The organism is Amycolatopsis sp. CA-211722, from assembly GCF_056828465.1.
Genome location: NZ_CP184752.1, coordinates 2,182,165 through 2,409,278, shown reverse-complemented (window position 1 = coordinate 2,409,278; position 227,114 = coordinate 2,182,165). Strand labels below are relative to the sequence as shown.

The window sequence follows — 227,114 nt, the reverse complement described above, 5'->3', positions numbered from 1 at the left end:
GGGCAGATGTGGAGGATCACGCGCCCATCCTCGCGCATTTCGTCCTCTGGATGCGGGGCTCCGCGTCCAGAGGACGAAATGCGAGGGAAAGGGTCAGCGGATGGTGAGCTGACGGCCGATGAGGCCGTCGCGCGAGCGGCGCTCGGCGGCGTTGAGCGGCTCGGTGTCGAGCGACTTCAGCGCCGCGTCGAGCCGGACGCCGAGCTGGTCCTTCGCGTCGGCCCACTCGCGGGCGTGGGCCTCGGGGTCGAGATCCCAGACCGGGACGAGCAGCCCGTGCGCGCGGAACGAGCCGGCGTAGCGGGAGCCCTCGCCGAGGCCCAGCTCACCGGCCGCGGACAGCCGCGCAAGCGCTTGCAGCAGGAGGTTCTCCGGCTCGGGGCGGACCCAGCGCAGGTGCGCCTTCTCGCCGGCGAGCACCCAGTACGCGCCCGCGCCGAGGCGTTCGGTCGGCATGATCGCCGCGTTCGCGCGCTCCAGGGACAGCGCGACGTCACCGCTCGCGTCGGCGTCCTCGGGCAGCCACCAGGCGAAGTCGTTGTAGAGCGTGACGTCGAGTTCGGCGTTCACGTCGAGCAGGTCCTGGAGCCGGGCCTTCTCGTCGGCGGTGGGCGGCGTCGTGGTGTCCGGCACGGACAGCACGTCACCCTCCTTGGCGTCCAGCACCCACCGCAGCGCGCGGCCGAGGTCGCGGCTGATGTCCGAGGACCGGGTCTGCACCTGCATCCCGACGTAGCGCTCGCCGTCGGACCGGACGAACGCGGCCGCCGCCATCGGCAGCACCGTGCCGAGGGTGACCTTCTCGCCGGAGCCCAGCGTCAGCGCCGCCGTCGCCGACGGGACGAACTCGCGCAGCGCGATCAGTTCGGTCTCCGCCGCGAGCCCCTCGAAGGGCTGGCCGACGAAGACGTCGCGCACCTTCGGCTTGCGGTCCGAGGTCGTCTTGGGACCCTTCTTGCGCGAACCCTTGCCCACGTCAGCCTCCTCAAAGCTCGGTTCGGAACGCTATCGCGGGAAGGCGCACGCCTCGTAAGGCCCCCGGGGTTGGTGACGAAGACGGCGAGGACGACACCCGGCAGGCCACCGGATCGACCGGATCGGCGGGTTTCAGCGGCCATCCGGGTACCACGGAAACGTGACTGAAAACCGTTGTCATCATCCGGACGATCGAATGGCGGGTGATCAGCCTGCCCTTTCGCCCGCACCGCACCGAATACTCGATCACGGCGCCATCCCGGCGCCACAGTGCGGAGAAGGGAACACAGATGAGCACCTCGAAGCGCCGGGCCGCCTTGGCCGCGGTTCCCGTGGCATTCGGACTGATGCTGGCCGGGCCCGCGGTGGGCACGGCTTCGGCCGCGCCGGAGCCCGGCAGAGCGGACCAGGCCCGGCATTGCCTGCTGCTGTGCGGCGGCCATCACCACGGGCATCACCACCACGGCCTGCACCTGCACCTGGGGCTTTGGCTGCATCTGTAGCTCCGTGCCGCGCCGGGGCGGCCACCCCGGCGCGGGTTACAGTCGGCACGTGTTCGACCTCGCCGACCCGGCCTTCCTCGCGAATCCGTACCCGTATTTCGCCGACCTCCGCGAGCGCGGCGAAGTCCACCGGCACGACGGCCTCGGCATCGCGGTGGCGGTGTCGCACGCGGCGTCGGCCGCCGTCCTGCGGCACCGCGGGCTCGGCCGGATCTGGCAGGACGCGCTGCCCGTGGAGCGGTTCGCGTCGTTCAACCTGCTGCACCGCAACTCGCTGCTGGAGAACGAGCCGCCGGCCCACACACGGCTGCGGCGGGTGATCGCGGGCGCGTTCGGGCGCGGGCACGTCCAGCGGCTGCGGCCGATGGTCGCCGAACTCGCCGACGGCATGGTCGACCGCCTCGCCGCCGAAATCGCCGAAACCGGCTCGGCCGATCTGCTGACGCATCTCGCGCAGCCGCTGCCGGTCGCGGTCATCGCGGAACTCCTGGGTGTCCCGGTCGAGGACGGCCCGCGCATGGTGACCCTCTCGAACCACATCGTCAAGATGTACGAATACGGGCTCGCCGAGGAGAAGCGGGACGCCGCCGAGGCCGCGGCCGCGGAGTTCGTCGATTACCTGCGTGGCGTCGCGAAGCAGCACGCGAACTCCCCCGGCGACGACATCGTCAGCGACCTTCTGCGCAGTGAGCTCACCGAAGACGAACTGGTCGCGACCGCCGTCCTGCTCCTGATGGCCGGGCACGAGGCGACGGTGAACGTCATCGGGAACGGCGTCAACGCCCTGCTGACCCACCGCGACCAGTGGGAGCGGCTGGTCGGCTCTCCGGATCTGCTGGACCCGTGCGTCGAAGAGCTGATCCGCTTCGACGCGCCACTCCAGCTCTTCGAGCGGACGGCGACCGCCGACGTCGAGATCGCCGGATTCCGGGTGGCCGAGGGCGAGAAGATCGGCGCGCTCCTCGGCGCGGCGGCGCGGGACCCGAAGGTCTTCGAGCGGCCCGACGCCCTCGACATCGCCCGCACGCCGAACGCGCACCTCGGCTTCGGCATGGGCATCCACTACTGCGTCGGCGCCCCGCTCGCGCGCGTGGAGATCGCGGCCGCGCTGAGCTCCCTCGCCGCGAAGCTGCCGGGGCTGGAGCTCGCCGAAACCCCTGAGCGGCGGCCCGAATTCGTGATCCGGGGGCTGCGCTCGCTCCGGGTCACCACGGCTTGATGGTCCTGCTCCGGAAGTTCGCGTCGGGCCTGGGGCGGGCCGTGAGGTGAAGGGCGCTTTACCCGCGTCGCATGCGGTGAAAGTCCCCTTCACCCACACCGAGACCACCAGCGAGGGGCGCTAGGGGTACTCGACGACGACTTCGTAGAGCGCGGCGTTGGGCGTCGCGACCTCCGCGGCGCGTTCGGTCGACGCCTGGAAGACCTGGTTCCGGCCCGCCGCTTCCCAGGCTTCCTTGCTGTCGTAATGCGTGACGTTGACCAGCTGGAACCGCGAATCCGGCAGCAGGGCCCGATGGAGCTTGGCGTCGCGGAACCCGGGCGCGTCCCGCATCAGCTTCGCGCGCTCTCGCCACGTCTCGACGAACTCGTCCACGCGGTCCGCGGGGATCTCGAACACGTTGATGAAGGTGACGCCGTCGTCGCTCATGAGCACAGTCTCGAACCTCCAGCGAACTGGAGGTCAACGGTGACCTGGCTCACTCGGCGGTCCGGGCGGCAGCAGGATCGCCGAGGACGTCGCGAAAGCCACTTTCGGGACGTTGGATGTCGCGAAAGTGGCTTTCGCGACAGGACCGCGACCCGAGTGGCAGCAAAGGTCCCTTGCTCTCTTTTCCCAGGTCAGCGCACTGAAGAGGCCGGACGCTCCCGTCGCTCCGGCTCCGGAACCCCATCCACCTTCAGCACGCGAAGCAGGCGAAGGCGCTTCTCCGCCACAGGCGCGAGCAGGCCGGACATGCGCTTCACGAGCAGCGCGGTCACCACCGCCAGCCCCGCCGCGGCCAGGTCGGTCAGCGCGACCAGCACGACCCCGTCGGCCAGCGCCTGGACGCCGTCACGGAACCGCCAGACGACGACGAGCCCGAGCAGCACCCAGTTCAGCATCCAGATGCCCCACCAGATCAGCACGAGCCGCGACGGCTTCGGCCGCGTTTCCCGCGTCCGGCGCAGGACGGCGTGCTCGAGTTCGGCGACGATCGGCAGCACCATGATCAGGTTCACCACCGGCACCAGCACGAACACCAGCACGTGCCACAGCCGCCTCGGCGGCACCTCGCCGCGGGCGTCCGCGGCGGCCTGCCTGGCCACGAGCAGCCACCACACGGTGAGCCCGGACGGCAGCAGCGAAAGGATCGTCGTGAGCAGGCCCGCGGTGATCACGAAGCTGTCGGACACCGAGACGACGGACGTCGACAACGCGGAGTCGCGGCTCTGCACGAGCAGGACGTAGCGCCAGATTTCTGCGGCCGAGGCCACGACGGCGAGCGCGGCGAAGGTCCACAGCACCGGCAAGAGGCTGCGCGTGATCACTCGCAGCCGTTCCCCCGCGGTGATCTCGCCGGAGGCCGTCCCGGGGACCGCGGTCGGCCGTCGCCAGACCAGGTTCGGGAAGCCCCACCGCGGTGGGACCGGGTAGGACGGCGGACCGGAGTAGCGCTCGGCCACGGGTTTGCGACGCGACGGCAAGGCGCCGGGCGGCGGCGAAGCGACCCAGCGGACGCGATGCCGCACCGGCTGCCGCATCGGCGCGGGACGCACCGGCGGTATCGGCGCTCTCGGCGGGTAGTGGCCTGGCTGCACGGTTACAGCACTTCGGGTTCGACGCCGGGATGGTCGCCGACCATCGGGCGCCCCTCCTGCTTCCAGGAGCCCATCCCACCGGCGACGTTCACCGCGTCCCAGCCGCTCGCGTTGAGCCACGCGGTGGCGCGCGCGGACCGGCCGCCACTGCGGCAGATCACGTGGATCGGCTGGTCGTCGGGCAGCTCGTCGAGTTCGCCGACGCGCGCGGGCAGTTCCCCCATCGGGATGTGCTTGGCACCGGGGGCGTGCCCGGCGGCCCACTCGTCGTCCTCGCGGACGTCGAGCAGCGCGACGCCGTCCTTCGGCAGATCACGGACGGCGACGGTCGGGATGTCAGCAGGGCTCACCACCGTTCCATCCTCGCATCCCGTCCCGTTGCGCGCGCGTGAAGAGCGACTCAATGCTGGACGGCCTTTTCCGCCCCGGCGCCGGTGAGCGAGCGGACCTCCATCTCCGCGTACTTCTTCCGGTCGTGCTCCTTGGACAGCACGGTCCCGAGCCAGCCGAGGAAGAAGGCGACCGGGATCGACACGATGCCCGGGTTGTCCAGCGGGAACCAGTGGAAGTCGACACCCTGGATCATCGAGGCGCTCTTGCCGGTCTTCGGGTCGACCGGCTTGCCCGAGACCGCGGGCGAGAACACGATCAGGATGACGCACACGCTCAGCCCGCCGTAGATGCTCCACAGCGCGCCTTGGGTGTTGAACCGCTTCCAGAACAGCGAGTAGAGGATGGTCGGCAGGTTCGCCGACGCCGCCACCGCGAACGCGAGGGCCACGAGGAACGCCACGTTCTGGTTCTTCGCGAGGATCCCGCCGACGATCGCGACCGCCCCGATCACCAGCGCGGTGATCCGCGCGACCCGGACCTCACTGTCCGGAGCGGTCTTGCCCTTCTTGATCACGTTGGCGTAGACGTCGTGCGCGAACGACGCCGACGCGGTGATCGTCAGACCCGCGACCACGGCGAGGATCGTCGCGAACGCCACCGCCGCGATGAACCCGAGCAGGATCGGGCCGCCCAGTTCGAGCGCCAGCAGCGGCGCCGCCGAGTTGGTCGTCCCCGGCGCCTTCGCGATCACGTCCGGGCCGACGAGCGCGCCCGCGCCGTAGCCGAGCACCAGCGTGAACAGGTAGAAGACGCCGATCAGCGCGATCGCCCAGACCACCGAACGGCGCGCGTCCTTCGCGGTCGGCACCGTGTAGAAGCGCATGAGCACGTGCGGCAGACCCGCGGTGCCGAGCACCAGCGCGATGCCCAGCGACAGGAAGTCGAGTTTCGTCGTGCCGGTCTTGCCGTACTGCTTGCCCGGCCCGAGCAGCGCCTCCCCGGTCTGCCCGCCCTTGTCGACGGCGGCCTGGAACAGGCTGGACAGGTTGAAGCCGTATTTCCCGAGCACCCACAACGTCATGGCGAACGTGCCCGCGATGAGCAGGACGGCCTTGATGATCTGGACCCAGGTGGTGCCCTTCATCCCGCCGATCAGCACGTACAGGATCATGATCACGCCGACGACGGCGATCACCAGGTCCTGGCCGAGGTTCCCTTCGATGCCGAGCAGCAGGTTCACCAGGCCGCCGGCTCCCGCCATCTGGGCGAGCAGGTAGAAGAACGAGACGGCGAGCGTGGAGATCGCGGCCGCCGCGCGGACCGGGCGCTGTTTCATCCGGAAGGCCAGCACGTCGCCCATGGTGAACTTGCCGGTGTTGCGCAGCAGCTCCGCGACCAGCAGCAACGCCACCAGCCACGCGACGAGGAAACCGATCGAGTAGAGGAAACCGTCGTAGCCGTTGATCGCGATCGCACCGGCGATACCCAGGAACGACGCCGCGGAAAGGTAGTCGCCCGAGATCGCGATGCCGTTCTGCGGACCGGTGAACGCACGGCCGGCGGCGTAGTAGTCGGACGCGGTCTTCGTATTCCGGCTCGCCCGGAAAACGATCACGAGCGTGATCGCGACGAAGATCGCGAAAATGGTGATGTTGAGCGCCGGATTGCTGCCCTGTACGCCCGCTGCCAGCGTATTCACCGCTCGACCCCTTCGACCTCATGCCGGATCTTGTCGGCGAGCGGATCGAGTTTCCGGTTCGCGTACCGGACGTAGAGGCCGGTGATCACGAAGGTGGACACGAACTGCAGCAGGCCGAAGACCAGGCCGACGGTGATGTTGCCGAAGAGCTTGGTGCTCATGAACTCGGTCGCGTAGTCGGCGAGGAGCACGTAGAGCAGATACCAGAGAAGGAAAAGCGCCGAGACCGGGAAAACGAATACCCGGAGCCTCCGGCGCAGCTCGGCGAAGTCCGGACTCGCCTGCACCTTTTCCCAGTCGGATTCCGGATCGGTATCGCTCACGTCGGACCTCCCGTCTACCGCGACCATTCGATGACTTCGTTGTCACGAAAGATCATGCCTCTCTCAGGGCCGGAGAGGGGCAATCCATTTGAGTGAACGGTACGACTCTGAGTAGACGCTCGCGACTCGAAAGGGTGAATTACTTCCGATGGCGGCCTTTACCGGTGGTCCGCGTCTTCTCCGGCTTCTGCGTCTTCGCGGTGCCCGCTGTGTCGTCTTCGGCCTGCCCGAACCGGGCGACCGCGCGATCACGCATGAATCCGAGCGGGTCGGGCGCGTGCAGCCGCAGCATCACGCCGTGGACGTCCTCCGGCCGCCCGTATCCGGTCGCGCGGCTCACCACGTAGGTGGTCAGGAAGGCCGCCGGCACGGTGATCAGCGCGGGCTGGTTCGAGAACCACGGCGCCCAGCCTCCGCTGTACTTGCTGACGATGTTGACCACCAGCGCGGTCAGCACCAGCCCGCCGCCGACGAGCATCCCGGCCAGCGCGCCGGGCCAGCTGAGCTTGCGCCACCAGACGCCGAGCAGCAGCAGCGGGCTGAACGTCGACGCGGCGAGCGCGAACGACATCCCGACCGAAAGCGACAGATCCTCCGACGGCAGCAGCACCGCCAGCGCGAACGGGATCAGCGCCACGATCGCCGTCGCCACCCGGAAATCGCGGACGCGGCCGGGCAGGACGTCGGTGGACACGACCCCGGCGACACTCACCAGCAGCCCGGACGAACTCGACAGGAACGCCGCGAAGGCCCCGGCCGCCGTCACCGCGCCCAGGATCTGCCCGCCGAGGCCGGGGAGAACGGCGGAGGGCAGCAACAGGACGGCGGCGTCGGTCTTGCCGGTCACCAGCAGCTCCGGGACGTACATCCGCGAGAGCGCGCCCAGCAGCGTCGGGAACAGATAGAACAACCCGAGCAACAGCAGAACGTGCACCGTCGTGCGGCGCGCGGCCTTCCCGTCGGGGTTGGTGTAGAAGCGGACCAGGACGTGCGGCAGCCCCATGGTGCCGAGGAAGGTCGCCAGGATCAGCGAATAGACCTGCAGCAGATCGGTGAGACCGCCCGATCCCGGGCGGAGCCAGTCGCCGTTGGACGTGGGCGCGTCACTGACCACCGGCACCGGGGTGCCCGCGGTGAACTTCAGCGTCGTGCCCTTGGCGACCTTGTGCCCGGCCTCCGGCGCCCACACCGCGAAACCGTTGGCGCGCGCGCCTTCCACCTCTCCATACGCTTCGAGCACGGTCACCGAGGTGACCTTCAGCGTGACGTCGGCCTGCACCGAAACCGTGGTGTTCTCGGGAAACGTCGGCGGGGCGGGCTGCCCCAGCGGACGCGCGCTGCCCGGCCCACCGGAACCGAGGAACACGATGCACAGGACGAACGTCGGCACCGCGATGGCGAACAGTTTCAGCCAGTACTGGAAGGCCTGGACGACGGTGATGGCGCGCATCCCGCCCGCGATCACGTTGAACCCGACCACGAAGGTGACCAGGAGCGCTCCGGCCCACACCGGCACCGGCAAGATCGTCGAGAGGGTCAGGCCGGCGCCCTGCAGCTGCGGGACCATGTAGAGGATCCCGATGAACACCACGAACGCCGTCGAGACGCGGCGCAGCATCGTCGAACCCAGCCGCATCTCGACGAAGTCCGGCAGCGTGTACGCGCCGGACCGCCGCAGCGGCGCGGCGACGAACAGCATCAGCGCGAGATAGCCCGCGGTGAAGCCGATCGGGAACCACAGCGCGTCGGCGCCGTCCTTGAGCACGATGCCGGCGACGCCCATGAACGACGCGGCCGACAGGTACTCACCGGAGATCGCGGCGGCGTTGCGCCGGGACCGCACGGTGCGCCGGGCGACGAGGAAATCGTGCGTGCTGACGGCCGACCTCGAGGAGCGATGCCCGAGGTAGAAGGTCAGGACCGCCACCAGCACGATGCCGGCGATGGCCCACGAATTCAGCTGCACGGTGTCATTTAATCGCGCGCTGACGGAAACGCGCTGCCAGGGCGCGGCGAAAGCAGGTCGGTCACGGAGGCATCAAGGCGCCCAGCCACCGCGTTTCCGTGGCCTTCGGCCACAAGAGGGCGCGCGATCATGGGTCCTCAGTTCTCGATCATGTCGACGAAGTCGCGTTCGTGTCGTTCGGCGAGCCGGTTGTACCAAAGACCGATGCCGAACAGGAACGGGAACGGCGCCACACCGAGGATCAGCCAGGGCACCGGGATACCCACGACGGTCACCCGGCCGAAGGACGGAATCAGATAGAACAGCACCGGAAGCGAACACAGCGTGACCATCACCAGCAGCGCGAGCCAGGAAGCCGTCCGCAGCTGGATCTTCACCAGATCCCGCACCAGGAGCTTTCCCCAGCTGGTCTGTTCTTCGAGTTCGACCCTGGCCCGCAGGGTGCTGGTGGCCTGCCGCGGATCGGCGAGGATCACCCGCTGCCGCTTGGGTTTCGCGTGATGTTCGGGTTTGGCCTCGTGTTTCGGGCCGGACGGCGCGCCGGGAACGGGTTCGACGGCGGCGCCCTCGGGCACCGCCGGTTTCCTGCTCTTGCCGAGCGTCGGGTCCGGTTCGCGGACGCCGTTGACGCGGCGGTAGTAGTCGTCGGTCACGTCGACCGGTTGGCGCCGACCAGCCTGTCCTTGAGGGCGCGCGTGTGGCGGCGGCTCACCGGCAGCACCTTCTCCTCGTTACCGATCACGACCTGATAGCCGCCCTGCCCCATGCGCAGTTCGGTGATCAGCGGCAGGGAGACCAGGAACGACCGGTGGATACGGACGAAACCCGCCTTCTCCCAGCGTTCTTCCAGCTGGGCGAGCGGGATGCGGACCAGGTGGCTGCCGTCGGTGGTGAACAACCGGGCGTAGTCGCCCTGGGCCTCGACCCAGCGGACCGAAGACCGCGGGATGAGCTTGGTGGTGCCCGCGAGCTCGACGGGGATGACCTCGTCGTCGTTCTTGACCTGCCCCAGCCCGCCGTCCGGCCCGAACTTCGGCGCGGCGTTGGCGGCGAGTTTGTCCATCACGCGGGTGATCGCGCGGTCGAGCCGATCCTGCTGGTACGGCTTGAGCACGTAGTCGAGCGCGCCGAGGTCGAAGGCGTTGACGGCCTCTTCCGCGTGCCCGGTCACGAACACCAGCGCCGGCGATGGGCGCAGCGCGGCGAACACCCGCGACATCTCCATCCCGGACAGGCCGGGCATGTCGATGTCGGCGAACACCGCGTCCACGATCGGCAGGCCACGGGACTTGCGGTCGGCCAGCCTCGGATCGTCCGCCGACAGCAGGCGCAGCGCCTCCGAAGCGTCGATCGCCGGGTAGACCAGGGCGACGTGCGGGCTGTTGCGGAGACAGTGGACGAGTTCGTCTAGCCCTTTGGGCTCATCGTCCACCGCCAGGACGATGAGCTTCCGGGTGTCATCGTGAGCACTCACAGTGAGACGCATCCTGCCCATTGCCGGGTTCCTTGTCCAGCCCGCTTCACGAAAGTCGAACGAAAGGACGGCACCGGCACCCCCGCGCCCGGGGTGGCCGGTGCCGTCATCTTTTCCGGTGACACGAACCGCCTCGCCGTGCCACACCTATCCCTTCACGGCGTGAAGGTGAACCAGTTGACGCTCACGAAATCGGCGGGCTGTCCGCTCGTGAAGGTCAGGTAGACGTCGTGTTTCCCGGTGACACCGCTGATGTTCGCGGGGATGGTCCGCCAGTTCTGCCAGCCGCCGGTGTTCGCGACGGCGAAGCTGCCGACCGGCGGGTTGGACCGGCTGCCGAGCCGGACTTCGACGAGTCCGCTGACGCCGCCCGCCGCTCCGGACGCGACGCGCGCTTGGAATTGCCTGCCCGTCCGCGTGCCGAAGTCGATCCCCGGATACAACGCCCAGTCACCATTGCCCGCGGGGCCGATGTTCTGCCCACCGCCGGAATCGGACGTGGCCTGTTTGGCGATCCCGGCCGCCTGGCCGTACGACTCGGCCTGGATCGTGCCGTACGCGCTGCCGCCGCCGGGGTTGTTCGTGGTCGTGGGCGTGGTGGGGGTCGTGCCGCCGCCGCGGGTCAGGACGGTGACGTAGTCGACGAGCATCGGGTGTCCCGGCACGATCCCCGGCCCCGGCGTCGTGGTGCCGGAGTTGTTGTTCGGGAACGCGCCGCCGATGGCGACGTTCAGGAGGACGAAGTAGCCCGCGTGGTTCGTCATGTTGGCCCACGTGGTGGCGTCGACCTGGTTCTGGCTGACCGAATGGAATTGCTGCCCGTCCACCAGCCAGCGGAACACGTTGGGGCTGACGCTGGTGTCCCATTCGAAGGTATAGGTGTGGAACGCGCTCTGGCAGCTGGCGCCGGGACAGGTGCGGCTGCCGACCAGGCCGGTGGTCTCGTTGCACGGGCCGCCGGGGTTGACGCCGCAGTGCAGCACGCCCCAGACCGTGTTGATCCCGTTGACGTTCTCCATGATGTCGAACTCGCCGACGGCGGGCCAGTTCCAGTAGTTGCCTCGATAGGGCGAGCCCAGCGCCCAGAACGCGGGCCAGTAGCCGAGCGCGGCGGCGCCGGTGACGTTCGGCATCTGGATGCGGCCTTCGATCCGCAGCGCACCGCCGGACGGCGGTTTGAAGTTCGTGCGCTGCGTCTCGATCCGCGCCGAGGTCCAGTTGCCCGCGCCGTCACGCAGCGGCGTGATCCGGAGGTTCCCGGAGCCGTCCTGGGCGAGGTTCGCGGGGTTCGCCGTGTAGTTCTGGATCTCGCCGGTGCCCCAGTTGCCCGGGCCGCCGGGGTAGCCGTGGCCGGTGTCGATGATCCAGTTCGCGCTCGACGGGAGCGAGCCCGCGGCGCCGGTGAAGTCGTCGGTGAACACGGTGGTCCAGCCGGACGGCGGGGGCGGGACGGCGGCGGACGCGGGCAGGGTCAGGGGGACGGTGATCAGCGCCGCGCCGGCGGTGGCGGCGAGCGCGATCTTCCAACGGGAACGATTCACGGACATCGGACCTCCTCGTCAACACTGTCGAGGTTTGTTGCCGTTCACAACAAAGCGGTATGTCCGATATGAGACCTGGTCTGAACCACTTACGCCTACCACCGTTCGGGTGAATCACCTTCGCCCCCGAACGCCATGAACGGTCCGTTCCTTGCGAAATTTGCAAGGAACGGACCGTTCATGGCACGCGGGTCAGAGGCCGAAGCGGCTCCAGGCGGCCTTGGACTGGACGGCGTCCAGCAGCGCGCTCGCCGCGGCGGGAGCGCCGATGCCGAGCCGCGCCAGCAGCGGCTTCTTCGGCTCGGCGACCGCGATCTCGGCGTCCGGGTACCGCTCGGTGATCACCTGGCGGAGGCTGCCGACGCCGTCGATCAGGCCGAGTTCGACCGCGCGGGCACCCAGCCAGACGTCGCCGGTGAACAGGTCCTCGGAGCCGGACAGCCGGTCACCCCGGCGTTCGGTGACCCAGTCGACGAACAGTTCGTGGAGCTGACCGTGCATCTTCTTCAGCCACTCGACGTCTTCCGGCTTCTCCGGGCTGAACGGGTCGAGCCGGGACTTGTTCGCCCCCGCGGTGTGCAGCCGCCGCTCGATGCCGAACCGCTCCAGCAGACCGGTGAACCCGAACCCTCCGCTGATCACGCCGATGGAGCCGACCATCGACGTCCGGTGCGCGTAGATCTCGTCGGCGGCGCAGGCCAGCCAATACCCGCCCGACGCGGCGACGTCCTCGGCGAAGGCCAGCACCGGCACGTTCTTCTCGTCGGCGAGCTGGCGGATCCGCTCGGCGACCAGGCCCGACTGCGTCGGCGCGCCGCCCGGTGAGTTGATCTGCAGCGCGACGGCCTTCAGCCGCTCGTGCCCGAACGCGCGCGTCAGCGCCGATTCGACGGCGGCGAGGTTGATCGACCCCCTGGCCAGCGGCGACGGGGTCGGCGTGATCACCCCGTGCAGCTTCACCACGGCGACGACGTCCTTGCGTTCACCCCGATCGCCGATCATCGGGAGACGGGAGGTCAGCTTGTCCGCAACGCTCATACCGCCAGGCTACCGACGTTCACGACGGCAGCACGCCGCTGCGCGAACCGCTCACCCCGCTGGACTCGTTCGGGCCGCCCTGGGGCGGGACGGTCGCGCTGTCGGCGGAGAAGTCGGGCAGATTCGGCCGCACGCCGGGCATGAACTTCGGCACCCGCAGGGTCACCTTCATCCCGGCGCCGGGCGCCGTCTCGACCATGAGCGCGTAGTCGCGGCCGAACACCTGCTGCATCCGCTGGTTGATGTTGCCGAGGCCGACGTGGGCGCCCGTGCGGTGCTGGCTGCGCAGGTCCGCGAGCTTGGCGGGCTCCATGCCGATGCCGTCGTCCTCGACGCTGATCAGCGCTTCGGCGCCGTAGTCCTCGGCGATCACCGTGACGCAACCGCCCGAGGGCTTCGACGCGAGACCGTGTTTCACGGCGTTCTCCACCAGCGGCTGGATGATCAGGAACGGCACGACCACCGAAAGCACCTCGGGCGCGATCTTCATCCGCACTTCGAGGCGTCCGCCGAACCGGGCGTTCTCGATGGTCAGGTACCGGTCGATGTTCCGCAGTTCCTCGGCGAGCGAGGTGAACATGCCCGACGTCCGGAACGAGTAGCGCGTGAAGTCCGCGAAGTCCTGGAGCAGCTCCCGCGCTTCCTCCGGGTCCGTCCGGATCAGCGACGAGATGGTGTTGAGCGCGTTGTAGACGAAGTGCGGCGAGATCTGCGCGCGCAACGCCTTGATCTCCGCCTGCTGGAGCTGGTTCTTCGATTCGTCCAGGCGTGCCAGCTCGAACTGGGTGCAGACGAACTGCGCGACCGCGTCGGCCATCTGCACCAGCCGCCCGCGCGTGCGCCCGACGACCAGCAGGGCCGCCTCGGTCTCGCCCTCGACGATCAACGGCACGATCACCGCGGTCCGCATCCGGCAGGTGCCCCGGTGGTTGCACGGCATCTTGTCGTGCGCGACGACCTCGCGGCGGTGCTTGCGGATCGCGTTGCCGATGGCGTCGACGAGATCGACGTAATGGTCGTTGGCCTCGCCGTCCCAGGACAGCAGCGTGCCTTCGCTGTCGGTGATGCCGACGGCGACGCAGTCGAGCATCTCCAGCAGCTGGCTGGTGATCTTGTCGGCGACCTGCTCGTCGAGACCCTCGCGGAGATCCGGTGTCGCCTTCGACATCCGGTGGACGGCCTGCAGCACCGCGTTCTCGACGATGCTCGCGGGACGCCTCAGCTTGATCAGCAGGACGACGACGAGGATCGCGAGCAAGAGCGCCACACCCCACGGGATGATCTGCGCGATTTCGAGCCCGGACACGGCGTCCATGCTCTGCGCTCGACCAACCGGGTGCAAGGCCTGCTCCCCACTTTCCGTTGAGTTGTGACAACTGAGGGTGGGGCCGACCCTACCCAAGACCGGGGCGTTGTCCCCATGGTCACTCCCCGTCGCACGGGAAAGACTGTGCGCAGGCAATCGCTTCCGGGGGAGGAACACAATGCGCGTATCGGGGAAGCTGGCGGCGGGGGTGCTGGCGGGGGTCCTGCTGGGGAGCGGGACGGCGGCCGCGAGCGGCGACCCGGTGCGCGCGGCTGTCGGCGATCTGGTCGGCGAAGGGGGATTTCCGGGAGCGGTCGCCCAGGTCCGGACCGGTGAGGCGGTCTCGCGCTTCGGCGCCGGATACGCGAACCAGGCCACGCGCGAAGCCGCGGGGCCGCAGCACCGGTTCCGGATCGCCAGCAACACCAAGGCGTTCGTCGCCACGGTCGTGCTGCAGCTGGCCGGTGAAGGGAAGCTGTCGCTCGACGATCCGATCGAGCGGCGGCTGCCCGGTGTCGTACGCGGGCCGGGCTACGAGCCCGGGAAGATCACGCTGCGCATGCTGCTGAACCACACTTCCGGCGTGCACGACCCGCTGGACAAGCACTTCTTCGACCCGTACCTCGTCCAGGGGAACCGGGCGCACGTCATCACACCGTCGGAGGTGATCCGGCGGTCGCTGGCCGACCGGCCCTCGTTCGCGCCGGGCGCCGGCGTGAAGTACTCGAACACCGGATATCTGTTGCTGGGCAAGGTGATCGAGAAGGTCACCCGTGACGACGTCCGCGAGGAGATCCAGCGGCGGATCCTCGGCCCGCTCGGCCTGGGCCGGACGTACCTCCCGCTGTGGTCGCCGTTCCTGCGCGGTCCGCATCTGCACGGATACGACATGCACGGTGCGGACATGACGGTGTTCAGCCCGTCGTACGACTGGACCGCGGGCGCGATGGTGTCGACCGTCGACGACCTCGCGACGTTCCACCGCGCGTTGGTGGCAGGCCGGCTTCTGGCACCCGCGCAGCAGGCCGAGCTCAAGCGGCTCGTGCCGTACAGCGAGCTGGGTGCGTACGGCGCGGGCGTCGAGACCCTGAACCTGCCTTGCCCCGGTGGCACGAAGACGGTCTGGGGCAACACCGGTGCGGGGCCCGGGTTCTACAGCGTCTCGATGAGCACCGAAGACGGCTCGAAGCAGATCGTGCTGGCCCTGAACGTGTACGACCTCGCCGCGGACGTGCACGGCGGGCAGCGGGTACCGAAGCCGCCGATGCCCGCGGTGATGACCGCCCTCTGCTGACCGCGTTTCGTCCTCTAGTTGCGGTAGTTGCGCGCGCAACTACCGCAACTAGAGGACGAAACGCGGGGAGGGACGGGTCACTTGAGCAGGCGCGACATCCGCCGGTCCGCCAAGGGCTTCCCACCGGTCTGGCAGGTCGGGCAGTACTGGAAGGACTTGTCCGCGAACGAGATCTCGCGGATCGTGTCACCGCAGACCGGGCACGGCAGCCCGGTGCGCGCGTGCACCCGCAACCCGGACCGCTTCTCACCCTTGAGCCGGGCCGCCGACTGGCCGACCGACCGCGTCACCGCGCTGGTCAGCACCGCGCTGATGGCCTCGTAAAGCCCGTCGAGCGCCCCTTCGGACAGCTTTCCGGTCGTGGCGTAAGGAGAAAGCTTCGCCATGTGCATGATCTCGTCGGAGTACGCGTTGCCGATCCCGGCGATCAGCGACTGATCGGTGAGCGCCGTCTTCAACCGTTCGGTGCGCCCGGCGAACAACTTCTCGAGACCCGTCCGGTCCAGCGAAAGCGCGTCCGGCCCGAGGCGCGCGATACTGGCGACCTCCTGCTCCGGATCACGCACGATCCAGACCGCCAGCCCCTTCTTCGTCCCGGCCTCCGTGAGATCGAAGCCCGGCCCGGCGGCCGCGTCGAGGTGGACGCGCAGCGAGATCGGCCCCTTGCCCGGTTTGAGCGGCGCCGGCGCCAACGCGTCGGACCAGCGCAGCCAGCCCGCCCGCGCCAGGTGGACGACCAGGTGCAGCTCGCCGACGACGAGATCGAGGTGCTTGCCGAAGCGGCCGGCCCCGGTGACCTCCCGGCCGTGCAGCTCCGTCCACGGCGGTGTCGCCGTCTTCAGCACACTGAGGGACGCCACGTCGACACGGAAGACCGTCTTGCCCACCGCGTGTTCACGCAGGTGGTGAGCGAGCGCTTCGACCTCGGGTAACTCGGGCATGGCCCCAGTCTCGCGCGTTCAGGCCGCCGCGACTACTCCACCGGGTGCAACGGGCCGTCGAAATCCGGCAGCGAGTGCTTCTGGATGGTCTTGGAGATCTTCGAGACCTCGCCGCGCACGGTGAACATGCCGCGGATGGTGCCCACCCAGCGCTCCGACGGCCGATCGCCCGCCAGATCGCCCTCGGTCTCGGCGACCACGGTCCACGGGCGGCGCAGGATCCACCGCAGCGGGAAGAACAACGCGACCAGCAGGAGGGCCAGCGGAACCCACGACGGGATTCTCACGTCGGCGGGGGTCCACATGATGAGCACTATCGCGAGCAGCGCCGTCACGGCGATCATCGCGATACCCGGGCCGTAGCTGCCCGCCACATCGTGCTCGAAATCGTCCGCTGTCGCGGGAGCACGCCATTCCATCTGGGCTCGGACCACCCAGTCACGGCCGTCCTCGCCGTGCACCAGCCGGTTCATTCAGTCGCCTCCCGCGCGGCCGCTCGCTCGTCGTGAGCGAGCTCCACCGTACCGTGACGGGAGCCGGATTCGCGAGAGTTCGAAGGCGATATGCCCGCTCGGGCGTTATGGGCACGTCGGGTAGTCGACACCCGGTTCCGGATAGTGGGAAGTCGGTTCGACCGGGCTCGGCTCGTCCTTCGACGGCTCGCCGGACGGCGTCCCGGTCTCGCTCTCCGGCGTGCCGGTCTCGGGCGAAGTGGACCCTTCCGGGTCAGTCGTCGACTCCGGTGTGTTCGACGGATCCGTCTCGTCGCGGGAGGTCGTCGTGGTCGGGCTCAGCGACTCACCGGGCGGGATGTCGTCCCGTTTCGTGGTGGTCTGATTCGTTCCGGTGCCCGGCTCCGGGACCTCGTTCCGCGGCGCGGTCTCCTCCTGCGTCGGATTCCGCTCGTCCGGGGGCGGCACGACGTCATCGGCGCTGTCGGCGCCGCCGGGGTTCTTCCCCGGAGTGCCGACACCCGGCAGGCTCGGCATGTCGGAGACCCCGAGTTCCGCGCCTGTGCCCTGCCCGGTCCCGGCCGGCCGGTCGCCCTTGCCGTGCATCCGGTCCTCGGCGATCCGCTGCGGCGGGAGCTCCACCGGCGCGCCCTGGACGGGCGGCGCGATCTGCGCCGGCAGCAACGCCAGCTCCGGCTGGCCACCCCCGGACAGACCGACGGTATGCGTCACGTCGGTGCCGAACACGGCCGGACCGGCGACGATCCCGACCGCGCCCGCGGCGGCCGTCGACGCCACCGCCAGGCCCACCTTGACCTTCGAACCGAGCAGAAGTCCCTTGATCGACGCGGCGAGCCCGGACAGCGCCCCGCTCGCGTGCGCGCCGGCGGCCGCCGGCACCAGCAAGGCGACGACACCGGCGTGCGCCCGTAGCGAGGAACAGACGTCACGCAACTCGTCGTGCGTCGCCCGGCACGATTGGCACGCGATCAGGTGGGTCTTGATCCGGCGGGCCTCCGCCCCGGTGACGCTGCCCGCGGTGAACCCGCCCAGCTTCTCCACCACGGCCCGGCACGAATCCGGCCCGCGGTTCACCGACAGATGCGCCTGGAGGTACGCCGCCCGCAGCCCCTGCCGCGCACGACGGGCCAGCGCCGCCGTCGCGTTCGCGCTCAACCCGAAATGCGGCGCGACCATCGCCGGCTGTTCGCCTTCGACCTCGGTCTGCCACAACACCGAACGCCACCGCTCCGGCAGGCTCGTGAACGCCGTCGTGATCAGCGAATGTTCTGCCGTCCGGGCGTGCGTGTCCGCCCCCGCCCCGGCCCGGAAGGTCAGCTCGTCGTCGCTCACCGGCACGTCACGACGCGCGCCGTGCCACTCCCACGAGACCCGGCGAGCCACCGTCAGCAGATACGCGCGGACGTAGTCCCGCGGCCCGGCACCCCGGCGCAACGCCTGAAGCACCCGGAAGAAGGTCTCGGCGGTGATGTCCTCCGCCTCCGACCGGTCGGAGGCCAGGCTGCGGGCCAGCCGCCGCACCGCGGCGGCGTGAAGTTCGAAAAGCTCCCCGAAGGCGGCGTCCTCCCCATCACGGAGACGCTGGAGCAATGCCTGCTCGTCGGATTCCGAGACCGCCTGAAGCGGCACCGTGCCCTGCTCGGTCATCCGGCCAGGCACCTCCTCCCCGAAGGACTCACCATTCGGTCGAATGGGGACACCATACGGAGGTATGCAGCCGTCGTCACCCCTTGTACGCCAGGTGTGACCCCGAAGCACCTGGAGGGGTGGGTCGAAACCGCTACAGAGGGTCGGTGTATGGTTGTCCCACTGCTTCAAACGAGTACCGGAGCAGAGCAACACATGCGGATGTAGCGCAGCTGGTAGCGCATCACCTTGCCAAGGTGAGGGTCGCGGGTTCGAATCCCGTCATCCGCTCGCACGCGGGCACCGCGTGCGCAGGGAAAGCCTGCGCCGCAGCGTGCTCGCCATAATTCCCGGGGGCCCGAGCCCCCGGACCCCCGCGTTCCTTGTCTCTCGCGTTGGCGAGTTGGCCGTCGGGCGCGTTGATCGTATTGCTTACTAAGTGCTACAGGTTCGCTGAGCGGGTTCACACGACCGTAGTAATTCGGATTTGTGCATATGTCGCGGGCTCAGAGCGCGGTCGGCTTGAACGGATCGTGCTCGGCCAGGAGTTTGTCGACGCGGGCCTGATCGACCCGGCCGACGACCGAGTTCTCGTCCTGCCGGTCACGGATGCACTTGGCGAGGGTGAACGCCGAGGTCGTCAGGAACAGCATGCCGAGGGCGAGGAAGCCACGGACCCAGCCGTCGACCGGCAGGTACCAGATGCCGATGACGACCGCGAGCAGCGCCAGGCCGAACGAGAGGGCGGCCTGGACGAAGAACGCGACGGTGGTGGGCGGCGCTGCGGAGGTTTTCGTCATGCGTACCAAGGTCGCGCCGACCACCCCGCGATGTCTTGAGTACGGCTACTCAAGAAGGGTTGCGATTCAGATCTCGTAGCCGTCCATCACGGTCGGCGCGACCGGCGACAGGTGCTCGTCGCCGCGTTCGGTGACCAGGCCGCGGGCCATCCGGTACACCTTGAACTCGTTGTCGTGGTCGGGATCCTGGTTGTCCCAGACGTGGAGGAGACCGTAGGAACCGGGCGCGAGATCGCCGACGCGGGTGAACAGGTCCACCAGCTCGGGCGCGATCGCCGTGCCGTGCTTGTCCATGCCGCCCAGGTGCAGCACCGGCACCCCGGCGGCCCAGCGGAGGTCGAGCAGGTCGACGTCGCCGAAGTCCCGGACGGCGCGATGCACCCGCTCGACGATGCGCTCGAGCAGCGCGGCGTCGTCGTCACCGGAAGGGCTCGCTTGGATGGTCACCCACCCGTGGTATTCGAACACCTGCCTGAGTTTAGGCAGGTCCGCCCGCCAGCACGGCCGGTGCCCCGTCGCGCCGCAGCGCGTTCTTGAAAATCTGTTCGCCGTGCTTCTCGAAGGCGGGCACGAGCTTCTCGCCGTACACGCACAACGTCCGTTCCCACGGGTGCCCGAGCGTGCCGAAGCGGAAGTCGTTCGCCAGGAACATGTGATAGTCCGTGCGCGGGAACACCGGGACCGGCCACGGGTCGAGCGCGGCGTGCCGATGCGGGTAGAAGCGGTACGACTGGTGCTGCCAGTGCAGCACCCAGACCCACTCGTCCTCGGCGACGCAGTCCTTCAGAGCCGCGAGCGCGACGCGGGCGACGTCGTTCTGCTCGACGGCGTACGGGCCGAGCCGGAATTCGGGCGACGAACGGTCGAGGCCGCCGGGCGCGAGATCCCAGGCGACGGACGGCGCGGGTTCGCGGAAGCCGGGCCAGGCGTGCGCGTAAGTGCTCGGCCAGAACGCGAGCTTGTCGTAGACCCAGTACCAGGCGGGCTCATCTGCGACCCTGGAGATGGCTTCCCAAGCGTTGTTCACGAGCGACCCTCGGTGGTTCGGCCGGTTAAGACTGGGAAAGCTTCGTGTTCGGGGCCCAAGTTGTCCAGCTCGTGGGCATTCTCCGCGAAACTGTCACCTGATCAGGTGTCTTGCGCGCTCGCCGGAACCGTGAGAATGACGGTGCGTGAACGGCGAGCCCACCGAACGCGGGCTCGCCGTCGTTCGATCACGCGGCCGCCTCCCAAAGACTCATGAAGGCCGAAGCCTCGCTCCGCACCCATGGCCGCACCTTGTCGCGATCACGCGGGGAGAGCGCGAACTCCTTCGAGCGCCGGACGTCGACCACCAGCGGCCGCCCGCCCGGCCGCAGCTCGTCCATCGTCTGTTCGAGCAGCCACAGCACCATCTGCGCGGCGTCCCGGCTCAACGGCTCCTCCTTGAAGTAGAGCCAGGTCACGTACACGGGGCCGTCGCCCTTGCGCAGGCCGAGATGAGGATTGATGCCCACCTCGAGCGAGCCGAGCCGCCACCGCGACCGGCCGACCTCCGCCAGCCGCAGGTCACGCCGGCCGACGTACCGCAGCCAGCCGTTGGCGATCTCGGTGTAGTGCGGCCGGGTGCGCTCGTCCGCGTTCTCGACCAGCGCCCGCAGCACCTCTCGATCCCGGCCGGAGATCCGCCCGGCGCGGATCGCGTTCGCGGCGCGGAGGTAGAAGTTGAACCCGCCCCGGGCCGGGTCCTCGTACTGGCGGCGCCAGCGCCGGACGAACGAGGAACGCGAAGGACCCGAGCTCGTGCTGTACCCCACGAACGTGGGCAGGGTGATGTAGGCCATCCGTGTCTGCCTTTCGCCGCTGTTCCTGCTGTACAACGACCATTTTAGAACACATGTACGACAGAAAACGGGGCTTTACGGGTGACGCGGGGAAGGAGGCCAAGGCCCTTCGAGCAGCTCGGCGGACTCCTCGAGGATCGGCACTTCGCAGACGTCCCTCGGGGTGAGGTCGGTCGGGATCCAGCCGTCGAGCATCGCCGACCAGCGCGCGATCCCGCGCAACGACGGCGGCGAGCCGAGCAGCTCGCCGACCTCGCTGACCAGCGCGCCGCCGGCCGCGGGCGAGAGGCGGCCGTCGACCATCGCGGTGAGCCAGCCGTGGATCAGCAGCCAGCGGGCGGCCGTCGGATCGGCGGGCAGGTCGAGCCCGAGTTCGTCGACGACCTGGCCGAACGCCTTGTCGACGGCGGCTTCGGCGGAGGATTCGAGCCCGGCGAGCAAGGCGAGGGACGGGGTGTCGAGTCCGGCGACGATCGCGTCCAGACCGGCCTCGACCAGGTGCGAGGTGCGGACGTCACGTCCGGCGAGCCTGCCGATGGCCAGCTCGCGCAGCGCGCCGCGACACTCGTCGATTTCCGTCACCGGGCTCTTCCCACGTCCGCCACCGTACCGCTCCGCACCGTGCTGGACCTGCGCCGAACCGGACGCAAGAATGGGAAAGACCACTATCAACCACCCGTCCGGGTCATGCGACACTGGCGGCCCACACCCGGCGGCAGGGGGCTGAATGAGCTGGCAAGACGAGCTTCGGCAGCTGGATGTCGAGCTGGCCTCAGGCCGTATCGGGCACACCGAACACCGCAAGAGGCGCGACGAGCTCCTCGCGGAGGCGTCGGGCGGCGCGATGCCGTCGCCGGTCGCCTCGCCGTTGCGCCATCCGGCCGGGCCGTGGCACAGCACCAACCCGGCCGCGCGGCCGGCCGAGCTCCCCACCGTCACGCTCCCGCCGGTGCCGCCGCCCTCCGCCGAGCCGCGTGAGACCCCGAAGAGCAAGCCCTCCGTGCCGCGCCTGCCCGACCACAAGACCACCGCGCCGTCGCCCGCGGACATCAACCCGACGGTGTACCTGCGCGCCGAGCCGCCCCAGCCCCGCCGCGATCCGGGTACCCGGCAGTTGCCCCGTGAGCTGCCGCCGCTGGCCCCCGACACCGCCGGTCCCCGGCACAGCGCTCCGGCCCCGGAGGACTACGCCGTCGTCGGCAAGAGGAAACCGACCTGGCTGTTCGTCGCCGCCGGCGTGCTGATCGTGCTGGGAATGATCATCGGCGGCACCCTCTGGCTCGGCGCGTCGAACGGTCCCGATCCGCAGTCGCCGCCCGCCATCGCGCAGGCACCGGACGCCCTCGGCGGGCCGTCCACCGGCCTGCCCGCTCCGGAGCCCGCGCTCGAGGACCGCGTGCCGGCGTTGCCGGGTTCTCCGCTCCCCGAGAACTCCACGGTCTCGCTCGACAAAGGGGTCGAGCTGAAGCTCCTCCAGAAGGAGTCCGCGCAGGTCTTCGCCCAGCACGGTGTCACCAGCGTGGTCATCCGTGGATCCAGCGACGGCGACACCGGCTACCTCGCGTACGCCGTCCCCACGCGATCGGCCGAAGACGCCAAGGCCGTCGCCACCTACATGATGCAGGCTTTCCAGGCGGGCGGCTTCGCCCCGCGGGCCGGCGATCCCGAAGTCGTCAGCGGACGCGATGGGGCGCGCCGCATGGATGCCACGTGGTACACCTCGGGCACCGTCGCCGTCGGGCTGCTGGCGTCGCAGCCGTTCGGCCTGGACAAGAACCTGCTCCGCACCAGCCTCGACAAGACACGCGCCACCTTCAAGGAAGCGCTGCCACCGAGCTGATCAGCCCTGTGCGCCCAGTGCGAGGACGTCGGCGAGGGTCCGCCGGGCCAGTTCCGCACCGAACCGGCGCTCCACCACGGTCTTGCCCTCCTCGGACAGCCGAACCCACAGCTTGTCGTCCTCGAGCAGGGTGACGATCCGGTCGGCGAGTTCCTCGGCCGTCTCCCCGATCAGCACGTCCTGACCGTGGGTGAGGTGCATACCCTCGGCGGCGAGTGAGGTCGCGACGACGGGCACGCCGTAGCCCAGGCTCTCACCGAGCTTCCCCTTGACGCCCGCCCCGAACCGCAGCGGCGCGACGACCGCCCGGGCGGTCTGGTAGACCTCGTCGAGGTCCGGCACCCAGCCGCGCACGACGACGCCGTCGCGTTCGAGCTCGAGCACCGCGGCGGGCGGGTTGCTGCCGACGATCTGCGCGACCGCGTCGGGCCTGCGCTCACGCACGAGCGGCATGATCTCGGTGGCGAGCCAGTGCGCGGCATCCTGATTCGGCACGTGATCGAAACTGCCGACGAAGACGACTCCGCCGCGGCCTTCGGGGACCGACGCGGCACCGTCGGCGTAGTGCACGTTCGACAGCACCTCGACCCTGGCCGACGGGACCAGTTCCCGCAGGAGCGCACGTTCGACGTCGGACACGACGAAGGTGACGTCGGCGATCTTGGTCAGGCTCAGCTCCGACTCTCGCAGCACTTCCGCGCGCCGACGCAGGATCAGTTCTTCGCTCGTGTCGCCGAGTTGCGCGGCCAGGTCGGCCTGCCGGGTGAGCCGGACGAAGTGCAGATCGACGGTGTCGTAGGCGATGAGGCAGTTCGGCGCGTGCTGGCGGACCTGCTCGATCAGCTGCCAGGCGACGTGCGGCCGAGACAGCACGGCCAGCCGCAGGTCGGGCCCGGCGTCGCGCAGGAACTCCTGCTTCTCGTCCTGGCCGGTGATCACGGTGACACCCATGCGGTACAGCTGGTTCGCGTACGGCTCCGGCAACGCGTCGTTGAACGGCATGAAGACGACGCGATGCCCGAGCCCGACGAGCAGCTCGAGGATCCTGGCCATCCGCACCGACCCGGAATCCTTGTCCGGGGTGGGGACCTGGTGGTCGACCACGAGCACGGTGCCACCGCGATGGCCGTCCTCGGTCCGCTGCCGTCCCGCCCACACCGCGCGCGGACTCGCCGAGGGGAAGTGGTCGCGCAGCTGGACGCTCCACTTGTCCACGAACACGCTGCGATTCAGTTCCTGGTGCCGTTTGACCCCGGCGGCGAGGTCGGTCCCGTTCGAGATGCCCTCGTGGTGGACGACCACGGACGACGGCTGCACCACCGTCCGGAACCCGGCCGCCCGCACGGCGAACGCGAGGTCGGTGTCCTCGTAGTAGGCGGGTGAGAACCGCTTGTCGAATCCGCCGAGCCGTTCGAACAGCTGACGGCGGACCAGCAGCGCGGCCCCGGAGCAGTAGTCGACGTCGCGCACTGCCTGGAACCAGGGCAGGTCCGGGTTCTGCAGCCTGCCGTAGTTCCAGCCGGAGCCGTCGGCCCAGATGATCCCGCCGCATTCCTGCAGCCTGCCGTCCGGATAGACCAGCTTCGAACCGACTAGCCCGACGTCCGGCCGCGTCTCGACGACGTCGACCAGTTCGTCCAGCCAGCCGGGCCGGACCTCGGTGTCGTTGTTGAGGAACATGACGAAGTCGCCGCGCGCGTGTTCGGCGCCGAGATTGCACGCGCCGACGAAGCCGAGGTTCCGTGGCGCCCGCACCAGCCGGATCCCGGCGCACTGGGCGACCCGGTCCGGGGAGTCGTCGCGCGACGCGTCGTCGACCACGACGACCTCGAACGGGGTGACGGGCAGGTGGCGCTGGATCGAGTCGAGGCAGGCACGCGTGTAGGACCAGTTGCCGTAGACCGGGATGACGACGCTGACGATCGGCTCGTCACTGGTGGTGACCGCGACCGGGCCGGGTTCGGCCGACACGACCGGGTCCGCGCCCGTGGGACGGCCGAGCGCCGTCTCGTACAGGTCACGCAGGCGGGTGCCCCGGGGAGCGAACTTCTCGATCGCGCCGCGGTAGGTGCCGAGCACGCGCTGGACGAGCGCGGACTGCTCGGCGCGCAACTGGGAGTTCTCCGCGGCCAGGCGACCGGCCGTCTCGCTCAGCTGGACGTTGTTCCGGGCGAGCCACTGCAGCCGGTCGCCGTCGTTGGCCGCCTTCCGCTGCAGCCGTCCGAGTTCGTGCGCGGCCCGGCGATGTCCGGCGCGGGCGCTCTCGGCACGGGCGGCGGCCTGGTCGCGTTCTTCCACCGCGCGCCGTTCGGCGGCCGTGACCTCGGCGATTTCGGCGGCCTGCCGGGCGGCCTGTTCGCCCGCCCGGAGCAGCTCGTCCTCGGCACGGCCCAGTGCGACGCGCGCCCGCTCCGCCTCGGCCGCTCGCGTCTCCGCGGCGGCGTTGGCCTTGGCGACCAGCGTCAGCCGCGGGTCCACCAGCATGGAGGCGTTCGGCAGGGTGATCGGCGCCGAGGACGCGACCGCGACGAAGTACGTGTGCGGCGCACCATCGGCGACCCGCCACTCTTCGCCCTCGCCCGGCTCGAGCCGGAACAGCTCGGCCGCCGAGGTTCCGCCGTCGTGGATCAGCGAGCCGACCGCGACGTTCTGCCGCAACAGCGTGACATGGTCGAAGCTCTTCTCCATCAGCGTCCGGAACGCCGACTCGGTCAGCTCGTGGACGTGGAACGGGTTCTGGTTGCCGTGGTCGTCGGTGTAGACGGCGACGTCCGGGGTGCTGCACAGGAAGATCCCGCCCGGCGCGAGCCGCGCACGGACGAGGGCCATCATCCGGTCCTGTTCCTCGACGTGCTCGATCGCCTCGAAGCAGGTGATCAGCTCGAACGGTTCCGTACCCGCGAGCGCCTCCGGGTCGGTGATCGAACCGACCTGGAAGGTGACCTCCGGATAGCGGGCGCGAGCGTGGTCCACGGTGACCGGGTCGATCTCCAGCCCGACCACCTCGGCCGCGGACCCGGCGAGCAAAGCGCTGCCGTAGCCCTCACCGCTGGCGAGGTCGAGCACCCGTTTCCCGGCGGCGAACCGGGTGGCGAACGCGTAGCGGTGATAGTGCTCGTAGATCACCTGGATGTCGTCGGCCCACGGCACGCACCGCTCGCCGGTCCACTCGATCAACCGCTCGCCAGGAGTCCCCTTGCCCATGACGAGGAGACTATCCGCCGAGGAAGCGGGTCTTCACATTCGCCTCCGCCGTCGAGCACGCCCCGCTACGATCGCCGGTGTGTTCGTCAACCCCCCGCCGAGTTCGTCCGGGCCGGCAGAGCTGCTCCAGACGCCGGAATCGTGGTTGCCGAACGAGCACAGCCTCTACCGGCCACGGCACAGCAGACGGCAGCGGACGGCGCTGACCTGCGGGCTCGTGTTCTTCTTCGTCCCCGTGCTCCTCCTGGCCGTCGGTGTCCGGACCGAGCCGTTCGAAAACCGCCCGTTGCGCGAATTCCCCGGTTTCGGCGACGGCTGGAGCTTCTTCACCGGGCTGTCCGGCTGGGCGACCGACCACCTCCCGTTGCGCCAAGCCGCGGTGAACGCGGCGGACGGCGTCAGTACCGGCGTCTTCGGTGACCCGCCCGGCGCCGCGGCCGGCGCGCAGGACAGCACGGCGGGGATCCCGAGCCAGGGGCGCGTGCCGAAGGGACCGCAGGCCTATCCCCCGGTCATCGTCGGCAAGGACGGCTGGTTGTACTTCGGGGAGGACATGCACACCCGCTGCGAACCGGTGATGGACCTCGACCGGGTGATCACGATGTTGAACCGGTTACGTCAGGCGGTCGAGTCGTCGGGACGCCGGTTCGAGCTCGTCTTCGCGCCCGACAAGTCCACCATGAAGCCGGCGCAGCTGCCGGACCAGTACGCGGGCCACGACTGCGCGCCACCGCGGACGGCCGAGTTCTGGGGCAAGGTCCCCGCCGCGACCAGGGCGATCGACCTGCGTGGCTCGCTCGCCGACACCGAGCGGCGCCTCGGCCGGTCGGTGTACGTCCCGAACGACACCCACTGGACGTTCGAAGCCGGGCTCACCATGACCTACGCGATCGCGCAGGCGATCACGCCCGGGGTCACCGCGACCTGGCAGACGAAGGAGAGCGGTACGAGGCCGTGGCCCGCCGACCTCGAGCGGCTGCTGGGGCGGGCGGTGGACCGCAGCCTGCGGACCTACGCGCTGGCCCCGGACGGCGGTGCCGATCGGACGCGGTATCTCGCCAGCGACTTCAAGACCCCGCTGCGGATGACCCAGCCCGACGACGCTCGCGGCACCATCACGTCCAACGTGGCGGTGGTCGCCGACTCGTTCACCCAGTTCGCCAGCCCGTTCCTCGCCGCCACCTGCAGGGATCTGACGATCGTCCACACCGACACGGTGGCCGCGGGAGACGACGGGACGCTGAAGAATCTGTTCGAAGACCGCGACGTCGTCGTGTTCGAATTCGTGGAGCGCAATGTCGTCGGCGGATCGTCGGTGCTCTTCCGCGATGACGCCATCGACCGGCTCGCCAGGGTCCTCGCGCAAACCCCGAGGTGAGCCGGGCGACGGGCGGGATCGGCCGCCCGAATATTACGACTCGGTGGTAGGCCGCGACGCCCGGACGCCCCCCGTGCACAATGTGCCCGGTGCGGTCATGTAGGCCGCGACGACAAAGATCCTTCGTCGCTCGGGGACGACTGATCCAAAAGGGGGTAACGGGGTGACCTGGCAGGAAGAGCTCCGCAGGCTCGACGAGGAACTCGCGGCCGGCAGGCTCACGGCCGACGATTACCGCACTCGGCGTGACCAGGTGCTCTCGCAGGCCGTGTCCTTGGAGCACCCGCAGCCGCAGGTGCCGGGAGCGAACCCCGCCGAGACGCAGATCATCCAGCCGGTCGCGCCGCCGGGAGAGCAGCCGCGGCCCTCGGCCGACGCGACCCAGATCGTGTCGCCGTCCGACACCGGCGGTGCCGAACGCACCCAGGTCGTCCAGCCGTGGCAGCCCCAGCAGCAGCCGCCGCAGCAGCACCCCGGTTCACCCGCGGGCGGGTTCCAGCAGCCGTACCCGCAGCGCCCCGGTGAGCACTCACCGAGTGGCGGGTTCGCCCAGCCCGCGCAGCAGCAGCAACAGCAGGGCGGCTGGAACACGCCGCAGGACCAGAGCCCGCCGTGGGGCGGTTCGGAGTTCCCGCCGCTGGCCCCGTCCGGCAACGACACGAGCTGGGTGAGCCAGGGGCCGGAGTCGTTCCAGATCAAGCCGTCGTCCGGCGCCAAGCGCAAGGTCGTGATCGCCGCGATCGCCGTCGTGGTGCTGGCCGGTATCGGCGTCGGCGTCTGGGCGCTGCTCTCGAACACCGTCGGGGAAGACCCCGTCGCGCAGCAGACCTCGGGCCAGCAGCAGCCTCCGCCCGCGCCGAGCACGACGCCGCTTCCCGAGCCACCGGCGGCCAAGCCCGAGCCGTCGGGCAACGACACGGCGCTGGCCGACCTCGCCGGCTCGCCGCGCGCCGGTGGCGGCACCTTCGACATCGCGAAGCTGAAGACCGCCAAGTTCCTGCCGGACCCGATGATCGCGCAGATCGAGCGCGCGAAGATGACCGAAGCCCTGCTCAAGACCAACACCGACGGCGAGGTCACGCTCAGCCTGATCGCCCTCGACTTCCCGGACGCGCAGGGCAGTTCGAAGGTCGCCCAGGAGTACGGGAACGCGCAGCTGGAGGGCGGTCTCACCGCGCAACGCGAGCTCGCGATGCGCGGGGTACCGGTCTTCGTCGGGAAGTCCGCCGACTCGACCGTCTATCGCGCCGTGTACATCCTTTACACCCGGGTGATCGTCGTCGAGGCCTTCGGGCCCGAGGCGCAGGCCGAGCAGGCGTTCAAGTCGCTGCTCAACTCGCAGGTCCAGAAGGCTCCGCCGACCGAACGCAACAACTGACGAGGCTTCCCGGAAGCCCGGATGACGACATGATCATCCGGGCGGTTAATCCATCCGAGTGAGTTCAGGCCGTGTCGGTGAACGTCCTCCCCCACCGGCGCGCCTTCAGGGCAGAGCATCGGAGCGTTACCGGACGAGGAGGAGCCGCCATGGCCTGGGAAGTAGCCCTGGTCGCCGTGCTGGCCGTCGTGTTCGTCGTGCGGCTGGCGTTTCAGCTGAAGCGCGGTTGACCAGAAGGCCCGTCACCCCAGCGCGATCCGCGGGATCCGCAGCTGCGGCATCCGCCGCCGCGCGGCCGGGACCGGGGTGAGCGGCGGACCGTCCTCCCGCAACGGCTTCTTCACGTGGATCGTCTTGTAGCCGGTGCTCAGGTATCCCTCGTTCTTCAGTTTCGCCATCTCGGCGTTGACCGACGCGGGCGAAGCGCCGATCGCGGAGGCGATGTCCGTGTGGTTCAGTCCCACGTCGAGCACGACGCCACCCTCACCGGGAACCCCGTAGAGCGCCTGCACCCTGGTCAGGAACGCGGTCAGCCTGCTCCGCACCTTGGCCGTCGCGAAACCCAGCGCGACGTTCCGCTGCCGCAGCCGGGAGGCCAGCGCCACCGCGATCAGGGCCATCGCCTGGTCGTCACCGTCGAGAAAGCCGCGAAAGGCGTGCTGCGGAACCTCCAGCACGCGAACCGGCTTCGTGGCGACGTACGAGAGCCTGCTCGGCCGTCCGGCCAGGCAATCCTCGACGCCGAGCACGTCACCGGCGCCGTGCAGGTCCACGATCATCGGCGTCGTGTCACCCTGGGCGGCGCGTAACGCCTTCACGAAACCCGATCGCGGGATCAGCACCGGCGGGGCCGGGTCGCCCTGGCGGAGCAGCGTCGTACCCGTCGCGTGGTCCACGTGCCTGCCGAGGATCAGCAGCCGATGCCACTGCCGTTCGGTGAAATCCACGTCCATCAGCCCACCACCGCCGCGAACGCGTAGAGGATCGCCGGGAGCCCGGCCACGAGCGCCGCGACCGACCCGATGACCTTCGCGGGCTGGGCGACCCTTCCGGCGAGCAGAAGCCGGATGAGGATCGCGGCGAAAACGATGTAGGCCAGAACGACGACGCCCGCGGTGACCACCACTAGCGGATCAGATGTCTGTGTCGTCAATGGTGACTCCCAGTGAGAGAAGAAAAGTGAATCCAATTCCTGCCCGGCCGGGTGAGAATCACGTCGGGTAGGTGACATCCCCCTTGCCGTTGAGCCGAAGACTAGTGCTCAGCGCGCTTGCGAGAAAGGAACTCAGGAGCCGGGGAACCCGTCCAGGGAGCGATTTGGCGACGGAAAGTGACCGTCGGTCCGTCCGGTTTCCGAACAAAAAATCACGCACCGTATTCGGCACGGAAAGACGATTCCGCGCTTTACTTCTGCGTTCGCCGGGAAATCAGCAATAGCCGTACCGTCGTATTGTTTTCGAACCGTCCGCCGGAATCGCCCCTCCGGATCGCCGGAACCCTGGTGGAGACGGAAATGAGGCGTCGACCGGTCGAGTGCACGTGCAGATGCACGTCCTGCACGAGCCCCGTTCGCACGACGATCAGGCAGCCGATTAACGGAACGTCAGCGCGGGGACCGGCTTGACGACCCACCGTGACCGGCGCAGATTTTTCGGCGATCTCAGCTTTTTGGGGGAACCTCAACCTCGGCGAGGGCTGACCAGACCCGATTCGTAGGCGAGCACCACCAGCTGCGCCCGGTCGCGTGCCCCGATCTTGGTCATGATGCGGCTGACGTGCGTGCGCGCGGTGGCCGTGGAGATCACCAGATGCGCGGCGATCTCGTCGTTCGACATCCCGCCGGCGACCAGGCCGAGGACCTCGCGTTCGCGGTCGGTGATCTCGCGGACGGCGCTCACGTCGATGCGGCGGTTCTCCGGCCGGTCGACGAACTCCGCGATCAGCCGCCTGGTCACGGTCGGCGCCAGCAGGGCCTCGCCCGCGGCCACCACCTTCAGCGCCCGCAGCAGCTCCACCGGATCGGTGTCCTTCAGCAGGAATCCGCTCGCTCCGGCGCGCAACGCCTCGTAGACGTACTCGTCGACGTCGAAAGTCGTCAGGACCAGGACCTTCACCCCGGCCAGCTCGGGATTCGCGGTGATCCGCCGCGTCGCTTCGAGCCCGTCGACGCCGGGCATGCGGACGTCCATCACGACGATGTCCGGCCGGTGTTCGACGGCGGCCGCGACGGCCTGCTCGCCGTCACCCGCCTCGGCACAGACCTCGAACCCGTCCTCGGTCTCCAGCAATACCCGGAAACCGGCGCGGACCAGCACCTGGTCGTCGGCGAGAACCACCCGGATCGTCATTCTTCCCCCTTGATGGGCAGGTCCGCGCGGACCTGGAAGCCGCCGTCCACCACGGACGTCGTGAGCGCGCCGCCCAGCGCGGCCGCCCGTTCGGACATCCCGCGCAGGCCGTGACCGGGCGCGGGATCGACGGCGCCACGGCCATCGTCGCGGACGAGCAGCGTCAGCGCACCGGTTTTCCGCTCGAACCTGACGTCCACACCCCGCGCCTGATGCGCGTGACGGACCACGTTCGTCAGCGATTCCTGCAGGATCCGGTACGCGGCGCCGTCGACGGGCGCGGGCAGCTCCCCCGGTTCGCCGTCGACGCGGACCTCCAGCCCGGCGGCGCGGGCGTGGTCGAACAGCTCGTCGGCATGGGCGAGACTCGGCGCGGGCGCCTTGTCCTCCCCGGAACGCAGCACGGCCAACGTCGCGCGAAGGTCCTTCAGCGCCGAAGCGCTCGCCTCCTTGATGTTCAGCAACGCCTCTTTCGCCTGCTCCGGACGCCGGTCGGCGACATGCGCGGCAACCCCGGCCTGGACGTTGATCATCGCGAGGCTGTGCGCGACGACGTCGTGCACCTCACGGGCGATGGTGAGCCGCTCCTGCTCGGCCATGCGGTGCCGATGCTCGTCGGCCTGCTCGCGGCGGGCCCGCGCGGCCGCCAACCCGTTGCGCACCGCCGTCCCGACGCCGACGATCGCGATCACCCAGACCAGCCCCAGCCCGGCCCGCAGGTCGAAACCGGCGAACCCGTGCCGGACGAACAACACGATCCCCGCCACCGCCAACAGCGCTCCGCCGGTGCTACCCGCGACGATCGGCCCACGGATCTTGGTGAGCAGGAAGAGCGCGATGGTCGGCAGCACGATCGCCGGCCCGCCCGGGTTGCCGGACATGTAGTAGCCGAGCGTCGACGCGGAGGTGAGCAGGAAGATCGTCATCGGGAAGCGGTGGACGATCAGCAGCGGAACCGCCGTGGCGACCAGCCACAACACCGCGGACGAGGTCAGCTGCGGCGCGTCCGGCTGCCAGCGCGAGGCGCCGCTCGTGGCACCGAGGACGAACCCCAGCGGCAGCACCACGCGCAGCACGCGGCCCACCCAGGGGCTCCACGGAAACCGTTCTTTCAGCAGCACGGTCCGAAAACTACCCGGGGCGGGGAGCGGGCGCGTCCGTCGAGAAGCGGCTTCCGGGCTACGCCGCCTGCGGTAGCCGACGACCCAGGTGGCGCCTTTCGTTTTTTTCGATTACCGTGTGGTCTCGAGGGAGGCGACATGACATCGACGATCGAGCAGCACACCGTGCTGCCGCCCTCCGCCACCGAGCCGGATGCCCGCCGAGAACTCCGGCGGCTCGACGAGCTCATGGGGGCGCGGCAGGCGAAACTGGTGGGGCCGGACGGTAGCGAGGTAGCCCTTCCCGAGCAGGTCTACGACGTTCTTCGGGACGTCGTCAAAGCCATGTCCCAGGGCTTCGCCGTCAACATCGCGCCGTTGAACGCCGTCCTGACCACCCAGCAGGCGGCCGACATGCTCAACGTATCCCGGCCGACACTGGTCAAACTGCTGGAATCCGGCGAGATCCCGTTCGAGAAACCGGGACGCCACCGGCGGGTCCTCCTCAGTGACCTGCTCGAATACCGGGCGCGTTCGCGTGCGGAACGGCAAGGATTACTCGATGAGCTGACTGCTTCGGCGAGCCGGGACGGCAGCGATGACATCGTCGACGGGTTCATCCAGACTCGCTAGCCGTGCCTTTTCCCGCTTTCCTCGATGCTTGCGTGCTCATTCCCATCCGGCTGACGGATCTCTTGCTACGCCTGGCCGAGGCCGGCACTTACCGAGCGCTGTGGTCGGGCGAGGTGCTCGGCGAGGTCGAACGGAATCTCGTCGGGCATTTCGGTCTCGAGCCGGCGCGGGTGAAGCGGCGAATGACCGGCATGCGCTCGGCCTTCCCGGACGCCGAGGTCACCGGCTATGGGCACCTCATTCCTGCCATGACCAATCATCCGAAGGACAGACACGTGCTGGCCGCGGCGGCGCACGCGAAGGCCGCGGTGATCGTGACGGCGAACCTCAAGGACTTCCCGGCTTCAGCCCTTGAGCCTTGCCGGATCAAGGCGATACACCCCGACGACTTCCTGCTGGACCAACTCGACCTGTATCCGGCGGCCACTCTTCGCTGCTTACGCGAACAGGTCGGCGCCCTCGAACGGCCGCCGGAAACGCTGGGCGAGTTTCTCGAAAGATTCGAGAAGACGGTCCCCGGCTTCAGCAAGGAATCACGTCGCCTGCTCGACCACCGGTAGCCGCCGCAGGACCGAGACCATCATCAGCACGCCGCCGGCCACCTGCACGGCCAGCACCGCCGCGTGATCGGCGGATCCCATGGTGAACGCGGCGAACAGGCCCCACGCCCCGGTGCCCGCCATCGCCCCGGCGCCGGTCCACACCAGCACCAGCCGCGGCCAGAACCGCCCTCGTGAGACGTTCGCCAGCGCGAGAACCGCGAGGACGGTGAGCACGGCGATCACGATGTCCTGCCCACGAGCGGCGACGCCGCCGGGACCGAAGGCCCAGATCGTGTGGAAGGCCGCGCAGACGAGCGCGATGACGATGCCGAGCACGCCCGCCGCACCGAGGGTCCCCGGCTTCACGGTGCCGGTGACGACGAACCACCAGCGATCGCGGGCGTAGAGCACGAAAGCGGTCAGCAGCAGGATGCCCTGCCAGGCGAATCCGCCGTAGACGACGGCCCAGACCCAGTTCTCCAGCGGCATTTCGGTCAGGTGCGCGGTGGACAGGTCGGCGACGATCACCGGGAGGTCCAGCACGATCGGCGCGAGCAGCCCGGTGCCGATCCAGATCGGGAACAGCACGAGCGGCGCGGGGATCCGCCGACCCCAGGAGTAGGTGAACGCCAGCGCCAGGACCACGGCGACGACGTCCATCCCGCCGGTCGCCAGGTTCGCCAGCAGCATCAGGTCGGAGTCCACAAAGGACGGATCTCGGAGGCCGAGGCTGCCTCCGGTGACCCAAGACGCCTTCAACGTCAAGTACGGGAGCGTGCCGAGGATCGCCGCGTAGCAGACGATCAGGCGGACGCTGGAGATCTTGGGTGGAGCCATCGCTACGGTCATGCACCCAGCGTCGGAGTTCGCGCCGCGGAAAGGCTCCCTCGCGAGCCTGGTCCGTCTCCCTCTTCAGAAGGAACTGGGCAGCTTGGCCGCGGTTTCCTCGTCCGCCGGGGTCAGCGTCGCCAGGGAGATCTCGGAACGCCGCCCGAGGTACAGGTACGAGAATTCGAATCGCAGCAGGCCGACGTCCGGGTGCAGGTACCGCTTGAGCACGATCCGCTCGCTGGAGACGTCGTGCTCCTTCCACATCCGTTCGAAGAGCTCGGACTCCTGCCGCAGCCGCTTGACCAGGTTCTTCCACGCCGGTTCGGCGAGGTGCTCGGCCATCGCGGCGCGGAAACCGGCGACCACGCGGGGCAGGTTGAGTTCCCAGTCCGGCAGCCGGCGGCGCCACTCGGGATTGGTCAGGCATTGGATCATCGTGTTGCGCTCCTCGAACGGGATGTCGTCGAGGCCGCCCATCAGCCAGTCGTAGGCCCGGTTGTAGGCGAGGATGTCGCATCGCGCGTTGCGCACGCAGACCGGGAACGGCTCCAGTTTGTCCATCATCCGGTGGACGTTCCGGCTGAGCAGTTTGCAGTCCTTTTCCAGCGGCGGTTCGGGCGCGCCGGCGAGGGTGAACAGGTGCGTGTGTTCGTGCGGATCGAGCCGCAGGGTGCGGGAGATCGCGTCGAGCACCTGCTCGGACGCGTTGATGTCGCGTCCTTGTTCGAGCCAGGTGTACCAGGTGACCCCGACCCCGGCCAGCTGCGCGACCTCCTCGCGGCGCAGCCCCGGCGTGCGGCGCCTGCCGCCGATCGGCAGGCCGACCTGGTCCGGGGTGATGCGCTCGCGGCGGCTGCGCAGGAAGGCGGCCAGTTCGTGCCGCCGCACCTCGGCCACTCGCGAATCGACGGTCATGGTCACCTCATCAGGTTCGCAAAGCTCGAAGCCGGTTACCAGGGTAGTGGCGGTACCAGGATAAACACACTCCTGGTACCAGGGTCACGATCGGCTGATCGTGGTACCCATGACTTCCACGCAAGTTCCGGCGACGCCCGCCCGCGCCGCCGCCGGCCCGGGCCTGACCTCGGCCGGGCTGGTCACCGTGCTGCTGGGGGCGGCACTTCCCCTCGTCGATTTCTTCATCGTCAACATCGCCCTGCCCGCGATCGGGTCGGATCTTCGCACCTCGTCCGCCACCTTGGAACTGGTGGTCGCGGCCTACGGGATCGCGTACGCCGTCCTGCTCGTCGTCGGCGGCAGGCTCGGCGACGCCTTCGGCCGCCGCAAGCTGTTCCTGATCGGGCTGGCCTCCTTCACCTTCACCTCCCTGCTCTGCGGGATCGCGCCGACGGCGTCGACGCTGGTGCTGGCACGGGCCGCGCAAGGGGCGGCCGCCGCGCTGATGCTGCCGCAGGTGCTGTCGATCATCCAGGCGACGACGACCGGCGAGCGCCGATCCAAGGCGCTCGGTCTCTACGGCGCGACGGCGGGACTCTCGATGGTGCTCGGCCAGTTCCTCGGCGGAGCGCTGGTGGCCGCGGATCTCTTGGGCACCGGGTGGCGGCCGATCTTCCTGGTCAACGTGCCCGTCGGGATCGCCGGTCTGCTGGTCGCGCGACGGCTGGTCCCGGAGAGCCGCTCACGGAATCCGCTCGGCGTCGACCGTCCCGGCACGGTCCTCCTGGCGATCGCGCTGGTGTCGCTGTTGCTCCCGCTGGCGGAAGGACCAGTGCGGGGGTGGCCACTGTGGACGATCGCACTGCTGGTCGTCTTTCCGTTCGCCGCGGCCGGATTCGTCCACGTGGAGCGCCGGATGGAACGCCGGGGCGATGTTCCGCTGCTGCCGCCTTCGGTGCTGCGGATGCCGAGCGTGCGGCAAGGGCTGCTCGTCGGGGTGCCGTTCTTCGTCGGGTTCAGCGCGTTCATGTTCGTGTTCGCCGTGACGTTGCAGGACGGGCTGCACCTCGGCCCGTTGGGATCCGGTCTGGTGACGGCGCCGCTTTCGCTCGCGTTCTTCGCGATGTGCCTGGTCAGCAGCCGCCTGGTGACGCGGTTCGGGCAGCGGGTGGTGGCCGCCGGTCTTTCGGTGCAGCTGCTCGGGCTGCTGGCGCTGATCGGCACCGTGCTGCTGGAGTGGCCGGATCTCGGCGTGCTCGACTTCTTGCCGGGGATGCTGCTGTGCGGTCTCGGCCAAGGGCTGGCGATGACGACGGTGTTCCGGATCGTGCTGTCGAAGGTTCCGCCGGAGATCGCCGGGGTCGGCAGCGGGATGCTGACGACGTCGCAGCAGGCCGCGATGGCGCTGGGCGTGGCGACCCTGGGCACGTTGTTCGCCTCGGCCGCCGCCGGACCGCTCGGGATGAAGGGTTCGTTCGCGCTGGTCATCGGCATTCAGGCGGTACTGACGGTCGGGGTGATCACGGTGGCGAGGCGGCTGCCGGACCCGCGGAACTGAGAAAGTCCGATTTCACCCGTCGGAGATGTGGTCTCCCGAGCGACGATGGGGTTGTGACGGAACCACGGGTGCACCGGGACCCGGCCTTCGCGCTGCTGTCGCTGTACGAGACGGCGTTGCCGGAGGTCTACGGGTACCTGCTGTCCCGGTGCGGTGATCGCACCCTCGCCGAGGAGCTGACGTCCGAGACGTTCCTCGGCGCGGTGAGGGCCTGTCGCAAGGAGTTCGCACCTCCAGTGAGCACCGGGTGGCTGATCGGTGTCGCCCGGCACAAGCTCGCCGATCACTGGCGGCGCAAAGCACGTGAGGAACGCGGGCTGCGGCTCGTCCACGAGGAGGAGTACACCGATCCGTGGGACGAACGGCTGGACGCGCTGCTGGCACGCGAAGTTCTCGCGTCGCTCGGGGCGCATCACCAGGCCGCGTTGACGCTTCGCTACGTCGACGGCCTCCCGGTCCCGGAGGTCGCCGGCCATCTCGATCGCACGGTGCACGCCACGGAGGCGTTGCTCGTGCGGGCTCGTGCCGCGTTCCGGCGTGCTTACCAGGAGAAGGAGGGTCGCGATGCCTGATCCGTTCGACGCGCTTCGCGTGCCCTCACAGCCTGTGGAGCCTGACCCGCTCTTCGCCGCCGAACTGCGCGACAACCTTCGTCGCGCCGTCCTGAACGGAGCCGATATGACGGAAACAGCCGAAGTACGTTCCCTGACGCCCTATCTCGTGGTCACCGACGCGCGCGCCGCGCTCGACTTCTACGTCGAGGTGTTCGGGGCGCGACGGCGGTCCGATCCGATCGTGATGGAGGACGGCCGCGTCGGGCACGCGGAGCTGGCCATCGGCGACAGCGTGCTGATGTTCGCGGAAGAATTCCCCGAACTGGGCATCGTCGTGGCGCCCGCCGGTGGCCCGCTGATCCGGGTCGAGGTCGCGGACGCGCACGCGTCGGCCGCGCGGGCCGTGGAGCTGGGCGGGGAGTTGCGACGTCCCGTCGCGGACGAGGGTCACGGGCTGAGCGGCGAGATCAAGGATCCGTACGGCCAGCGGTGGCTCGTCGCGCAGGCGGCGCCTCGGCCCGCTTCGGCAGCTACGCCGGTCCGGCACGGGGAAGCGGGCTACTTCACCTTCCAGGTGCCAAGCGACGAACGCGCGAAGGCGTTCTACGGCGCCGTTCTGGGCTGGCGATTCTCGCCTGGGACGGTCGAGGGCGGCTGGGGCGTCGAAGGCTCCGGCCTGCAGGGCGGGCTCTGGGGTGGCCCGGGGCGGCAGGTGGGCTGGAAACTCATGTACGCCGTCGACGATCTCGCCGCCGCCCTCGACCGTGTCCGCGCCCAAGGCGGCCAGGCCGGCGAAACCGAACAGCAGCCCTACGGCCTGAGCGCCGATTGCGTGGACGACCAGGGCATCGAATTCTGGCTCTGGGAACAGCCGCGCTCTTGACCTCGTGAGCGTCAGCGTCCGGCGGCGTAGCCCTGCATTCCGCGCGCGTTCGCGGCGGCGCGAAGCACGCCGCCGGAACGCGACACGGCCGAAAGCCGTCCGAGCGCCCAAGGTCCGGCATCGACGACGGCGTGCCCGCGCGCGGCGAGTGCGTCCATTGTGGACTGGCCGAGCCGGGACTCGACCACCAGTTCCCGCGGCGTCCACGAACGCGGATAGAACGAACTCGGGAACGCGGTGGTGTGCCACGCGGGCGCGTCGATCGACTCCTGGAGGTTCAGCCCGCCGAGCGTGTGCGCCAGCCAGAAACACAGCTGCCACTGGTCCTGCTGGTCTCCACCGGGGGTCCCGAACGCGAGCACCGGCTCGCCGTCACGCAGGCCCATCGACGGCGAAAGCGTGATGCGCGGCCGCTTCCGAGGCGCCAGCGAGTTCGGCAGACCCTGTTCCAGCCAGAACATCTGGCCCCGCGAGTCGAGGCAGAAACCGAGTTCCGGGATGGTCGGGCTCGATTGCAGCCAGCCACCCGACGGCGTCACCGAGATCATGTTCCCGGCCGCGTCGACGACGTCGACGTGCACGGTGTCGCCGCGGGTCTCGCCCAGCGGCCCGACCGTCGGCTCCCCCGTCGCGCCGGAGCCGGATTCCAGTCCTCGCAGCTTTTCGAGGATCGCGGGCAGCCGCGGCGAGGGGCCTCCTGGCCGGAGTTCGGCGGACGCTTCTTCGGTGATCAACGCGCGGCGGGCGTCCGCGTACTCACGCGAGATCAGCGACTCGATCGGCACGTCGGGCGAATCCCCGTACCAGGCCTCGCGGTCCGCGAACGCCAGCTTCGCCGCCTCGACGGCCAAGTGCACGGTGCGTTCCGTCGGCATACCGTCCACATAGGACAATTCGTCGCGCAGGCCGTCCAGCAACCGCGCCTGCTGCAGCAACGCCGGGCCCTGCGTCCAGGCGCCCATCTTCACCAGGCCCCAGTCGCCGAAGTCGACCTGCAACGCGTCCTCGTACGTCGCTTCCCAGCCCGCGATGTCCTCGCCGGTGAGGAGACCGGCGTGATCGCGCCCGGAATCGTCACGGAAAGCCTTGCGGCTGAACGTATCGATCGCCTCGGCGACGAAACCTTGCGACCACGCGCGGCGTCCGGCGTCGATCTGCGCCTCACGGCCACTGACCGACTCGGCCTCGGCGAGCAGCCGCTCCCAGGTGTCCGCGAGAGCCGGGTTGCGATGCAGCCCCTCGGCGGGCTTGCCGTCCGGCAACCAGAGCGCCGCCGACGTCGGCCAATGCTCGGTGAAGAGCTCCCGCACCGCGCGGATCGTGTCACCGACCCGGCTGACCAGCGGAATCCCGTTACGCGCGTAGGAGATCGCGTAACCGAGAACGTCACGCAACGACTTCGTGCCGTGATCCCGCAGGAGCAGCAGCCAGCCGTCCCACGCGCCGGGGACGGTCGCGGGAAGCAGGCCGCTGCCAGGGATCAAGTCGAGCCCGAGATCCGCGAAGTATTCCGGCGTCGCGGCCGCGGGCGAGACCCCCTGGCCGGCGAGAGCTCGCGGGGTCCGGTCGGCGGCGGTGACGAAGATGCCGGGGACCTGCCCCGCCGGGCCGCACAGATGCGGCTCGGCGACCTGCAGGACGAACCCGGCCGCCACCGCCGCGTCGAAGGCGTTGCCGCCGTTTTCGAGCACCGCCATGCCGGTGGCCGAGGCCAGCCAGTGCGTCGATGCCACCATGCCGTGGGTGCCGGCCAGCTCCGGCCTGGTCGTGAACACGACGGTGATACTACGCTTTGCTAACTACTTTTTCAGTCCCAGTGGTTGAAGAGGGCTTCGCCGAGGTTGTCAGGCCGCCAGTACCTGACGTCGTCTTCATCGACCCAAGGCCACGCGGCCTGGTCGAGCGGCCCCTCGAGCTCGGCACGGGTGAAGATCCGGCAGGCGGGAAGCAGTTCTTTCAGAACGGCCAGCAGGCCCGGCTCGTCGACGAAGGAGAGCGAACCGGATTCCACCGGCGTCGCGGCGATGCCGAGCCCGTGCCAGGTCGCGTTCTCGCCCCAGTCCCGCGTCAACAGCACGGCGACGGTGCGGTGGGGGTAGGCGATGTGGCACTGGTCGAAATTCGGCGCGTAGTAGGAGTACCGGAACTCCTTCACTTCACCGGCCGTCCGCCGGGCAGCCTCGTAGCAGACCTTCCGGAACTCCTTCTTGTCCATCACCCACCGAAACTATCCCCGCGCGGCCACCGGCGCGTCATAGTTTTCCAGCGTCGCCGCGTTCGCCGCCCGCGACGTGATCCACGTGAACACCCTGGTCATCGGCCGCGAGCCCAGCATCCGGTACAGGAAGTTCCGATAGCCGACCATGAACCGGCTCTTCGGCGCGAGGAACGTGCCGATCCCGGCCGCCTGCTTCTGCGAGACCTTCACCGGACCGCGCAGCTTCTCTTCGTAGCGCGCGAAAGCGACTTCGTGGTCACCGTGTGCGGCCGCGAGCTCGCCGGCCAGGACGTAGGCGCCCATCATCGCGAGCCCGGTGCCCGAACCGCCCGGACCCGCGCACCAGGCCGCGTCGCCCAGCAGCACGACCCGGCCTTGTGACCATTTGCCGAGGTGGATCTGGCTGAGCGAATCGAAGTACAGCGCGTCGACGTCGGCGAGGCCTTCCAGCAGCGTCGGGGCTTCCCACCCGAAGTCCGCATAGCGCTCGGCAAGGATCTTCTTCTGTTCGTCGCCATCGCGGCGACGCACCTCCAGCGCCTCCGACGCGAAGACAAGGCTGACGTTGAGGGCCGAACCGTCGCGACCGCTGGCGACCATGACCGTGCGGCCGGGGACGCTGCAGATCTGGCCGAGATGGTCGAGGCCGAGGTGGTTCGGCACGGTGAAGCCCGCGGCGTGGAAACCGAGGTCGGTACGGAATCGCTCTTCGTCGCCGAAGGTCAGCCGCCGCACGCCCGAGTGCAGCCCGTCCGCGCCGACGACCAGGTCGAATCTGCGCGATTCGCCGTGGGCGAAGCCGACATCGACGCCGTCCGCGACCTCGTCCAGCCGGGTGATCCAGTCGCCGAAGACGTACTCGACGTCGTCTTTCGTGTGTTCGCAGAGGATGCGGGTCAGATCTCCGCGCTCGATCTCGACTTCGCCGCTGAAGAAGACGGACGGCATCTGGGCGACCTTCTTGCCACGCACGTCGACGATGACCTGCGCGCCCATCGCGGTCTCCTTCGCGCGAATGTCCTCGAGGATCCCCATGCGCTCCAGCAGGGCCATCTGCTCGCCGCGGAAGTCGACCGCGCTGCCGCCTTCGCGCAGGGCCGGGGCGCGTTCGACGACGGTCGGCGCGAACCCGCGCTTCCGCAGCCAGAAGGCGAGGGCCGGGCCCGCGATGCCGGCGCCGGAGATCAGAACGGTGGTCGTCATGGCTGCTCCCTGGGGTTCGTGGTGATGGAAGCGACCGTACGCGAGATTTGCACGCTTGGTCAATCCATTTGGTTAAACCAAGTGGATAAACCGTGTGGCCTAGGATCCCTGGCATGGGCAATCGCGAGGACCTGATGACGGGCGCCATCCAGTGCTTGAAGGAAAAAGGCTGGTCACGCACGACGGTGCGGGATATCGCGACGGCGGCCGGGGTCAGCCACGCGGCGATCGGCTACCACTTCGGATCGCGCGAGGCACTCCTGCTGACGGCGTTCTCCCAGGCCATGGACGACTGGGGCCGGGAGATCCAGGTCGAAATGAGGAGCGCAGTCGACCCCGGCGCTTCGCCGTCCGAGCAGTACGCGGCGTCCTGGCGCGCGATGATCGACTCGTACGGGCGCAACCGGCAGCTGTGGATCGCCTCGATCGAGGCGTTCGTCCAGTCCGAGCATCACCCTGAGCTGCGGAAACAGCTCGCCGCCGCACAGCGCGAGGGCCGACGGGGGATGGCGGCGGGCATCCTCGGGATCGACGAGGAGACCCTCACCGAGGCGGACGAGCGGCGGATCGGCGCGGTGGCCACGGCCCTCAACTCGGGCGTGATGCTGCAGCACATGCTCGACCCGGAGAACGGGCCGACGGCCGAGGAGGTCGTGGACGGGCTGCTGAAGCTCGTCTCCCTCGTGTCATGAAAGGGTCGTTCAGGACGAAAAATGTCCTGAACGACCCTTTCATGACACCCGCGGGAGGCAGGTGGGTCAGGAGACGGCGACCTTCCGCCGCAGCGCCGCCCGCGGCCGCCCGACGCCCTGCCACGACAGCCCGGCGTCCAGGATCCGTTGCGGGTCCAGGAGATTGCGCGTGTCGACGACCGAGTCGCCGTCCATCTGCTCGGCCATGTACGTCCAGTCGAGCCGCTTGAACTCGTCCCATTCCGTCAGCACGACGACCGCGTCGGCCGCCTTCGCGACCTGGTACGGGTCGTCGACGACGGTCATGCCGTCGATGTGGCCGCCGACGGCGGGGTCGTAGGCGGTCAGTTCCGCGCCGAGCGCGCCCAGCACGGACGCGACCGCGAGGGCGGGCGAGTCGCGCAGGTCGTTCGTCCCGGCCTTGAACGCCAGCCCGAGGATGCCGATCCGCGATCCGGCCGGCGTGCCGCCGACGGCGCCGGCGATCTTCGCGACGATCCGGTCCCGCTGCGCGATGTTCTCCTCGATCGCCGAGGTGAGCAGCGTGAAGTCGTACTGCACCGACTCGGCGACGCGGACCAGCGCGCTGGTGTCCTTCGGCAGGCAGGAGCCGCCCCAGCCGGGGCCGGGTTTGAGGAACGAGCGGCCGATGCGCCGGTCGTAGCCCATCCCCTCGGTGACCAGGTCGATGTCGGCGCCGAGGCGTTCGCAGAGTTCGGCGATCGAGTTCACATAGGACAGTTTCATCGCGAGGAAGCAGTTCGCCGCGTACTTCACCAGTTCCGCGCTGGCCGCGTCGGCGACGACGACCGGGGCGGCGAGGTCGGCGTAGAGATCGCCGACCCAGCGGGCGGCCGCGACGTCGTCCGAACCGACGACGATCCGGTCGGGGCCGAGGAAGTCCTCGACCGCGGTGCCCTCACGCAGGAACTCGGGGTTCGACACCACCGGGACGTCCGTGCGGCCGAGCATCGCCTGGATCCGCTTCGACGTCCCCACCGGGACGGTCGATTTGGTGACCAGCGCGCACCCCGGCGGGATGACGTCGCCGATCTCGGTGGTCACGGCCTCGACGGCCCGCAGGTCCGCCGAACCACCCGCGCCCATCGGCGTCGGCACACAAAGGAAAACGGCCTCCGCGTCCCGGACGGCGTCCCGCGCGCCGACCACGAACTCGAGTCTTCCGCTGGTCAGCCCCCTCGACACCAGCTCGGACAATCCCGGCTCCAGGATGTCCACCCGTCCGGCGGAAAGCCTTGCGACCTTCGCCTGGTCGACATCGACGCAAGTGACTCGATGCCCCAGGCCGGCCAAGCAGGCTCCCGTGGTCAATCCGACGTAACCCGTCCCCACCACCACGATCCGAGCAGCGCTCATGCTGCTGAAGGTGACAGCCGGAGTTGACCTCCAAACGAACGGAATGCTTCCGGTCCGAATACTCCTCACGACATGCTGCGCACCCCGAGTGAGCCATCCCACCCGGGCCCGATGCGAACGAGCGTTAACCTATGAACGGTTGTCGACGAAAGGGAGAACATGCAGATCACCGATACCGCGGCGCTCGTCACGGGTGGCGCGTCCGGGCTCGGCGGCGCGACCGCGAAGGCGCTCGCCGCGAAGGGCGCGCGGGTCTTCGCGCTGGACCTCGCCGGTGCCATCGCGAACGCCGAGCAGATCGAGAACGTCACCTACGTCGAGGCCGATGTCACCGACCCGGAGCAGGTGCGGGCCGCGGTCGCGACCGCCGCCGAATCCGGGGTGCCGCTGCGGACCGTGGTGAACTGCGCCGGGATCGGCCCGTCCGCGCGGATCCTTTCGAAGAAGGGCCCGCACGATCTCGCCCTGTACGCGAAGGTCGTCCAGATCAACCTGATCGGCTCCTTCAACGTGCTGACGCTGGCGGCCGAGGCCATCGCCAAAACCGAGCCGCTGGCCGACAACGCGCGCGGCGTCATCATCAACACCGCGTCGGTCGCCGCCTTCGACGGCCAGATCGGGCAGGTCGCGTACTCGTCGTCCAAGGGCGGCATCGTCGGGATGACCCTGCCCGCCGCGCGTGACCTCGCGTCGCACGGCATCCGGGTGCTGACCATCGCGCCGGGCATCGTCGACACCCCGATGCTGGCGACCGTGAGCGAGGAGTTCCGCGCTTCGCTGGCCGAGGGCGTGCCGTTCCCGAAGCGGCTCGCGCGGCCGGACGAGTACGCGCAGCTCGCGCTGTCGCTGATCGACCACGACTACCTGAACGGCGAGGTCATCCGGATGGACGGCTCGCTGCGCATGGCCCCTCGCTGAGCCCCGTGCCATGAAGGACTCCTTCATCGCGGATTTTGCGATGAAGGAGTCCTTCATGGCATTTCAGGGGCGGGTGGGCCGGAGGATCAGAGGTCGTTCATGTACGGCACGGACGTCTGCGCGTGGTCGGTCATCCAGTTCCGCAGCGCGTACGTCGCGAGGACGTCGTCCTCGTTGTAGCGCAGCAGGCGCTCCCGCTGGGCGGCGTCCGGCACGCCGCCGTCCATGCCGACGGCGTCGCGATACCACCTCATCGACGCCTCGCCGCCCGCTTCGGGATCGCGCCAGGCGAATCCGGCGACCGGCGCGATCACCTTCAGCCCCTTGCCCTGCGAGCAGAGGAACTGGTCGGTGACGCTGCGGAAGAGATCGATCCACTCCTCTGAGTCCACAAAGGACGCGATCTCGGCCTTCTTCGGCACGCCGGGGTACTCGCCGAACCGGGCGGCGGAGCCGAAGAGCCAGCGGTTCTCGGCGAGCGCGTTGTAGCAGTAGGCGCGGAAGGTCAGGCCCGCGGCGAGCGTGCGCTCGCGGACTTCGGTGAACCACGCCCAGAACTCGGCGAACGACCGGGCCTCGTCCGCGGTCGGCAGCGGCTCCCACGTCGCGAACGCGCGATAGCCCCGCTCCATCCCGATGTCCGCGCCCGTCAGCAGCGAACCCCACAGGTACGCGCCGGAATCGCCGAAGCTCTCCATGTCGACGTCGATCTCGACGTCACCGCGCGCGACCTCGACCCGGTCGACCTTGCGCACCATCGTGAGATCGGCGAGCCAGGCGCGCGCGAGGATGATCGCGTCGGCGAACGTGCCGCCGGTCCAGTTCATCGGCGGCGGTTCGTCGGCCGGATCGAGCGCGGCCAGCTTGTCCACTGTGGACACTCCGGCCCGGCGCAGTTCCATCGCGTCCTCGCCGCGGACGACCAGGCTCACGTCGCGGGTTTCGGTGAGCACGACCTCGCACGTCGGCCACCACGGGCAGCGCCGGCATTCGAGGACGCGGGACGGCTCGGCGAGCGGCTCCTCCCCCGCGGCGGCGGCGCTCGCGATGGCGAGCCTGTCGGCGAAGCGGCTCTGATACTCCGTCAGCGCGCTCCGGCCACCCGGCCAGGTGGACGCGGACAGGTCGTGCCAGACGACGACGTCCGCGTCGAGCCCGATGACGCCGCCGACGGCGCGGTGTCCTTCGTGCTTCCCGAGCGTTTCGAGCATCCGGTAGAGATGCGCGAGCCGCATCTGGTCGCGCGGCTGCGAGCGGACCTTTCGCGCCGGATCGGGCGTCCGGTTCGCCGGGTCGAGGTCGGTCATCACAGTGGTCGGCGCGCCCGCGCCGCGGTCGGTGATGCGGTGCCGCACGACCAGCACCGGCACGTATCCGTCGCCGGTGTGGACCAGGAGTTCGGAGCCACCACGCCGGTGACCGGCACGATCCACCGGCAGCAGCGCGCCCCAGATGTAGCGCGCTTCGGCGGCGAAGGCCTCTTCGGTGAGCTGCACGCGCTCGGCGGCGGGGAGGTCTCGGGGGATCTTGACCCAGGTCGCGTCGGGTCCTGTCGCCTCCATGAGACGCTGCACGATCGCCTCGCGATGCGCCGACGCGTCCGCGATCCGCTGCTGCGCGGCGGGGTCGGGCGGGGCGAGCGGGACCTCGCGCATCGCCGGATCGTGTTCCAGGTGCACGCGACGCCGGCAGCGGCTCACCGCTCCCGCGTCCAGTAGCACCTCGTTACTCACAGGCAACACTCTAGAAGGCGTCCGGCAAGCCGACATGCCCGCCACATCGGGGACCAGTAAGTTCGTCAGTGACACAGCGTGGGAGGTGCCATGGCGCGCAAGGCCAAAGCCGTCGAGGGCGAAGGCAGGTTTACCCCGAAGAAGGCGAAGAACGCCGTCGCGGTGGCCAAAGTGCTCGGACCGGCCGTACTACCGGTGATCGCGCCGTACGCCGTTCGAGCGGCGGGTGCCGCGCGAGAGCTGTACGACCGTTATCAAGCGAAGAAGCTCGGCGTCGCCGTCGACCAGCTCGGCGAGTACAGCGGACGCGGTGCCGCGCTGCACGCGCGGATCGCGGGGCTGACGCAGGGGCTCGCGGAGCTGAAGAGGTCGGCGAAGGCGACAGACGCCGACGCGGCCTTCGCGAAGGACACGCAGGGGACGCTGGAGCAGCTTTCGGCGACAGTCCGCGCTTCGGAGCGGATGCCCGCCGCGCGGCGGAAGGCGGCGCACCGGGCCGTGGCCGGGGAGCTGGACCAGCTGGAGGGGAAGCTGCTGCACCGGCTGGGCATCTGAAGCCGCTCTCGAACGCTATGAACGGGCCGTTCCTTGCGAAATTTGCAAGGAACGGCCCGTTCATAGCGTTCGGCTAGGAGATGAAACCCTTCTTCTTCATCCACTCGTAGGCGACCTCGCCCTGGTCCCGGCCGTCGACGTCGACCTGTTTGCACAGCTCGATCATCTGCTTGTTGTCGAGGGCGGCGGCGACGGTTTCGAGCGGCCCCCGCAGTTCCGGGTGCTGGTTCAGGAATTCCGTCCGCAACGTCGGCACGGCGTTGTACTGCGGGAACGCCTTCTTGTCGTCTTCGAGGACGCGAAGGTTCAGCCCGGCGATCCGGCCGTCGGTCGTGAAGATCTCGCCGATCGGGCAGGTCCCGCTCGCCACGGCCGAGTAGATCGTCCCGATGCCGAAGTTCTTGATCACCGGGTTCTGGAACCCGTACGCCCGCACGGCGGCGGGGAAACCGTCCTGACGGCTGGTGAATTCGGTCTCCAGGCAGAACACGTTCTGGTCGGGCTTCTGCTTGAGGAACGCCGCGAGGTCCGACGTCGTCTTCAGGTTGTTCGCCGCGCCGTAGGCCTCGGTGACCGCGAAGGCGTACTGGTCGTTGAGCGGCGAGTAGTTCAGCCAGGTGACGCCGAACTTCGCTTCGTCCGCCGTCTTCGTGGCTTCGTACTGGGCCTGTTCCCCGCCCGGGACGGGGAGTTCGTTGCCCTGGTAGTTGATCCAGCCGGTGCCGGTGTACTCCCACGTGACGTCGGTCTGGCCGGCGAGCAGCGCCTGCCGCGACGAGTTCGAGCCCTTGATGTCGGTCAGGTCGACGACGTCCGCGCCCGCCGCGGAAAGCGCCATCTCGGCCATGTAGCCCAGGATGATGTTCTCGGTGAAGTCCTTCGACCCCACCGTCACCTTGACCCCCTTGAGCGACTCGACGGGCTTGATGGAACCGGGTTCGATCTTGTACGGCAGCGCGGTGTTGACCTCCAGCCCGCAAGCGGAAAGCGTGCCGCACAACAGGATCGCGCCGAGGATCGCCTTGATTCGCATGTCAGCGCAGTCCCTTCGGTCCGAAGAACTGTTCCGCCACGGCGCCGAGCCAGTCGACCAGCAGCGCCAGTGCGACGGCGAGCACCGAGCCGGTGATCAGCACCTTCGTCAGGTTGAGCTTGTAGCCGGTGTCGATGAGCAGGCCGAACCCGCCGGCGTTCACGAACATGCCGAAGGTCGCCGTACCGACGGCCAGCACGAGCGACGTCCGCAGCCCGGCCAGGATCAGCGGGATGGCCAGCGGGAACTCCACTCGCCACAGCACGCCGGAGGCCGACATGCCGATCCCGCGGCCGGCGTCGATCAGCGAGGGTTCGACCTGTTGCAGGCCGACCATCGTGTTCCGCAGCACCGGAAGCAGCGAGTAGAACGCCAGTGGCAGCGCCGCGACCCACAGCCCACCGGTCGCCCCGGTGACGATGAACCACAGCACCAGCACACCGAGCGCGGGCGCGGCCTGGCCGATGTTGGCGACCGCCAGGAAGACCGGCGCCGCCCATTTCGCCCACGGCCGCGTGACGAGCACGCCGAGCGGCACCGCCACGGCGACCACGATCGCGGTGACCACCACGGTCATCGCCAAGTGGTCGCGCAGCGCGGCCAGCAACCCGGCGGCGTTGAGGGTCTCCTTCTCCGTCGCGGTGAGATCACTGGCGAACACCCAGATCAGCACCCCGGCGACGATCAGCAGCACCGCGGCGGGCTGGGCGAACAGCCGGACCCGTTCGGCGCCTCTCGACGAGGACTCGGTCGAGAAGCCGGTATCGACGGCGGCCGTCATGCGGTCACACCTTCCGCCGGGCTGTCGTCGGAGTGCTCCTCGCGCAGCTGCTGGATCGTCGCGATGACGGTGTCGAGCTCGATCGTCCCGGCGTACTCGCCGCGCGGGCCGGTCACCGGGACGCTGCCGCCCTCGGCGAGCATCGCTTCGAGCGCGTCCTGCAGGGTCGACTGGAGACTGACGGAGTCACGCAGCGGTTTGCCCGCGGTCGACAGCGACGTCGCCTTGGTCAGCTCGCGGACGTGCACCCACCGCATCGGACGACGCCGCTGGTCGAGCACCAGCACGAAATGCTTGCGCTGCTGGGTCAGCTTCTCGCGCACCTCGGACGGCGATTCGCTGACGGTCGCCGTCAGCGCGTCCTGCTTCAGTTCGACGTCGCGGACCCGCAGCAGCGTCAGCTGCTTCAGCGAGGCACCGGCGCCGACGAAACCGGCGACCGTGTCGTCGGCCGGGTTCGCGAGGATCGCGTCCGGGGTGTCGTACTGGAGGATCCTCGACTGATTGCCGAGGACCGCGATCTTGTCGCCGAGCTTCACGGCTTCGTCGAAGTCGTGGGTGACGAAGACGATCGTCTTCTTGAGCTCGGTCTGCAGCCGCAGCAGCTCGTCCTGCAGGTTGCCGCGGGTGATCGGGTCGACCGCGCCGAACGGCTCGTCCATCAGCAGCACCGGCGGGTCGGCCGCGAGCGCCCGCGCCACACCGACGCGCTGCTGCTGCCCGCCGGACAGCTGACGCGGGAACCGGTCGCGGAAATCGGCCGGGTCCAGCCCGACGAGGTCCATCATCTCCTCGACCCGGTCGTTGACCTTCTTCTTGTCCCAGCCGAGCAGCCCGGGTACCACGGCGATGTTCTGCGCGACGGTGAAATGCGGGAACAGCCCGGCCTGCTGGATCGCGTAGCCGATACGGCGGCGCAGGGTGTCGACGTCGAGCTTCAGCGCGTCGTCGCCGCCGATGGTGATCCGGCCCGACGTCGGCTCGATCAGCCGGTTGATCATCCGCATGGTCGTGGTCTTGCCGCAGCCGGACGGGCCGACGAAGACGACGATCTTGCCGGCGGGCACCACCATCGAGAAGTCGTCGACCGCGGGCTCACGGGTGCCGGGGTAGCGCTTCGTGACGTTCTCCAGCTCGATTTCGACGCCGGATACGGTTTCAGGAGACTCAGGCACGGACACCCCTAGAGACGGTCAAACGGTTGATCAGGACGTAAACGGCGTCGAGGACCAGTGCGAGGACGACCACGCCGAGCGTCCCGGTCAAGGCCTGGTTGAGGGAGTTCGTGCTCCCCGCGTTGGTGAGGCCGGAGAAGACCTCCGAGCCGAGGCCCGGGCCCTTCGCGTAGGCCGCGATGACCGCGATGCCCATGAGCATCTGCGTCGCGACCCGCATCCCGGCGAGGATCGCGGGCCAGGCGAGCCGCAGCTCGACCCTGGTCAGCACGCCGAAGCGGCTCATCCCGATCCCGCGCGCCGCGTCGCTGACCGCTGGATCCACGCCGCTCAGCCCGACGATCGTGTTCCGCACGATCGGCAGCAGCGCGTAGAGCACGAGGGCGATGACGGTGGTGTTCGCGCCGAGGCCGAACACCGGGATGAGCAGGCCCAGGAGGGCGAAGGAGGGAACGGTGAGGATCGTGCTCGCCAGCGCCGTGGCCACGGCCGACCCGATCGGGCTGCGGTAGACGGCGACGCCGATCACCACGCCGAGAACGGCGGCCAGGATCGTGCACTGCACGACCGCGCTGACATGAAGGAGCCCTTGGAGGGCGAGTCTGTCCCACCGATCCGAGATGTACTCGAAGAGATTCATCGCGTGCTGGTTCTCCCGCCGCCTCTGGGTGAGACTCCTCACCCATTCGGAGTAGCTGTATCGGGAGCCTGACTACCCAAAAGCCGCGCGGTCAAACCCCACCCCGCCCCGCCACCACCCTCAACGGAGCTACGCCACCCCTGATCAGTACCGCTTTTATCCCGCCAACCTGCCCGATCCGGCCTGATCGGGCAAACGCACACGCCGTCTTTCCCCCTGCTCACCAGCCGGGAGGAGATCGACCACCCGGACGTGCGTCGAATACCCTTCACCCGTGAGTAAAGGCAGCCATCACCGAAGCGCGTTACGCGTGGTGCGTGGTGGGTTGCTCGGCGTGAGTTCCGCGGCGCTGGCCGTGACCGCGCACATGATCGGGGACGGCGATCTCCCCGATACGGCGATGACGCTGTTGCTCACCGTGCTGATCGGCTGGAACGCGGCCGCGCTCGCCGCGAAGGCCCGCGGTCCGATGGCCACCATCGTCGACCTCGGCGCCGGTCAGGTCGTGATGCACCTCGTGCTCAGTTCGCTGAGCACGCACGAAATGGTGCACGACGAACCGGCCCCCGTCTCGGGTGGCCTCGCGATGACCGTCGCGCACGTCGTCGCCACGCTGATCACCGCGTTGCTGCTGGCCAAGGCCGACGGGCTGCTGCTCGGCGTCCTCGCCTGCCTCCGCGCGCTGGTCCCCTTCATCCTCAACGCGCTCCCGGTGCCCGCAGCGGTGGCGTCCCCGGTGCTCGCCCGTCCGGCCGGGCCCGGTCACCTCGTCCGGGTGGACCTCCGCCGGGTCCACGGCAGGCGCGGCCCGCCGCTGTTCTCCTGAATCCCAGCTGATCCCCGTAATCGGCGAGGCACTCGCGCCCGCCGTCTCATTCACGTTCAGGAGTTCATCGTGTCCAAGCACGTCTTCAAGCGCGCCGGTTTCCTGGCCGCCACCGTCGGCATCGCCGGCCTGCTGTCCGCCGGGGTCGCCTCGGCCCACGTCACCGCCAACGTCTACGGCCCCCAGCCGTCGAAGGGCGGCTACGGATCGATCTTCTTCCGCGTCCCCAACGAGGAGAAGGACGCCGGCACCATCAAGGTCGAGATCACCGTCAAACCCGAATACGCGCTCAGCTCCGTGCGCGCCAAGCCGCTGCCCGGCTGGAAGGCCGAGGTCGTCAAGTCCAAGCTGCCCGCCCCGGTGACCACCGACTCCGGCACGCAGCTCACCGAGGCCGTCACCAAGGTCTCCTGGACCGCGGAGCCCGGCACCAAGATCGCCGCCGGATCGACCGAGTTCCAGGAGTTCCAGATCAGCGCGGGCAAGTTCCCGACCAACGTCGACTCGATCGAGTTCCCGGCCACCCAGACCTACGAGAACGGCAAGGTCGTCGAGTGGAACCAGCCGACCCCGGCCTCCGGTGAGGAACCCGAGCACCCCGCGCCGACGGTGAAGCTCGCCGAGAAGACCGCCGACGGGCACGGTGGCGGCCACGGCACCGACACCAAGGCCACGTCCGAGGAGTCGCACGCCGCGTCGTCCTCCTCCGACGACACCGCCCGCTGGCTCGGCGGCGCCGGCCTGGTCGTCGGCGCGCTCGGCCTCGGCGTCGGCGCCGGTGCCACCCTGCGCGCCCGCCGCGCCACCGCCGGCAACACCGAGGGAACCAAGTAGATGCGTAAAGCGATCGTCGCGCTGGCGATCACCGGGGTGGCGTGGCTCGCCACGGCCACCCCGGCGCTGGCGCACAACGTCCTGATCTCCTCGGACCCGGCGAAGGGCGCTTCGATCGCCGCCGGTCCCGCGAAGATCACGCTCACGTTCGACCAGTACGTCCAGAACGCGAACGTCAACCAGATCGCGGTCATCGGACCGGGCGGCGGCCAGTGGGCCGAAGGCCAGGTCGAGGTCCGCGACAGCGTCGTGACCGTGCCGCTGCGGCCGCTCGGCCCGGCCGGCGAGTACAAGATCGGCTACCGGATCCTGTCCGCGGACGGGCACGCCGTGACCGGTGAGGTGCCGTTCACCCTCACCGCCGCGGGCACCGGGACCCCGGCGAGCGCCGACGCCGCGCGCAGCAACGCGGGCCAGACCGAAACCGCCCCGGCGACCGGCGGCGAAGGCTCGTCCGGCGTGCCGATCTGGGTGTGGATCGCGGGCGCCGTCGTACTGCTCGCCGTCGGGCTGACCGTCGCGCTGCGCACCGGCGCCGGTGACAAGGAGAAGAGCGGCTCATGACCCAGGCCGAGACCACCTCGCGAGCCCGCGTCGCCGTCCTGTTCTGTGTGGTGACGGCGGGCATCGTCGGCGCCCTGATCGGTGTCGCGCTGACGGCGACCGCCCCGGTCCCCGGGGTCGCGCAGGTCAGCGAGGTGGTCTCGGTCTCGATCCCGATCGTGCGGGTCCTGCTGGACATCTCGGCGGTCGCCACGATCGGGCTGGCGCTGCTTTCGGTGCTGGTCGGCTACGACCGGCCGAAGCTCTCCGAACCGATCATGCGGATCGCGCGGCCCGCGGGCGTCGCGGCCGCGCTGATCTGGGCGACCACCGCGCTCGTCGCGCTGATCCTGCAGACCGCCGAATACCGCCCGGGTTCCAGCACGCTGTCGATCTCGGACGTCGGCAGCTACATCGCCGACGTCGGCGCCGGGAAGGCACTGCTGATCGTGGCGGTGCTGGCCCTGCTGCACGCGGGGCTCGGCGTCCTCGCGCTGAAACACGGCGAGAAGGTGCCCGCCGAGGTCCGCGTCGGGCTGGGCTTGTTCGCGCTGCTGCCGCTGCCGGTCACCGGGCACGCGTCGAACTGGAACTACCACGACTACACGATGATCTCGATGGAACTGCACGTGATGAGCGCCGTCGCCTGGACCGGCGGGCTCGGCGCGATGGCGGTGCTGCTCGTCGGGAACCGGACGCTGCTGGCGCACGCGCTGCCGCGGTTCTCGAAGCTGGCGACGCTGTGCCTGATCCTCGGCGCGGCGACCGGGCTGTTCAACGGGCTCATCGAGATCTCGCTCAACCCGTCGCTCGGTTTCTGGGAAGGGATCTTCACCACGCCGTACGGGCAGCTGGTGCTGCTGAAGCTGTTGTGCACCGGGGTGATCGCGGGTCTCGGCGCGTACACGCGCTGGAAGCTGATGCCGCAGATCGTCCGGCACAACCGGACGGCGCTGGCCGCGTGGGCGACGCTGGAACTGACGGTGATGGGGCTCGCGTTCGGTTTCGCCGTCGTCCTCACGCGAGCCCCGGTCGTGCCGACGACCTAGGCGTAGTGACCTGAGAGGTGGCGTGTCGCGAAAGCCACTTTCGCAACCTTCAACGTTGCGAAAGTGGCTTTCGCAACGTCGGTGGGTGGGTGGCCGGTTGGGTGGGGGTCGAGCTGTGGGTGTGTCGCGAAAGCCACTTCGGGACGTCTGGTGCCCCGAAAGTGGCTTTCGCGACATGAACACCTGGGCGAGGGCCTCTCAGTTCTCCACCGCGTAGCGCAGGATCACGACACCGTTCTCGAACGCGGTGGCCTCGATCGGCTTCAGATCCCGCCGGTCCTCGAAGACGCGCGTCCCCTTGCCGCGGGTCACCGGGCAGACCATCATCCGGATCTCGTCGACGAGGCCCGCGTCCAGCAGCGACCGCATGAGCGTCAGGCTGCCCCAAAGCCACAGGTTCTTGCCGTTCTGTTCCTTGAGCTCGCGGACGGTGGCGGCCGGGTCGCGCGTCACGGTCGCGGCGGGGAAGCCGCCCCAGGGGGCGTCCTCCAGTTCGGACGACGCGACGAACTTGGTGAGGTTGTTGACCTTCTCGCCGTATTCGCCCTGCTCTTCGGCGTGGGGCCAGTAGTCCTTCGCCATGGCGTAGGTGTTCGCGCCGAGGATCATCGTGTCGACCGAATCGACGAGCCCCATCACGCTCGCCTTGAACGCCGGCTCGGTCTTCTCGGAGAAGGGCTCTCCCGACACGAAGCTCAGGCCGCCGTCCTCCTCCGCGGCGATGTTGTCGACGGTGACCCACTGCTGAACGATGAGCTTGCGCATGTCCGTCCCTCCGGTTCGAGCGGCCACTCCGGCCGCGATCGCCCCTGGGACGAAGCCGCCGAGCCGCTCTCGACATCGCGGGCGAGACTTTTTTCGCGAGCTGTTACACACCTTGCTCCATCCGGCCGCATTTGACCGATTTCGCTGTCCTCGCCGGACCTCCGCCGGGATGCTCTACGCGTTCGCTGGGGTTAACCCGAAGAGGGGAAGGTAGATGGGCGGCCCGTTGCCGGGTGAAAGTGAAGTCAGCACGCCACAGGTACCGCACCAGCGATCGGCGGTGAAGCTCACCAGACAGGTGAGTTCGGGGCCGCGTCAGCTCCCGCCCGCCCCCGCGCATTTCACCAATCGCACGGCCGAGCTCGCGTTGCTCGAGAAGCTCCTGTCCCAGGACGGCACCGGTGGACCGGCGGTGCACCTGATCAGCGGTCAGGGCGGGATCGGGAAGACGGCGCTGGCCACCGCGTGGGCCAGGCACCTCGGCGACCGGTTCCCGGACGGGCACCTCTGGGCGGACCTCGGCGGCTTCAGCACCAACGGCCCGCTCTCCGCGAGCGAAGCGCTCGGCCGGTTCCTCAGGGCCTTGGGTGTTCCGCCGGAAGGGCTGCCCGCGGACGTCGAAGAGCTCACCGCCCTCTACCGCACGACGACCGCCGACCGGCCGTTGCTCGTGCTGCTCGACAACGCCGGTTCGACCGAACAGGTGCTTCCGCTGCTGCCCGCCGGCGGTGAAAGCCTCGTGATCGTGACGTCGAGGCGCCGCCTGGGCAGGCTCCAGACCGAACATCGCGCTCGGCTGGTCGAGCTGGCTCCGTTCGGTTCCGCGCACAGCGCCGAACTGCTGGGCCGCGCGGTCGGCGAGGAGCGGGTCGGCGCCGAAGCCGCCCAGGCTCGGGCCATCGCCGAGCTGTGCGGCGGCCTGCCGATCGCCCTCACCACGGTCAGCGCCAAACTCGCGGGCCGTCCGAAGATGTCGCTGGAGAAGATCGCCACCGAGCTGGGGAAGGAATATCGTCGACTGGCCACGCTGTCGACGAAAGAAGCGCAATCGGTGGAAGCCAGCTTCAACCTCTCCTACGACGAACTCCCCTCGGACGCGGCCGCGCTGTACGCGGCGCTCGGCCTGCATCCCGGGCCCGACTTCGGCGTCGGCGTGGCCGCCGCGTCGATCGCCGTCCGCGAGGAGGTCGCCGAAGACCTGCTGGACCAGCTCGTCGACGTCGGCCTGCTGATCGACCGCGGCGACGACCGGTACACCTTCCACGACCTCGCGCGGCTGCACGCCAAGGAGAAGACGGCGGGCAACGAATACGACCGCGACATCGCGATGCGCCGCATGCTCGAGTGGTACCTCTTCACGGCGTCGAAGACCACCGTCATGACGGTCCCCGACCAGGACCCGATCCCGTACCGGTACGAATACCGGCCGCCGACGCCCCTTTCGTTCGAGTCCTCCGACGAGGAACTCGCCTGGCTCGAACGGGAACGCGAGAACCTCATCGCCGCCGTCGAGACCGCCGAAACGTGGCAGCTGCCGGAACTCGGCTGGCAGCTCGCCGCCGCGATGTGGCCGCTCTTCCTGCTGCGCAAGCACTATCCGGACTTCCTGAGGGTGAGCCAGGCGGGCGTGCGGTGCGCGCGGGCGTGGGGCAACGCCTCCGCCGAGGCCCTGATGCACAACCGCAGTGGCGCCGCCTGCCGCGGCAGCGGCCGGTACGAGGAAGCCGTCTCGCATTACGAGGCCGGCCGCGAAGCCGCGCGGAGGGCCGGGGACGAGGTCGTCGGGATCCGGTCGGTGGAAGGGCTCGGCCTGGTCGCGCTGGCGCAGGGCAGGCTCGAAGACGCGGTGGAGTGGTTCACCGAAGACCACCGGCTGAGCGAACGCCAGAACCGTGCGCACGACGTCGGGCTCGCGCTGATCAACCTCGGCTCGACCCAGCTCAAGGCCGGGCGGCCGGATCCCGCGATCGAGCACCTCACCCGCGCTCGCGAGGTACTGGCCGCCGACCCGTACAACGTGGCCCGCGCCCGGACCGACCTCGGCCGCGCCCATATCGCGGCCGGGGATCTCGCGGCCGCGCGGACCGAACTCGAAGCGTCGCTCGCCACCATGGAGGCCAGCGGGTCGCGGTTCGAGGTCGCCAGGGCGCTGTCGGCCTTCGGCGAGATCGCCGAGGCGGAGGGGAACCCCGACGAGGCCCGGCGGTTCTACGACCGGGCGCTGCCCATCCTCGTCGGTCTCGGCCGCCCGGAGGCTGACGCTCTGCGCACACGGCTGGAGCGGCTCTGACCCGACGGCACCGATCGGCATCCGGCGACCGGGTGAAGTCGCCACTCCGAATGACTCAGCGTAGTTGCAAGTTGCACATTCGGGGGAGCATTGGGCCGGGAGAAGTGATTAGCCCGGGCGAATTCGTCACCGATTGATCGGCGAATTCGGACAAGCGACGAACGGTCATTCGCCGTCGGCGAATGCACGTGCAGATACCTTTCCCGGGTGACTCACCGATACCGGTTCCAGCGCGCCCCGGTTCGCCCGTTCCGAAGATCGTTCAACCGTTTCCGCAGTTCATCCCGCACGCTGGGATGACTGCGGAGAATCGGGAGAACACTCGTCGTGAGCTTCAGTTCACGGATGGCACGCAGTACCGAGAACCCGGACCAGGTGGTCACGTCGAATCCGTATCGCCGCGCGAACACCCGATAGCGCGCGGGTGGATCACCGAACCGTTCACGGCCGACGGCGAGCGGCGTCAGATCCCATTCCGGCGGGCCGACACAGGACGAATCGAAATCGCACAGCACCGGCCCGTCCGGTCCGGGGATCACATTCCCGGTGTGCGCGTCCCCGTGGACGAGGCCACGGGGCAGGGGGAAGTCGAGGTTCGCGAGCGCGGCTTCCAGCTCGGCGCAGCGTTCGAGCAGGAACCGCCGGTCGCCGTCGGCCAGCTCCTCCGCGTCCGAAACGCGGGCGCGGACCGCGGCGAACGGCGCCCATTCGGCGAGCCCCTCCGGCGGTTCGAGCGCGTGGACCCGGCGCAGCAGCTCGGCGAGGTCGGCCGCCTTCGCCTTCCGGCCGGTCCCCGGCACCTTCCACCAGACCGTCACGAGATGTTCGCCGACCGGCATCGGCTGGTCGAGGCCGGGGACGAGCCGGATGGCGGGCACGTCGTGCCGTTCGAAATGCCGGGCGACCCGCACGACCGTGCCGACGCGATGCCGCAGCCGGGTGGAGCCGACGATCCGGACGACGAACGGCGCGCTCGCCAGCTCGTAGACGGCGTTGTTGGTGAACCTCAGCAGACGGGCGCCTTCGGGATCCACGCCGAGCAGATCGCACGTCCGCCCGAGGGCGTCGCGCAGGATGTCGGGCGTGAACCGGCCGCCCGGACCGATCGGCTCAGGCCGCGTAGAAGGAGTTGAGGCGGTCGGCGAGGTCACGGGCGTCGGCGTTGTTCCGGCGGCGTTCCGCCTCGGCCTGCAGCGGCCGCATCCGGTCCTTCACCCGCTCCGACTTGATGCCCTCGGCGCAGTCGAGAGCCTTCGAGCCCACCTTGGCGCCATGATCGAGATCGCCTTCGAGCAGGTGGTTCGTGGCCAGGGCGCTGAGCATGAACGTCTTGCTGCGGGCCATGTCGTCGGTGTAGGCCTCGACGGCCTTGGTCAGCGCGGGGATCGCGTACTTGGTGTGTTCGGCGTTCTTCGCGGCGAGCACGGTGTGCACGGTGCCGATCATGGCGTAGACGTCGGTCTCGGTGAAGAACTTGACCCAGGACTCGGCCTCGGCCAGATCGGCGCGGGCGAACTCGTCCTTGCTCCGGCCGAGCAGCTTCGTCGCCTGCTCCTCGTTGCCCATCATCGCGTAGGCCCAGGCCTCGTTGGCGCAGAGCACGGCGACCGCCAGCTCGGAGCCCGATTCCTGGGCGGCGATCTGGCCGAGCTGGAACAGTTTCAACGCGTCGTTCGGGGCGTCGTTGTGCAGGTAGACGCGACCCATCCGGTAGAGGACATTGGCCACCAGCGGGTGGCTGTCGCCCTGTTTGGCCAGGTCCAGCGCGTTCGCGAAATGGCCGCGGGCGGAATCCATGAGGCCGGTGTCGAAGGACGTCCAGCCGGCCAGGCTGTGCAGGTCGGCGAGCGCGACGTACAGCCTGCTCTTGACCATCTCGGTGCCGTTGGACTCGAGCATCTGCTGTCCCCAGGACAGCTGGGCGACCACGGCGTCGCGGCAGAAACCGCCGCCGTACTGGTAGTCGAGGGACCGGAGCGCTCTGGTCGCGGCTTCCACCTGGCGGACGTCGGTCATGCCGATCCGCCCGGGGGCGGGCGTCTTCGCGGGCCCCGCCGACCACGTACCCGATTCCGGACCGAACACCGCCGCGCCCATCGTGACCTGGGCGGCGTGCGCGAGGAACCTCCGTCGCTTCACGGACTCGTCCTCCTCCGCCTGCTGGCCGTCGGCAGCACCGACGACCTTTATCGCTGTCGCCTCGTCATAGGCGAGACCCATGTATCCACGGGGGACACCAAGGCCGTCAGCGATGCGGGTGAGCACGTCGTACGCCATCACCTGGCGACCCTTGAGGATCTCGGACACCTCGGACTGCGACTGGCCGGTCATCGCGGCGATCTGGCGCTGCGAAACACCGTGCTTGCGCAACAGCCGGTACACCGACGAGATCTCCCGTGTGGCCAGTGCGGCTCGCATCTCCGGCTGCTCCCAGGCATCCGGCGGCACGGGGTGACTCTGGCGACCCGAACCGCTTGCAGCGTCCGAGCCGGCGACAGCGCCGCCACCGATACTGGCGTCCATTGCGCCCCCTCACAGTTCCGTTGGGGTCGAGAAACAGCGTAGGCACACCTATTCAACCGTGCGAAACACCGGATCGCCCGTCGTGATCGGCCCGGCAGAAGTCGTTTGACCGCTTACCGTGAAACCCCGTCCGGTCACCGCTATGACGGCGGTTCGACCTTCTATCGCACTCGGTTTCACATCACTGTAGTTGTCAGATCTCCGTGACCGACCGGCCACCGGCCGCGATCACAGAGAGCTACCAAGTCTCCGAACCCCCTAAAGGTGCGGACACGCGGATACGAAGACGACGTGGAACGAGAGAGCGGAGAAGAGCCAGTGGAGTTCGTGGACTCGATCGCAACAGGCTCCATCACCGCGGGACGGCCCGGTATGGCCACGCGCCACCTGCGTGCGGCCGGCCCCGCCGGTCAGCAGACGGTCGCCGTCGCCCCTGGCGCCAACCGTCCGGTCTCCCCTTCCGCCCCGGTCGATCCTCGTACCGCGAGTGTGCGCCGTTACGAAGGCGGACAGCTGGTCTGGCGGGTGCAGTGCGGCGATCTCATCAGCCGCGAACGTGCCGTCACCGTGTTCGTCGAAGACAACCAGGTGGTTCTCGTCTCGCCGCCGGGAGAGACCGCGCGCCTGACGTCCGGCCAGCTCGGCCAGCTCAGGGCAGCGCTCAACGAAGCCGCCAAGATGGCGGAAAGGTAACGGTGAGTTCTCCGTGGATCAGGTCCTAGGGCAAGTCCTCCGCAACGCGGTTTGGGAACGCCTCGACATGCTCTCCGATCTCGCGAACCGGGCGGACGCCCAGTCGCTCGTCTCGGTCGCCCGCTCGGAGCTCCCCCGCCTCACCGAAGGCTGGCGCGCGATGCTGCAGGCGCACGAGCCCGACGAGCGCGGCGACTGCCCCACCTGCTCGACCCGCTGGCACAAGTGCAAGGCCCCCTGCTCGGTATGGCAGGTCGCGCACGAGCACCTGGTCGCCGGCGGCCTCGCCCCCCAGCAGACCGCGGCCTCCCAGGACCACCGCCGCGAAGCCCGCCGCCGCGTCCCCGGGCAGAGCCGGGTGAGCGCGGCCGAGACCACCGGCAGGCACGCGCTGGTCAACCCGCGTCGTCCCATCACAGCCTGAAAGACCGGCGAGTGAACGGCGGTCCGAGCGCCCCCTCGGCAACCACGCCACGATCTCGCCTTCGCCGGCGGCGGTTCGCGCGTACCCCCGAACGTGACGAGCCGCTCTCGGTAATCACTCCGGTCCCCACCGCGATTAATCGAAAATTATCGGCAGAACACCTAGCGAAGGCAGTAATCGGTCGCTAGGTTGATGATCACAAACGCAGCGCGATACCTGCCCCGGAGCGCGCTGCCATCCCCCGAACCCCGCGGGCCGGTGCCGTTGCACTCCCCTCCCCCGACCGGCACCGGTCCGCGGTCTCCACCGTTCTAGCGGACGCCCTTCACCCGCGTGACCAGTACCGCGGCGATGACGGTGGACAGCGCCGAAGCCGCGAAGAGGCTCGGATATCCGCCCAGGTAGGCCAAAATCGGTGCGGTCAGCATCGGCGCCACCACCTGCGGCAGCGAATTCGCGATGTTGATGACGCCGAGGTCCTTCGCCCGGTCCTGCGCGGCGGGCAGCACCTGCGTGAGCATCGCCAGCGCGACGGCCATGTACGCGCCGAAACCCACGCCCAGCAACGGTGACGCCGCGAGCGCGGCCGTCCAGGTCTGCCAGACGACCAGCAGCCCCGCGGCGACGGCCATCACCGCCGACGCGGCGAGCACGTACGGCTTGCGGCGTCCCGATTTGTCGGAGAAATGCCCGGCGATGAGCGCGCCGACCACGAGGGCGGCGCCGTAGAGCCCCATCATGATCAGCAGTCCGGTGTCCGGGTCTTCGTGGTGCACCGCGTCCTTGAGGAAGAACAGCAGGTACAGCGTCCCGAACGCGTTGCCGAGCCCGATCATGAAGTGACAACCCCACGCCCAGGCGAAGTCCGGATGCCTGCGCGGGGAGATCCACAGGTTCGCGAGCACGTCGCGGGTCCGGACGGACGGCCGGTACGCGACCGGCAGCCGCGCGTCCGGCGTGCGCAGGACGAACGCCGCCGCGCCCGCCAGCACGATGGCCGCGCACGCCGCGTATCCCAGCGGGAGACCGGCGAGGTCGAGCAGCACCACGACCACCACCGCGCCGAGCACCGTCCCGAGCATCTGCGCGATGCCGACGAGCCCACCGACCTGCGCGCGCTGGGGCACCGGGACGCGGTCCGCGATGGCCGAGACCAGCATCGCGAGCATCCCGTTCAGTCCCGCTTGGACCAGGCACCAGCCGAGCACCATGACCGCGACGTTCGGCGCGAACGCGAGGACGAGCAGCCCGGCCGCGGCGACCGCCGCCCCGGCCGTCGTCCACGGATGACGGCGGCCGCGGGCGGAACAGGTGCGGTCCGACAGCAGGCCGACGGCCGGGTTGGCGATCAGCGCGACGACCGCGCCGATCCCGGTGACCAGGCTGAACACGGCTTCCTTGTTGGCGGCGTCCAGCAGTTCGGCCTGTTTCGGCAGGAGGACCTGGATGGGCGCGTAGACCCCGAGCCAGAGCGCGATGTTCGCGAAGAACAGCAGGCTCATCCAGCCGGCACGGACTCGGGCGACCGGTTCGGCGAGCGCTTCGGGCAGTTCCCGGACCTCACTCATGGCGGATCCGGTCCCGGTACCAGCCGAAGGAGTCCTTCGGTGTGCGCTTCTGTGTCTCGTAGTCGATGTGCACCAAGCCGAAGCGCGGCTGGTAGCCCTTCGACCATTCGAAGTTGTCCATCAGGGACCAGACGAAGTACCCGCGGACGTCGACACCGGCGTCCATCGCTTCGCGCACCGCGACGAGGTGGCTGTCGAGGAAATCGATGCGTTCCTGGTCGTGGACGTGGCCGTCTTCGGCGACGACGTCGTCGAAACTGCAGCCGTTTTCGGTGATGTAGACGGGCGGAAGGTGCTCGCGGTAGCGCTCGTGGAAACCGACGAGCAGCTCGCGCAACCCGTGCGGGACGATCGGGGAATCGTTGGTGGTCATGGGATAGCCCTCGATCGCGCGAAGCTCGAAGGGCAGCGGATTGCCTTCGCCGGGCGCGGCGACGCCCTGCGGCTCGTAGTAGTTCACCCCGTAGAAGTCGAGGGGCTGCGCGATGGTGGGCAGATCGTCGGCGAAACCCGCCGGGAGATGCGCGACGACTTGTTCGGGATATCGGCCGAGCAGCACCGGATCCGCGTAGGTGCGATTGATGAGGGCGTCGATCCATTCGCCCGCGGCCTTGTCCTCCGGTGAATCGGAGGCGGGCCAGATCGGCGAGTGATTGTTGGCCGTGCCGACGCTGCGGGCACCGGCGGCGCGGAGGGCCTGGACGGCGAGACCGTGCGCGAGATTCTGGTAGTGCGCGGTGGGCAGGGCGTCGAGCAGGAGCGTCTTGCCGGGCGCGTACTCGCCGATCGCGTAGCCGAAGATCGACATGACCATGGGCTCGTTGAGCGGGATCCACATTTTCACCCGATCGGAGAACCGTTCGCCCACGATGGCGGCGTACTCGCCGAAGCGTTCGGCGGTATCACGGGAAAGCCAGCCGCCCTTGTCTTCGAGCGCCTGCGGGAGGTCCCAGTGGAAGAGCGTCCCGGCCGGCGCGATGCCGGCGGCGCAGACTTCGTCGAGCAATTCGTCATAGAAGGCAAGGCCTTCGGCGTTGGGTTTGCCGTCGCCGTCGGGCTGGATCCGGGGCCAGGCGAAGGACATGCGGTAGGCGCCGACGCCGAGTTCGGCCATCAGCGCGATGTCCTCGGAGTAGCGGTGGAAGTGATCGGCCGCTACCTTGGCGTGCTCAGCCCGCGCGATCTTTCCCTCCGTTTCGGTGAATGTGTCCCAAATGGACTGTCCTCGGCCGCCTTCCCCGGTCGCCCCCTCGATCTGGAAGGCGGAGGTCGAAACACCCCACAGGAATTCGGACGGGAAGGTCGGATTCTCCACCGGCTACGCACCTTTCCTCTTCAGACTCGGCCGAACATGAAAAGTTCTCAGATACTATGCCTTCACTCGACCGGGGGGAACCCTGTCGGCACGATAAAGTCGCAGATCAGCGAAGGAGGAGCCCGAGTGTCCGACATCCAGGCCGCGAAACCGCAAGCGGAGACGACTCCGCTCCGGCGGCAGCCCGTTCAGCAGCGCAGCGCCAAGCGGGTGGAGCAGATGCTCGACGCCAGCGCCCAGCTGATCGACGAACTCGGCTACGACGCGTTGACGACCACGCTGATCGCGAAGCGCGCCGGGGTGGCCGTCGGTTCGCTGTACCAGTTCTTCCCTGACAAGCGGGCCGTGGTGCAGGCGCTGACGCAGCGGAACCTCGAACGGTTCGTCGCCTCGGTGTCGGAGACGCTGAACGAACTCGCGCCCGAACACTGGTGGGACGTCGTGGACTCGATCCTCGACATCTACCTCGCGATGCACCGCGAGGTCCCCGGTTTCTCGAAGGTCCACTTCGGTGACGTCGTGGACCGGCAGCTCCTCGACGAGACCCGCGACAACAACGCGGTGATCGTCGACGCGCTCACCGATGTGCTTTCCGCGCGGATCCAGTCGCCGCCGGACGACATCCGGTTCGCGCTGACGATCGCGAACGAGACGGCCGACGCGCTGCTGAAGCTGGCCTTCCGCCGGGACCCGCGCGGGGACGAACGGATCGTGGCGGAGGCGAAGTCGGTGGTGAAGGGGTACTTGGCGAGCAAGTTCGGGGAGGCCTGAGGCTCTCTTCGGGCGGCCAGGGGGCTGAAGGACGCTTTCGCCGCATGCGATGCGGTGAAGGACGCTTTCAGCCCACGTCCGTCCACTGTGGACTCCCGATGAGGCTGCCCGGACGTCCTGAAGGCCTCCTTCGAGACGTTGAGTGCCCCGAAGGAGGCCTTCAGGACACGCTGCTCCATTCGTGTCCACCGGCGCCCGAACCCGTCGCCCCACCAGTCACACGATTCCCAGCAGTCCCGCCATCACACCCGCTGACCTGCCCTTATCCGGTTATCCACACAAGCTGTCCACACCCACCCACAGTTGTGGACAACCCAGCCCCTCACCCTTCGGAACCCCATCCCCCGACACCCCCTCCCGATACGCTGGTGCGGGGCGCGCCCCCCAGGGATGGGTGGGGGGTGGGGTCGCGCGGATCAGCCGAAGTTTTGCGACTCGCCTCGGTAGGTGGGCACGGTCCGGTCGACGCGGTCACCGACGACGACGTGGTAGTTCGTGAAGCGTTCAGCGAGCTCGCCCGCCTTCGCGTGCCGCAGCCAGACGCGGTCGCCGAGCCGCAAGTGACGGGCGGCCTCGCCGGAGACGGGGGTTTGGACTTCGCCGGCGCCTTCGAATCCGAGCAGCGAGAGTCCTTCGGGAAGGTAGGGCGTCGGGAGTCGCGAAGACTCGGCGGGGCCCGAAGCGATGTAGCCACCGGAGAAGAGCGTCGCGACCTTCGGCGCCGGGCGGCGTACGACGGGCAGCGCGAACATCGCGGCCGGGCGCGGCGAGAAGTGCGCGTAGCCGTCGAAGAGGGTCGGCCCGATCAGGCCCGACCCGGCCGCGATCTCGGTGACGGCCGCTTCGGCGCCGGTCGATTCGACGCTGCCGCTGCCACCACCGTTGACGAACTCCAGGTCGGCCAAGGCCCGCACCGCGCGGACCGCGGCAGCGCGGCGCTTCGCGATTTCCACAATGGACTTCCGCTGCATCCAGCCGATGACGGAATTCTTGGCCCCACTGCCGGCCGCGTCGCCGAGCCCGGCGATCTGACCTTCGTACGCCATCATCCCGACGAGGCGGAAACCCTTGCGGGACAAGATGGTCCGCGCCAGATCCGCCGCCTGCCGCGGACTGAACACCGGTGAGCGCCGGGTGCCGATGTGCACTCCAGGCAGCGGCCGCCACGATGCGTCGAGTTCCAGGCAGACCCGGATTTCGGGATGCCCCTGCCCCAGCGCGGCGTCGACCAGATCGAGATGCTCGGGCGAGTCGACCATGATCGAGATCGCCGCCCGCGCCCGGTCGTTCGCCGCCAGCCGTCGCAGCGCGCCGTGATCGGCGGTCGGGTACGCCACCACGATGTCCTCGGACGTCCCCTGCTCGACATGCCAGACGGCTTCGGCGAGCGAGTAGCACATGAGGCCTTCGAAACCGGGCCGCGCGAGAACGCGTTCGAGCAGATACCGGCAGCGCACGGATTTGCTGACCACGCGGATCGGTTTCCCGGCGGCCCGCCGCAGCAGGTCGGCGCCGTTCGCGTCGAACGCATCCAAGTCGACAATCGCGAACGGAGGATCCAGGTCCTTCGTCGCCAAGTCGTACACCGTCGCACTGGTCACCCGAACTAAGGTACGACAGAAGGGCTTGAAACGCGAATACTATTCACTTACTGTTTCGGCACTCACAGCCTCTCGGAATAGGTGGGCGCATGACACGGTGGAGCAACTGGGCCGGCACCGCGACGGCGTCGCCCCTGCGCGTGCATCGGCCGCGGGACACGGCCGCGATCGCCGAAGCGATCAGCCGGTCCGCCGCGGACGGGCGACGCTTGCGCCCGCTCGGCAGCGGCCACTCCTTCACCGCGATCGCCGCCGCGAACTCGGACGCCATGGACCTGACCGGCTGGACCGGGATCGCCTCGGCCGACGTCGCGAAAGGCCTGGTCACGGTCCGTTCGGGCACCACGCTCAAGCAGCTCAACGCCGAACTCGACGCGCTGGGCCTCGCCATGACCAACCTCGGCGACATCGACGCGCAGACCGTCGCGGGCGCGATCTCCACCGGCACCCACGGCACCGGCGCCCGGCTCGGCGGGATCGCCACCCAGATCGCCGCGCTCGAACTCGTGCTCGCCGACGGCACCGTGGTCACCTGTTCGGCGGACGAACGCCCCGACCTCTTTGCCGCGGCGCGGGTCGGATTGGGCGCACTCGGCGTCATCAGCACGGTCACCCTGCAGTGTGAACCGTCGTTCCTGCTCTCCGCCCAGGAGCGGCCGGAACCGCTCGAACAGGTCCTCGAAGGCTTCGACCAGTTCGCCGACGAGAACGACCACTTCGAGTTCTACTGGTTCCCCTACGGCAAGAACGCCCTGGTCAAACGCAACAACCGGCTTCCGGCGGGCAGCGAACACCGGCCGCTGAGCAGGCTGAAGGAGTTCGTCGACTACGAGGTCACGGAGAACGTCGCGTTCGGCGGCCTGTGCCGTCTCGGCCGCGCGGTGCCGAAACTCGTCCAGCCGCTCGGCCGGTTCGCCTCCAACATCCTCTCCGCCCGCGAGTACAGCGACACGTCCCATCGCGTCTTCGTGACCCATCGCGGTGTGCGGTTCGTCGAATCGGAGTTCGCGATCCCGCGCGAAGCGCTGCACGACGTCTTCTCCGAGCTCCGCGCGTTCGTCCCGAAGCTGGAGAACCCGGTCGCGTTCCCGGTCGAGGTGCGCGTCGCCGCCGCGGACGACATCTGGCTTTCGACCGCGAACGGCCGCGACTCCGCCTACATCGCGATCCACCAGTTCGTCGGCATGCCCTACCGCGAGTACTTCGCCGGCTTCGCGTCGATCGTCGGCGAAGTCGGCGGCCGCCCGCACTGGGGCAAGATGCACGACCTCGACGCCGCGACACTGCGCTCGCGGTACCCGCGCTTCGACGACTTCCTGCGGGTCCGCAAGGAGGTGGACCCGGCCGGGGTCTTCACGAACACCTACCTCGACCGGGTCCTCGGCACTCCCTAGGCGGTCTCGAACAGCGCGCTGACCGACTCTCCGTTGTGGATCCGGCGGATCGCCTCCGCCAGCGCGGGCGCGATCGACAGGACCCGCAGCTTCGGGCTCTGCTCCTCCGGCGGGATCGGCACCGTGTTCGTGCAGACGATCTCCAGCACGTCGTCCTGTTCGCCGATCCGCTTCAACGCGCCGCTGGAGAAGAGGCCGTGCGTGCAGGCGACACGGATCGAGCGCGGTTTCAGCTCGCGCAGCTTGGAGAGCAGTTCGATCACGGTGCTGCCCTTGGCGATCTCGTCGTCGAGGACGATCACGTCGCGGCCGGTGATCTCACCGATCACCGAGCTGATCTCGACCCGATCGTCGGCGAAGCGCTGCTTCGCGCCCGCCGCGACCTGAACGCCGAGCAGCCGGGCGAAATGCGCGGCCTCCTTGGCGTTGCCGAGGTCCGGCGAAACGACGGTGGTCGCGGAGAGGTCGTACTGGCGGAAGTGCTTCGCCAGTTCCTGCAACGCGTGCAGGTGATCGACCGGGACGCTGAAGAAGCCGTGCACCTGCGGCGAATGCAGGGTCATCGCGAGCACCCGGTCGGCGCCGGCGGTCGCCAGCAGATCGGCGACGAGACGGCCGCCGATCGAGATCCGCGGCGCGTCCTTCTTGTCCGAGCGGGCGTACGAGTAGTGCGGCATGACGACGGTGATCCGCTTGGCCGACGCGCCCCGCGCGGCGTCCAGCATCAGCAGCAGCTCGACGAGATGTTCCTGCACCGGCCGCACCAGCGGCTGGATCAGGAAGACGTCCCGCTCGCGGCAGTTGGCTTCGAGCTGGACTTCGAGGCAGTCGTTGGCGAACCGCTGCACCTTCACGGGATGCAGGGGAACGCCGAGATGGGCGCAGATCTCTTCGGCGAGCTCGGGATGGGCGCTGCCACTGAAGACCGCGATGTCCTCGCGCAAGGACCTTCTCCGTTCAGTCAAAAGACGGATTACGTCCACACACTAAAGTTTCACAGTGCGGAAAAGGCCTGAGAGATAGCAGTATCACCCGAGATCGCTTCGAGGACGCGTCCCGCCGTCGACGGGCTGTCGAGCAGCGCGACGAGGATCGCGGCGACGTCCTGCCGGGGAATGGGCCCGCGTCCGGTGGATTCGGCGATCAGGATCTTGCCGGTGCCCTCGTCGTTGGTGAGCTGCCCCGGCCGCAGGATCGTCCAGTCGAGATCGCGGGCGCGCAGATCGTCTTCGGCCGCTTTCTTGGCCTTGAGGTAGATCCGGAAATCGTCCGGGACGTCCGCGGTCTCCCATTTGTCCGCGCCCATCGAGCCGACCTGGATATGCCGCCGGACGCCCGCCTGTTCGGCGGCGGCCGCGAAGAGTTCCGCGGCCGCTCTGTCCACAGTGTCCTTGCGAGCGGTGCCGCTGCCGGGCCCGGCGCCCGCCGCGAAGATGGCGGCGTCGGCGCCGTCGAGCACCCTGGCGACGGCGTCCACATCGGACTGTTCCAGGTCGAGGACGACGGCTTCGGCACCGGCGGCTTCGAGATCGGCGACGTGATCGGGATTGCGCACGATCCCCACCGCCTGATCACCGCGCGCGGAGAGGAGCTTCTCCAGCTTCAGCGCGATCTGTCCGTGTCCACCCGCAATGACTACTCGCATGGTTGGGACCGTAGCGCGTTCAGTCCACTTCGGCAGGGAGCTCGGTTTCGCGGAGCAGCTGGTCGTAGACGATCTCGTTGACCAGGCGCGAGACCGGGTCCTCGTCGAGGATCATGCGCTCGCCGTGACCCTCGAGGTCGAGGTCGGCCACCGCGTTGGGGTCGGCGGTGACGATGCCGAGCCCGTAGGCGCGGGCACGCGGCAGGCAGTTGCCGACGTAGTCTTCCGTCAGTACGGCAGGCGATGGGAGAACCATCGCGGCCTCGCCGTAACGTGCGAACGGAACCGCGGAGGCCATCGCGGTGCGCCAGTGCCGGGCGACCGCGAGGACGCCGATGATCTCGGCGGCCGGCGCGGGTGCGGTCGCGGCCAGCTCTGGCCATGTCCAGGTGTCGACGGTGGCGCGATCGACGACGGGACCCATGCCCATCGCGATGCGCTCGGCGTGCACGTCGGTACGGAGCCGGGCGACCACGCAGATCTTGCGGCCGAGCACGGTGGTCTCCGGCAACACGATGCCGTTCCAGCCGAGCAGGGCCGCCGCCTTGCGCGAAAGCTCCCCGACGCTCGCGGGCAGTTCGATCGGCGGCACCACCCGGCTCGGCAGTGACCGGCTGCGCTTCGCGCCACCGGCGACCGTCGAGCTCTCCATGTTCGGTGTAGCCGCCACGTTCCGCCTCCTTCGAACCTGGTTTCCCTAGGGCTCGTCATCCCCGTGCCACCTCGGTGGAAGCGGCACATGACCTGTCTAACAGGGCGGGGAGGCGGCGGCGCCGGACAACGGGAGTGGCTGCGATCGGCGGCACTTTGTCATCGGTGACCGGTCGGTAGGCGGTCATTCGACTTCAGTCCGACCGTGCCGCCAACCGAGTGAGAGGGAGGTAAGTGGTGTTACCCGGCGTCTCCGAACGGTCACGGACACCAAGCGGTGGCGTTAGGCCATTCGGCCCAGCGAATACTCGCTCCACTTTGGACCTTCGCAGGTCAGGTCACGAGATCGTCGCGGCGCGGAGGAGTTCTTCGACGCCCGGGGTCCGCCATTCGTCCAGCACCACGATTTGCCTGTCCGCAACGAACCAGATCCGCTGGGTCACCTGCGCCTCGCCGCTTCCGCCCGTCTGTCCACGAGGAACACACTGGATCGTCCACTCCTCGTAGGTCGCCGAAGCCCCGCCCACCGGTGCGGTGGTGGAAATCGTGCGGACGGCGGCACCCTCCTGGCGGAGGTCTTTTCGCCCGGCGGCGTTGCAGGCCCGGCCGCCCGCGCTGCGCCGGTAGAACTCACCGGGCCGGTACGGCGGCTGCTCGGCGGATTGCAGGCTGTTGTCCGTGAGGAGGACGTACTTGCAGTTGAAGTACTTCTTGGGATCCGGGCAGCCCGGAGCGACGAGTACCTTCTCCAGCCCCTGAGACACCACGGACCAGTCCTGCGGAAGACGCAGGGTCAGCGCGCCCGCCGACACTTCGGTACCGCTCGGCGCCGATTGTGCGGACGAAGTGCCCTTCAGTGGTTTTCCGCCGGTCACGCCCTCGACGAGCTCCGGGTTCAGCAGGCCGCTCAGCCTGTCGTACGGCAGCGTGTAGTCCTGGACTCCGCAGGCGGTGGCGAAGCCGAGAAGGTTGAGGTCGACGGTGACCTCGACGGCCGACGGGGTGAACGCGAGCCACACCTTCGGCTCTTCGGCGAGGTCGGCCGTCTTGAGTGGCCGGTATGGGAACGTGCTGCTCAGCGCACCGCACTGCTCTTTGTCGGGCCACAGCAGTTCGGCGAGGGTCCGCAGCCCGTCGTCGGTGAACTTCCCTGGGGCGAACAGCTCGGCGGGTGTGAGCGCCTTGCCCTCCTTCAGGTCGATGGTCACCGCGGCACGACCGTTTCCCCAGGTCGAATGCGGTTTGTTCGCGAGATCGTGGGTATAGCGCACCGAGAGGTACCGCTCGTTCTGCGAACGGACCTCGGCCTTCGTGAGGAGTTTGTACGGGCCGCGTTCCGGCTCCAGCTTGGCGGCGCCCGGGCCGGTCTTGCGGTTCCAGTCGTCGATCGGCGCCGTCAGCGCGTCGTTGACGCGCTTGAGCCAGGCCTGGTCGGTGGACCCGGTCACCTCGGGGTGATCCCCGCTGTAGGGGAGGGTCGTCCCGGGCACGGTCCCGGACCGGGTCTTCATGGCGACCTTGAGCGCGACGGCCTGCTGCGAGGTCGGCGGTGACGGCTGCGGCGTGCTCGCGTCGGAGAAGACGACCACCGAGCCGACCACGGCGGCCGTCGCCGCGACGACTCCGATGGCGACCTTCAGGCCGGCCGCGATCCCGCCGGTCGACGCGACCGCCGCGCCGGTTCCGGCGGCGACCCCTGGCGCGGCCGCCGTCCCGGCGCTGAGCAGGACCAACGGCGTCGCCGCGGCGAGCACGCCCGCCGCCTTCGCCAGCTTTGACCAGCCCTTGCGCTCCCATTCGTCGCCGTAACCCGCCCGGGCGACGCGTTCCAGTTCGTTGACGAACACGAGCGCGTCGACCGGTCGTTTCGACGGATCCTTCGCCATCCCCAGTGCGACGATCTCGTGCACCGGCTGGGGGACTTCGCCGAACGGGATGGGCGCGTGTTCGTGCAGCGTGCGGAGCACTTCGGTGTCGTCGGCCGGATAGGGCCGGTGCCCGGCGACGCACTGGAAGAACACGCAGGTCGCGGCGTAGACGTCGGTCGCGGGCGTGGCCTGTCCACCCGACCACTGCTCGGGCGCCATGTACGCGGGCGTGCCGACGGACGGGCCGCGTTCCCCCGCCAGGACGGCGGTGCCGAAGTCGACCAGCTTGCTTTCGCCGGTGTCGGCCACGAGGACGTTGGCCGGTTTGTAGTCCCGGTGGACGACGTTCGCGGAATGCGCCGCGGCCAGCCCGAGCAGCGAACCCTTCAGTACCGCGAGAGCGGCTTCGGGTTCGAGAGCGCCTTCGGCCTGGAGCACCGAACGCAGGGAGACGCCGTTGATCGCCTCCATGACGATCGCCGCGCCCTGCGGCGTCTCGAAGAACTCGTGCAGCTTCACGACGTGCGGGCTCGACACCCGGTGCAGCGCCAGCGCTTCCTGCCGGAACGCGGCCAGATGCGCGGGGTCCGCGGCGAAGCGGGAGAAGAGGTACTTGATCGCGACGACGTGGCCGGTGTTGTCCTGGCGGGCGAGCACCACGCGGCCGAAGGTGCCCGTGCCCAGCTGCTCCAGCTCGGTGAAGCCGGGCAGTCTCCACTCGTCGGTCAGTTCCATCGGGCCTCTTCCAGAATCTTGTCGAGGCCTGGAGTGTTCCATTCGTCGACGATCACGAGCCGCGTTTTCGGCAGGAACCAGACCCGCTGGGTGACCGTACCGCCGCCAGAACACGTGAGCCGCCACTCTTCGTAGGCGGCCCGCTTCGTCCCGACCGGGCGAAGTTCCTTCAGCTGGAGGGTAGGCGCCCCCTGGGTCTCACCGGGTGCGCCGATGGAGTGGCACGGACGCGGTCCGGTCGAGCGGTTGTAGGGCTTGCCCGGTTCGTACGGCGGCGTGGCCGGGTCGGTCCGCGAGTTGTCGCTGAAGACGACGTTCGCGCACTGGACGGGCTGCGTCCCGCCGCCCGCGCACTGGTCGGCGGTCACCAGGTAGCGCTCGATGGGGGCGCCGGAGAGCAGCGACCACTTTTCCGGCGTGGTGAGGGTGAAAGCGCCGACGTCGTGCACCTTGGTGCCTTGTCCCTGCGTGCCGCCGAGCAGGTTCATGAACCCTGGGCTCATCAGGTGGCGGAGGTGGCGGTATTCGACGGTGACCTGCGTCGGGTCGCAGACGCGGGGGTAGCCGAGCACGGATCCGTAGACGTAGAACGTCATCCCGTTCGCGGTCGGTGCCGCCTGCAGCACGGGGTCGCCGGTGACGGACCACGGATCCGACATCGCGCCGACCGGCAGGTGCTCGGGTTCGCTCGGGGCGTCGGCGAGGCAGTCACCCGGCTTGGCGGCGTCGAAGAGCATGTCTTCGAGCATGCGCATCCGGTCGGCGGTGCCGTCGACGTTGTCGAAAAGGCGCGCGTTGGGGATCTGCTCGCCCTTCGTCAGGTCGATCACGATCGGGCGGATGCTGAATCCGCCGTGGTTGCCGAACTGGACGGAGTCGATCGAGCGTTTGTAGACGACCGTGAGCAGCTTGTCGTCCTGGCGCAGGATCTCGGCCTCGGTCTTCATGTGCGGGATGTCGCCGTCGGGTTCCCGTTGCGGCGGGTAGCCGTCGGGCCAGAAGCCTTGGAGCCAGCCGTCGATCGGCGCCATCAGCGCCTTGTTGACCCGCTCCTCGGCCGCCTTGTCCGGCAAACCGCTGATCCGGACGTACTTGCCGTTGTAGTCGAAGCCGTCGAACTTCTCGGTGCGGGTGAGGAGGTCGACCTTCATCGCGGCGACGGTCGTCGTCTGGGGCGGCGGTTCGTCGCTGTCGGTGCCGACCACGACGACCGTGCCGACGGCGGCCGCGGTGACGGCGGCGATCGCGGCGGTCACCTTGAGGCCGACCGCGATCCCGCCGCCGGTGACTGCCGCTCCGCCCGCGACGACCGGTGCCGCGGCCGTGCCGGCGCCGAGCAGGGCCAGCGGGGAGAGCGCGACCAGGACCCCGGCGCCTTTGGCGAGCCAGTGCCAGCCGTTGCGCTCCCAGTCCTCGCCGTACGCCTTCCTGGCGGACGCCTCCAGTTCGGTGACGAACTCGGCCGCGCCCGACGGTCGCTGGGCGACGTCCTTCGCCATGCCGCGCGCGATGAGGTCGCGGACCGGTTCGGGCACCTCGCCGAACGGGATCGGGGCGTATTCGTGCAGCGTGCGGAGCACTTCGACCTGTTCGGCCTCGTACGGCCGGTGCCCGGCGACGCACTGGAAGAACACGCATGTCGCGGCGTAGACGTCGGTCGCGGGCGTGGCGATTCCGCCCGCCCACTGCTCGGGCGCCATGTACGCGGGCGTGCCCGCGGCGACCCCGGTCTGCCCGGCGAGCACGGCGATGCCGAAGTCGACGAGTTTGCTCTGCCCTTCGCGGGTGACCAGGACGTTCGCCGGTTTGTAGTCGCGATGGACGGTGCCCGCGGCGTGCGCGCCGGCGAGTCCGAGCAGCGAGCCCTTGAGGATCGCCAGCGCGGCTTCGGGTTCGAGCTTCTCCTGGCGGCCGAGGATCTCTTTCAGGGAGATTCCGTGAACGGCTTCCATGACGATCGCGGCCCCTTGCGGGGTCTCGGCGAACTGGTGCAGACGGGCGATGTGGGGCCCCGAAACGCGGCTCAGGATCTGCGCCTCATGGCGGAACTCGGCCAGGCGCCGAGGGTCGGCCGCGAACCTCGCATACAGGTATTTGATGGCCACGACCTGCGCGGATTCGTCGTGCCGGGCCAGCACGACCCGGCCGAATCCGCCTTCGCCCAGCGACCCCAGCTCGGTGAAACCCGGCAAGGCCCAGTCGTCCACAGATTCCTCCGCGATTCCCGATCGTGTTCCCTTGGAGGTGAGCTGCGCCGCAGCGGTTCCCCGCCTTCCGGGTTTAGGGTTACTCGTCGGTCACTTAGCCCGTTGCGATGGAGGAACGATGCGTTCGCCGAAGGATTTCTTCGCCCCGCTCGCGGTGGGGGCGCCGGAACCGCTCCGCCAGATCCCCGTGCCTCCTTCGCGGATGATCCACTTCTTCGATCCCAGCAACGAGAAGATGGCCGCCAAGGTCCCGGACATCGCCAAGAAGGTCGACGTCCTGCTCGGGAACCTCGAAGACGCCGTGCGCGCCGACCGCAAGGAGGCGGCGCGCAACGGGCTCGTCTCCATCGCGAAGTCGACCGACTTCGGCAAGACGCAGCTGTGGACCCGCGTCAACAGCCTCGACTCGCCGTGGGTGCTCGACGACCTGATCACGCTGGTCACCGAGATCGGCGACAAACTCGACGTGATCATGGTGCCGAAGGTCGAGGGCGCGCAGGACATCCACTACGTCGACAGGCTGCTCGCGCAACTCGAAGCGCGGGCCGGGCTCACGAAACCGCTGCTGGTGCACGCGATCCTGGAGACCGCCAGCGGCGTCGCGAACGTCGAGGAGATCGCGGGCGCGAGCCCCCGGATGCAGGGCATCTCGCTCGGCCCGGCCGACCTCGCCGCCAGCCGCCGGATGAAGACCACCCGGGTGGGTGGCGGGCACCCCGGTTACCTGGTGCGCACGGACCCGACCGGCGAAGACCTGAACGAGGGACGCACGACGTACCAGCAGGACCTTTGGCACTACACGGTCGCGCGAATGGTCGACGCCTGCGCGGCGAACGGCATCCTGCCGTACTACGGGCCGTTCGGCGACATCCGCGACGTCGTGGCCTGCGAGGACCAGTTCCGCAACGCGTTCCTGCTCGGCTGCGTGGGCGCCTGGAGCCTGCACCCGGTGCAGATCGACATCGCCAAGAAGGTGTTCTCGCCCTCGCCCGAGGACGTCGCGTGGGCGCGGCGCGTGATCGCCGAGATGGGTGACGGCACCGGCGCGGTGATGATCGACGGGAAGATGCAGGACGACGCCTCGGTGAAGCAGTGCCGGGTGGTCGCCGAACTCGCGGACGCCCTCGCCGCCGACGATCCTGAACTCGCCGCCGCCTACGACGCGGCCACGAAGGAGGCTTCCGCATGAACCCCCGGCGTTCCGTCCTCTACATGCCCGGCGCGAACGAAAGAGCGCTGGAAAAGGCCAAGACGCTGGACGCGGACGGGCTGATCCTCGACCTCGAAGACGCCGTCGCGCCCGACGCGAAGGAAGCCGCACGTGAACGCGTTTGCGCCGCCGCGTCGTCGAAGGAGTACGGCAAGCGCGAAGTGACCATTCGCGTCAACGGCCTCGACACCGAATGGCACGACGCCGACCTCCGTGCCGCCGCGCAGGCCGGCCCGGACGCGATCGTGGTGCCGAAGGTGAACTCCGCCGCCGAGGTGCACAACATCGAGCGCGCCCTGGAGCTCGGCGGCGCGCCGGACCACACGAAGATCTGGGCGATGGTGGAGACGCCGGTCGCGATGCTGCACGCCGAGGAGATCGCGTCGGCGTCCGAACGGCTGACCGTGCTGGTCATGGGCACGAACGACCTGGCGAAGGAACTGCACGCCGAGTTCGTCCCCGGCCGCGCTCCGCTGCTGGGCGGGCTTTCCCTCGCGCTGCTGGCCGCGCGCGCGACCGGCAAGGCGATCCTCGACGGCGTCTACAACGACGTGAAGGACCTCGAAGGGTTCGAGGCGGAATGCGTGCAGGGTCGTCAGTTCGGCTTCGACGGCAAGACGCTGATCCACCCGTCGCAGCTGGAGCCGTGCAACCGGATCTTCGCGCCGTCCGAGGAGGAGATCACCCGCTCGCGCAAGATCATCTCGGCGTTCGAGGAGGCGCGGGCGGCCGGGCAGGGCGTCGTGACCGTGGACGGGCGGATGATCGAAAACCTGCACGTGGACAACGCGCGGCGGATCCTGGCGCTGGCTGAAGCGATCGGCGGCTAGCAGGGACGGGCGGTCAACAGCCGCGCGCACGAGCTGTTGGCCGCGATGTAAGCGGCGACTTGGGGAGAGATGAGCGCGGCCAGGTCCCGGACGTCTTCCCAGTGCCCTTGTACGTCGAGAGTGAGCAGCGGCTCGTGATGAGCGACGCGGTTCCTGAGCCTGTGCAGGCGCTCGGCATGCTTGTCGACGTCGCGGCGATCGGTGCCGGCTTGAAAGGCCAGGTGCAGGTATGGAACCCACAGCGGATCGTGATGACGTCGCGCGGACAGGTATCGCCAGAAGCCGAAGCTCAGCTCGGCGATCACCTTCCCTGGCGACGGTGACGCGGGGTGCTTGACCTTCGGGGTCGCGTTCCTGATGGCTTCGGCCACCAGCCTCCTGCTCTTCTCGTTGACGTCATAACGCGTGCCGTTCGCGGATCTGTGCCATCGCGAGGGGAAGATCGTCGTCACTTGAAAGACCCAATGCGTCCCACCTGTGGCAGCGTGGCCCAGAGCCCGGTCATAGGCGTTGCGCAGAGCCACTTCCAGGTGGCACAGATCGTGGTGGAACGCCGCGGATACCGCCGCGTTCCACTCGTACAACCGCATGGCCAGCTCTCGGTCCTGGTTCGCCGCCTGCAAGTAGACCGTGAACCTCGGCTTCGACAACCAGGTCTCGATCCAATCCCCCGCGCGAGCGCTGGTCACTCTCGTGGCTCCTCTGCTAAGCTGACCGGCGAATAGCCCCGGATGGCCCCTGACCTGTCGGTCATGTCACCGGGGCTTTGATATTTCTGTTGCCGGTCGGCAAAGCAACTGATGCGTTTAGTCCTCTAGTTGCGGTAGTTGGTGACGCGAACTACCGCAACTAGAGGACGAAACGCGTCAGGGTCAGGGCCAGGGGCGCGGAGTGGGGCGAAGGGATTCGTAGGCGGCAGCGGCGCGAAGGACGTCGAGGTCCGCGAAGCGGCGCCCGCTGATCTGGAGGCCGATGGGCTGGTCGTCGCTCGTGTAGCCGCAGTTGATCGAGACCGCGGGCTGGCCGGACATGTTGTACGGCACGGTGAACGCGATGTGCTCGAACGGGCGGCGCGGGTCGTTGGTCGGCGAGGGCCAGTCGGCGGGCGGGGCCGAGACCGGGCAGGTCGGGGACAGGACGACGTCGAACCGCTCGGTCGCGCGCAGGGTCGCGACGGCGATGGCGTCGACCTGCGCGAAGCCGCGGTAGGCGTCGACACCGCTGACGTCGGCGCCGCCGGCGGCCCAGTCGGCGATGTACGGCAGCACCTTCGCGCGGCGGCCTTCGGGCAGGGCCGACATGTCCGACCAGGCACGGACGCGCCAGAAGGTGTCGAGCCCGTCGAGCATTTCCCGGCGCAGGAACGGCGAAACCGGCTCGACGACGGCACCGGCCCCCTCGAAGACACGGGCGGCTTCGGTGACGGCGGCGATCGTCTCCGGCAGCACGGGAAGCCCGACGCCGGGGTCGAGGTGCAGCCCGATCCGCAGGCCCTTGACCTCGGCCGAAAGCGAAGCCCAGTCAAGCGAGGACGGCGGCAGCGAGAGATGATCGCGACCGTCCACACCGGACAGAACGCTCATCAGCAACGCGGTGTCCGCCACGGTCCGCGTCATCGGCCCGGCGACACGGCCGAGGAACGGCGGATCCACCGGCACCCGCCCGAAGCTCGGCTTCAGCCCGACCAGACCGCACCAGCCGGCGGGCAGCCGGATCGAGCCGCCGATGTCTGTGCCGACGTGCAGCGGGCCGTAGCCCGCGGCGGCCGCCGAACCGGCACCGGCACTGGACCCGCCGGGCGTGCGCGTGGTGTCCCACGGATTCCGCGACGCGGTGTGGAAACTCGACAGACCGGACGTCAGCATCCCGTAGTCCGGCATGGTCGTCTTGCCCAGCAGAACGCCACCGGACTCGCGCACGCGAGCGCCCGCCGGGGCGTCTTCGGGCGCGGGCGTCAGCGACGTGGCGGCCGTGCCGAGCGGGACCGGGGTGCCGCGCGTCGCGATGTTCTCCTTGAGTGTCAACGGAACGCCGTCGATCGGGCCGAGTGGTTCGCCCACGTGCCAACGGCTTTCGGACGCCTTCGCGTCTTCGCGTGCTCCGCTCGGGTCGTACGCGTAGAGCGCGTGCAGTTCAGGCTCGCGCGCCTCGACGCGGGCGAGGACCGCTTCGGTGACCTCGACCGGCGACAGCGTCCCAGCGCGGTACTGGGCGACCAGTTCGACGGCGGTCAGATCGGGCAACTCCGGCACGGCAGGGCTCCTTACGTCGCGGGCGGTTCGAAGCGGCCGTCGACCGCGGTCCAGCCGCCGTCCACCGCCAGCACGGAGCCGGTGACGAACGACGACGCGTCCGACGCCAGGTACACGACGGCGCCCGCGAGTTCGTCCGGGCGCGCCCATCGGCCGAGCGCGCCCTTGGTCGCGTACGCGTCGTACCAGGCCGGATTCGCCTTGATCTGCGCGGTCAGCGGGGTTTCGACGACGCCGGGCGCGATCGCGTTCACTCGCACCCCCGCCGGACCGAACTCCGCCGCGGCCGTGCGGAACAGCTGCACCAGCCCGGCTTTCGTCGCCGCATAAGGGCCTTGGCCGGGCTCGACGGTGGTGCCGCGGATCGACGAGAACCCGACGATGCTCCCCCGCCCGCGCTCGACCATCCCGGCGCCGAACGCGCGGACGACCTCGAAGGTCGCGCCGAGGTTCAGCGCGATCACCCGGTCGAACTCCTCGCGCGTGTACTCCAGCAGCCGTTTGCGCACGTTGGTCGCGGCGGTCAGCACGACGACGTCGATCTCGCCGAGCTCCTCCGCCGCACGCGCCGCCGCGCCCTCCGAGAGCAGGTCGACCTCGTACGCCTCGCCCACGCCGGTTTCCTTGGCCGCGGCGACATCGCGGTCCGCGACGATCACCTCGGCGCCGTGCGCGGCCAGTGCTTTCGCGGATTCGCGGCCGATCCCGCTGCCACCGCCGAGGACGACGGCCCGCTTCCCGTCGAGCCGGAACAGGTTTTCGTACGTCACGGGCGCAGCACCGCCATTCTCGTCACGGTCAGTTCTTCGACCGCGAACCGCGGCCCTTCCCGCCCGATCCCGGAGTCCTTCACGCCGCCGTACGGCATGGTGTCGGACCGGAACCCGGGCACCTCGTTGACCACCACGCCGCCGACTTCGAGCTCGTCGAGCGCGCGGAACGCCGTCTTCAACGACGTGCTGAACACCGAGGCGTGCAGCCCGTAGCGCGACGCGTTGACCGCCTCGAACGCTTCGTCCACAGAGGACACGCGACGGACGCAGACCACCGGGCCGAAGATCTCCTCGTCCCAGCATTCGAGGCCGTCGGGCACGTCGAGCAGCACCGTCGGCCGGATCACCGTGCCGTCGACACCGCCCCCGACCAGCCGCGCACCGGCCGAAGTCGCTTTGTCGACCCACTCCTGGACGCGCTGGGTGGACCCAGGGTCGATCAGCGCCGAAACCCGCGTCTTCTCGTCTCGGGGATCACCGGTGACGACCTCGCCGAGCCGCGCCAGCACCCGTTCGGTGAATTCCTCGGCGACGGCGTCCACGACCAGCACCCGCTGCACCGAAATGCAGGCCTGCCCGGACGCGTAGAACCCGCCGCGCAGCACGGCGTCCGCGGCCGCGTCGAGGTCCGCGTCCTCCGCGACCACCAGTGCCGCGTTGGAACCCAGCTCCAGCAACGTCTTCGTGGGTGCGGCGTCGCGCGCGATCCGGTGCCCGACCAGCGCGGATCCGGTGAACGACACCGCGCCGACCCGCCGATCCGTGACCAGCGCCGAGCCGATGGCGGCGTCGCCGGTGACCAGCTGGACCATCGCGGGGAGATCGGTCAGCGAGCGCACCAGATGCACGAGCCACAACGTCGCCAGCGGCGTCTGCGGCGCGGGTTTCACCACTACCGGGCAACCGGCGGCGATGGCGGGCGCGATCTTGTGCGACGCCAAGAGCAGCGGGTAGTTGAAGCCGGCGATACCGACCACGACCCCGATCGGCTTGCGTTTCCAGAATCCGACCAGCCCGTCGCCGGACGGCAGCAGATCGAGCGGAACGGTCTCGCCGTGCAGCCGCGAGACCTCCTCCGCGGCGGCCTGCCAGGTGACGATCGTGCGCGCGACCTCGACACGGCAGTCGACCAGCGGCTTTCCGGTCTCCAGCACCAGAAGCCGCTCGAAGTCCGAGCGCCGGGCTTCCAGGGCGGCGGCGACGTCGTTCAAGAGCGCACGCCGGGTCCGCGACGGCAGGGCCGCGACCTGCTTGAACACCGCGACCGCCTCGTCGATCGCCCGCGTGGCCAGCTCCGGCGTCCCGACCGGCGCCCGGCCGATCTCGCTCCCGTCGTACGGGAACACCACCGGCAAAGTGTCCACAGTGGACACCCAGCCGTCCCCGATCGGCAGCCCCTCCGGGTACTCAGCCATCGTCGCCTCCCCTCAATCGAGCCAGTTCGGCCCGCAGATTCGGCGCGGCCGCCAGCAGTTCCCTGGTGTACTCGTGTTCCGGCGCGTCGTAGACCTGGTCGACGTCGCCGATCTCGACGATCTCCCCGCGCCGCATCACCGCGACCCGGTCGCAGACGTGCCGCACCACGCCGAGGTCGTGCGAGACGAAGATCAGCGTCAGCGAGTACAGCTCGACCAGCGACGCGAGCAGGTCGAGGATCTGCTTCCGCACCGATACGTCGAGCGCGCTCACCGGCTCGTCCGCGATGAGAACGCTCGGATTCGGCGCGAGCGCCCGCGCGATCGAGATGCGCTGCCGTTGCCCGCCGGAGAACTGGTGCGGATACCGGCCCGCCGCATCCGAGGGCAGGCCGACGGCCTTCAGCAGCTCGGAAACCCGCGAGGGATCCCGGCGGCCCAACGGCTCGGAGATGATGTCGCGCACCCGCATCCGCGGATCGAGCGAACCCATCGGGTCCTGGAAGACGATCTGCAGTTCCGACCGCAGGAAGCCGAGTTTGCGCTCCGGCAGCGTGTCGATCCGTTTGCCCTGGAACGAGACGCTGCCCGCCGTCGGCTTGTCCAGCGCCGCCAGCAATCTGACCAAAGTGGACTTCCCCGAACCCGACTCGCCCACGATCCCGAACCGCTGACCGGCTTCGACGTCGAACGAAACGCCGCGCAGCGCATGGACGTCGCGGCGCGTGTAGCGGCGCTCCAGATCCCGTACGGAGATCATCATCGGCTCGCCTCCAGATCCGAAGCGGCCAGGAGCTTCTTCGTGTACTCGTGCTGTGGCGCGGTGAGGACGTCGCGGGTGGTGCCGGCTTCGACGATCTCGCCGTCCAGCATCACCAGCACCCGCTCGCACACCGACGCCACGACGGCGAGGTCGTGCGTGATGAACAACAGCGCGCTCTCCCGCTCCCGCACCCCGTCGAGGATCAGCTCCAGGATCTGCGCCTGCACGGTGACGTCGAGCGCCGTCGTCGGCTCATCGCAGATCAGCAGCTTCGGATCGTTGGCCAGCGCGATCGCCAGGACGACGCGTTGCCGCTGCCCACCGGACAGTTGATGCGGATACGCACGGGCGACGCCGGGCAGTCCCACGGAAGCCAGCAAGGCCTCGGGATCTTTCCCATTCTTGCGATGGATCCGCATCGGCTCGGCGACCTGCGCGCCGACCCGCATCGCCGGGTTCAACGCGGTCATCGGTTCCTGGAACACCATCGACATCTCGTTGCCGCGCAGGCGCGACAATTCCTTCTCCGGCGCGCCCAGCAGCTCGCGGCCGTCGAGTTTCACCGATCCGGACGCGGCGAGCTCTTCGGGCAGCAGCCCCATGATCGACAGCGCTGTCAACGACTTCCCGGAACCGGACTCGCCGATCAGTCCGACGCGCTCACCGCGCGCGATGCCGAACGAGACGTCGCGGACCAGGCCGCCGATTCCGAGCCCCTGGACTTCGAGTGTCATAACCGCGCCGCCAATCGGGGGTCGAGACGATCGCGGAGGCCGTCGCCGAGCAGGTTGAACCCGAGGACGGCGATGGCGATCGCGACGCCGGGCACGAGCGCGAGCCGCGGGTGCAGGGTCAGGAAAACCTGGGATTCCTGCAGCATGCGGCCCCACGACGGGGTCGGCGGCCGCGTGCCGAACCCGAGGAACGACAGCGCCGCTTCCGCGAGCACGGCGATCGCGAACGACACCGACGCCTGCACGATCAGCAGCCCGGAGATGTTCGGCAGCACATGCCGCGCCGCGATGTTCAACCGTGACCGGCCCGCCGACCGCGCGGCCAGCACGAACTCGCTGCTCATCACCTGCAGCGTCCCCGACCGCGCGATCCGCGCGAACGACGGGATGGTCGCGATACCGATCGCCACCATCGCGGTCAGCGTGTCCGCGCCGAACACCGCGCCGAACATGATCGCCAGCAGCAACGCGGGGAACGCGAGCACGAGATCGTTGACCCGCATGACGAACTCGCCGAGCCAGCGCGACGACATCCCCGCGAGGATGCCCAGCGGAGTTCCGATCAGCGCGGCGATGCCGACCGCGACCACGCCGACGTACAGCGTGGTCCGCGCGCCGACCATGAGCTGGCTCAGCACGTCGCGGCCGAAGCTGTCGGTGCCGAGCGGATTCGAGCCGCTGAAATCGTGCAGCCGGTTGGCCGCGTCGACCTTCACCGGGTCGAACGGCGTCCACACGAACGAAAGCAGCGCGGCGACGACGATCAGCGCGACGAGCACACCGCCGATCACGAGAGTGCGGCTACGCATCAGGAACCCCGCAATCTCGGGTCGAGCACCGTGTAGAGGACGTCGACCACGAAGTTCACCAGCAGCACGCCGACCACCAGCACCAGCACGATCCCCTGCACGGACAACAGATCCCGCGACGCCACCGAGTCGAGCAGCATGCTGCCCAGGCCCGGCAGGACGAACACGCGCTCGACGACGACCGCGCCGATCAGCAGGGTCGACAGCTGCAGGCCGAGCACCGTCACCACCGGCACGGCCGCGTTGCGCAGACCGTGGCGGAACAAGGCTTGGAACGGCCGCAGCCCCTTGGACCGCGCCGTGCGCAGGTAGTCCTGGCCCAGCGTGTCGAGCACCGCGGACCGGACGTAACGCGTGAGCACGGCGCCCTGCACGAGCCCCAGCGACAAGGCGGGCAGGACGAGACCGCGGAGGAATTCGCCCGGGTCCTGCACAGGCGGTGTCCAGCCACCGGACGGCAGCCAGCGCAGCTGCACCGCGAAGATCTGCACCAGGATGATGCCGGCGAGGAACGCGGGGATCGCGACGCCGATCTGCGACAGCCCGGAAACCGCGGTGCCGTCGGCGTTCCGATGCCGCACCGCGGCGAACGTCCCGGCCGGGATCGCGATCAGCAACGCCACCAGCATCCCGGCCCCGACCAGCCACAACGTGACGCCGAGCCGGTCGGTCAGCGCGGGCCCGATCTCCTCGCGCGTGACGTACGAGCGGCCGAAGTCGCCGTGCAGGACACCGCCGATCCAGTCGAAGTACTGCGTCACGAGCGGCCTGTCGATGCCGAATTCGGCGCGCGTTTTCGCGATCAGTTCCGGCGTCGCGTTGACGCCGAGCGCGACCTGCGCCGGATCGCCCGGCAGCACGGCCATGAACAGGAACACCACGATGGACGCGACCAGCGCACTGGCCACCAGGATCGCCACCCGGCGCACGATCTTGACCGTCATCGCGGCGCCAATCCCGTGAGATCGAAGGACTCGCTGACCTGGTTGCGGACGAACCCGGTCACCTTGTTCTTCGCCACGATCACGTTGGGGAACAGGAAAAGCCAGTCCGCGGCGGCGTCTTCGGACAGCCTCCGCGCGACCTGCCGCATCGCGTCGATCTGCTCCTGGGGCGTTCCGGCGTCGGCTTTCGCCAAGTTCTGCCGGACGGGCTCGCTGTCATAACCCCAGTAGTACTTCGGCCTGCCGAAGGTGACGATGTCGCGCGCCTCGACGTGCTGGATGATCGACAGGTCGTAGTCGCGGTCGGTGAAGACCTGCTTGAGCCACACCGCCGGGAAGTCCAGCGGCTCGATCGTCACCGTGACCCCGACGTCCGCCAGCTGCGACGCCACCACCTGCGCGGACGAGACGGCGTACGGCAGGTTGGGAATCCGCAGCCGCAGTGAAGGATTCGGCTGACCCGCTTCCGCGAGCAGCGCTTTCGCCTTCGCGGGATCGAACGGATACGCGTTCGACAGGTCTTCGTACCAGGGGTCGGTCGGCGGAACCATACTGCCGATGAGCGTGCCGCGACCGGCCCAAGCCGTGTCCAGCAACGCTTTCCGGTCGATCGCGTACGACAGCGCCCGCCGTACGCGGACGTCGTTCAGCGGTGGGCGGGCGTTGTTGAACGCGAGCGTGACCTCGCTGTTGGTGGTGCCTTCGACGACGGTGAACCGGTCGTCGCTCTGGAACTGCGGGATCGAATCCGGCACGGTGATCGCGGAGATGACGTCGATCCCGTTGCTGAGCAAGGCGTTGTTGAGCGCCGTCGGATCCTTGATGTACTTGAGGACCACGGTGGAGTAGGCCGGTTTCCTGCCCCAGTACGCGGGATTCTGCTTGAGCACGATGGAGTCGCCACGACGCCGTGAGGACACCGTGTACGGCCCGGTGCCGATCGGTTTGTTCGCCAGATCCGCGACACCGGTGCGGCTGAACATCGCGCCGAGGCGGCTGGTGAGGCTGAACAGCCAGCCGTTGCTGGGTTTCGTGAGCACGACCCGCGCGTGGTCCGGCGCCACGACGTCGACCCGGTCGACGACGTCCATTGTGGACTTGATCGACACGGTCCAGTCCGTCTTCACGCGCATCAGCGAGAACTTGACGTCCTCGGCGGTGAACGGCGCCCCGTCGCTGAACGTCGCGTTCTTCCGGAGCTTGAAGTCGTAGGTCTTGCGGTCTTCCGAGATCGTCCACGACTCGGCCAGCAGCGGCACGATCTTCGCGTCCGCGTCGAGTTTCACCAAGCCCTCGTAGACGTTGTAGAGCAAGGCCTGCGGGATGGCGGCGCCGTCCGTGCGGGTGAAGTCGAAGTTCGCGGGTTCGGCGGTGTAGCCGATGGCGAGGGTGCCGGGGTCCTTGGCCACGGTGGCACTCGAGCCGGCGGAGCAGCCGGACGCCACCAGCAGCAGCGCAACCACTGCCGCGTGAATCCGGGCTTTCATCCTGCCCCCTGACCGGTAGACTGGTCTGACCAGTAAACCAGACGAGACGGCAGGGTCAAGATGGAATTCGAGCCGGTCGCCCCTGTCCGCGCGTACCAGCGTGTCGTCGAACAGATCGAGGAGGCCGTGTTCAGCGGCCGGATCAAACCGGGCGACCGGCTGCCGAGCGAACGCGAACTGATGGTCCAGTTCGACGTCGGCCGCTCGACCGTGCGCGAGGCGCTGCGTGTACTGCAAGCAGCGGAAATGATCCGCTCGCGGCCGGGAGATCCTCGTGGGCCCGAGGTGCTGGCCGCCTCCCCCGCCGCGTTGCACCGCTCGATGCACCGGCTCGCGCGCGCCGACCACATCGGCCTTTCCGAACTGTTGCAGTTCCGCATGGTCCTCGACGGTTCCGCACATCTGCTCGCCGCACAGCTCCGGACCGAAGCCCATCTCGCCGAGCTCGGCACGGCGCTGGAGGCGATGCGCGAGGGCGTCTCGAAGGGTTTCGCGGAGTTCTCCCACGCGGACGTCGCTTTCCACGAGGCCATCGCCCGCGCGACGGGGAATCCGCTGCTGGTGATCAGCGGCGAGGTCGTCCGCGGTGTCGTGCTGGAACTCATCGAGGACAAGCTGGAGCACGCCGACGACCGGACGGCCCTGATGCGCAACTGGCTGGCGCACCACGAAGAGGTGCTCGGCGCGATCCGGGATTCCGACGGCGAACGTGCGTCGAGGCTGGCGAAACAGGCGCTGTACGACAACTACGCCGAGTACGTCCCCGAGGAGCAACGTCGGCTGTTGCGGCCCCTGCTTGCTTGACCCGCCCCTACACTCACTCAGGTGGGGGATACTTCGACGACACGCCAGGGTGTCGGTCTCGCGCTGTCCGGCGGCGGCTACCGCGCGATGTTGTTCCATACCGGAGCCCTGTGGCGGCTCAACGAACTCGGCTGGCTGTCGAAGATCTCGACGTTCTCGAGCGTCTCGGGCGGCTCGATCGCCGCGGGTGTGCTCGCCCACGCGTGGTCGGGCCTCAAGTTCGAAAACGGTGTCGCGGGCAACTTCCACGACCAGGTCGTCGCGCCGATCCGGAACCTGGCACGCGAACGGCTCGACATCCCGGTCACCTTGCTGGCCATGGCGATTCCGTGGCGCAGCGCCGGCGAGGAACTCGCGCGGGTGTACGCGAAACACCTGTTCGGCGACTGCTGCCTGAAGGACATCGACCCCGGCGGCCCGCAGTTCGTCTTCACCGCGACGAACCTCCAGGACGGCGCGCTGTGGTGGTTCTTCCGGCAGGACGGGCCGCACGGGAACATCCCGCTCGCGACCGCGGTGGCCGCGTCTTCGGCCTTCCCGCCGATGCTTTCGCCCGTCGTGCTCCAGGACCCGCATTCGGACGACCGGAAACGCAAGATCGTGCTCAGCGACGCCGGTGTCTACGACAACCTCGGCCTGGATCCCGTCGAAGGGCACGCGACGGTGCTGGTCAGCGACGCGGGCAAGCGGATGAAGGCCAGGCGGAGAATCCCCCGCGACTGGGGACGGCAGCTGCTGCGCGTGCTCGACGTGATCGACAACCAGGTGCGCGAGCTGCGGCGGGGCGCGCTGCTGAAGTCCTATGTGGAGAAGGATTTCAGCGGTGCGTACTGGGGTTCCTACGTCGATCTCGAGAACTTCGAACTCGAGGATTCCCTGAAGGCGCCGGTGGAACTCACGCACAAGCTGGCGGAGACGCCGACACGGCTGACGAAACTGCCGGAAGTGCTGCAGGAGCGGCTGATCAACTGGGGTTACGCGGCCTGTGACGCGGGGATGCGGAAGTGGGTCGACACCGAGGCGGCCGCTCCCGACGGGTTCCCGTTCCCGGCCGCCGGCCTGGGCGTGGGCGTGGGCTGAAAGCGTCCTTCGCCTCGTCAGATGCGACGAAAGCGTCCTTCACCGCGTCAGATGCGGTGAAGGACGCTTTCAGCCCACGTCAGGCGACAAGGTTCGCGTAGACGATGACGTTGTCCTTGTAGCTGTGCTCTTCCTGGTCGAAGACACCACCACAGGTGATCAGCCGCAGCTGCGGCTTGTCCGTGTTGCCGTAGACCGCTTCCTCGGGGAACTGGTCCTTGGGCACCTGGTCCTTCTTCTCGACCACGAACTTCAGGCTCTTGCCGTCGCTGCGGTCGACGATCACCTCGTCACCCGGTTCGACGTCCTTGAGCTTGTAGAAGATTCCCGGCTGCTTGTTGCCGTCGACGTGGCCGAGCAGGATCGCCGGGCCGACGTCGCCGGGCACCGGGGAAAGCCGGTACCAGGCGGCCTGCATCGGGTTCTTCGCCGACGGGACGGACATCTTGCCGTCCTTGCCGATCGCGACCGTGACCAGGCTCGATTCCGCGCCGATCTTGGGGATCTTCACGTTCGTCGGGCGAGCCCCGTTGAACGGTTTGACCACCGGCGGTGCCGATTCCGCCGCCGGCTGCGCGGCGGGCGGGGCGGGTTCGTCGGTGCCGCATCCCGTCAGCGCGAGGGAAAGCACAAGGGCGGCCGCGACCAGGCGGCCGCCCTGCGTCAGAAGCTTCATCGATCAGGCCGCGGTGGCGCCGAAACCGGTCTCGATGCCGCCCTTGGGCTTCAGCTTGACCTGCTTCTTCTTTTTGTCGGCGCCCGGTGCGGTCGCGCCGCCGCCGATCTGCTCGATCTCGATGTCACCCTTGCCCGGCTTGCCGTCGCAGGTCCAGGTGAAGGTGCTCGTGGTGCCGGTGAAGCCGGGCTTGGCCTCGATGATGTAGACCCAGACGAAAGCGTCGGCGCCGTCCTGGAACGACTCGGTGATGACGTAGTCCGGCGCGTTGACGTCGGCGGGCTCCGAACCGCAGAAGATGGCCAGCGCACCTTCGGTGCCCTCGACGTAGCCGGCGCCGACGTTCAGCTCCGGCTTCGGCGGGGTGGTGGTGGTCGGCTTCTCCGAGGTGGAGGTCGGCGACGGCTTGCCGGAAGTCGGCTTGCCGCTGCTGGTCGGCGTCGGCTCCTGCGAGGACGACGACGCCGGGGCGCTCGTCTCGGTCGTCACCTTGCCACCCGTGTAGGACGGCGCGGCCGGAGTCGAGGTCGCGGTCTCGCTCGACGGAGCCGGCGGCGTGGTGGTCGTTTCGGTCTGCGCCATCGCGACCGGCGTCACGGCCAGCGAGATGACGGCGCCGGCCAGCACCGCGCCCGCGAGGCGGCCCAACGTCTTCTTCAAAGTGATCTCCCAGTGGAAAACATCGCAACACAGGGTGACCCCCACCCTGCGACCACCCGAAAGGAATCCCACGTTCGGGTGACAGCGCGATCTTGCCGGAAAAGTACGAAGGCACGTAGCGGATAAGACGTGACAAGAACCACCGGGAAAACCGGTAACGCTGATCTGTTCCCGCCCGATACAAGGGCCCGAAAGTCGCTCAACAGAGGGAAAAACTCACGGCGACGAAGGAATGTTAACACCCGGAGGGCCGGATCGGTTGCGTTGCGGAAGTATTTTTTCCCCGGCCGCCGAACCATCCGGATTCGCCGGTCACCCTGGCCGGATGTCCCTTTTTCGGAGACTCTCCGCATCTTGTTACCGACCGGTTCACACGTTCGGCCCACGTTTCGGTGAAACTCTGACCATTTACGTGCGGATATCGGCGCCCGGCAACCCGAAGGTCACGATCAGAACACCAGGAACAAGGCCACGGCGAGGGAGAGCGCGCCGAGGAGGCCCGCGACGAGCAGCCAAGGCTTCGGCGACGTCCGGTTCCGCACCGCCCGGCCACCGCCCACCAACGCCGCCAAAAGCCCGAGACCGAACCCGATCGCGGGCAGGAAGGTGGCGAAGGTCCGGTTTTCGGCGGTGCAGGCCCAGATCGCCTCGTCCGGGCAGGACGACGCCGCGAGCTCGGCCAGCAGACCCGCCGCGACGATCGCGAGGAAGCCGAGCACCAGGAGCCAGAACAGGCCCCACAGCAACTGACCGAGCCGCCGGGGCGGTTTCGTCTGGTCCATCGGTCACACGAGCGCCGAGGCCAGATCCGTCCAGAGATCCTCCGGATCTTCGAGCCCGACGCTGAACCGGACGAGCCCGGCGGGCACATGGGCGTCGCCCGCCAGCCACGCCCGCCGTTCGACCAGGCTCTCCACCCCGCCGAGGCTGGTGGCGGCGCGGATCAGCCGCAGCGAACCGATGACCTTGTCCGCGGTCTGGGCGTCCGGGAGTTCGAACGCGATCATCGTGCCGGAGCCGGGATAACGCACCCGCGTGACGGCGGGATGGTCGACCAGGCGCGCCGCCAGCAGCGCGGCCGTGCGCGTCTGCTCGGCGAGGCGGACCGGAAGCGTCCGCAGCCCGCGCAGGGCCAGCCACGCTTCGAGGGCTCCCGGCGTCGCTCCCAGCCTGGTGCGCGCGTCGCGCAGGCTCTTCGCCACGCCCTCGTCGGCCGCGATGGTCAGGCCGAGCAGCAGATCGCTGTGCCCGCCGATGAGTTTCGTCGCGCTGTGCACGACGATGTCGGCGCCGAGGCCCAGCGGCCGCCGCCCGAGCGGGGTGGCGAACGTGTTGTCGACGGCGACCAGGCCGTTCGCGGCGGCGGCGATCGTCTCGATGTCGATGACGTCGAGCGTCGGGTTGGTCGGCGATTCGAGCCAGAGCAGGTCGGCGTCCGCGGCGGCGACCCACGCGGCCGTGTCGTCCGGCGCGATCTCGGTCACCACCAGGCGTCCGGTGCGCTGCGCGTGCGCGAGCAGGCCCCGCGACCCCGCGTAGGAGAACGTGGGGACGCAGACCTTCGCGCCGACGGGCAGGGTGTCGACGACGGCGCTGAGCGTCGCGATCCCCGAGGCGAACGCGGTGGCGTGCCCGCCTTCGAGCGCGCCGATCGCGGCTTCGAGGGCCTCCCAGGTCGGGGTGCCGTCCTCCCGCGAATACGCGCGGTCGGCGCCGGCGTCGAAGGTGCTCGCCGCGACGATCGGCACGTTCAGCGGTTCGCCGGGGCCCTCCGGGCGTCCGGCGGCTACGGCGAGGGTGCGGGGTGACCAGTCGTTCGTGTCCACCCCGCCACCGTAAACCGTGCCCAGCTAGTGGGCATACACCTCGAATTCGTAGAGGGAGTAGCCGTACTTCGTGCCGCGCTGGACTCCGGCCATCCGGACATGACGGGCGTCGACGGCTTCGAAGGCGACGTTGTCCTTCCCGCCGTCTCCGTCCACTATGGACGCCACTTCCCGCCAGTTCGTCCCGTCCGACGAGACCTGCACCTTGAACGCCTTCCCGTACGCGGACTCCCAGTGCAGGACGACCCGGGAAACGCGCTGCACCGAGCCGAGGTCGACGGTGATCGACTGGTCGTCGCTCCAGTCGCTCGCCCAGCGTGTCGCCAGGTCGACGTCGATGGCCTTGGACGGCGGCGAGTTGTACCAGCCCGTCTCGTGGCTGGTCGCGCTCGCCGTGCGGCCGGTGGCCAGGTTGGCGATGTTGTCGCCGCGTTTCGCCGGGAACTCCACGACCTGCTGGAAGGTCGGCCGGTTCTGGGTGCTCATCTTGTCCTGCGTGATGCCGCCGAGCGCGCGGTGGATGATCGTGTCGGCGCACCACTGGTCACCCGCGGCGCAATCGCCGTCGCCGGGGTACACGGTGTTCGCGGGCTGCGCGGCCGCCTGCGTCAGCGAGTCGAGCAGCACCTGACGGCAGGCGTCGACGTCGCCACCGCCGCAGTACTTCACGGCGAGCGGACCGGCGACCGGCTGGCCGAGCACCGAACGGATGTCCTTGTGGACGTAGCCCCACCAGCCGGACTGGTACGACGAACCGGCGTGTCCCTGGCCGACGTGCTTGCCGGGGACCTCGTTCTGCCAGCCGGACGGCGACTCGTTGATCTTCAGCACCCCGACCATGGCACCGTAGGCGTCGCCCATGCCGGGTTTGAACTGGGCGTTCACCAGCAGCGGCCACCAGGCGTCCATGATGCGGATCGCGTCGGCGTTGGCGTAGGCCTTGCTGCCCGGCGAGGTCTCCGAGCGCAGACCGCCCGCGGCGAGCCAGGTCTTCAGCTTCGCCACCGCGTCCGCGGCCGGACCGGTCACCGGCGCCTTGTCGATCACCTTGAACAGCTCCGGCAGTACCTTCTCCGCGCGGAGGTCGGCGAGCGCGGCCTCCTCCATGGCCTGGGTGAGGTTCACCCGCGTCACCTTGCTACCGCTGGAGACCAGCTTCTTGACCCGCGCGTCGATCAGATCGCCGCGGTGCACGGAACTCTTGTCCGCGCCGGCGGCCGCGTATCCGTTGGCCTGCGCGTTGTTCCAGCTGACGTAGTAGTCCTGGTTGATCGACTGCGGATGCTGCGAAGACGGCGTGTAGTTCGCGAGGTTGCCGTCGGGGTTCCAGCCCTGCCAATCGAATCCGGCGTCGCCCTGCACCGGCATGGCCGGATCGACGTTCGGGTTGCGCACCGGGTTCGAGCCCGAGTTGAAGTACGCGACGTCACGCGAGTCGGCGTAGAACCAGTTGTAGGTCTGGTTGACGTCGGCCGCCGCGGCCTGGAAGTCCTGCGCGGACTTGATCGCGTCCGGGTCGTTGAACTTCTGGAAGCCGATGATGGTGTCGATCTCGTGCTGGAACGTCGACCGCAGCGACGCGTACGCGACCGGTTTGCCGCCGACCAGCGCCCGGCTCGTCACCGGCCCGTACTTGGTGCGGAAGCTGCGCAGCGTGTACGAACCTTCGGCCGTGCCGTCGGCGACGGTGGGCTTCCAGGCGTTCTTGCGTTCGACGATCTCGAACGGCAGGCACTGGCCGCGGAAGCGGTAGAAGCTGGAGTTCTTCGTCGGCGCGGAACCGTTCTGCTCGCACAGTTCGACGGCGTAGGTGTCGACGATGTCCTGCGACGCCGAGGTCGCGCTCCACGAGTAGTCCTTGCCACGGCCGAGCAGCACGTACATGCTGATCCCCGCGAACGAGGCACCGCGGGCGCTGATGCCAGGGCCCTGGATTTCCTGCAGCATCAGCAATTGCGGCGCGAAGTAGCCCGCCTGCGGGCCGAACACGGCGACCGGGTGACCGCTCGCGGTCTTGGCCCCGGAGACCACCAGCGCGTTCGACATACCGTGCTTCTCCGACAGCAGGTTGCCCGGCAGGACACCGTCGTCGAAGATGCCGCGGACGGCCTTCTGCTCCTCGGGCGCGGGCACGTCCACCTTGGCGGGTGTCGCCGTCCCGGCTGAACCGGTCGGATCGAAGACGAGCTGCTGCCCGGTGACCGAACCCTTGTCCGGCATCGCGGCGCCCCGCGGGTTCGACGGCGCCTTGCCGTAGTCGAAGGTCTGTCCATTGTGGAGCGTCTTGACGGTCTCGGGGTCGTCCTCGGATCGCAGGCTCTTCCAGACCTTGTCGCCCTGTTCGAGACCGTACTTCTCCTGCATCGCCAGCTTGGCGATCGCGTTCTGCACCTCACCGCCACCACCGGCGCCGAACTGCGCTCCGACGACGGCCGCGAGGACGACGAGGTCGGTGAGCTTGAACGGCTCGATGGTCCCGGCGTTCGTGATCGCGTCGACGTGCCCGGTGAGCACGTACTCGCCGGGGAAGTAACGGCCGCCGTGCGCGTCGGAGATGTACTTGTTGACGCCCTGGACGTAGGCCTCGGCGTCGGCCTTGCCCTGCGCGCCGCGCGGGCCACTGGCCGCGGCGTTGTCGACCTGCTTCTGCAGTTCCTGTTCGGTGTAGGGCGCCGAGGCGAAGAAGCTCTGCTCCAGTTCGCGGTTGCCCTGGGCGCCACCGGCGAACGAGGTCAGCTGGCCGCGGCCGACGCGGCGCATGATGTCCATCAGCCACAGGCGGTCCTGCGCGGCGGCGTATCCGGCGCCGTACATCGTGCCGGGCCGCGTCGTGCCGACGATCCGGGGCACGCCGGTCGCCTTGTCGCGGGTGATCGTCACGTCCGAACGCGGTTTGATCGTGCTCTCGACCTGACCGGACGGAACCCCGAACGAGGCGTCGTTGAAGAACTGGTTGATCTTGTCCGTGGTCAGCGTCTTGTAGCCATCGGCGAGCGAGGCGTATTTGCCGAGCTGATCGGCCGAATGCGCGGGCCGGGTGCCGAACGCCTTGTGCGCCAGGATCTCGGCGAGCGTGGCGTTCCCCTTGGTGCCGGGCGGGAGGATGTCACCGCACTGGCCACCGCAGTAGTCGTCGAGCGCGGCGGCCACGACCGAGTTCGGTGGCGCTTCCGCGGCGTTCGCCTGCAATGCCGGGACGGTGCCCGCCACCAGCGTCAGCCCTGCCAGCGTCGTCAAGACCCGTATGCCTCGTCGCATGAAAGACCTCCGTCGTCGGAGAGTGACGAGGCGCACACTACCCACGGGTATCCAAATTTGTGAAGACTATTCGCGTTCTTGCCACCGTTCGGCGGAACGACTCGCCCTGCGGACCCAGGACCTGCGCAGGTAGCTTATGGACATGTCTTTGGAGAAGCCCCAGATCGACCGCCCCGAGGGGCCCGCGCCCACCGAGCTGGAGACGACCGACATCTCCGTCGGCGACGGCCAGGAGGCCAAGTCCGGCAACACCGTCACGGTGCACTACGTCGGCGTCTCCCACTCGACCGGAGAGCAGTTCGACGCGTCGTGGGATCGCGGTGAGCCGCTCCGCTTCGGCCTCGGCGCCGGGCAGGTCATCCCCGGCTGGGACCAGGGTGTCGCCGGGATGAAGGTCGGCGGCCGTCGCAAGCTGGTCATCCCGCCGCACCTCGCTTACGGCGAACGGGGCGCCGGCGGCGTCATCAAGCCGAACGAGACCCTGATCTTCGTCGTCGACCTCGTCGGCGTGAACTGACCCACACAGGACGAGCCGAAAGGGCCCTTCACCGCATCGCACGGGGTGAAGGGCCCTTTCGCTGCATCTGATGAGGCGAAAGTCCCCTTCAGCCCCCGGGTACCGACGACCTCACGAAAGAGGCCCCCTTCGCGGAGCAAAGGGGGCCTCTGACTAAGAGTGGGCGAGGAGGGAGTTGAACCCTCACGTCCTTTCGGACACACGGACCTGAACCGTGCGCGTCTGCCATTCCGCCACTCGCCCGAGTGCTTCGTTCTCTGACAGCTCGCAAAGCGTAGCAGGCGGTTTTGGCGGGTTTCACCGGGGGCCGTGTCCGACTGGCCGTACCCGGATAGGATCGACGGGGAAGCACACGTGTGAGGAGGTTGCCCGGTGGGCCGCGTAGAGCGCTTTGATAGGCGGCTCGAGAACCTCGTGGGCAATACCTTCGCGCGCATGTTCGGTGGCAACGTCGTCACGCAGGAAGTGGCGGTGGCGCTTGAGCGCGAGAGCGAGGAGAACGTTCGTGAGCTGGCCGGTGGTCGACAGCTCGCTCCCAACCACTACATCGTGTCGTTGGGGCAGGCTGATCACGAGCGCATGGCCGGAGACGAGCGTCGGGTCACCACGGTGCTGGCGGAGGCGGTCAAGGAACACCTCGCCGAGCACGGATGGGACACCTATGGTGACGTCGTAGTTTCGCTCGAGCGCAACGAGGCGCTGCATACTGGACAGTTCAAGACCCGTTCGTCCGTCGATCCCGACGTCAAGCCCCACGGCGCCGAAGGTTCGCCACGGTCGGCACGACCCAGCAACGCAGGAGACCCAGCAATGAGCCAGCCCCCCGGCTACGGCCAATACGACCAGGGTGACCCGTACGGCCAGCAGGGCCAGTACGGCTACGGACAGCAGGCTGGCCAGCAGCAGCCCGGGTACGACCAGGGTTATGGCGGCCAGCAGCAGGGCGGCTACGACCAGGGTTACGGCGGCGCCCAGCAGCCCGGGTACGACCAATACGGCGGCCAGCAGCAAGGTGGCTACGACCAGGGCTATGGCGGCGCCCAGCAGCCCGGGTACGACCAGTACGGCGGCCAGCAGCAGGGCGGCTACGACCAGGGCTATGGCGGCGCCCAGCAGCCTGGCTACGACCAGTACGGCGGTGCGCAGCAGCAGCCCGGGTACGACCAGGGTTACGGCGGCGGCGCCCAGCAGCCCGGCTACGACCAGTACGGCGGCCAGCAGCAGCAGGGCGGGTACGACCAGTACGGCGGCGGCCAGCAGCAGTACGGCCAGCCCGCCGCGGACCCGTACGCCCAGGGCGGTGGCTACGGCGGCCAGCCGGCGGCCGGTCGTCAGCTCACCGCGAGCCTCCAGCTGGACGACGGCTCGAACCGTTCGTACTCGCTGAAGCAGGGCGGGAACGTCGTGGGCCGCGGCCAGGACGCCGACTTCCGGCTCCCGGACACCGGTGTCTCGCGCCGTCACCTGGAGATCACCTGGGACGGCCAGAGCGCGACGCTCGCGGACATCGGTTCGACCAACGGCACGACCGTCAACGGCACCCCGGTGCAGACCTGGCAGCTGGCCGACGGCGACGTGATCCGCGTGGGCCACTCGTCTCTCGTGTTCCGTACGCAGGGCTGACCGGCGGCGTCCGGAGGGGGTATCGCAGAATTGCGGTGCGGGGACCTGTGGTGGATCGGCACCGCGGGTCGTACGCGGAGAGCGGCGCTGTCCGGAGCCGACCATCCCGGACGGCACGGGCTCTCCGCGGCGTACAGGAGAAACGGGAGCGGACACAACAAGTGCCAGAGCTGGTCGTTCAACTCACCAGGGTGGGCTTTCTCGTGCTGCTCTGGCTCTTCGTGTTCGCCGCGTTGCGTGTCGTCCGGTCGGATCTGTACGCGGCCTCCGGGCTGCGAGTCGCCGTCCCGACGTTCGGCCGCAAGAAGAAGGAAACCAAGAAGCCGCGCGGCGGGAAATCGCCGCAGCAGCTGCTCGTGACCCATGGTGCGCTGGCGGGAACCAGGATCGCCTTGGACGGCAGGCCGATCCTGATCGGCCGCGCCGACGACTCGACCCTGGTGCTGGACGACGACTACGCGTCGACCCGCCACGCCCGGATCGCCCTGCGCGGGGAGGATTGGTACGTGGAAGATCTGGGCTCGACGAACGGGACGTACCTCGACCGGGCTAAGGTCACGGCACCCCTCCGGGTCCCGCTCGGAGTCCCCATCCGGATCGGCAAAACGGTGATCGAGCTTCGCCCATGACTCTCGTCCTCCGCTACGCGGCTCGCAGCGACCGGGGCCTGGTGCGTTCCAGCAACCAGGACTCCGTGTACGCCGGTCCCCGCCTGCTCGCCCTCGCCGACGGCATGGGCGGTCACGCCGCGGGTGAGGTGGCCAGCAAGGTCGTCATCGCCTCCCTCGCCCCCCTCGACGACGACGATCCGAGCGACGACCTTCTCGCTCAGCTGCGTGAGGCCGTCCAGAACGGCAACGCGGCCATCGCCGAACTCGTCCAGCAGGACCCGGATCTCGACGGGATGGGCACGACCCTGACCGCCGTGCTGTTCGCCGGTTCGCGGATGGGTGTCGTACACGTCGGCGACTCGCGGGCGTATCTGATGCGCGGCGGTCAGTTCTCGCAGATCACGCGGGACGACAGCTTCGTCAACGAACTTCTCGAACAGGGCCGGATCACGCCGGAAGAGGCCGCGGTGCACCCGCAGCGGTCGCTGCTGCTGAAGGCGCTGACCGGCCACGAGGTCGAGCCGAGCCTGACCGTGCGCGAGGCCCGCGCCGGTGACCGGTACCTGATCTGTTCGGACGGCCTGTCCGGCATGGTCAGCGACGAGACGCTGTCCGAGGCGATCCAGATCCCGGATCCGCAGGCCTGCGCGGACCGGATGATCGAGCTGGCGCTCAAGGGCGGCGGCACGGACAACGTCACGGTGATCATCGCCGACGTCGTCGACGTCGACTTCGGTGAGGACGCGCCCATCGTGGGCGGCGCCGCCGGGGACGGCAGCGACGAATTCCACCAGGGCGACTCCCCCGCCGCCCGCGCCCGCGCGCTGACCCAGCCCGCGCCGCAGCCGCGGCCCGAGGTCCAGCCCCAACAGGAGGACCCCAAGGTCAAGCGCCGGAGGCGATTTCGCTGGCTGGCGGGAGCGGTGGTCGTCCTGATCGTGCTGGCCGCGGCGGCGATCGCCACGCGGTATTTCGTGCTGAGCCAGTACTACGTCGGTGAGGGGCCCGGCGAGGAGGTCGTGATCTTTCGCGGTGTCCCCGGCAGCGTCCTCGGCATCGACCTGCACGCCTACGAGCAGGGCTCGTGCCCGCCGGGCGGGCTGTGCACCGACAAGCTCCTGGTGCCGGCGCTGCAGGAGGACGCGCGGATCGCGGTGAAGAACGGCGTCAAGAAGGACAACCTCGACGACGCCCGCAAGTACATCGACGACTTCCTGCGGCCGCACAAGCAGCTGGCCGACTGCAAACCGGACGCCAGCTCGACTTCCACGCCTCCCGCGTCGTCGCCGCCCCCGGCGTCGTCGGCATCCCCTTCGACCCCCGCCTCGCCGAGTTCGGCGAACCAGCCTGCGGGGAGGGACTGCTCGACGCCGGCACCGGCAGCACCGGGGGGCGGTAATTGATGAGCACGCCGCTCGCCGATCCGGCTTCGGCCCAGTTCGCCACCAATCCTCCGCGTGAGCTGCCCAAGCGGCGCGGCACCGAACTCGTCCTCCTGGCGTTCGCCACCTTCATCGTCACCGTCGCGCTCGTGCTGGTGGAGGCGAACCAGGAGCAGGAGCTCACCAGCTCGATCATCTGGCTGGGGCTTTCGTACCTCGCGGTGCTGACGGCGGCGCATCTGGCGGTCCGCCGCTGGGCGCCGTACGCGGATCCGGTGATCCTGCCGTGTGTCGCGCTGCTGAACGGGCTCGGCCTGGTGATGATCCACCGGATCGACCTGGCGCTCGCGGAACGCGCGCTCCAGCAGGGCAGGGAGTACACGCCGGACGTCACCAAGCAGGTGCTGTTCACGGCGATCTCGCTGGTGCTGTTCGTGGTGGTGCTGGTCGTGATCAGCGATCACCGCACGCTGACCCGCTACGGCTACACCTGCGGCCTGGTCGGCATCGTGGCGCTCGCGCTGCCCGCGGTGCTGCCGTCGAGCCTGTCCGAGGTCAACGGCGCGAAGGTCTGGATCAAGCTGCCGTTCTTCTCGATCCAGCCGGGCGAGTTCGCGAAGATCCTGCTGATGATCTTCTTCGCCTCGTTCCTGGTGACGAAACGCGACCTGTTCATGGTGGCGGGCAAGCGGATCGTCGGCGTCGAACTGCCGCGTGCCCGTGACCTCGGCCCGATCCTCATCGCGGCGGCCGCCTGCCTCGGCGTGCTGGTGTTCGAGAAGGACCTCGGCACGTCGCTGCTGTTCTTCGGGGTCACGCTGGTGATGCTGTACGTCGCCACCGAACGGATCATCTGGGTCGTGCTCGGGGTCGGCTTCTTCGCGGCCGGCGCGATCATCGCCTACAACCTGTTCACGCACGTCCAGCAGCGCGTCCGGAACTGGATCGACCCGCTGGCCACCTACGACGACCCCGGCGGCGGCTACCAGGTCGCGCAGGGGTTGTTCGGGCTCGGCACCGGCGGCGTCGGCGGGACCGGCCTGGGCGCGGGACGGCCGGACATGGTCCCCGAGGCCAAGACGGACTTCATCACCACCGCGATCGGCGAGGAACTCGGCCTGATCGGGCTCACGGCGATGCTGATGCTGTACCTGATCCTGGCGATGCGCGGGATGCGCAGCGCCCTCGCCGTCCGCGACACCTTCGGCAAACTCCTCGGCGGCGGTCTGTCGTTCGCCCTGGTCATGCAGATCTTCGTCGTCGTCGGCGGCGTCACGAACCTGATCCCGAACACCGGCATCACCGCCCCGTTCCTCTCCCGCGGTGGTTCCTCACTGCTCGCGAACTACATCCTGGTGGCCCTCCTGCTCCGAATCTCCGACGCCGCCCGCAAACCCGCCGTGCGGCCGAAGCCGCAGCAGCCCCAGGCGCCGCTCGCCGAAGCGCACACGGTGATGGTCCAGCGGCCGCCCGCGAACGGTGAGGGGAGCCCCTCGTGAACACCCCGCTCCGCAAGGTGGGCGTCGCCATGCTCGTCATGGTGGTGCTCCTGATGGCCAACGCCACCTACATCCAGGTGGTCAAGGCCGACGACTACCGCACCGACTCGCGCAACGTGCGCGTGCTCTACGACGAGTACTCCCGCCAGCGAGGCCTGATCGTGACGCCCGACGGCGCCGCGCTCGCGAAGGTCGACCCGTCGAACGACAAGTACAAGTTCATCCGGACCTACGCCGACGGTCCGATGTACGCGCCGGTCACCGGCTACTACTCGATCAACTACGGCTCGGGCGGCCTGGAGCGGTCCGAGGACGACGTCCTCAACGGCTCCGACCCGCGGCTGTTCGTGCGGCGTCTTTCGGACATGGTCACCGGCCGCGACCCGCGCGGCGGGAACGTGCGGCTGACGATCAACCCGGCCGTGCAGAAGGCCGCGTACGACCTGATGACGCAGAAGGGTTACACCGGCTCGGTGGTCGCGATCGAGCCCAAGACCGGGCGCATCCTCGCGATGGTGTCGACGCCGTCGTTCGACCCGAACAAGCTGGCCTCGCACACCACCAAGGAGCAGGTCGCGGCCTGGTCGCAGTGGCGCGACGACCCCAAGAAACCGATGCTGAACCGCGCGATCTCGGAGACCTACCCCCCGGGTTCGACGGCCAAGCTGCTGGTCACCGCGGCCGCGCTCGAGGACGGCAAGACCGCGGACATGCCGGTCAACACCGCGCCCAACGTGAAGCTCCCCGGCACGCAGACGACGCTGGAGAACTACGGCGGCGCGGCCTGCAAGGGCAGCACGCTGAAGGAAGCGCTGCGGTACTCGTGCAACGTGCCCTTCGCCGAAATCGCCGGCGAGCTCGGCAAGGACAAGCTGAACGCGACGGCCAAGAACTTCGGCGTCGGCGAGGACCTGACCGTGCCGATGCGGGTCGCCGGGTCCTCCCTCGGCCCGCTGGAATCGAAGGCGGCGCTGTACCAGAGCGCCATCGGTCAGCGCGACGTGCGGCTGACCCCGATCCAGGACGCCCTGCTTTCGGCGACCATCGCGAACAACGGGATGGCGATGAAGCCGCAGCTCGTGCAGTCGCTGCTGGCGCCGAACCTGTCGACCATCGAGGACTACACCCCGACCGAGCTGACCGGTGACGCCGCGATGTCGAGCGCGAACGCCGCGATCCTGCGCGACATGATGCTGGCGTCGGAAGAGAACACGAAGGGCGCCGGCAAACGCGGCGACATCCAGATCGCCTCCAAGACCGGCACCGCCGAGCACGGCAACGACCCGAAGAACACCCCGCCGCACGCCTGGTACACCGGGTTCGCGCCGGCGATGGACCCGAAGATCGCCGTCTCGGTGATCGTCGAGTCCGGGGGTAACCGCGGGCTCGAAGCGACCGGTGGCACCGTGGCCGCGGAGATCGGCCGCGCCGCCGTCAACGCCATGCTCGGGGGTGGATAGCGGATGCTGTCCTCGGGTCAGCTGCTGGCCGACCGGTACAAGCTGACGAACCGGATCGCCGTCGGCGGGATGGGCGAGGTCTGGCAGGCCAGTGACACGCGGCTGGACCGGACGGTCGCGGTCAAGATCCTCAAGGCGGAGCTGTCCGGCGACGCGGAGTTCCTGCACCGGTTCCGGACCGAGGCGCGGATGACCGCGTCGCTGAACCATCCCGGCATCGCCGCGGTGCACGACTACGGCGAGACGGTCGCGGACGAGCTGTCGATCGCGTATCTGGTGATGGAGCTGGTCGAGGGCGATCCGCTGGCCGCGATCATCACCCGCGAAGGACGGCTGAACGCCGAGCGCACCCTGGACATCCTGGAGCAGGCCGGTAACGCGCTGCAGGCCGCGCACGAAACGGGTCTCGTGCACCGCGACGTCAAACCGGGCAACATCATGGTGACCCCGGCCGGCCAGGTGAAGATCACGGACTTCGGGGTCGCGAAGGCCGCCGACGCCGCCCCCGTGACCAGGTCCGGCATGGTGATGGGCACCGCCCACTACATCGCCCCCGAGCAGGCGCTCGGGCACAACGCCGAACCGGCGAGCGACGTCTACTCGCTGGCCGTGTGCGGCTACGAATGCCTCACCGGGCACCGGCCGTTCCTTTCGGAGAACGCGGTGACCGTCGCGATGATGCACATCCGCGACCTCCCGCCGCCGCTGCCGCCGGACGTGCCTCCGGGCGCCCGCGCGGTCATCGAAGCGACCCTGATCAAGGATCCGCGACAGCGGTACAACAGCGGTGGCGAGTTCGCCGCCGCCGTCGCCGCCGTCCGCGCCGGGCTTCCGCTGCCGACGCCATCGGGGATGGTGAACGTGGCGTATTCCACGGGCCAGCCCGTGCTGCAGCCCGGCCCGCATTCGCCGCCGAACCCGATGGTGGCCGTCGGGCCGGCGTCGCATCCGGCGATGCACCCGGTCGCCGGCCCGCCGCCGATGGCGGTCCGCCGTCTGCCGGGAAGACGGCCACAATGGGGCTGGTGGGTGCTGCTCGCGGTGATCCTGATCGCAGTACTGGTGGCAGGAGCCTTCCTCATCGTGAGACTGGTCGGTTCGGGCAACGGACCGCAGTCGGGCGGCGTGGAAACGAGTGAGCACGTACCGGCTCCGGGTAAGAAGTCTGAAGGTCCTCCGCCGACATCCGCATACCCAGCGGTGCCGACGGAGGGCGGCACCGAGGAGCCGGCCGGACAGGCGAATCCGGGAATGATGAGCAGCAAACCTTGGACGGAATGGAACGGCACGCAGAGATGAGCACACCAAGACTGCTCAGCAACCGCTACGAGCTGGGCGAAACGCTCGGCTACGGAGGCATGTCGGAGGTCCACCACGGCCACGACGTGCGCCTGGGCCGGGAGGTGGCGATCAAGATCCTGCGTGCCGACCTGGCGCGGGATCCCCAGTTCCAAGAACGTTTCCGTCGCGAGGCACAGAACGCGGCGGCACTGAACCACCCGGCGATCGTCGCCGTCTACGACACCGGCGAGACGAACACCGAGTTCGGCCCGCTGCCCTACATCGTGATGGAGTACGTCGAAGGACGGACTCTGCGCGACATCGTGAAGACCGAAGGGCCGATGTCGCAGAAGCGGGCCATGGAGGTCATGGCCGACGTCTGCGCGGCGCTGGACTTCTCGCACCGGCACGGCATCGTGCACCGCGACGTCAAACCGGCGAACGTGATGATCACGAAGAACGGCGCCGTCAAGGTGATGGACTTCGGCATCGCGCGCGCCATGCACGACGGGCAGTCCGCGATGACGCAGACCGCCGCGGTGATCGGCACGGCGCAGTACCTCTCGCCGGAGCAGGCGCGCGGTGAGTCCGTCGACGCGCGTTCCGACGTCTACGCCGCCGGCTGTGTGCTGTACGAACTCATCACCGGCGAGCCGCCCTTCACCGGCGACTCGCCCGTGGCGGTGGCGTACCAGCACGTCCGGGAAGACCCGAACCCGCCTTCGTCGGTGAACCCCGCCGTGGCGCCCGAGCTCGACGCCGTCGTGCTCAAGGCGCTCGCGAAGGGCCCGGCGAACCGCTACCAGTCGTCGGCGGAGATGCGTTCGGACCTGGTCCGCACGCTGTCCGGCCAGCGTCCGGCCGCGCCGATGGTGATGTCGGAGGACGAGCGCACCCAGGTCATGGACTCCGACCGCCGGGTGCCGCCGCGCTACGACCAGTACGAGGAAGACGAAGAGGACCCGGCCGCGAAGAAGAAGCGGCGTGCCTGGCTCATCGCCGGTCTCGTGGTGTCGCTGGCCGCCGTGGTGCTGCTGATCATGTGGCTGTCCAACGCGTTCAACAGCACCGGCGCGGAGAGCAAGGCGATCCCGAAGGTCACGGGCCAGCCCGAGGCCTCGGCGAAGGACACGCTCCGCGGCGCGGGGTTCAACTCGTTCGAGCCGACCAAGAAGGTGCCTTGCACCGGGGAGGCCGTCAACGGCTTGCTTGCCTGCGACGAGAACATGATCGACAAGGTCATCGCGATCAGCCCGGCAGAAGGCCAGGTGACGCCGACCACGGACAAGATCACGCTGACCGTCGGTGCGAAACCGGGCAAGGTCAAGACCCCGGATCTCAAGGGCAAGAGCGTGGCCGAAGCCACGGCCGCGCTGACCGAGGCCGGTCTGAAGCTCGGCGCGACCACCGAGGAAGAGACCGAAGACACCAACGAGGCCGGCAAGGTCATCTCGCAGAATCCGGCTTCGCAGGCCGAGGTCGACCAGGGTTCGAAGGTCGACATCACGGTCGGCAAGTCCAAGGAACTGAAGACCGTCCCGAACTACAAGGGCAAGACGCAGGCCGAGGCCGAAGCCGGGTTGAAGGCGGCCGGGTTCACCCCGCAGACCACCAACGTGGACTCCGACCAGGCCAAGGGCACGGTGCTCGAACAGACACCGAACGGCGGCAAGCTGCCCGTCGGCAGTGTGGTCAAGCTGTCGGTGTCGAACGGCAGCCAGGAGACCTTCGACATGCCGAACCTGAAGGGCATGACCGAGGAGCAGGCGACGCGGCAGCTGCAGCAGCTGGGCTGGAACGGTCAGCTGGACACGCAGGCCGACAAGAACGGTGACCGGGACCAGGCAGGCAAGGTCAGCAAGACCAACCCGCAGGCCGGTTCGAAGGTCGCGAAGAACGCGCCGATCACGCTGTTCATCGTGGAAGGCGATGAGACAACAACGTCACCGACCAAGTCTGGGATCTTCGACCCCCCGCGATAGGCAGTCGAGCGAGAGGGCCCCGCACGGTTTCGTGCGGGGCCCTTCTGCTTGCGGCAGCGAGGCCGCTATGTTGGAAACATGATCCGGCGGATCACTCAACGCGAACTGCGGAACGACATGCCGGAAGTCGTGCGTTCTCTCGAAGCCGGCGACGGTTTCGTTCTCACACGTGATGGCACGCCGATCGCCGACATCGTTCCGCACGGCCAGAAACCGGCCTTCGTTCCGGTAAGCGAGCTGATCGAGCTCCTCGGTGACCTTCCGCCCGAAGATCCTGAGCGGTTCTTCGCGGATGTCGATCGCGCGGCGGACTGATCCGCATCGCGGTCCGGGAGACTCCCCAAAGAGACCTGGCACGTTCCCAACTGTCCATAAGTGACAGTTGGCGGGATGGCGACGCCCGCTCTGGGCACTTTGTGCGGATTTGCGGGTGGTCGTGAGTGACAAAGAGGGTTAGAACCGTCATTGTCACTCACGACCCCCACCGAAAACCGCACATCTAACCACCAACCGGACATTCGGCTGCCATGAAGTGTCCCTTGTGGACACCTGGGACGACTGGCCCTCATCAGGGCGCCAAGCTGTCCAAAAGGCCTTGGTAGGCCTGCTGAATCCGCCCAGCACTGGTGTGCACCACGACCGCCTTCGGGCGCGTCGCGATGAGTGCCACGAGCCTGTCGTACATCGCCGCGAGCCGTTCTGGCCCGCCCAGCATCTCGTGCGCCTCGACGTGTTCGGGCTCGGCCGCGGCGCGGGTGCGTTCGGCGAACCGCCGGAGCACGTTGTCCTTGGTGTCGAGGAGGACGATCTCGTGGAACTCCGCGGCCGTCGCCTCGGCGAGCGTTTCCAGTCGCTCAAGGAAGTCGGCGCGGCCGAGGAACTGCGGGACTATCACGTCGTGGCCCGCGAGCAGATGGGTCCGCGCGGCGCCAACGGCGAGGTCGCGGGCGAGCGTTCCGGCCTTCGCGGGGTAGTCACGCCAGGCGCCGAGCAGGCCGCGGATCCGGTCGATGTCGAGATTCAGCGTCAGCGGGTGATCTTCGGCGTACCGCCGGGCCAGCGTCGACTTCCCGCAGGCGGGCGGGCCGTTGAGCACGATGAGACGCGGCATCAGGCGTTGCGCCGCACCAGGTGTCCGACGGCCGTCGCGCTCAGCAGCAAGACGGCGACCGCCGCCACCGCGGCCACGATGAACGGACCGGGCAGGGATTTTTGCGAGGTCAAGGCGCGCAGCAGCGGGTTGGCCAGCGGCAGCCATTTCACCAGGAGTACGGCCGCGAGCGCGAAGATCGCCGCCAAGACCGACCAGCCGATCCGCGGGACCAACAGCCGCGAACAGGGCAGTCCGATCGCGATCCCGAACAACGCGCACAGCGCGTGCGCCGCGGCCCCGAGGGCGAGGGCACCGATCGGGAAGCCGCCGGAGCGGAGGCCCGACCAGGCCAGCGTCACGACGATCAGCACCGTGGCACAACCGAAAACGGCCAGCGTGGCGCCGCCGAGGACCGATCGCCAGCGTCGCGCGTGGCTGAAGGTCACCAGCCGCTGCACCGGGTCCTCGACGTCGAGCATCGCGATCGTCAGCCAGCACGAGACCACCAGGAGCGAACCCGCGCTGATCCCGTACTGCGGCAGCAGCGGCGACTTCGGATCCGTGTAGAGCACGGTGTTCACCGCGAGGTAGGCGAGGACCGCGGGAAGGTAGCGCTGGGAATGCCCGAGCAGCGCGAGGTAGTAGCGGGTCATGGCGAGCACGGCGCCACCTCCCGGACCGAGAAACCGCGGTTGAGCGCACGCAGCAGGACCGCGTCCGTGTGCCCGGCTTCGACGGTCAAGGTGACTTTCCCGCCTTCGGCCACGGCTTGACTGACACCCGGTTCCGAGGACCAGTCGCCATCCGGTCCGTGCAGGACGATCCTCGTCGCGCCTGCTTCGACGGGGGTCAGCAGACCGTCGTCCATCCGGTAGACGACGTCGGCGTGGGCGTGCACGACGGCCGCGCGGTGGTCGGTGAAGACCACGCTCGCGCCCCGTTCCTTGGTCTCGGCGACGAGTTCGCCGAGCACCGTGTGGGCTTCGACGTCGAGCCCGGACCAGGGCTCGTCGAGGATCAGCAGGTCCGGCTCGGCGAGGACCGCCTGCGCGAGACCGACTTTCTGGGCGTTGCCCTTCGACAGGGTCCGCAAGGGCGCGTCCGGTCCGCCGACCAGGGCCAGCCGGTCCAGCAGTGGATCGATCATCAACATGTCGACATGGCCGTCGATGCGGGCCATGTGCCGCAGGTACGCCCGCGCGCTCATCCGCTGCCCCGCCGGGAAGCGGTCCGGCAGGTAGCCGACGCGCGGATCGCCCACGACGGTTCCCGAAGTCACCCGGGAAAGTGCCGCGAGGATCCTGAGCAGCGTCGACTTCCCCGAGCCGTTCGAGCCGAGGACGCCGATCACGCGACCCGCCGGGATGTCGAGGTCGACGTCGGTGAGCACGGCTTCGCCGCGGCCATAGCGCTTACCGACCCCTTCGAGCCGGATCAGCGAGGTCACGCAGCAGCGGCCTTCTGCAGTGCGCGGGTCGCCTGTTCGAGTTCGTCGACCGTGGCGTCGGGGACCGGGTGGCCGGCCGAAGCCATCCAGTTCGCCAGCATCCGGTGCCCGCCCTGGGTGAGCACGGATTCGGGGTGGAACTGGACGCCTTCGAGCGGCAGCTCGCGGTGGCGCATGCCCATCACGACACCCGACTCGGTGCGGCCTGTGATCTCGAACACGGCGTCGTCGATGGTTTCGGGCAAAACGGTCAGCGAGTGGTACCGCGTGGCGGTGAATTCCGCGGGGAGGCCGGCGAGCACACCGTCGCCCGAATGGTGGACTTGACTGGTCTTGCCGTGCAGCAGTTCCGGGGCGCGGTCGACGGTGGCGCCGAAGACGACGCCGAGGGCCTGATGGCCGAGGCAGACGCCGAGCATCGGGATGCGTTTCCTGGCGCATTCGCGGATGACATCCATGCTCTGACCAGCGCGTTCCGGTGTTCCGGGGCCGGGAGAGACGAGCACCGCGTCGAACTCGCCGAGCTCGTCGACGTCCACCACGTCGTTACGCCAGACGGTGCAGTCGGCGCCGAGCTGGGCCAGATACTGGACCAGGTTGTAGACAAAACTGTCGTAGTTGTCGACGACGAGCACGCGCATGAAACCAGCTTAGCGGCTCCCATCAGGTGGACCGTACGCCAGATCACAATGATTGTTAGGGCAACCTAACTTACCGTGTTAGGAGTGAGCCGTTCTCTTCGTGTAGCCATCGTGGGTGCCGGTCCGGCCGGCATCTACGCCGCCGACATCCTCGACAAGTCCGACGCCGACGTGACGATCGACCTGTTCGAGCGCATGCCGGCGCCGTTCGGGCTGATCCGGTACGGCGTCGCGCCCGACCACCCCCGGATCAAGGGCATCGTCACCGCCCTGCACAAGGTCCTCGACAAGCCGAACATCCGGCTGCTGGGCAACGTCGACTACGGGACCGACCTGAAGCTCGACGACCTGCGCCAGTTCTACGACGCGGTGATCTTCTCGACCGGCGCCATGGCCGACCGCGCGCTCGACATCCCCGGGATCGACCTCGACGGCAGCTACGGCGCCGCCGACTTCGTCTCCTGGTACGACGGGCACCCGGACGTGCCGCGCACCTGGCCGCTGAACGCGACCTCGGTCGCCGTCCTCGGCGTCGGGAACGTGGCGCTCGACGTGGCGCGCGTCCTCGCGAAGACCGCCGACGAGCTGCTCAGCACCGACATCCCGGACAACGTCTATCAGGGGTTGAAGGCCAGCCCGGTCACCGACGTGCACGTGTTCGGCCGTCGCGGCCCGGCGCAGGCGAAGTTCACGCCGCTGGAGCTGCGGGAGCTGGACCACTCGCCGAACGTCGAGGTCATCGTCTACCCCGAGGACATCGAGTTCGACGAAGGCAGCATCGCCGCGCTGCGAGCGTCGAAGCAGATCGACATGGTCGTGAAGACGCTGCAGGAGTGGGCGATCCGCGACCAGGGCGACCGGCCGAAGCGGCTGCACCTGCACTTCCTGCACTCGCCGTGCGAGATCGTCGGCGAGGACGGCAAGGTGACCGGCCTGCGGACCGAGCGCACCGAACTGACCGGTGACGGCAACGTGCGCGGCACCGGCGAGTTCCACGACTGGGACGTCCAGGCCGTCTACCGCGCGGTGGGCTACCTGTCGTCGCATCTGCCGGAGATCCCGTTCGACCACACCACCGGCACCGTGCCGAACCAGGCCGGCCGGGTGCTGGACATCGACGAGGAGCAGGTGCCGGGCGTCTACGTGACCGGCTGGATCAAACGCGGACCGGTCGGCCTCATCGGCCACACCAAGGGCGACGCGGCCGAAACGATCGCGAGCCTGCTGGCCGACGCCGACAACCTCACGGCCCCGGCCGTCGAGGACCCCGACGCGATCCTCGGTTTCCTGACCGAACGCGGCGTTCCCTTCACCACCTGGGAAGGCTGGGGCAAGCTCGACGCCCACGAGAAGTCGCTCGGTGTCCCGCACGGCCGGGAGCGCGTCAAGGTCGTGGAGCGCGACGAAATGACCCGCATCTCGCGAGGCTGAACCAACTGCGCGTGAAGGCCCCCTTCCCTCGGCTGAGCCGAGGGAAGGGGGCCTTCACGCGGAACCGAGGTAAGCGAGGACCGCGAGGACGCGGCGGTTCGTGTCGTCCGAAGCGACGATGCCGAGCTTCGCGAAGATGTTCGCGGTGTGCTTCCCCACCGCCCCTTCGCTGAAGTGCAGCCGCGCAGCGATCGCGGCGTTGGAACACCCCTCCGCCATCAAGCCGAGCACCTCGCGTTCGCGTGGGGTCAGCGCGGAAAGCGGGTCGGACGCGTTGCCCGCCACCAGTTTCGCGATCACTTCGGGATCCATCGCGGTCCCGCCGCCCGCCACCCGCCGCACCGCGTCGATGAACTGGTCCGCGTTGAAGACGCGGTCCTTCAGCAGATAGCCGATCGCGCCGGCACCGTCGGCGAGCAGCTCACGCGCATAGAGCTGCTCGACGTGTTGTGACAGAACGAGAATCGGCAGACCGGGGATGTCACGCCGTACCGCCAGCGCGACCTGGAGCCCTTCGTCGGTGAGCGTCGGCGGCATCCGGACGTCGACGACCGAAACCTCGGGCCGGTGCGTGCGCAGCGCCCGGTCCAGCTCCGGCCCGGTGCCCACCGCCTCGACGACGTCGAAACCGTGCGCGGTCAGCAAATGCGTCAAGCCGTCTCGGAGGAGGTACTGGTCTTCGGCGACGACGCATCGGGGTCGAGCTGGCACGGGATCTCCATGATCGCCTTCGTCGGCCCGCCGAGCGGGCTGGTCAGAGCAAAAGTACCGTCGAAGGCGCCCAGTCTGCGTTCGATCCCGCGAATCCCGCTCCCCCGGGCCGCGTTCGCACCACCCTTCCCGTCGTCGGTCACCGCGATCCGCAGCAGACCGTCTTCGTAGCCCAGTTCGATCGACACTCGCCGTGCCTCTCCGTGTTTCGCCGCGTTGCCCAGCAGCTCGCTGACCGCGAAATACGCGCACGCCTCGGCGGGCTGCTCCAGCCGGGGCAGGTCGCCGCTCACCGACGCCCGCAGCGGACTGTCCAGCGCCATCGCCCGCACCGCGTCCCCGAGCCCGCGCTCGGACAACACCGGCGGGTGAATCCCGCGCACCAGCAGCCGCAACTCGGTCAGCGTCTCGGACGATGTGTGCCGCAGCTCGGCGGCCAGCCGTTTCGCCGCGGCCGGATCGCTGTCGATCAGCGCTTCGACCGCGCCCAGCTTCATCCCCATGGCGACCAGCCGCGACTGGACGCCGTCGTGCAGGTCCCGCTCGATGCGCCGCAGCTCGGCGGCCTGCGCGACCGACGCGTCGGTCCGCGTCTGCTTCAGCCGTTCGACACGTTGCGCCAGCCGCGAAGCCTCTGTCGGACCGAGAAGCAGCTTCGCGAAGCGCGCTCCCGAGCGGGCGAGCCACGGCGTCGCGAGCAGCCCGGCGGCGATCGCGGCCACCGCGACCGGAGTCAGCGCGAGCGCTTGCCCGAACGGACGCCAGATCCACAGCGCCACCACGGCCCAGAGCCCGGCGAACACCAGTGCCGCGGTCGGCACCACCATCAGCAGCAACACCACGGAGTTGACCACCGCGGCCGCCAGGTCGCGCCAGGTCGCCCGGTCCCGAATCACCCAGCGCAGGCGCGCCAGCCGCGCCGGCCACCACGGAGTGTCGTAAAGCTGCCGTCCGTACTGGTACATCCCGTCCGCGCGGGGGACGGGGAACGGCGGCTCAGGCAGGTACGGTCGGTCGATCCGCACCCCGGTCCAGTTCTTGGCCTCGCGGCGCAGGGTGTCGGTCACCGTGCGACCGGCGACGACCATCGTCGGGAACAGCGGCGACGGCCAGATCAGGCTGAGCAGCGTCGGGATCGCCATCCCGAGCTGCGCGACCGAGAGCGCGAACAGGCCCAACTGGAATCCCAGCGCCTTCGACCTGCTCCTCACCCAGCCGCCCCCGGCCCGAGCCGGGCGGGGGCCGAGCCACCAGCGCGTCCACTTCCCGTACAGCCGGAGCGCGCGCGGCCCGGACAGCAGAACGGCGGGTATCAGCAGCAGCCCCGCGAGCGGGTTCCACAGCTGCCAGCCGAGATCGCGGCCGGTCGCCGGATCTTCGGAGATCCACTCGAACCGTTTGGTCCACTTGATGAACCACGACCGCTTGAACAGGCTGTTCCCGTCGCGGTACCAGCCGTCGCGCTCACGTTCCGGCTCCGGCGGCGCCGGCCGGTAGGGCGGTTCGACGTCGACGCCGCACCAGCGTCCGGCCAGCCGCCGGGTGAGCGCGGCGCGCGGACGCGTCCCTTCGAGCGCGAGCGTGTAGGCGAAGACCAGGCCGACACAGAGCAGGCAGAAACCCACCAGTTCGAGCAGCAGGTCCAGCCAGCTCACCAGCGCCAACCCCGCGAGCGCGAAGCCGCGGCGCACTGAGGTGAGGTAGGTGCGGAACATGCGACGAAGTCTTCCCCACCGCCCCTGCGCGGCACAGTGACCACAGGCCCCCGATCAGGGTGGGTCCAGCCCCACCCCCGTTGTGGGTTCAGCGCCATTCTGGCCAGATCCGTTGCGCCATAACGTTTTTCGCATGCCACTCATCGAAGTCAGCAACCTCCGCAAGACGTACGGGGAGCATGTCGCGGTCGACGACGTTTCGTTCCACGTGGAACAGGGCGAGATCTTCGGGATCCTCGGGACCAACGGCGCGGGCAAGACCACCACCGTCGAATGCCTCCAGGGGCTGCGCACGCCGGACTCCGGCACCATGTCGGTCCTCGGTCTCGACCCCGGCAAGGACCACGCCGCGTTGCGGCAGCGACTCGGCTCGCAGCTCCAGGAGAGCCGCCTGCCGGACAAGATCAAGGTCCACGAGGCGCTCGACCTCTACGCGTCCTTCTACGCGAATCCCGCCGACACCGGCGACCTGCTCGCGAAGCTGGGGCTCACCGGGCAGCGGGACCAGTACTTCGGCAAGCTTTCCGGCGGCCAGAAGCAGCGCGTCTCGATCGCGCTCGCGCTGGTCGGCCGCCCGGAGGTCGCCGTCCTCGACGAACTGACCACCGGACTGGACCCGCACGCCCGCCGCGACACCTGGAAGCTCGTCGAGACCGTGCGCGACACCGGAGTCACCGTCCTGCTCGTCACGCACTTCATGGACGAGGCCGAACGCCTCTGCGACCGCCTCGCGATCTTCGACGCCGGCCACGTGGCCGCCACCGGTACGCCGGCCGAACTCCGCGACCGCGCCGGGAAATCCACTTTGGACGAAGCCTTCGTGACCCTGACCGGCCGCGACTGAGCCGAGGAGACGACCGATGAACACACTCGCCAAGATCACCCTGACCGAAACGAAACTCGCTCTCCGCACGCCCGGCTTCGTCCTCGGCGGACTGCTCCTGCCGACGGCCATCACCGCCGTCCTCGGCGCCATTCCCGCCATTCGCGCGGACAGCGGGACAGCGACGGGGATGCGTTTCCTCGACGCCTGGGTACCGTCGATGATCGTCTTGACCATGGCCATGATGGGCCTCCAGGCGATCCCCGGGATCATCGCGTCCTACCGCGAACAGGGCATCCTCCGGCGCTTCGCCACCACCCCGGTGCACCCGGCGCAACTGCTGGTGGCGCAGCTGATCATCAACGTCACCGTGACGATCGGCGGGGTCGGCATCCTCCTCGTGACGGCGGGCGTCGTCTTCGACGTCCCCAGCCCGCGTCACCCGCTCGGCTTCCTGCTGACGTTCGTTCTCGGCACGATCGCGATCTTCGGTCTCGGCCTGATCGCGGCGGCGGTCGCCAAGACCAGCCGCGCCGCCGGCGGGATCGCGATGATCGCCTACGTCCCGGTCATGTTCCTCGGCGGCGTGTGGCTGCCGCGCCCGCTGCTGCCGGAGGCCATCCGCGACATCGGCGCGTACATCCCGCCGGGCGTCAAAGCCCTTGAGGACGCCTGGACCGGCACCGGCGCGCAACCGCTGCAACTCGCCGTACTGGCGGCTTTCGCGGTGGGCAGTTGTGTCGTGGCGGCGAAGCTCTTTCGCTGGGAGTGACGACGGCTTCCGCCAAAGTGGTGATGATGATCGTTTTCTCTTGTGGCTCGGGCCGCGGGTGAGTAGTCAGGTAGATGGCCCACGTTCACCGTGTCTCTCTCGGAGGTTCGATGTCTCTGGATGTATCGCCCGCGCTGCTGGAGAAGGCCGAGCGCGGGGAGGTCTCCGACGCCGAATTCGTCGCCTGTGTCCGGGAGTCCCTGCCCTACGCCTGGACCGTGATCACCGGTGTCATCGCGGAGGCCGATGGCGCTGCCGACGGGTTCGCCGACAACGAGACGCCGCCGCCGAGCGAGGCCGAACGCGGCCAGCTGCTGCGGGCGCTGGCCTCGGACTCCATCCGCGGCGGACTGGAGCGGCACTTCGGGGTGAAGCTCGCGTTCCAGAACTGCCACCGGGTCGCCGCGTTCAAACCGTCCCAAGTGGACAGTGACCGCTACCGCGCGTTCATCTCGGTGCGTGGTCAGCTGCTGAACCAGAGCCCGGAACTGCGCGACTGCTAACCCCTGCGTAGCACGGGAAGGACCTCTTCCCCGATCCGCGCGATGTTCTCGAGCGTTCCCTCCGGCGTACCGGACGCTTCCACCATCATGATCACGTGGGAGATCCCGGTACGCCGGATGCTCGTTCCCAGCCGGTCGACGCAGTACTCCACGCCGCCGATCGGGTGCATCTCGCACAGCTTGTCGGTGTAGGCCACCGGGTCCTTGTCCAGTCCTCGCTTGCCGTCGAGGTACACGTGCCCGGCGAATCCCTCTTTCAGGGAACCCGGCAACGCCGACCGCACGACGTCCAGCGCGTCGTCCCCGACCTGGCACATCACCGTCGACACGTGCTCGGCGGCGGATTCCCCGTACGCGGCAAGGGTTTCGATCTTGCCGTCGTCGTCGGTGTGCAGCCCGAGCAGCATCGGCAGCCCGCGATCTGCGGCGAGCCGCACCGCCCGCGAACGGGCGTCGCCGCAGGCCACGACCAGCCGCGGGGCGCGTTCCGGCCGCGGCACCATCGGCACCTCGCGGAACTCGAAATGGTCGCTGTCGGCCGAGACCGTCTCCGACGTCATCGCCGTGAGCAGCAGGTCGAGGCTCTCTTCGAACCCGGTTTCGTAGCGGGACGCGCCGGTGCCGAAGACCTCCAGGTCCTGCCACAGCCCGCCACGGCCGACGCCGATCCGCAGCCGTCCACCGGAAACCGCGTCGAGCATCGACCACTGCTCGGCCAGTGCCACCGGATGCGCGACGGACAGCACGCTCACCGCGGTGCCGACGGCGATCCGCTCGGTGCGGCCCAGCACGTGCGCGGCGAGGGTGATCGCGGACGGGCAGACGCCGTACGGCATGAAGTGGTGCTCGGCGAACCACACGTCGTCGAACCCGGCCCGTTCCGCGGCGATGGCGGCGTCGACCGAGCGACGCAGGACATCGGCGTCCTCCTGCCCGGGAAACCGCCCGGAGACGAGGAAGACGCCGAACCGCGCGTCTACTGGACGCTCACTTCGTTGAACCAGAGCCGCGGTTCCAGCCAGGGGAAGACGACGAACATCAGCAGCGCCACGACCCCGAGCGCCAGCACGACCGCCGTCGCGAGCTTCACCGCGAAGGGCCCCGGCAGCTTGCGCCAGATCCAGCCGTACATCAGCGCGCCTCCGAGATCTTGGGCAGGAGTTCGGCGTAGGTGCCGACCTGGTTCTTCGGCACCTGCTGAGCCAGCACCGCGTGGATGATGAGCCGTTCCTTCGCCGAGAACTTCGGGTGACACGTCGTCAGCGTGAGCAGCGAGACCTGTTCGGCCTTCGGCAGGATCCCCGGGTCCTTGTACGGCACCGGGTTCACCGTCTCACCCTTGGTCGGGAACACGATGCGGCGGCCGTTGGTCTCGCCGTAGGCGCCGCCGTCGACGGCGTTCGGGTCGCGCAGGGTCCCGACGTTCTTGCACTTCGGCTGCGCGCCCTTGCCCGCCGCCCAGCCTTCGACCTCGTCCTTGTACGGCAGCACCTTGTAGATGTAGAAGTCGGTCTGCGTCTCGATGATGATCTGGTCGCACGAGCTGAGGTTGTCCAGGTCGTTGAACGGCGCGCCCTTGCCGACCCGGTGGCCGGCGATGGCGAAGTTGCCCGGCTCGCCCGGCAGCGCGGTGCCCTTGTAGTGGCCGGGGCCGACTTCGAGCGCGGCCTCGGTGGTGCCTTCCTGGATGGTGAAGTTGAAGTCGGCGCCGAAGACCGGGATGTGGATCCTGGCGAACGCCTTCCCGTCGACCAGGTCCGGGTGCAGCTGCCGGTCCTTGCCCCACTCGCCGTCCAGCTCGGAACTGGCCTCGGACTGTTTGCCCGCGGAGAACAGGTCTGTCACGTAGACCTCGTAGACCATGAACAGCAGCACCACGAGTCCCGCGGTGATGAGGAGCTCGCCCACCGTCCGGATGGCGGTGCCGCCCTTGCCCAGTTCGCGCGGCGGCGGACGTTCCTCGGTCGCGGTGCCACCGCCGACCGGTTCGAAGATGACGGTCTCCTCGGTCGACCCAGGCGGGGGCGCGGGTCGACGGCGAGGCGGCGGCGCGTCCGTCCGTCGGCGCGGCGGCGGCCCGTCGTACGCCCTGCCCTCCGGCGGCCTCCGGCGAGGCACCGGGGCCTCTCCCTGGGCACGACGGGGCGGAATCGCGTCCTCCGGCCTACGCCGGGGGGCCGGACGGCCTCCGCCGGGGGGACGTTCGGGGTGGCGCCGTCGGTCCCCACCCGGCTCTTCCCGCTCAGCCACGAAAGCTCCTCAGTCTCGAACCAAGCCGCAGTGTCGAACCAGCACGATGTCGAACCGTGTGTGACACCAGTGTCACAGTGCGGGAAATCGACCGGTCCCGGACGGTGCCCAGCGGCGCTCGTTTACGTTAACGTGTGCACGTGGCGCTGGTTGCGCACCCGAAAGCGGGTCATCGCCACCAGGGAAGCCGAACAGTACGCGAGGAACACGATGCCGAAGTCCAAGGTCCGCAAGAAGACGGCGTACACCCCGCCGACCGACCGCCGCACGCCGGTGAAGGTCAAGGCGGCGGGCCCGTCGAACCTGTTCTACAAGATCGTGATGTTCGGCCTCATGTTGATCGGCCTGTTGTGGCTGGTCGTCAACTACATCGCGGGCGACAAGATCCCCTTCATGGCGGATCTGGGCAACACGAACTTCGCCATCGGTTTCGCCCTGATGATCGCCGGGCTGCTCATGACGATGCGGTGGCGGTGAGCATTACCCCGGATGGCGGCTTGACGCCTAATTACACCGGTGTGACTCATCCCCAGTGTGGATAACCCCTGTGGATAACTACCCCACCTCGTGGGCGCCGCAGCAGAACGTTGTGGTAGTGGCCTGGGTGATCACCCTGTTGTTGCTGGCAGGAGTGCTGTGGCTGGCCTTCGGCGGCGACGTCGGCGGCACCGTCCTGACCGGGGTCGCGATGCTGTCCGTCGGCGCCCTCGCGATGCACGGCACCCTGCTCCGTCCCCGGCTGGCCGCCGGACCCGACGGAATCCTGGCCAGGACCGTCGGCGGCGCGCACCGCTACTCCTGGTCCGAAGCCCGGCTGCGGTTGCGCACGACGCGACGGCTCGGCCGGGACAACCTGACCCTCGAGGTCGAATCCGGCGACCACCTGCTGGTGTTCGGCCGGATCGACCTCGGTGAGGACCCCCGGGACGTCCTGGACGTCCTCACCGCCCTCAAGGGTCAGGCGTTGTCGTAGTAGTGGACGTCGCCGTTCGGGCCGTGTGACCAGCCAGGGACGGCCGGGCCGACCGCCGGCGGCGCGTATTCCCCGAAGATCTCGTACGGCGCGGCCGGCGAGCAGATCGGGTTGATCTTGACGACGCAGTTCCGCAGTGAGCCGCTGAACTTCGCTTTGACGTGGCGGGGCCGCTGGTCCTCGACCACCGCGGAGCCGGCCGTGATCTCCCAGCCGGTGGCCGCGCCCGGTCCCGTCGTGCCGACGGTCTGCGTCGCCGCCGACGAAGTGACGCCGGGGTCGCCGAAGCAGATTTTCAGTGCCGCGTCGACATAGGCGACACGCAGCGTGATCGTGCTGCCCGAGCCCAGGAAATAGCGTTTGGTGTAGGTGTGGCAGGTCTCGGCGGCTTGCCCGGCCTGCGCGACCGAAGGTGCCATGGCCGTCACCAGCGCGGCGACGGCGGCGAGAGCTGTTGCTTTCCGGATCTTCATCTCAACCCCCAAGTTGATGTCGATGATCAACTTGAAGGTACCCGGATTCGTTGCTTCTCCACCGGGTATCGGTATGACCCACTCAGGGGAACTGAGGGCTACTCCGGGTAACAGACGTACGTCGGCGCGCCCCGGCTGGTGGTGAGCTCGCAGGACGCGGAAATCGTCTGCGAGTCCTTCCAGGCGACGAGCCCGATCATCGCCACCACGACGATCGCGATCCCGCCGAGCTGCCATTTCAGCCGGTTCTTGTCCGGGGCGTACAGCAGCGCGAAGGTGACCAGCAGCCCGGCGACGAAACCACCGGCGTGCCCGAGGATGGAGATACCGGGCACCTGGAACGTGATGAAGACGTTCAGGCCGAGGATCACCAACAGCCAGGTCGGATTGAGCCTGAGCTTGATGACGATGACCGTGTACGCGCCGATGAGGCCGAAGATGGCCCCGGACGCGCCGACCACCGGGACGGCGTCGAGGCCGGCGAACACGAGGTTCGCGACCGAACCGCCGAGCATCGAGACGAAGTAGAGCACCGTGAACGGGACACGGCCGAGCGCGGTCTCCAGCGGGCGGCCGACGAACCACAGCGAGAACGCGTTGCTCGCGATGTGCAGCAGGCCGTACTGGAGGAAGCCCGAGGTGACGACGCGCCACCATTCGTCGCCCGCCAGTGTCGCCGGATTCCACAGCTGACCGAACTGGAACAGCTCGGAGAAGTTGTTGTTCGCGAGGCTGCCGGACTGGGCGACCGTCACGAAGAAGATGATGACGTTGAGCGCGAGGAGGACAGGCGTCACGACAGCCGTCTGAACGGGCTGGGCGCCCGCGAGGGTGCGCGCGCCGTACCCGGCGTCGCGGTACTGCTTCTGCTGGGCGCGATCCTGCTGGCGCCCGGCCTGGACGCAGTCCGTGCACTGGAAGCCCACGGCGGCTTCACGCAGGCAATCCGGACAGGCCGGACGGCCGCAGCGTGAACAGCTCAGCCCGGTCTGGCGGTTCGGATGCCACCAGCAACCGGGCATGGCGGCCTGCTGGTACTGGGGATTCGGTGGTTGGCTCACGATGCCACCAACCTACCGAAATCCCCAGTGACAGGCTCTGTGATCAGCGGCTGACGCTGACCTTTTCGATGACGATGTCCTGCAGCGGACGGTCGGCGGGACCGGTCGCCGTGCGGCCGATCGCGTCGACGACGTCGCGGGAAGCCTGGTCCGCGACCTCGCCGAAGATGGTGTGCTTGAAGTTCAGGTGCGTCGTCGGCGCGACGGTGATGAAGAACTGCGAGCCGTTGGTGCCGGGTCCGGCGTTGGCCATGGCCAGCAGGTACGGCTTGGAGAACTGGAGCTCCGGGTGGAACTCGTCGCCGAACTTGTAGCCGGGGCCGCCGCGGCCGGTGCCGGTCGGGTCGCCGCCCTGCAGCATGAAACCGTCGATGACGCGGTGGAAGATCGACCCGTCGTAGAACGGGCCCGAGTTCGTGCCCTGAGCGTTGGGCTGGGTGTACTCCTTGCTGCCCTCGGCGAGCCCGACGAAGTTCGCGACCGTCTTCGGCGCGTGGTCGGGGAACAGGTTCAGGTTGATGTCACCCTGGTTGGTGTGCAGAGTGGCCTTCAGCGCGCCACCAACGAGGGATCCCTTGCTTTCAGTCACGAGCTTCATCGTGCCATCTGCGGCAAGATCTGGGGAAAAGGGGCACGATAGGTTACAAGCAACGAAGCAGAATCAAAACGATTGATGAGGTGAAGGCCATGACCCGGGCCGCAGATTCGGTGAGCGAGTCGGCGAAGGCCGGCGCGCTCGGCCTGCGCAAACGTGCCGTCGAGGCGGGTAAGGAAGCCACCGCCCACGCCGTGGAGGTAGCCGAGCAGAAGCTCTCCGAGAGCGCCGGTGAGATCGCTAAGACCAGCCGTCGCGCGCGCAAGAAGCTCGCGAAGAAGACGGAACTGACCCGCAAGGAGCTCAAGCGCAGCTCCAAGGCGGCTCGCAAGGAGGCACTGGCCAGGATTTCCGAGATGCGGAAGCCGGGCCGCAAGGCCCGCAAGGCCGCCATCCAGGCCGCGAAGTCCGCCGGTGAGTCCAAGCGCCGGGGCAAGAAGGACTTCAAGGCCGCGAAGAAGGACTTCAAGGCCGCGCTCGTCGAGGCGAAGTCCGCCGCCAAGGGGACGCGCAAGCGTCGCCGCTGGCCGTGGGTGATCGGTATCGCCGTCGTCGGTGCCGGCGCCGCGTACGCGCTGCGTTCCAAGCAGGAGCCGCCGGTCGCGCCCGCGCCGCCCAAGGCTCCGCCCGCTCCTCCGGCCAAGCCCGCCGCTCCGGCCGCGGCCGCTCCGAAACCCGCTCCGGCGAAGCCTGCCGCTCCCGCGAAGCCCGCTGCTTCCGGTCCGGCCGGTGGTTCGGGTGCGGCCAAGCCGGCGGCGCCGAAGAACGGGCACCAGGCTTCGAACGCCGGCTCCGCCGACAAGAAGAACTGACGCTTCACCCTTTTCTGCTGTCGCGAACGGGTCGCCCAGGACCACAATCCGGTCCTGGGCGGCCCTTTCACGTTTCGGGGACGAGTTCGTAGCCCGCTTCTTCGACGGCGGCGCGGACGACCGCGACTTCGAGGACCGTGTCGCTGGTGACGGTCACCGTCCCGGCCTCGACGTCCACCGCCACGCCGGTGACCCCGGCGATGGTCTCGATCTCCTCGGTGACGAAACCCGCGCAGTGCCCACAGGCCATTCCGCGCACGGCGTAGGTACCGGTGTTCATGCCGTCGGCACGGTGCGGGTGAGCGTATGTCCCCGGCGCATCCGGCCGTCGGGGGTGAACTCCCCGAAGAAGTAGACCTCCATTTCGAGGTCCCTGCCCCGGTTCGTCACGTGCAGGGTGCTCCGCGCGGCGATCCGGTCCCCGTCCGCCACCGCTTCGTGCACTTCCATTCGCCCGGTGGGCCGGTTCTTGCGGACCGGGCGCGTATGCGCGATGAGCTTCTCGCGGTCCATCCGGTGCCCGTCGGCGATCTGCACGATGTCCGGCGTGTGGTAGCGGTCGACTACCGCGCCCGCGTCTTCGTCGCCGTTCACGAGCTCGTCGTGGAAGGACGCGTGGAAATCCGCGATGAACTTCTTCGGATCGGTGCCTTCGAAGGGTGTCATGGTGCTCCCCAAGCCGCGCGAGCTATCTCTTACACTTTGTAAGATATCTGCGCGGGCAAGCTTTGACAACGCGTAAGAGTTATTCTCGAGGAGCGGGGCGCCGTTGCGGGACGAAGGCTCCCTTCGCCGCGTCTGATGCAGCGAAAGGAGCCTTCACCCCTGGTCAAGCGGCGCGCCACTGCTTCGGGACAAGCCTGACCAGGACCCAGGAGCACGACGAAGGGGCGCCGTCGCTCCCGACGTGATGTCGAGAGCGGACGGCGCCCCTTCGGGTGTTCGGCTCAGCGCGTGACTGAACAGGTCACGCGTTCGCGGCGTGCTTGTCGATCAGCTGGCCGAGGCGGGGAAGGGCCTCCTCGACGTTCTTCTTGCCGTTCGGGCGCAGCTTCGAGTACACCTTCTTGATGCTGTCGCGGCTGCTCTTCTCGGCGCGCGAGTCGGTGACCGACAGGAGCGCGTCCGAGGCCTCGTCGCCACGGCTGACCAGGTACGCGCCGAAGTCGTTGCCGCCCTTGGCCTTGTAGTCGCCGTAGAAGGGCTCGAGCGCACCGGTGAAGTCGTCGAGCAGGGTGTCGACGGCGGCGGGGATGATGCCCGGCTTGATCTTCTTGACGGCGGCGAAGCCGGTCTTCACGACGGCACCCGAAACGCCGCCCTTGTCCGAGACCTCGGCGTCGACGAGGCCTTCGAAGTCGCTCACGACCGCCGGGCGACGGCTGGAGTCGAGCAAGATTTCCTTGAGGGTGTCAGCCACGAAACCTGTCCTTTTGTCTTATGGGGAGAAATGATCTTTTGTGCCGCCGAGCCACACCGCAAGGCGGCCTCCGCCGGATCTGGCGCCCGCGCTGGTCCCGCGAAACCTCGCGCGTGCGGCACAGGGTAGTACAAGATCAACTTCACTCTGACGTGTGGATACCACTACCTAGAGCTTCAGCTCACCGATAGCCTCCTTCGCCACCGTACGTGCTTTGATGCTCTGCTTCTGGTTGGTGGTCACGACTACCGCGTTCCCACCCTTCGCCACCGCGTAGACGGCGCCTTCCCCGGAAGGCTGATAGCCGCCCTTCCAGCCCGCCGGTTCGTCGGCCGGGTTCGAGGTGTCGATGGGCGCCGCCTGATCCACCAGCGCCTTGGCCACGACGGGTTCGCCGACGTACACGCGCACGGTGAGCTGCAGTTTCCCGCTCAGCGCGTAGAAGAAACACGTCGGATGCGGCTGATCGGCCGAGGTCTTGACCTTGGAGACCTTCTGCCCGTTGGCGTCCGAGACGAAATCGTTGCCGAGGTACGGGCACGGGCCCTTGCCGGTGGGTTCCGGGGCGGGCGGGATGCTGGGCGCCGCGGTACTCGGCGGCGCGGGCGAACTCGCCGCGGGCGGCGGCTGTTCCGTCGGCCCGCAGGCCGCCAGCAGCGGCACGACGAGCGGCAAGATCAGAAGACGTCGCATAGTGGCGTCCAGTGAAGCAGATCGCCGTTTTCGTGCGACGATGGCGCTGCGCGAGGAGTCTTCGGGAGGGTCAGTGCTCAGCAAGGAGCAGTACCTGGGTGCGGTCGCAGAACGTATCCAGCGCAGCGGGGGCAGGCTGAACACCGTCCAGATCGGCCCGAGCGCGGCCGTCGTGGGCCTGTTCACCGAGTCCGTGATGATGTCGACGATGAACTACTGCGTGGTCGCCGCGGCGATCCCGGAGGTCACCGCGCCCGCGTTGTACGACTTCACCGGGCTGGCGACGCAGCACGCGCGCGCGAACGTGATGGGCACGGTCGGCTGGACGGCCGCTTCGGTGGTCATCGCCGGGCTGATCGGCGACCGCGTGTACCCCGACGCCGCGCAGGCCGCGTCGGCGAAGTCCGGCAACCAGTTCGGCGGCGAGACGCGCATGGTGGCCGTCGACGTTTCGGCGGCGCAGATGTACGCGTTCGTCGGCGGGAAGCTGTGGGGCGCGGCGGTACAGGGTTCGGTCAACGCGAAGCTGACGTTCTGTTTCCCGCAGCCCGCGGAGGTCTATCAGCAGGTGCAGTGGGCGCAGTCGCAGGGCCAGCAGCCGCCCATGCCGCCCGGTCCGCCGATGCCGCCGCCCGGTCAGCAGCCGCCGCCCGGCTGGCAGCCCCAGCAGCCACCGCCACCGCAGTATCCGGTCGGGCCGCCGCCCGCACAGGGTCCGCCGCCGGGGCAGCATCCGCCGCACTATCCGCCGCCCGCGCCCGGCTATCCGCCGCAGCGCCCGCCGGGGTACTGATGAACCGCACGGTGCGCGGCTGGCCGTCGTTTCCCGAGGAGCTTCCGGAGTTCGACACCGAGGCCGCGCCGGCGAGCCCACGCGAGCTTTTCCTGGAATGGCTCGAAGAAGCGGGCGAACACGTCTTGGCACCACACGCCGTCACTCTGTCCACAGTGGACTCAGACGGGGTGCCGGACGCGCGCGTCGTGATCCTCAAGGACGTCCACGGGGACACCTGGGCGGTCGCGACGAGTTCCGAAAGCCCGAAAGGCGTTCAGCTGGCGAAGAATCCGTTCGCCGCGCTGACCTTCTTCTGGCCGGGGCGAGGCCGTCAGGTCCGCCTGCGCGGCCCGGTCTCGCCCGCCGATCCCGAGGTGTCCGCCGCCGATTTCACCGCCAGGCCACCGGCGTCCCGGGTGGAGGCGTTCATCGGCAGGCAGTCCCAGGTGCTCGGAGATCCGGCCGACCTCGACCGCGCGGCCGAGGAAGCCGAGCGCTGGGTCGCCGGGAATCCCGGTGTGGCACCGGAAACCTGGACCCGCTACCTGGTGACGCCGTCCGATGTGGAGTTCTGGCAGGCGAGCCACGACCGGCGGCACAAGCGGCTCCGGTACCGGCGCGAAGACGGAGACTGGCGCAAAGAACGCCTCTGGCCGTAAACGGTAACTGGGAACGACGATCGTCGGGTTGTCGTGGATGATTCACCTCGGCGACGGTGAACGCCCACCTTGTCCCCAGATCGTTCGGAGGCGAAATGTCCACACGCCGTCGCATCGGGGGCGCCTTGGCCGCCACAGGGCTCGCCCTGCTGGCCGTCACGACGCCCGTCGCGAGCGCACAGACCGGGGACCCGGCGAGAGGGCTGTACTCGGTGGAAGGCGCGTCCACGCCGGACAAACGCACCGAGGTCGCCCGTACCGGCGTCGACGTCGCGGGCTCGCGCGGCGGCGCGCTCACCGTCGTCGCCACGCCGGGACAGGCGGCGGCCCTGCGCGCGAACGGTTTCGGCCTCAAGTCGCTCGGCGACTTCGACAGCATGCTCAAGCAGCGGAGCGGCCGCGCGGGCACCGCGGCGGTCGCCGGCGACTTCCCGCCTGGTGACGAGGCGTACCACACCTACGCCGAAACGACCGCTGAGCTGCAGAAGGCCGCGAAGGACCACGGCGACATCGCGACGCTGTCCAGCATCGGCAAGTCCCACGAGGGACGCGAGCTGAACCTGCTGAAGATCAGCGACAACGCGGGCACGGACGAGAACGAGCCCGAGGTCCTGTTCACCTGCAACCAGCACGCGCGCGAACACCTCACGACCGAGATGTGCCTGCGGATCGTGCAGCGGTTCACCAGCGGTTACGCGAGCGACCCGGCCATCAAGAAGATGGTCGACGAGCACGAGATCTACGTGATCCCGAACGTCAACCCGGACGGCTCCGAGTACGACATCACCGGCGGCGAGTACCAGGGCTGGCGCAAGACGCGGAAGCCCGTGCCGGGCAGCAGCGCGATCGGCACCGACCCGAACCGCAACTGGGACTACAAGTGGAACTGCTGCGGCGGTTCGAGCAACAGCCCGTCCGCCGAGGACTACCACGGTCCGTCGGCGTTCTCCGAGCCCGAGACCAAGGCGGTCGCGGACTTCGTCGACTCCCGGGTGGTCGGTGGCGCGCAGCAGATCAAGACGCACATCGACTTCCACACCTTCTCGGAACTGGTGCTCTGGCCGTACGGCTACACGAAGGCCGACACCGACACGGGCTTGAGCGAAGAGGAAGCGAAGCGCTTCGCCGACGTCGGCAAGCAGATGGCCGCCACCAACGGCTACACGCCGGAGCAGTCGAGCGATCTGTACGTCACCGACGGCGACGTCAACGACTGGGCGTGGGGCAAGCACAAGATCCTCAGCTACACCTTCGAGATGTACCCGAAGGACGGCGGGATCGACGGCTTCTACCCGCCCGCTTCGGTGATCCCGGAGCAGACCGCCCGCAACGACAAGGCGGTCGACATCCTGATCAACGAGGCGAAAGCCTGAGATCGGCCACTCGCGACGCCCGGCTCTTCGGCGAATCCAAGCTGAAGCTCCGGGCGTCGCCCAGTTGGTCCCGGACGAATTCTTCGGTCCGCGCGATCGTCTCGCGCAGCGCGGCGTCCTCGTCGCCGAAGAACCTGTGGACGATCTTGCCCGTCTCCGTGTCGAACTCCCACAGGCCGGCGATACGGCCCCGGTCGACGATGACGTGACTCGGCGGATCCGCCTGCCCGCCCAGCGTCTCCCCCGCGCGGCCTCCGGGCACCGGGCGTTCGACGTCGGCGTCGGCGAGCAGCCGTGGCATGTCGCGGTGCAGCAGGTGGATGCCGTCGATCCCGGCGAGCAGCGCGTACGACGGCTCGGACGGCACGGTGAACGCGGCGAACTCGTCGGCGATCTCCTTGGGCATCAGCAGATCGGTGCCGTCGAGCGGTACGAGTTCCAGCTGTTCCGCGATCTTCTTCGCACTGGCCGCGGTGAAACCGGAGAACCAGCGGAAATGCTTGAGCGACGCCGGAGCGGCCCACGAGAAGTAGCGCCGGGCGAGTTCCGTGCGCGCGGTGTCCATATCGGACAGTCCGCCGCGCGGGGACGGCGTCCAGCGGACGTAGCCGTAACGCTGCTGGTCCAGCCGCCCGTTCACGGGGACCCGCCGGATGTCGCCGCGGGCCTGGAGCAGGCCGAGCGCGAGCGGCAACGTCGTGGTGGTGCCGCGTTTGCGGCCCGCTTCCCCGAGGTTGCGCACGGCCGATCCGGCCGCCTCCTTGATCGCGGCCGGGGCGAGCGGTTCGCCGTCGAGCAGATCCGTGACGATGACGCACAGCTGCTCGATCTCGGCCTGCGTGACGCCGAGGTACTTCTCCGCGGCGGCGAGTTCACCGGCGGGCGCCGCCGCGCCGACCGTCAGGCCGAGCTCGAAATCCGCCGACGGCAGGACGTAGGTGCAGCCGCGCGCCGAAGGCAGTTCGTGGATGACGAGCCGCGCGACGTCCGCGTCGACCGTCTCGCGATCGAGCCGGGCTCTGGCGAACAGCCCGAGATAGGGCGCCGATCCGCCGACCGAACGCATCCAGCCGGTCCGCTCCAGCACGGCGGCCGCCGGCGACCCGTGCAGCGTTCCGTCGAGCCCCTGCCGATGTGCCCACCACGCGCGCAGCTTGTCGGTCGCCATGACTCCACGGTAGGCGGCACCCCGCGGCCTGGCACGATGACGGCATGCTGGTCGAACTCGCCATCGGCGACGCGTATGGCGGCTCCTTCGAGCACGCGTACCCGGGCTTCGTGGCCGAGCACAACCAGCTGACCGGTTACGTGCCACAGCCCGGTGCCCAGGCGGGTCGCTACACCGACGACACGCAGATGACGATCGCGATCGCCGAAGTGCTCGTGTCGGGACGGCGATGGACGCCACTGCTGCTCGCCGAGCAGTTCGTGCGGGCGTACCACCGCGATCCGCACGACGGCTACGCGCCGCGTTTCCATCAGCTGCTCAGCGAGGTCCGCGACGGCGAAGAGCTGTTGCGGCGCCTTCAACCGCAGAGCGACAAGAGCGGGGCGGCCATGCGCGCCGGGCCGATCGGGCTCCTGCCGACCGTCGACGACGTCCTCTACCACGCGAAACTGCAGGCCAGGATCACCCACGACACCCCGGCCGGGATCGCCGCGGCGCAGGCGGCCGCGCTGGCCGTGCACTACTGCCACCATCGGGTGGGTCCGCTCGCCGAGATCGCCAGGTGGATCGACGGAATCCTTCCGGAGGACGTCGGGCACGGCGGCTGGGCGCTGCCGTGGTCGGGCAAGGTCGGGCCGCAGGGCTGGATGAGCGTGCGTGCCGCGCTGACCGTGGTGACCGGCGGCGGAGGACTCGCCCGGATGCTCCACGCCGCCGTCGCGCTCACCGGCGACGTCGACACCGTCGCGACGATCGCGCTGGCCGCCGCGTCACGCTCGCCCGAGGTGGCCCAGGATCTGCCGCCGGTGCTGTGGCGCGACCTGGAGAACGGCGAGTTCGGCCGCGACTATCTGGCCGCCCTCGACGAGCGGCTGCTGCACATCTGACGTAGGCGGGCTCCACACGACGCGGACGCGCGCGTCGGCCGGCTTCGGCAGACTGAGCGGGTGAAGTGGCTGATCAGGGGCGGAGCCGTGGCCGCTTGGCTCGCGGTGAGCGCGCTACTCGTCGTCGGCACGGCGAATCTGGAGCCCGGCCTCGGGGAACGCCCGGTCGACGCGTTCGGCTTCGCCGTCGTCGCGCTCGCTTGTCTCGCGCTCCTCGCCACCTGGCGGCTCCCGGTGGCGGCGGCCGGGACGGAAGCGTTTGCGCTGCTGCTCTACCTGGGGCTCGGCTATCCCGACGGTCCGGTGTTGTTCGCCGGTCTCGTACCGTTGTTCGCGCTCGGAACCCGGCGTCCGCGGCGGCTCGCGTACGCCGTCGCGGGCGGGATGGCGGTGATCGTCGTCGGCGCGAACCTGGCCACGGGCGGCGCGGGCGTCCTCGATCTGGTCTTCGTCGGCTGGGCAGGCTTCGCGGTCTTCGCGGCCGACGCGCTCCGAGGACGGCGCGAGCGGGCAGCGGCCGTCGAACAGGCGGAACGCGATCGCGTCCTCGGCGAGCGGCTGCGCATCGCCCAGGATCTGCACGACAGCGTCGGCCACGCGATGGCGGTCATCAACGTCCAGTCGGGGATGGCCGAGCACGTGATCGACGATCACCCGGAAGTGGCGAAGGAAGCGCTCGGTGTCGTCCGTACGGTCAGCGGCACGATCCTGGACGAGCTGAACGCGATGGTGCGGCTGCTGCGTGACGACTCCGCCCCGCTCCGACCCACGCCGGGTGTCGCGGACATCCCGGATCTGGTCGCGTCGGCGAACCAAGCGGGCCTGGCTGTCACACTGGACCTCGACGCTCCCGGGATCGGGCAGCCGGTCGGCGGCGCGGTGTACCGGATCGTCCAGGAATCCCTCACGAACGCCGCGAAACACGGCAGGCCGCCCGCCGAAGTGACGGTGCGAGCCGACGAGAACGGCGTGCGGCTCGACGTCTTCAACGAGGTCCGCGCGCCTGGCCCGGACGTTCCCGGCGCGGGGATCACGGGAATGGGTGAACGGGCCAGGGCGACCGGCGGCACACTGAACGCGGGCCGTGAGAACGGGAGGTTCCGGGTGAGCGCGCGATGGCCGTGATCAGGGTGGTGCTCGCCGACGACCAGCTCCTGGTGCGCTCCGGGTTCGCGGCGTTGCTGCGGGCGGAAGCCGGGATCACCGTGGTGGGCGAAGCGGACGACGGCGAGACGGCGGTCGCCGTCGTCGCGGAAACCGTGCCCGACGTCGTGCTGATGGACATCCGGATGCCCGGGACGGACGGGCTGGAAGCCACCCGCCGGATCACGGCGGACGAACGGCTTTCCGGTGTCCGCGTCCTCATGCTGACGACGTTCGACCTCGACGAATACGTCTTCGACGCGCTGCGCGCCGGAGCGAGCGGCTTCCTGCTCAAACACACCAGGCCCGCCGATCTGATCGAGGCGGTCCGCGTCGTGGCGGCGGGAGACGCGCTCCTCTCCCCGAGTGTGACCAGGCGCCTGATCGCCGAATTCACCGCCCGGCCGTCCCCTTCGCCGCCCCGCGCGGACGGTTCGGCGTTCACCGAACGAGAGCACGAAGTCGTCCTTCGTGTCGCGCAGGGCATGTCGAACGAGGAGATCGCGCGGGAGTTCGTGATCAGCGCGGCGACCGTGCGGACCCACGTCAGCCGGGCGATGACCAAGGTCCACGCCCGCGACCGGGCCCAGCTGGTGGTCTTCGCCTACCAGAGCGGGATGGTGCGCGCCTGACGTAGCCGCCGATCCCCACACCTGCACGACGACGCGACCCGCGCCCGGGAGCGACGCTTTCCGCCATGAGACTCATCGCGAAAGCCGCTCTGCTCACCACACTCCTTTCCCTGACCGGGATCACGACGGCGACCGCCGCGGAAAGACCGGCCCGCTGCGCCGAACACCGTTTCGCGGTCCAGGTGAACGGCGAACGCCAGACGGTCGCCGGCGAACTCTGCGTCCGGGGGAAGCTCACCCCGCGCACACCGGTCCAGATCCTGTTGCACGGCGGGACCTACGACCGCGCCTACTGGGACTGGCCCTACCAGCCGCGTCGGTATTCCTATGTGGACAGTGCGAACCGCGCCGGCTACGCGACGCTGAACCTCGACCGGCTCGGCTACGGCCGCAGCAGCCGTCCGAATCCGGAAACCCTCGATTTCGACGCCGGCGGCGAGGCCGTGCACCAGGTCGTGCGGCAGCTGCGCCCGCGGTTCCGCACGATCATCCTCAATGGACACTCGATGGGCGGGCTCGTCGCGGAACGGGCGGCCGCGCGGGGCGGCGTCGACGCCGTGATCGTCAGCGGTATCCCCCGTGACCGGCCCGGCGCCCGGGCCGCGGCCGAGTCGCCGTTCCACCCGGCCGAACTGGACCCGAAGTTCGCCGGAAAGCCTTGGGCCCGTGGCTATTTCACGACGGTCCCCGGCACTCGCGCGCGGACCTTCCACCACCCCGGCACGTACGACCCGGCGATCATCCCGGTCGAAGAAGCCCTCAAGGACACGCTGGCGTCGGCGGAACTCCGCTCGGTGGGACCCGGCGCGGCGACCCGATCGGCGCCGACGGTCCCGACGGCGTACGTCCTCGGCGAACACGACACCCTGGTCTGCGGAAACGGCGGCTGCGGCGCCGACGAGATCGTGCGGGGCAGCGGTCACTCGATCAACACCAGCCTCGCCGCGCCGGCTTTCTACCGGTGGACGTTCACCTGGCTGGCGCGAAACACACGGTGAACGCGCACGATGCCGTCACCGGCCCGACGGCGGATGATCTCCGTCGCCGGGCCGGCAGCCGTACTACCAGGAAGGCCGGTATCGCAGGCCTTGCTCGTAGTACTGATCGTCGGTTTCGGCCGGCTCGGGCGCCTCGTCCTCGGCGGGCCCGGCGGGTTCTTCCGAACGGTCCTTGAGCACCACGTTGTCGGCGCCCGCTGTGGTCCGGCGCGGCACCGGCGGCGTGACGGTCTCCCCGGCCTCCTGGAACGAAGGGGTGAACCCGAGCCGCCAGCGGAGCCGGTCGGTGATGTAGCCCGCGTTGCCGATCGGCGCCATCAGTTCTCCGCTGCGTTTCGCGGATTCCTGCTGCGCTTCCTGATAGGTCCGCATGACGGCGTCCGCGATCTCGGCGGGCGACATCCGCGAAACGGCTTCACTCACCCTGAGCCGCGTCATCACCCCGTCGGTGTTGACCGAAACGGAAACGGCGCCGTCCGGCGAGGACGCGTCCACCGAGAGGGCGGCCAGCGCCTCGAGCATCGCTTGCCGGTCGGCTGGTGGCTTCTTGGCCGCCGGTTTGTCAGCCACGATCCTCCGTCAATCGGTCGGCAGCGGGGAAAGTTCCATCGGCGGTTCCTGGAACTTGCCGTCGTTCGAGATGTCGACGTTCTTGTCCCGGACCCGCTTTTCCGTTCCCTTGTCGGTGTTCTCCGTTTCGAAGTTGCCGGGGTCGAACGTCTCACCCGGGCTGACGTCCGGCGGCTCCGGAATGATCGGCAGGTTGTTGATCTCGGTGTGGATCTTCGAGATCAGCGATTCGGACGCGCGGAACATGGCTTCACGGATGTTGACCACACCGTCGTGGAAGCTGTTGTAGATCATTTCGGGGCTGTCCCCGACGATGTCGGCCTGCACGGTGGCCGCCGTGGCGAGCCCGGCCCCGGCCGCGGCGCCGGCGACCTGCACCCCGTTCGCGGTGGTGAAGAACGCCGCCGCGGTGAGACCGCCCGCCGGTGGCACGGCCGCCACGAGCAGGGCGGTGACAGCGGCGGCGAAGGTCGCGGCCAGCGCCTTCTGGAAGGCGGATTCGTCCTGCCGTTCCTTGTCGTCCCGGTACTTTTCCGCGGCGGTCATGAATGAAGCGGCGAGAGTGCTCAGGTCGGCCCGCGCGGTCGCGATGGCGTCCCGCGCGGCCACGATGTCGGCCTCCAGCACGGTGAGTTTGGTGCCGACCCGGGCGTAGGTGTTCACGAGACCTTGGATGTAGCTCTTGGCGGTCTCGGCGCCTTCACCACGCCACTTGAGCAGCAGGACGAGGGACCGGTCGAGCGGCGCTTTCGTGTCCTGGAAAGCGTTCCAGAGACCTTCGTAGGCCTCGATCATGGTCTGCAGGCTGGTCTCGCCGACGAGCTCCGCCTCGGAGAACTCGAGGAAGAAGTCGCGGACCTGTTCCTTGCGACCGCCGGTCATGTCGACGTCGCTGCCGAACATCCAGTTCTGGAAAAGAAGATCCACTGCCGCGTAGGCCTTTTCGGCACCCGCGGTGAGATCGTGGGAGATCCCCTCGAGGAGCTCGCTGTAGTCGCCACCTTCGGCGGTGGTCTCCGCGTCCAGTGCGTTGAAGTACCCGTCCACGCCGCTACCCCTGGTTCCCGTATGCCGCGCGGTTCACTCGCTGCTTGTTGTCCTCGTCCACTGATTCGTACAGCTCGGCGACCCTCTCCAGGGCTCGCGAGGTGTCCTGCGTACTGCGGTGCAGCTTCGCGAGCATCTTCTCGACGGCCTGGCGGTGTTCCTCGTAGGCCGCCGAAACCCCGCGCATGCCCAGGGATTTCCCGAACGCGGTGTCCGGCGCGAAGAGGCCGGGGAGAAGGCCTCCCGTGACCGGGTCGGGAGCGGGCACGTCCTGCCCTCGCACACCGGTGTGTGCGGTGCTGACGATGTCCGCGGCATTCTGCAGTTCCTTGCTCGACAACCTGAGATCGTCGAGGTCGGTTTCGAAACTGACCATGTTCACCTCGCTGTCCGGATTCACTCCCATGTAAGCAGCGTTGACTTGGCTGGGAGCGAGACTTCGTCATCCGTGTACGGTGACGAACGTCACCACTCAGACGCAGACCCAGCAGTAGAGGCGATCACTCCTGGTCTTGGCGTTACGGGCGAGTTCCGCGAGGTCGGTCAGCACGGCGGCCAGGTCTGCGGGGTCGGCCTGGCCGCCGAACTCCTCGGTCCGGGACCAGGGCTCGGCCACCTCGCGCAGGCGGGCCTCGTCGGCGTCGGACAGCGCGGCGGACAGCTCTTCGGTCAGCGCGACGACCAGCAGCGCACCGTCATCGGCCATGGCGACAGGTTCGATGGAGCGCCCGATGACGGTGTCGTAGTCGACCCCGGTCAGCAAGGACTCCAGCGTGCCCAGCTGCACGAACGGGTCCACACCCTTGAGCTGGACGGTCGGCAAGGGCGCCTCGGACGGCCCTCCGACGAGGTCGATCGTGGCGGCCGCGGTGTCGTTGTCCGGCGCGGCGAAGTAGTCGAAGAGAACACCCATGCGCGCATTCTGGCGGAAATGAGAAGGCCACCCGCGGTACGGGTGGCCTTGTCGTTTCCGAGTGTGGAGCTGAGGGGAATCGAACCCCTGACCCCCGCCTTGCAAAGGCGGTGCTCTACCAATTGAGCTACAGCCCCGGGTCGCAGGCGATCATGGTAACCGCCCGCGCCGAAATCAGTTGTTGCGGGACGCGTCCGCGGCCTTGGCCGGGGCGCTCCCGTTCGTGGAAGCGGATCCCAGGGGGCGCTCGGTGGGAGCGGTGGCCTCACGCCAGAGGTCGGCCTCGGCCTTGGCTGCCTTGTTGCGCTTGATCACGAACAGCACGCCGCCCGCGATGACCGCGAGTGCCAACAGCTTCTTCATCAGAAGCCCCCTCTTTCCGCCGAGTTGCTCCGCCTACCCACCGATGCTACTGCACCACGTTCCACGTGGAACCGTCCCCCACGGCAATGGGCCCGCACCGACCACGCCAACGCGCCCCAACGCTTGGGGGGTCCAGGGGGGCGAAGCCCTCCCTGGCGGGGGCTTGGGGGTTCGACCCCCAAAATGAAGAACACCCGATCCGGGTTCGCGCTTTCCGCGAACACAGACCGGGCAATCGGGTGGGCCCACCAGGACTTGAACCTGGGACCTCTTCGTTATCAGCGAAGCGCTCTAACCGCCTGAGCTATGGGCCCGAACGAGGAGAAGATTACAGGACGCCTTTCGGCGTCCTGCAACCGGGTCACTCTCGTTCGGAAAGGGTCACTTCCAGGCCTCCGGCGAGGTCGGCGGAGACGTTGTAGATGAAGGCGCTGACGGTGGCCAGCGCCGAGATCAGCACGATGTTGATGGCGCCGAGGATGGCCGCGATCCCGAAGACGCGGCCGGCGCTGATCAACGGGTCGGCCGGCGCGTCGGCCCCTTCGCCGCCGACGAGCGACGAGTAGGTCCCGTTGAGTTTGTCCCAGACGCCCATGCCGTCGAGGACGGTGTAGAGGACGCCCACGGCGACGAGCCATACGAAGAACAGCGCGACGCCGAGGACGAGGGACAGTTTCAGCACCGACCAGGGGTCGAAGCGTTTGATCTGCAGGCTGGCGCGACGCGGTCCGCGGCCGGGGCGGCGGAGAGCGGTGGGCGCGGCACGGGTGCGGGAGGCCGACGGGATGGCGGAGGGGGCGGGGTCGCCCTCTCCGCTGTCGCCGAAAAGCCTCTTCGCGGCTGTACCGCTGACACCGTGATAGTCGGTCACGGGGTCCCGCTTCGGTTCCGAGTGGGCCACGTCTTCGGTGGCGACCGAAGACACCGAGACCGTCTGCTCGCTGGAGCCTTCGGGTTCCCCGGCGCCGCTGTCGCGCTGCCAGGGCGGGCTCGACGAACCCGCCTGCGCGCCGCCTGCTTCGGGCTTCTCGGATGGTGTCACGAGGTGTCAGTCCTTACCCAGTACGTGGGGCGTCGTCTATTCCTGCTCCGACGCCGGGGTTTCTTCTCCTTCAGTACTACCTGCAGTGGCGACGTCTGAGGGCTCGTCCGCGTTGCGTGCGACCGCGAGAAGAGTGGTTCCTTCGTCGAGATTCATCAGCCGCACTCCCTTCGTCTGCCTGCCTGCCTTGCGCACCTGCCCGGCCGAAGTCCGGATCACCCCGCCGCTGGAGGTGATCGCGTAGAGCTCGTCTTCGGCGTCGACGATGACCGCGCCCACCAGCCTGCCACGTTTCTGGTCGTACTGAATGGTGAGCACACCCTTGCCGCCGCGGCCTTGCACCGGGTAGTCGTCGGTCGGTGTGCGCTTGGCGTAGCCGCCGGCGGTGGCGACGAGGAGGAACCGGTCGGGCTGGACGACGTTGATGCCGAGCAGTTCGTCGCCGTCGTTGAACCGCATGCCCAGCACACCGGACGTCGCGCGGCCCATGGGACGCAGGGCTTCGTCGGTGGCGTGGAAGCGGATCGACTGGCCTTCCGCGGACACCAGCAGCAGGTCGTCTTCGGCGGCCGCGAGGACCGCGCCGACCAGTTCGTCGCCTTCGCGCAGGTTGACGGCGATGAGGCCGCCGGCGCGGTTGGAGTCGAAGTCGGTGAGCTTGGTCTTCTTCACCAGGCCGCGGCGGGTCGCGAGCACGAGGTACGGGGCGACCTCGTAGTTCGGGATCTCGATGACCTGGGCGATCTGCTCGTCGGGCTGGAACGCGAGCAGGTTCGCGACGTGCTGGCCGCGCGCGTTGCGGTTGGCCTCGGGCAGGTCGTACGCCTTCGCCCGGTACACGCGGCCCTTGTTCGTGAAGAACAGGATCCAGTCGTGCGTCGAGCAGACGAAGAAGTGCTGGACGATGTCGTCCTGTTTGAGGGTCGCGCCCTGGACGCCCTTGCCGCCGCGTTTCTGCGAGCGGTACAGATCGGTTTTCGTTCGCTTGGCGTAACCCGTGCGGGTGATCGTGACGACGACGTCCTCGACCGCGATGAGGTCTTCGACCGACACCTCGCCGTCGAACGGGATGATCTTGGTGCGCCGGTCGTCGCCGTACTTGTCGACGATCTCCTGGAGCTCCTCGGCGATGATCGTCCGCTGCCGCTCGGGCTTCTCGAGGATGTCCTTGAGGTCGGCGATCTCGAGTTCGATCTCGGCCAGGGTGTCGATGATCCGCTGCCGCTCCAGTGCCGCGAGGCGGCGGAGCTGCATGTCGAGGATCGCGGTCGCCTGGATCTCGTCGACGTCGAGCAGGCTCATCAGCGCGGGCCGGGCCTCTTCGGCCGAGGGCGAGCGCCGGATGAGGGCGATGACCTCGTCGAGCATGTCCAGCGCCTTGACCAGACCGCGCAGGATGTGGGCGCGTTCCTCGGCCTTGCGCAGCCGGAAGCGGGTCCGGCGGACGATGACGTCGATCTGGTGCTTCACGTAGTGCCGGATCATCTGGTCCAGCCGCAGCGTGCGGGGCACGCCGTCGACCAGGGCCAGCATGTTGACACCGAAGTTCTGCTGCAGCTGGGTGTGCTTGTACAGGTTGTTCAGCACGACCTTGGCGACCGCGTCACGTTTGATCGTGACGACGATCCGCATGCCGCTGCGGCTGTTGGATTCGTCGGCGATGTCGGAGATTCCGGTGAGCTTGCCGTCGCGGACCAGGTTCGCGATGTTCTCGACCAGGTTGTCCGGGTTGACCTGGTACGGCAGCTCGGACACGACCAGGATCGTGCGGCCCTTGGCGTCTTCTTCGACCTCGACGACCGCGCGCATGCGCACGGAGCCGCGGCCGGTGCGGTACGCGTCCTCGATGCCGGAGTTGCCGAGGATCATCGCCTTGGTCGGGAAGTCCGGGCCCTTGATCCGGACCAGCAGCGCGGCGAGCAGCTCGTCGTCGCTGGCCTCGAAGTTCTCCAGCGCCCATTTGACGCCGTCGGCGACCTCGCGCAGGTTGTGCGGCGGGATGTTGGTCGCCATCCCGACCGCGATCCCGGAACCGCCGTTGACCAGCAGGTTCGGGAATCGCGACGGCAGGACGTCGGGCTCCTGGGTGCGGCCGTCGTAGTTGTCGGAGAAGTCGACGGTCTCTTCTTCGATGTCCTGCAGCATGTGCATCGCGAGAGGCGCCAGCCGGGACTCGGTGTACCGCATGGCGGCGGCGGGGTCGTTGCCCGACGAACCGAAGTTGCCCTGGCCGTCGATCAGCGGGTACCGCAGCGACCACGGCTGCGCGAGCCGCACCAGCGCGTCGTAGATCGCGGAGTCACCGTGCGGGTGGTAGTTGCCCATCACGTCGCCGACGACGCGGGAGCACTTGTTGTACCCGCGGTCGGGGCGGAAGCCGGAGTCGAACATCGAGTACAGCACGCGGCGGTGCACCGGCTTGAGGCCGTCCCGCACGTCCGGCAGCGCCCGCGACACGATGACGCTCATCGCGTAGTCGATGTAGGAGCGCTGCATCTCCTGCTGGATGTCGACCGGTTCGATCCGGTCGTGGTCCGGAGCCGGCGGCAAGGTTTCCGTCATGAGGTCCTTCTCGTGGGAGCAGTCCTAAGGGGACAAAGAGGAACGGGGACGTCTAGACGTCCAGGAAGCGCACGTCCTTGGCGTTACGCGTGATGAAGGAACGGCGCGCTTCGACGTCCTCGCCCATCAGGACGGAGAACAGGTCGTCGGCCTGCGCGGCGTCGTCCAGGGTGACCTGGCCGAGCAGCCGGTTCGCCGGGTCCATCGTGGTCTCCCACAGCTCTTCGGCGTTCATCTCGCCGAGACCCTTGTAGCGCTGGATCGCGTCGTCCTTCGGCAGCTTCCGGCCGGCCTCGACACCCGCCTGGATGACGGCGTCGCGTTCCCTGTCGGAGTAGGCGTACTCCGGGTCCTGCCGCGGCCACTTGATCTTGTACAGCGGCGGGCGCGAGAGGAACACGTGCCCGTGCTCGATCAGCGGGGGCATGAACCGGAACAGGAAGGTGAGCAGCAGCGTGGTGATGTGCTGGCCGTCGACGTCGGCGTCGGCCATCAGCACGATCTTGTGATAGCGCAGCTTCTCGATGTCGAACTCTTCGTGGATACCGGTGCCGAGCGCGGTGATCAGCGACTGGACCTCGGTGTTCTTGAGGACGCGGTCGATCCGGGCCTTCTCGACGTTGATGATCTTGCCTCGGATCGGCAGGATCGCCTGGTACATCGAGTCGCGGCCTTCCTTGGCCGAACCGCCCGCCGAGTCACCCTCGACGATGTAGAGCTCGCATTCCGACGGGTTGGTCGAGCGGCAGTCCTTGAGCTTGCCGGGGAGCCCGCCGATCTCCAGCGCGCCCTTGCGGCGGACGAGGTCACGCGCCTTGCGGGCGGCCATCCGCGCCTGCGCCGAGGAGATCGACTTGTTGATGATCGTCTTCGCCTCGGTGGGGTTGCGCTCGAACCAGTCGGCCAGCCATTCGTTCGAGGTCTGCTGCACGAACGTCTTGGCCTCGCTGTTGCCCAGCTTGGTCTTGGTCTGGCCTTCGAACTGCGGCTCGGAGAGCTTGATCGAGACGATCGCGGCGAGCCCCTCGCGCACGTCGTCACCGGAGAGGTTGGCGTCCTTCTCCTTGAGCAGCTTCTTCTCGCGCGCGTACGCGTTGACGACGCGGGTGAGCGCGGCGCGGAAGCCCTCTTCGTGCGTGCCGCCCTCGTGCGTGTTGATCGTGTTGGCGAAGGTGTACACCGACGGCGTGAAGCCGTTGTTCCACTGCATGGCGACCTCGACCTCGAGGCCGGTGCCCTTGGCCTCGAAGGAGATCACGGACTGGTGGATCGGGTCCTTGCTGCCGTTGATGTGCTTGACGAAGTCTTCGAGACCGCCCGGGTAGCAGTAGGTCTTCTCCTTGACCCGCGCCGCCTGGCCGGAAGCGTCGGCTTCGGTCTCTTCGTCGGCGACGCGCTCGTCGCGCAGCGAAAGGGTCAGGCCCTTGTTGAGGAAGGCCATCTCCTGGAGACGCCGGGAGATCGTCTCGAAGTTGTACGTCGTGGTCTCGAAGATGTCGCCGTCGGCCCAGAAGGTGATCGTGGTGCCGGTCTCGTCGGCGGGGCCGAGATCCTCCAGCTCACCGGGGATCTGGTCGGTGTACACCTGGCGCCAGCTGCGCCCGCCGTACTTGACCTCGGCGACGAGCTTGGTCGAGAGCGCGTTCACCACGGAGACGCCGACACCGTGCAGACCACCGGAGACCGCGTAGGAGTCGCTGTCGAACTTGCCGCCCGCGTGGAGCACGGTGAGCACGACCTCGAGGGTCGGCTTCATCTCCTTGGGGTGCATGTCGACCGGGATACCGCGGCCGTCGTCGACGACGCGCACCCCGCCGTCGGCCAGCAGGGTAACCTCGACCTTGGTCGCGTAGCCGGCCATCGCCTCGTCGACGGAGTTGTCGACCACCTCCTGGACGAGGTGGTGGAGGCCGCGTTCACCGGTGGAACCGATGTACATACCGGGACGCTTGCGGACGGCTTCGAGGCCTTCGAGCACCGTGATCGACGACGCGTTGTACTCGCTCTTGTTCTCGGTCACAGGCGTTGATTCTCCTCGTCTCGCCCGAGCGGACGCTCGCTCATCTCCAGTGTACTTGGCCGCGTTCGCAGACATGCGGCAAGGACACCCCTGATTTGCTCACAGGCGCGCTAATTCGTTCGAAGAAGAGTCTTGACGTTCGCGAAGCACTCCGAAGGCGTTCTCGGCGCTTTAATGGGCACTGTCGCGGCGAAGCGCAACTCGGATCAGCCGTACGTGTCACGCGGGCCGCGTCCCGGCACGTGCCGGGGCCCTTTCCGCCAGCTCGGCGCCGTCGGCCCCTGGATCCGCATCTTCTTCACTACGCCGTGCCCGACACCCTTCGCGATCTTCGCCAGCAGCTGCCCCTGGAGCAGGCGAAGCTGCGTCGCCCACGCAGTCGAGCTCGCTCGCACGGTCAGCTCGCCGTCCTTCAAGGCCACCGGCTGGGCGTGTTCGGCGACCTCTTCACCGACGAGCCGCGTCCAGCTTCCGAAGACCTGACCGTTGGCCAGCCGCGTGTTCCAGCCACGGTCGACCGCGATCCGGGAGGCGAGCCTGCCGAGCGGTTGCGGATCGCGGGCGTCCGCGCCCGGCCCTGACCAGCGACGACGTCGCGGGCTTTGGCCGGCCGAAGCCGCTCCTCCTCCGGTGACACGGCCGCGACGCACGCCCGGTTCAACCCCGCGGGCCTTGGCTTTGGCCTTCGCGGCGTCCAGCGCGGCCCGAGCGAGATCACGCCCAGTGGTCGGTTCCTTGCTTTCAGTATCGGTTGAGCCGTTCGATACCGCGGTGAGTTCACGCTGCGTATCGAACAAAGCCCCCTCACTCGGGTTACCGCCCGGGTGGGGGGTGTCAAGCCGCTTATCAGGCCCATTGGTCACGCGCGGCGATAACGCGTTCCCGGTGTTATCCACACTGTCCACAGGTTTGTCCCCAGATCGGTGGGCAACTGCTGTGGCGCCGATCACCCGGGGTATCCGCTTCACGGATCACCCTCGGCTGATCTCACCATCCGCCACGAGGAACCGATGTCCGGCCAGTTCGGCGGGCACGTCCTCGTCCACGGCGGCGGTCACCAGCACCTGCTCGGCGCCTGCCGCCACCTCCGCCAGCCGGGCCCGGCGACGCCGGTCCAGCTCGGCGAACACATCATCCAGCAGAAGCACCGGTTCCCCGGCCTCGCCACGCAGGAGCTCGTAGCTTCCCAGACGCAACGCGAGGGCGAACGACCAGGACTCCCCATGGCTCGCGTAGCCCTTCGCCGGCGCTTCGCCGAGGATGAGATCGAGTTCGTCCCGGTGCGGGCCGACCATGCTCACCCCGCGCTCCAGCTCCAGGTTCCGCGACCGTTTCAACGCCTCGACCAGCACATCCTTGAGAACGGCCTGGTCGGCGCGAGGACCGTCGGGCGTGCCATAGCCCTCCGGCATCGCTTCGCCGAGGCTCGACTTGTACGCGATCTTCGCCGGGCGAGAGTCGGGCGCGACTCCCATGTACGCGGCGGCCGCGTACGGCGCGAGGTCCGCGATCAGGTTGAGCCGGGCGGCCAGCAACGCGGCGCCCGCCACCGACAGGTGGTCGTCCCAGACGTCGAGCGTCGACAACGCGTACGGGTCTTCGCGTCCCGTCCGCCGCTTGCCAGCCGTCTTGAGCAGGGCGTTCCGCTGCTTCAGCACCTTCTCGTAGTCGGCGCGGACTCCGGCGTACCGGGGCGCGCGCAGCACGAGGAGCTCGTCCATGAAACGACGGCGCTCCCCGGGATCCCCGCGCACCAGTGCCAGGTCCTCCGGGGAGAACAGCACCGTGCGCAGGATCCCGAGTACGTCGCGGGGCTTGCCGACCGCGCCGCGGTTGACCCGGGCGCGGTTCGCCTTGCCGGGCGTGATCTCCAACTCGACCGTCAGCTCGCGGTCCTCGTTGACCACCGCGACCCTGATCAGCGCGCGTTCGCACCCGTGCCGCACCAGCGGCGCGTCCGTCGCGACGCGGTGCGAGCCCAGGGTCGCGATGTAGCCGATCGCCTCCAGGAGGTTCGTCTTGCCGCGGCCGTTCTGTCCGACGAGGACGGTCGGGCCGGGTTCGAGCGCGAGATCGGCTTGTGGCCAGGACCGGAAGTCGGTGACCTGCAGATGTCTTAAGTACAACCCGTTTGCCTAGTCGCCGGCCTTCTTGACCGAGTGTCCGCCGAACTGGTTGCGCAACGCGGCGACGGCCCGCATGGCGGCGGAGTCCTCCTGGCGCGACGCGAACCGCGCGAACAGCGCGGCCGAGATGACCGGCGCCGGGACCGCGTTGTTGATCGCCTCTTCCAGCGTCCACCGGCCTTCGCCGGAATCCTCGACGTAGCCTTCGAGGTCGTCCAGCTCCGGGTCCTCGTCGAGCGCGCGGACGAGCAGGTCGAGCAGCCAGGAGCGGACGACGGTCCCCCGCTGCCAGCCCTTGATCACCGCGGGCACGTTCTCGACGACCTTCGCGGCTTCGAGCAGCTCGAAGCCTTCGGCGAAGGCCTGCATCATGCCGTACTCGATGCCGTTGTGGATCATCTTCGCGTAGTGACCGGAGCCGACGGCCCCGGCGTGCGAGAAGCCCTCGTCACGCGGGCCTTCGGGGCGAAGCGCGTCGAAGATCGGCATGGCCTTCTCGACGTCCGAAGCCGCGCCGCCGACCATCAGGCCGTAGCCGTTGTCCTTGCCCCACACGCCACCGGAGACCCCGCAGTCGAGGTAACCGATCTTCTTCGCGGCGAGCAGGTCCGCGTTGATCTTGTCGTCGGTGTACTTCGAGTTGCCACCGTCGATCACGAGGTCGCCCTCGGACAGCAGGTTGCCGAGCTCCGCGACGGTCTGCCGGGTGGGTTCACCGGCGGGCACCATGATCCAGACGATCCGGGGACCGTCCAGTTTGGACACCATGTCCTCGAGTGAGGTGGAGTCGGTGACGTCGGGGTTGCGGTCGTAGCCGACCACCTCGTGACCGGCCGCGCGCAGCCGCTCACGCATGTTGAACCCCATTTTGCCGAGGCCGATGAGTCCCAGCTGAGCCATGAAGATCCCCTTTGGTGCGAACAGAAGTGGCGGCCGGTCAGCCCGGGAGGCGAACCGGCATCAGGAGGTACAGGTAGCCGGGGACGACGTTGCCCTCCTCGTCGGCGGGCTTGATCAGCGCCGGCCGGTTCGGGGTGGTGAACGTCAGTTCCGCCCGGTTCGCGTTCAGCGCGCCGAGCCCGTCGACGAGGTAACCCGGGTTGAACGCGATGGTCACCGGCTCACCCTCGTAGTCGACCTGAAGCTCTTCTTCGGCCGAACCCTCGTCGTCGCCGCCGGCGGACAGCCGCAGCGAACCGTCGTTGAACTCCAGCCGCACCTGGGTGCCACGCTCGGCGACCAGCGAAACACGCTTGATGGACTCGGCGAGCGCCGAGACCTCGATGACCGCGCGCGACGTGTGCTGCGCCGGCAGCAGCTGCCGGTACGGCGGGAACTCCGCGTCGAGGAGACGGGTCGTGGTGTAGCGGCCGGAACCGGAGAGACCGAGCAGACCTTCGCCGCTGGCGAGCGCGAGGCGGATCTTGGAACCGCTGGCGCCGAGCGTCTTCGCCGCCTCCGCGAGCGTGCGCGCCGGGACGAGCACGGCGGCGTCGGACAGCCCCTCGGCCGGCTCCCAGGTGAACTCGCGCATCGCGAGGCGGAAGCGGTCGGTGGCGACCAGGGTCAGCGAGGAGCCGGAGATCTCCAGCCGCATACCGGTCAGCATCGGGAGGGTGTCGTCCTTGCCCGCGGCGACGACGACCTGGGTGACGGCCTGGCCGAACGCGTCGCCGGTGAGTTCACCGGCGAAAGCGGGCTGGGACGGGAGCTGCGGGTAGTCCTCGACCGGCATGGTCGGCAGGGAGAAGCGCGCGGAGCCACAGGTGATGGTCGCGCGGGCGCCGTCGACGGAGATCTCGACCGGCTGCGCGGGCAGCGACTTGGTGATGTCGGCCAGCAGACGGCCGGAGACCAGGAGGCGGCCGCCGTCGGCGATGGTGGCCGGGACGCCGACCGTGGCGGAGACCTCGTAGTCGAATCCGGAGACGGTGAGGGCGTCACTCGTCCCGTCGGATCCCGCATCGAGGAGGACACCGCCCAGCACCGGGACCGGAGGCCGCGACGGGAGGCTTCTCGCCACCCACGCGACGGCGTCGGCCAGCCCGTCACGCTCGACGCGGATCTTCATGCGCGCTTCCTTTCGACAGCCGAGCCCCTGACGGCTCGAAAGCTCAACGGGTCACCTCGGCCGGAGAGCGCGATGGCCAGGTGCCTCGCAGGTGTGTTCGGTCCGAGCGAGGACGCGAACGCACGTCGACACGCAGACCAGGTGCAGGGACCCACGTTAGGCCGTCCCCGGGGTCCACGTCACCTCGGCCTCCCCTTGCTTTTGTCGACAAGACGACACGGCTCTGGAGCTGTCCCCAACTTCGTCCTTCGCCTGTTTTTGTTTTGTTCTCTTCTAGAGAAGAAGAAAAGACAGCAGTAGTAATAGGTGTTGTGGATTGTGTGGACAAGGCTCGTTCGCGCAGGTCCGGGCGCTCGGAACCCTGTGGACTCCGGGTGTGTACGGACGGTGGACAGCTCGGGCGATCCGTGGATGGATTCGGGCGGTGCTCGATCTGTCCACAGTCATCCACAGTTGTCCCCACGGTTATCCCCAGTTGTGCGCCGGTTTGTACCCAGGGTTGTGGGCGCCGTTCGTGACCGGAATCGCTCGGGAGAGTGATCCGTGCAGCCTGCATCACCCTTGTGCACAAGATGTGGGCAACCTGGGGACAAGGTGTGGATCTTGGTGTGGACATGCTGTGGATTCCCTGTGAGTGCGATGTGGACGGACTCCCGGTCACCGCAGCTCCCGAACCCACCGGAGTTGTGCACAGTCTGCCCACACCCTGTGGATTCCCTTTGTACACAAGGAAAATCGCGAAGCACCCCTACGCCTCCTTCGCCCCCTTCGCCCCTTCTCCGCCTACGCGCGCTTCGGGCCTATATAGACACAACGAAGGGGCTCCCACCTACCGGCAAGAGCCCCGAAACCCTTGTCGGCCAAGGGATTGATCCTCAGATGACCCAACGGTCTCCCGGAAGCGCGTCAGCGCGACGGGAGACTTCACCGTCGAGTGCCCTCTTTCGGGCCGAAGGCCCACGAAAACGCGATGAAGGGGCGCCTTCCCGCTCACCTCGAGGTGGAAGCGGAACGACGCCCCTTCGGCGCGCTTTTCGTCAGCGCTCGACAGATATCACTGCCGTGCGCGCTGCTTGATCCTCGATGTCAGTTCCTGGACCTGGTCGTAGATGCGGCGCCGTTCGGCCATCTCCTTGCGGATCTTCTTGTCCGCGTGCATGACGGTCGTGTGGTCGCGGCCGCCGAAGGTCTGCCCGATCTTCGGGAGCGACATGTCGGTCAGTTCGCGGCAGAGGTACATCGCGATCTGCCGCGCGGTCGCGAGCGCCTTCGTCTTGCCGGGGCCGCAGAGGTCGTCGAGGGTCACGTCGAAGAATTCGGACGTGACGCCCATGATGGTCGGCGCGGTGATCTCCGGCGCGTGCGAATCCGGGATGAGGTCCCGGAGGACGATCTCGGCGAGGGCCACGTCGACGGGCTGCTGGTTCAGTGACGCGAACGCGGTGACGCGGATGAGCGCGCCTTCGAGTTCCCGGATGTTGGCCTCGACGCGGGAAGCGATGAACTCCAGGACTTCGCCGGGAACGGCGAGCCGGTCCTGCGCGGCCTTCTTGCGAAGGATCGCGATCCGGGTTTCGAGCTCCGGCGGCTGGATGTCGGTGATGAGGCCCCACTCGAACCGCGTGCGCAGCCGGTCTTCCAGCGTTTCGAGGCGCTTCGGCGGGCGGTCGGAGGAGACGACGATCTGCTTGTTCGCGTTGTGGAGGGTGTTGAAGGTGTGGAAGAACTCTTCCTGCGTACCTTCTTTGCCTTCCAGGAACTGGATGTCGTCGACGAGCAGGATGTCGATGTCGCGGTAGCGGCGCTGGAAGGCGACCTTGCGGTCGTCGCGCAGCGAGTTGATGAAGTCGTTGGTGAACTCTTCGGTCGACACGTACCGCACGCGCATACCGGGGAAGAGCCGCTGGGCGTAGTGCCCGACCGCGTGCAGCAGGTGGGTCTTCCCGAGCCCGGACTCTCCCCAGATGAACAACGGGTTGTACGCGCGCGCCGGTGCTTCGGCGACGGCGACCGCGGCCGCGTGCGCGAAGCGGTTCGACGCGCCGATGACGAACGTGTCGAACGTGTACTTCTCGTTGAGCTTCGTCTTCGACGTCTGCGGCTGCGCCGGCGCGGTGTAGGGCTGGCCCGCGATCGGCTGCCCGGAGAACGTCGGCCAGATCTCGGTCACGGCGGCGAGGGCCTCGCCCTCTTCGTCGACTTCTTCATCGCTGTCATCGCCATCGTTGAGGCTGTTGTCCACCGGCTGCTGCCTGGGCGGCCTCGGTTTGGGAGGCTCGGGCCGGGGCCTGGTCGGGGACAGCATGCCGTCGCCTTCGGGCAGCGGAGGAGTACCCGGCACCGGTCCGGAACCGTTTTCCACCCGGCTGGGTGACGTCGGTTCGTAGCGAGGGCCGGGCGAGGGCGGCGGCGGAGGCATCGAAGGCTCTGTGCTGTCGACCTTCACCGCGAGCGAGACCGCGCGGCCGAGCCGGCGCGAAAGGGCCTCGGTGATGGCGCCGCGGAGGGCGCGCTCGATCGCTTCCTTGGCGAAGTCACTGGGGGCGGCGAGCAGTGCGGTGCCGTCGAGCAGGCCGATCGGCCGGGTCACCCGCATCCAGGCGCGCTGCTGCGGGGAGAGGGTGCCATCCGACAGCTCGCGCACGACCTGTTCCCAGATGACGCCAAGATTGTGCTGGTGATCGGACACCTGCCTGACTCCCCTCCCCTCAATCGGTGCGCTGCGGCGAGATCACTCAGCGGCCCGAACGCCGGGTCGAGCGTCATCCTGGCCCGATCGACTCATGCGCACAGCAAATATCCACATAGTTGTCCACAGCTGTGCACTAATGTACGGCGGCCCGCGGTGACGTCACCTGCGGGCTCGACGTATGCCGACGGGACGCCTCCACATCCCCAAGGACACCCGGGCGCCTGCACCGTTCCACCTCGGCGAAAACCCGGGAGGGGCACGCTAACAAGCCCCGCTCGTTGCCACAAGGCATCCTCGCGCGCAAGCATTTCACGGTGTACGGCGTGTTGCCATTCGATGCCCTCGCGTCGTCGGTGATCACTCTCCACGTACCGTCGCGGTGCGTGGTCGAGGGGGTGCCTGCCGGGCTCGGGCGGTGGGTGCGTACCCTCGTAAGGTCTCCCGTATACAGCGGGGGCGTTTCGCGTGCCCACGTTGTCGTCGCTCGACGTGACGAGGCCACACGTTGGTAGGAGACACCAGAGACTGCCGTGCGTCAGCACGACACGCCAGGAACGGGTCGAACCGTTCCCGGCGGCCGAGAAACAGGAGAAGTTAGTCGTGAGCAAGGGTAAGCGCACCTTCCAGCCGAACAACCGCCGCCGCGCCCGGGTCCACGGATTCCGGCTGCGCATGCGGACCCGCGCCGGCCGGGCCATCCTGGCGGCTCGCCGTCGCAAGGGCCGCGGCGCGCTGTCCGCCTGATCCGGCCGTCGTCGAGGGACGTCGTGCTGCCGGCCGCCGCGAGGTTGCGGCGCAGTGAGGATTTCCGTGCCGTGATGCGGCGTGGGGCCAAGGCAGGCAGGCGCCGCCTCGTCGTCCATGCGTTGACCACGGACCCGCCCGATGCCGCCGAAGCGGCGCGGGCGGGTTTTGTGGTGAGCAAGGCCGTGGGGAACTCGGTGGTCCGCCACCGCGTCACCCGCCGGTTGAGGCATCTTGTTTCCGCCAGGCTCGGAACACTGCCGCCGGGCAGCTCGTTGGTGATACGGGCACTACCTCCGGCCGCGGACGCGTCCAGCGCGGAACTCGGTTCGGACCTCGACGCGTCGTTGCGGCGTCTCGGGCTGTCCGGGAAGTCCCGCCAGACGCGACCACCCGACAACGGATCAGCGGTGTAACGGCATGCGAGCCACCGAGAACGAGACCACCGAAGACGCCCGGCCCGGCCCGGTGGCATGGGTGCTGCTCCTGCCCATCAAGCTGTACCGCAAGGCGATCTCCCCCTTCCTTCCTCCGGCGTGCCGGTTCTACCCGAGCTGTAGCGCGTACGCCGTCGAGGCACTGACCCGGCACGGCGCCGGCCGCGGCACGTATCTCGCGGTCCGGCGCCTGCTGCGCTGTGGCCCGTGGACCATGCCCGGGCGCGACCCGGTACCCGAGACGTTCTCGTGGCGCCACCGCCGACCTGAAACACCGATCGAGGAGTAGCTCAGTGCTCGACTTCATCTACTACCCTGTGTCCTTCATCTTGTGGTGTTGGCACAAGGTCTTCGGGTTCGTGTTCGGCGAGGCGAACGCGTTCTCCTGGGTCCTCGCGATCATCTTCCTCACGTTCACGGTCCGCGGCATCATGTTCAAGCCGTTCGTGAACCAGGTCCGGTCGATGAAGAAGATGCAGGACTTCGCGCCGGAAATGAAGAAGATCCAGAAGAAGTACGCGAACGATCGCCAGCGCCAGGCGATGGAGATGCAGAAGCTCCAGAAGGAGCACGGCGTCAACCCGCTGGGCAGCTGCCTGCCGATGCTGCTTCAGATCCCGGTCTTCATCGGTCTGAACCACGTCCTGCGGATGTTCACCATCAACCCGTACGGCGGCCCGAAGACCGAGAACTACTTCTTCGATCAGGCCGGCGTCGAGTCGTACGTCCACGCGAAGCTGTTCGGCACGAACCTCGGTGACGCCATCTACACCGGCGTCGACATGGTCAGCGGTGGCAACGCGGAGACCGGCTTCCACTGGGGCGTCGCCCCGGTCGCGATCCCGCTGATGATCGTCGCCAGCATCGCCACGCACCTCACCGCGCGTCACTCGGTCCAGCGCCAGAACCCCGAGTCGGCCACGCCGCAGACCGCGATGATGAACAAGCTGACGATGTACATCTTCCCGCTCGGTGTCCTCATCTTCGGTGCCCTCTTCCCGATCGGTCTGCTCATCTACTGGCTCGCCAACAACGGCTGGACCCTGATGCAGCAGCGCCTCGTCTACACGAAGATCGACAAGGAAGAAGAGGCTCGCAAGGCGGCCGAGAAGGAGAAGCGCTCGAACCTCGGCCCGAAGCCCGGTCAGAAGCCGACCGCGCCGCGCCCCGGTCAGAAGCCGGTCCAGCAGAAGAAGAACAAGCCGTCCTCCACCGGACAGGTCAAGAAGGCGGGCTCCCCGCACGGCTTCGCCCAGACCGGTTCCTCCGCCCCGGAGAAGAAGGACACCACAGACGGAACGGCCGAGTCGTCGACGAACGGCTCGAAGGAGAACGGTGCGGACGTGCCCGGTCTCATCTCGGACTCGACTAAGAAATCGGGCCGGAAGCGTCGCTGACGCCGATCCGGGCCGGAGAGGAGACCAGTAATGGCGGAGACGATCGACACGATCGACGCCGAGGAGAACAGCGCGGCCGAGGTTGAGGGCGCCGCTGAAGAGACCGCTCGCAAGGGAGGTGTCGACGACGACGTCCTCGTGAAGGAGGGCGACATCGCCGGCGACTACCTCGAGCGGTTGCTCGACCTGTTGGACTACGACGGCGACATCGACCTCGATGTCGAAGCGGGCCGAGCGATCGTCAGCATCGACGGCGGCGAAGACTTGGAGAAGCTCGTCGGCCCCCGCGGCACCGTCCTCGAAGCGCTGCAGGAGCTGACCCGCCTGGCGGTGCAGCAGGAGACCGGTTCGCGTAGCCGGCTGATGCTGGACATCGCGGGCTGGCGCGCGGACCGCCGCGAGGAGCTCCGCGAGCTCGGTCGTTCGACCGCCGAGACGGTCGTCTCGTCCGGCGAGCGCGTCCGGCTTCAGCCGATGAGCCCGTTCGAGCGGAAGGTCGTGCACGACGCGGTCGCCGCCGTCGACGGGGTCAAGAGCGAGAGCGAAGGAGAGGACCCGAAGCGCCGGGTCGTCATCTTCCCCGCCTGACGGTTTTCCCGAACGAAGCGGCCCGCCGGTCATCCGGCGGGCCGCTTCTTTGTGTCCGGGGTGAATTACAGCGGTGGGGTTTCACGTGAAACGCGGGAAGCCGAGTGGAGTTGTCCACAACTTCGGACTGTCTCCCCGCTTTGCGGTCGGCGTCATGGACAATCAGTGGAGCGCGTTTCACGTGAAACGGCGTCGAGGTTGAGGAGCGAGAGTTGGGCTTGGACGGGGTCGCCGCATCGGTACGGAGTGCGGCGTCTGAAGTATTCGGAGACCGCGTCGAGCAAGCCGTCGGCTACGTCGAACTCCTGGAGCGGCACGGCGTCGAGCGCGGGCTCATCGGACCCCGCGAGGTTGACCGGCTGTGGGAGCGCCACGTCCTCAACTCCGCCGTGATCGGTGAGCGGATCCCCGACGGCGCCCGCGTGGTCGACGTCGGCTCGGGCGCGGGGCTTCCGGGTGTACCGCTCGCGATCAGCCGACCGGACCTCGATATCGTTCTGCTCGAACCGATGGCCCGCCGGGTCGACTGGCTGGCCGAGGTTGCCGAGAAGCTGGAACTCCCCATCACCGTTGTCCGCGGGCGCGCGGAGGAGCGGCAGGTACGTGAGGAGCTCGGTGGCGCGGATGTCGTCACCGCCCGGGCGGTCGCTCCCTTGGCCCGGCTCGCGAACTGGTGCCTCCCGCTCGTGCGTTCCCAAGGTGCTCTGGTCGCCCTCAAAGGAGCGAGCGCTGGAGAGGAAATCGAACGCGATCGCGTCGCCGTCCGGAAGGCCGGCGGTGGCGAACCGGAAGTCTTCGAGTGCGGCACCCAGGTGCTCGAGGTTCCGAGCACGGTCGTCGTGATCCACCGTCTGCCCCCGAAACCGTCTCGATCGCGCAGGCGTAGCTAGACCGGTTCCACGTGAAACAACGCAGAACGACTCCCACGTCTAATACAGAGGAGGCTCGAGACCGGTGACTCCCCCGCCGTCCGACCCTGCGAGCGCCGGCCAGGAACTCGGCTGGACGCCCATCGCCGAAGAAGCCGTCCGCGCCGCCAGCGTGCTGCATCCCAAGGAGGGTGCGCTCCCCCGGCCGAACCGCCGGCGAGTGCTGACGGTCGCCAACCAGAAGGGCGGCGTCGGTAAGACGACGAGCACGGTGAACCTCGCCGCCGCCCTGGCCGTCCACGGGCTCAAGACGCTCGTGATCGACCTGGACCCCCAGGGCAACGCGAGTACCGCGCTCGACATCGACCACCGCTCCGGCACGCCGTCGATCTACGAGGTGCTGATCGGCGAGGTGTCGCTCGCCGAGGCGGCGGCCCAGAGCGAGCAGTCACCCAACCTCTACTGCGTGCCCGCGACCATCGACCTCGCCGGTGCCGAGATCGAACTCGTCTCCATGGCGTCCCGCGAGATGCGGCTCAAGGAGGCGCTGTCGTCGGAGATCCTCGACGAGATCGGCGTCGACTACGTCTTCATCGACTGCCCGCCGTCGCTCGGCCTGCTGACCGTCAACGCGATGGTCGCCGCGCAGGAGGTGCTGATCCCGATCCAGTGCGAGTACTACGCGCTCGAAGGTCTGGGTCAGCTGCTGAGCAACATCGAGCTCGTCCAGGCGCATCTGAACCGCGAGCTGAGCGTCTCCACGATCCTGCTCACCATGTACGACGGCCGGACGAAGCTGGCCGATCAGGTGACGAACGAGGTCCGGAACCACTTCGGGGACACTGTTCTCAAGACGGTGATCCCGCGCAGCGTGAAGGTCTCCGAAGCCCCCGGATACGGGCAGACGGTCCTCGCGTACGACCCGGGTTCCCGGGGAGCGATGAGCTACGTGGACGCGGCCAAGGAGATCGCGCAACGCGGGGTGGAGATGAAGGAAAGGAGCGGTACGGCATGAGCGAGCGCAGAGGGGGGCTCGGGCGCGGGCTCGCCGCCCTGATCCCCACGGGCCCGCCGCCGGGTTCGGCGGCACCGGCCGAGAACGGCTCCCCCGTCCCGTCCGCTCCCGCGAGCAAGCCCGCGGGGCCGGACGACAAGGGCTGGTTCGCGGCCAACGGCGCGGCCGGTTCGCACGGCGGAACGGTCGCCGGCGCGGTCTACCGCGAGGTGCCGGTCAGCCAGATCAAGCCGAACCCGAAGCAGCCGCGGCAGGTCTTCGACGAGGACGCGCTCAACGAGCTGGAGCACTCGATCCGCGAGTTCGGGCTCATGCAGCCCATCGTGGTCCGGGAGCTCGGCACCGACGAGTACGAACTCGTCATGGGCGAGCGGCGCCTGCGTGCCTCCCAGTTGGCGGAGCTGGAGGCGATCCCGGCAATCGTTCGCCAGACCGCCGACGAGGCGATGCTGCGCGACGCGCTGCTCGAGAACATCCACCGCGTTCAGCTCAACCCGCTCGAAGAGGCGGCCGCGTATCAGCAGCTGCTCGACGAGTTCGCGGTGACGCACGAGGAGCTGGCGGGCCGGATCGGGCGCAGCAGGCCGGTCATCACGAACACGATCCGCTTGCTCAAACTCCCCCTCGCGGTCCAGCGACGGGTCGCGGCCGGGGTGCTTTCGGCGGGCCACGCGCGGGCGCTGCTCTCTCTCGAGGACGCCGACAGTCAGGAAGAGCTGGCCGCACGGATCGTCGCGGAAGGCATGTCGGTCCGCGCGACCGAGGAAGCCGTCACGCTCAAGAAGAGCGAGAAGCCGGCCAAGCCGAAGCCCGCTCCCCGCAAGCCGATCCAGGCGCCCGGTCTCCAAGAACTGGCGAACCGCCTTTCGGACCGGTTCGACACTCGCGTGAAGGTCGACTTGGGTCGCCGCAAGGGGCGGATCACGCTCGAATTCGGCTCGGTCGACGATCTTGAACGCATCGTGGCGCTCATGGATCAAAATCAGGCAAATCAGACACCGGAAACCGATTAGGGATCACCCTGGGTCGTTTTGTCACGGTGACGATAGCCGATTGTGGATGATTTGATGACGCTGAGTGCTTGAACTGGGGGCAAGTATGAAGAGTCTCTTCGGCGGTCGAAATCGCTCGCGATGGTCTTCGGCCGCGACGGATTGGTCATGGCCGCCGCGCCGTGTCGGTCCGTCGCCGAGGCCGAACTGTTCGCGCGGCGCGGGCTCCCCCCGGTGCGGACGAGTTGCTGAGGTTGGTGACCGAAGTCGTCACCGCGAAAGCGGAGGCGATACCCGGCGCGCGCGAGTTGGTCGAACTCGCGGCGGTCTGGCGGAGATGTTTCCCGTGAAACTGGCCGCCGACGAGGTGGCCGCGCCCATACCCGATCCGGAGATGTACCCGACCGCTTGCGCCGCTCCTGCGGACGCGTCGGCGTTCGAAGACTCGATGACCGGTCTCCCCTTCGTCCGGTTCCAGAGCCCGGCCCGCGACGAGCGAGGAAACTTCACCGGGGTCTTCGGTCTCGTCAACGGGCTCGCCCGCGCCGGACGCCTCACCGCCGAGCAGGAAGCGTTCCGCCGGACGAACAACGACTGGTACGACGCGAACTTCACCAATCCCGCGCACACCGACCCGAGCGTCTACGACCCGAAGGTCAATCCTGGAGCCGCGGCGTGGTTCAAGGCGACCGCTCGGGTCTTCATCGAGCGGGTCGACGGCTACCTGGCGATTCTCGAGACGCACGAGATCGCATGCGTGACCGTGCGGTCAGCGAATCCGGGGCGAATCGTCTACGAAGACGAATTCCAGGTAGTCGTCGTCCAGAACTGAAACAGACTCAGCTCTTGCGCGAAATCGCCCGTCCCACGAGGCCGGCGAAGACCGATCCGAGAGTGCCTCCGGACGCCTCGATCGCCACCGGGACGATCGACGTCTCGGTCAGGCCCGGCGACAGATTCACCGCGAGGAAGTAGACCGTGCCGTCTTCGGCGACCACGGCGTCGGTGCGGGAGATGTCGCGAAGCCCGAGTTGCCGGTGGACGGCGACGGCCAGCTCGCCGACCGCCTTGGCCGCGTCGTCGGGAATCCGCGCGGGCGTGAAGAAATCGGTCAGCCCCGCGGTGTAGCGGGCGGTGTAGTCGTACACGCCGCTCTCCGGCACGATCTCGACCGCGGGCAGGGCTTCGGGTCCCTCTTCGCCTTCGATGACCGTGACGGCCACCTCGACGCCTGAAACGAACTTCTCGGCGAGGACGGTGTCGCCGTAAGCGAAGCAGCCGACCATCGCACCGGGCATTTCGGCGGCGTCCTTGACCACCTGGGCGCCCAGCGCCGATCCGCCCTGGTCGGGCTTCAGGATCATGGGCAGGCCCAGCGTGTCGACCATCGAGTCCAGCACGGCCTGCGCGCCGAGTTCACGGAAGGTGCTGTGCGGCAGCACGACCCAGTCCGGCGTGGTGAAACCCGCGTCGGCGACGAGCGCCTTGGCCGTCGGCTTGTCCCACGCGCGACGGCAGCCCGCCGAGCTGGTGCCGACGTAAGGCACGTCGAGCATCTCCAGCACCGTCTGCACCGCGCCGTTCTCCCCCTCACCACCGTGAAGGGCGACGATGGCCGCGTCCGGCCGCTGGGTGCGGAGGCGTTCGAGCAGACCCGCGTCGGTGTCCCACTCCTCGACGATGAGACCTTCCGCCCGCAACGCGACCGAGAGCCTGCGTCCGGAGCGGAGAGAGACGTCGCGTTCGTGGGAAAGCCCGCCTGCGAGTACGGCAACGGTGCGGTCGACCACCGAGACTCCTTTTGTGCTTGGGGACGTCCGGTCGATCAGACCGTGTCCGGAGAGGGGTTCTGCGGCCCCGAGATCGAGCGTGGGCTCGCGTTACCGAAGGTACGCGCCAGGTCCATTTCGGACTCGAGCACCGCGGCAAGCCGCCGGACGCCTTCGCGGATCCGTTCGGGCGTCGGGTAGCAGTAGGAAAGACGAAGCTGTCTGCTGCCGAAACCGTCTGCGTAGAAACCGGTTCCGGAGGCGTACGCGACCCGGGCCGTGACGGCTCTCGGCAGCATCGCCTTCGTGTCCACGCCTTCGGGGACGGTCATCCAGACGTAGAAACCGCCGTCGGGTTTGGTCCAGCTGCAGCCGGCGGGCATGTGCTGTTCGAGCGCGGACAGGATCGCGTCCCGGCGCTCCCGGTAGTTTTCGCGGAAGGTCTTGATCTGACCCATCCAGTCGTGCGTCGAGAGGTATCGCGACACGATCAACTGGTTAAGCGTCGGCGGACAAAGCGTCGCGGACTCGGCCGCGAGCACGAGTTTCTCCCGGACGGCGTGCGGGGCGAGCACCCAGCCGACCCGCAGGCCGGAAGCGAAGGTCTTCGAGAAAGAGCCCAGGTAAACGACGTTGTCGGGGTCGATCGAGCGGAGCGCGGGGTACGTCTGTCCGCTGAAGCCGAGCAACCCGTACGGGTTGTCCTCGACGATGAGGATGTCGTTCTCCCGGCAGATCTCCACGATCTCCGCGCGCCGCTCGACGGCCAGCGTGACGCCGCCGGGGTTGTGGAAGTTGGGGATCGTGTAGAGGAACTTGACCCGGCGGCCCGCCTTCCGCGTCTCCGCGAGCGCGGCGCGGAGGCCTTCGGGGACCAGGCCGTGGTCGTCCATCGCGACGTGGACGACGTCCGCCTGATAGGCGGCGAACGAGCCGAGCGCGCCGACGTACGACGGGCCCTCGGCGATGATGACGTCACCCGGATCGCAGAACAGCCGGGTGACCATGTCGAGCCCCATCTGGGAGCCGACCGTCACGACGACGTCGTCCGGGTGGGCCTTGATGCCTTCGAGCGCCATGATTTCGCAGATCTGCTCGCGCAGCGCCGGGACACCGTGCGCCGAGCCGTACTGGAGCGCGACCAGGCCTTCTTTGGCGATGAGCTCGCCGACCTGCGCGGACAGCGTGTCCAACGGGAGCGCGGCGAGATTCGGCATGCCGCCGGCGAGCGACACCACTTCGGGACGGCTGGCCACCGCGAACAAGGCCCTGATCTCGGAAGCAGTCATCCCGGCCGTACGCGCGGCGTAGCGGTCGAGATGAGGGTCGAGGTTGTGGCGGCCGGGCTCCGGCCGGACAGGGCGGTTCTCGGTCATCAGGCGCTTCACCCGGCTTCGAAGTGGACATAGTCGCTACCGACTGGTAGTTCCATCGAGTGTAACCACCCTCCCTTGAGGGGCCCTGGCCTTTCGGTGTTCATCACATCGGCCTATCCTCGGGACCGGACCCCTTCAGTGAGCCCTGCTCGGGACAAGGCTGCGTCGGGTGATCTTCATTCAGGGAGGTTTGTCTGTGTCGCGTCGCGTCGTGGGCGTAACCCTGGACAACCTCGAGCACCTGCCCAAGAGCTGCCGCCGCTGCGTGTACTGGGAGCTGGCGCCGCATATGAAGGCGCAGGCCGAGGAGTACGGCGCGACAGAGGTCGAGAAGGAAGCCTGGGTCTCCAGCGTGCTGCTGGAGTGGGGGTCCTGCGGCCGGATCGTCTACAGCGACACCCTGCCTGTCGGTTTCGTGCTCTACGCGCCGCCGAACGCCGTGCCGCGCTCGCTGGCCTTCCCGACTTCGCCTCCCGGCCCGGACGCGGTCCTGCTGACCGCCTTCCAGGTGCTTCCCGAATTCCAGGGCGGCGGACTCGGCCGGATGCTGGTGCAGGCGGTCGCCAAAGACCTCACCAAACGCGGTGTCCGCGCGATCGAAGCGTTCGGGGACGCCAAGCCCGACGAGACCGATCCGGACGGCGGGCACAGCTGTGTCCTGCCTGCCGCGTTCCTGCAGAGCGTCGGGTTCAAGACCGTGCGGCCGCATCCGCGGTGGCCGCGGTTGCGCCTGGAACTGCGGTCGGCGATCTCGTGGAAGGAAGACGTGGAGGCGGCCCTCGAACGGCTGCTCGGCCAGGTCTCCATCACGACGGCCGAGCCGAGCATGGGCCGCGCCTGACCTCTTCCGTCTTTCTGGACGGTCACCTTCCGATTGCCATGAACGGACCGTTCCTAGCAAATTTCGCAAGGAACGGACCGTTCCTAGCGCCCTGGTGAGCCGCTTTAGCAGAGTTCCAGAGCGCGCGCAGCAGCCATCCCCCGGCCTGGGGACAGCTGTGGGTAACCCGCCGAGTTATCCACAGATCGCTGATAGGAGCGGTGGAAAATCTGTGGATGGGTAGGCTGGACCTGGGGACGCCCCCCGGGAAGGGCGGGGGCTGCGCGCCGGGTGGATCTAGGGGTGGCGTGCTCGGGTGCGGGGGCACACAACCGGTTGTGCCGACGGCGTCGGCAGGGAGATGTGCGCCCGCGTGCGGCTGTGGAGGACTGGCTACTCCGCTTTGGCGAGTTCGTGGGCCAGGACGTCCGCGAAGGTGAACGTGCCGGTCGGCTGGTCCCCTTCGCCGAGGAGGTACAGGCGCTTCACGGCGACCAGGATGCCCTCGGCGACGACGTCGCGGAAAGCGGGGTCCGCCAGTTTGCGGCTGTCTTCCGGGTTGGTCAGGTAGCCGATCTCGATCCGCACCGCCGGGCAGCGGGTGCGGGTGAAGATCTCCCAGGTCTTGTAGTGCGTGCGGCAGTCGAGCATGCCGGTGCGGGCGGCCAGCTCACGCTGGATGAAGCCCGCCAGCAGCTCGCCGACGGTCGACGTGGTGCCGTTGCCGGTGCCGAAGTGGAAGCTCGCGACACCCTGCGCCTTGGGCGAGGGGTTCTTGTCGTTGTGCAGCGAAAGGAACAGGTCGGCGCCCGCCTCGTTCGCGAACTTCGCCCGGTCGCCCTCGCTCGGGCTCTGGTTCGGGCCGCGCGAGATCAGCGCCTCCATACCCGTGGCCTGCATCCGGCCTTCGAGCCGCCGCGCCAGGTCCCAGGCGATGTCCGCCTCACGCAGGCCGCCGGCGACGACACCGAGGTCCTCGCCGCCGTGGCCCGGGTCGATCACGATGCGCTTGCCGCGCAGCCGGGGGCCCGCCTGCCGCACCTGCTCCTGCTCACGCAGGAAGACGGGGCGGCCGCCGCGGGCGCGCGGCGAAGAGAGCCGGTGCAGCTCACGGATGGTGGCCGGGCCGCACATACCGTCGGCGACCAGGCGCATGTCTCGTTGGAAGGTCTTGAGCGCGCGCTCGGTCTGCGGGCCGAAGTGCCCGTCCGGGCGGCCGGCGTCGAAGCCGAGCTCGGTCAGCCGCTCCTGGAGCGCGAAGACGTCGTCACCCTGCATGGGCGCGGAGAACATGTAGGTCAGCGGACGGCTGCCGAGATGGAAGCCGGCGCCGCGAAGCGCCTGATAGGTGGCCGGACCCACCAGACCGTCGGTGATGAGCCCACGGCGCTGCTGGAACGCCCGTACGGCGTGTTCCATCGCCGTGTCGAAGACCTCGTACTCCCCGGATTCGGTCACCGGCGGGAGCAGCTCCATCGCCGCCAGCGTGGACCTGATCTCGGCGACGTCCGGTCCGGCGTCACCGCGGCGGAGTACCCGCATGCACTCCTCGCTCTTCCCTTTGGGGCACCGATCGAGCTCGATGCACGACTATGAAAACCCTGCGGGGCGAACCCCGGTGCTCTATTGTGCCCTGTGAACTCTCGGTGAGCGCGGAGGCCCGGCCGGTGCGTCAAGTGCCCGTTCGTGGAACTCGTCCAGGCGTTCCCGTAACGGACAGATCTACCCATTCCCCGTGACGACGAAACCCGGAGCCTGGGCAGGCCCCGGGTTTCGGCAGGTGAAACGCGAGATCAGAGGACGTCGGCGAGGTCCGACAGCAGCGCGGCCTTCGGCTTGGCGCCGACGATCTGCTTCACCGGCTTGCCGCCCTGGAACAGGATCAGCGTCGGGATCGACATCACCTGGTAGTCACGCGCAGTGTTCGGGTTGGCGTCGATGTCGAGCTTCGCGACAGTCAGCTTCTCGCCGTTCTCCGCCGCGATCTCCTCGAGCACCGGGGCGACCATCTTGCACGGGCCGCACCAGGTCGCCCAGAAGTCGACCAGGACGGGCTTCTCGCTCGTCAGCACGTCGTCGACGAACGTCTTGTCGGTCACCGTCACGGTGTTGGCCATGGTGTCTCCTTCTGGGTGGTGAAACTCCGGTGATGGGAAAGTCAGTTGGTGGTGGCGCCGTAGCCGCCACCGACCAGCTCAGGGGTCTCCTGGGCGGCCTCGACACCGGCGTGCTCCGCCAGCCATCGTTCCGCGTCGATCGCCGCGGCGCAGCCCGAGCCCGCGGCGGTGATCGCCTGCCGGTACGTGCGGTCGACCAGGTCGCCTGCGGCGAAAACACCCGGGAGGTTCGTGTACGAGGTGCGGCCCTGGGTGAGCACGTAGCCGTCCTCGTCGAGGTCCACCTGGCCGCGCACCAGTTCGCTGCGCGGGTCGTGACCGATCGCGACGAAGAACCCCGTCACGTCCAGCTTGGACTCCTCGCCGGTCACCGTGTCCTTGAGCTTCAGGCCCTCGACCTTGCCCTCACCCTCGACTCCGGTGATCTGCTTGTTGAGCGCCCACTTGATCTTCTCGTTCTCGCGGGCGCGCTCCAGCATGATCTTGGAGGCGCGGAACTCCTCGCGGCGGTGGACGATCGTGACGGACTTGGCGAACTTCGTCAGGAAGGTCGCCTCCTCCATCGCGGAGTCGCCGCCGCCGGCGACCACGATGTCGTGGTCGCGGAAGAAGAAGCCGTCGCAGGTGGCGCAGGCCGAAACACCGCGGCCGAGCAGCTCCTGCTCACCGGGCACGTTCAGGTAGCGGGCCGCGGCGCCCATCGAGAGCACGACCGCGCGGGCGGCGTAGCGCTTGCCGTTCGCGACGACGTACTTGACGTCACCGGTCAGCTCGACGGACTCGACGTCCTCCTGGCGCAGGTCGGCGCCGAATCGCTTGGCCTGCTCGCGCATCTCTTCCATGAGGTCGGGACCCTGGATGCCTTCGCGGAAGCCGGGGAAGTTCTCGACCTCCGTCGTCGTCATCAGCGCACCGCCGAACTGAGTGCCCTCGAACACCAGCGGTTCGAGCTGCGCTCGTGCCGCGTAGACAGCGGCGGTGTATCCCGCAGGACCCGATCCCACAATGATCAGGTTCCTGATCTCCTCGGCAGCCACCCGTGACCTCCGCTCGTAGTGACCTGTTCACCAGGCTCAACACGATCGTAAGGGCCGGTGTTCCCGGGGTGACCGGCGCTACTTTCTCCTGCGCTGCGCCTCAGCGGAGATCCGACCTCTAGCGCCGCTAGAAAAGCTAGCGCGATAGCAAAGGTCCCCCGCTCCCCCTGAAATGGGGCTGGTGGGGAGCGAGGGGCCAGTGAGGTTTCGGGTGGTTACTTCTGTCCGATGATTTTGTCGAAGAGGACCGCCGGGTTGCCCGGGCCGCAGTCGGCACCGAAGGCGACGATGCGGAACTGGGCGAGTTTTCCTGTGGTGTAGATCACCATCACGCCGTCCTTGCCCGCGACGTTCACCGGCCGGATGCCCTCCGGCCGCACGTCGGCGTCCATTCCGGCCGCGGCGACGCAGGCGTCCAGGCGCTCTTCGGTCTTCAGCGAGCCGAAGTCGCGGACGCCGATCGCCTTGCCGACGAGGGCTTCGGCCCCGCCGCCGTCTCCACCGACCGAAGGTCCGGAAGCCGACGGCGCGGGCTGGGCGATACCGCCCGAATCCGGCTCGCGGGTGGTCGGGACGACGATCGCCACCGCGGCGATGGCCGCCGCGGCCACGGTCGCTATCCCGGCGCCCCAGCCGATCCGCTTGTTCCGCCGCCGTGCGGCCGCGAGGTCCACCACCGGGGCGACCTGCTCCTGCGGCCGTTCAGATGCGCCTTGAAACGCAGGCGTCGCCCGCATCTCGGCGGCCAGCGCGGCGTCGATCCGTGCCGCGTACTCCGCCGGCATCGGCGCGACCGGCTCGTTCGCGAGTTCCGCGAGGTCGGCCGTGGTCGCTTCCAGTGCTTCGATGATCGCCAGTGCTTCGGGGTCGGCGTTCACCAACGGCCACAGTTCGGCCGCTTCTCGCTCGTCCAGCACACCTGCGTGCAGGTCGGCGAGCACATCGACAGACCACGGCGGACCGACGGTCCCACCGATCCCCCTGCTCTCGTCTGTCATCGTCCCTCCCCGTCACCCGGCGTGCCCTGAGGACGCCTGGCACCCCGTTGCGGGGTAGCGCGCTCTCGTTTGCTTTCGTGAGTTGGGACGTTCGCAATCGCATCGGGGTTCCGTAGATGTCCGAGAACCTTCGCGAGCTTTCCGCGACCTCGGGCACACCGGCTCTTGACCGTGCCCTCGGCGATGCCGAGCATCTTCGCCGTCTCGGCGACGGAGTATCCCTCGACGTCGACCAACACGATCGGGGCACGTTGATCTTCGGGGAGCTGGTCGAGGGCTTCCTTGACGACCAGGCTCGTCTCGCGTTCCGACATCGAGTCACGCGGCGAGGCGGGCTCGTTGAACTGCCCGGTCTCGGGCAGCGGAACGGTCGGTCTTGCCTTGCCCCGCCGGATGCGGTCGAGGCACGCGTTCACGACGATACGGTGCAACCACGTCGTGACCTGCGATTCCGCTCTGAAGTTGCCCGCTGCTCGGAACGCGGAGATGAAGGCGTCCTGCAGGGCGTCCGCGGCTTCTTCCGGATCCCGCAAGGTGCGCAGGGCTACCGCCCACATGCGGTCTCGATGTCGCTGGACCAGTTCACTGAACGCGTGCGGGTCTCCGGCGGCGTGCGCCGCTATGAGATCCGCGTCCGTGGGAGCTGCAGCTGTCACCCGGGAGAGCCTACTGACCCGGTGTCTGACGTCACCCCGCAGGCAGGAAGGTCAGCTCTTTGAGTTCGGTGACGAACTTGCCGTCCTCGTCTTCACCCAGCTGAGTGATCCAGATGATGAAGTACTGACCCTGCTGAGGCTGTTGCAGGGCGATGGTCGATTCGCCCGCCGCGAGGTCTCCGGTCCCGACGACCTTCGTCTCGTCGAGCTTCGGGTTCTTCTTGTCGGCGGAGCGGATCTCGACCTTCGAGCCGGGGCTCGCCGCGTCGAGCTTGATCTGGGTGAGGTTGATCGGGTCCTTGAAGGTCACGACCAGCCCGACGCCGTCCTTGAGCACCGGGAACTGCTTGTCGTACTGGTCGGTCTTCCACGAGGTGACCGTGTCGCCGTCGGTGGCGTTCCTGGCCTTGCCGGGGCTGTCGCCCTTGCTGCCCGGGTTGTAGACGGCGACGGCCGACGGCTTCACCGCGGCACCCACGGCGGGGGACGGCTTCTGCTGAGCGGGCGGCGGCTGCTCGCCCGGCGGCGGCACGACCTGCGAAGAGGACGCGGCGACGTTGATCTTCGGACCGCTGGACTTCGACTCGCCCTGGAACAGGTTGATCAGCATCATCCCGCCCCAGGCGAGGATGACCACGGTCGCGACGACCAGCACGGTCACGCCGAACGCCAGCTTCTTGCGCCGCGCGACGTCCTTGACCGGCTTCTTCGTCGTCCAGACCGTGCCGTCCGATTCGGCGACGGCCTCCTCCTCGCCGACCGCCTTGATCAGCTGGGTGCGCTCTTCGGCTTCGGCGACCTGGTCCAGCACGCGCAGGATGGCCGCGCTGGTGCGGATGCCGCCGTGGCCGCCGTCCTCGATGGTGCGGACGGCGAGCGAGGACAGCTCGACCGGCACGGTCGGGACCAGCGAACGCGGCGGGATGACGCGGCCGGTCGGCGCGTGCGGCGCCGCCGGGATCGCGGCCGGGCCGCCGGGAAGTGCCCAACGGCCGGTCAGCAGCAGGTACAGGACGGCGCCGAGCGCTTTGACGTCGTCGCGAAGGGTCGCTTCGGGCAGGGGGCCCGGGAAGGCGAGCTTCAGCGCGCCGTCCGGGGTGAGCCGGAGCCGCTGCGGATGATCGAGGCCCAGGACGAGACCGTTCTGATGGGCGTGGTCGACGGCTTCCGCCAGCGCCTGCACCATCCTGGCCGCCGCGGCGGGCGCCACCGGGCGCTGCGCCACCAGGTCGACCAGGTCGCTGCCCTTGGTCCATTCCGCGACGACGACACCGAGCAGACCTTCGCTCGAGGTGACGCCGCTGCCGAGACTGAGCACGTCGAGGACGCGCGCGACCCCGCCGTGGCCGAACTTCGAGGCGTGCGCGGCACGCTCCAGCGTCCGGCGCGCCAGCCGGGCGGCTTCCGCGTCCGCGGGGTCGCCGACCAGCAGCGTCAGCGCCACGTCCCGCTTCAGCTGCCCGTCGCGGGCACGCCAAAGATGCGCGGCGGCCCGCTCGTCCACCCCGAACTGTGCGAGCAGGCGATACCGGCCGTCACCGACGACCCGGCCAGGGGCCAGCGACCCGCCTTGGGCCCGGATGCCCATCTGGCCGGCCTCCCCTGCCTGTTCGCTCCGTCTCGTATCCACCGCACTCTCCCGCGTAGCTCCCGCCCCGAGGGTACCCAGAATACGACCCGTGAACGCGCGCCATCCGTACGTGAATCGTTATCCGCGCTTGATCAACCGGGTGATCCTCGCCGTGGCTGGCTTCAATTCCTCGACCTTCAAGGCCATGAGCACGCCGAACGACACCACGATCCCGACCACCGTCTGCAGCAGAAGTTTCACCCAGGCATGGAAAGTAGGCCCGAACGAGTCAGGGACGATCTGCCCGGCGAGCCACGCCGCGCCGACCCCGAGCACACTCGCGACGACCGTGAAGAGGATCACCCCGAGAACCCGCTTGCTCCGGAGATTCCCGAGGGTCACCCACAGCCAGACCTGACCGAGGATCGCGCCGACGACGAACGTGAGGCCGTTGACCATCATCACGCCGAGCACGATGTTGTCCGGCGACAGCAGCGCCGGGCACAGGTATAGCAGCGGCACCTTCACCACGGTCATCACGATCATGATCAGCACCGGTGTCCGCGCGTCCTTCATCGCGTAGAACACCCGCATCTGCAGCATGACCAGCGCGTACGGCAGCAGCGCGAACGCGGAGATGGCCAGCGCCTCGCCCATCCGCGACGCGTCCTCGACCGTGCCCTTGCCCAGGGTGAACAGGGCGATACCGACCGAACCGCCCACGACGGTCATCACGGCGGAAATCGGTACGAGCATCACCGTCGAGATGCGGGACGCGTACGAGAGGTCGCCGATCAGCTTCTTGTGGTCGCCGTCCGCGGCCGCGCGGCTCATCCTCGGCATGATCGCGGTCAGCAGCGACACGCCGATGACGCCGTACGGCAGCTGGAAGAGGAGCCACGCGTTGCTGTACGCGGTCACACCGCCCTGCGAACCACTGGTCAGGACGCGGGTGGTGATCGTGTAGCCGATCTGGCTGACCGCGACGTAGCCGACGGTCCAGAGCGCCAGCCCGCCGAACTCCTTCATGCGCTTGTCGATGCCCCAGCGCCATTTGAACTTGAAGCCCGACCGCAGCAGCGGCGGGATCAGCAGCACCGACTGCGCCACGATGCCCGAGGTCACGCCGATGCCCAGCGTCAGCAGCTTGGGGTCGGTGATCGACACCGGATCGGTGGAGATGTTCCCCGGCATGATCCACACGACGAGGATCGTGAAGATGACGACGAGGTTGTTGATCACCGGTGCCCACGCCGTCGGGCCGAAGATGTTCTTCGCGTTCAGCACCGCCGAGAGCAGCGCGAACACGCCGTAGAAGAAGATCTGTGGCAGCAGCAGGTACGCGAACGCGGTGACCAGCTCGGGATTCGCCTGGCCCTTGTCGTCGACGTAGAGCTTGGTGATCAACGGCGCCGCGAAGACGGCGATCGTCGTCCCGACCACGAGCAGCGTGCCCGCCACCGTGACCAGCCGCTGCGTGTACGCCTCGCCGCCGTCCTTGTCGTCCTGCGACCGCACGAGCAGCGGGACCACGAGGCTCGACAGCACGCCGCCCATCAGCAGTTCGAAGATGATGTTCGGCATCGTGTTGGCGACGTTGAACGAGTCGTTCTCCACCTGGGCGCCGATGGCCGCGACCAGCAGCAGCTTCCACGCGAAGCCGGTGATGCGGCTGATCAGCGAGGCGATCGCCATCCGGCCGCTGGACTTCGCGATCGACGGTGCCTTCGCCGGAGCGGCGACATCCTGTTCGCCGGTGTCCCCTGGCCGCGGTTTGACCAGCGGCGCGTCCTTGATCGCCGGCATGACCTGCGTGGCGAGCTGGTCGTACGGGCGGAGGACGTCGGGGTCGGCGACCGGCCAGCGTGAGCCCATCGGGACGCCGGGGGTGCGCGGGATGAACCGCGTCGCGTCGGGTTCGTCGCGCCGGTCGACCTGCCACGGGCGGACCGGTGGCGGCTGGCGGCGCCCGCGATGCGGCGGGGGCGGTGTCTGATGGAGGGCCTGCGGTGGCTGGGAGGCCGGTCGGCGCGGCGCCTGGTTCTGCGACGGCTGCGGCAGCGGCGGCCCCTGCGGAGGCGGCACCGGCTGACGGCGGGTCGGTGGGGGCGGAGTCCCCTGCCCAGGGGGCATTTTCCGCGGTGGCGGCGGCGGGTTCTGGGGTGGCCTCAGCCGGCGCGTTTCGTCGTCGGGACGGCCGGCCACCCGCTGGCGGCGGCCGTCCGGCGGCGGCTGCTGCGGAGGCGGCGTGGCCCGCCGCGGCCGCTCACCGCGTTCGGGCGGGGGCTGCTGCGGGGGCGGCTGACGACGCTCCGGACGGCGTGGCTGTCCTTCGGTGCGGCGTGGCGGTGGCGGAGTGCCTTCGCGCCGGGGACGGCCTGCACGCTCGGGCGGTACACCCGGCTCTCTTTCCAACGCGTGCCCAATCCTCGGTGCTCGGCTACGTGATGCCCGGCGGCATCGTTCGACCCAGGGTAATCGGCAACGGCCGGAAACACTTAAACCTGTGCGTCCTCGGTCACACGCGGGGCGGTTTCGTTCGCCCGATCGGCTCGCGAGTCCTTGATCCTCCGGTAGATCCGCCGGGACGACAGGAGCAGCAGCGCGCCGGCCGCGGTGATGGTGATGATGATGGTGATCGCGCCGTATTCCGTGGACGTCAGCTCGAAGCGCGCGGCCGAGCCGAGCGGGGTCCCGTCGGGCGTGGTCAGCGAGACGTCGACGCTGAACCGGCCCGCCCGCAGCGCCTCGACCGGGAGCAGCCGGTTGCGGGCGCTGTTGGCCGGGACCATCTGCGCCTGCAACAGGGTGTCGTCGGTCGGGCGGAGGCCCACGTTGTTCTTCAAGGCGACCTGGACGGCGACGCCGACCGGCAGGTTGTTGGTGATGAACACCGGCAGCGGCGCCGCGCCGGACGCCAGCGCGATCGTCTGCTTCGGCCGCTCGACGGTGACCTGGCTGCGGATCGCCTCCAGATCGCCGCGGGCGTTGCCGGTGACGGTCGCGGCGTCCGCGCCGCGCCACGACGTCGACGCGGCGCGGATGAGAGCGAGCCGTACGGGAGCGATCACGTCGGCGGGCGGCACCCGTTTGGTGGCGTCCATCGTCATCGCGGCCGACAGGCCCAGCGTCTCGTCGTCGAGCTGGGACATCTTCGCGGTGACGTCGCCGCTGGTCGCGGCCGACAGATCCTTCGGGTCGTAGTTGACCGACGCCGACCCGGACGGGCCCTCGCCGAGCAGTTCGGGCAGCGGCGCCGACTTGAGGAGACCGGCGGCGTGGAATTCGCCCAACCGCTCCAGGAACGTGGTGAGCTCGATGCCGGTCGCGGTCCAGTGCCGCGGCGGCGCGATCAGCAGCCGCGAGCGTTGCGGCCCCTCGCTCTGCCCGCCGAGGCCGGCGCGGAAGGCGATGGCGCCGAGCCCGTTCTGGGTCGACTCCGAGCCGTTCAGCGCGGCCGAGATCAGCGCGTCGATCGGCTGCGCGCGCAGGTCCGTTCCCTCGATCGAGACTCCGCTCGAAAGCGGCGTGCGGGACTGGAGCTTGCCCGAATCGGTCAGCACGGTCTTGACGCCCGCCTTGCCGATCGCTTCGAGGGTCTGCGAGTCGAGGGCGCCGCCGGGCCAGAGGACGCCGTCCTGCGGCTGGATGCCGAGCAGGTTCTTGATCGTCGCCGCGCCGCCGAGCGCGGTGGTCATGAGCGCGGTGTCGGTGGCGTCACCGGCGCGGACCTTCGTCAGCGCGGTGAGGTCGGCGTCGGCGAACGGGAGGGTGACCACGCACCGGCCCGCGACCAGCGCCTTCAGCCTGCCGAGCCAGTTCTTCGCGGTCTCGACGCCCTTGCCGGGGGCGCCGCCGGCGATCTGGTAGCCGCGGGTCATCCCGTCGACGGTCGCGACCAGGTCGGGGTCGATGGCCAGGCACAACGACGACGACACCTTCGTGTCGGCCTCGGCCGCGCGCGCCGCCTCGACCAGCGAGTCCAGCCGTCCGCCGGCGGCCAGTTCGTCCGCCAGCCGCTCGTCCGCCAAGGTCAGCGGGCCACCGAGCGGGGCGGAGACGACGTGCACGGCGCTGTTCGCGATCGGCCACAGCAGGCTCGTGGACGGCGCGGACGGCACTGTCGGTGGACGTGACCCGGAAGCCTTGCCGGGGACACCGAGCACCGGCATCAGCAGGGTGACCGCCGCCAGCCGTTCGGGACCGCCGAAATCCGGGGTGCCGTTGACGTTGACCAGCAGCGGGTACACGCCGGTCTTGGGGAACTGGAGCTTCGACGACTGGCCGAGCGGCACGGACAGGTTCAGCGCGGCGCTCTGCCCGGGCTCCAGCTCGTCCGGTTCGAGGTCGACGAACTCGGTCGCGGCGAGATCCTTGAACTTGTCGCCGGCGAGGACGTCACCGATCTGCTGCTCGGTCTGGAGCCGCGTGCCCAGCTGCAGCCGGACACCCAGTTTGCTGATCCGCCGGTCGCCGACGTTGGTGACGCGGCCGGTGACGGTGAGCGAAGCCGAGTTCGAGGTGATCACGCGGGGGTTCAGCTGGTCGAGGTCCACGCGCAGCCGGGGCTGCTCCTGGGCCTGCGCGCCCGCGACGGGCAACACGGTGAAGACCAGGAACAGGATCGACAGGACAGTGGCGGCAAGCCGCTTCACTCAGGTGCTCCCTCGGCGGTGTGCTGTTGCTGCGCGAAGAGTTCTTTGGCCTTCCGGACCAGCTTGCGCTCGTCGGAATAGGCGAGTTTGGTCTCCAGGTCGGCGAGCGGGACCCAGGCGACCTCGGTCACCTCTACATCCTCGTCCGAAAGTTCGCCGCCGGTGGATTCCAGGATGAAATGGTGCACTGTCTTGTGCACGCGCCGACGTTCGGCCACGAACCAGTAGTCGATGGTGCCGAGGGGCTGCAGGACCTGCGCGGAGATGCCCGTCTCCTCCTTCACCTCGCGCACAGCCGTCTGCTCCACCGTCTCACCGTCCTCGATGTGGCCCTTCGGCAGCGACCACAGCAGTCTGCCGTGCCGGTCGAGCCGCCCGATCAGCGCGGCGTTCGCCCGTTCGGCGTCGACGACGAGGCCGCCGGCCGAGGTTTCGTCGACCGTGGTCAGCCGCCTTCCCCGCCTGCGCCTCCGCCGGCGGCCCGGCTTCGGAGCGCCGGAGCGCCCGGCTGATCCAGACATGCTGCGATGCTAGAGCAAACGGCGGTACAGGTACGCTGGCTCTCCGTGCCCATGGTGGGCCGGGTCGTAGTAAGTACCTCAGCAAGTACATCCAAATCGTGGTGGGATTGTCGTGAACAAGGTGGTCGCCGGGCAGGCGATTGCGGGGAAGAGCACTGCGATGCAGAACGCTGTGACGGAGCTGATGCGCATCTCCCCGCTGGCGGACGAGCTCGCGAAGCTCTTCGCGAAGGCGGGACACAGCCTGTACCTGGTCGGCGGCAGCGTCCGCGACATGATGCTCCGCAGGCTGTCGAGCGACCTCGACTTCACCACCGACGCCCGCCCGGACCAGGTGCTCAAGATCGTCAGCGCCTGGGGCGACGCGGTGTGGGACGTGGGTATCGCGTTCGGCACCGTCGGCGTGACCAAACAGGGCATGACCCTGGAGATCACCACGTTCCGCGCCGACAGCTACGACCGCGTCGGCCGCAACCCCGAGGTCACCTTCGGCGACAGCATCGAGGGAGATCTGCTCCGCCGCGACTTCACGGTCAACGCGATGGCGATCGACCTGGCGAACAAGACCTTCGTCGACCCGCACGACGGGCTTCAGGCGCTGCAGGACAAGGTGCTCGACACGCCGGCGACCCCGCAGGAGTCCTTCGCCGACGACCCGCTGCGCATGCTGAGGGCGGCCCGGTTCTCCGCGCAGCTCGGGTTCACCGCGGCGCCGCGGGTGGTCGACGCGATGGCGTCGATGGCCGAGGAGATCGACCGGATCACCGCCGAGCGCGTGCAGGCGGAGCTGTCGAAGCTGCTGCTGGCGGACGACCCCCGGCCCGGGATCGAACTGCTGGTGGACACCCGCCTCGCCGATCGCGTGCTCCCCGAAGTGCCCGGGATGCGGCTGGCGATCGACGAGCACCACCAGCACAAGGACGTCTACCAGCACTCGCTGACCGTGCTCGCGCAGGCGATCGACCTGGAGAAGTCGCACGAACCGACCTCCGAGCCGGATCTGATCCTGCGGCTCGCGGCGCTCCTGCACGACGTCGGCAAGCCCGCGACGCGCGAGTTCCAGCCCGGTGGCGGCGTGAGCTTCCATCACCACGAGGTCGTCGGCGCGAAGATGGTGCGCAAGCGTTTGCGGGCGCTGAAGTTCTCGAAGGAGATCGTCCAGGACGTCAGCCAGCTCGTGTTCCTGCACCTGCGGTTCCACGGCTACGGCAAGGGCGAGTGGACGGATTCGGCGGTGCGGCGCTACGTCACCGACGCCGGCGACCTGCTGCCCCGGCTGCACAAGCTGGTGCGCGCCGACTGCACGACCCGCAACCGCAAGAAGGCGGCCGCGCTGCAGGCGACCTACGACGACCTCGAGCGAAGGATCGCGGCGATCCAGGCGCAGGAGGACCTCGACCGGGTCCGCCCGGACCTCAACGGCGAGGAGATCATGCGGATCCTCGGCCTCAAGCCCGGGCCGGACGTCGGCAAGGCGTGGAAGCACCTGAAGGAACTGCGGCTGGACCGCGGTCCGCTGGAGCACGACGAGGCGGTGGCCGAACTGCGGAAATGGGCCGCCGAAAACGGCATAGGCTGAGATAAACCCCGTTGGTCTCTGGATCCACGCGGCGTAACCGGAGATACTCCTGCCGGTGCTCCGGGCAGGGGGAAAATCCATGGCGAAGCGGCCGCCCAGTTTTCTGGTGACGTTGCTGCGTCGGGGCGCGCCCGCGCTGGCGACGGCGACGAGCGAGCTGTCGGACGAGGTCGGCGATCCGACACCGATGCGCGCGCTCCGGCGGATCCAGCACATGTCGGGGCCCATCGACACGGCCCATCGCGACAACCTGCTGCTCAGAGCCGCCCGCTACGTCGCCCTCGTCCCGCTGGTCTACCGGCTCTTCGCGGTGCCCGGCGCGTTCGGCGTCTACGTCTCCACGCACGGCATGATCGGGATCGGGCCGGTCGGGCTGGTGGCCCTCGGCTCGGCCGGGCTCTCGCTGTACGGCATCCGGTGGATGCTGCGCTCGGCGCCGTTCCGCCCGCAGCACGCCGTCCGGCTGCTGGCGGTCGACCTCGTGTTCACGCTGCTCGCGCCGCTCGCGGTCGGAGCGCTGGTGCCGGCGTCGGTGTTCACCGAAGCGATGGCGATCCCCGGCAAGCACCTGCTCGGCGAGGTCGCCCTCCTGGCGCTCGCGCTCGGCATGCCCGCCGCGGCGGCGCTCGCCGTCGGCAGCTTCCCGGTGCGGATGCTCGCGTCCCTGCTCGGCACCGGCCAGGCCGCGCCCGGCGACGCCATGGCCACCTTCCCGTCGATCCTCGGTGTCCTCTTCACCGCGAGCGGCGCGCTCGTCCTGATCGGGCTCGGCACGCGGCTCGCGCTCGCGTACGGCATCCGCAACGGCCGCATCGCCGAACGCGCCCGCCAGCACCGGATGCTCCACGACTCCGTGCTGCAGACCCTCGAAGCGATCGCACTGGCCAACAAGGGCGACCCGGCCACGCGGCTCGACGAGGTCCAGCGCCTGGCGCGGGCGCAGTCGCTGGAGCTGCGGCGGACGATCGAAACCGAGGCTTCGGAACGGTCGGAAGCGGGTTCACGGCCGCTGGGCGAGAAGCTCGCGTCGCTGGCGGCGGAGATGGCGCGGGACGGGCTGCGTGCCCAGCTGGTGATCGCCGAACTCGACGACGACACGCTTTCGGAGGTCCGGCAGATCGCCATCCGCGACGCCGTCCGCGAGTCCCTGCGCAACACGCTCAAACACGCCGGGACGGACAAGGTCGTCGTCCGGGTCGAGGAGCAGGAAGGCGGCGTCGCGGTGATCACCCGCGATCACGGCGCCGGATTCAGCCTCGACTCCCGGCCTGCCGGTTTCGGCATCAGCGAGTCCATCACCGCCCGGCTGAACGAGGTCGGCGGGACCGCGCGGGTGGAGTCCGCTCCGGGCAATGGCACCAGAGTCACCCTTTGGGTGCCGTTTTGACGGTAAACAGGAGAACATGAAGAAATCGGACGTCCTGGCCGAAGCGCTCACCGCGTATCGCGACGGTGACCGCGCCACGGCAGCGGACCTCGCCGAGCGTGCCGGATCCACGCTCGGCGTCGAACTGCACCGGTACCTGACCGAAGGCGGCGGCGGAGGTGTGTACGACCAGCCGGCCGCGTTCACGGCGTTCATCCGCGGCGGCGGGAACGTCCAGCTCTACCGGCAGCTCAGCGCCATGCTCGCCCGGCGCTACGGCAGTGTCGGTTCGCTGCTCGACCTCGGCTGCGGCGACGGGCTCGCCGTCGTCCCCGCGCTCGAACAGGCGGACCGGCAGCCGGGCCGGATCGACCTCGTCGAGCCGTCGAACGCGCTGCTCGAGGACACGCGCAAGCAGCTCGACGGCACTCACGGCCTGCACACCTGGCACGCGACCGCGCAGGAGTTCCTCGCCCGCGACGACGACCGGCAGTGGCAGCTGACGCAGTCGACCTTCGCGCTCCAGTCGATCCCGACCGGCGAGCGCACCGAGGTCCTGCGGGCGCTGCGGCCGCGCACCGCGTGCCTGGTGCTCGCTGAGTTCGACGTGCCCGAGTACGACGAAGACAGCTCCGAGTACCTGCTTTCCCTGGTCACCCGCTACGAACGCGGGATCTCGGAGTACGGCAAGGACGCGTCGCTGGTGGCGCAGGGGTTCCTGCTGCCGATCCTGCTCGGCCTGGTCAAACCGGGGGCGGACCGCACGAACTGGGAGCAGCCCGCCACCGATTGGGCTTCGCAGCTGAAGGAAGCGGGTTTCACCGGTATCCGGATCGAGCCGCTCGCGGACTACTGGTGGTCGCCCGCGGTGCTGATCACCGCTTCCTGAGCCGGATCACGCCGGATCTCGCGAGTTACGCCCTCAATCACGCGAGTTACGCCTTCAAGCACGCGAGTTCCGGCTTCAGTCACGTGCGTCTCAGGTGCGTGGAACCCGCCACTCGCGTGATTGAAGGCGACACACGCGTGATTGAAGGCGTAACTCGCGTGATCAGAGCCGGATCACCTTCAAGCACGCGAGTTACGCCTCCAGACACGCATGTTCCGCCTCGGCGCGGCTACTGGACGCGGGAAAGCGCGCCGGTTTCGAGGTGCTGGGCGATCGGCCGGGGCAGCACGTAGGCCACGGCCCCGCCCGGTGTCCCGTTCCACGGCGCGGTGATACCGGTGACCACGCGCAGCGGCCGTACGACGCGGTAGAGGCGGCGTTCCCGTTCGCGGTCCGCGGCCAGCGACGTCTCGATGAACCGCGCCGATTCGGCGTGCACGAGGTTGCCGGTCTCGTTCCCGAACCGCTGCACCGTGGTGCCCGACGGCAGGACGACGATCCGCTTGCGGCGGAAGAAGTTCAGCGGCGGTTCGCCCCGAAGCGGCAGGATCGGCCAGTCGGCCGGGTTGTCGGACTCCTCGTTCGCGCCCACCGCGCCGCGCGCCGGGTACAGCAGCAGGGTGCCGAGGAAGAACCGCGCCGCCTCTTCGAGTTTGGCGAACGCCACCGGCTCGTCCGTCGGCGGACGCGAGACCTCCCAGCCGCTCTCGGTGCGGCGCAGGGTCCAGAGGCCGGGTTCCGGTACCGCGTTCGCGCCGATCCGGTAGGACGTCGGCGCCACCCCGTGCTCGGCCAGCCGCTGGTACAGCACGTCCAGTACCTCGACGGCCCGGATGTCGCGCGCGGGTTCGCCGTCGCGTTCGACGCGGGTGCGGGCACTTTCGTCCGGCAGGTCCGCCGCGGTCTGCGGCGGCCGCGGCTTGCCGACGATCTCCGCCTCGGCGGTCGCCCGCACCAGCTCGCCGACCAGCGGCGGCCGGAATCCGGCGGCCCGGATGTGCTCGATCAGCTCCGGCTCCGGCGGCACCCCGTACTTGCGCAGGTAGTGCGGGACCGCGGCGGGCCAGATCCACACGCCGTCGGTGTGGAAGGCGTTCGGCACGTCCGGCGGGCCGTTCGGGGTGAAGATGTCAGGCTGCGGGCCCGGCCGGGTCAGCGCCACCGGCGAGCGGAAGAGGTAGTCCAGGACGCCGCGCATCATCTCCGGCGGCACCGGCGGCCGGTTGACGACCGGGCGTTCCCCCTCGTTGTGCGCGTCGACGACCTTCGCGTGCCGGAACACGACGTCCAGCGGCAGTCCCGCCTTGGCCGAAAGCCAGGCCGGGACGTGCTTGGTGTCGCGCGGGAAGATCGCGAGCTCGGTCGCGTACGCGCGCGGCGACGGTTTCCCGCCCTCGTTCGGCGCGAGCCGCCAGGTCGGTTCCTGCTCGGCGTCGAAGTCGAAGTCGAAATGCGATTCCGAGTCGAGCGTGAAGGTGCCCTGGAACCAGGTGCCGGTCTCGGGCTGGTGCATCGCCGCGCGCAACCGCGCGAACAGCGAACCGAGCTCCGGCGGGGCCGCGATCGACACCGACACCGGGCCGTTGCCCTCGTCGCCGACCGAGCGGACCTCCAGTTCGGAGTAGTCGCCGACCTGCCGGAACTGGGCGCCGACGCGCTGCCAGCCCGTCGGCAGCACCCGCAGCAGGGTCCGGCCGATGCCACGCAGCAGCGCGCCCTGGTCACCCGTGCCGATCGCCGGCCGGGCGTCCGGTGTCTCGACGAAGTCGTGCCTGGTCTGCCACAACGCCGTCAGCCTTGACGGCGAGGCGGTGGTCGAGAAGTCCGTCAGGCCCAGTTCGGCCGCGCGGGCCGCGTCCTCGCCCGCCCACCGCAAGGTCAGGTCGCCGCCGGCGGTGTTCGGCGCGATCTGGAAGTGCTCGTCGTCGAACCGGCCGTGCGACTGGAGGCTGAAGGTCGCCCCGACCTCGCCGTTCAGCACGACCCGGGCCGGACGGCCGTTCCAGTCGCGATCGAAACCCTCGGGCGCCGCTTCCCCCGGCGGCGCGATGAGCAGCAGCGTGCCGTCTTCGGTCGACCGCTGGGCCGCGAAGACGGTGTCCCCCCAGACGGCGTACAGGCCATCCGGCCGCTCCGCCGCTTGAACCCGGTAACGCACTATGTGTCCCCTCCCCAAGTACCCCAAACCGGAGGTAAATCTAGTGGGCCGGATAGCGGGCGTACCACCGGTCGTCACCCGGTGCGTTCCCGCCGAACTCCGCGAGCGCGTCGTCCGCCAGCCGTCCGATCACCTCGGCCAGTTCCAGCTTTTCGAGCCAGTCCGGCCGCAAGGCCTGTTCGCCGTACATCGCGCCGACGAGGTTCCCGCAGACCGACCCCGTCGAGTCGCTGTCGCCACTGTGGTTCACCGACACGAGCAGCGCGGTGTTCGCGTCCGTGGTGGTCAGGGCGACGTAGACCGACATGGAGAGCGCGGTTTCGCCGATGTTCCCCTGGCCGAGGGTTTCGAGCTTCTCCGGCGTCGGGGCACCTTGCCCGGCCAGGGCGAGCGCCTGGTCCAGCGCGACGCTCTGCTCTTCGTGCCCTTGGTACTTCTCCAGCTCGGCGCGGGCGGTCGCGACGGCGTCGAGCAGCGGTTTCCCGAGCAGCAGCTCGCGCACGATCACCGCGAAGGCACCCGACGAGAGATACCCGCTCGGGTGACCGTGCGTCAGGGCCGCGCTCTCGGCGCCGAGGCGGAACACCTCGGCCAGGTCGTCCGACCACAACGCGATCGGCGCGGCGCGCATGATCCCGCCGCAGCCCTTCGAGTTGTTCACCGGTTTGTCCATACCGGCGCGCACGCCCGTCTTGCCGTACGCCTCCAGCTCGCTGAAGCAGGTGAGGCCGGGCGCGCGACGGCTGAACAGCTCGCGGTTCGTGATCAGCCAGCCGTCCGGTTCCGCGCTCGTGTCCCGCGGGCCGCGGGCTCGTTCCCACGAGACGCCCTGGGTGTGCAGCCAGCGCTGGTAGGCCAGCTGCAACGACTGCTCGACGGGTTCGGTCCCGTGGTGGGCCCTGATCAGGCCTTCCAGGGTGAACAGCGTCATCTGGGTGTCGTCGGTGATCCGGCCGACGCCGCCGTACGCGGGGATCAGGTCGGTGATCCCGGCGGGTCCGGCGATCTCCCGGATGCGGTCGATCGAGTCGAACTCGGTCTTCGCGCCGAGCGCGTCGCCGATCGCGCCGGCGAACAGGCTGCCGCGCAGCCGCGACCTGGTCGCCGGATCTTGAAGCCACTCGCGCATTTCTCTACTGATCTCCTCGTGGATACCGGTTCGCGTCCCAGCGTCGCCGCTCTTCGGGTTCGCGGGGCAGGCCGAAGCGGTTGAAGTAGTAATACGCGTCGCCCGCCATGGCGTCGACGACGCCGAGACCGGCGTACGCGGCGAGCCAGGCCTCCGGCAGGCCGGGCACGGTGAGTCTGGCGCCCACCATCGCCCCGGTCAGCGCCGCGGTCACTGGGCCGCCGCGAACGGCCAGCGCCAGCGCCGCTTCGGCGTCGTAACCCCGTTTCGCGGCGGCGAACAGCGCCCGGCCGAGCACCGAGAGCGGCGTCCGGCCGTCACCGATGCTGTCGAACTGCTCGACGTCAGCGGCACTGTCGCCGTCGATGTCGTTCCGGAGATCGAGCACGGTCTTGACCAGCTCGCCGACCTCTCCGCTGTACTCGTCGAAGCCTTCGAGGAAGTTCGCGACCGCCGGTTCGCCGTTCTGGGCGGCGAGCTGGGCGCGGAACACGTTCACCAGCAGTTCGGCGCCGTGGACGACCTCGTGACCGGCGGCGGATCCGACCAGCTCGCGGACGACCTTCATCGCGTAGAACGTGCTGTCGGCGGGGCCCTGCACGCCGCCGGTCACCGTCGCGGCGAGCGCGGTCACCAACATGGCGGAGAACTCCGCGGGGGCCGGCCCGGCACCTTCGGTGGCCTTCGCTACCCAGCCGTCCGGCCGCCCACCCGCGGGCAGCGACGCCGGGATCTCGGGCTTGTCCGGGGTCGGGTCGAGGCCGCGGATCACCGATTCGGTGTGGAACAGCAGTTGCCGGGTCAGCCCGCCGAGTGGCAAGCCGTCGGCGGGATCTGCGCCCGAGCCCAAGGCGTCTCCGAGCGCGAAGCCGACGTACGCCCCGAGAAGCCGCGGGTACGCGAAGCTGCCGACGGGGAGCGTCGGGTCGTAGAACTTCCCCAAGGTCCAGGCGCTCGGGCGAGGTTCGCCGTTGTCGTAGAAGTGCGTCACGAGACCGTTGGCGAACAGGTCTTCGGGCAGTTCCGGCAGCGGTCGGCCGTCGTACTTCGCCCGTGAGCGCTCGAAAGACAGCGTCGCGGCCTGCGTGTAGCGGGTGAGCTCTTCGCCGCTCAGCGGGTAGCCGTTGTCCCGCGCCTGGTCGACGAGGCTCCGCAGGTTCGCGACGGCCGGAGTGGCGTACTCCCCGCTGAAGTACGCGGGGCGCCCGACGGATTCGGGGCGCTCGGTGCCCGCCGGAAGGTCGAGGTCGGCGACCTGCCGCAGCGTTTCCGGGTAGACGTTGAAGGTCTCCGGACGGCCGGGGTTGACCAGCAGCCCCACCCCGGGATTGTCCTTGGCCCGGCGCAGGAGCACTCGGGGCTGGACCCGCTGCCACGCCGTGTACTCGGACGGCACCTGCGCTTCGGACGTGTAGACGACGAAGCGCGCGCCCGCGTCACCGAAGTCTCGGGCCTGCAGGTGGCCGTCCTTGATCGGGGCGAGGACGTCGAGGTCGAGCATCCAGTGGACGAACTCCTCCGGCGTGATCCACTCGACGCGAAGGTAGCCGAGCAGCGTCTCGACCGGGCTTTCCGGTGCCGGGCGGCCGGAGAACCGCGGCCCCGGCCGGTGGTCGGGGTTCGCGCGGACCGCGCCGGTCGGCTCGCCGTACAGCGTGTGCTGCTCCCAGCGCAGGATCGCCGCCTTCGGCACGGGCAGGCCGGGCACCGCGTCCGGGTCGAACTCGGGGTCGACGACCTCCGCCCACCGGGTGAACGCGTCCGTGTCGTCGCCTGCCGCCGAAACGGCCATCAGTTCCAGGTCGAGGCTGATCTCGCCGCCGTCGTCCGGGACGAAGGCGACCGGGCTGGGGAACAGGCCGGTGCCGGGGTCGGTCCCGTCGAGCCAGCCGACGGTGTTGTACGTGACGTTCCAGCCGTCGGTCGCGCGCACGACGTAGTCGCGGCGCACCCGCAACGCGCCGGTGCCCTCCCCGCCTCGGCCCGCCAGCCACTCCTCGACGCGGCTGACGGCTTCCTCTTCGTTCATCGTCCCCATTCCCGTTGCCTGTCGGTGAACCCGCGTTCGCGATCGACGTCGGCAGGACGCCGCTCGGTCGTGCACGTCCCGGCGGTGGAAAGGGCGCCCTGCCACCGCGATAGCGAGGCCTTCGGCCGGGGCGGGTTCACGCCTTCGGTCGCTTTTCCAGGCTGCATCTCAGCTCCGCCCCCATCCCCAGGATCCTTCACCAGCGCGGATAGCGCTGGGACCAGCCGTCGACCTCGTGCAGCGCCGAATGGCGGTCGAAGTGCCAGAACGCGTCCGTGGCGATGTTCTCCAGCAGGTAACGCAGTTCCAGTTGCTCGACCCACTTCTGCGGCAGGCCCGGGATGCCGGTGCGGGCGCCGAGCAGGGCGCCGGCGATGGCACCGGTGATCGCGCTGCGGCCGGAGTGGTTGACCGCCCGCAGCAGCGCCTGCTCCGGATAGTTCTCGAAACCGGACAGCGCCGCGAACGCGCGGCCCAGCACCGAAAGCGTGCCCTTGCCGTCGCCGATCAGCTCCGGGACCCGCAGATCGGGCAGGCCGTGCTTGCCGAAGAACGGCACCGATTCCGCGACCATCGCCTTGAGATCCGCCCAGACCGGCCCCCGCTGGTGCGGGTTCTGGTCGCTGAAGATCTCCCGGGAGGTGTTCCAGACCGGATAGCTGAACGCCTCCGAGGTGAGCGCGGGTTCGAACAGCCAGGTCAGGTAGGTCGCCGCTTCGACGTCGACCTCGCCCGGATGGGTCACCGCGACCAGGTCGCGCACCGCCTGCCGGACACCGCCGCTCATCGCGCTGCCCGGCCCGGCCGCGGTCATCGCCGCGGGCAGCGCCGCGACCAGCGCGTCCGGCCCGCTCATCGGCATCGCCGTCGGCGAGATGGTCGCCAGCGCGTGGTAGGCGTTCAGTTCGGCGTCGTCGGGGGTGCGGCGGACGCGGAGTTCCGGCACCTTCACGAGCCAGCCGTCGGCATTGTCCAGCGGCGCGCCCTGGGTGTGCAGCCAGCGCATCAGTGAGTTGCGCGCGACCGTCCCGAGCGCCTTTTCGGCGTCGCGGTTCTCCGGCTGCTCGCGATGCGGGCTGCGGATCACGGCTTCGGTGTAGAACAGCAACCGCTGGGTGAGCGGCCCGATCCGGCCGGGCAGGTCGAACGCGACCGGCAGATCGGTGACGCCGTCCGGGCCGTAGGTGGTGTGGATCTCGTCGAGCCGCATCCGGTCGACGGCCGCGCCGAGCGCCTCGCCGAGCGCGAAGCCGACGTACGCGCCCGTGACGCGTTGCCAGCCGTAACGCGAGCTGGAGCGGTCTCGCTCGAAGTACTTGCCGAAGGTGTCCAGGCGCGGCTGGATCTGGCCTTCGTTGTCGTAGCTCGGCGCCAGCCCGTTGGCCCGCAGGTCGTTCGGACGGCCGCGGGGTGGTTCCGGCTGCCGGAGCCGCGCCAGCCACGACTGCCCGAGGACGGTCTTCTGGCATTCCTCGGCGCTCAGCTCGAATCCGCGGCGGCGGGCTCGTTCGGCGGCGGCCAGCGGCGGCTTCACCGGTTCGGACAGGCCCATCTTCGCGGCGGTGTCGACGGCGAGCGTCTCCAGCTCCGGATCCGCTTCCGGGCAGCGCTCGTTGACGTCGACGCCGGGGCCCCGGCGCGGGAACCGGAGCGCGGTCTCGGCGAGCTCGGCGCCGCTGACGTCCTCGAACGTCGCGGGACCGCCGTTGATCACCAGGTTCGGCGGGCTCTCGTAACCCGCGAGGGTGGCGATGTCGACCTTCCAGTACCCGTGCTCACGGGACGGGAGGTTCCTGGTCGAGCTGAACACCCGCAGCTCGGCGCGTTCCTCGTTGAAGTAGAACCGTTCCGTCTTGCCCGACGCCAGGTCGAGCGGCACGTAGACCTCGCAGCGCAGCAGCCCGACGAGCAGCTGTTCCCTGGTCAGCCAGCCGACACTGGCGAAGGACAGCAGCGTTTCGAGCTTGTTCTCCGGCTTCGGGTAGCCGCGGCGGATCGGACCGGCCTTGTACTCCGGGTTCTCCCGTTCCTCGCCGGTCTGCACGCCTTCCGCGTTGACCTTGACCCACCCCGCGACGACCGGCGGCGGGACACCGAGGTCACCGAGCCCGGCCTTCGCGTACTCCGGGTCGACGACCTCGCGCCAGGCCTCCTGGCCGGGGAACGCGACCGGGACGCTGAGCCCGCCGGGCTGCGGATGCGCCTGGCGCAGCTCGCCGTCCGGTTCGCGGACGATCACCGACGGCGGCGGGAAGATCTCCTTCTCGGCATGACCCTCGTCGAGGAAGGCGATCGTGTTGTAGGGGACAGACCAGCCCTCGGGGATGCGCTGGACCTTCTCGTGGTCGACGCGCAGGCCGGCGCCGCCCGGTTCGGACACGTCCGGACCGTGGACCGCGCGCAGCCACTCTTCGACCTTGGCTACCGCTTCCGCCGATTCCACCTACTCGATCCTCTCCAGGCTGCCGTCGGACACGTGCTCGGCGATGGTCCTCGGGAGCACGTAGGCCACCGCCCCGCCGGGCATGTTCGCCCAGGGGACGGTGACACCGATGATCACGTGGAGCGGGCGTCGCAGCCGGTAGGTCCCACCGACACGCTCCCGTTCCAGCGGCAGGGACGTCGTGGCGAACCGTACCCCTCCGTGGTGAACCAGATTGCCGGTCTCCTCGCCGAACCGCAGTACGACCGTACCGGCGACCATCCGGCTCACGCGCTTGTTGCGGAGCAAGGTGAGGGGAGGCTCACCCGGCGCCGCCTGCACCGGCCAGTCGGCGAGTTCCTTCGCCGTCTCCAGTGGCGTCTCGTGTCCGGCGGTCATCCTCGCCGGATGCAGGAGAACCGCGCCGAGGAGCTGATGCGACGCGTCTTCGAGCTTGTCGAAGTACTTCGGCGACACCGGGGCGCCGTCCGCATAGGCCGCGACCTCCCAGCCCTTCTCGGTGAAGTTGAGGCACCAGGCGCCGTCCGCGCGGTCGCCGATGCGGTAGGCCTCCGGCCAGACGGCGTGCTCGCCGAGCCTGCTGACCAGCACGACCAGGAGTTCTTCGTCGGTCAGCACCGGATTCGGCGCTGTCTCCAGCTCCGCGGCGATGTCGCCCTCGGTCTTCTTGACGTCGGAGCGGCCGGGCTTCGGCCGCGGCTTGCCGAGCAGATCCGCTTCCGCGGTCCGCCGCACGAGGTGCTCGACATACGGCGGCTGGAACCGCTGGCCGCGGATGTGCGCGACCAGGTCCGGCTCCGGCGGGATCCCGTATTTCCGCAGGTAGTGCGGCACGGACGCGTGCCAGATCCAGGTGCCGTCGGTGTGGTAGCTCTCGGGGACGTCGTCGTCGGCCCCGGGGTCGAAGATGTCCTTCCCGAGCCCGCTGCCGGAGAGGATCGCCGGCTCCCGCTCCAGATATTGCGCGATCAGCGGCGCTTCGGACTCGTCGAGCTCCGGTCTGTCCACCACGGGCGGCTCGCCCTCGGTGTACGCGTCGACGATCCGGGCGTGCCGGAACTCGACGCGCAAGGGCAGCTGCGCGCGCAGGCGCCACCAGTCGGGGACGTGCTCGTCGTCGCGGGGGAACGCGGCCAGCTCGTCCGGGTACGCCGAAGTCGCGGGTGGCTCGGTCCACGCCGGTTCGTCGTCGAGGGTGAAGTCGAAGTCGAAGGTGCCGTCGGGCTTGAGCGTGAACCGCGACTGCAACCAGGTCCCCCGGCCGATCGCGTACATGCCGGTGCGCAGCCTGCCGAAGAGTTCGGTCAGCTCAGGCGCCGGCGCGCAGTTGTGGCCCTCGAGTTCGGTGTGGTCCCCGGCCTGCCGGAAATCGGCGACGGCCGGATGCGCCGCGTCCGCGGCACCCGAACGGATGAGCTTGCCGATCTCGACCAGCAGCCCGCGTTGCTGTTCCGGAGTGAGTTGTTCCACGTGAATCATCGCGCCCGGTTCGGGAACCGTGGTTCCGCCCGGAAGGTCGGCGGCTCCCCGGCGGCGCGGCGGGCCAGCTCGTCCTCCCACATCTTGAAGGTGCGTTCGCGCAGCGACTTGATCAGCGCCGATTCCTGCGGTTCCACGCGGCGGTTTTCCCGCTTCGCCTGCGCGTACAAGCCGTCGATGGTCTCGTAGAGCGCGAAGATCGGCCCGCCGCCCTTGAGTTCGTACGCACGGGCGCGCTCGGTCTCCTGGACGAACTTCTCTTCGGGCACCTTGCTGATGTCCGAACTCGCCATCGCCCGCAGGACCTCGCGCACGTGCTCCGGTTTTTCGTCGAACTCGCCGGTGCTCAGGTTGAGGAGGAAACCGGTCAGGCCCCCGTCGGGGGTCGATTCGACGCGGTAGGTCTTCCCGAAGTACGTGTAGAAGGACGGCGTCTGGATCACGTGTTCTCCTCAGGAGGCAGTCCCTTGCGGAGTCCGGCCATGAACTTCTCCCGGACCCGGTCCATCAGCGCCGCTTCGAGCAGTGCCTGTTCCGGGGATAACCTCTTCTTGTTGTCCTCGTCCAGTGTCCGGTTGTACGTCGGGAAGTCCCGGCGGACCTCGTACAACGCGTGCTCATAGGCCGAAACGGTGTCGATGTGCTTCAGGTGCAGCCGCAGTTCGGCGACGTGCCCGTTCGGCAGCCGGACGTTCATCTGCAGATCGCGGTACCCGCTGTCCTGCGGATTCGCGAACCGGTCGTCGAAGCTGACGATGCGGAGGTCCGGATCGTCCATCACCGCGCTCAGCGCGTTGTAGACGTCGGCCAGCGTGTCGAACTGGATCTTCACGCCCACCAGGTCGGTCAGTTTCGACGCGTCGCCGTCGTAGCCCGCGATCTTCGCCTTGGCGCGGTCGTCGTCCTTCGGACCGGGCCTGCCCGACGCGTCGCCGTTGTTCTCCTCCGCGATCCGTTCGGCGATCCGGTTGAGGTCGCCCTGGTTCCGCGGCCACGCCTCCCGCTCGGCGTCCAGGAACTCCTGGATCTTCGCGGCGTCGCCCTTGTCCGCGCGATCGAAGCCGGCGTGGTACTGATCGCCGGGCTCCACGTCGGCGGCGATGTCCGCCGCCGCGTTCGCGAGGTCCCGCTGCTCCTGCGTCAGCGGAGTGTCGCCGGGACCGTCCGCACGGACGTCGTCGATCATCTGGTAGCCGCGTTCCTCGACGTCGCGCAGGGCGTCTTCGAGGATCGGGATGGCTTCCGGGTGCAGCAGCAGGCTGCCGATGGTCATCGGGTTGTTGAGCAGCGAAGCCCGCAGATACGCGTTGTCCGGGTGCTCCATCAGCCGGACGAGTTCCGGATGCGCGGGCAGATGTTCGCGGATGAAGTCCCGCATCGGCCCGACGTCGTGCTTGACCCCGTTCTCGTCCTCGTGGACGGCCCGCTTCTTGTCCGGGTCCAGCCCGTCCACCGCGGCCGCGACCTCGGGATCGGTCAGGAACCGCTCGCCGTCGGCCCGGTCGCCGCGGGGTGGCTCGTCGTGGGCCATGCCGTAGCCCGCGTCGTGCGGCGGCGTCACGATCGGACGGCCGTCCGGCCCGATCCGTGACGGCGGCACGTCGGGCGTGTCGTCGCTGGCGAACGCGATCCGCGGGTCGACGGGCCGCTCCGACGAGGCCTCCGTCCGCGTGGTGTGCGCGTCGGTGTGCTGCGCGGCCGGGCCCTCCGGGACGCCGACGTGCATCAGCTTCATGCTCAGCGGCGGATGCGGCAGGTTCATCAGCGCGCCCGACTGAGGGTCGATGAACGCGACGCCGTCACGCGTGTTCGCCACCATCGCGACGTGCCCGCGCTCGACGCCGTTCTCGTCGAGGTACTTCACCGCCACGACCGCGTGGTGATCGGTCGGCATGCCGCGCATCTCGCGGATGACGGTGTCGTAGTCGGCGCGGTCGGAGAACTGCCCGCCGAACCGCTCTTCGACGTGCTCCAGCGTGCCGCGGCTGTCCATCTCGTGCACGAGCAGCGGATCAGCGGTCGAGTCGATGCCGTTCAGCCGGTCCATGTACGCGCCCGGCGTGCGGGTGCAGTTGGAGCGGTAGCCGTTCGCCAGCGCGTCGGGGTCGTTGAAGTGCGGGTTGACCTCGCCGAGCCGCGGGTGCCGGTCGGCGAGGTACGCGGCCTGCTGCTCGGGGCTCGCCGAACCGGCGTGGATCGCCGGTTCGCTCGGCGGGTTGGTCGCGACCGCCATCGACGAGTAATCCCGCTCGGGCGTGGGCAGCTCGATCGTGTCATCGGAGTGGTCCTGAGCGGGCTGTTCGCCGTACTCGGGCCCCTTGTCGGCGTCCGCGACCGTGTGCTCCGCCGGGTTCTCCGTGGAGAAGTGCGGGGTCTGCGGCTCGTCGAAGCCGCCGAGGCGCGCCATCGATTGCGCCTGGGCGAGACGCGCGAGTTCCGGCGCCTCCGCGGCGTGCCGGGCCCGCCGCTCGTCCATCTTCTGCTTGGCGGTCTCGGGGTCGAGGTAACGCGGGTCGCCGGGAGTGACCTCTTCGGCGTGGATGACCCACTTCGGCCGGTCGACCAGCGGCGGAGTCTTGAACTCCTTGCTGTGCACGTAAAGCTGCGTGGCCGGCTTGTTGATGGCCTCGTTCTCGCCGGGGTTCTCGGCGAGCGACGAGACGTCCTTGCCCGTCTTCGAGACGATGTGGATCTCGACGTCCTGGCCGAACTTCGACTTCGTGTCCGGCGACGTCTTGATCGTGGAGCTGGTCATCGTCGGCTCGGGGACGGTCTGCCCCGGCTCGTAGTGCGCCGCCATGATCGCGGCGGCCTGCATGTCGCCCTTGGTGTCGATACCGCGGATGGCCTCGCCGTGGAAGTCCGGCAGTTCGTTGAGCGCGCCGACGATCGCCCGGGTGCTGCGTTGGGCGTTCTCGAAGTCGGGGTGCGCTTCACCCCGGCGGTTCGCGTCGTTGATCGCGTACGCGTGTTCGCGCGAGTACGAGTAGATCGCTTCGGCGGCCTCGGGCGAGACGCGGTCCTTCAGCGGGCTGGCTTCGAGCCGCTTGAGTGCCTTCTCGCGAGCCTGCTCGGCGAGTTCGGCGCTGTCGTAGCGGTCCCGGAGGCTCTTGTGATCCTCAGGCGTGCCACGGAATCCGTCGTCCGAGAGGTAGCTCTCGTCGATTCGCGCGGGGGTTTCCTCCGGGCCCTTGAGCCGGTCGGCGATGTCGAGCTCGGTCTTGGGCGTTTCGGTGTGCGGTGCTTCCTGCGTGTGCGGCGCTTCCGGCGTGTGCGGTGCGTCGCCGCCGCCCATCGGCATCGCCTTGATCGACGTCGGATCGTCGGGCAGCGTCGCGAGCCGCCCGGTCATCGGGTCGGCGAAGACCACGCCGTGCGGCGTGTTCACCGCGGCGACGATCCGGGTCTCGACCCGGTCCTTCGACCGCGGCGAGCCTTCCGGCGCGTTCGGATCGGCGGCGGCGTGATGCTCGAACGCCACCGCGGTCCGCGCGCCGACCGGACGTTCGCCCAGCTCACGGGCGACGTCGGCGAAGCCGTTCCGGTCGGACCACTGTCCGCCGAGCCGGTCGCCGACGTGCTGCAGCGGTGAACCACTCGACGACGGCGCGGCGACCGAGTCGCCGCCGTTCATCCGGTCCTCGAACGCGACCAGCGCCTCGGCCGAGTTCGTCTGGTAGCCGTCCTTCCACGACTCGGGCGCGTAGTAGTTGCGGGTGTTGGCCTCGCCGATCGCCGGGATCTCGTCCATGAGCAGCCGGACCTGCTGGTGCGGCGTCTCGGTCGAACCGGCGTGGATGACCGGCGTCCCGCCCTCTTCGAGCGGCTTCGCCAGCTCGGACCAGCCGCCGTCGGGAGCGTGTTCCTTCGGCGGGGCGGGAAGCTCCCGGACCGGGGCGTCGGTGACGTCGATCCAGCCGCCCTCGCCGTCGGCCACCTTGGTTTCCAGCCCCGCGAGACCCTTGTTCTGGAACAGCTCCGGGTGATCGCGGCGCAGCTGGGCTTCCTGGTCGGCGGCTTCCTGCGCCAACCGCTCCTGCACGGCGTTGTTGTAGTCGCGCCGCTCGGCGACCTTCTGGTGGACCTCGTCCGGGCTCAGGTGGCCGTCGTCACCGGCGACGACCTCTTCGCATTCGACGATCCACTTCGGCAGGTCGTTGGGCGATCCGTCGTCGAGACGCTTCTTGTAGTCCGGGTGATCGGGGTGCCCCGGGCCCATCTTGACGTCGGTGACGCGCAACTGCGTCGCCGATTTCATCAGTACCTCGCGTTCGTCCTTTATGGACGCGAGGTCTTCGATGTGGCGCCCGGTCTTCGACTGGATGCGCATCTCGACTTCACCGGGGAAGGTGCTGCGCGGATGCTCGGCGGTGACCCGCGACGTGCTCAGCATCTGCGGATCGACGATGACCTGGCCCCTGGCGTGCGCTTCGAGGAAGGCCCGGATCGCGCTCTCGTTGCCCCCGAAGTTGACCCGCCGCGAGACGAGCCCCTCGTAAGCGGGCATCTCGTTGAGGCCGGAGGTGATCGCCTCGATGTGCGGACGGAGCGCTTCCAGCTCCGCGCCGCCGTGACGCTGGGCGTGCGTGATCCGCTCGGCCATGTCGGTGCGCGTGTAGCTGTGCACCGCGTAGGCGCCCTGGTCCGACATCTCCTTGACGCGCGGATCTTCGTGGGCGTCACGTTTGGCGAGACCTTCACGGCGGACCTGTTCGCTCCGCGCTTCCCCGGTGTCCTTGTCGAAACCGCGCTTGTCGATCTGCGTTTCGGCGAGCGCGCGGTAGGCGGCGGGATCGTCAGTGTGGAAGTCCGGATCCGTCAGGTACGGCTCGTCGACCGTGGTCCGGTCGCCGGGCGTGGCGTCCTGGGGCGCCTCGGTGTCCTTGGGGGCCTCGACGTCGTTCGGAGTGTCGGTGTCCTTGGGGGCGTCGGTGTCCTTGGGAGCTTCGACGTCCTTCGGGGCGTCGACGTCCTTCGGGAGCTCGGTGTCCTTGGGCAGGTTGTTCTCGCCGCGGTCCTGTGGTGCCTGCTGCGGCGCGTGCTCCACCGGCCGCGCCGGCGGCTGCTGCTGCGGACGTTGCGGCTGCTGGGGCCCCGCGTTCGGGTCGTGGCCAGGACGCGGTGCCGGGACCTGCGGCGGACGCTGCGGACCCCCGAAACGTGGCGGCTCGGCGCCGGGCGGCATCGGCCTGCCGGGCTGCTGTCCCGGATGCCCCGGACGGCCGGGGTGATGCCCGGGCTGGTGACCGGGTGGCGGCGGCACGGGGCCGCGGTTGCCGGGGAACGGACCGTTGCCCGGATGCTGGGGCCGCGGCGGAGGCGGCGGGTAGCCCGCCGGGCCGCGGTTGCCCGGAGGCGGACCGGGCGGAGGTGTCTGCGGACGCGGCGGAACCCCGCCGTTCGGGCCCGGACCAGGCCCAGGCCTGCCTTGGTAACCCTGAGGGGGCCTCGGCGGACCCTGCGGGCCGGGGGGCTGCGGTGGTTGCTGAGGACGCTGCGGATATCCACCCTGGCCGGGATGTTGCTGCGGCGGACGGGGACCCATCGGACCTGGCTGTCCCTGCGGTCCTCGCGGTGGCATGGGGCCGCCACCACCGGGCGGAGGCGGCGGAGGCGGCGCGAAACCACCCGGAGGCGGCGGCTGCATCGGCTGCTGGCCCTGGAAGGGCATCGGGGCGGGCGGCTGGTCGAAACGCGGCTGCTGAGGTCCGCCGTTGCCCGCGAAACCCGCGGCCTGGACGCTGTCGTTCGGCCGGACCGGCCGGGACGGATCGTGCCCGGGAGGCGGGAAACCGCCGCCTGGGGTGGGCCCGTTGCCGCCGGGCCCCATGCCGTAGCCACCCGACGGAGCGGCCGAGCTCGAACCCGGGTTCGACGCCATGCCGTACCCGCCCGTGGACGCGGAGGCCGCGGGCGGCATCGCGCTGGATTGCGAAGGACTCGGCGACGCGCCCGAAGCGGGCGTCGGCGTGGAACTCGCCGCAGGTGTCTGCGCCTGCGACTGGGCGGCGGGTGCCTGCTGCTGATTACCCGACGCGGCTTGCTGCTGCTGACCGGATCCGTTGTCGGCGGCGGCCGCCGGAGCGTTCTGGTGGGTCTGCGCCGCACGCTGACCGTCCCCGGTGTTCGCCGGGGCGTCGGCCGGACGTTCCGGAGCCTGCATGGACGACTGGCTGACCCGGTCGCTCTCCGCCGTCCGCTGCGGGCCGCTCTCCGAACGCGGCTGCGGATCGGCGGAGGCGTCCGAACCGCGGCTCGAAGCCGCCTGACCGTCCGAAGTGGACCGTGGTGCCGGATCCGGCGAAGAGTCCGACCGCGAAGAGGAACCGGAGTCCGAGGAGGAGCGCGAGTCCGACGAAGTGCCCGAGTCCGAGGAAGAGCGCGAGTCCGACGAAGTGCCCGAGTCTGACGAAGAACCCGAGTCCGAGGAGGAGCCACTGTCCGAAGAAGAGCGCGAGTCCGAGGAGGAACCCGAGTCCGAGGAGGAGCCACTGTCCGAAGAAGATCCCGAATCCGACGACCCCGGAGTACGCGAACCCGTCCCCGCGTCCCCGGTATCCACATCCGGCGTCGAAGGACCCGAATCGCCGGGCGTGTTCGCGGCCTTGATGTCGCCGATCTGGCTCTTCGCCCCGTCGACACCGCCGCCGACCGCTCCACCGGACGCGCCCATCAGCACGTCCTTGGCCGAAAGCTTGTCCAGGTCACCGGTGACGGCCGCCTGCCCGACCGTGCTGGCGACCCCTTCGGCCGCGCCGCGCACGGCACCGCGCGCCGCGCTGTCGACGATCTGGCCGCCGACGCTGTCGGAAAGCCCCTTGGTGGCGCCCTTGCCGATACTGCTGCTGCCCGCGCCGACCACACCGTCGACGGCGCCGCTGATCGCGGAATCCTTGGTCTTGCTGAAGTCCCAGCTCTCGCGGTCGCCCTTGGCCATCTGCAGACCTTGGATGCCCGCGTCCATGGCGAGGTTCATCGCCGTGTTCTGCAGGACCTCTTTACCGATCTTCTTCAGGCCCTCCTTGAGAAGTTTCTCCAGGAGTTCCTTCGCGACCTTCTTGAAGCCTTCCTGCGCGAGCTTCTGCATCAGCTGGCGGAAGATCATCTGGACGGTCATGCGGGTGGCGATCTGCGCCGGCGCGATCCCGGCCGTCGAACCACCGAAGGTCACCGCCGCGGCCGCGATCATCGCGACGATCTGCGCGGCCAGGATCACCAGCGAGATGATGATCATGTACTTCGTGTACTCGACGTCCAGCGCGGTCGCGTTGCACGAGTCGCCGAGCGCCTTCGAGGAATCGGCGAGCGACTTGAAGTACGCCTCGTCACCCTCGACGAACTTCTTCCAGGCCTCGGCGAACTTCTCCGCACCCTGGCCGCTCCAGCCGCCGAGGACCTCGGTGGCGCCCTTGGTCGCGGTGTCGGCGATCGGCTGGATCGCCTTCGAAGCGTTGTGCCAGGCGTCGCGCAGTTCGCGGAGCTTGTCCTCGTCGCCTTCGGGCCAGCTTTCCCCGACGACGATCGGCAAGAGCCACTTGACCGCGTCGGGCATCTCCATACCCACGGCGCTAGACCTTCTTGTCCAACGTCGACTTGATCTCTTCCTCGGCGTTCGTGAACGCGGTCATCGACCGTTCGACGTTGTGCTGCATGCCCCGCAGCGCCTCGACGACGTTCGCGAATCCCTCGGACGAGCCCTGCGCGCCGGGCTCGTAGTCCTTCGCGAACTCCTTGCCCGCGTCGTCGTTGCCCCAGCACTGGCCGAGCGAGTTCATCGCGGCCACCAGTTCCTTGCCCGCCTCGTCCAGCTGGTCCGCGGCGATCCCCAATTTGGCCGCGGCCGACTTCACCGCGTCCGGGTCCGCGGTGAACCCGGCGCCGCCCCCACCGTTCGGCATCAGACTCCCCTGGTCAGCCAGCTCGAGGGCGGCTCTTCCTCATCGTCGTCCTGCTGACGCACCCGCTTCGGAACCGGTTTCGGTGTCGGCGGCGCGGGCGGCGGCGGAGGCGGCGGCGGGGTGTCGTCCTTGATCATCAGGGGGGCGTCGAAGTCTTCGTCGGACTTCGCGGGCGCGGCCTCCTCCTCTTCCGCGAGGAAGTCCGGGATCGCCGGCATCAGCCCTTGCAGTGAAGGCGCGCCTTCGATGAGGTCCGAGAGGTCCGGCAGCCCTTCGGTGATCGGGGCCATCAGCTCGGCGACCTGCTGCTTGACCTGCAGCGATCCCTGGCGGACCAGGGTCAGCACGGTGTTGGCCAGCTGCGCGGCGTTGGTGCGCTCGAAGGCGTTCGGCTGGATTTCGAGTTTGGCGAGGGTGCCGGTCGCGTCGATGGTGGCGCGGACGAGGCCGTCCTGCGAGACCACCGTCGCCGACGTCTGCGAAGCGGCTTCCTGCGCGTCCCGGAGCTGGGCCGTCTGCCGCTCGAACTGTTCGAGCAGCGTGTCGACCTGGTCCTTCATGGCGGCATTGCGCGCTTCGAGGCGTGCGCTGTCGTCGCCGGCCGTCGTCACTTGAGCCCCCGCGAGTGCTTGATCCCGGGCATACGCCACCCGGTGTCGGTAAGCGTCACCCTAATGCCAACGCTCGCGTCATATCACCGGATCTGGCGTTTTCGCACGGCGAGCAGATGGCCGGCCGCTCCCGCCAGGTAGAGCACTGTCGCCGTGATGAGCAGCCCCGGCGAGCGGCCGTCGGCCGGGATCACCGTGGCGGCCAGCGAGACCGCGACGACCTGGGTGATGTTGAAGAGCGTGTCGTAAAGCGCGAAGACCCGGCCCCTCGCTTCGTCGGCGACGTCGAGCTGCACCGAGGAATCGACGGACAGTTTCAGCACCTGTCCGGCGCCGGACACCAGGAACGCCGCGAGCAACGCGGTGGGGATCGCCATCGGCAGGCCGAGCGCGGACTGCGCGACCGCCGCCAGCACCAGCGCCCCCACCACGACGCGGACCCTGCCGAACCGCTTGATCAGCCGGGCGGTCAGCAATCCGGCGACGAGGATCCCGACACCGGCGAAAGCCGCCATCTGGCCCAGCCCTGTCATTCCGGCGGCGAAGTGGTTGCGCATCAGCAGCACGGTCACCAGCAGCGAGATGCCGTACGACGCGCGATGGGCGAACAGCGCGACGAATCCGGCCGTCACGCTGGGCGTCCGCCACGCCGCCCTCGCGCCGTCCGCCAGCCCACGGGCGACGGCGAGCGCCGGGTTCGACGGTTCGTCGACCGTCGACGGTCCGAGCAGCCCGCGCGCGAATCCCGAGGCCAGGACGGCGGCGCCGATCCCGCCCAGCGCGGCGATGGCGGTGACCCACGCGGAACCGGCGTCGTCGGCGCCGGTCAGCGCGCGGAGGCCGATCGCGCAGCCGCCACCGACCACGGCGAGCACCGAACCCCAGGTCGCGGCGAAGGCGTTCGCGGCTACCACGGACTTCTCTTCGACGACGTGCGGAAGCGACGCGGACAGCCCCGAGCCGATGAACCGTGAGATGCCCTCGGACGCCAGCGCCAGGGAGAACAGCCCGATCCCGGCCGCTCCCGTGCCCACGGCGACGGCCGTCGCGAGGATGGTGGCCGACCGCAGCAGGCTCGCGAAGATCAGGACCTTCCGGCGGTCCCAGCGGTCGAGCAGCGCACCCGCGAACGGGCCGACGAGCGAATACGGCAGCAGCAACGCCGCGAACCCGCCCGCCATGGCGAGCGCGTCGGCGGCGCGTTCGGGGTTGAAGAGGACGGCTCCGGCCAGCCCGGCCTGGTACATGCCGTTGCCCCAGTGCGCGGAGAACCGCGTGAACAGCAGTCGGCGGAAGTCACGGTCGCGGACGAACGCCCTGGTGGGCGCCGTGGCGGTGGTCGTCACGGGACCAGCATATTGAAGGTGGCCGATGCGCTTTGAGGTCGCCTCTCGGCGGCTATGCGCAGTGTGGCTCCAGCCGGACGGTATTCCACAAAGGCGGTTCTTCAGTGAGCCCGGGGGACACGGAAAGCGCACCGACCGTTGTGTCCAACGGTGCTCGTGATGCTGTTGTTCCCAGAGCCGGACGATTTGTCCCCGCTCGAAGTGGGATCATGGCGGACGTGCCAGCGGACGCCGAGGTCGAACCGGGAACGCTCCTGGTCGCCGCCCCCACGATGTTCGATCCCAACTTCAGGCGGACCGTCGTGTTCGTCATCGATCACCGGGACGAGGGAACGCTCGGCGTCGTGCTCAACCGGCCGAGTGACGTCCCGGTGTACGACGTGCTCCCCAACTGGGGCGGGCACGTCGCCGAGCCGCAGTCGGTGTTCGTCGGTGGTCCGGTCGAGAAGAAGACCGCGTTGTGCCTCGCCGCGCTGCGGACCGGCGAGACGGCGTCGAGCGTGCCCGGCGTGATCGCCGTCCGGGGTCCGGTCGCGCTGGTCGACCTCGACACCGATCCCGAGATCCTGGTGCCGAAGGTCCGCGGCGTGCGGGTGTTCGCCGGGTACGCGGGCTGGGATTCCGGCCAGCTGGCGAACGAGATCGAACGAGACGACTGGGTGATCGTCCCGGCGCTGCCCAGCGACGTCCTCGCCTCGCCGCACCACGACCTGTGGGGCCAGGTGCTGCGGCGTCAAGGCATTCCGCTGGCGCTGCTGGCCACCCATCCGGGAGACCTCCAGCGCAACTAGGCGGTGGCGGTGTCGGCCTTCTTGAAGACACCGCAGGTGCCGCAGGCGCAGCCACTGCAGCCGGCGGGCCGCTCCGGTTCGGGCTCCGGCACCGTCGCGGCGGCGCGGTTGCCGAGCACTCCCCCGGCCGCGACCAGCGCGATCATCCCGATCACGCCCACGAACGAGGCGAGCAGCAGGCCGAACGTCGTCGGCATGACCAGCGCGGCGATCCCCGCGAGCACGGCGATCAGACCGCCCGCCAGCGTCGGGACCCCGGCGACCTTGTTGCCGAGCCGGAAGGCGTCCTCGCTGCGCATCGTGGCGGCGGTCCGCACGCCGGCGCCGCGGTCACGCGGCAGCTTCTCGCGCAGGCCGAGGAACCCACCCCAGCCGACGAGGACACCCAGCACGATCGGGACCAGCGCTATGACGAACACTCCACGAGGATAAGCGTGACGTCCCGGCAACCTGCCGGATACCCTGATCGACTGTGCTACAGGCCATGTCACGCCGTGCTCTCACACTCGCCCTGATCGGGGCCGTCCCCCTCACCCTGATGGCCGCACCGGCCGCCGAAGCAGGTCACCGTCCGCTTCGCCTGATCGGGGAACAGATCGTCCCGAACGCCCTGCCCTACGAGGGCACCGTCGTCGGCGGCCTGTCCAGCATCGATTACGACCCTCGCACCGGCGAGTACGCGCTGATCTGCGACGACCGGTCCGCCCTCAACCCGGCGCGCTTCTACACGGCGAAGTTCTCCCTCGACGCCAACGGCCTCGGCCCGGTCACCTTTACCGGCACCAAGCCGCTCCTGCGTCCCGACGGCACGCCGTACCCGCCGCTCGCGAAGAACGACCCCGCGCAGCCGCCGAACATGCAGACCATCGACCCCGAAGAGCTGCGTGTCGACCCCTGGACCGGCCGGTACGTCTGGTCGCAGGAGGGCGAGCGGTCGGCCGCGGCGCTGATCGACCCGTCGATCCGCGAGGCGAAGCGCGACGGCGCGTACGTCCGTGACCTGCCGATTCCCGCCAACGAGAAGATGACCGAGACGGCCGGGCCGCGGCAGAACCTCGCGCTCGAAGGCCTCACCTTCGCGGGCTTCGGCTCGCTGGTCGCCAGCTCGGCCGAGGGGCCGCTGCTGCAGGACGGCCCGGAGGCGAGCACCACCTCGGGCGCCCTTTCCCGCATCACCCTTCAGTCGCGGTTCGGTCCGGTCCTCGCGCAGTACGCGTACCCACAGGAGAAGGTCTTCGCGTCGCCGAATCCTCCCGGCGCGTTCGCGACGACGGGCATCTCGTCGCTGCTGGCCGTCGACCAGGCCGATCCGACGCGCTACCTGGTGATGGAGCGTTCGTTCGTCACCGGCGTCGGGAACAAGGTCCGCATCTACGAGATCGACACCAAGGGCGCCACGAACATCCTGAAAACGCCCTCGCTGGCCGACGCGAAGAAGGTCAAGCCGGTGAAGAAGCGCCTGCTCGCGGACCTGGCGGACTTCAAGCTGTCCACGGTGGACAACGTCGAGGGCATGACCTGGGGCCCGCGCCTGCCGAACGGCGAGCGCAGCCTGGTCCTGGTCAGCGACAACAACTTCTCCGCGACCCAGGTGACCCAGTTCATCGCTCTGGCGGTCCCCTCGGAACGCCTTTGACCTGGGCGTTAAACTGGACCCATGAACACGGCTCGGCTGCTCCTTGGCCTGCCGCGCTGAACTCGGTCGAACGGCCGGGACCAGCGCGGCGACCCCTCATGCCCTCCGGGCTGGGGGGTCGAGTTGTTTCTGGAGTGGCTTGACGTGGATGAGCACGGAGGATTTCGGCGATGAACCAGGCGAGCGAAGGCGCCGACGCGGCCCCTCAGCACCGCTACACCGCGGAGCTGGCGGGCCAGATCGAGCAGCGTTGGCAGGACTACTGGTCCGACCACGGCACTTACCACGCACCGAACCCGGTGGGCCCGCTCGCGGACGAGAGCGGTGAGGTCCCGTCGGACAAGCTGTTCGTCCAGGACATGTTCCCGTACCCGTCGGGCTCCGGCCTGCACGTCGGGCACCCGCTGGGCTTCATCGCGACCGACGTCTTCGCGCGGTACCACCGCATGATCGGCCGCAACGTGCTGCACACGATGGGCTTCGACGCCTTCGGCCTGCCCGCCGAGCAGTACGCGGTGCAGACCGGGCAGCACCCGCGCAAGACGACCGAAGAGAACATGGAGACCTACCTGCGCCAGATCCGGCGCCTGGGCCTGGGTCACGACGAGCGTCGCCGGATTTCGACGATCGATCCGGAGTACTACAAGTGGACCCAGTGGATCTTCCTGCAGATCTTCAATTCGTACTACGACGAGAAGGCGGGCAAGGCCCGGCCGATCGTCGAGCTGGAGACCGAGTACGCGCAGGACAAGCGCCGGACGCCTGACGGCCGCAACTGGTGCGAGCTGACCCGCGCCGAGCAGCTGGAGATCATCGACACGCACCGGCTGGTCTATTTCTCCGAGGCGCCGGTGAACTGGTGCCCCGGTCTGGGCACGGTGCTGTCGAACGAAGAGGTCACCGCCGACGGCCGCAGCGAACGCGGCAACTTCCCGGTGTTCCGGCGAAATCTGCGTCAGTGGATGATGCGGATCACCGCGTACGCCGATCGCCTGGTCGACGACCTGGACCTGCTGGACTGGCCGGAGAAGGTCAAGTCCATGCAGCGCAACTGGATCGGCCGCTCGCACGGCGCGCGGGTCTCGTTCGAGTCCGGTGACCAGAAGATCGAGGTCTTCACGACCCGTCCGGACACCCTGTTCGGCGCCACGTACCTGGTGGTCGCGCCCGAGCACCCGCTGGTCGACGAGCTGACCGCCGCCACGTGGCCGGAAGGCGTCGACGCGAGCTGGACCGGTGGCGCCGCCACCCCGGCCGAAGCGATCGCCGAGTACCGCGCCGCGGCTTCGCGGAAGTCCGAATTGGACCGTCAGGAGAACAAGGAGAAGACCGGCGTCTTCACCGGCTCCTACGCGGTGAATCCGGCCGACGGCAAGGAGATCCCGGTCTTCGTCGCCGACTACGTCCTGATGGGCTACGGCACCGGCGCGATCATGGCGGTCCCCGGCCAGGACACCCGCGACTGGGAGTTCGCCGAGAAGTTCGGCCTGGAGATCATCCGCACGGTCCAGCCGACGGAAGGCTTCGAAGGCAAGGCGTTCACCGGCGACGGACCGGCGATCAACTCGGGCTTCCTGGACGGCATGGGCGTCGACGAGGCCAAGAAGACGATGATCGGCTGGCTGGAGGAGAACGAGCACGGCCGCGGCACCGTCCAGTACAAGCTGCGCGACTGGCTGTTCTCGCGTCAGCGCTACTGGGGCGAGCCGTTCCCGGTGGTCTACGACGAGGACGGCCACGTCCACGCGCTGCCGGAAAGCATGCTGCCGGTCGAGCTGCCCGAGGTCGCCGACTACTCGCCCGTGACGTTCGACCCGGAGGACAAGGACAGCACGCCGTCCTCGCCGCTGGCGCGCGCCACCGACTGGGTCGAGGTCGAACTGGACCTGGGCGAGGGCAAGAAGACCTACCGCCGCGACATCAACACCATGCCGAACTGGGCGGGTTCCTGCTGGTACCAGCTGCGGTACCTGGACCCGACGAACCCGGACGTGTTCGTCGCGCCGGAGAACGAGGCGTACTGGGTCGGCCCGCGGCCCGCCGAGCACGGCGTCGACGACCCCGGCGGCACGGACCTGTACGTCGGCGGTGTCGAGCACGCCGTGCTGCACCTGCTGTACTCGCGGTTCTGGCACAAGGTGCTGTTCGACCTGGGCCACGTGTCGTCCAAGGAGCCGTACCGCAAGCTGTTCAACCAGGGTTACGTGCAGGCGTACGCGTACACCGACGCCCGTGGTGTGCACGTCCAGGCCGATCAGGTCGTGGAGCGGGACGGCAAGTTCTTCTTCGGCGACGAAGAGGTCAAGCAGGAATACGGCAAAATGGGCAAGAGCCTGAAGAATGTCGTGACGCCTGACCAGATGGCCGCGGACTACGGCGCCGACACCTTCCGCTTCTACGAGATGTCGATGGGCCCGCTGGACGTTTCGCGGCCGTGGGCGACCAAGGACGTCGTCGGCGCGCAGCGGTTCCTGCAGCGGCTGTGGCGCCTGGTCGTCGACGAGGAGACCGGCGACCTGCGAGTGTCCACAGTGGACGCCACGGACGCCGACCGCAAGCAGCTGCACAAGGCGATCGCCGGGGTCCGCGAGGACTACGCGGAGCTGCGGTTCAACACGGCCGGCGCGAAGCTGATCGAGCTGAACAACCACGTCACCAAGGTCTACGGCGGTGCCGAGGCGACGCCGCGCGAGCTGGTGGAGCCGCTGGTGCTGATGCTGGCGCCGCTGGCCCCGCACCTGGCCGAGGAGCTGTGGAAGCGCCTGGGCCACGCGGATTCCCTGGTGCACGGGCCGTTCCCGGTCGTCGACGAGAAGTACCTGGTCGAGGATTCGGTGGAGTACCCGATCCAGGTCAACGGCAAGGTGCGTTCCCGCGTCACCGTGCCCGCCGACGCGGGCAAGGACGCCGTGCAGGCGGCCGCGCTGGCCGACGAGAAGGTCGCCGCGCTGGTCGGCGACGGCACCCCGCGCAAGGTGATCGTCGTGCCGGGACGCTTGGTCAACATCGTGCTGTAACGCCGTGGCCGATTCGCGCCAGCGTCGAGGGTCATGAGGCGATTCGATGGAGTTGTTCAAGGACAACGAAATCGAACGGAGAACACCGCATGACCCTCGACGGCAAGGTGGCTTTGGTGACCGGCGGCAGCCGCGGGATCGGTGCCGCCACGGCGATCCGGCTCGCCGAGGACGGCGCCGACGTCGCGCTCACCTACCAGAACAACGCCGAACTCGCGGCCGGTGTCGTGGACAAGATCAAGGCGCTCGGCCGCCGCGCGCTGGCCATCCAGGCCGACAGCGCCGACGCCGCGGCCGTGGTCTCCGCGGTCGACACGGCGGTCGCCGAATTCGGCAGGCTCGACGTGCTGGTCAACAACGGGGGTGTCGGCTTCGTCGGCCCGCTCGACCAGACGAGCCTGGAGGACATCGACCGCGTGCTCGCGGTCAACGTCCGCGGTGTCTACGTGGCCACCCAGGCCGCGGCCCGGCACCTCGGCGACGGCGGACGCGTGATCAGCATCGGCAGCTGCGTCTCGGACCGCGTGCCCGGCCCCGGCATGTCGCTGTACGCGGTGAGCAAGACCGCGCTGCTGGGCATGACCAAGGGCCTGGCCAGGGAACTGGGGCCGCGCGGCATCACCGTGAACATCGTCCACCCCGGCCCGACCGACACGGACATGAACCCGGCCGACGGCCCGTACGCCGCCGACCAGCGGAGCCTGACGGCGTTCGACCGCTACGGCTCGCCGTCGGAGGTCGCCGCCACCGTGTCGTTCCTGGCGCGGCCGGAAAGCAAGTACGTGACCGGCTCGACCGTCTCGGTCGACGGCGGGCACGCGGCGTAGCTACTCGGTGGACAGGCCGATCTCGCGCGCGAGATCGGCCAGCATCGCGTCGAAGAGGACGTCCGGTTTCGAGAACGGGATCGGGTAGTTGCCGAAGACCTCGAGCGTGACGTGCCCGTAGAGCCGGGCCCAGAACTGGATCATCAGGTACGTCACGCCGAGGTCGAGCTTTTCGAGCGGGAAGGTCGCCCCGGACTCCCTCAGCACGGCGAGCAGTTCTTCTTGGAAGGACGTGAGATCGTCCCGCAGCTCGGCCGGGACCACGTCGTTCGACGGTGTCACCAGGTCGTGTGTCGCGAGCACCTGCCCCGCCGCCGCCAGGAAGATCCGACCGAACGGCTCGCCCAGCCTGCTCAACGTGTCGTCGCCCGCCGGCGACGCGAAGACCAGCGTGAACTCCTTGGTGTGCGCGAGCGCCCAGCGCCGGAATCCCTTGCAGATGGCGAAAAGCCGCAACGCGCCCTCGTCCGGCAGCTGCGCGATGTCCTCGGCGAGCCCGGCCGCCAGATCCGCGACGACGTCCGCGCGAAGATGCTCGACCAGGTCGTCACGGGAACCGTAGTAGCGGTACAACGCCGGCGCCGTGATACCGAGCTCGCGCGCGATCGCCCGCAGGGTCACGGCCTCCGGGCCCTGCTCGACCAGGAGCGTCCGCGCTGTCCGGCGGATGTCCTGATCGGTCGCCGCCCGCTCGCGGACCCTGCGGCTGGGGTTGGTCATCCGGGCATTCTAGGTGGTCAGTACGTCAAGATCGGGGATCAACCCAGAAGGCGGGCCTGGAGCCTGGTGAGTGGCCGGAGCGCCAGGAAGATCGGCACGGCCATCCCGGCCGCGATGAGGAAGTGCACGATCCACGCGCCCGCCAGCGTCGGCCCGCCCCACGTGCCCTCGGGGTCGCTCCCGGTCCAGAAGAGCCCGTAGGTCGCGATGCGTCCGACGAGGTAGAACAGCAGCAACGCGAGCAGGAACGCGACCGCGCTCGGACCGAAGGCCGCCACGAACCGCGGCCGCGACCCGCCCTCCTGCCCGAGCCAGCGCCGCACGAGCCCGCGCTGGACCTTCGCGCCACCGAGATACCCCGGCAGCACGAGAAGCGCGTAGACCGCGCGTTTCCAGTCCGAAATCGTCATAACCGACACGCTAGGGCTGGCTGACCTGCGTAAACATGGGGTAAGCCGTCGGATCGGGTAAGGAAAACCGGAGGTCGCTGTGGTGATCCACACGACCGGGGTGCAGATGTACGCCAAACGTTCCCCGATGTCAGACGGGTGTGCCACACTCGGTCGCCGAACGGCTACGACGTGAACAGGGGAGGTTCGCGTGTCGAACCCTGAGCAGCTCTTCGCTGATTTCGAGGCCAAACTGGCCGACGCCCAGCGAAAGGCGAATCAGATGCGCACCGAGATCGAGAGTGTCTCGGTGTCCGAACGCAGCAAGGACGGCCAGATCTCGGTCAAGGTCAACCACGCGGGAAACCTCGTCGGCCTGGAGATCGGCCCGTCCGTGCGGGACAACCCCGCGCTCGCGCAGGAGATCCTCCGCGTCGTCCAGAGCGCGCAGAGCAAACTCGCGGGCGCGATGCAGACCGGCGTGCCGTCCATCGCGGGCACCGAAACGATGAACGAGCTGGTCGATCAGCTGCACAACGAGTACCCGGAACCCGAACCGACGGGCTACGTCGAGGGCGGCCACCAGGAGGCGGACGAGGACGACCGCTTCGTCGCCGAAGACGAACTCGACGTGCCTCCGCCCCCTCCCGCCCCGAAGCCGCCCGCACCCCCGGCCCCGCCCGCGCCGCCGCGCGCCGCGCGACGGCAGCAGACGGACCACGAGGACGACTACTTCACCGGCGGCGACTTCCTGCGCTGAGCGGGTTCTTGAGGGAGGGAAAGAACGATGACCGGCTCCAGTGGACCAGGATTCGATGTAGATCCATCCGCGCTCGAAACACATCGAGGGAAGCTCGATGCGCTCACCGGGCGGATCAACACGGCCTTGAACGCCGCCGAGCAGACGATGCACCCCGAAGCGTTCGGGATCATCGGTATGTCGCTCGCCATCTCGTTCTCCATGGCGCAATCCGTCGCGGAAGACGCCGTCAGAACGGCCGCGACGAGCGCTGACGACCACGCCGATCGGGTCAGGGTGTGGCAGCAGCGGAAGGAAATCACCGAGGACGAGTACAAGAAACTCTTCAAGGTATAAGGCCGGCCATGACTGAGAATCCTGTTGCCACGAACCCCGCCCCGAAGGCGCCGAATCCACTGGTCGCCACCGACGGTGCGAAGAAGGAAAGCCCGCTTGAGGGCGCCGGCCTGATACAAGACTTCGGCGACGCCCTGCTCAAGTTCTCTTCTGGGGACTGGGGTGAGGGACTGGCCAATCTGGTGATCGGTGGCGTCTCCTTCGCCTCCGACATGTCCGATCCGCTCGGTGCTCTGGCCAAAGCGGGTATCGGATGGGTCATCGAGCATGTCAGCTTTCTGCGGGAGCCACTGGACTGGCTGACAGGTGACCAAGTCGCGCTGGAGAACCTGGGCGGTACCTGGGGAAACATCGGCGACGAGTTGTCGAAAGTCGCCGATGAACTGCGACAGGACGTCGCCAGGGACTCGGCCACCTGGACCGGGACCGCCGCGGACGCCTACCGGGCGTTCGCGAACGATCGCGCGGACCTCTACGAATCGGTCGCCACCGGGGCGCAGGGAATCTCGGTCATGATCGCGATGTGCAAGTCGATTCTCGCTGTGGTTCGCAGCTTGGTCCGTGACCTGATCTCCGAGTGTGTGTGGAAGCTGATCTGGATCGTCTGTCGCTACCCGGGCCCCGCGATGCCGGCCGGGCTGGCCGCCGAGGGAGTTCCCATGGCGATCAGGTGGGCGACCAAGATCATGGACAAGGTCAAGCAATTGACCAAGGCCTTCGGAAACGCATCAGGGCTCATCAAGAAGCTGGGTGCGATGTTCGGAGAGGCGAAGAGGCTTCTCCAGGGGGTGAACGTCAAGGACGTCGCCAAGAACTTCGGGAACGATGTCTCCGGTCTGGCCAAGACCTTGGGCGACGACATCGCCAATCTCGCCGCGTACGGCAAGGTCGGCGCGAAGGACATCGCCAAGGACGTCGGCGACGCGGTGAAGGAAGAGGTCAAGAAGGTTCCTGATGCCGTCACGAAGGAAGTGTTGAAAGAGGCGGGTAAGAAGGCCGGCGAAATCGGCGACAAACTGGTTTCAGGTGGTGACGACAAGAAGGACGGCAAGGATGGTGCAGTTGGTGCCCAGTCTGCCGGTTCGACAGTGCAGCCGGTTTTCGACCAGCCTGGCGGACAACGGATATCAGGATCGATCTAGTCCTCGAGTCCAGAGCTCGGTCGTTCGGAGGAAGTCATGAAAGCGGCCGCGAAAACCGTTGTCACCTGTGTCGCGGCGTGGATCCTGCTGGCCTTGTTCGTCATCGGTGTGCTCACGTTTCTCCGGATCGCCGGTGTGCCGGTCACCGTTTCCGGCTCTGACCTCAACGGGGCCGACGGGACCGCGACCGTCGGCGAGTGCGCCGAATTCGGCCCGCTTTCGGCTCGAGGAGCGGGCTATTACTGGAAATGTGTCGCCGAGGTGCGGACAGGTCCGGATCGAGCACCGGTCGAGATCGAGTTCGGCCCCGACGAGCTGACACCGGCCGACCGCGGACAGCAGGTGTTCGTGGACTACGCCGCCAAGGACTGGCAGCGAAATGTCCCGCACCCCTACGAATTCCTCGCGGTGATCGGTCTGGTCGCCGTTGGAGGCCTGGGGTTCATCGGTTACGCCGTCGGTCCCGAGACCGTCCTAAGGTGGCTGGTGCCGACCCTGCGGCGCGATACCGGAAGGACACGAGCACCGGCCGAACCGGAATCGCTGGACCTGCCGGTCGAGCTGAAACTGCCGGTGCCCGATGGAGGAGATCGGGCCGGGTCCGTCGCGGCGTTCATCTTTTTCGCCGCGACAGGGGCCGGGTTTCTGGTGGTGGCGGGAACCATGATCGTGGCGACAGTCCGGCTGAGACCCGACGATGTGGCGACATATCTGGTCGCGCTTCCTTTCCTGCTACCAGGTGTCGGCTTGCTCGCGGCGATTCCCTCGGCAAGGCGCAGGCTTCGGGTCACGTCGGGAGCATCGCTGGTTCCCGCGCAGTTGACGTCGAGAGGGTTCGTACAGACCGCGCGCGATGGTTCGCCACGCCGAATCCACTGGTCGAGGATCAAGCGTTTCGTTTTCGTGGAACGCCAAGGCGACCTGGTCGAGGTCCACCTCGCGATCGTGGGTGAAAAGAGGGATGAAGACCTGGCCGCAGCCTTCTGCACTCGTTCCGATCACGGATATCTCCTCACGCCCTTTCTTCGGCTTCAAGAAGCCGAGCGCTTCTCGGCAGTGGTCGAGAACTTCAAGCCTGGTTTGACGCGGTGGCCCACGAGGGAAGTGGCCAGGGGCGGGCTCGGTTTGATCCGACCGGCCAAGAGCACGGTCGTCAGGCTGAAGAACGCCTCGTCAGGAGTCTCGACGGAGAAGCGGGTCTCGGCGAGCCGGCCCTCGCTCGTCCGGATGACGGTGATGTTGCTGGGGGCGATTCTGCTTACTTGGTCATTGGCGACCGCCGCGTCCGGTCAGGTGGCGATGGACCGGTTCGTCATCACCGCGGTCGTGCTCGTCTACCTCGCCGCATCCTTGTACCGAGGACGCCGTGGGATCTTCGTGTTCCGAACAGATTCCTTGAGCTGGAAGGAAAGGGACAGCCCTGAAGTCAAAGTTCTCTACGCGGACATCGACAACATCGTGGTGAAGCCGGCTCCGCCGGGCAACGGCCGCTGGTACTACAGCGTTCATGTGGTGCCGAGCGAGGGCGACGAGTATGTGCTCGTGGAGCGAGTGGGCGCAGCTGCCGCGAAACGCCTCGTTGACCTTGTCCAGCCGCGACCGGCGACGGAAGAGCCGCTGGAAACCAGCCTCGAACCGCCTCTGACCCCCGCGCCGCCGCGAGCCGCGCACCGGCAGCAGACGGACCACGAGGACGACTACTTCACCGGCGGCGACTTCCTGCGCTGAGCGGGTTCTTGAGGGAGGGAAACCATGGGGCAGCCACAGGCAGGCCAGGGTTTCGACGTAATCCGGACCAGATCGACGAACATGCCGAACAGGTGAAACAGACTCAAGAGAGCAACGGTCTTCTGATGACCGGGTACGAAGCGGTTCCCACAGTCACGCGCAAGTCTCCTTGGAAGGTGGCGGGCGTCGCAGTCGGCGTGTTCCTCTATGCGCTGGTCTGCTGGACTCTGCTCGGCCGCGGGATGGTGTCCCACGGCGAGGAGGGAACGAGCGAGTTCGTCGACATGGCGACGGCGAAGTCCTGCGAGGAGACAGGGCCGCTGAGCATCGCCGGGATCGGCTACTACTGGGTTTGCGACATCGAGGTTCGCCCCTATTCGTCGGGTTCCAGGCAAGAAGTCGTGACGGCGCGCTCGTACCCGGACGAGTTGACTCCGGCCGACATAGGTAAACCAGTCCGGGTCAAAGAGTTCGGCAGGTACTACGCCCGGGACTTCAAGAGTGATGTTCCGTGGTGGACCCTCGCACCTGGCATCGGTGGGTTCGTGGGGTTGGGCCTGTTCGCCTACTGGCGACGGAACAAGCGTTTCCGCAAACCTGACATCGAAGCACCCGTGACCGACTCGCTTTCCCTCTCGTCAGTTCGTCCGAGGGGTGGCGTGGCGGCTCCTGCCGGCCTACCCGCGACGGCGTCGAGGACGGTCACGCCCAACGACTGGTCGTCGGCGAAGTTCTGGCGCATTTGTGGGGTAATCCTCGTTGTCGCCGTCATCTCCGGGATCGTGGGTTTCACCGCGGGCCGCGGAACGGAGCTCCGCGAAGCGACCCTGACGATCGCGGCGATCGGGCTCCTCACTCCCGGATGGCTTTGGTTCTGCACCCCCGCGCGATGGAAAAAGGCGACCTGGTGCACCACGTTCACTGTGTCGGTCGAAGGAATTCGCTGGTTCCGCCGCGACAAGGCGAGCTTCGAGGTGGGCTGGGACGAGCTCCGCGAGCTTCGGCTGACCACCGTCACCGATGGCAAACACGTCTTGCGGATGATCGACTTCTTCCCACTCGAGGATGATTTCGCGAAGCGTCATCGAACGCTGAAGGGACTATGGGAAATCGGGGCGAACCTCGCCGGTCGCTCGCTTCCACCGGTCGTGAACGGCTACCGGATTCCTGAAGCGTTCAGCGACGCCGCGTTCGCCGAGATCCGGGCGGCGATGACCATGATCCGGCCTGACAAGCTGGGCGAGTATCGCGGAATCCCGCAGAACACGGTCGCGTCCTGAGTGCGGCACCCGGTCGGCCGGGGCGCCGCCGGCGCCGATCACTCGGGGGGCTACGTGATCGACGCCGGCGACCCGATGCCCTCTTCCCGGCACCGGCCGGGATCGGGGCAACGTCACCGCGTGGACGCGGCAACGCATCTCAAGAGCGGGCGTGATCGCCGAAGTGACGCCCGGGGGAAGGTTATCCCCCGAAAGAGTGACGGCGTTCCGCTGCTCGCCTGATTGTCGCACTACGCGCCGAGAAAGTTACAAAGTTCTTCACATCTTCGCCCGGAGAAGGGGCATGTCCGGACAACTGCTGGTCATGGCATCGTTTCCGCCATGACTTCTCAGGTGCTGGTCATCGGGTCCGCCAATGCCGATCTCGTCGTCCCGGTCGACCGGCGGCCGGGTGGTGGCGAAACCGTACTGGGTGGCGACACGGTCTTGTCGCCGGGTGGCAAGGGCGCCAACACCGCGGTCGCCGCGGCCAGGCTCGGCGCCGACGTCGCGCTGCTCGGGGCGGTCGGCGACGATCCGTACGGCGAGTTGCTCAAGCGGTCGCTCGCCGAGTCGGGGGTGAACACGGACTCGCTGCGCACGAGCGAGCGTCCGACGGGGATCGCGTACATCACGGTCACGCCCGACGGCGAGAACTCGATCCTCGTTTCGCCTGGTGCCAATTCGGCCCTGCGGCCCGAGGACGTCGACCTCGACGGCGCCGAGGTCGTGGTGTTGTCGTTGGAGATCCCGCTCGAAACCGTCGAGCACGCCGTCGCGAAGGCCGTCGAACACCAAGTGAAGACGCTGCTGAACCTGTCCCCGGCGGCCGAGCTTTCGGCGAAGACCTTGAAGGGGCTCGACGTGCTGTTGGTCAACGAGCACGAGGCAGCCTTCCTCCTCGGTGGCGAAGCGGACTTCCCCAAGCTGCTCGACCTCGGGCCGAAGGCCGCTGTCGTGACGCTCGGCGCGAAGGGGGCGGCGGTCGTGACCGCGGACGGGGTGACGGAGGTGCCTTCGCCGAAGGTGGAAGCCATCGACACCACGGGTGCGGGCGACGCTTTCGCCGGGGCGCTCGCCACGTCGCTCGCGAAGGGTGACGAGCTGGCCGAAGCGGCGCGCAAGGCGGTGAAGGTGGCGGCGATCACGGTGACCCGCCAGGGCGCGCAGCCTTCGTATCCGACGGCGTCCGAACTGGAATGAAGTCCTCTTCTGTGTTCTGCTGATGGCTATGAGTCAGGTCACGCCGCCTATGAGATATGGTCTAGACCATGCCGTCTGAGTCACTGTCCGGGGTCGCTGTCAGTCCCGGCCGCGCGAGCGGTCCTGTCGTCCGGGTCGCCGAGCCGCTCGGCGAACCCGCGAGCACACCGGCACCGGCGGATCCCGGCGCCGAGGCCGCCCGGATCGCCCCGGCCGCGCAGATCGTGGCAGGCAGGCTCGAAAAACTCGCCGAGACGGCGACCGGTGAGGCCGCGACGATCCTCATCACCACCGCGGCGATGGCGGCCGACCCGGCGCTCGTCTCCTCGGCGGAGCAGCTGGTCAAGGACAAGAGCCTGCCCGCGCCCCGTGCGGTCCACCAGGCGGCGGGCAAGTTCGCCGACGCGCTGGCGGCCGCGGGCGGCTACATGGCCGAGCGGGCGCGCGACGTCCTCGACGTGCGAGACCGGCTCATCGCCGAACTGCTCGGCATCGCGCCTCCCGGCGTTCCCGACCTGGACTCGCCGAGCGTGCTCGTCGCCCGCGACCTCGCGCCCGCCGACACCGCGGGCCTCGACCCGGACAAGGTGCTCGCGCTCGTCACCGAAGAGGGCGGCCCCACCAGCCACACCGCCATCCTCGCCCGTGCGCTCGGCATCCCCGCCGTCGTCGCGGTCCGCGGTGTCCTCGCGCTCGACGCGCAAGCGCTTGCGGTGGACGGTGACACCGGCGTCGTCGAGGTCGCGGACCCGGACGCCGAGGTCGTCACGGCCGCCAAGACCGGCGCGATCGAGTGGGACGGCACGGGCGTGACGTCCGACGGACACCGGGTGAAGGTGCTCGGCAACGTCGGCTCCGCCACCGACGCCCAGGCCGCCGCGGAGGCGGGCGCGGAAGGCGTCGGCCTCTTCCGCACCGAGTTCTGCTACCTCGACGCCTCTTCCGAGCCGAGCGTCGAAGAGCAGCGCAAGGCCTACACCGCCGTGCTCACGCCGTTCCGCGGCAAGCCGGTCGTCGTCCGCACCCTCGACGCGGGCGCCGACAAACCCCTCGCGTTCCTGGAGCCCGAGGACGAGCCCAACCCGGCTCTCGGCGTACGCGGCCTTCGCGTCGCCTTCGACCGCCCCGAGATCCTCGATCGCCAGCTCGAAGCCATCGCGGGTGCCGCGCAGGACTCCGGCGCCGAGGTTTCGGTGATGGCCCCGATGGTCGCCACGGCCGCCGAGGCGGCCTGGTTCGCCGAGCGCGCCCGTGCCGCCGGAATCGCCCGCGTGGGCGTGATGATCGAGATCCCGGCCGCGGCGCTGACCGCCCGCGAGATCCTCGACGCGGTCGACTTCGTCTCCGTCGGCACCAACGACCTCGCGCAGTACACCTTCGCCGCGGATCGCCAGCTCGGCGCGGTCGCCAAGCTCAACGACCCGTGGCAACCCGGCCTGCTGCGCCTGCTCAAGGTCATCGGACAGGCCGCGAAGGACACCGGCAAGCCCGCCGGGGTCTGCGGTGAGGCCGCCGCCGACCCGAGGCTCGCGCTGGTGCTGGCCGGGCTCGGCCTGACCAGCCTCTCGATGAACGCGCCCGCCGTGCGCGCGGTCGGCGCGAGCCTGGCGGCCACGACACTGGCCGAATGCGAGTCCCTGGCCGAGGCCGTTTTGGCCACGTCGGACCCGGTCGCCGCCCGGCAGGCCGCGGCCAAGCGGTAGCAAAGGTCCCCCGCTCCCCGGACAAAGATCGGGGGGCATGTCGAAATCCGGTACACCGCTTCGACGCCTAGGTGAAAGCCACCGAAGCGGCGAAAGGAACCGGACCATGACGACCACCGTGACCCCGAAGCGGGCAGGACGCCGGGAGTGGGTCGGGCTGGCCGTACTGGCCCTCCCCACCTTCCTGGTCTCCCTCGACGTCTTCGTGCTGATCCTCGCGTTGCCGAAGCTCAGCCAGAGCCTCGGCGCCGACAGCACCCAGCAGCTGTGGATCATGGACGTCTACGGCTTCATGATCGCCGGGTTCATGGTCACCATGGGCACCCTCGGCGACCGCATCGGCCGCCGGAAACTGCTGCTCATCGGCGCCACGGCGTTCGGAGCGGCCTCCGTGCTCGCCGCGTTCTCGACGAGCGCGCTGATGCTCATCGCCGCCCGCGCGATCCTCGGGATCGCCGGTGCGACGCTGGCGCCGTCGACGCTCGCCCTGATCAGCAACCTCTTCTCCGACAGCCGCCAGCGTTCGCTCGCGATCGGCATCTGGGCGGGCTGCTTCACCGTCGGCGCGATCGTCGGGCCGATGGTCGGGGGTGTGCTGCTGGAGCACTTCTGGTGGGGTTCGGTGTTCCTGCTCGGCGTCCCGGCGATGGTCCTGCTGCTCGTGGTCGGCCCGAAGCTGCTGCCCGAGTACCGCAACGAGAACGCCGGCCGCCTCGACCTCGCGAGCGTCGCCCTTTCGCTGGTCACGATCCTGCCCGCGGTCTACGGCATCAAGGAACTCGCCCGCGAGGGCGTGCACGTGGTCCCGGTGGCCTCGCTCCTGATCGGGCTCGGCTTCGGGGTGGTGTTCGTGCGGCGCCAGCGAGTCCTCCAGGACCCGCTGATCGACCTGACGCTGTTCCGCGGCCGCGCGTTTTCGACGGCGTTGGGCGGGATGTGCGCGTTCTCCATGCTGGGCGGCACGACCATGCTCTTCGTCGCGCAGTTCTTCCAGATCGTGCTGGAGCTTTCGCCGGTCGGTGCCGCGCTGGCGCTGCTGCCGGGCATGCTCGCCTCGACCGTCAGTTTCCTGGCCGCACCGATCCTCGCCCGTCGTATCCGCCCTGCGACCTTGATCGCCACCGGGCTGGCCGGTGCGATCGCGGGATTCCTGCTGCTGACGCAGGTCGAGGCGGGAGCCGGCCCGGTGATCCCGTCGATCGCCTTCGCCATCACCTGCCTGTGCGGCGGCCCGCTGATCACCCTGGGGACGGATCTGGTCGTCGGGTCCGTACCGCCGGAGAAGGCCGGTTCGGCGGCCTCGCTTTCGCAGACCGGCAACGAGTTCGGCTACGCGCTGGGCATCGCGACGGTCGGGACGCTGGGCAACGCGGTCACCCGGTCACGGCTCGCCGACGCGGTCCCCGCGCACGACGCGTTCGCCAGCGGGATGCACGCGGTGTCCGGCTTGGCCGCGCTGGTGCTGGCGGCCGTCGCGTACTTCGTGCTCCGGCACCTGCGCCACGTCTAGCCGAAGAAACCCCGCCGCGGGTACTTGATGATCAGCGACCCCCCGTGCACGCGCCCGGTGATGACGAACCGGGGCGTGCCGGGGCGGCCGTTCGACCGCGTCCGGTCGTCGAGGTTGCCGAACTTGATGTCGGTGATCGAGTTGGTGTCGACCGCGCCGTTCTCGGGGATGGTGATCTCCACCGGACCCCATTTGGCCTGCAGCTCGATATGCACCACCGGATAGCGGATCTCGGCCTGGGAGAAGTCCAGTTTCGTGGCGCCGTACTTGTTCCGGATCACCATCGACTCGGGGACGAGCCAGTTCCCGTTGCGCTGCAACGCCGAGTACTTGCCGTTGAGCTCCATGACACCGGACGTCGTCCCGTGAGCGGCCTGCGGCGGCGCCCACGGGTTCTGCTGCTGCCGCGGCACCATCCCCGCCTCGGGGTGAACCAGGCCGGGCAGATCCGTGAGCACCGCGTTCAGCTCACCGCGGGTCTTCGAGGCGAGGGCGCGGTCGGTCCGCTCGGTGAACTCGTCGAGGTTCAGCATCCCGAGGCCGATCGCCTTCTGGAGCACCTCGACGACGTGTTCGCGCTCCGCGTCGGAGACCCGGATGTCCCGTCCGGTCAACGGCTTGGTCTCGGTCGTCGACTGCTCTTCCTCGCCCATGCCAGGAATGGTAGAACCGATTCTCACCCGCGAGATCGGGGAAATACCCTGAACAGACCCGCATTTCTTCCCGGTGCCGCCCTGGTGGCGGCCGTCCTCCTGCTGGCCGGATGCAGCTTCGGTGGCGAGGCGAAGCTGCCGAGCAATCCGGAGTCGACCGCCCCGCCGGCGTCGAAACTCGAAGGCGAACCGGTGGACTACAGCGGTTTCCGCCTGGTCATGACGACTTCACCGCCGTCGGTGCTCGATCCCGCCACCGGCGTCACCACCCCGCTGCCCGGCGCTCCGGCCGGAGACCGGGTCAACGACGTCCTCCGCGTAGGCAAGTTCCCGGTGGTGCTGTCGGCCGCCCGATGCGGGCCGTCGTGCCTGGAGCCGTCCGAAGTGTTCGTCTACGGCGACCCCGGGAACCAGCCGTGGAAGCTGGGCAAGGCCCGCAGCGTCGCGCCGTCGGCCGACGAGAGCGGGGTCTGGCTGATCCGCGACGACGGCAACGACCTCTGTCGCCTCCAATACGTCTCCTTGCTCGGCGTGGAACGCGATCGCGGTCGTCCGGCGAGTTGCACGACGGCCGTGCGCCAAGAGGTGCCGAAGGGGCTGCTGATCACGGTGAACAGCGGGACGGCGAGCGCCGAGGACGTGCTGATCGATCCCGCCACCGGCCGCGCCGTGCACCAGTTCCCCCGCGTGCTCGCGGTCACCAAGGAGCGGATGCTGCTCGCCGAACTGACCGAGTTCTCCGTGCTCGACCTGCGCAACGATCAACGGACCCGGGTCCAGCGGCCGGTGGCCAACGGCAAACCGGGCCCGGTGGTGCCGAGCCGTGACGGCTACAAGGTCGCCGTGCTGTTCGGCGACCCCGCCTGGGCGGGCACGGCCACGCAGACCGCCGACGTCTGGGTGCTCGCCCTCGACACGCTGACCTGGACGCACGCGCCCTCGACGCCGATCGCCACCGAGCTCAAGCGGGCCGCGGTCGAATGGACCGAGGACGACAGCCTGGTGCTCGCCACGGACGTCGTCGCGAACTGGCGCCTCGACCGGCCACAGTGGACGGTCGTCAAGACCCCGCTGCCCGCCGAGCGGAACCAGCGCGTGGTGGCGATCGCCCAGGGTTGAGCTACTCCTCGTCCAACCCGTGCTCGATGGCGTAGCGGGCCAGTTCGACGCGGTTGTGCAGTTGAAGTTTCCGCAGCGTCGACTGGACGTGGTTCTCCACCGTCCGATGCGACAGCACGAGCTTCTCGGCGATCTGCCGCGCCGTCATCCCCTTCGCGACCAGGCGCAGGACGTCGGTCTCGCGTTCGGTCAGCCGCGGCGGCGCGGGCCCGTCGTCGGGCGCGTCGGCCATGCGGCGGTACTCGCCGAGGACGAGACCGGCGAGCCCGGCGGTGAACACCGGGTCGCCCGCGGCGGTCCGCTTGACCGCGTCCACCAGTTCGCTCGCCGAAGCCGATTTCACCAGGTAGCCGGACGCCCCGGCCTTGACCGCTTCGAGGACGTCGCTGTGCTCACCGCTCGCGGACAGCACCAGCACCTTGGTCGACGGCAGTTCCGAGGTGATCTCGCGGGTGGCGTCGACCCCCGAGGTCTCGCCGAGGTTGAGGTCCATCAGCACGACGTCGGGCCGGACCGTGCGCGCGATCCGCACCGCGGCGGGCGCGTCCGGCGCGGTGGCCCGCACGTCGAAACCGTGCTCGGCCAGGTCGCGCGCGACCCCGTCCCGCCACATCGGATGGTCGTCGACCACCATCACCGAGACCTGAGCCTCACCGGTCATCGCTTTCCCCTCGCCGCGACTGGAACCTTGACTTCCCATTCCGTGCCCTGGCCGGGCGCGGTGTCCAGGGCGGCACTTCCGCCCAGATCCCGCACGCGGCCCTTGATGGACTCCGCGATACCTAGATGTCCCTCGGCCGCCGCGCGTTCCAACACGCCGGGCGCGATTCCCGGGCCGTCGTCGCGGACGCTGACGACGATCTCGGTGCCGAGGTCTTCCAGCAGCACCCAGGCGTGCGCCTCTTCGCCCGCGTGTTTCTCGACGTTCGCCAGCGCCTCACGCGCCACGGCCACCAGCTCCGAGGTCACGTGCTCGGGCAGCTGGACCTCGCCCGCAGGCGTCGAGACCTGCACCGACGGCGTCGCGAGGAGCTGCAGCGCGGACCGGAGGTCGGTGGTGCCGTTCTCGCTCGGATGCGTCGGCTCGGTGGTGACCAGCGCGCGCAGTGCGATCTCCTGCTCGCCGGCCAGTTTCGCCAGCTCGGCGGCCTCTCCGCCGAATTCGGCGCCGCGTTTGCGCACCCGCGCGAGCACCTGCAGGACGCTGTCGTGGATCGAGCGGGCGAGCCGCTCCCGTTCGGCTGTCGCGGCTTCCATGCGCAACGCCCTGGTCAGCGCGTCGGCCGACCGGCGGGCCATGGTCGCGGCGAGACCGATCACGAACCCGCTCGCGGTCAGCAGGAAGCCGTCCCGCGCGACGTCGACGTCGAACCGCCAGCGCACCAGACCGGTGACCACCGAGACCACCAGCCCGGCGAGCACCCCGCCCACCGCGCCGAACCGGGTGCCGGCGGCCGCGGGCGGGACCGCCGCCCACACCGTCGTGATGAGCGGGATGTTGGCGTCGAACTGCGCGGTGGTCAGGATCCACGCCGACGTGAACATGAGGACGACGGTGAGCGCGAGATCGACGCCGACCAGCCACGGCCAGCGGCTCGACGGCCGCGCGTAGAACACGCTGCTGACGATCGTCCACACCGTCATCAGGCCGAACGACGTCCACGCCAGCCACTTGTTCGCGTAGCCGTCGTAGTGGACGACGAACGAGCCGAGCGCGAAGAGCAGCGTCGTCACGCGAAGCACGATCACCCCGCGCCACAGCGGAGTGGCCGGGTCCCGCGTGCCGAGCGCCGAGACCGCGCGCCAGAGCGGGGTCTCGGTCATGACTTGGCTTCGGACTCTTCCCCGGGATCGTTCGGTTGCGCCGCCTGATCCCGCAGGACGTCGATCTCGGCCGGATCGGGATCGTGTTCGTGCAGCAGCGACCGGATCCCCGCGTTGAGCACCGCGAGCAGCGGCACCGAGAGCAGGGCGCCGGCGATCCCGGCGGCGACAAGACCGGCGGTGATCGCGAGCACCACGGCGAGCGGGTGCAGCTTCACCGCGCGGCCGAGCAGGATCGGCTGCAGGACGTGGCTTTCCAGCTGCATGACGCCGATGACGATGGCCAGCACGATCAGCGCGCCGACGATGCCCTTCGTCACCAGCGCGATCAGCACCGCGACCGCGCCCGCGATCACGGCGCCGATGATCGGGATGAAGGCGCCGAGGAACACCAGCGTCGCCAGCGGGATCACCAGCGGCACGCCGACGATCGCCAGCCCGATGCCGATACCGACCGCGTCGACCACGGCCACCGCCGCCGTCGCGCGCACGTAGCTGACCAGTGACGCGAAGCCGCGCCGCCCGGCGACGTCGACCCGGTTCCGCACGCGGCCCGGCACCCCGCGGACCAGGAACTTCCAGATCTGGTCGCCGCCGGAGAGGAAGAAGATGAGGATGAACAGCGTCAGGATGAAGCCGGTGACGATCTCGCCGACCGTACCCGCGGTGGTGAGCGCGGTCGTGGTGATCGAGGCCTGGTTGTTCTGCAGGAAGCTGATCGCCTGGTTGATGAACTCCTGGATCTGCTCCTGGCGCAGGTGCAGCGGCCCGTCGATGAGCCAGATCTTGATCTGGTTGAGGCTCTCCGTCAGCTGCTTCTGCAGCTCGGGCAGGCCGGAGGAGAACTGCGCGACGACGAACGTCAGCAGCCCGCCGAGCACCGCGAGCCCGGCGATCAGCACTATCCCGGCCGCGAGCCCGCGCGGGAATCTCAGCGCCGTCAGCTTGGAGACCGCCGGTGCGAGCAGCGCGGCGAGCAGCAGCGCGATCGACAGCGGGATCACGACCACCGACAGATAGCCGATGAGGAACACGATGACGTAGAGCGCGGCGATCACCACGATGAAGCGCCACGACAAGGCCGCGCCGATCCGCAGGCCGCGGGGCACCAGGTTGGTGACGTCTTCGGTCGACTCGGAAAGGAACGGGTTCGCCGGGTCGAATTCCGGCTGTTTGCGCTGGGGCTCGCTCACGCGCTCACCGTATCGGTCCGGGGCGACGTTTCCTGAGCATTCCGGGCAACGCGCACGGGTCGGATTCGCCCGATGCGACGCTTGACACACCGCCCCTCGATCGACTCCGGAGTAACCGGGCTCCGCCAGCGTCGATCACCGATCGTGATTTCGGGTTACACCCTGTGTTCTTCACACGATCGTGCCATCAAGGCCTTTCAAACTCGCGCAAGCCTTCCGCACTTTGCTTACCTCGGTCCCGCAACCACGAACCGAAGTGACAGGAGACCGAGTGACGAACGCGGCGAAGGACGAGAGGCGTGGCGCTGTGCGCTTCGGCCGTCTCGCTTCGCGTGCGCTGTTCGTGCTCGGTGGCGCCGTCGCCGGTTCCGCCGCCGCGTGGGCCGTTTCCGGCGCTTCCGCTTCCGCGGACATCGCCCCGGTGGTCTCCACTCCCGAAACCAGCGTCACCCCGGTCACCGACGCCACCGCGGCGGGACTGACCGACGTCTCCCACGGCGCGTCGAAGTTCGCGGGCGACGTCGCGGGTGCGATGTGCGGCGACAGCCAGCAGGACGCCACCACGTGGTCGATGCCCGGCGAGACCGAGTCCGGTGCCAAGAAGCACCACTGCGGCGACCTGCGCGCCGACCGCCACGAGGTTTCGACGCGCGTCAGCGACGCGGTCACCGACTTCGCGGACAACTCGGTGGTCACCCCGGTCAAGCGCACCCTCGGCGCCGTCGAGCACATCGTGCGCAAGCCGCAGGACACCCGCCAGGTGCTGGACGAGACCATCGCCCCGTCGCCCGACTTCGGCCGCAAGGTCTGGGATCTCCTCGACCCGCGCGGGCACGGCGACCTCGTCCCGGAGCTCCCGGTCGGCGAAACCCCGGTGAACCCCGAGTCGCCGCTGGACACCGTCGGCGCCGGTGAGCAGGTCACCGACTTCGCGCAGCTGGCGACCACTCAGTTCCCCGCTTCCTTCGAGACCGTCCTCCCGATGCCGGCCCTCGTGCAGCAGCACGATGCCGCCGATCAGGTCGAGGACGCTCCGGCGCGTGACGGTCACCGTGGTGACTTCCCGCGTCCGATCACCCCGGCGCCGCTTCCCGCCGCGCCTTCCTTCCCGACTGTCCCCGGCGGCTCCGCCCCCGGTGGTCACCTCGACGGCCTGACCCACGGCGTTCCCGCCTGGGTCGCCGCCGCCGTCGAGCGTTCCCTGACCGGCTACGCGCTGGCAGGCACGCGGTACATGCCGCTCACCCCGGGCTCGCAGCCCGGCGTCACTCCCGACTGAACACCTCCCTCCGCGGGGTAGCCGACGCGCCTCACGCCTCCCGATTCCGGGCTTGGCTTCGCGTCCGCTCCTGATCCCCGCGAAACGGCGGTGCGCTTTTGTGCGCCCGCAATCGCTCCACCCCCCTCTGGTGCCTTTCGTACGGCACCTCCTCGAACCCGAAAGGGAACCCGAAATGAAGGAGAAAAACCCCATGCAATCCTGGGCAAAGCGCGGACTCCAGACCGCGTTGGTCACGGGTGGGTTGTTGATGCTGGGCACCGGCATCGCCTCGGCTGACGAACAGGTCAACCCCGACACCCCGGCCTCCCCGCTCGACGCGAACGTCACCGTTCCCATCGAGATCGACAACAACGCCGTTGGCACGCCCCTCGGCCAGGCCGACCTCCCCGGCTACAAGGGCGAGGTCAGCACCAAGGCCGTCACCAAGCCCGTTTCGGACGCGCTGGACTCGGCTTCTTCGCCGGGCAGCGGCACCGACGGAATCGGCGGAGGCCTCCCGTCCCTCCCGACCACCGGCGCCGTCCCCGCGCCGCTGGCCGCCAAGGACTCGGCCCGTCAGGTCAGCGGTGGGCTGACCGAGGGTGGCTTCACCACCACGGACGACATCCTCAAGGGCAACAAGGTCGTCGGTGACGTCGTCGTCCCGATCCAGATCGTCGACAACGCCATCGGCGTGATCGGCGACGCCGAGGTCGAGGGTGGCACCCACGACCAGACCTGGGCGCACAACCAGGACGTCGAGACCACCGGTGAGGACTCCAGCCTCGCCGGGAACGTCGTGTCCCTCGACTGGGCGCTGCCCGTGCAGATCGCCGGCAACGGCGGCGGGCTCGCCGGCGGCACCGGCCGCGTGGTCGGCGGTTCCGCCAGCCAGAGCACCACCGAGACCGGCAACATCACCACCGACGGCGAGGGCTCCGCCCTGTCCGGCAACGTGGTGGCCGGCCAGTTCGCCACCCCGGTCCAGGTCACCGGCAACGCCGCCTCCTGGATCATCGGCAACGCCAACAGCTCCGGCTACGAGGCCGAGACCGAGGCCACCTCCGGCGGCTGGGTCGAGACCGACGGTGACGACTCCGCCCTCGGCGGCAACGTCGGCGCGGTGCCGATCGCCCTCCCGGTGAAGGTGAACGACAACGCGGCCGCCGCGCACGGTTCGCTCGCGAACTCGAACAGCAGCTCCTCGGCGGACGCCACCGCCGGTGACACCACCCCGGGCTGGGCCGACGTCCCCAGCTACGTGCAGACCTCCGGCGAGGACTCGGCCGTCGCGGGTAACGCGATCGTGCCGCAGACCGCGGACGTCGCGAACGTCGGCGGCGTGGCCGCCAGCTGGGTCGGCCTCGCCAACACCGGCACCGAAGGCGGCACCAGCCAGTCGAGCACCGTCGACGCCGGCGGGTTCGTCAGCTCCGAAGGCGAAGGCTCCGCCGGTGGCGGCAACATCGTCGACCCGGCCGTGGCCGCCCCCGTCGAGGTGACCTGCATCGCGGGCACCTACATCGGCAGCGCCAACGTCGCGTCGTGCGAGAACACCGTCGACGCGAACGCCGGCAACGGCAGCCACACCACGGGTGACGACTCCACCCTGGCCGGCAACATCGTCAACACCCAGGCCGCGCTGGCCCCCGAGGTGTTCGGCGTCGCCGGCTCGCACATCGGACAGGCGACCGCCGAGGCGTCCGAGACGAAGACCGTGACCGCGGGCGCCTACGACGGCACCACGGGCAACGACTCGTCCGGCTCGGGCAACGTCGTCCAGGTCCCGGCCGCGGTTCCGGCCGAGGTCTTCGGCGTCGGTGGCTCGTTCATCGGCCAGAGCACCGCTTCGGCCGAGGAGACCAAGGTCGTCTCCGGCGGCGGCGGTGGGAACACCAACGACGACAACGGCTTCCTCAGCTCCAACCTGGGCACCGTGCCGGTTTCGCTGCCGGTGCAGGCGTTCGGGATCGGTGGCGCGTTCATCGGCCAGGGCCACGGCGGCGCCGACGGTGACACCACCTCCAACGCGGGCGGCGACGTCAACGCGACCGGTGACGGTGGCGCGGGCGCGGGCAACCTGGTCTACGGCCCGGTCTCCCTGCCGGTCCAGGCGCACAACTTCGCGGCCGTGCTCGGCGGCATCGCCTCGGGCAAGGGCACGAACCTCACCGACTCGAACGCGGGCGGCGACGCCACCGCGAACGGTGAAGAAGGCGCGCTGGCGGGCAACATCGTCCAGACGCCGGTCGGCGGCGCGGTCCCGGTGACCGGGCACGGCATCGCCGGTGCGGGCATCGCCGAGGGCGACAGCGTCAGCGACGTCCTGTCGGAGGCCGGCGGCGACGCCACCACCACCGGTGACGAGGGCGCCGTCTCGGGCAACATCATCGGCGCGCAGGCGCTGCCGATCGTGCCGGTCACCCACGACGCGGTCGCGGCCGCCGGTCTGGCCGACGCCGAAGGCTCCAACACCGTCGACGCCCTGTCGGGTGGCGACGTGGAGACCTCGGGCCTCGACGGATCGCTCTCGGGCAACATCCTCGACATCCCGGCCGCGGCCGACCCCGAGGTGTTCGGCAACGCCATCGCGGCGGTCGGCGGCGTGTCCGAGACCGAAGCGGCCAGCATGATCACCGGCCAGGCCGGTGGCGACAGCGTCACCGACGGCAGCGGCTCGGCCCTCTCGGGCTTCAACTTCCACCACCCGTTCGTCTTCGTGGTGCCGCTGAACGAGTTCGAGATCCCGGTCCTGGCGATCGCGGACGAGACCTCGGAGGACTTCACCGAGATCAACGGTGAAGAGTTCACCCGCGCCTTCACCGACTCGGTCGGTTCGGAGATGCCGATCGACGCGCTGCCCGCGCTGCCGTTCGGTGCCCCCGGGCTCGACGGTGCCGGCGCCCTGCCCTCCACCCCGGCGATCGGTGGCGCCCGCGCCGACGGTCCCCAGGTGGCGACCCTGCCCGTGCAGGTGGCCGGCCTGACCGCGCTGAAGCAGCTGCAGAACATCCCGGCGCAGCTGCCGAAGTCGGACCTGCCCGAGCTGCCCGGCACCCCGGCCCTGCCCGGTCTCCCGGCCCTGCCGAAGACCCCGGGCCTGCCCGGTGACGCCGCTCGTGCCGACGCCCCCAAGGTCGCGCAGCTGCCGACCCTCCCGGCGCTGACCAACGGCCTGCCCACCACGGGCAAGCTGCCGGTGCAGCTCCCGACCGCGGGCACCCTGCCCACCGCCGGCAACCTGCCGGTGCAGCTCCCCACGGCCGGCGCCCTGCCGACCGCGGGTGCGCTGCCCACCGCCGGCGCGCTGCCGGTGCAGCTGCCCACCACGGGCACCCTGCCCGCGGTGAACAGCACCCCGGCGATGCCGACCGCGCAGGTCCCGGCTCTGGCGAACGTCGACTCGTCGCCGCTGAGCATGTTCCAGCGTTTCCTCGGCACCCTGACCGGCAAGAAGTTCCACACCATGTGAACCTGCCAGTCGGCTAGCGCCACTGAATGACCGAAGCGGGCCCGGAGTCACCGACTCCGGGCCCGCTTTGTGTCATGTCCAGGGAGGGGGCTGAAGGACGCTTTCACCACATGTGACGTGGTGAAAGCGCCCTTCGCCTCATCGCATGCGGTGAAAGACCCCTTCAGCCCCTCGGGGTGAAGAGCGCGTCCTGCGCGGCGCCCATCGCGGTCAGCACCGCGCCTTCCAGCACCGCGCCCCCGCCGACGGTGCCGGCCCGGACCTCGGTCCGCAGCGGCGAGATCTCCGAGAGCCGATGGCTCACCCTGGCCGCCAGCGCGTCTCCGCCTGCCCGGCCGATCTCTCCGCCCAGCACGAGACACCCCGGATCAAGGACCGCGGTGACCGCGGCGGCACCGATCGCGATCCGCTCCGCGACGGTTTCCAGAAACTCCTCTGCGTTCGCGTCGATGGCGTACCCGACGGCCGCTTCGGCCGCTTCGGCGTTGTCGGCCGACGAAGCCGGGAGACCGTGCGCGCGGGCGAGTTCGCAGATCGCCGCGCTGCCCGCGAGGGTGTGGAAACCGCCGTCGCAGTCGGTCGCCGTCGGCAGCCGTCCGGGACCCAGCATCGGCAGGAACCCGATCTCCCCCGCGCCGCCCGAGGCGCCCCGCCGCAGCGAACCGTCGAGGACGACCGCCGCGCCGACGCCGAAACCGAGCCACAGCAGGACGAACGTGTCCCGGTCGCGGGCGGCGCCGAGGCGTTGTTCGGCGGCGGCCGCGAGGTTGACCTCGTTCTCCAGCAGCACCGGCACACCCAGCCGCCGCCGGAGTTCGTCGACGAGTTTCCCGTGCCACGCGGGCAATCCGCCGGCGTGCCGCAGGCCGCCGGTCGCGGGGTCGACGAGACCGGGGGCGCCGACGGCGACCGTGTGCAGCTCGGTCGCGCCCGCCTCGGCGGTGGTGGTCTTCAGCAGGGCGATCGCCCGCTCGACGGCCACGTCCGTGTCGACGTCGAGGTCGAACGGCAGCGACGCCTCCGCCCGGGTCCGGCCCAGCAGATCCGCGACCGAAACGGCCACGCCGTGGGTGCGGACGTCGAGCCCGGCGAGGTACGCGCGTTCGGCGACGATGCCGTACAGCTTCGCGTTCGGGCCGCGGCGATCCGCGCCCGCCTCGCCGACGATCTCGATCAGCCCCGCGTCGCGCAGGCGTTCGACGAGGTCCGCCACCGTCGGCCGCGAAAGCCCGGTCAACGTCTTGAGCTGGGCGGCCGTCAGTGCGCCTTCGCGGTGAAGCAGGTCGAGAGCGAGGCGGTCGTTGATGGCACGCGCCGTGCTCGGGGAGGCGGACGGCGTCCGGATGACACTCACCGGCAGATCCTCCCAGAATTAATTATCAGGTTCCCTTCCTGATAGTTTACGCTGACGCCGTCGAGTCGTCTCATGGACCTTGGGGGCCCAGTGACCAACACAGTGGAAACCGTCGGCGGGCCGACGCGGCGGGTGCGGCAGGCGCGGATCGCCATCGCCGCCGTCTTCGCCGTGCACGGCGCGGTGACCGGCAGTTTCGCCACCCGGATCCCGTGGATCCAGGAACACGCGGGGATCAGCGCGGGCCAGCTCGGTCTCGCGCTCGCCTTCCCCGCCATCGGTGCCTCGCTCACCATGCCGCTCGCCGCGCGGATCGGGCACCGGCTCGGCGGCAGGCTGGGGCTCCGGCTGCTGCTCGCGTACTGGACGCTGGCGCTGGTCCTGCCCTCGCTGGCGGGAAACCTCGTCACCCTGTGCCTCGCGCTGTTCGTCATGGGCACCGCGGCGGGCACCTCCGACGTGCTGATGAACGCCCTCGGCGTCGACGTCGAGGAGCGGATGGGCAAATCGGTCATGTCGGGGTTGCACGGCATGTGGACCACGGGTGCGCTCGTCGGATCCGCCGCGGGCACGCTCGCCGCGCATGCCGGGATGGACGCCCGTCTCCACTTCGCGATCGCTTCGGCCGTGCTCACCGTCGCGGGCGCGCTCATCTGTCAGGGCGTTTTCGACGTCCGGAGCGCGCCGGACGAGAACCCGCCGCCGAGGTTCGCGCTGCCGCCGAAGTCGGCCGTGATCATCGGCGCCGTCGCGTTCTGCGCCGTCTTCGCCGAAGGGGCGAGCCTCGACTGGTCCGCCGTCTACCTGCGTGACGTCCTCGGCACCTCGCCGGGGATCGCGGCCGCGTCGACCACCGCTTTCACCTGCACGATGGCGATCGCCCGCCTGTCGGGCGACGCGTTGGTGCGGCGCTTCGGCTCCGTCAACACCGTTCGCGCGGGCGGCGCCTTCGCGACGTTGGGCGGGCTGCTGGTCGTCTTCGCGGTCCATCCGGTGATGGCGATGGCCGGTTTCGCGCTGATCGGGCTCGGCGTCTCCGTCGTCGTTCCGCTCGCCTTCGCGGCGGCCGGACGCAGCGGGCCGACGCCGAGCCAGTCGATCGCGGGCGTCGCGACCATCACCTATTCGTCGGGGCTCGTGGCGCCGTCGCTGATCGGCGGGATCGCCGACCTGACGTCGCTGACGGTGTCGTTCGCGGTGGTCACGCTGCTGGCACTCGGCCTGGTGGCGGGCGCCGGCGTCCTGCGAGCCCGCTAGTCGAACTGGAGGGATCGCTTGGCGAGGCCGTGCCAATAGCCGTCGATGACGGTTTCGCCCTTGCCCTCCGACGAGCTGGCACCGAGCGAGACGAACAGCGGCGCGAAATGTTCGATCCTGGGGTGCGCGAGGGCCGCGGCGGGAGCCTTGTGCTGGAAGTCCAGCAACGCGTCGAGGTCACCCTGGTGCAGCGTTTCCGCACCCCAGTGATCGAATTCGCTCGACCACGACGGCGGCACCCCGTCGGTGCCGTCGGTCTGGCCCAGCGCGCTCAGGTTGTGGGTGAAGAAGCCGCTGCCGATGATCAGCACGCCTTCGTCGCGCAGCGGCGCGAGCTTCCGGCCCAGGTCGAACAGCTCCCGTGGGTCCAGCGACGGCATGGACACCTGCAGCACCGGGATGTCGGCGTCCGGGTACATCTCCACGAGCGGGACGTACGCGCCGTGGTCGAGGCCGCGGTCGGGCGCGTCGTGCACCGGCGTCTCGGACGAGCGCAGGAGCTTCCGGACCTTGTCCGCCAGTTCGGGAGCGCCGGGCGCGGCGTATTTCACCTGGTAGTAGCGATCCGGGAAGCCCCAGAAGTCGTAGACCAGCGGCACCGTGGTGGTGGCGCCGAGGGTCAGCGGTGCCTCTTCCCAGTGCGCCGAAACGACGAGGATCGCCTTCGGCTTCTCGAGGTCCGCCGACCAGGCGGCGAGCTGGCGGGTCCAGGTGGCGTCGTCGGCGAGCGGCGGCGCGCCGTGGCTGAGATAGAGCACCGGCGTCATGTCAGCTCCAGGTGTTTGAACTTTCAACTACCAGGATAGACGACGCCGCCGGGTTTCGCCTTATTCCCGGGCGAGGTTCGTCGCCATGCGTTCCAGTACGCCGACCGTCACCCGGTACTCGTCGTCGCTGATGCCTTCGGTCACGCGAGCCCGGAACTCGTCGACTTCGGTCTTCAGCCGAAGGTGTGCCGCCTGGCCGGCTTCGGTCAGGCCGTCCTCGTCGATCCACCCGCGAAGGCGCAGGTCGGCGATGGTTTCCCGGAGATCTCCAAACGGCTTCAGTGCTTCGCTGTCGGCGGTGTTCATGACCTGCCAGTGGCGGCGGGTCAGTGACTCGGTGGCGAGGATGCGGTCCAGTGAGGATTCGAGAGCCTGGTGAAGGTGGGCGAACCAGAATCCGATGGGTTTCATGGATACTCCTCGGGTAGCCGACAACTACATGTAAAAATACATGCACTTCGTGAGGACGGGCAATGACGGACGCCGTGGCCGACGTGGAACGCGCGATGATCGCCATCCGGCGGAGCCAGGCGAGGCGATCACTGTCGAAACTCGCCCGCGACCGCGCCGAAACGATGCCGGACCAGGCGATCCAGGGGCTGCTGGACGCCGTCGAAGCGGCCGAGGAGAGCGGCGAACCGGGAACCGTCACCAGCCTCGCGGCGGCGCTGACCATCGATCAGCCGCGCGCGAGCCGTCTCGTCGCCCGCGCCGTGGAGGGCGGATTCCTCCGGCGCGAAGCCGATCAGCGCGACGGCCGCCGCGCCGTCCTCGTGCTCACCGAGGCGGGCCGCGCCGAAGTGGCGCGGATGCACGAATTCCGCCGCTCGGTGTTCGCCGAGGCGATGGCGGACTGGACGGACGACGACCGCCGCGAGTTCGCGCGGCTGCTGACCGCGTTCGTCCGGAACTACGGGGCACTCGGCGTGAAGTAGTTGACCAGGTTGCCGTCGGGGTCGCGGAACAGCAGCGACCGGTTCCCCCACGGCATCGTGGTCGGCTCCTGCACGATCTCGGCCAGGCCGGCCAGCCGCTCGTGCTCCCGGTCGACGTCCTCGACGCGGAATTCGAGGATCGCGGTGCGGTTCGACTCGGGCACCGCGGCGCCCGCGCCGAACAGCCGCATCGTCTCGGCGCTGCCGATCGCCAGGGTGCACGACGGGCCGACGAGCTCGGCGAACTGCTCGGAACGCCATCGCGCGTCGAGGCCGGTCGCCTTTTCGTAGAAACCGGCGAGGCGGGCGACGTCATGGGTGATCACACGGACGGAAACGAACTGCACGATGGATCCTTTCGGGTGCCGGAAAGCGGGACACCGGCCACGCTAGGAGCAATACCGGGCAAGATCCGCCCGGTATTCTCTGGCCTGTGACCAGGCCCATCGCCCGCGTGCTCGCGCTGCTGGAGATCCTGCAGAGCGGTGGCACACGCACCGTCGCGGAGCTCGCGGCGCGGCTCGACGTGGACGAGCGCACCGTCCGCCGCTACGCCGAACACCTCGTCGACCTGGACATCCCGGTCCGCTCGGTGCGCGGCCGGTACGGCGGCTACCGGCTCGCCCCCGGCTACCGCATGCCGCCGCTGATGCTCACCGACGAAGAGGCGCTGGCCGTCCTGCTCGGCCTGGTCGCGGGGCGGCGGGCGGGGCTGATCACCACGTCGGTCGCGGCCGTCGAGAGCGCGGTCGCGAAGGTCCGGCGGGTACTCCCCGAACCGCTGGGCCGACGGCTGGACGCGCTGCTGGAGACCGCCGATTTCACCGCACCGGCAAGGAAAGCCCTGTCGGCAGAGGCCGAAGTGCTGCTCACCGTCGCGGAGGCGGCGCGGGACCGGCGCCCGGTCGCGCTCGCGTACCTTGCCGGGCACGGCGGCGCCAGCGAACGCGTCGTCCATCCGTATGGCGTCGTCGCGCATTCCGGCCGTTGGTACCTGACCGGGTTCGATTCGGCCAGCGGCGAGGTGCGCACCTTCCGCGTCGACCGGATTCAGTCGGCCGAGACGCGGGCCGGGACCTTCGAGGCTCCCGACGGCTTCGACCCGGCAGAGCGGGTGCTGACCGCGTTGGCCGAAACGCCGTACCGGCACGACGTCTCCGTGCGGATCCAGGCACAGCCCGAGGAGATCCGCGCCGTCTTCCCACCGTCCGTGGCGACCCTCGAACCGGACGGCGACCAGGTCCGCGCCCGGATCCGGGCCGAACGGCTCGACTGGATCCCGGCACGCCTCGCCGCACTCGACCGGCCGTTCGTCATCGAACGGCCGGCCGAACTGCGGGGCCTGGTCAGCGCGCTGGCGGCCCGGCTGGCCGAGCGGGCGCGCTGACCGCTCACTTGCCGCAGAACACCGTCCGGACGAGCTTGTCCAGCGCCGCCGGGTACGACGGCAGCGGGTCCTTCGCGGAATCGCCCGAAGTGATCGACGCGGTCAGCGTCTTGCTGCCGTCGGGCGAGCTGTACATCAGCGAGCCGTAGCCGTTGACGCCGCCGTTGTGGTTGAGGACGGTGCCGCAGCCAGGCCCCAAGTCCTGGGTGAACTGCCCGAGACCGTAGAAACCGTAAAGGCTTTCGCTGCCCGGGTGCGTCTCGCGCATCTCCGACGTCAGCCACGCCGGGAGGAGCTTTCCGCTCTGCAGCGCGGAAAAGTACGTCTGGAGATCCTTGGTCGTCGAGATCATGTCGCCCGCGCTGGAGATCCACGACGGGTTCTGGTGGGTGACGTCGATCGTCTTCCACTGGCCGGCGTCTTCGTAGCGGTAGTAGGCGTGGGCGTACGGTTTGGGCATCCCGGCCCACGCCCCCGGCGAAACGGTGTCACGCAGCTTGAGCGGCCGCAGGATCCGCCGGTCCAGCTCGTCGGCGAAGGGACGGCCGGAGAGCTTCTCGACCAGCAGCCTGGCCACCACGTAGTTGGTGTTGGAGTAGCTCCAGCCCGCCCCCGGCGCGAAGACCGCGGGCTTGGACACGGCCAGCCGCACCAGTTCCTCCGGCTGGTAGGTGTGGAACCGCTTGTCCACCCACTCCTGGCCCGCCCACGGGATACCCGGCGTGACCGTGCCGTCCGGGTGGTACTGGCCGGTGTGGTTGAACAGGCCGCTGGTGTGCTGCAGCAGCATCCGCACGGTGATCCGCGGGTCGAGCCCGAACTGCGGAAGGAGACCGGCGACCGGGGTGTCGAGTCCGATCCGGCCCTCGGCCACCAGTTGCAGCACCAGCGTCGCGGTGAAGTTCTTCGTCGTGCTGCCGACGCGGAAGTGGCCGTTGGTCGGCGGCTTGGCGGTCCCGCCCAGCTCGCGCACCCCGGCGCTGCCGGTCCACTCTCCGCGCTCGTCGCGGACGCGCAACTGCATCCCGCCGAACCCGGCGTCGACGAATTCCTGGGCGACCTGACGCAGTTCCGGGCGATCCTGCCCGGCGGAGGCGGCGGGGGCGGTCACGCCCGCCAACAGTGCGGCGGCCAGCGCGGTGAGACCGATGCGGCGGAAGGTCTTCAGTGTCTTGGTCATGGCGACCACATTCGCGGGGCGCGCTGACACGGGACGGTCACGGCGCTGACATGGGAGCCTCGATCATGGACGAATTCAGGTTCGAGCGGGACTTGGTGCGTGCCCTGCTGCGGGAACAGCATCCGGATCTCGCGGAACTGGAGCTCCGCGAGGTCGACGGCGGCTGGGACAGCAGGCTGTGGCGCCTCGGGACGGAGCTGGGCGTGCGGCTGCCGCGCAGCGAGCGTGCTCCCGGTCTGCTGCGAAACGAGCAGAGGTGGCTGCCCGTGCTGGCGGACCGCCTGCCCCTGCCGATTCCCGAGCCGGTGCGCGTCGGCGAACCGTCGGCCCGGTTCGAGCACCCGTGGACGATCACCCGCTGGGTCGAGGGAGAGCCGGCGGATCGAGAGCCGATCAGCGCTCCCGGCGCGGCCGAAGTCCTCGCGGGTTTCCTGCGGGCGTTGCACCAGGAGGCGCCCGCGGAGGCGCCGGAAAGCGCGACGCGCGGCATCCCGCTCGACGCGTTGCGGGAGGGATTCACCGAGTCGCTGGCGGTCATCGACGGCCAGGCGGGTGCCGGTCGCGCCCGGGAGGTCTGGGAGAAGGCGGTCGCGGCGCCCGCGTGGCACGGGCCACCGCTCTGGCTGCACGGCGATCTGCATCCCGCGAACGTGATCGTGCGGGAAGGAACGCTCGCCGGGGTGATCGATTTCGGCGACCTGTGCGCGGGCGACCCCGCGACCGACCTGTCGGCTGCCTGGATCCTGCTGCCCGAACGCACGGCGAGCCGGTTCTTCGACGCCTACGCGGTCGCGGACGAGGCCACCATCGCGCGGGCCCGCGGCTGGGCGGTCCTGCGCGCGCTGAACCTGATCGGCATCGGGCGCAACGGCAGGCTCGGTCTCCCTGGCGGCAAGCCGACCTGGGAACCGGCGGGCCGGGCTGCGCTCGAACGCGCGTCAGCTTGAGAGGCGGGCCTCGATACCGACGCCGCCCGGCGCCGTGCGCGCACCTGCCGGCCGCAGGACGCCCTCTGCTCCGCTCGACTTCGCCGCTAGTCGTGCGACAGGTCGACGAAGCGGCTGTAGTGCAGCTGGTGTGCGACGGTGATCGTCGCCGTCGGCCCGGCACGGTGCTTCGCGATGATCAGGTCCGCCTCGCCCGCCCGCGGGTCGTCCCGCTCCCAGGCGTCGGGGCGGTTGACCAGGATGACGAGGTCCGCGTCCTGCTCCAGCGAGCCGGACTCACGAAGGTCGGACAGCATCGGGCGTTTGTCCGTCCGCTGCTCGGGACCACGGTTCAGCTGGCTGATCGCGATCACCGGGACCTCGATCTCCTTGGCCAGCAGCTTCATCTGCCGTGAGAACTCCGAGACCTCCTGCTGCCGCGACTCGACGCGTTTGCCCGAGGTCATCAGCTGGAGGTAGTCGAGGACGACGAGTTTGAGGTCGTTGCGCTGCTTGAGCCGCCGGGCCTTCGCGCGGATCTCCATCATCGTCATGTTCGGCGAATCGTCGACGAACAGCGGCGCCTCGGAGACCTCGCTCATCCGGCGCGCGAGGCGCGTCCAGTCGTCGTCGGACATCTTGCCACCGCGCATGTCGGCCAGGCGGATCCGAGCCTCGGCCGAGAGCATGCGCATGACGATCTCGGTCCTGCTCATTTCCAGCGAGAAGATGACGCTGGTCAGACCGTGTTTGATGGACGCCGAACGCGCGAAGTCCAGCCCGAGCGTCGAGTTGTGGGTCGGCACCATCGACCGTCCGGCCAGGTACAGATGGTCCGGCGCGTCGACTTCCACGCATCGCACCGGAACGGACGGAACGGGGCGGACGTCCACGATGTAGCGCAGGTGGGGCCGGACGCGGACGTTGGTGAGCCGCTCCTTCTGCAGCAGATGTTTGCGCTGGAGCCAGAACACCCTGTCCTGGGTGGTGAAGCCCAGGATGTACGCCGTCGAGGTCTCTTCGCTGCGCCCCTTGACCTTCTTGGTCGTGAACGAGCAGCGGTAGCCGAGACTGACGATCAGCTCCCGGGTCTGCTCGGCGAGCACCCTGTTCGTCACAGCGAACTGGACCGCGCCGGAATGGTTCACGGTGCCGTCGGTGTCGAGGAGCCCGGCCAGCAGCGCGCGGCGCTGTTCGACGGATGCCCGCAGGTACTCCACCGGGATGTGCTTGTTCCCGAGCACCCCCAAGGTACGGAGAATCGCCTGCACACTGCCGTGTTCGTTGCGGCAGGCCTGGCACAGGCGCATGCCGGACGACGGGCGTCCACAGTCGGGGCAGGTCGGCGCGGGCACCGGGGGGCTCTGGAAACGCACCTTGCCGCCGCAGGAACGGCCGCACGTCCGCACCTGGGATGCCCGGGGAAGGAACGGCTCGCCGCAGACCTCGCAACGCCGGTATTCCACCGGGTCCGGCGGAACCAACCGCAGGGTGTACGACAGTTCGCCGTGGCGTTCCACCAGGAGACCCGCTTCCCCCTCCAGGTAGCAGATGATCTCCGGGTCCGCCGTCGTGAAGCGCGCGCCGGCCGAGTGACCGTCACCCAGCCAGGCTCCCAGGGCGTACGGGTGAAGCGGGAGTTCGCGTTCGGGCAGTTGCAGCGGTGCCGTGGTCGCGATCGAGTGGTTGGCACGCCCGTCCGCTGTCTCACAGCGCACCGTGGCCGCCAGTTCTTCCGTCGTCCGCACCGACGGCGCGGCGGACGAGCGGCGGGACGACCTCGTGTCGGTCAGCCATTGGTGCTCGGCGTCCGCGAGGAGCACCGTGCCGTCCGAGAACTCGACTTCGTAGCAGGGGCGGCCCTCCATGACCTCGGTCGCCGCGACCACGGTCGTGGGGCGGCCGTTCGCGCCGATCAACCTGTCGCCGGGCTGGACATCGCCCATGGTCGTCCAGCCGTCGGGAGTGGCCAGCGGGGTGTCCAGGGCGAGCGCCTTGCCGACACCGGGCCGCGCCGCGACGATGATCATCTGGCCGGGGTGCAGGCCGTTGGTCAGGTCGTCGAAATCGGCGAAGCCGGTCGGGATGCCCTGCGACTGCCCGCCGCGCGACGCGATCGCGTCGATCTCGTCCATGGTCGGCTGGAGCAGCTCTTCCAGGGCGACGTAGTCCTCGCTGGTGCGCCGCTCCGTGACGTCGTAGATCGCGGCCTGCGCGCGGTCGACGACCTCGTCGATGTTCGCGCCGTCGGCCGCGGCCGCGCCGTAGCCGTACTGCACGATCCGCGTGCCCGCCTCGACCAGGCGCCGCAGCACCGCCTTCTCGGAGACGATCTCGGCGTAGTACCCGGCGTTCGCCGCCGTCGGCACCGTCGCGATCAGGGTGTGCAGGTACGGCGCGCCGCCGACGCGGCCCAGCTCGCCCCGGCGCTCCAGCTCGGCGGAGACGGTGATCGGGTCAGCCGGTTCGCCGCGGCCGTAGAGGTCGAGGATGACGTCGTAGATCGCCTGGTGCGCGGGCCGGTAGAAGTCGTCGGGACCGAGGGCTTCGATGACGTCGGCGACGGCGTCCTTCGACAGCAGCATGCCGCCGAGCACGGACTGCTCGGCCGCGATGTCCTGCGGGGGCTGGCGGTCGTACTCGCCGCCACGCGGACCGGGGTCGCCGGGACCCGGGTCGGACTCCGCGTACATCGGATTGCGGTCGTCGGTCAGCGCCACCGCTGCTGCCACCTCCTCAAGACATCGAACACGCGTTCGATTATGCCAGAATTTCCCCGGTCGGTCCGTCCGCGCCCGTCCGCCCCTCCCGCGACCTCCGGCGCTCCCCTGTGCTCCCCTTCTCGGCCGGACGGCCACCACGGTGTGTACCGGCCCGGCGGGCACGGTAGGCCCCCCGAAAGGACGAGCGCAATTTCGCCTGGGGACCGCCCTGTGGACAACCTGGGGATGACTGGGGGCAACCCTTCACAGGTGGCTCGAAGCCTGTGTACAACTTGTGGGCAACGCTGGGATGGTCTGACAAAAGTGCTGGTCAGGGCCTGTGGAGACACTGTGGAGAACTTTATTCACCTCGCCACGGCGTGTCGGGCAAAACTCGTCGTTCGGCGTGTCGCACGCGGGCGCACAGGGGTGCCCTGTGGATGAATGACACGGAGAGTAGACGGGTCATCCGCTCGGCTGAACGGAGCCGAAATCAGGACGCGAACAACCTGCCCTGTGCGCTCCGTAGTCGTTCTCCGAGAATCTGCTGGTCGGCGGGTGTGAAGGCGATCCTCGGTTCGCCACTCCCCGGTACCTCTTCGGTCAGCCACCGGCCCTCGGACGTATCGATGTAGTTCACCGGGCGTTCGATCCGCTGCCGCGCGCCGCTCCGGCCGCGGGCGGCGACGTAGAGGCTTCCGCTCCCCAAACGGCGTAACGCGAGGATGCGGCGAAGCTCGTCGGCCTCCTGGCTGCCGGCGCTCTGCCTTCCGCTGCGAAGGACCTCGAAGCCCTCCTCCTGCGCGGTCGACGAAGAGCGCGGTGCCTCGACCTGGCTCTTCGGGACGGCGACCGGCCGCCCGCGTCCCGGCGCGAGCTTCGGGATCTGGTCGAGGAACTCGGTGAGGAGCTCTTCCGGCCGCACCGAAGCGAGGGCGATGCCATCGTGCTCGCTGTGCCGCGCGAGGACGAAGCCCTCCCCGCCGGCACTCCCCGCGAGGAGGGTGAAGCTCAGCGCCTTGCCCTCGAACCCGCCGTCGACCCAGCCGTAGTACTCCAGCGACGGCCGGGCGATCGCTTCGAGAGTCGCCTTGAATCCGGGGTGCAGCCCTCGCGCGCCGAAGAGGCCCTGGCTCGCCAGCTCTTCGTTGGTCCGCT

Annotated in this window: 210 protein-coding genes and 4 tRNA genes (2 of these 214 only partly in view); 83 read left to right on the top strand and 131 right to left on the bottom strand. The window is 69.0% G+C overall.

The genetic code is table 11. The features are described from left to right. Both ACOCEP_RS11835 and ACOCEP_RS11830 read right to left on the bottom strand, forming a co-directional pair. Positions 1-20 carry the beginning of a DUF952 domain-containing protein gene (locus ACOCEP_RS11835; RefSeq protein WP_482337264.1) on the bottom strand. It extends 334 nt beyond the left edge of the window, so 20 of the gene's 354 nt are visible here — the first part of the coding sequence; the start codon lies at positions 18-20; its stop codon lies off the left edge, out of view. Between the two features lie 73 nt (positions 21-93). Continuing rightward, positions 94-975, bottom strand: a complete 882-nt coding sequence (locus ACOCEP_RS11830) for a DUF5926 family protein (protein WP_482337263.1) — start codon at positions 973-975, stop codon at positions 94-96. A gap of 290 nt (positions 976-1,265) precedes the next feature. On the opposite strand from ACOCEP_RS11830, the gene ACOCEP_RS11825 reads away from it, so the two are divergent. Further along, positions 1,266-1,478: a hypothetical protein gene (locus tag ACOCEP_RS11825; protein ID WP_482337262.1), complete on the top strand. Its 213-nt coding sequence runs from the start codon at positions 1,266-1,268 to the stop codon at positions 1,476-1,478. Between the two features lie 49 nt (positions 1,479-1,527). Beyond that, the gene (locus tag ACOCEP_RS11820; protein ID WP_482337261.1) at positions 1,528-2,697 is read left to right on the top strand and encodes a cytochrome P450; all 1,170 of its coding nucleotides are present in this window, start codon (positions 1,528-1,530) and stop codon (positions 2,695-2,697) included. A 120-nt stretch (positions 2,698-2,817) separates the two neighbouring features. On the opposite strand, the gene ACOCEP_RS11815 is transcribed toward ACOCEP_RS11820, so the two are convergent. From ACOCEP_RS11815 to ACOCEP_RS11765, 11 genes are all read right to left on the bottom strand, one after another. Next, complete coding sequence (locus ACOCEP_RS11815; protein ID WP_192747417.1) at positions 2,818-3,126, bottom strand: antibiotic biosynthesis monooxygenase family protein; 309 nt, start codon at positions 3,124-3,126, stop codon at positions 2,818-2,820. 191 nt (positions 3,127-3,317) lie between these two features. Next, positions 3,318-4,244, bottom strand: coding sequence for a DUF4328 domain-containing protein (locus ACOCEP_RS11810; protein WP_482339690.1), 927 nt, complete (start codon positions 4,242-4,244; stop codon positions 3,318-3,320). Between the two features lie 35 nt (positions 4,245-4,279). Further along, on the bottom strand, positions 4,280-4,630 hold the full coding sequence (locus tag ACOCEP_RS11805; protein ID WP_482337260.1) for a rhodanese-like domain-containing protein: 351 nt from the start codon (positions 4,628-4,630) through the stop codon (positions 4,280-4,282). Positions 4,631-4,677: 47 nt separating this feature from the next. After that, complete coding sequence (locus ACOCEP_RS11800; protein ID WP_482337259.1) at positions 4,678-6,309, bottom strand: solute symporter family protein; 1,632 nt, start codon at positions 6,307-6,309, stop codon at positions 4,678-4,680. Then, positions 6,306-6,659, bottom strand: coding sequence for a DUF485 domain-containing protein (locus tag ACOCEP_RS11795; protein ID WP_482337258.1), 354 nt, complete (start codon positions 6,657-6,659; stop codon positions 6,306-6,308). Before ACOCEP_RS11795 ends, ACOCEP_RS11800 begins: the two co-directional genes overlap by 4 nt. Positions 6,660-6,771: 112 nt before the next feature. Further along, a complete protein-coding gene (locus tag ACOCEP_RS11790) occupies positions 6,772-8,598 on the bottom strand; it encodes a sodium/solute symporter (RefSeq protein WP_482337257.1) in 1,827 nt (608 codons plus the stop codon). 137 nt (positions 8,599-8,735) lie between these two features. Next, positions 8,736-9,251, bottom strand: coding sequence for a DUF485 domain-containing protein (locus ACOCEP_RS11785; RefSeq protein WP_126732521.1), 516 nt, complete (start codon positions 9,249-9,251; stop codon positions 8,736-8,738). Next, the gene (locus ACOCEP_RS11780) at positions 9,248-10,084 is read right to left on the bottom strand and encodes a LytR/AlgR family response regulator transcription factor (RefSeq protein ID WP_482339689.1); all 837 of its coding nucleotides are present in this window, start codon (positions 10,082-10,084) and stop codon (positions 9,248-9,250) included. Before ACOCEP_RS11780 ends, ACOCEP_RS11785 begins: the two co-directional genes overlap by 4 nt. A gap of 143 nt (positions 10,085-10,227) precedes the next feature. Next, positions 10,228-11,619: a glycoside hydrolase family 16 protein gene (locus ACOCEP_RS11775; protein ID WP_482337256.1), complete on the bottom strand. Its 1,392-nt coding sequence runs from the start codon at positions 11,617-11,619 to the stop codon at positions 10,228-10,230. 186 nt (positions 11,620-11,805) lie between these two features. Beyond that, positions 11,806-12,651, bottom strand: coding sequence for a S49 family peptidase (locus tag ACOCEP_RS11770; protein ID WP_482337255.1), 846 nt, complete (start codon positions 12,649-12,651; stop codon positions 11,806-11,808). Positions 12,652-12,670: 19 nt separating this feature from the next. Then, on the bottom strand, positions 12,671-13,966 hold the full coding sequence (locus ACOCEP_RS11765; RefSeq protein ID WP_125679199.1) for a histidine kinase: 1,296 nt from the start codon (positions 13,964-13,966) through the stop codon (positions 12,671-12,673). A gap of 169 nt (positions 13,967-14,135) precedes the next feature. Here ACOCEP_RS11765 and ACOCEP_RS11760 point away from each other — a divergent pair, with 169 nt between their 5' ends. After that, positions 14,136-15,251: a serine hydrolase domain-containing protein gene (locus ACOCEP_RS11760; protein ID WP_482337254.1), complete on the top strand. Its 1,116-nt coding sequence runs from the start codon at positions 14,136-14,138 to the stop codon at positions 15,249-15,251. Between the two features lie 77 nt (positions 15,252-15,328). On the opposite strand, the gene ACOCEP_RS11755 is transcribed toward ACOCEP_RS11760, so the two are convergent. From ACOCEP_RS11755 to ACOCEP_RS11745, 3 genes are all read right to left on the bottom strand, one after another. Beyond that, positions 15,329-16,192: an Fpg/Nei family DNA glycosylase gene (locus tag ACOCEP_RS11755; RefSeq protein ID WP_482337253.1), complete on the bottom strand. Its 864-nt coding sequence runs from the start codon at positions 16,190-16,192 to the stop codon at positions 15,329-15,331. A gap of 32 nt (positions 16,193-16,224) precedes the next feature. After that, positions 16,225-16,665, bottom strand: coding sequence for a DUF983 domain-containing protein (locus ACOCEP_RS11750; RefSeq protein ID WP_126732525.1), 441 nt, complete (start codon positions 16,663-16,665; stop codon positions 16,225-16,227). A 105-nt stretch (positions 16,666-16,770) separates the two neighbouring features. After that, positions 16,771-18,312, bottom strand: coding sequence for a sigma-70 family RNA polymerase sigma factor (locus ACOCEP_RS11745; protein ID WP_482337252.1), 1,542 nt, complete (start codon positions 18,310-18,312; stop codon positions 16,771-16,773). Between the two features lie 197 nt (positions 18,313-18,509). Here ACOCEP_RS11745 and ACOCEP_RS11740 point away from each other — a divergent pair. Next, positions 18,510-18,582, top strand: a tRNA-Gly gene (locus tag ACOCEP_RS11740). Positions 18,583-18,797: 215 nt separating this feature from the next. On the opposite strand, the gene ACOCEP_RS11735 is transcribed toward ACOCEP_RS11740, so the two are convergent. The 5 genes from ACOCEP_RS11735 to ACOCEP_RS11715 all read right to left on the bottom strand — a co-directional run bounded on the left by ACOCEP_RS11735 (position 18,798) and on the right by ACOCEP_RS11715 (position 21,496). Next, on the bottom strand, positions 18,798-19,091 hold the full coding sequence (locus ACOCEP_RS11735; RefSeq protein WP_126732527.1) for a YiaA/YiaB family inner membrane protein: 294 nt from the start codon (positions 19,089-19,091) through the stop codon (positions 18,798-18,800). 66 nt (positions 19,092-19,157) lie between these two features. Then, the gene (locus ACOCEP_RS11730; protein WP_482337251.1) at positions 19,158-19,559 is read right to left on the bottom strand and encodes an immunity 7 family protein; all 402 of its coding nucleotides are present in this window, start codon (positions 19,557-19,559) and stop codon (positions 19,158-19,160) included. A 10-nt stretch (positions 19,560-19,569) separates the two neighbouring features. Further along, the gene (locus ACOCEP_RS11725) at positions 19,570-20,118 is read right to left on the bottom strand and encodes a DUF2716 domain-containing protein (protein ID WP_482337250.1); all 549 of its coding nucleotides are present in this window, start codon (positions 20,116-20,118) and stop codon (positions 19,570-19,572) included. A gap of 187 nt (positions 20,119-20,305) precedes the next feature. Further along, a complete protein-coding gene (locus ACOCEP_RS11720) occupies positions 20,306-20,914 on the bottom strand; it encodes a hypothetical protein (RefSeq protein WP_007030508.1) in 609 nt (202 codons plus the stop codon). A gap of 75 nt (positions 20,915-20,989) precedes the next feature. Beyond that, positions 20,990-21,496: a hypothetical protein gene (locus ACOCEP_RS11715; RefSeq protein WP_482337249.1), complete on the bottom strand. Its 507-nt coding sequence runs from the start codon at positions 21,494-21,496 to the stop codon at positions 20,990-20,992. Between the two features lie 145 nt (positions 21,497-21,641). Here ACOCEP_RS11715 and ACOCEP_RS11710 point away from each other — a divergent pair, with 145 nt between their 5' ends. Then, positions 21,642-22,754 (top strand): hypothetical protein, encoded by a 1,113-nt coding sequence (locus ACOCEP_RS11710; RefSeq protein ID WP_482337248.1) that lies wholly within the window; start codon positions 21,642-21,644, stop codon positions 22,752-22,754. Here ACOCEP_RS11710 and ACOCEP_RS11705 read toward each other — a convergent pair whose 3' ends face one another. Further along, the gene (locus ACOCEP_RS11705) at positions 22,755-25,958 is read right to left on the bottom strand and encodes a glycosyltransferase (protein ID WP_482337247.1); all 3,204 of its coding nucleotides are present in this window, start codon (positions 25,956-25,958) and stop codon (positions 22,755-22,757) included. A gap of 79 nt (positions 25,959-26,037) precedes the next feature. Here ACOCEP_RS11705 and ACOCEP_RS11700 point away from each other — a divergent pair, with 79 nt between their 5' ends. Together ACOCEP_RS11700 and ACOCEP_RS11695 are read left to right on the top strand one after the other, a co-directional pair. Next, the gene (locus tag ACOCEP_RS11700) at positions 26,038-27,336 is read left to right on the top strand and encodes an alginate O-acetyltransferase AlgX-related protein (RefSeq protein WP_482337246.1); all 1,299 of its coding nucleotides are present in this window, start codon (positions 26,038-26,040) and stop codon (positions 27,334-27,336) included. 163 nt (positions 27,337-27,499) lie between these two features. Then, on the top strand, positions 27,500-28,714 hold the full coding sequence (locus ACOCEP_RS11695; RefSeq protein WP_482337245.1) for a DUF1707 domain-containing protein: 1,215 nt from the start codon (positions 27,500-27,502) through the stop codon (positions 28,712-28,714). A gap of 242 nt (positions 28,715-28,956) precedes the next feature. On the opposite strand, the gene ACOCEP_RS11690 is transcribed toward ACOCEP_RS11695, so the two are convergent. From ACOCEP_RS11690 to ACOCEP_RS11675, 4 genes are all read right to left on the bottom strand, one after another. Continuing rightward, a complete protein-coding gene (locus tag ACOCEP_RS11690) occupies positions 28,957-29,667 on the bottom strand; it encodes a Crp/Fnr family transcriptional regulator (protein WP_482337244.1) in 711 nt (236 codons plus the stop codon). Further along, entirely contained in the window at positions 29,667-29,840 is a 174-nt protein-coding gene (locus tag ACOCEP_RS11685; RefSeq protein ID WP_482337243.1) for a hypothetical protein, read from the bottom strand. The genes ACOCEP_RS11690 and ACOCEP_RS11685 overlap by 1 nt, the downstream gene beginning before the upstream one ends. Positions 29,841-30,393: 553 nt before the next feature. After that, positions 30,394-31,062, bottom strand: coding sequence for a response regulator (locus tag ACOCEP_RS11680; protein WP_257483619.1), 669 nt, complete (start codon positions 31,060-31,062; stop codon positions 30,394-30,396). Next, entirely contained in the window at positions 31,059-32,183 is a 1,125-nt protein-coding gene (locus tag ACOCEP_RS11675) for a sensor histidine kinase (protein ID WP_482337242.1), read from the bottom strand. The genes ACOCEP_RS11680 and ACOCEP_RS11675 overlap by 4 nt, the downstream gene beginning before the upstream one ends. 138 nt (positions 32,184-32,321) lie before the next feature. On the opposite strand from ACOCEP_RS11675, the gene ACOCEP_RS11670 reads away from it, so the two are divergent. Both ACOCEP_RS11670 and ACOCEP_RS11665 read left to right on the top strand, forming a co-directional pair. Further along, entirely contained in the window at positions 32,322-32,795 is a 474-nt protein-coding gene (locus ACOCEP_RS11670) for a helix-turn-helix domain-containing protein (RefSeq protein ID WP_482337241.1), read from the top strand. 2 nt (positions 32,796-32,797) lie between these two features. Beyond that, on the top strand, positions 32,798-33,355 hold the full coding sequence (locus tag ACOCEP_RS11665; protein WP_482337240.1) for a VapC50 family PIN domain-containing toxin: 558 nt from the start codon (positions 32,798-32,800) through the stop codon (positions 33,353-33,355). Here ACOCEP_RS11665 and ACOCEP_RS11660 read toward each other — a convergent pair. Both ACOCEP_RS11660 and ACOCEP_RS11655 read right to left on the bottom strand, forming a co-directional pair. Beyond that, a complete protein-coding gene (locus tag ACOCEP_RS11660) occupies positions 33,329-34,186 on the bottom strand; it encodes a hypothetical protein (RefSeq protein WP_482337239.1) in 858 nt (285 codons plus the stop codon). The two genes, ACOCEP_RS11665 and ACOCEP_RS11660, sit on opposite strands and share 27 nt — an antisense overlap. Positions 34,187-34,249: 63 nt before the next feature. Beyond that, positions 34,250-35,083: a helix-turn-helix transcriptional regulator gene (locus tag ACOCEP_RS11655; RefSeq protein ID WP_482337238.1), complete on the bottom strand. Its 834-nt coding sequence runs from the start codon at positions 35,081-35,083 to the stop codon at positions 34,250-34,252. A 109-nt stretch (positions 35,084-35,192) separates the two neighbouring features. On the opposite strand from ACOCEP_RS11655, the gene ACOCEP_RS11650 reads away from it, so the two are divergent. From ACOCEP_RS11650 to ACOCEP_RS11640, 3 genes are read left to right on the top strand one after another with little or no spacing between them, the layout of a single operon-like run. Continuing rightward, positions 35,193-36,623 carry an MFS transporter gene (locus ACOCEP_RS11650; protein ID WP_482337237.1) on the top strand — a complete coding sequence of 477 codons (1,431 nt, stop codon included), beginning with the start codon at positions 35,193-35,195 and terminating at the stop codon, positions 36,621-36,623. A 53-nt stretch (positions 36,624-36,676) separates the two neighbouring features. Next, positions 36,677-37,195: an RNA polymerase sigma factor gene (locus ACOCEP_RS11645; protein ID WP_192747392.1), complete on the top strand. Its 519-nt coding sequence runs from the start codon at positions 36,677-36,679 to the stop codon at positions 37,193-37,195. Beyond that, entirely contained in the window at positions 37,188-38,060 is an 873-nt protein-coding gene (locus ACOCEP_RS11640; protein WP_482337236.1) for a VOC family protein, read from the top strand. The genes ACOCEP_RS11645 and ACOCEP_RS11640 overlap by 8 nt, the downstream gene beginning before the upstream one ends. A gap of 11 nt (positions 38,061-38,071) precedes the next feature. Here the strand turns inward: ACOCEP_RS11640 and ACOCEP_RS11635 are convergent, their stop codons facing one another. From ACOCEP_RS11635 to ACOCEP_RS11625, 3 genes are read right to left on the bottom strand one after another with little or no spacing between them, the layout of a single operon-like run. Beyond that, positions 38,072-39,835 (bottom strand): gamma-glutamyltransferase family protein, encoded by a 1,764-nt coding sequence (locus tag ACOCEP_RS11635; RefSeq protein WP_482337235.1) that lies wholly within the window; start codon positions 39,833-39,835, stop codon positions 38,072-38,074. A 32-nt stretch (positions 39,836-39,867) separates the two neighbouring features. Next, positions 39,868-40,275 (bottom strand): hypothetical protein, encoded by a 408-nt coding sequence (locus ACOCEP_RS11630; RefSeq protein WP_482339688.1) that lies wholly within the window; start codon positions 40,273-40,275, stop codon positions 39,868-39,870. A 12-nt stretch (positions 40,276-40,287) separates the two neighbouring features. Continuing rightward, on the bottom strand, positions 40,288-41,481 hold the full coding sequence (locus ACOCEP_RS11625) for an FAD-dependent monooxygenase (RefSeq protein WP_482337234.1): 1,194 nt from the start codon (positions 41,479-41,481) through the stop codon (positions 40,288-40,290). A 113-nt stretch (positions 41,482-41,594) separates the two neighbouring features. On the opposite strand from ACOCEP_RS11625, the gene ACOCEP_RS11620 reads away from it, so the two are divergent. Further along, a complete protein-coding gene (locus ACOCEP_RS11620; RefSeq protein ID WP_482337233.1) occupies positions 41,595-42,173 on the top strand; it encodes a TetR/AcrR family transcriptional regulator in 579 nt (192 codons plus the stop codon). Positions 42,174-42,239: 66 nt separating this feature from the next. On the opposite strand, the gene ACOCEP_RS11615 is transcribed toward ACOCEP_RS11620, so the two are convergent. Continuing rightward, on the bottom strand, positions 42,240-43,550 hold the full coding sequence (locus tag ACOCEP_RS11615) for a UDP-glucose dehydrogenase family protein (RefSeq protein WP_482337232.1): 1,311 nt from the start codon (positions 43,548-43,550) through the stop codon (positions 42,240-42,242). A 159-nt stretch (positions 43,551-43,709) separates the two neighbouring features. Between ACOCEP_RS11615 and ACOCEP_RS11610 the strand changes: the two genes are divergently transcribed. Further along, on the top strand, positions 43,710-44,468 hold the full coding sequence (locus ACOCEP_RS11610) for an SDR family NAD(P)-dependent oxidoreductase (protein WP_126732550.1): 759 nt from the start codon (positions 43,710-43,712) through the stop codon (positions 44,466-44,468). Between the two features lie 86 nt (positions 44,469-44,554). On the opposite strand, the gene ACOCEP_RS11605 is transcribed toward ACOCEP_RS11610, so the two are convergent. Then, a complete protein-coding gene (locus ACOCEP_RS11605; protein ID WP_482337231.1) occupies positions 44,555-46,201 on the bottom strand; it encodes a TM0106 family RecB-like putative nuclease in 1,647 nt (548 codons plus the stop codon). 90 nt (positions 46,202-46,291) lie between these two features. On the opposite strand from ACOCEP_RS11605, the gene ACOCEP_RS11600 reads away from it, so the two are divergent. Beyond that, positions 46,292-46,756 carry a DUF6474 family protein gene (locus tag ACOCEP_RS11600; protein WP_125679227.1) on the top strand — a complete coding sequence of 155 codons (465 nt, stop codon included), beginning with the start codon at positions 46,292-46,294 and terminating at the stop codon, positions 46,754-46,756. A 73-nt stretch (positions 46,757-46,829) separates the two neighbouring features. On the opposite strand, the gene ACOCEP_RS11595 is transcribed toward ACOCEP_RS11600, so the two are convergent. Genes ACOCEP_RS11595 through ACOCEP_RS11580 form a run of 4 tightly spaced genes read right to left on the bottom strand, consistent with a single transcriptional unit; the run spans position 46,830 to position 50,385 of the window. Further along, complete coding sequence (locus tag ACOCEP_RS11595; RefSeq protein ID WP_482337230.1) at positions 46,830-47,789, bottom strand: glycine betaine ABC transporter substrate-binding protein; 960 nt, start codon at positions 47,787-47,789, stop codon at positions 46,830-46,832. Between the two features lies 1 nt (position 47,790). Beyond that, a complete protein-coding gene (locus ACOCEP_RS11590) occupies positions 47,791-48,570 on the bottom strand; it encodes an ABC transporter permease (RefSeq protein ID WP_257483604.1) in 780 nt (259 codons plus the stop codon). After that, complete coding sequence (locus ACOCEP_RS11585; RefSeq protein ID WP_482337229.1) at positions 48,567-49,751, bottom strand: ABC transporter ATP-binding protein; 1,185 nt, start codon at positions 49,749-49,751, stop codon at positions 48,567-48,569. Before ACOCEP_RS11585 ends, ACOCEP_RS11590 begins: the two co-directional genes overlap by 4 nt. Further along, positions 49,738-50,385 carry an ABC transporter permease gene (locus ACOCEP_RS11580; protein ID WP_192747987.1) on the bottom strand — a complete coding sequence of 216 codons (648 nt, stop codon included), beginning with the start codon at positions 50,383-50,385 and terminating at the stop codon, positions 49,738-49,740. Before ACOCEP_RS11580 ends, ACOCEP_RS11585 begins: the two co-directional genes overlap by 14 nt. Positions 50,386-50,719: 334 nt before the next feature. On the opposite strand from ACOCEP_RS11580, the gene ACOCEP_RS11575 reads away from it, so the two are divergent. The 4 genes from ACOCEP_RS11575 to ACOCEP_RS11560 all read left to right on the top strand — a co-directional run bounded on the left by ACOCEP_RS11575 (position 50,720) and on the right by ACOCEP_RS11560 (position 53,637). After that, complete coding sequence (locus ACOCEP_RS11575) at positions 50,720-51,211, top strand: hypothetical protein (protein WP_482339687.1); 492 nt, start codon at positions 50,720-50,722, stop codon at positions 51,209-51,211. Between the two features lie 69 nt (positions 51,212-51,280). Next, positions 51,281-52,045: a YcnI family copper-binding membrane protein gene (locus ACOCEP_RS11570; protein WP_482337228.1), complete on the top strand. Its 765-nt coding sequence runs from the start codon at positions 51,281-51,283 to the stop codon at positions 52,043-52,045. Next, entirely contained in the window at positions 52,046-52,609 is a 564-nt protein-coding gene (locus ACOCEP_RS11565; RefSeq protein WP_340686012.1) for a copper resistance CopC family protein, read from the top strand. After that, on the top strand, positions 52,606-53,637 hold the full coding sequence (locus ACOCEP_RS11560) for a copper resistance D family protein (protein ID WP_482337227.1): 1,032 nt from the start codon (positions 52,606-52,608) through the stop codon (positions 53,635-53,637). The genes ACOCEP_RS11565 and ACOCEP_RS11560 overlap by 4 nt, the downstream gene beginning before the upstream one ends. A gap of 198 nt (positions 53,638-53,835) precedes the next feature. Here ACOCEP_RS11560 and ACOCEP_RS11555 read toward each other — a convergent pair whose 3' ends face one another. Further along, positions 53,836-54,402 carry a dihydrofolate reductase family protein gene (locus ACOCEP_RS11555; protein WP_482337226.1) on the bottom strand — a complete coding sequence of 189 codons (567 nt, stop codon included), beginning with the start codon at positions 54,400-54,402 and terminating at the stop codon, positions 53,836-53,838. Positions 54,403-54,682: 280 nt separating this feature from the next. Here ACOCEP_RS11555 and ACOCEP_RS11550 point away from each other — a divergent pair, with 280 nt between their 5' ends. Next, positions 54,683-56,692, top strand: coding sequence for a tetratricopeptide repeat protein (locus ACOCEP_RS11550; protein WP_482337225.1), 2,010 nt, complete (start codon positions 54,683-54,685; stop codon positions 56,690-56,692). A 212-nt stretch (positions 56,693-56,904) separates the two neighbouring features. On the opposite strand, the gene ACOCEP_RS11545 is transcribed toward ACOCEP_RS11550, so the two are convergent. Further along, positions 56,905-57,843, bottom strand: coding sequence for a phosphotransferase family protein (locus tag ACOCEP_RS11545; RefSeq protein ID WP_482337224.1), 939 nt, complete (start codon positions 57,841-57,843; stop codon positions 56,905-56,907). Continuing rightward, positions 57,803-59,215 carry an NsdA family TPR-like regulatory protein gene (locus ACOCEP_RS11540; protein ID WP_482337223.1) on the bottom strand — a complete coding sequence of 471 codons (1,413 nt, stop codon included), beginning with the start codon at positions 59,213-59,215 and terminating at the stop codon, positions 57,803-57,805. The genes ACOCEP_RS11545 and ACOCEP_RS11540 overlap by 41 nt, the downstream gene beginning before the upstream one ends. Before the next feature lie 318 nt (positions 59,216-59,533). On the opposite strand from ACOCEP_RS11540, the gene ACOCEP_RS11535 reads away from it, so the two are divergent. Beyond that, on the top strand, positions 59,534-59,908 hold the full coding sequence (locus tag ACOCEP_RS11535) for a hypothetical protein (RefSeq protein ID WP_016330535.1): 375 nt from the start codon (positions 59,534-59,536) through the stop codon (positions 59,906-59,908). 13 nt (positions 59,909-59,921) lie between these two features. After that, complete coding sequence (locus ACOCEP_RS11530) at positions 59,922-60,332, top strand: hypothetical protein (RefSeq protein WP_482337222.1); 411 nt, start codon at positions 59,922-59,924, stop codon at positions 60,330-60,332. A 311-nt stretch (positions 60,333-60,643) separates the two neighbouring features. Here ACOCEP_RS11530 and ACOCEP_RS11525 read toward each other — a convergent pair whose 3' ends face one another. Both ACOCEP_RS11525 and ACOCEP_RS11520 read right to left on the bottom strand, forming a co-directional pair. After that, a complete protein-coding gene (locus ACOCEP_RS11525; RefSeq protein ID WP_482337221.1) occupies positions 60,644-61,900 on the bottom strand; it encodes an MFS transporter in 1,257 nt (418 codons plus the stop codon). Continuing rightward, positions 61,893-63,215, bottom strand: a complete 1,323-nt coding sequence (locus ACOCEP_RS11520) for a GH1 family beta-glucosidase (protein ID WP_482337220.1) — start codon at positions 63,213-63,215, stop codon at positions 61,893-61,895. Before ACOCEP_RS11520 ends, ACOCEP_RS11525 begins: the two co-directional genes overlap by 8 nt. A 126-nt stretch (positions 63,216-63,341) precedes the next feature. Here ACOCEP_RS11520 and ACOCEP_RS11515 point away from each other — a divergent pair, with 126 nt between their 5' ends. Beyond that, positions 63,342-63,986, top strand: coding sequence for a TetR/AcrR family transcriptional regulator (locus tag ACOCEP_RS11515; RefSeq protein ID WP_016330531.1), 645 nt, complete (start codon positions 63,342-63,344; stop codon positions 63,984-63,986). A 416-nt stretch (positions 63,987-64,402) separates the two neighbouring features. On the opposite strand, the gene ACOCEP_RS11510 is transcribed toward ACOCEP_RS11515, so the two are convergent. Beyond that, complete coding sequence (locus ACOCEP_RS11510) at positions 64,403-65,587, bottom strand: amino acid deaminase/aldolase (RefSeq protein WP_482337219.1); 1,185 nt, start codon at positions 65,585-65,587, stop codon at positions 64,403-64,405. 89 nt (positions 65,588-65,676) lie between these two features. Between ACOCEP_RS11510 and ACOCEP_RS11505 the strand changes: the two genes are divergently transcribed. Then, complete coding sequence (locus ACOCEP_RS11505; protein WP_482337218.1) at positions 65,677-66,981, top strand: D-arabinono-1,4-lactone oxidase; 1,305 nt, start codon at positions 65,677-65,679, stop codon at positions 66,979-66,981. Here the strand turns inward: ACOCEP_RS11505 and ACOCEP_RS11500 are convergent. The 5 genes from ACOCEP_RS11500 to ACOCEP_RS11480 form a co-directional block, all read right to left on the bottom strand. Then, entirely contained in the window at positions 66,978-67,925 is a 948-nt protein-coding gene (locus ACOCEP_RS11500; protein WP_482337217.1) for a ribose-phosphate diphosphokinase, read from the bottom strand. The two genes, ACOCEP_RS11505 and ACOCEP_RS11500, sit on opposite strands and share 4 nt — an antisense overlap. Positions 67,926-67,975: 50 nt before the next feature. Beyond that, positions 67,976-68,626 carry an NAD(P)H-binding protein gene (locus tag ACOCEP_RS11495; RefSeq protein ID WP_482337216.1) on the bottom strand — a complete coding sequence of 217 codons (651 nt, stop codon included), beginning with the start codon at positions 68,624-68,626 and terminating at the stop codon, positions 67,976-67,978. 19 nt (positions 68,627-68,645) lie between these two features. After that, positions 68,646-69,296: a hypothetical protein gene (locus ACOCEP_RS11490; RefSeq protein WP_219146742.1), complete on the bottom strand. Its 651-nt coding sequence runs from the start codon at positions 69,294-69,296 to the stop codon at positions 68,646-68,648. A gap of 319 nt (positions 69,297-69,615) precedes the next feature. Continuing rightward, entirely contained in the window at positions 69,616-71,880 is a 2,265-nt protein-coding gene (locus tag ACOCEP_RS11485; RefSeq protein WP_482337215.1) for a serine/threonine-protein kinase, read from the bottom strand. Then, positions 71,871-74,087, bottom strand: a complete 2,217-nt coding sequence (locus tag ACOCEP_RS11480; protein ID WP_482337214.1) for a serine/threonine-protein kinase — start codon at positions 74,085-74,087, stop codon at positions 71,871-71,873. Before ACOCEP_RS11480 ends, ACOCEP_RS11485 begins: the two co-directional genes overlap by 10 nt. Positions 74,088-74,205: 118 nt before the next feature. On the opposite strand from ACOCEP_RS11480, the gene ACOCEP_RS11475 reads away from it, so the two are divergent. Then, positions 74,206-75,276, top strand: coding sequence for an HpcH/HpaI aldolase/citrate lyase family protein (locus ACOCEP_RS11475; RefSeq protein ID WP_037333861.1), 1,071 nt, complete (start codon positions 74,206-74,208; stop codon positions 75,274-75,276). Next, positions 75,273-76,127: an HpcH/HpaI aldolase/citrate lyase family protein gene (locus ACOCEP_RS11470; protein ID WP_482337213.1), complete on the top strand. Its 855-nt coding sequence runs from the start codon at positions 75,273-75,275 to the stop codon at positions 76,125-76,127. The genes ACOCEP_RS11475 and ACOCEP_RS11470 overlap by 4 nt, the downstream gene beginning before the upstream one ends. Here the strand turns inward: ACOCEP_RS11470 and ACOCEP_RS11465 are convergent. The 9 genes from ACOCEP_RS11465 to ACOCEP_RS11425 all read right to left on the bottom strand — a co-directional run bounded on the left by ACOCEP_RS11465 (position 76,124) and on the right by ACOCEP_RS11425 (position 85,304). Continuing rightward, complete coding sequence (locus tag ACOCEP_RS11465; protein WP_482337212.1) at positions 76,124-76,816, bottom strand: hypothetical protein; 693 nt, start codon at positions 76,814-76,816, stop codon at positions 76,124-76,126. The genes ACOCEP_RS11470 and ACOCEP_RS11465 overlap by 4 nt on opposite strands. Positions 76,817-76,999: 183 nt before the next feature. After that, the gene (locus ACOCEP_RS11460; RefSeq protein WP_482337211.1) at positions 77,000-78,379 is read right to left on the bottom strand and encodes an amidase; all 1,380 of its coding nucleotides are present in this window, start codon (positions 78,377-78,379) and stop codon (positions 77,000-77,002) included. An 11-nt stretch (positions 78,380-78,390) separates the two neighbouring features. After that, entirely contained in the window at positions 78,391-79,149 is a 759-nt protein-coding gene (locus ACOCEP_RS11455; protein ID WP_038507128.1) for an SDR family NAD(P)-dependent oxidoreductase, read from the bottom strand. After that, complete coding sequence (locus ACOCEP_RS11450; protein WP_482337210.1) at positions 79,146-80,567, bottom strand: aldehyde dehydrogenase family protein; 1,422 nt, start codon at positions 80,565-80,567, stop codon at positions 79,146-79,148. Before ACOCEP_RS11450 ends, ACOCEP_RS11455 begins: the two co-directional genes overlap by 4 nt. Further along, positions 80,560-81,330 carry an ABC transporter ATP-binding protein gene (locus tag ACOCEP_RS11445; protein WP_482337209.1) on the bottom strand — a complete coding sequence of 257 codons (771 nt, stop codon included), beginning with the start codon at positions 81,328-81,330 and terminating at the stop codon, positions 80,560-80,562. The genes ACOCEP_RS11450 and ACOCEP_RS11445 overlap by 8 nt, the downstream gene beginning before the upstream one ends. Continuing rightward, on the bottom strand, positions 81,327-82,064 hold the full coding sequence (locus ACOCEP_RS11440) for an ABC transporter ATP-binding protein (protein ID WP_482337208.1): 738 nt from the start codon (positions 82,062-82,064) through the stop codon (positions 81,327-81,329). The genes ACOCEP_RS11445 and ACOCEP_RS11440 overlap by 4 nt, the downstream gene beginning before the upstream one ends. Further along, entirely contained in the window at positions 82,061-82,873 is an 813-nt protein-coding gene (locus ACOCEP_RS11435) for an ABC transporter permease (RefSeq protein WP_482337207.1), read from the bottom strand. The genes ACOCEP_RS11440 and ACOCEP_RS11435 overlap by 4 nt, the downstream gene beginning before the upstream one ends. Beyond that, complete coding sequence (locus ACOCEP_RS11430; RefSeq protein ID WP_482337206.1) at positions 82,873-83,817, bottom strand: ABC transporter permease; 945 nt, start codon at positions 83,815-83,817, stop codon at positions 82,873-82,875. The genes ACOCEP_RS11435 and ACOCEP_RS11430 overlap by 1 nt, the downstream gene beginning before the upstream one ends. After that, complete coding sequence (locus tag ACOCEP_RS11425; protein WP_482337205.1) at positions 83,814-85,304, bottom strand: ABC transporter substrate-binding protein; 1,491 nt, start codon at positions 85,302-85,304, stop codon at positions 83,814-83,816. The genes ACOCEP_RS11430 and ACOCEP_RS11425 overlap by 4 nt, the downstream gene beginning before the upstream one ends. 60 nt (positions 85,305-85,364) lie before the next feature. Between ACOCEP_RS11425 and ACOCEP_RS11420 the strand changes: the two genes are divergently transcribed. Both ACOCEP_RS11420 and ACOCEP_RS11415 read left to right on the top strand, forming a co-directional pair. Further along, a complete protein-coding gene (locus ACOCEP_RS11420; RefSeq protein WP_482337204.1) occupies positions 85,365-86,108 on the top strand; it encodes a FadR/GntR family transcriptional regulator in 744 nt (247 codons plus the stop codon). A 21-nt stretch (positions 86,109-86,129) separates the two neighbouring features. Next, a complete protein-coding gene (locus ACOCEP_RS11415; protein ID WP_482337203.1) occupies positions 86,130-87,188 on the top strand; it encodes a patatin-like phospholipase family protein in 1,059 nt (352 codons plus the stop codon). Positions 87,189-87,267: 79 nt separating this feature from the next. Here ACOCEP_RS11415 and ACOCEP_RS11410 read toward each other — a convergent pair whose 3' ends face one another. The 5 genes from ACOCEP_RS11410 to ACOCEP_RS11390 form a co-directional block, all read right to left on the bottom strand. Further along, positions 87,268-87,864, bottom strand: a complete 597-nt coding sequence (locus tag ACOCEP_RS11410; RefSeq protein WP_482337202.1) for a class F sortase — start codon at positions 87,862-87,864, stop codon at positions 87,268-87,270. A gap of 3 nt (positions 87,865-87,867) precedes the next feature. Beyond that, complete coding sequence (locus tag ACOCEP_RS11405) at positions 87,868-88,524, bottom strand: hypothetical protein (protein WP_482337201.1); 657 nt, start codon at positions 88,522-88,524, stop codon at positions 87,868-87,870. 449 nt (positions 88,525-88,973) lie between these two features. Next, positions 88,974-89,306 carry a hypothetical protein gene (locus ACOCEP_RS11400; RefSeq protein WP_482337200.1) on the bottom strand — a complete coding sequence of 111 codons (333 nt, stop codon included), beginning with the start codon at positions 89,304-89,306 and terminating at the stop codon, positions 88,974-88,976. A 3-nt stretch (positions 89,307-89,309) separates the two neighbouring features. Further along, positions 89,310-90,350, bottom strand: a complete 1,041-nt coding sequence (locus ACOCEP_RS11395) for a trans-sulfuration enzyme family protein (protein WP_482337199.1) — start codon at positions 90,348-90,350, stop codon at positions 89,310-89,312. A 24-nt stretch (positions 90,351-90,374) separates the two neighbouring features. Beyond that, entirely contained in the window at positions 90,375-93,608 is a 3,234-nt protein-coding gene (locus ACOCEP_RS11390) for a penicillin acylase family protein (protein WP_482337198.1), read from the bottom strand. A gap of 142 nt (positions 93,609-93,750) precedes the next feature. Between ACOCEP_RS11390 and ACOCEP_RS11385 the strand changes: the two genes are divergently transcribed. Then, positions 93,751-94,125: an FKBP-type peptidyl-prolyl cis-trans isomerase gene (locus tag ACOCEP_RS11385; RefSeq protein ID WP_192747346.1), complete on the top strand. Its 375-nt coding sequence runs from the start codon at positions 93,751-93,753 to the stop codon at positions 94,123-94,125. 160 nt (positions 94,126-94,285) lie between these two features. On the opposite strand, the gene ACOCEP_RS11380 is transcribed toward ACOCEP_RS11385, so the two are convergent. Then, positions 94,286-94,368, bottom strand: a tRNA-Leu gene (locus ACOCEP_RS11380). A 129-nt stretch (positions 94,369-94,497) separates the two neighbouring features. On the opposite strand from ACOCEP_RS11380, the gene ACOCEP_RS11375 reads away from it, so the two are divergent. The 8 genes from ACOCEP_RS11375 to ACOCEP_RS11340 all read left to right on the top strand — a co-directional run bounded on the left by ACOCEP_RS11375 (position 94,498) and on the right by ACOCEP_RS11340 (position 104,278). Beyond that, the gene (locus tag ACOCEP_RS11375) at positions 94,498-95,748 is read left to right on the top strand and encodes a DUF3662 and FHA domain-containing protein (protein WP_482337197.1); all 1,251 of its coding nucleotides are present in this window, start codon (positions 94,498-94,500) and stop codon (positions 95,746-95,748) included. A gap of 161 nt (positions 95,749-95,909) precedes the next feature. Then, positions 95,910-96,377, top strand: coding sequence for an FHA domain-containing protein FhaB/FipA (locus ACOCEP_RS11370; RefSeq protein WP_219146788.1), 468 nt, complete (start codon positions 95,910-95,912; stop codon positions 96,375-96,377). After that, on the top strand, positions 96,374-97,762 hold the full coding sequence (locus ACOCEP_RS11365; RefSeq protein ID WP_482337196.1) for a PP2C family protein-serine/threonine phosphatase: 1,389 nt from the start codon (positions 96,374-96,376) through the stop codon (positions 97,760-97,762). The genes ACOCEP_RS11370 and ACOCEP_RS11365 overlap by 4 nt, the downstream gene beginning before the upstream one ends. Further along, positions 97,762-99,240, top strand: a complete 1,479-nt coding sequence (locus ACOCEP_RS11360; protein ID WP_482337195.1) for an FtsW/RodA/SpoVE family cell cycle protein — start codon at positions 97,762-97,764, stop codon at positions 99,238-99,240. The genes ACOCEP_RS11365 and ACOCEP_RS11360 overlap by 1 nt, the downstream gene beginning before the upstream one ends. After that, a complete protein-coding gene (locus tag ACOCEP_RS11355; protein WP_482337194.1) occupies positions 99,237-100,700 on the top strand; it encodes a peptidoglycan D,D-transpeptidase FtsI family protein in 1,464 nt (487 codons plus the stop codon). Before ACOCEP_RS11360 ends, ACOCEP_RS11355 begins: the two co-directional genes overlap by 4 nt. Positions 100,701-100,703: 3 nt before the next feature. Then, positions 100,704-101,999 carry a protein kinase domain-containing protein gene (locus tag ACOCEP_RS11350; protein ID WP_482337193.1) on the top strand — a complete coding sequence of 432 codons (1,296 nt, stop codon included), beginning with the start codon at positions 100,704-100,706 and terminating at the stop codon, positions 101,997-101,999. Continuing rightward, positions 101,996-103,963 carry a Stk1 family PASTA domain-containing Ser/Thr kinase gene (gene pknB, locus ACOCEP_RS11345; protein ID WP_482337192.1) on the top strand — a complete coding sequence of 656 codons (1,968 nt, stop codon included), beginning with the start codon at positions 101,996-101,998 and terminating at the stop codon, positions 103,961-103,963. Before ACOCEP_RS11350 ends, pknB begins: the two co-directional genes overlap by 4 nt. A gap of 78 nt (positions 103,964-104,041) precedes the next feature. Next, positions 104,042-104,278 carry a type II toxin-antitoxin system Phd/YefM family antitoxin gene (locus ACOCEP_RS11340; RefSeq protein ID WP_482337191.1) on the top strand — a complete coding sequence of 79 codons (237 nt, stop codon included), beginning with the start codon at positions 104,042-104,044 and terminating at the stop codon, positions 104,276-104,278. Positions 104,279-104,531: 253 nt separating this feature from the next. On the opposite strand, the gene ACOCEP_RS11335 is transcribed toward ACOCEP_RS11340, so the two are convergent. From ACOCEP_RS11335 to ACOCEP_RS11320, 4 genes are read right to left on the bottom strand one after another with little or no spacing between them, the layout of a single operon-like run. Continuing rightward, complete coding sequence (locus tag ACOCEP_RS11335) at positions 104,532-105,074, bottom strand: AAA family ATPase (RefSeq protein ID WP_482337190.1); 543 nt, start codon at positions 105,072-105,074, stop codon at positions 104,532-104,534. Then, the gene (locus tag ACOCEP_RS11330; protein WP_482337189.1) at positions 105,074-105,718 is read right to left on the bottom strand and encodes a hypothetical protein; all 645 of its coding nucleotides are present in this window, start codon (positions 105,716-105,718) and stop codon (positions 105,074-105,076) included. The genes ACOCEP_RS11335 and ACOCEP_RS11330 overlap by 1 nt, the downstream gene beginning before the upstream one ends. After that, positions 105,706-106,503: an ATP-binding cassette domain-containing protein gene (locus tag ACOCEP_RS11325; RefSeq protein WP_482337188.1), complete on the bottom strand. Its 798-nt coding sequence runs from the start codon at positions 106,501-106,503 to the stop codon at positions 105,706-105,708. The genes ACOCEP_RS11330 and ACOCEP_RS11325 overlap by 13 nt, the downstream gene beginning before the upstream one ends. Next, positions 106,500-107,144, bottom strand: a complete 645-nt coding sequence (locus ACOCEP_RS11320; protein ID WP_482337187.1) for an aminodeoxychorismate/anthranilate synthase component II — start codon at positions 107,142-107,144, stop codon at positions 106,500-106,502. The genes ACOCEP_RS11325 and ACOCEP_RS11320 overlap by 4 nt, the downstream gene beginning before the upstream one ends. A gap of 111 nt (positions 107,145-107,255) precedes the next feature. On the opposite strand from ACOCEP_RS11320, the gene ACOCEP_RS11315 reads away from it, so the two are divergent. Beyond that, positions 107,256-108,575, top strand: coding sequence for an FAD-dependent oxidoreductase (locus tag ACOCEP_RS11315; RefSeq protein WP_482339686.1), 1,320 nt, complete (start codon positions 107,256-107,258; stop codon positions 108,573-108,575). A gap of 54 nt (positions 108,576-108,629) precedes the next feature. Here the strand turns inward: ACOCEP_RS11315 and ACOCEP_RS11310 are convergent, their stop codons facing one another. Both ACOCEP_RS11310 and ACOCEP_RS11305 read right to left on the bottom strand, forming a co-directional pair. Continuing rightward, complete coding sequence (locus ACOCEP_RS11310; RefSeq protein WP_482337186.1) at positions 108,630-109,286, bottom strand: response regulator; 657 nt, start codon at positions 109,284-109,286, stop codon at positions 108,630-108,632. Then, on the bottom strand, positions 109,226-111,001 hold the full coding sequence (locus tag ACOCEP_RS11305; RefSeq protein ID WP_482337185.1) for a sensor histidine kinase: 1,776 nt from the start codon (positions 110,999-111,001) through the stop codon (positions 109,226-109,228). Before ACOCEP_RS11305 ends, ACOCEP_RS11310 begins: the two co-directional genes overlap by 61 nt. Positions 111,002-111,134: 133 nt before the next feature. Between ACOCEP_RS11305 and ACOCEP_RS11300 the strand changes: the two genes are divergently transcribed. The 3 genes from ACOCEP_RS11300 to ACOCEP_RS11290 all read left to right on the top strand — a co-directional run bounded on the left by ACOCEP_RS11300 (position 111,135) and on the right by ACOCEP_RS11290 (position 113,099). Next, the gene (locus ACOCEP_RS11300; protein ID WP_482337184.1) at positions 111,135-111,845 is read left to right on the top strand and encodes an ABC transporter ATP-binding protein; all 711 of its coding nucleotides are present in this window, start codon (positions 111,135-111,137) and stop codon (positions 111,843-111,845) included. A 16-nt stretch (positions 111,846-111,861) separates the two neighbouring features. Beyond that, on the top strand, positions 111,862-112,596 hold the full coding sequence (locus ACOCEP_RS11295; protein WP_482337183.1) for an ABC transporter permease: 735 nt from the start codon (positions 111,862-111,864) through the stop codon (positions 112,594-112,596). A 110-nt stretch (positions 112,597-112,706) separates the two neighbouring features. Beyond that, positions 112,707-113,099, top strand: coding sequence for an SCO5389 family protein (locus tag ACOCEP_RS11290; protein WP_482337182.1), 393 nt, complete (start codon positions 112,707-112,709; stop codon positions 113,097-113,099). On the opposite strand, the gene ACOCEP_RS11285 is transcribed toward ACOCEP_RS11290, so the two are convergent. From ACOCEP_RS11285 to ACOCEP_RS11275, 3 genes are all read right to left on the bottom strand, one after another. Further along, positions 113,096-114,013 carry an LLM class flavin-dependent oxidoreductase gene (locus ACOCEP_RS11285; RefSeq protein WP_482339685.1) on the bottom strand — a complete coding sequence of 306 codons (918 nt, stop codon included), beginning with the start codon at positions 114,011-114,013 and terminating at the stop codon, positions 113,096-113,098. The two genes, ACOCEP_RS11290 and ACOCEP_RS11285, sit on opposite strands and share 4 nt — an antisense overlap. A 62-nt stretch (positions 114,014-114,075) precedes the next feature. Beyond that, complete coding sequence (locus ACOCEP_RS11280; protein ID WP_125781595.1) at positions 114,076-114,231, bottom strand: hypothetical protein; 156 nt, start codon at positions 114,229-114,231, stop codon at positions 114,076-114,078. Then, a complete protein-coding gene (locus tag ACOCEP_RS11275; RefSeq protein WP_482337181.1) occupies positions 114,231-115,217 on the bottom strand; it encodes a class E sortase in 987 nt (328 codons plus the stop codon). Before ACOCEP_RS11275 ends, ACOCEP_RS11280 begins: the two co-directional genes overlap by 1 nt. 342 nt (positions 115,218-115,559) lie before the next feature. Between ACOCEP_RS11275 and crgA the strand changes: the two genes are divergently transcribed. Together crgA and ACOCEP_RS11265 are read left to right on the top strand one after the other, a co-directional pair. Continuing rightward, complete coding sequence (gene crgA, locus ACOCEP_RS11270) at positions 115,560-115,826, top strand: cell division protein CrgA (protein WP_126734831.1); 267 nt, start codon at positions 115,560-115,562, stop codon at positions 115,824-115,826. A 118-nt stretch (positions 115,827-115,944) separates the two neighbouring features. After that, positions 115,945-116,322 carry a PH domain-containing protein gene (locus tag ACOCEP_RS11265; RefSeq protein WP_482339684.1) on the top strand — a complete coding sequence of 126 codons (378 nt, stop codon included), beginning with the start codon at positions 115,945-115,947 and terminating at the stop codon, positions 116,320-116,322. Here ACOCEP_RS11265 and ACOCEP_RS11260 read toward each other — a convergent pair. From ACOCEP_RS11260 to ACOCEP_RS11250, 3 genes are all read right to left on the bottom strand, one after another. Then, positions 116,307-116,795 carry a hypothetical protein gene (locus tag ACOCEP_RS11260; protein WP_482337180.1) on the bottom strand — a complete coding sequence of 163 codons (489 nt, stop codon included), beginning with the start codon at positions 116,793-116,795 and terminating at the stop codon, positions 116,307-116,309. The genes ACOCEP_RS11265 and ACOCEP_RS11260 overlap by 16 nt on opposite strands. A 98-nt stretch (positions 116,796-116,893) precedes the next feature. Next, entirely contained in the window at positions 116,894-117,856 is a 963-nt protein-coding gene (locus ACOCEP_RS11255; RefSeq protein WP_482337179.1) for a rhomboid family intramembrane serine protease, read from the bottom strand. A 43-nt stretch (positions 117,857-117,899) separates the two neighbouring features. Then, positions 117,900-118,454 carry a peptidylprolyl isomerase gene (locus tag ACOCEP_RS11250; protein WP_482337178.1) on the bottom strand — a complete coding sequence of 185 codons (555 nt, stop codon included), beginning with the start codon at positions 118,452-118,454 and terminating at the stop codon, positions 117,900-117,902. Between the two features lie 89 nt (positions 118,455-118,543). Between ACOCEP_RS11250 and ACOCEP_RS11245 the strand changes: the two genes are divergently transcribed. Continuing rightward, the gene (locus ACOCEP_RS11245) at positions 118,544-119,263 is read left to right on the top strand and encodes a hypothetical protein (protein WP_478223897.1); all 720 of its coding nucleotides are present in this window, start codon (positions 118,544-118,546) and stop codon (positions 119,261-119,263) included. A gap of 67 nt (positions 119,264-119,330) precedes the next feature. Here the strand turns inward: ACOCEP_RS11245 and ACOCEP_RS11240 are convergent, their stop codons facing one another. The 4 genes from ACOCEP_RS11240 to ACOCEP_RS11225 all read right to left on the bottom strand — a co-directional run bounded on the left by ACOCEP_RS11240 (position 119,331) and on the right by ACOCEP_RS11225 (position 121,376). Then, positions 119,331-119,543, bottom strand: coding sequence for a heavy-metal-associated domain-containing protein (locus ACOCEP_RS11240; protein WP_482337177.1), 213 nt, complete (start codon positions 119,541-119,543; stop codon positions 119,331-119,333). Then, positions 119,540-119,929 carry a nuclear transport factor 2 family protein gene (locus tag ACOCEP_RS11235; protein ID WP_482337176.1) on the bottom strand — a complete coding sequence of 130 codons (390 nt, stop codon included), beginning with the start codon at positions 119,927-119,929 and terminating at the stop codon, positions 119,540-119,542. The genes ACOCEP_RS11240 and ACOCEP_RS11235 overlap by 4 nt, the downstream gene beginning before the upstream one ends. A gap of 301 nt (positions 119,930-120,230) precedes the next feature. Beyond that, positions 120,231-120,683 carry a DUF6918 family protein gene (locus ACOCEP_RS11230; RefSeq protein ID WP_482337175.1) on the bottom strand — a complete coding sequence of 151 codons (453 nt, stop codon included), beginning with the start codon at positions 120,681-120,683 and terminating at the stop codon, positions 120,231-120,233. Positions 120,684-120,851: 168 nt separating this feature from the next. Next, positions 120,852-121,376 (bottom strand): DUF2020 domain-containing protein, encoded by a 525-nt coding sequence (locus ACOCEP_RS11225; protein WP_482337174.1) that lies wholly within the window; start codon positions 121,374-121,376, stop codon positions 120,852-120,854. A gap of 73 nt (positions 121,377-121,449) precedes the next feature. On the opposite strand from ACOCEP_RS11225, the gene ACOCEP_RS11220 reads away from it, so the two are divergent. The 3 genes from ACOCEP_RS11220 to ACOCEP_RS11210 all read left to right on the top strand — a co-directional run bounded on the left by ACOCEP_RS11220 (position 121,450) and on the right by ACOCEP_RS11210 (position 124,183). After that, the gene (locus ACOCEP_RS11220; protein ID WP_034321947.1) at positions 121,450-122,169 is read left to right on the top strand and encodes a hypothetical protein; all 720 of its coding nucleotides are present in this window, start codon (positions 121,450-121,452) and stop codon (positions 122,167-122,169) included. Further along, a complete protein-coding gene (locus ACOCEP_RS11215) occupies positions 122,169-122,810 on the top strand; it encodes a pyridoxine/pyridoxamine 5'-phosphate oxidase (protein WP_482337173.1) in 642 nt (213 codons plus the stop codon). The genes ACOCEP_RS11220 and ACOCEP_RS11215 overlap by 1 nt, the downstream gene beginning before the upstream one ends. Before the next feature lie 95 nt (positions 122,811-122,905). Next, positions 122,906-124,183 (top strand): M14 family metallopeptidase, encoded by a 1,278-nt coding sequence (locus ACOCEP_RS11210; RefSeq protein ID WP_482337172.1) that lies wholly within the window; start codon positions 122,906-122,908, stop codon positions 124,181-124,183. Here ACOCEP_RS11210 and ACOCEP_RS11205 read toward each other — a convergent pair. Further along, positions 124,164-125,351, bottom strand: a complete 1,188-nt coding sequence (locus ACOCEP_RS11205) for a DNA glycosylase AlkZ-like family protein (protein ID WP_482337171.1) — start codon at positions 125,349-125,351, stop codon at positions 124,164-124,166. The genes ACOCEP_RS11210 and ACOCEP_RS11205 overlap by 20 nt on opposite strands. Before the next feature lie 44 nt (positions 125,352-125,395). On the opposite strand from ACOCEP_RS11205, the gene ACOCEP_RS11200 reads away from it, so the two are divergent. The 4 genes from ACOCEP_RS11200 to ACOCEP_RS11185 all read left to right on the top strand — a co-directional run bounded on the left by ACOCEP_RS11200 (position 125,396) and on the right by ACOCEP_RS11185 (position 129,011). Then, positions 125,396-126,238, top strand: coding sequence for an ADP-ribosylglycohydrolase family protein (locus ACOCEP_RS11200; protein WP_482337170.1), 843 nt, complete (start codon positions 125,396-125,398; stop codon positions 126,236-126,238). 60 nt (positions 126,239-126,298) lie between these two features. After that, complete coding sequence (locus ACOCEP_RS11195; RefSeq protein WP_482337169.1) at positions 126,299-127,363, top strand: sensor histidine kinase; 1,065 nt, start codon at positions 126,299-126,301, stop codon at positions 127,361-127,363. Then, the gene (locus ACOCEP_RS11190) at positions 127,354-128,013 is read left to right on the top strand and encodes a response regulator (RefSeq protein WP_482337168.1); all 660 of its coding nucleotides are present in this window, start codon (positions 127,354-127,356) and stop codon (positions 128,011-128,013) included. The genes ACOCEP_RS11195 and ACOCEP_RS11190 overlap by 10 nt, the downstream gene beginning before the upstream one ends. A gap of 65 nt (positions 128,014-128,078) precedes the next feature. Then, positions 128,079-129,011, top strand: coding sequence for an alpha/beta fold hydrolase (locus ACOCEP_RS11185; RefSeq protein WP_482337167.1), 933 nt, complete (start codon positions 128,079-128,081; stop codon positions 129,009-129,011). 63 nt (positions 129,012-129,074) lie between these two features. On the opposite strand, the gene ACOCEP_RS11180 is transcribed toward ACOCEP_RS11185, so the two are convergent. The 15 genes from ACOCEP_RS11180 to dnaA all read right to left on the bottom strand — a co-directional run bounded on the left by ACOCEP_RS11180 (position 129,075) and on the right by dnaA (position 144,414). Continuing rightward, positions 129,075-129,581 (bottom strand): YbaB/EbfC family nucleoid-associated protein, encoded by a 507-nt coding sequence (locus ACOCEP_RS11180; RefSeq protein ID WP_482337166.1) that lies wholly within the window; start codon positions 129,579-129,581, stop codon positions 129,075-129,077. 9 nt (positions 129,582-129,590) lie between these two features. Continuing rightward, entirely contained in the window at positions 129,591-130,628 is a 1,038-nt protein-coding gene (locus tag ACOCEP_RS11175; protein ID WP_482337165.1) for a hypothetical protein, read from the bottom strand. Between the two features lie 4 nt (positions 130,629-130,632). Next, the gene (locus ACOCEP_RS11170) at positions 130,633-131,034 is read right to left on the bottom strand and encodes a hypothetical protein (RefSeq protein ID WP_482337164.1); all 402 of its coding nucleotides are present in this window, start codon (positions 131,032-131,034) and stop codon (positions 130,633-130,635) included. A 66-nt stretch (positions 131,035-131,100) separates the two neighbouring features. Beyond that, entirely contained in the window at positions 131,101-131,541 is a 441-nt protein-coding gene (locus tag ACOCEP_RS11165; protein WP_482337163.1) for a hypothetical protein, read from the bottom strand. 64 nt (positions 131,542-131,605) lie between these two features. Continuing rightward, positions 131,606-131,678 (bottom strand) — tRNA-Ala (locus ACOCEP_RS11160). Positions 131,679-131,715: 37 nt separating this feature from the next. Then, positions 131,716-131,904 (bottom strand): DLW-39 family protein, encoded by a 189-nt coding sequence (locus ACOCEP_RS11155; RefSeq protein ID WP_034321928.1) that lies wholly within the window; start codon positions 131,902-131,904, stop codon positions 131,716-131,718. A gap of 240 nt (positions 131,905-132,144) precedes the next feature. After that, positions 132,145-132,218, bottom strand: a tRNA-Ile gene (locus tag ACOCEP_RS11150). A 47-nt stretch (positions 132,219-132,265) separates the two neighbouring features. Next, positions 132,266-132,946 carry a DUF3566 domain-containing protein gene (locus tag ACOCEP_RS11145; protein WP_482337162.1) on the bottom strand — a complete coding sequence of 227 codons (681 nt, stop codon included), beginning with the start codon at positions 132,944-132,946 and terminating at the stop codon, positions 132,266-132,268. Positions 132,947-132,982: 36 nt separating this feature from the next. Beyond that, complete coding sequence (gene gyrA / locus ACOCEP_RS11140; protein ID WP_482337161.1) at positions 132,983-135,508, bottom strand: DNA gyrase subunit A; 2,526 nt, start codon at positions 135,506-135,508, stop codon at positions 132,983-132,985. Positions 135,509-135,560: 52 nt separating this feature from the next. Further along, positions 135,561-137,528: a DNA topoisomerase (ATP-hydrolyzing) subunit B gene (gene gyrB / locus ACOCEP_RS11135; RefSeq protein ID WP_482337160.1), complete on the bottom strand. Its 1,968-nt coding sequence runs from the start codon at positions 137,526-137,528 to the stop codon at positions 135,561-135,563. A 206-nt stretch (positions 137,529-137,734) separates the two neighbouring features. After that, positions 137,735-138,226: a DciA family protein gene (locus ACOCEP_RS11130; RefSeq protein WP_482339683.1), complete on the bottom strand. Its 492-nt coding sequence runs from the start codon at positions 138,224-138,226 to the stop codon at positions 137,735-137,737. Between the two features lie 273 nt (positions 138,227-138,499). Next, positions 138,500-139,654, bottom strand: a complete 1,155-nt coding sequence (gene recF / locus ACOCEP_RS11125) for a DNA replication/repair protein RecF (protein ID WP_482337159.1) — start codon at positions 139,652-139,654, stop codon at positions 138,500-138,502. A gap of 9 nt (positions 139,655-139,663) precedes the next feature. Beyond that, positions 139,664-140,554, bottom strand: a complete 891-nt coding sequence (gene gnd / locus ACOCEP_RS11120; RefSeq protein ID WP_482337158.1) for a phosphogluconate dehydrogenase (NAD(+)-dependent, decarboxylating) — start codon at positions 140,552-140,554, stop codon at positions 139,664-139,666. 37 nt (positions 140,555-140,591) lie between these two features. After that, positions 140,592-141,725: a DNA polymerase III subunit beta gene (gene dnaN / locus ACOCEP_RS11115; protein WP_016330460.1), complete on the bottom strand. Its 1,134-nt coding sequence runs from the start codon at positions 141,723-141,725 to the stop codon at positions 140,592-140,594. Positions 141,726-142,779: 1,054 nt separating this feature from the next. Beyond that, on the bottom strand, positions 142,780-144,414 hold the full coding sequence (gene dnaA / locus ACOCEP_RS11110) for a chromosomal replication initiator protein DnaA (RefSeq protein ID WP_125679342.1): 1,635 nt from the start codon (positions 144,412-144,414) through the stop codon (positions 142,780-142,782). Between the two features lie 603 nt (positions 144,415-145,017). Here dnaA and rpmH point away from each other — a divergent pair. The 9 genes from rpmH to ACOCEP_RS11065 all read left to right on the top strand — a co-directional run bounded on the left by rpmH (position 145,018) and on the right by ACOCEP_RS11065 (position 151,291). Beyond that, positions 145,018-145,161: a 50S ribosomal protein L34 gene (gene rpmH / locus ACOCEP_RS11105; protein ID WP_005154511.1), complete on the top strand. Its 144-nt coding sequence runs from the start codon at positions 145,018-145,020 to the stop codon at positions 145,159-145,161. A gap of 23 nt (positions 145,162-145,184) precedes the next feature. Continuing rightward, complete coding sequence (gene rnpA / locus ACOCEP_RS11100; RefSeq protein WP_126734759.1) at positions 145,185-145,577, top strand: ribonuclease P protein component; 393 nt, start codon at positions 145,185-145,187, stop codon at positions 145,575-145,577. A gap of 4 nt (positions 145,578-145,581) precedes the next feature. Continuing rightward, entirely contained in the window at positions 145,582-145,887 is a 306-nt protein-coding gene (yidD, locus tag ACOCEP_RS11095) for a membrane protein insertion efficiency factor YidD (RefSeq protein WP_016338357.1), read from the top strand. Between the two features lie 4 nt (positions 145,888-145,891). After that, on the top strand, positions 145,892-146,995 hold the full coding sequence (gene yidC, locus ACOCEP_RS11090; RefSeq protein ID WP_482337157.1) for a membrane protein insertase YidC: 1,104 nt from the start codon (positions 145,892-145,894) through the stop codon (positions 146,993-146,995). A gap of 30 nt (positions 146,996-147,025) precedes the next feature. Then, positions 147,026-147,583 carry a Jag family protein gene (locus ACOCEP_RS11085; protein ID WP_007032243.1) on the top strand — a complete coding sequence of 186 codons (558 nt, stop codon included), beginning with the start codon at positions 147,026-147,028 and terminating at the stop codon, positions 147,581-147,583. A 212-nt stretch (positions 147,584-147,795) separates the two neighbouring features. Beyond that, positions 147,796-148,473, top strand: a complete 678-nt coding sequence (rsmG, locus tag ACOCEP_RS11080) for a 16S rRNA (guanine(527)-N(7))-methyltransferase RsmG (protein WP_482337156.1) — start codon at positions 147,796-147,798, stop codon at positions 148,471-148,473. A gap of 64 nt (positions 148,474-148,537) precedes the next feature. Beyond that, entirely contained in the window at positions 148,538-149,467 is a 930-nt protein-coding gene (locus tag ACOCEP_RS11075; protein ID WP_016338354.1) for a ParA family protein, read from the top strand. Continuing rightward, positions 149,464-150,480, top strand: a complete 1,017-nt coding sequence (locus ACOCEP_RS11070) for a ParB/RepB/Spo0J family partition protein (protein WP_482337155.1) — start codon at positions 149,464-149,466, stop codon at positions 150,478-150,480. The genes ACOCEP_RS11075 and ACOCEP_RS11070 overlap by 4 nt, the downstream gene beginning before the upstream one ends. A gap of 325 nt (positions 150,481-150,805) precedes the next feature. Beyond that, on the top strand, positions 150,806-151,291 hold the full coding sequence (locus ACOCEP_RS11065) for a hypothetical protein (protein WP_482337154.1): 486 nt from the start codon (positions 150,806-150,808) through the stop codon (positions 151,289-151,291). Positions 151,292-151,298: 7 nt separating this feature from the next. Here ACOCEP_RS11065 and ACOCEP_RS11060 read toward each other — a convergent pair whose 3' ends face one another. Then, a complete protein-coding gene (locus tag ACOCEP_RS11060) occupies positions 151,299-152,249 on the bottom strand; it encodes a D-alanine--D-alanine ligase family protein (RefSeq protein WP_482337153.1) in 951 nt (316 codons plus the stop codon). Positions 152,250-152,284: 35 nt separating this feature from the next. Next, positions 152,285-153,604: an aminotransferase-like domain-containing protein gene (locus ACOCEP_RS11055; RefSeq protein ID WP_482337152.1), complete on the bottom strand. Its 1,320-nt coding sequence runs from the start codon at positions 153,602-153,604 to the stop codon at positions 152,285-152,287. 196 nt (positions 153,605-153,800) lie between these two features. Between ACOCEP_RS11055 and ACOCEP_RS11050 the strand changes: the two genes are divergently transcribed. Next, complete coding sequence (locus ACOCEP_RS11050; RefSeq protein WP_125679353.1) at positions 153,801-154,445, top strand: GNAT family N-acetyltransferase; 645 nt, start codon at positions 153,801-153,803, stop codon at positions 154,443-154,445. 372 nt (positions 154,446-154,817) lie between these two features. Here ACOCEP_RS11050 and ACOCEP_RS11045 read toward each other — a convergent pair whose 3' ends face one another. From ACOCEP_RS11045 to ACOCEP_RS11000, 10 genes are all read right to left on the bottom strand, one after another. Continuing rightward, positions 154,818-155,966, bottom strand: coding sequence for an N-acetylmuramoyl-L-alanine amidase (locus tag ACOCEP_RS11045; RefSeq protein ID WP_007032252.1), 1,149 nt, complete (start codon positions 155,964-155,966; stop codon positions 154,818-154,820). 251 nt (positions 155,967-156,217) lie between these two features. Then, positions 156,218-156,541, bottom strand: coding sequence for a thioredoxin (trxA, locus tag ACOCEP_RS11040; RefSeq protein ID WP_101611569.1), 324 nt, complete (start codon positions 156,539-156,541; stop codon positions 156,218-156,220). Between the two features lie 41 nt (positions 156,542-156,582). Further along, positions 156,583-157,578 carry a thioredoxin-disulfide reductase gene (gene trxB / locus ACOCEP_RS11035; RefSeq protein ID WP_482337151.1) on the bottom strand — a complete coding sequence of 332 codons (996 nt, stop codon included), beginning with the start codon at positions 157,576-157,578 and terminating at the stop codon, positions 156,583-156,585. A gap of 215 nt (positions 157,579-157,793) precedes the next feature. Beyond that, positions 157,794-158,576: a hypothetical protein gene (locus tag ACOCEP_RS11030; protein WP_482337150.1), complete on the bottom strand. Its 783-nt coding sequence runs from the start codon at positions 158,574-158,576 to the stop codon at positions 157,794-157,796. Then, a complete protein-coding gene (gene sigM, locus ACOCEP_RS11025) occupies positions 158,573-159,232 on the bottom strand; it encodes an RNA polymerase sigma factor SigM (RefSeq protein WP_126734747.1) in 660 nt (219 codons plus the stop codon). The genes ACOCEP_RS11030 and sigM overlap by 4 nt, the downstream gene beginning before the upstream one ends. Positions 159,233-159,263: 31 nt before the next feature. Beyond that, positions 159,264-160,820 carry a protein kinase family protein gene (locus ACOCEP_RS11020; RefSeq protein ID WP_482339682.1) on the bottom strand — a complete coding sequence of 519 codons (1,557 nt, stop codon included), beginning with the start codon at positions 160,818-160,820 and terminating at the stop codon, positions 159,264-159,266. A 120-nt stretch (positions 160,821-160,940) separates the two neighbouring features. After that, positions 160,941-162,935, bottom strand: a complete 1,995-nt coding sequence (gene murJ, locus ACOCEP_RS11015) for a murein biosynthesis integral membrane protein MurJ (RefSeq protein ID WP_482337149.1) — start codon at positions 162,933-162,935, stop codon at positions 160,941-160,943. 35 nt (positions 162,936-162,970) lie between these two features. After that, positions 162,971-163,201: a hypothetical protein gene (locus ACOCEP_RS11010; RefSeq protein WP_482337148.1), complete on the bottom strand. Its 231-nt coding sequence runs from the start codon at positions 163,199-163,201 to the stop codon at positions 162,971-162,973. Between the two features lie 99 nt (positions 163,202-163,300). Further along, positions 163,301-165,457, bottom strand: coding sequence for a DUF6049 family protein (locus ACOCEP_RS11005; RefSeq protein ID WP_482337147.1), 2,157 nt, complete (start codon positions 165,455-165,457; stop codon positions 163,301-163,303). Further along, positions 165,454-165,978, bottom strand: coding sequence for an NUDIX hydrolase (locus ACOCEP_RS11000; RefSeq protein WP_482337146.1), 525 nt, complete (start codon positions 165,976-165,978; stop codon positions 165,454-165,456). Before ACOCEP_RS11000 ends, ACOCEP_RS11005 begins: the two co-directional genes overlap by 4 nt. A 160-nt stretch (positions 165,979-166,138) precedes the next feature. On the opposite strand from ACOCEP_RS11000, the gene ACOCEP_RS10995 reads away from it, so the two are divergent. From ACOCEP_RS10995 to ACOCEP_RS10985, 3 genes are all read left to right on the top strand, one after another. Next, positions 166,139-167,557 (top strand): CCA tRNA nucleotidyltransferase, encoded by a 1,419-nt coding sequence (locus ACOCEP_RS10995; RefSeq protein ID WP_482337145.1) that lies wholly within the window; start codon positions 166,139-166,141, stop codon positions 167,555-167,557. A 79-nt stretch (positions 167,558-167,636) separates the two neighbouring features. Next, positions 167,637-168,944: a sensor histidine kinase gene (locus tag ACOCEP_RS10990; protein ID WP_482337144.1), complete on the top strand. Its 1,308-nt coding sequence runs from the start codon at positions 167,637-167,639 to the stop codon at positions 168,942-168,944. 16 nt (positions 168,945-168,960) lie between these two features. Next, a complete protein-coding gene (locus tag ACOCEP_RS10985) occupies positions 168,961-169,812 on the top strand; it encodes a class I SAM-dependent methyltransferase (protein WP_482337143.1) in 852 nt (283 codons plus the stop codon). Between the two features lie 229 nt (positions 169,813-170,041). Here the strand turns inward: ACOCEP_RS10985 and ACOCEP_RS10980 are convergent, their stop codons facing one another. The 10 genes from ACOCEP_RS10980 to ACOCEP_RS10935 all read right to left on the bottom strand — a co-directional run bounded on the left by ACOCEP_RS10980 (position 170,042) and on the right by ACOCEP_RS10935 (position 188,905). Beyond that, on the bottom strand, positions 170,042-171,970 hold the full coding sequence (locus ACOCEP_RS10980; RefSeq protein ID WP_482337142.1) for a TNT domain-containing protein: 1,929 nt from the start codon (positions 171,968-171,970) through the stop codon (positions 170,042-170,044). A 40-nt stretch (positions 171,971-172,010) separates the two neighbouring features. Continuing rightward, entirely contained in the window at positions 172,011-173,099 is a 1,089-nt protein-coding gene (locus ACOCEP_RS10975) for an ADP-ribosylglycohydrolase family protein (protein ID WP_482337141.1), read from the bottom strand. Positions 173,100-173,103: 4 nt separating this feature from the next. After that, the gene (locus tag ACOCEP_RS10970) at positions 173,104-175,128 is read right to left on the bottom strand and encodes a YrhB domain-containing protein (protein ID WP_482337140.1); all 2,025 of its coding nucleotides are present in this window, start codon (positions 175,126-175,128) and stop codon (positions 173,104-173,106) included. A gap of 196 nt (positions 175,129-175,324) precedes the next feature. Further along, positions 175,325-177,571 (bottom strand): ADP-ribosylglycohydrolase family protein, encoded by a 2,247-nt coding sequence (locus ACOCEP_RS10965; protein ID WP_482337139.1) that lies wholly within the window; start codon positions 177,569-177,571, stop codon positions 175,325-175,327. Further along, a complete protein-coding gene (locus tag ACOCEP_RS10960; RefSeq protein WP_482337138.1) occupies positions 177,572-179,041 on the bottom strand; it encodes a TNT domain-containing protein in 1,470 nt (489 codons plus the stop codon). Between the two features lie 5 nt (positions 179,042-179,046). Then, positions 179,047-179,493, bottom strand: a complete 447-nt coding sequence (locus ACOCEP_RS10955) for a hypothetical protein (RefSeq protein WP_482337137.1) — start codon at positions 179,491-179,493, stop codon at positions 179,047-179,049. Further along, positions 179,490-186,608, bottom strand: a complete 7,119-nt coding sequence (locus ACOCEP_RS10950; protein WP_482339681.1) for a WXG100-like domain-containing protein — start codon at positions 186,606-186,608, stop codon at positions 179,490-179,492. Before ACOCEP_RS10950 ends, ACOCEP_RS10955 begins: the two co-directional genes overlap by 4 nt. A gap of 10 nt (positions 186,609-186,618) precedes the next feature. Beyond that, positions 186,619-186,948, bottom strand: coding sequence for a WXG100 family type VII secretion target (locus ACOCEP_RS10945; RefSeq protein ID WP_482337136.1), 330 nt, complete (start codon positions 186,946-186,948; stop codon positions 186,619-186,621). Then, complete coding sequence (locus ACOCEP_RS10940; protein ID WP_482337135.1) at positions 186,948-187,559, bottom strand: YbaB/EbfC family nucleoid-associated protein; 612 nt, start codon at positions 187,557-187,559, stop codon at positions 186,948-186,950. Before ACOCEP_RS10940 ends, ACOCEP_RS10945 begins: the two co-directional genes overlap by 1 nt. Positions 187,560-187,642: 83 nt before the next feature. Further along, the gene (locus ACOCEP_RS10935; RefSeq protein ID WP_482337134.1) at positions 187,643-188,905 is read right to left on the bottom strand and encodes an MFS transporter; all 1,263 of its coding nucleotides are present in this window, start codon (positions 188,903-188,905) and stop codon (positions 187,643-187,645) included. Positions 188,906-189,114: 209 nt separating this feature from the next. On the opposite strand from ACOCEP_RS10935, the gene ACOCEP_RS10930 reads away from it, so the two are divergent. Continuing rightward, the gene (locus ACOCEP_RS10930; RefSeq protein WP_007032276.1) at positions 189,115-189,696 is read left to right on the top strand and encodes a YqgE/AlgH family protein; all 582 of its coding nucleotides are present in this window, start codon (positions 189,115-189,117) and stop codon (positions 189,694-189,696) included. On the opposite strand, the gene ACOCEP_RS10925 is transcribed toward ACOCEP_RS10930, so the two are convergent. Beyond that, positions 189,693-190,115 carry an SdpI family protein gene (locus ACOCEP_RS10925; RefSeq protein WP_482337133.1) on the bottom strand — a complete coding sequence of 141 codons (423 nt, stop codon included), beginning with the start codon at positions 190,113-190,115 and terminating at the stop codon, positions 189,693-189,695. The genes ACOCEP_RS10930 and ACOCEP_RS10925 overlap by 4 nt on opposite strands. A 65-nt stretch (positions 190,116-190,180) precedes the next feature. Here ACOCEP_RS10925 and ACOCEP_RS10920 point away from each other — a divergent pair, with 65 nt between their 5' ends. From ACOCEP_RS10920 to ACOCEP_RS10910, 3 genes are all read left to right on the top strand, one after another. Beyond that, positions 190,181-191,332: an esterase-like activity of phytase family protein gene (locus tag ACOCEP_RS10920; protein WP_482337132.1), complete on the top strand. Its 1,152-nt coding sequence runs from the start codon at positions 190,181-190,183 to the stop codon at positions 191,330-191,332. Between the two features lie 170 nt (positions 191,333-191,502). Then, entirely contained in the window at positions 191,503-194,349 is a 2,847-nt protein-coding gene (gene leuS, locus ACOCEP_RS10915) for a leucine--tRNA ligase (RefSeq protein WP_482337131.1), read from the top strand. Positions 194,350-194,438: 89 nt separating this feature from the next. Continuing rightward, positions 194,439-195,176, top strand: coding sequence for an SDR family oxidoreductase (locus ACOCEP_RS10910; protein ID WP_016338323.1), 738 nt, complete (start codon positions 194,439-194,441; stop codon positions 195,174-195,176). On the opposite strand, the gene ACOCEP_RS10905 is transcribed toward ACOCEP_RS10910, so the two are convergent. Next, on the bottom strand, positions 195,177-195,896 hold the full coding sequence (locus ACOCEP_RS10905; RefSeq protein ID WP_482337130.1) for a TetR/AcrR family transcriptional regulator: 720 nt from the start codon (positions 195,894-195,896) through the stop codon (positions 195,177-195,179). A 38-nt stretch (positions 195,897-195,934) separates the two neighbouring features. Continuing rightward, positions 195,935-196,306 (bottom strand): hypothetical protein, encoded by a 372-nt coding sequence (locus tag ACOCEP_RS10900; protein ID WP_482337129.1) that lies wholly within the window; start codon positions 196,304-196,306, stop codon positions 195,935-195,937. 190 nt (positions 196,307-196,496) lie between these two features. Between ACOCEP_RS10900 and ACOCEP_RS10895 the strand changes: the two genes are divergently transcribed. From ACOCEP_RS10895 to ACOCEP_RS10860, 8 genes are all read left to right on the top strand, one after another. Beyond that, positions 196,497-197,045: a YbaB/EbfC family nucleoid-associated protein gene (locus ACOCEP_RS10895; protein WP_482337128.1), complete on the top strand. Its 549-nt coding sequence runs from the start codon at positions 196,497-196,499 to the stop codon at positions 197,043-197,045. Between the two features lie 27 nt (positions 197,046-197,072). Beyond that, on the top strand, positions 197,073-197,381 hold the full coding sequence (locus ACOCEP_RS10890) for a type VII secretion target (RefSeq protein ID WP_073845920.1): 309 nt from the start codon (positions 197,073-197,075) through the stop codon (positions 197,379-197,381). 8 nt (positions 197,382-197,389) lie between these two features. Then, positions 197,390-198,523 carry a WXG100 family type VII secretion target gene (locus ACOCEP_RS10885; RefSeq protein WP_073845919.1) on the top strand — a complete coding sequence of 378 codons (1,134 nt, stop codon included), beginning with the start codon at positions 197,390-197,392 and terminating at the stop codon, positions 198,521-198,523. Positions 198,524-198,559: 36 nt separating this feature from the next. After that, positions 198,560-200,251, top strand: a complete 1,692-nt coding sequence (locus ACOCEP_RS10880; protein WP_482337127.1) for a DUF6346 domain-containing protein — start codon at positions 198,560-198,562, stop codon at positions 200,249-200,251. 8 nt (positions 200,252-200,259) lie between these two features. After that, positions 200,260-201,531 (top strand): DUF6346 domain-containing protein, encoded by a 1,272-nt coding sequence (locus ACOCEP_RS10875; protein ID WP_482337126.1) that lies wholly within the window; start codon positions 200,260-200,262, stop codon positions 201,529-201,531. A gap of 321 nt (positions 201,532-201,852) precedes the next feature. Further along, entirely contained in the window at positions 201,853-202,713 is an 861-nt protein-coding gene (locus ACOCEP_RS10870) for a ribokinase (RefSeq protein WP_482337125.1), read from the top strand. A 68-nt stretch (positions 202,714-202,781) separates the two neighbouring features. After that, complete coding sequence (gene ptsP, locus ACOCEP_RS10865; RefSeq protein WP_482337124.1) at positions 202,782-204,416, top strand: phosphoenolpyruvate--protein phosphotransferase; 1,635 nt, start codon at positions 202,782-202,784, stop codon at positions 204,414-204,416. Positions 204,417-204,522: 106 nt separating this feature from the next. Further along, complete coding sequence (locus ACOCEP_RS10860; RefSeq protein WP_482337123.1) at positions 204,523-205,926, top strand: MFS transporter; 1,404 nt, start codon at positions 204,523-204,525, stop codon at positions 205,924-205,926. Here ACOCEP_RS10860 and ACOCEP_RS10855 read toward each other — a convergent pair. Continuing rightward, entirely contained in the window at positions 205,923-206,579 is a 657-nt protein-coding gene (locus ACOCEP_RS10855; RefSeq protein WP_482337122.1) for a DUF1707 SHOCT-like domain-containing protein, read from the bottom strand. The genes ACOCEP_RS10860 and ACOCEP_RS10855 overlap by 4 nt on opposite strands. Positions 206,580-206,663: 84 nt before the next feature. Here ACOCEP_RS10855 and ACOCEP_RS10850 point away from each other — a divergent pair, with 84 nt between their 5' ends. Next, complete coding sequence (locus ACOCEP_RS10850; protein ID WP_482337121.1) at positions 206,664-207,698, top strand: hypothetical protein; 1,035 nt, start codon at positions 206,664-206,666, stop codon at positions 207,696-207,698. A gap of 1 nt (position 207,699) precedes the next feature. Here the strand turns inward: ACOCEP_RS10850 and ACOCEP_RS10845 are convergent, their stop codons facing one another. Genes ACOCEP_RS10845 through ACOCEP_RS10835 form a run of 3 tightly spaced genes read right to left on the bottom strand, consistent with a single transcriptional unit; the run spans position 207,700 to position 210,715 of the window. Beyond that, a complete protein-coding gene (locus tag ACOCEP_RS10845) occupies positions 207,700-208,359 on the bottom strand; it encodes a response regulator (RefSeq protein WP_125679388.1) in 660 nt (219 codons plus the stop codon). After that, complete coding sequence (macS, locus tag ACOCEP_RS10840; protein WP_482337120.1) at positions 208,356-209,522, bottom strand: MacS family sensor histidine kinase; 1,167 nt, start codon at positions 209,520-209,522, stop codon at positions 208,356-208,358. The genes ACOCEP_RS10845 and macS overlap by 4 nt, the downstream gene beginning before the upstream one ends. Beyond that, positions 209,519-210,715, bottom strand: coding sequence for an AI-2E family transporter (locus ACOCEP_RS10835; protein WP_482337119.1), 1,197 nt, complete (start codon positions 210,713-210,715; stop codon positions 209,519-209,521). The genes macS and ACOCEP_RS10835 overlap by 4 nt, the downstream gene beginning before the upstream one ends. Before the next feature lie 271 nt (positions 210,716-210,986). On the opposite strand from ACOCEP_RS10835, the gene ACOCEP_RS10830 reads away from it, so the two are divergent. Both ACOCEP_RS10830 and ACOCEP_RS10825 read left to right on the top strand, forming a co-directional pair. After that, positions 210,987-211,994, top strand: a complete 1,008-nt coding sequence (locus ACOCEP_RS10830; RefSeq protein WP_482337118.1) for a hypothetical protein — start codon at positions 210,987-210,989, stop codon at positions 211,992-211,994. A 193-nt stretch (positions 211,995-212,187) separates the two neighbouring features. Next, the gene (locus ACOCEP_RS10825) at positions 212,188-215,448 is read left to right on the top strand and encodes a beta strand repeat-containing protein (RefSeq protein WP_482337117.1); all 3,261 of its coding nucleotides are present in this window, start codon (positions 212,188-212,190) and stop codon (positions 215,446-215,448) included. Between the two features lie 163 nt (positions 215,449-215,611). Here ACOCEP_RS10825 and ACOCEP_RS10820 read toward each other — a convergent pair whose 3' ends face one another. Beyond that, a complete protein-coding gene (locus ACOCEP_RS10820) occupies positions 215,612-216,802 on the bottom strand; it encodes an ROK family transcriptional regulator (RefSeq protein ID WP_482337116.1) in 1,191 nt (396 codons plus the stop codon). Positions 216,803-216,892: 90 nt separating this feature from the next. Between ACOCEP_RS10820 and ACOCEP_RS10815 the strand changes: the two genes are divergently transcribed. Continuing rightward, complete coding sequence (locus ACOCEP_RS10815) at positions 216,893-218,059, top strand: MFS transporter (protein WP_482337115.1); 1,167 nt, start codon at positions 216,893-216,895, stop codon at positions 218,057-218,059. On the opposite strand, the gene ACOCEP_RS10810 is transcribed toward ACOCEP_RS10815, so the two are convergent. Together ACOCEP_RS10810 and ACOCEP_RS10805 are read right to left on the bottom strand one after the other, a co-directional pair. Beyond that, positions 218,056-218,826 (bottom strand): dioxygenase family protein, encoded by a 771-nt coding sequence (locus ACOCEP_RS10810; RefSeq protein ID WP_482337114.1) that lies wholly within the window; start codon positions 218,824-218,826, stop codon positions 218,056-218,058. The genes ACOCEP_RS10815 and ACOCEP_RS10810 overlap by 4 nt on opposite strands. A 60-nt stretch (positions 218,827-218,886) precedes the next feature. Further along, positions 218,887-219,237 (bottom strand): MarR family transcriptional regulator, encoded by a 351-nt coding sequence (locus ACOCEP_RS10805; protein ID WP_482337113.1) that lies wholly within the window; start codon positions 219,235-219,237, stop codon positions 218,887-218,889. A gap of 62 nt (positions 219,238-219,299) precedes the next feature. Here ACOCEP_RS10805 and ACOCEP_RS10800 point away from each other — a divergent pair, with 62 nt between their 5' ends. Beyond that, positions 219,300-219,761: a MarR family winged helix-turn-helix transcriptional regulator gene (locus tag ACOCEP_RS10800; RefSeq protein ID WP_482337112.1), complete on the top strand. Its 462-nt coding sequence runs from the start codon at positions 219,300-219,302 to the stop codon at positions 219,759-219,761. On the opposite strand, the gene ACOCEP_RS10795 is transcribed toward ACOCEP_RS10800, so the two are convergent. Beyond that, complete coding sequence (locus tag ACOCEP_RS10795; RefSeq protein WP_482337111.1) at positions 219,737-220,108, bottom strand: VOC family protein; 372 nt, start codon at positions 220,106-220,108, stop codon at positions 219,737-219,739. The two genes, ACOCEP_RS10800 and ACOCEP_RS10795, sit on opposite strands and share 25 nt — an antisense overlap. An 86-nt stretch (positions 220,109-220,194) precedes the next feature. On the opposite strand from ACOCEP_RS10795, the gene ACOCEP_RS10790 reads away from it, so the two are divergent. Further along, entirely contained in the window at positions 220,195-221,148 is a 954-nt protein-coding gene (locus tag ACOCEP_RS10790; protein ID WP_482337110.1) for a helix-turn-helix transcriptional regulator, read from the top strand. Between the two features lie 4 nt (positions 221,149-221,152). Here ACOCEP_RS10790 and ACOCEP_RS10785 read toward each other — a convergent pair whose 3' ends face one another. Further along, positions 221,153-222,328, bottom strand: a complete 1,176-nt coding sequence (locus ACOCEP_RS10785; protein ID WP_482337109.1) for a serine hydrolase domain-containing protein — start codon at positions 222,326-222,328, stop codon at positions 221,153-221,155. 65 nt (positions 222,329-222,393) lie between these two features. Here ACOCEP_RS10785 and ACOCEP_RS10780 point away from each other — a divergent pair, with 65 nt between their 5' ends. Beyond that, on the top strand, positions 222,394-223,275 hold the full coding sequence (locus tag ACOCEP_RS10780) for an aminoglycoside phosphotransferase family protein (RefSeq protein ID WP_482337108.1): 882 nt from the start codon (positions 222,394-222,396) through the stop codon (positions 223,273-223,275). An 86-nt stretch (positions 223,276-223,361) separates the two neighbouring features. Here the strand turns inward: ACOCEP_RS10780 and dnaB are convergent, their stop codons facing one another. Further along, a complete protein-coding gene (gene dnaB / locus ACOCEP_RS10775) occupies positions 223,362-225,974 on the bottom strand; it encodes a replicative DNA helicase (RefSeq protein ID WP_482339680.1) in 2,613 nt (870 codons plus the stop codon). A gap of 475 nt (positions 225,975-226,449) precedes the next feature. Continuing rightward, on the bottom strand, positions 226,450-227,114 hold the 3' portion of the coding sequence (locus tag ACOCEP_RS10770; protein WP_482337107.1) for an ESX secretion-associated protein EspG. It continues 133 nt past the right edge of the window; the window shows 665 of its 798 coding nt (coding positions 134-798); its start codon lies off the right edge, out of view; its stop codon occupies positions 226,450-226,452.

Excerpts from the sequence above, each read along its gene's own strand:
- ACOCEP_RS11625 (WP_482337234.1), bottom strand. The coding sequence starts at position 41,481 with ATGACGACCACCGTTCTGATCTCCGGCGCCGGCATCGCGGGCCCGGCC.
- ACOCEP_RS11045 (WP_007032252.1), bottom strand. The coding sequence starts at position 155,966 with ATGCGGGTACTCCGCCGCGGTGACGCCGGACCGGACGTCGCCGAGATC.
- ACOCEP_RS10880 (WP_482337127.1), top strand. The coding sequence starts at position 198,560 with ATGAAAGCGGCCGCGAAAACCGTTGTCACCTGTGTCGCGGCGTGGATC.
- ACOCEP_RS11225 (WP_482337174.1), bottom strand. The coding sequence starts at position 121,376 with ATGCGACGTCTTCTGATCTTGCCGCTCGTCGTGCCGCTGCTGGCGGCC.
- ACOCEP_RS11630 (WP_482339688.1), bottom strand. The coding sequence starts at position 40,275 with ATGGACAAGAAGGAGTTCCGGAAGGTCTGCTACGAGGCTGCCCGGCGG.
- ACOCEP_RS11320 (WP_482337187.1), bottom strand. The coding sequence starts at position 107,144 with ATGCGCGTGCTCGTCGTCGACAACTACGACAGTTTTGTCTACAACCTG.
- ACOCEP_RS11795 (WP_482337258.1), bottom strand. The coding sequence starts at position 6,659 with ATGGTCGCGGTAGACGGGAGGTCCGACGTGAGCGATACCGATCCGGAA.
- ACOCEP_RS11420 (WP_482337204.1), top strand. The coding sequence starts at position 85,365 with ATGGAATTCGAGCCGGTCGCCCCTGTCCGCGCGTACCAGCGTGTCGTC.
- ACOCEP_RS11210 (WP_482337172.1), top strand. The coding sequence starts at position 122,906 with ATGTCCACACGCCGTCGCATCGGGGGCGCCTTGGCCGCCACAGGGCTC.
- ACOCEP_RS11335 (WP_482337190.1), bottom strand. The coding sequence starts at position 105,074 with ATGCCGCGTCTCATCGTGCTCAACGGCCCGCCCGCCTGCGGGAAGTCG.
- ACOCEP_RS10890 (WP_073845920.1), top strand. The coding sequence starts at position 197,073 with ATGACCGGCTCCAGTGGACCAGGATTCGATGTAGATCCATCCGCGCTC.
- ACOCEP_RS11750 (WP_126732525.1), bottom strand. The coding sequence starts at position 16,665 with ATGAACCGGCTGGTGCACGGCGAGGACGGCCGTGACTGGGTGGTCCGA.
- ACOCEP_RS11290 (WP_482337182.1), top strand. The coding sequence starts at position 112,707 with ATGTCTCTGGATGTATCGCCCGCGCTGCTGGAGAAGGCCGAGCGCGGG.
- ACOCEP_RS10810 (WP_482337114.1), bottom strand. The coding sequence starts at position 218,826 with ATGACGCCGGTGCTCTATCTCAGCCACGGCGCGCCGCCGCTCGCCGAC.
- ACOCEP_RS11185 (WP_482337167.1), top strand. The coding sequence starts at position 128,079 with ATGAGACTCATCGCGAAAGCCGCTCTGCTCACCACACTCCTTTCCCTG.
- ACOCEP_RS11360 (WP_482337195.1), top strand. The coding sequence starts at position 97,762 with ATGAGCACGCCGCTCGCCGATCCGGCTTCGGCCCAGTTCGCCACCAAT.
- ACOCEP_RS11410 (WP_482337202.1), bottom strand. The coding sequence starts at position 87,864 with ATGAAGCTTCTGACGCAGGGCGGCCGCCTGGTCGCGGCCGCCCTTGTG.
- ACOCEP_RS11400 (WP_482337200.1), bottom strand. The coding sequence starts at position 89,306 with ATGGACCAGACGAAACCGCCCCGGCGGCTCGGTCAGTTGCTGTGGGGC.
- ACOCEP_RS11610 (WP_126732550.1), top strand. The coding sequence starts at position 43,710 with ATGCAGATCACCGATACCGCGGCGCTCGTCACGGGTGGCGCGTCCGGG.
- ACOCEP_RS10805 (WP_482337113.1), bottom strand. The coding sequence starts at position 219,237 with ATGAAACCCATCGGATTCTGGTTCGCCCACCTTCACCAGGCTCTCGAA.
- ACOCEP_RS11155 (WP_034321928.1), bottom strand. The coding sequence starts at position 131,904 with ATGAAGAAGCTGTTGGCACTCGCGGTCATCGCGGGCGGCGTGCTGTTC.
- ACOCEP_RS10990 (WP_482337144.1), top strand. The coding sequence starts at position 167,637 with ATGGCGAAGCGGCCGCCCAGTTTTCTGGTGACGTTGCTGCGTCGGGGC.
- ACOCEP_RS11660 (WP_482337239.1), bottom strand. The coding sequence starts at position 34,186 with ATGACCGTAGCGATGGCTCCACCCAAGATCTCCAGCGTCCGCCTGATC.
- ACOCEP_RS11450 (WP_482337210.1), bottom strand. The coding sequence starts at position 80,567 with ATGGCTGAGTACCCGGAGGGGCTGCCGATCGGGGACGGCTGGGTGTCC.
- yidD (WP_016338357.1), top strand. The coding sequence starts at position 145,582 with ATGCGAGCCACCGAGAACGAGACCACCGAAGACGCCCGGCCCGGCCCG.
- ACOCEP_RS11745 (WP_482337252.1), bottom strand. The coding sequence starts at position 18,312 with ATGACCGAGCAGGGCACGGTGCCGCTTCAGGCGGTCTCGGAATCCGAC.
- ACOCEP_RS11505 (WP_482337218.1), top strand. The coding sequence starts at position 65,677 with ATGACACGGTGGAGCAACTGGGCCGGCACCGCGACGGCGTCGCCCCTG.
- trxA (WP_101611569.1), bottom strand. The coding sequence starts at position 156,541 with ATGGCCAACACCGTGACGGTGACCGACAAGACGTTCGTCGACGACGTG.
- ACOCEP_RS11670 (WP_482337241.1), top strand. The coding sequence starts at position 32,322 with ATGACATCGACGATCGAGCAGCACACCGTGCTGCCGCCCTCCGCCACC.
- ACOCEP_RS11705 (WP_482337247.1), bottom strand. The coding sequence starts at position 25,958 with ATGGGCAAGGGGACTCCTGGCGAGCGGTTGATCGAGTGGACCGGCGAG.
- ACOCEP_RS11365 (WP_482337196.1), top strand. The coding sequence starts at position 96,374 with ATGACTCTCGTCCTCCGCTACGCGGCTCGCAGCGACCGGGGCCTGGTG.
- ACOCEP_RS11440 (WP_482337208.1), bottom strand. The coding sequence starts at position 82,064 with ATGACACTCGAAGTCCAGGGGCTCGGAATCGGCGGCCTGGTCCGCGAC.
- ACOCEP_RS11765 (WP_125679199.1), bottom strand. The coding sequence starts at position 13,966 with ATGGACGCCGTGTCCGGGCTCGAAATCGCGCAGATCATCCCGTGGGGT.
- ACOCEP_RS10785 (WP_482337109.1), bottom strand. The coding sequence starts at position 222,328 with ATGACCAAGACACTGAAGACCTTCCGCCGCATCGGTCTCACCGCGCTG.
- ACOCEP_RS11170 (WP_482337164.1), bottom strand. The coding sequence starts at position 131,034 with ATGGGAGTGAATCCGGACAGCGAGGTGAACATGGTCAGTTTCGAAACC.
- ACOCEP_RS11475 (WP_037333861.1), top strand. The coding sequence starts at position 74,206 with ATGCGTTCGCCGAAGGATTTCTTCGCCCCGCTCGCGGTGGGGGCGCCG.
- ACOCEP_RS11825 (WP_482337262.1), top strand. The coding sequence starts at position 1,266 with ATGAGCACCTCGAAGCGCCGGGCCGCCTTGGCCGCGGTTCCCGTGGCA.
- ACOCEP_RS11055 (WP_482337152.1), bottom strand. The coding sequence starts at position 153,604 with ATGACCGAGAACCGCCCTGTCCGGCCGGAGCCCGGCCGCCACAACCTC.
- ACOCEP_RS10855 (WP_482337122.1), bottom strand. The coding sequence starts at position 206,579 with ATGGGCGAGGAAGAGCAGTCGACGACCGAGACCAAGCCGTTGACCGGA.
- ACOCEP_RS11710 (WP_482337248.1), top strand. The coding sequence starts at position 21,642 with ATGAGCTGGCAAGACGAGCTTCGGCAGCTGGATGTCGAGCTGGCCTCA.
- ACOCEP_RS11780 (WP_482339689.1), bottom strand. The coding sequence starts at position 10,084 with ATGCGTCTCACTGTGAGTGCTCACGATGACACCCGGAAGCTCATCGTC.
- ACOCEP_RS11190 (WP_482337168.1), top strand. The coding sequence starts at position 127,354 with ATGGCCGTGATCAGGGTGGTGCTCGCCGACGACCAGCTCCTGGTGCGC.
- ACOCEP_RS11350 (WP_482337193.1), top strand. The coding sequence starts at position 100,704 with ATGCTGTCCTCGGGTCAGCTGCTGGCCGACCGGTACAAGCTGACGAAC.
- ACOCEP_RS11470 (WP_482337213.1), top strand. The coding sequence starts at position 75,273 with ATGAACCCCCGGCGTTCCGTCCTCTACATGCCCGGCGCGAACGAAAGA.
- ACOCEP_RS11250 (WP_482337178.1), bottom strand. The coding sequence starts at position 118,454 with ATGAAGCTCGTGACTGAAAGCAAGGGATCCCTCGTTGGTGGCGCGCTG.
- ACOCEP_RS11280 (WP_125781595.1), bottom strand. The coding sequence starts at position 114,231 with ATGTACGGCTGGATCTGGCGCAAGCTGCCGGGGCCCTTCGCGGTGAAG.
- ACOCEP_RS11305 (WP_482337185.1), bottom strand. The coding sequence starts at position 111,001 with ATGTTCCGCACCTACCTCACCTCAGTGCGCCGCGGCTTCGCGCTCGCG.
- gnd (WP_482337158.1), bottom strand. The coding sequence starts at position 140,554 with ATGGCTCAGCTGGGACTCATCGGCCTCGGCAAAATGGGGTTCAACATG.
- ACOCEP_RS11215 (WP_482337173.1), top strand. The coding sequence starts at position 122,169 with ATGAACCGCACGGTGCGCGGCTGGCCGTCGTTTCCCGAGGAGCTTCCG.
- ACOCEP_RS11245 (WP_478223897.1), top strand. The coding sequence starts at position 118,544 with ATGACCCGGGCCGCAGATTCGGTGAGCGAGTCGGCGAAGGCCGGCGCG.
- pknB (WP_482337192.1), top strand. The coding sequence starts at position 101,996 with ATGAGCACACCAAGACTGCTCAGCAACCGCTACGAGCTGGGCGAAACG.
- ACOCEP_RS11295 (WP_482337183.1), top strand. The coding sequence starts at position 111,862 with ATGAACACACTCGCCAAGATCACCCTGACCGAAACGAAACTCGCTCTC.
- ACOCEP_RS11540 (WP_482337223.1), bottom strand. The coding sequence starts at position 59,215 with ATGGACGCCAGTATCGGTGGCGGCGCTGTCGCCGGCTCGGACGCTGCA.
- ACOCEP_RS11485 (WP_482337215.1), bottom strand. The coding sequence starts at position 71,880 with ATGGAACTGACCGACGAGTGGAGACTGCCCGGCTTCACCGAGCTGGAG.
- ACOCEP_RS11640 (WP_482337236.1), top strand. The coding sequence starts at position 37,188 with ATGCCTGATCCGTTCGACGCGCTTCGCGTGCCCTCACAGCCTGTGGAG.
- ACOCEP_RS11615 (WP_482337232.1), bottom strand. The coding sequence starts at position 43,550 with ATGAGCGCTGCTCGGATCGTGGTGGTGGGGACGGGTTACGTCGGATTG.
- ACOCEP_RS10905 (WP_482337130.1), bottom strand. The coding sequence starts at position 195,896 with ATGACCAACCCCAGCCGCAGGGTCCGCGAGCGGGCGGCGACCGATCAG.
- ACOCEP_RS10885 (WP_073845919.1), top strand. The coding sequence starts at position 197,390 with ATGACTGAGAATCCTGTTGCCACGAACCCCGCCCCGAAGGCGCCGAAT.
- ACOCEP_RS11425 (WP_482337205.1), bottom strand. The coding sequence starts at position 85,304 with ATGAAAGCCCGGATTCACGCGGCAGTGGTTGCGCTGCTGCTGGTGGCG.
- ACOCEP_RS11200 (WP_482337170.1), top strand. The coding sequence starts at position 125,396 with ATGCTGGTCGAACTCGCCATCGGCGACGCGTATGGCGGCTCCTTCGAG.
- ACOCEP_RS11430 (WP_482337206.1), bottom strand. The coding sequence starts at position 83,817 with ATGACGGTCAAGATCGTGCGCCGGGTGGCGATCCTGGTGGCCAGTGCG.
- ACOCEP_RS10825 (WP_482337117.1), top strand. The coding sequence starts at position 212,188 with ATGCAATCCTGGGCAAAGCGCGGACTCCAGACCGCGTTGGTCACGGGT.
- ACOCEP_RS10985 (WP_482337143.1), top strand. The coding sequence starts at position 168,961 with ATGAAGAAATCGGACGTCCTGGCCGAAGCGCTCACCGCGTATCGCGAC.
- ACOCEP_RS10900 (WP_482337129.1), bottom strand. The coding sequence starts at position 196,306 with ATGACGATTTCGGACTGGAAACGCGCGGTCTACGCGCTTCTCGTGCTG.
- ACOCEP_RS11000 (WP_482337146.1), bottom strand. The coding sequence starts at position 165,978 with ATGTCTGGATCAGCCGGGCGCTCCGGCGCTCCGAAGCCGGGCCGCCGG.
- ACOCEP_RS10860 (WP_482337123.1), top strand. The coding sequence starts at position 204,523 with ATGACGACCACCGTGACCCCGAAGCGGGCAGGACGCCGGGAGTGGGTC.
- ACOCEP_RS11770 (WP_482337255.1), bottom strand. The coding sequence starts at position 12,651 with ATGAGCGTTGCGGACAAGCTGACCTCCCGTCTCCCGATGATCGGCGAT.
- ACOCEP_RS11600 (WP_125679227.1), top strand. The coding sequence starts at position 46,292 with ATGGCGCGCAAGGCCAAAGCCGTCGAGGGCGAAGGCAGGTTTACCCCG.
- ACOCEP_RS11815 (WP_192747417.1), bottom strand. The coding sequence starts at position 3,126 with ATGAGCGACGACGGCGTCACCTTCATCAACGTGTTCGAGATCCCCGCG.
- ACOCEP_RS11445 (WP_482337209.1), bottom strand. The coding sequence starts at position 81,330 with ATGATGATCTCCGTACGGGATCTGGAGCGCCGCTACACGCGCCGCGAC.
- ACOCEP_RS10945 (WP_482337136.1), bottom strand. The coding sequence starts at position 186,948 with ATGCCGAACGGTGGGGGCGGCGCCGGGTTCACCGCGGACCCGGACGCG.
- ACOCEP_RS11655 (WP_482337238.1), bottom strand. The coding sequence starts at position 35,083 with ATGACCGTCGATTCGCGAGTGGCCGAGGTGCGGCGGCACGAACTGGCC.
- ACOCEP_RS11300 (WP_482337184.1), top strand. The coding sequence starts at position 111,135 with ATGCCACTCATCGAAGTCAGCAACCTCCGCAAGACGTACGGGGAGCAT.
- ACOCEP_RS11775 (WP_482337256.1), bottom strand. The coding sequence starts at position 11,619 with ATGTCCGTGAATCGTTCCCGTTGGAAGATCGCGCTCGCCGCCACCGCC.
- murJ (WP_482337149.1), bottom strand. The coding sequence starts at position 162,935 with ATGCCCCCTGGGCAGGGGACTCCGCCCCCACCGACCCGCCGTCAGCCG.
- ACOCEP_RS10845 (WP_125679388.1), bottom strand. The coding sequence starts at position 208,359 with ATGACCGGTGAGGCTCAGGTCTCGGTGATGGTGGTCGACGACCATCCG.
- ACOCEP_RS11235 (WP_482337176.1), bottom strand. The coding sequence starts at position 119,929 with ATGACACCCTTCGAAGGCACCGATCCGAAGAAGTTCATCGCGGATTTC.
- ACOCEP_RS10930 (WP_007032276.1), top strand. The coding sequence starts at position 189,115 with ATGGCGGACGTGCCAGCGGACGCCGAGGTCGAACCGGGAACGCTCCTG.
- ACOCEP_RS10920 (WP_482337132.1), top strand. The coding sequence starts at position 190,181 with ATGTCACGCCGTGCTCTCACACTCGCCCTGATCGGGGCCGTCCCCCTC.
- ACOCEP_RS10800 (WP_482337112.1), top strand. The coding sequence starts at position 219,300 with ATGACGGACGCCGTGGCCGACGTGGAACGCGCGATGATCGCCATCCGG.
- ACOCEP_RS11590 (WP_257483604.1), bottom strand. The coding sequence starts at position 48,570 with ATGACGGCCGCCGTCGATACCGGCTTCTCGACCGAGTCCTCGTCGAGA.
- macS (WP_482337120.1), bottom strand. The coding sequence starts at position 209,522 with ATGACCGAGACCCCGCTCTGGCGCGCGGTCTCGGCGCTCGGCACGCGG.
- ACOCEP_RS11760 (WP_482337254.1), top strand. The coding sequence starts at position 14,136 with ATGCGCGTATCGGGGAAGCTGGCGGCGGGGGTGCTGGCGGGGGTCCTG.
- ACOCEP_RS11030 (WP_482337150.1), bottom strand. The coding sequence starts at position 158,576 with ATGACAGACGAGAGCAGGGGGATCGGTGGGACCGTCGGTCCGCCGTGG.
- ACOCEP_RS11205 (WP_482337171.1), bottom strand. The coding sequence starts at position 125,351 with ATGGCGACCGACAAGCTGCGCGCGTGGTGGGCACATCGGCAGGGGCTC.
- crgA (WP_126734831.1), top strand. The coding sequence starts at position 115,560 with ATGCCGAAGTCCAAGGTCCGCAAGAAGACGGCGTACACCCCGCCGACC.
- ACOCEP_RS11390 (WP_482337198.1), bottom strand. The coding sequence starts at position 93,608 with ATGCGACGAGGCATACGGGTCTTGACGACGCTGGCAGGGCTGACGCTG.
- ACOCEP_RS11165 (WP_482337163.1), bottom strand. The coding sequence starts at position 131,541 with ATGGGTGTTCTCTTCGACTACTTCGCCGCGCCGGACAACGACACCGCG.
- gyrA (WP_482337161.1), bottom strand. The coding sequence starts at position 135,508 with ATGACGGAAACCTTGCCGCCGGCTCCGGACCACGACCGGATCGAACCG.
- ptsP (WP_482337124.1), top strand. The coding sequence starts at position 202,782 with ATGCCGTCTGAGTCACTGTCCGGGGTCGCTGTCAGTCCCGGCCGCGCG.
- ACOCEP_RS11735 (WP_126732527.1), bottom strand. The coding sequence starts at position 19,091 with ATGACGAAAACCTCCGCAGCGCCGCCCACCACCGTCGCGTTCTTCGTC.
- ACOCEP_RS11720 (WP_007030508.1), bottom strand. The coding sequence starts at position 20,914 with ATGGCCTACATCACCCTGCCCACGTTCGTGGGGTACAGCACGAGCTCG.
- ACOCEP_RS11525 (WP_482337221.1), bottom strand. The coding sequence starts at position 61,900 with ATGAGTGAGGTCCGGGAACTGCCCGAAGCGCTCGCCGAACCGGTCGCC.
- ACOCEP_RS11340 (WP_482337191.1), top strand. The coding sequence starts at position 104,042 with ATGATCCGGCGGATCACTCAACGCGAACTGCGGAACGACATGCCGGAA.
- ACOCEP_RS11680 (WP_257483619.1), bottom strand. The coding sequence starts at position 31,062 with ATGACGATCCGGGTGGTTCTCGCCGACGACCAGGTGCTGGTCCGCGCC.
- ACOCEP_RS11555 (WP_482337226.1), bottom strand. The coding sequence starts at position 54,402 with ATGCGCAAGCTCATCGTTCAGCAGTGGGTCACCGTCGACAACATCGCC.
- ACOCEP_RS11595 (WP_482337230.1), bottom strand. The coding sequence starts at position 47,789 with ATGCGAATCAAGGCGATCCTCGGCGCGATCCTGTTGTGCGGCACGCTT.
- ACOCEP_RS10870 (WP_482337125.1), top strand. The coding sequence starts at position 201,853 with ATGACTTCTCAGGTGCTGGTCATCGGGTCCGCCAATGCCGATCTCGTC.
- ACOCEP_RS10780 (WP_482337108.1), top strand. The coding sequence starts at position 222,394 with ATGGACGAATTCAGGTTCGAGCGGGACTTGGTGCGTGCCCTGCTGCGG.
- ACOCEP_RS11755 (WP_482337253.1), bottom strand. The coding sequence starts at position 16,192 with ATGCCCGAGTTACCCGAGGTCGAAGCGCTCGCTCACCACCTGCGTGAA.
- ACOCEP_RS11435 (WP_482337207.1), bottom strand. The coding sequence starts at position 82,873 with ATGCGTAGCCGCACTCTCGTGATCGGCGGTGTGCTCGTCGCGCTGATC.
- leuS (WP_482337131.1), top strand. The coding sequence starts at position 191,503 with ATGAACCAGGCGAGCGAAGGCGCCGACGCGGCCCCTCAGCACCGCTAC.
- ACOCEP_RS11070 (WP_482337155.1), top strand. The coding sequence starts at position 149,464 with ATGAGCGAGCGCAGAGGGGGGCTCGGGCGCGGGCTCGCCGCCCTGATC.
- ACOCEP_RS10970 (WP_482337140.1), bottom strand. The coding sequence starts at position 175,128 with ATGAACGAAGAGGAAGCCGTCAGCCGCGTCGAGGAGTGGCTGGCGGGC.
- ACOCEP_RS11565 (WP_340686012.1), top strand. The coding sequence starts at position 52,046 with ATGCGTAAAGCGATCGTCGCGCTGGCGATCACCGGGGTGGCGTGGCTC.
- ACOCEP_RS11385 (WP_192747346.1), top strand. The coding sequence starts at position 93,751 with ATGTCTTTGGAGAAGCCCCAGATCGACCGCCCCGAGGGGCCCGCGCCC.
- ACOCEP_RS11650 (WP_482337237.1), top strand. The coding sequence starts at position 35,193 with ATGACTTCCACGCAAGTTCCGGCGACGCCCGCCCGCGCCGCCGCCGGC.
- ACOCEP_RS11020 (WP_482339682.1), bottom strand. The coding sequence starts at position 160,820 with ATGGGCATCCGGGCCCAAGGCGGGTCGCTGGCCCCTGGCCGGGTCGTC.
- ACOCEP_RS11690 (WP_482337244.1), bottom strand. The coding sequence starts at position 29,667 with ATGGACGTGGATTTCACCGAACGGCAGTGGCATCGGCTGCTGATCCTC.
- ACOCEP_RS10910 (WP_016338323.1), top strand. The coding sequence starts at position 194,439 with ATGACCCTCGACGGCAAGGTGGCTTTGGTGACCGGCGGCAGCCGCGGG.
- ACOCEP_RS11240 (WP_482337177.1), bottom strand. The coding sequence starts at position 119,543 with ATGAACACCGGTACCTACGCCGTGCGCGGAATGGCCTGTGGGCACTGC.
- ACOCEP_RS11560 (WP_482337227.1), top strand. The coding sequence starts at position 52,606 with ATGACCCAGGCCGAGACCACCTCGCGAGCCCGCGTCGCCGTCCTGTTC.
- ACOCEP_RS10975 (WP_482337141.1), bottom strand. The coding sequence starts at position 173,099 with ATGCGCGAGTGGCTTCAAGATCCGGCGACCAGGTCGCGGCTGCGCGGC.
- ACOCEP_RS10995 (WP_482337145.1), top strand. The coding sequence starts at position 166,139 with ATGCAGAACGCTGTGACGGAGCTGATGCGCATCTCCCCGCTGGCGGAC.
- ACOCEP_RS11495 (WP_482337216.1), bottom strand. The coding sequence starts at position 68,626 with ATGCGAGTAGTCATTGCGGGTGGACACGGACAGATCGCGCTGAAGCTG.
- ACOCEP_RS11260 (WP_482337180.1), bottom strand. The coding sequence starts at position 116,795 with ATGAAGATCCGGAAAGCAACAGCTCTCGCCGCCGTCGCCGCGCTGGTG.
- ACOCEP_RS10950 (WP_482339681.1), bottom strand. The coding sequence starts at position 186,608 with ATGGAGATGCCCGACGCGGTCAAGTGGCTCTTGCCGATCGTCGTCGGG.
- ACOCEP_RS11085 (WP_007032243.1), top strand. The coding sequence starts at position 147,026 with ATGGCGGAGACGATCGACACGATCGACGCCGAGGAGAACAGCGCGGCC.
- ACOCEP_RS11580 (WP_192747987.1), bottom strand. The coding sequence starts at position 50,385 with ATGAATCTCTTCGAGTACATCTCGGATCGGTGGGACAGACTCGCCCTC.
- dnaN (WP_016330460.1), bottom strand. The coding sequence starts at position 141,725 with ATGAAGATCCGCGTCGAGCGTGACGGGCTGGCCGACGCCGTCGCGTGG.
- ACOCEP_RS11620 (WP_482337233.1), top strand. The coding sequence starts at position 41,595 with ATGGGCAATCGCGAGGACCTGATGACGGGCGCCATCCAGTGCTTGAAG.